A 227,928-nucleotide genomic window follows, 5' to 3' on the forward strand; every position below is an offset into this window, starting at 1 on the left:
CGGTCATCAAGCTGCCCGCCGTGCCCGGCAATCCCGGGGTGCTTTATTTCACGATCCAGCAGACTGCGGGCAAGGCCAACACGCTCGTGGCCGTTCATGTCGACGGTGCCGGGCGCGCTGAAATGCACGAAAGCAAGACCGAGAACGGCGTATCGTCGATGGCCCCAGTCAGCTCGGTCAGCTTCAGCGAAAAGCAGCCCGCCGAATTCAAGGCTGGCGGCTATCATGTGATGCTGTTCGATCTCGCCAGCACGGTGAAGGCGGGCAAGGACGTCGAAGTCACCTTCACGCTCGCCAATGGTGACAAGGTGAGCACTTTCGCGAAAGTCGAGGAAACCGGTGCGATGGAAGGCATGATGGATCACATGTGACCCTGCCGCACAGGGTCCCTCCCGGCGGGGAACGTCCGCTCACGCCGGGCGAACGGGCCATGGCGGAAAGCGTTTTCGGCGGCGCCCTCGATCTCGCACCCGTGCGGATCCGGCGCCGCCGGTTTTTCCCGTTCCAGCCGCGCGGCACCGTGATGGCGCCGATGGGGCACGTCCATTTCCACCCGGCAAGCCCGCACTACCGCGACGATTTTGCGCAGGCCCCGCTCGGTCTGCAGGGCCTCTTCATCCACGAACTCGTGCATGTCTGGCAGACCCAGCAGCGCGGCCGGTTCTACCTGCCGCTGATGCGCCATCCGTTCTGCCGCTACGACTACCACTTCGATGCAGCGCGGCCCTTCAAATCCTACGGCATCGAGCAGCAGGCCGAACTCGTCGCACACGCCTTCCTCGCCGCGAGGGGCGGGCCGCATGCGGCGGCACCTTCGCTTGCCGCGCTGCAAACCGTGCTGCCGTTCCCGGTCAGGTCTGCCTGACCGGGAGCGGCAGCGGCCCGTCAGCAGCGAACCTGGTATTCATAGCCATCGCGATCGCGGCGATAGCAGCGGCCGTGCTTCTTGATCAGCGAACCGCCTACCGCGCCAGCCGCCGCACCGATCGCCGCGCCGGTGCCGACATCGCCGCCTGTTGCGCCGCCGATCACCGCACCGCCCGCAGCGCCCAGCAGCGCCCCTTCGGCGCCGTAATTCCGTGCGCAGCCGACAAGCGAGAGCGCCGCCACGGCCACCATGGGAAGCATGATCTTGCGTTTCATCGTCCAGACTCCTTGTCGCCCCCGGATGCTTGTCCCTGCTCAGGCACAAACGCGCGACCCGCCGCCAGGTTCCGCCACGCGAAAGGTCCGCTGCCCCGCTCTGGCGCAGACCTGCGCAGCCATGGCACGTTTGCCGCGCAGAAAAAGGACCGCGCCGATGCCGCATGCCGTAGACACCCACGCCATCCTCGATACGGTCGCCGCCGCGCGCGGTGGCGTGCGCAATGTGTTCGATGATATCGATCCGAAGCGCCTCGCCCACATCTGCGTCGATATGCAGAACGGCTTCATGGAGCAGGGCTCGCCGGTCGAAGTGCCGATGGCGCGCGAGATCGTCGGGAACATCAACCGCATCAGCGCCGCCGTCCGCGCCGGAGGCGGGCTCAACGTGTTCCTGCGCTTCACCACGCCCGATGCGGCCAGCTGGTCGGTCTTCGTCCGCCGGCTGGGTTCAGGCGCAGCGGCCCACCGCGCCGCCTTCACGCCGGGCGCGCACTATCATGATTTCTGGCCGACGCTCGATGTCCAGCCCGAAGACGCGGTGGTCGACAAGCACCGCTTCAGCGGCTTCACCCCAGGCACCAGCGATCTGGACGCTGTACTCAAGGCACGCGGCATCGATACCGTGCTGATCACCGGCACGCTCACCAACTGCTGCTGCGAAAGCACCGCGCGCGATGCCATGCAGTTCAACTACCGCGTGCTGTTCGCAGGCGATGCCAACGCCGCGCTGACCGACGCCGAACACGCCGCAACGCTGCACAGCATGGCGTTCGTCTTCGCCGATCTTTACGACACGGATGAGGTGGTGGGGTTGCTGGGCTGAATTTGCCCCCATCCCTGCACCCAAACCCGCTCATGCTGAGCTTGTCGAAGCATCATGCACGACGGCTGCGCCAGCACCCTTCGACAAGTTCAGGGTGAGCGGATGTGGGCGGTATTGTCGGAAGCGAAACCCCTCAATCCGGCGTCTTCGCCACCGCCACCATCGCGGCGCGCAGCAGGCGGTCCTTGATCATGTAGCCGGCCTGCAGTTCCTGTAGCACCGTGCCCGGCTCCACATCGGCAGAGGGGATCTCCAGCATCGCCTGGTGCTGGTGCGGATCGAGCGGCAGGCCCTTGGCGGCGATGCGGCTGATCCCGTGGCTGGCAAAGACTTTCTCGATCTCGCGCCCCGTAGCTTCCAGCCCGGCGACAAGGTTCTTCATCTTGTCGTCCGCGCGCAGTTCTGCAGGAATCGATTCGAGCGCGCGCGAAAGGTTGTCCGCCACCGAGAGGATGTCGCGCGCAAAGGCCGTTGCGGCATAGGCGCGCGCGTCGGCCATTTCCTTTTCCATGCGGCGGCGCACGTTCTGCGTCTCGGCCTTGGCGTAGAGCACGTCCTGCTTCGCCGCCTCGAGATCGCCCTTCAGCGCTTCCACGAGTTCGCCCAGGCCATCGCCGCCTTCGGTCAGTTCGGAAGGCACGCCTTCAAGTTCAGCTGCCACTTCTGCATCCGTCGGGCGCGTGTCGTTGTCAGTCATTTTCGCGTAAATCCGTCCTGCGTGATGATCCTGCTCAAGGATTGAGCCGTGAAATCAACCATGGGGACAACCCGCGCATAATTCAACCGCGTCGGCCCGATAACTCCCACCACGCCGACCACGCGGCCCTCCCCGTCACGCCATGGCGCGGCAATTACCGAAGAGCCCGAAAGCGAGAACAGCCGGTTCTCGCTGCCGATGAAGATGCGTGCGCTTTCCGCCTCGCGCGCGGCATCGAGCACGCCCGCAATCGCCTCGGCGCTTTCCAATTCATCGAGGAGTTGCCGCACCCGCTCGATATCGCCCAGCGCCGCTTCGTCGAGCAGATTGGCCTGCCCGCGCACCACCAGCACAGGCCGCTGCGCCGCGTCGCGGCTCCACACCGCCAGCCCCCGCTCGACCAGCGCTGCGCTCGCCGCATCGAGCGCAGAGCGCCCGCCTGCGATTTCCGCGCGGATCGCCTGAAAGGCATCCGCCAGCGTACGCCCCGCCATGCGCGCCGTCAGGAAATTGCCCGCCTGTTCCAGCGTCGAGGCACTCGTCATCCCCGGCAGATCGATCACCCGGTTCTCGACAGTGCCGTCATCCCCCACCAGCACCACCAGCGCCCGCGCCGGCCCCAGCGGCACGAAGGAAATCTGTGCCAGCCGCATTTCCCGGTGCGGCACCATCACCACGCCCGCCCCGGCCGAGAGATCGGACAAGGCCAAGCTTGCCGCCGCCAGCGCCGCCTCGATAGTGCCGCCTTCTGCCAGCCCCCGCTCGATCTGCGCGCGCTCTGCCGCCGAAGGCTCCGCCGCCTGCATGATCCCATCGACAAACAGCCGAAGGCCAACCTCGGTCGGCATCCGCCCCGCGCTGGTGTGCGGCGCGGCCAGCAGCCCCGCATCCTGCAATTCCTGCAACACCGATCGGATCGAGGCCGAAGAAAGCCCCACCGCCCCGCTCCCCGCGAGGGTGCGCGAGCCGACGGGAAGCCCACTGGCGATATACCCCTCGACCACCAGCCGGAAGATTTCGCGGGCGCGGAGCGAGAGTTCAGAAAGTCCGGGTCCTGCCATGGCACCTATCTAGGACAGTTCATCCCGCCGTGAAAGGCATCGAGGCCCCCGTCTTTTCGTGCCGCGGGGCCTTTCTTTCCGCGGCGCGCGGGCTAAAGGCAGCGCAATCGTTCAACAAAGGAATTCTCATGCGTCCCTCAGGCCGCGCCGCAGATGAAATGCGCGCCATCACGATCGAGACCGGCTTCACCAAGCACGCCGAAGGCTCGGTGCTGATCGGCTTCGGCGATACCAAGGTGCTGGTCACCGCCTCGGTCGAAGAACGCGTGCCGCCCTTCATGCGCGGCAAGGGCGAAGGCTGGGTCACGGCGGAATACTCGATGCTCCCCCGCGCCACCCACACGCGCGGCGGCCGCGAAGCTGCCAAGGGCAAGCAATCGGGCCGCACGCAGGAAATCCAGCGCCTGATCGGCCGTTCCTTGCGCGCTGTCACCGATATGAAGAAGCTCGGCGAACGCCAGATCACCTTGGATTGCGACGTGATCCAGGCCGATGGCGGCACCCGCACCGCCTCGATCTCCGGCGCGTGGATCGCACTGCGCCTTGCCGTGCAGTCGCTGATGGACAGCGGCGCGATCAAGGAAGACCCGCTGACCCGCAAGGTCGCCGCGATCTCCTGCGGCATCCATCAGGGCACGCCCGTTCTCGATCTCGACTACATCGAGGACAGCTCGGCCGACGCCGACGCCAACTTCGTGCTGATCGAGGGCGGCCATATCGCCGAAGTCCAGGCCACTGCCGAAGGCGCGACCTATGACGAGGAAGGCCTGCTGCGCCTCCTGCGCCTCGCCCGCATCGGCTGCACGGAAATCTTCGCCGCCCAGGCCCGCGCCGTCGGCCAATGACTTTCTGCCCCCACCTACCCTCGTCAACCCCGCGCAGGCGGGGATCCAGAGCCCAAGGCGCAGCGTCAGCCGCTCTGGATTCCCGCCTGCGCGGGAATGACGAAGAGTCGGGGGCAAGACCATGACCCGCCTGCTCCCGCCCGGAAAACTCGTCATCGCCACCCACAACGCGGGCAAGCTGCGCGAGATCCGGGCGCTGCTGGCGCCTTATGGCATGGACTGCCTCTCGGCGGGCGAACTCGGCCTGCCCGAACCCGCCGAGACGGGCAGCACCTTTGCCGAAAACGCACTGATCAAGGCTCACGCTTCGGCCAGCGCCTCGGGCCTTCCAGCGCTTGCCGATGATTCCGGCCTCTGCGTCGCTGCGCTCGGCGGCGCTCCCGGCGTCTACACCGCCGATTGGGCCGAAGCCGCGCCCTACGAAGGCGGGCCGGGCCGCGATTGGTACATGGCGATGGGCAAGGTCGAGGGCAAGCTTGCAGAGATCGGCCCCGATACCCCGCGCGATTGCTGGTTTGCCTGCGTCCTCGCGCTCGCTTGGCCCGATGGCCGCGAGGCGGTGTTCGAAGGCCGCGCCACGGGGACGCTCACCTGGCCCCCGCGCGGCACGCTAGGCTTCGGCTATGATCCGGTGTTCGTGCCCACTGGCGATGCGCGCACCTTTGCCGAGCTGAACCCGGCCGAAAAGCACCGCATCAGCCACCGCGCCGACGCTTTTTCGAAGCTGGTTTCTTCGGCTTTGACGGACTGACGGCCGCCGGAGCGACCGGCGCGGCTGTGACTGGAGCGGTAGCGAGGGCAGCAGCAGCCTTGTAGTCATAGGCTTGCTGCCCGATGACATTCCCAGCAGGGAAATAGCGGCACACCAGATAGTCGCTCTGCCGGTTGCTGGCGATCGCACAGCCCACTTCGCGCGTATCCTTCCACACGATCTGCGTATAGTGCCCCACATCTTCCCAGCGTCCTGTGGTCGAGACATCGGGAAACTTGCGCCGCTTGAAGAGCTTTCCCTCGTCGATGAAGAAGCCGATCATTTCTTCCGGGGTGTAATCATCCTTCGTGCCGGTCCAGAGGTTTTCCCCCTCCCCGCCATCGGCACCGACCGGCGCGTGCTCGAACATGTCGGACACGGCGAGCGTCTGCGCCCACTTCTTCGCATGCTCGGCCAGCTTGGCGCTCCAGACGAGCGGCTTCACCCGCAGCCGCAGCCGTTCGGCATTCTGCGCGGCGAGCAGCCGCGGTCCCACCGTCTCGACAGGCGTCACGGTCACCTGCGCTGCCGCCGGCTGCGCGGCCATCACGGCAGCAAGAATAGTGATCGCAAGTGCTCGACTGCTCCACATATGCGCTTTCCCCAAGCCTTTGGCCCTTGACTTTACCCGCCCGACTCAGGCTGGAAAGATGCATGGCCTTCGCCCTTTATATCCACTGGCCATTCTGCCTCGCCAAGTGCCCATACTGCGACTTCAATAGCCATGTACGAGAGGGCATCGACGTCGGCGAATGGCAGCAGGCGCTGCTTGCCGACATGGCCCATGAGGCGGCGCTCACGGGTGGCCGCGAGCTTACCTCGATCTTCTTCGGCGGCGGCACCCCGTCGCTCATGCCCCCTGCGCTGGTGGCCACATTGATCGAGGCCGCAGGCCGCCACTGGCGCTTTGCCGAGGATATCGAGATCACGCTGGAGGCCAATCCCTCCTCGGTCGAGGCGGCCAGGTTCGCCGGGCTGGCCAAGGCCGGGATCAACCGCGTCTCGCTCGGCCTTCAGGCGCTGGGCGATGCCGCGCTGGTGTTCCTCGGCCGGCTTCACAATGCCGTCGAAGGCCTCGCTGCGCTCGATGTGGCGCAGCGCCATTTCCGCCGCGTGAGCTTCGATCTGATCTATGCCCGGCCCGATCACACGCCCGCACTGTGGGAGGCCGAACTCGCCCGCGCGCTGTCCTTCGGCACGGGTCATCTCTCGCTCTACCAGCTCACGATCGAGCCCGGCACGCGCTTCGCCACGCTGGTGCGCGAGGGCCGCTTCACCCCGCTGGATGATGACATGGCGGGCGATCTCTTCGCCCTGACCCGCGAGCGCACGCTGGCCGCCGGCCTTCCGGCCTACGAGATCAGCAACCACGCCCGCCCGGGTGAGGAAAGCCGCCATAACCTCGTCTACTGGCGCTATCAGGACTATGTAGGGATCGGTCCAGGCGCCCACGGCAGGCGCGGCGGCTTCGCCACAGTGCGCCACCGCAAGCCCGAGAACTTCCTCAAGGCCGTCAGCGCCCAGCGCCACGGCATCGCCGAGATTCGCGAGCTCGGCATTCGCGAACAGGCCGCCGAAGCGCTCCTCATGGGCCTGCGCCTCGACGAAGGCATCGCGCCTGCCGCGCTGGCCCAGCGCTTCGGCCTTCCCGAAACCGATCTGATCGATCCTGCCAAGCGCGCATTCTACACCGCGCAAGGCCTGCTCAACGAACGCGCCGACCGCCTGATCGTGACCGATGCGGGCATGCCGCTGCTCGACGGCCTGCTGGCGGAGCTTGTCCCCGCCGGACTCGTGGCGGCGTGAGCGCCCCCGATCTGCTCGAAGCCTGGCGCGATCACCTCGCGCTCGCCCGCCGCCGTTCACCGCACACCGTGCGCGCCTATGTCGCCACCGCCGCGCGCTTGCTTGCCGCATTGCCCCCGCCGCATGACTGGGCCACGCTCGCCCGCCTCGAAGTCGGCGATGTGCGCACGCAGCTGGCGGCCCGCCGCGCCGATGGCATCGGCAACGTGTCTGCCGCGCGCGAGCTATCCGCCCTCAAGGCCTTCCTCGCCTTCGCCCGCACGCAGGTCGGCGGCGCGGATGCCCCGCCGCCCCGCCTGCGCGGCCCCCGGATCAAGAAGGGCCTGCCCCGCCCCGTCACCCCGGATGACGCGGTGAACCTCGCCGCGATGGTCGAAGGCGAAGGCAGCGAACCGTGGATCGGCGCGCGCGACCGCGCGGTTCTCCTCCTGCTCTACGGCGCAGGCCTGCGCATTGCCGAGGCGCTGTCGCTCACCGCCGCCGCGCTGCCACTGGCCGATGTACTGACCGTGACAGGCAAAGGCGGCCGCCAGCGCGTTGTCCCCATCCTGCCCATCGTGAAGGCGGCGGTGGAGGACTATGCGGCCAAAGTCCCCTTCCCGCTCGAGCGCCACGCGCCGCTGTTCCGCGGCGCCAAGGGCGGCCCGCTCGCCCAAGCCATGATCCAGCGCGCCGTCGCCCGCGCACGCACCGTGCTCGGCCTGCCCGCCACGGCCACCCCTCATGCCCTGCGCCACAGCTTCGCGACACACTTGCTGGGCGCGGGCGCAGACCTCCGGAGCCTTCAGGAGCTACTCGGTCACGCCAGCCTGTCCTCGACGCAGATCTACACCAAGGTCGATGCGGCAACGCTACTCGACGTCTACCGGAACGCACATCCAAGAGCCTAGGATTGTGACGGCGGTTTGCGACCAACTTGTGTCGCTCCCAGATTATGCCGTGATCGCACACTAATGGTCTGAAGGTGACATTGGCTATTCGGAATCAGATAACGGGAAAGTATTTTGAAAAAGCCGCTTTGCCGCCTTTTGAGAAAGTGATGACGCGTGAACCATTCTCGACACGAAGCCAGTTCAGCTCTCTCATGTGGTTGAGCAGCAAACGGCCTAAACTGCCCGCAAGGTGTGATCGGCGTTCGCTCCAGTCAAGGCATTCTCGACAAAGCGGCGCGCGCCGTAAATCAATGCTATCAAGGTTCAGACCAAATTCAGACATGAACCGATAGCCATCCTCGCTGAGTAATAGCTCCATTTCATTTATGCCGAGATAACCCCGCTTCACCAAACTGTCATAGAGTTGCACGCCTGCCTCGCCGGCCAGATGGTTTTAGCAAATACGCGCCGCTCTGAGCGCCTCGTCCCGTGGACCCGTTCGGGTGCGCAAGTGTCCCGTGTCAGCAGCCAATCCCATTAGCGCCTCCAAGAGACTCGCGACGCCAGGTGATCGGAGCGTAAAATACTTATGTCGCCCTTGTTTGCGCGCCGAGACAAGTCCGCCTTCGTCCAGCTTTGACAAATGGACGCTTGCGGTTTGCGCGGTCACTCCTGCTTCTTGAGCAAGCTCGGTTGCCGTAAGTGCCTTGCCGACCATGAGCGCGGTCAGGATGTTAGAGCGTGCGGGATCGCCTATCAGCGCGGCTATCCGGGCAATGTCTGGGCCGTCTTTCATAGTTCGCTCATGAACGAAGCATTTCCGCAAATCAAACTGATACCGCGCTGTCCGGCTGATAGGAGCTACGGAGATGCTTTATGATTACATGCTTTATTCGATATGAAATTGACCCATTCAAGGTCGAAGCGTTTCAAGAATATGCGCGCAATTGGGGCAATTCAATCCCCCGATGTGGCGCGGACCTGATTGGTTATTATGCACCACATGAAGGGTCCAGCACTACTGCTTATGGCATTTACAATATCGCAAGCCTCGCGGCTTATGAGGAATATCGCGCGCGTCTTGCCAAAGATGATGAAGGGCGCGCCAATTATGAATTTGCAAAGCGCGAGCAGTTCATACGCAGCGAAGACCGGCTTTTCCTGCGGCTAGCATCGGCGCCACATGCACCCCTGATGATGCCATGATTGGTGTTATCTTCGAAGTGTACCCCGCTGCGGGCCGGACACAAGAGTATCTCGATCTTGCTGCTGCCTTGAAGGATGAGCTTGTCCAGCTTGACGGCTTTATTTCGATTGAGCGGTTTGAAAGCCTTAGCGAACCCGGCAAATTGCTCTCACTTTCGTTTTTCCGTAACGAACAGGCAGTTCAAAACTGGCGCAATTTGCCGCATCACCGTGCGACACAGGCTAGAGGCCGAAGGGGCATATTCCAGGATTATCGCTTGAGAGTGGTGAGCGTTATGCGTGACTATGGCTTGCACGAACGCGAGCAAGCACCGACAGATAGTACGGCCTACCACGGTCAATCACCGCAAGCCTGAATATCGCGGACGTGCCTGGAGCAACCGTTCAGTTTCAACATGTTGAAACTGAACGGCAAGAGTGTCCCAGATACCGCTCGTTTCAACATCACAACACCGCACGAAAAACCGCCAAAGCCCCTATTTCCCGTTCACCCGCGGCAGCCGCAGCACCGCCAGCAATCCGCCCAGATCCTCGCTCTCGCCCAGCGTGATCGAGCCGCCGTAAAGCTCGGCCACGTCGCGCACGATGGCGAGCCCGAGGCCGGTGCCGGGCTTACCGGTATCGAGCCGTGCGCCGCGCGCGAACAGCTTGTCCCGCGCCCCGTCCGGAATGCCCATGCCGTCGTCCTCGATCCAGATCTCGCAGGTCTTCGGGTCCTCTGGCACCGCATCGATCGTCACGAACACCGAGCCACCGCCGTACTTGGCCGCGTTCTCGATCAGGTTGCCGAGGATCTCATCAAGGTCCTGCCGCTCGATCGCTACCGTGACATCGCGGTTGCCGTCCATATCAAAGCGGACGCTCGGATAGAGCCGCACGACCGCGCGCTCCACCGCTTCTGCGCTCTCGCCCACGCTGGCGCGCGAAAGGCCCGTAGCGCGGCGGCCCACGGCACGCGCGCGGGCAAGGTGGTGATCGACCTGCCGGCGCATCACCGCCGCCTCGCGAATCACGGTGTCGGAAAGGTCATCCGCCTTCGCCGTCGCCGCGTTCATCACCACCGTCAGCGGGGTCTTGAGTGCATGGGCGAGGTTGCCGGCATGGGTGCGTGCTTCCTCCGCCTGCCGCTCCGAATGCGCAAGCAGCGCGTTGATTTCCTCCACCAGCGGCTGGACTTCCAGCGGCAGTGGCTCATCCACCCGCCGCGCCTGTCCCTCGCGCATGTCGGCAATCGCACGGCGAACCCGGCGCAGCGGGCCAAGGCCGTAATAGGTCTGCAGCGCCGCCATGGCGATGAGGCCGAGCGCCAGCACCACAAACGACCAGATCAGGATCGCCCGGATCCGCCGGATCTGCGCGTCGAGATCGCTGCGGCTCGCCGCCACGGCGAACTGCCAGTTGATCTGGCTACCGGGCAGGATGACCGACCGCTCAATGATGCGCAGCCGCTCCTCGCCGAACTGCTCGCTATCATAGACATGCGGATTGCCGTCGAAGTGATCGCCCTTGAGCTTGAGCGTGCGGTCCCAGAGCGAGCGCGAGGGGAAATCCTCGTGCCCCTTGCCGCTGATCTGCCAGTAAAGGCCGCTATTGGGCTCGAGGAAGCGCTGGTCGCCCAGTGCACGGTTGAAAAACACCTCGCCATCCGGCCCGATTTCCGCCGAACCCACCATGGCAGTGAGCATATAGCCGAGTTGGTCGTCGAAATTGCGGGTAGCAAGCCCGGTCATCGTCCGGTCGAGCGCCAGACCGCCGCCCAGCAGCAGCACCGAAATCCACGCCACCGCGATCAGCAGCATGCGCCGCGAAAGCGATCCCGTGTGGGGCGCCGTGGCGGGTTGCACCTCAGGCGCCGCGGCAGCGGTTTCCCCTGGGGCAATCACGCTGTGTTCCACGCCGTGCGCCCCTTGGTCTTTCAGCCGCGCCCGCCGTGCGCCGGATCGTCGAGGCTGTAGCCAAGCCCGCGGATGGTGGTGATCACATCAGGCCCCAGCTTCTTGCGGATGCGCGTCACGAACACTTCGATCGTGTTGGAATCGCGGTCGAAATCCTGATCGTAGATGTGCTCGATCAGCTCGGTGCGGCTTACCACCTTGCCCTTGTGGTGGAGCAGGTAGGACAGCAGCTTGTATTCCTGCGCGGTCAGCTTCACCGGCTCGCCATCCAGCGTCACCCGGCCCGAACGCGTATCGAGCCGCACGCCGCCAGCGATCAGTTCCGACGAGGAATTGCCCGAAGCGCGGCGGATCAGCGCGCGCAGGCGGGCGATCAGTTCCTCGCTCTGGAACGGCTTGGCCAGATAGTCGTCGGCACCGGCATCCAGCCCCGCCACCTTGTCAGACCAGCTGTCGCGCGCGGTCAGCACCAGCACGGGAAACTTGCGGCCTTCCTTGCGCCACATGCCCAGCACCGTCAGCCCGTCGATCTCCGGCAGGCCCAGATCGAGGATCACCGCGTCATAGTCCTCGGTCGAGCCCATGAAATGGCCGTCCTCGCCATCGACCGAAAGATCGACCGCATAGCCGTTGGCTTCGAGCGTGGACTTGAGCTGCTTGCCGAGGGTCGGTTCATCCTCGACGATCAGAATGCGCATCGTTTGCCCCTTGCTGTACCCGCTGCGGGCGGGACCAATCTTCGTGGAGCTTGATGGAGCGACAAACCTGAACGGTCAAGGAACAGGCCCGGTTTGTCGTCAAGGCCAAGGATCAGAAGGGGATTCTCGCAGAGACGCGAAGGAAAAGGAGACCGCGAAGCGGACTGAATGCGCCAAAGGCGCCCGATTCCAGACAAGGCCACCAAGTCAATTTGCTGGGCAACCTCTTTGCGCTCTCACCTATCTCTCTGCGTCTCTGCGAGAAATCAGAAAGATAAAGCAGCCGCTCAGTGCGATTCGCCCAGGATTTGCCCCGTGCGCGCGTCGACATCCACAAACACGACCCGCCCGTCCTGAATGAACTTCAGCCGATAGGCCATCGCGGTCGGATCGTACTCGGGGCCGAGGTACTGCATACCGCGCTTGGTAGGCAGCACCCGCGCCTCGATCTCGCGCAGCGATCGCACGTTGCCGTTGCGCAGATCGAGCCGCGCCTCGCGCTGTTCGTCAGCGCGGCGCTGCTGCGCATCGGCCGCAGGAGCGAGCGAAACGAGGAGGCCAAGGGCGAAGATTGCTGAAGTTGCGCGCATGATGCGAAGCGCCATAACCTGCGGCCTTTGAATAGCTTGTGAACGCGCGGGCGGGGTCCCCACCCCGCAAACCGCTTCCCTGTAGGGCCACTATGGCAGATCAGGCGAGCCGGTGCCAAGCTGATACTGGACCGCGCCGCCCCGCGCCGCTAAGCGCGGCCCATCATGGCAGCAGCACCAATCCTCAGCTGGGAAGGCCTCGGCCTCAACCAGGGCACAAGCTGGCTGTTCCGCGATCTCGACATCCAGATCGGCCCGCGTGACCGGCTTGCCCTCATCGGCCGCAACGGCGCGGGGAAAACCACGCTGCTCAAGCTGCTTTCGGGCGAAGTGGAAGGCGACAAGGGCACCCGCTCGGTCCAGCCGGGCACGCGCGTGGTCACGCTGGAGCAGGACCCGTTCTTCACCGGCTTTGAAACCCTCATGGACTTCGCGCTCTCGGGCAAGGACGCCCCGCCGCGCCACGAAGTCGAATCCATCGCCGGACAGCTCGGGATCGACCTTTCCCGCAAGGCCGACAGCGCCTCGGGCGGTGAACGCCGCCGTGCGGCGCTTGCGCGCGCCCTCGCCAGCGAGCCCGATCTGCTGCTGCTGGACGAGCCGACCAACCACCTCGATCTCGCCGCCATCGAATGGCTCGAATCCTGGCTCCAGCGCTACAACGGCGCCTTCGTCGTCATCAGCCACGACCGCACCTTCCTTGAGCGCCTGACCAAGGCCACGCTCTGGCTCGATCGCGGTTCGCTCCGCCGCCGCGAGATCGGCTTCGGCGGCTATGAAGCGTGGATGGAAGCCGTCTACGCCGAAGAGGCCCGCGCGGCGGACAAGCTCGACGCCAAGCTCAAGATCGAAGCCCACTGGCTCGAACGCGGCGTCACCGCGCGGCGCAAACGCAACATGGGCCGCCTCGAAAAGCTCTGGGAAATGCGCGCCACCCGCGCCGCGATGCTCAGCCCCCAAGGCGCGGCCAAGCTCACCCTCGCCAGCGACGATGCCAAGAGCAAGGCCGTCATCGTCGCAGACAAGATCACCAAGCGCTTTGGCGAACGGGTCATCGTCAAGGACTTCTCCCTGCGCATCACCCGCAAGGACCGCATCGGCCTGGTCGGCGCGAACGGCGCAGGCAAGACGACGCTCCTGAAACTCCTCACCGGCGAACTGGAACCCGACAGCGGCACCGTCACGCTGGCCAAAACGCTCACCCCCGTCGTGATCGACCAGCAGCGCAGCCTGATGTCGCCCGAAAAGCGCATCCGCGATGTGGTCGCCGAAGGCAGTGACTGGATCGACGTGCAGGGGGTGCGCAAACACATCCATGGCTACCTCAAGGACTTCCTGTTCGATCCCGGCATGGTCGAAGCCCGCGTCGGCACGCTCTCGGGCGGCGAACGCTCGCGGCTCCTCCTCGCGCGCGAATTCGCCCGCCCCTCGAACCTTCTCGTGCTTGACGAGCCGACCAACGACCTCGATCTCGAAACACTCGACCTCCTGCAGGAAGTGATTTCGGACTACGACGGCACCGTCCTCATCGTCAGCCACGACCGCGATTTCCTTGATCGCACGGTCACGATTACGCTCGGCATGGATGGCTCGGGCAAAGTCGATGTCGTCGCGGGCGGCTATGCCGATTGGGAAAAGCAGCGCAAACAGCGCCTCGCCGGCAAGCCCGTGGCGCGCGAAACGGCAGACAAAGCCGCCGCTGCGCCGCCGCCGCCCCCACCGCCCAAGAAGGCCAAGCTAACCTACAAGGACCAGCGCGACTACGAGATCCTCCCGGATCGCATCGCTGACCTCGAAAAAGCCATCGCCCGCGACGAAGCCGCGCTGGCCGACCCCGACCTCTACACCAAGAACCCCGCCCGCTTCGCCGCCCTCACCGCCGCGCTGGACAAGGCGCGCGCGGAGAAGGACGCGGCAGAAGAACGCTGGCTGGAACTGGCGGAGATGGTGGAGGGCTAGCCGACAACCTTGTAGAACAAGCTGAGCCCAATCAATCCACCAAGCAGCAGCATCCAGAACCAGCCGGCAGCACTCGCGACGCGGCCCCAGCCCCCGCCCGCCAGAATCAGGTCGGTGTCCGGTCCGATCCTTGTCGGATCGACGCCGGTCTCCCGCGAAATGGCCTCTGCAAATCGCGCCCAGACATCCGGCTTGGCGGCCTCCTCAGGAGAAAGCGCGCGCATCAGCGCTGTATGGATGTCGCCAACAGTTGACCAATTGCCCGCGTCCGAATCGTCGAGCCTCACCCCGAAGGCGGTCTCGACTTCCTCGATCGCCGCGATCTCGTCGCCGTCGCCACCAAGGCCGAGGTTCGGAACTTGTTCCTGCATGCGCTAAAGATGATCCGAGTTGTTTGGCGGGTCAACGCAGCAAACCAGTACAACGTCTGTTGCTCTGACCTTCCAACCCTTTCACCACCTATGATACCACTCCCACAGTGATCCACATCCCCACGTCCCCCTGGTTCCACTATCTCGGCGATCTCGCCGCATGGGGGACAGCCTTTCTTGGCGGCCAGTGGGTCTATCGGCGCCGCCGCGCCAGCGTTGAGCGGCTCGCCCAGCAGACTGCACCTGATTACTTCATCACCCTCGCATTAGGTGCCGCAGCAGGGGCGTGGTTGCTGGGTTCGCTCAACACGCTGCAGCAAGCCCGGCCCACGCTCTCGCACTCGGTCGCGGGCGCGCTGGCCGGAGCAATCGTCGCCGTCGAGCTCTGGAAATGGGTGCGCGGCGTGCGCGGATCGACCGGCGGGCCCTTCGTCATTCCGCTCACGCTCGGCATCATGGTCGGCCGCCTTGGGTGCCTTTTCGCCGGCCTTGCCGACCAGACCTATGGCACCCCCACCAACCTGCCCTGGGGCGTCGATCTGGGCGATGGCATCGCGCGCCATCCCGTACAGATCTACGAATCGCTCGCGATGCTGGCCTTCCTCATCGTCTATTGGCGCGGGCTCACCCGCGAACGCGCTTGGGCCACGCGCCACGGCTTCCATGCATTCGTGCTGTTCTATGCGGTGCAGCGATTTGCGTGGGAGTTCCTCAAGCCCTATCCAAAGATCCTCGGCCCGTTAAACGTGTTCAACTTGGCCATGATCGGACTCATCATCTATGCGCTTGTCTGGATCGCACGTTCAAACGACCGTCCTGCCAGCGCCTGAGCGCAAGGCCGCGCCCTACATCTTCCACAGCCAGACCACGAGCCTGTGCGAAACCTGCCTCGAAACCGTCCCCGCCAAAGTCATTATCGAAGAGGGCAGCGTCTACTACCTCAAGCGCTGCGCCGCCCACGGCGTGCAGAAAACGCTGATCAGCGACGATCTCTCCTATTGGCGCGGCCAGAAGGACTGGCTCAAGCCCGGCGACCGCCCGCTCACCGCGCAGACCCGCACCGAAGCCGGCTGCCCGTTCGATTGCGGCCTCTGCCCCGATCACGAACAGCACAGCTGCCTCGCCATCGTCGAGATCAATTCGGCCTGCAATCTCGCCTGCCCGGTCTGCTTCGCGGATGCCGAGAACGTCCACGGCGCGCACCTGCCGCTGAGCGTGATCGAGGGCATGCTCGATGCACTGGTCGAAAGCGAGGGCGAGCCCGATCTCGTCCAGCTTTCGGGCGGCGAACCCACGATCCACCCGCAGTTCTTCGAAGTGCTCGATGCGGTGAAGCGCCGCCCGATCCGGCACGTGATGATCAACACCAACGGCGTGCGCATCGCGCAGGACCCGGCCTTCGTCGAGCGCCTCGCCAGCTACGCCCCCCGTCTCGAAGTTTATCTCCAGTTCGACAGCCTGAACGACGAGGCGCTGGTCAACTTGCGCGGCGCCCGCCTCTCCCGCGTCCGCCAAGCCGCGCTCGAGGCTCTGGAGCGCGTCGGCCTTTCGACCACGCTGGTCGCCGTGGTGAAGCGCGGGGTGAACGACAGCGAGATCGCGGCCATCGTCAACCACGCGCTTGAATGGAAATGCGTGCGCGGCGTGACCTTCCAGCCGGTGCAGGATGCCGGCCGCAACGAAGGGTTCGACGGCAAGGCCAACCGCATGCTGATTACCCAGATCCGGCGCGAGGTGGTAAAGGCAGGCGTCTTTGCGGCGGAAGACATGATCCCGCTGCCCTGCAATCCCGATCAGATCTGCATCGGCTATGGCCTGCGCGCTGGCCGCTCGGTCACCCCGATCACCTCGCTGCTCCCCCGCGAAGTTCTGCTGAACGGGCCCAACACGATCAGCTACGAAGCCTACCCTGCGCTGCGCGAGGCGATGCTGAACCTGTTCAGCCTGGCCACCACGCAGTGCAATACCGAGGAAAAGGTGGCGGGCGTGCTGTGCTGCCTGCCGCAGGCGCTGGTGCCGGAAGACCTTGGCTATGCCAACAGCTTCCGCGTCGTGATCCTGCAGTTCCTCGATCGCTACAACTTCGATCTGGCGACGGTGAAGCGCAGCTGCGTCCACTTCATCACGCCCGATCGCCAGATCATCCCCTTCGATACCTACAACACGTTCTACCGCCCCGGCGCCGAGGGCGCGCCGGTGCTCGCCCGCGCCCGGAGGACACCATGAAGCGCCTTTTCGGCGGCCTGCTGCAGGCGGCCGGTATTCTGATCATGCTCACCAGCGGTCTGTGCACGGTGGCGGTGATCGGCATGACCTTGACCGAAGTTGTTCGCGATCCGTCGATGATCGCCGCAGGCTGGGTGCCGCTGCTTTTTGGCGGCATCCCTTTCATGGCCGGCTTCGGGCTTTTCAGATGGGGCCGATCGCTGCGGCGCGAGCACGATCACAACGTGTTCTGAAACCCCTCACCCCGCCGCCAATCGCTCCGCCGTGCGCTCCTCGATCCGCTTCTCCAGCATGAACAGCGGCATCGTGCCTTCTTCCAAAATCCCATGGAACCACGGCAGGCTGAACTTGTCCCCCAGCGCCGCCTGCGCCTTCGTGCGCGCCGCGACCCATGCCGTGTGGCCGATCTTGTAGCTGCACGCCTGCCCGATCAGCACGCAATAGCGCTCCACCTCGCGCTGGCTGCGCGCCTGCGCGAAGCCGGTGGTGGCGACCATATACGCGGTCGCCTTCTCGCGGCTCCAGCGGTAGTGATGGATGCCGGTATCGACCACCAGCCGCGCCGCGCGGAACAGGAACGATTGGAGATACCCGGCCCGCTCCAGCGCCGAATACCCGCCCAGTTCGTCCGCCAGCTGCTCGGCATAGAGCGCCCAGCCCTCGCCGTGCGCCGAGAGGAAATAGTCCTTGAGATACAAAGGCAGCGCGCCGCCCTTCTGCGCATAGCCGCCTTGCAGGTGGTGCCCCGGAATGCCCTCGTGATAGGTCAGCGAAGGCAGCGAATAGCGCGGCCAGTCGCCCACGGACTTGAGGTTGATCCAGTAGATCGCCGGGCGCGAGCCATCGAGGCTGGCGCTGTAGTAATAGCCGTTCGAAGCCCCGTCCTGAATCTCCACCGGCACGCGGCGGATTTCCAGCGGCTCGCTGGGATAGTTCGCGAAGGCCTGCGGCAGCTTCTTCGCCATCGTCGCGATCCCGGCGTTGAGCGAGGCGATCAGGTCCGCCCGGCCCGCATCGCTATCGGGATAGAGCTGGTCCGGCGCATGATTGAGCGCCGTCAGCCGCTCGCCCACCGTGCCCTTGGTATAGCCCGCGCCCCTCAGGATCGCATCGAGCTTGCCCGTGATATCGGCCACTTGCGCAAGCCCGATCTTGTGGACTTCTTCCGGGCTCAGCCTGGTCGTCGTCGCCTCGGCCAGCGCGGCTGCATAGATCGCATCGCCGCCGCGCACGCGCCACGCGCCGTCGCCCGCCGGGGTCTTGAGGCGCAACGCCTTGATCAGCGCAATCTGCCGGTCGAGCGCGGGATAAACGTCGCCGCCGACGATCTTCGCCGCCTGCGCCGCCCAATCGCCGGGAATGGCCTTGGAGGTGGTACGCCGCGACAAGGAAAGCACCAGCGAACTGGCCTCCGGCGCAGCGCTGCGAAGCTTGGCGAGCTGGCCCAGTGCCAGATCGAGCGACCAGCGCGGCGCGATCACCCCGCGCCCCGCCAGCCGCTTCTGGCCCAGCGTGTCCTCATCCAGCGCAAAGGCAAAGGCCCGCAGCCGCGCGAGATAGGCCTCGGCATCAGCGGCGGTTTCCACCGGATGCTGGCTGTCGAGCATGTCCGGCACTTCGAAGTAGATGCCCTGCTGCTGCGTGATCGGATAGGGCTGCTGCACGCTCTCGATCCCGAAGGGCACCCCGGCCAGCCGCCGCTCGAACATATAGGCCAGGATATCGCGCTGCCGCTGCACGGCGGGGCTCAGGCTCGCCGAATCGACGCCGCGCATCGCGGCAAGCCCGGCGCGGTCGAACGCCTGCGTGGCCGCCCGGCCAGCCTCGCTCTTGTCATCGAGCCGCGAACGCAGTGCCGCGCGCACGCCGGTGTCGAGCCCGAGCCCGGTCGCATGGTTCGGCGTCAGCAGCAGGTTGTTGTAGAACAGGCGGTCGGCCAGCGCCGCAAAGGCGGCATCGCCGGGCGCGGCACCTGCGGCAGCGAAGGCTTGTGCTGGCAGCCAAGCCGTCAGCGCAGCGGTCGCTGCACCGGTGAGAAATTCACGTCTTTCCATGGACTAGGCTCCCGCAGATCGGAAAGCCTGTCCGCTCGCACATTCCCTCGCGGGGAAGCAAGACACCCCCCAGGGCGAGCGGGGGAAATCCTCACGACCCACCGTAAAATCCCGCCACCCGGTCGAGCGCCAGCTCCAGAACCAGCTTGCCGCTGCGCGCAGGCCAGGCCAGCGCCTTTTCCGCAGTCGGCACGCCCTCGCCCGCGCAGACCACGCGCCACAGGATGTCGGAAAGCCCCGGCCCCGCCGCCGCGATTGCGCCATCAAAGCGGCGGCGTGCGGCCAGCTGCCGCTCGCCCGGCGTCAGGCCCGGCTCACCACCCGCAATGCGCACCGGGTCCCAGCGCATTGTCACCGAAGGCGCGAGTTCGGCGCGCTCCCAGTCCGCCCGCAGCCGCTCACCCGCCGCAAATTGCCGGTCAATGAGGTGGCCCCGCGCATGAAGCCAGGTCAGCGGCGATTCGGCGAGATTGACCTTCACGCTGCGCACTGCCGCGCGCCCGGAACCGGGCCGCACCCCGCCCACGCGCCGCGGCCCTTCCTCGGTCAGTTCACGCTCGACCAGAACCTGCGTCATGCCACCTCTCCTTTGAACAAATCAGGAACATGCGCTGTCTTGCCGGAGAGTGACACCTGTAGGAAAGCACAAAACTTGCCGCAGCGCACAAAAGCTGTAAAAGCGTGCATAAGGCCGCTGAAAGTGCCCCTCTCATGATCAACCGCATCCGCGATATCCGCCGTCAAAAAGGCCTCACCTTGGCCGATGTCGCCGCGCGCTGCGCGCCGCCAACCACTGCGCAAACCATCGGCCGGCTGGAAACGGGCATGCGCTCGCTTTCGCTCGGCTGGATGAACCGCATCGCCGCCGCGCTCGATGTCGATCCGCAGTTGCTGGTCAAGGCCGAGGTGGAGAGCGAACCGCAGATCATCGCCCGCCTCGCAGCGACCGGCGCTGAGGCGCTCACCAAGCCCATGTCGGCGGTTTTCCCGGTTGGCCCGGGCTCGGCCCAGCTTGTCGTGATGACCGTGGAAGCAAGCGCCGGCGAATACCGCGCAGGCGATCAGGTCTGGCTGCGGCAAGTGGGGCCCGATGATTTCGGCCGCGCGCTCAACCGCGATGTGCTCGCCCCCCGCCCCGGCGGCCGTTTCGCATTCGGCCGCATGATCGATCGCGATGGTGATCGTGTCGCGCTGCTTCCGCCCGGCGTCGGCCAGCGGCAGGTGGTGATCGATCATCCCGCCTGGATCGGCGTTGCCGAACTGCTCGTCCGCTCGCTCTGACATTCCGCGATTTGCCGGTGAAGCGCCGCCTGCTGTCGATCTCGACGCTCTATCCTGCGCCGACCCGTCCGGGCTTCGGTCGCTTCGTCGCGCGCCAGATGGAGGCGCTCGCCGCGCGGGGGGATTGGGACGTTACCGTGATAAACCCGATCGGCCTGCCCCCGCCGCCGTTTAACGCGATGGGACGCTACAAGCCGCTCGCCGCCATCCCTCCGATTGAATCCGGCGGGCGCGTCACCGTCCACCATCCGCGTTTCCTGCTGGTTCCCGGCCTTTCCGGCCGATTCAATCCCTGGGCGATCACCCGCGCGGTCCTGCCGCTGGCGCGAAAGCTCCACCGCGAAGCGCCATTCGATCTGGTCGACGCGCAGTTCTTCTACCCCGATGGCCCCGCTGCCGCCGATGTCGCCGCCGCGCTTGGCCTGCCCCACGCGATCAAGGCGCGCGGTTCGGATATCCATCTCTGGGGGGACCGGCCCGCCGCGCTCCTCCAGATGCGCCGCGCCGCCCACAGCGCTGCGTCCGTGCTGGCCGTGTCCGGCGCCCTTGCGCATGATATGGAAGCGCTGCGTCTCGCCCCGCCCGGTGGTATCACGGTGCATTACACCGGCCTCGACCGCGTGCGCTTCCAGCCGCTGCCCCGCAGCGAAGCGCGCGCGCAGCTTGCCGCCAGCCTGCCCAACCTCACGCTGCGCCCCACGGACCGCCTCGCCGTCTGCGTCGGCGCGTTGATCGCAATCAAGGGGCAAGCCCTTGCGATCGAAGCGCTGACCAGCCTGCCCGGCGACATCCAGCTCGCGCTTGCCGGCACCGGCACCGACGAGGACGCCTTGCGCGCCCGCGCCGCCGCGCACGGCGTGTCCAGCCGAGTGCATTTCCTAGGCGCAGTGAGCCACGATACGCTGCCCGTGCTGCTCAGCGCCGCCGATGTCATGGTCCTGCCTTCGGAGCGCGAGGGCCTTGCCAACGCCTGGATCGAGGCGCTCGCCTGCGGCACGCCGCTCGTCATCCCGCCGATTGGCGGCGCACCAGAAGTACTGGACCGCCCTGCCGCTGGCCGCCTGGCCGAGCGCACGCCCGCCGCCATCGCCGCGGCCATCTCGGAAATCCTCGCCGCGCCGCCAGCGCAAGCAGACGTTGCCGAGAGCGCCGCCCGGTTCAGCTGGGACGCGAATGCGGCAGCGCTTGCGGGAATCTACGAAAAGGTTGCGACAGGCCGCTGACGTTGCTCAGCGTGCTTCGACAAGCTCAGCACGAGCGCTGGTGCAACCACCAACACCGCTCATCCTGAGCCCGTCGAAGGATGCTTGCGCCTCGCCTGCGTTCAAGCCCCCTCGCGCGCCATCCGTTCCTGCTTGTCGAGCTGGCTCTCGGTCGGCACGAAGCTCTTCGAGGTGACCTTCAGCCAGATCAGGATCGGCGCAGCCATGTAGATCGAGCTGTAAGTACCGACGAAAATGCCCAGCGTGATTGCGGCTGTGAAGCCGAAGATCACCCCCGGACCCAGCAGCAGCAATGCCGTCAGCGTGATCAGCATCGAAAGCGAGGTCGCCAGCGTACGGTGAAGCGTCTCGTTCACCGAAAGATCGAGCAGCTCAGGCATCGGCATCTTGCGGTATTTCTTGAGATTCTCGCGGATGCGGTCGTAGACCACGATGGTATCGTTGAGCGAATAGCCGATCAGCGTCAGCAGCGCCGCCACGATCGTCAGATCGAATTCCAGCTGCGTCACCGCGAACAGGCCCAGGGTCAGCGTCACGTCGTGGACAAGGCTGAACAATGCGCCCACACCGAACTGCCATTCGAACCGCAGCCAGATATAGGCCGCCACCGCCAGCGCCGCGAGGCCGAGCGACAGCACCGCGCTGTGCCACAACTCGCCCGAAACCTTGCCCGAAACCGAATCCACGCCGTCCACGCGCGCATCGGCGTGCTTGGCCTTGATATCGGCGGTAATCGTGCGCGCCATCTTGTCCGATAGGCCGCTGTCGTGGTCCGCGCCTTCGGGCAGCTTCATGCGGATCGAGATCTCGTTGGGCTTGCCATAGCGCTGGATGATCGGCTCGCCATAGCCCAACGCCTCAATCTCGCCGCGCAGCGGCCCGACCGGTGCCTCCGCGCTCTGGGTGAAGGTCACGCGGATCATCTGGCCGCCGATGAAATCGACGCCAAGGTTGAGCCCCTTGGTAAACACGAGGCCGAGGCTCGCCGCCATCAGCAGCACGCTGATGACGTAGAAGGGCACGCGCCAGCGCAGGAACTTGATGTTCGTGTTATCGGGAACGAGCTTGAGAAGTTTCATGGTTGCCAGTCCCTCAAAGCGCGATTTCGGTCGGCCGCGCCTTGCGCAGCCACTGCGCGACCCACATGCGGGTCATGGTCACCGCGGTGAACACCGAAGTCGCGATGCCGATCAGCAGCACGATGGCGAACCCGCGTACCGGACCAGTGCCGAACGCGGCCATCGACATAGCCGCGATCACGTTGGTGATATTGGCGTCGAAGATCGCGCGGCTGGCTTCCTTGTAGCCCATCTCGACCGCCTGGAACACACGGCGGCCACGGTGCCGTTCCTCGCGGATGCGCTCGTTGATCAGTACGTTGGCGTCCACCGCAGCGCCGATCGTGAGCACGAAACCGGCGATGCCCGGCAGGGTCAGCGTTGTGCCGATCAGCGCCATGATGCCCAGGATCATCAGCACGTTGAACACCAGCGCGATACAGGCATACATGCCGAAACGGCCATAGACGGCGAGAATGAAGGCCACCAGCGCCAGCGTGCCGACCGCCATAGCGATCATGCCCTTGCGGATCGAGTCCGCGCCGAGATCCGGCCCGACGGTGCGCTCTTCCACCACCTTGAGGTCGACCGGAAGCGCGCCCGAACGCAGCGAGATCGCGAGATTGCTTGCCGCCTGCGTGGTGAAGTTACCCGAGATCACGGCGCTGCCGCCAAGGATCGGCTCGTTGATGTTGGGTGCGGAAAGCACCTTGCCATCGAGGATGATCGCGAAGGGCTTGTTGACGTTCTGCGTCGTCAGCTTGGCAAACCGCGCGCCGCCTTCGGTGTTGAAGGTGATCGCCACTTGCGGCTCGTTGGTCTGCTGGTTGTTGGTGACTTGTGCATTGGTCAGCTGATCACCGCGAATGCCGCCAAGGCGCTTGACCGCAATCGAACCGACCGGCCCGCCGTCCTTGCCCGGCGCATAGGGCACGATCTCGCTGCCCGGAGGCGCGATGCCGCGCTGGATATCGCTCTGCAGCGCGGTCGTATCGACCAGTTTGAATTCGAGCTTGGCGGTCTGGCCGAGCAGGTTCTTGAGCGCCTGCGGATCCTGCAGGCCCGGCACTTGGACCACGATGCGGTTGGCACCCGAACGGATGATCGTCGGCTCGCGCGTGCCCAGTGCGTCGATGCGCTTGCGCACCACCTCGACCGCCGTTTCCATCGCCTGCGCGACCGCAAGATCGATGCCTTCCGCTGTCGAAGTCAGCACGAAGCGGTTGCCGTCGATGACCTCGATCTTCCAGTCGCGCGCGCCGGTCAGCCCCGCGCCATTGGTCAGCGGCAGGATCGCCTCGCGCACCGCATCAACCTTGGCGGGATCCTCGACGAGGAAGGTCAGCGCGCCGTCACGGTTGGAGATATCGCTGATGCGGATGTCCGGGCTCGCCTGCTTCAGCTTGTTGCGGACCGATTCGTCCATGCCCTCGATGCGCTGCTGGCGTACCTGGCTGGGATCGGCCTCGAGCAGGATGTGGCTGCCACCGGCAAGATCGAGGCCCAGATTGACCTTGGGCGCATAGATGCCCGCAGGGATCGTGAAGCCCATGACCGTGGCGATCGAAGGGGCCGCGGCAAGCGCGGCCAGCAGCGTGATCGCCCAGAGCCAGATCACCTTCCAGCGCGGAAATTCAAGCATCGAGAGAAGTCTTCCTGAAGGAGGCCACGCGCATATGGGGCCATTGGCCACCATATGGTGACGCGGGCCGCAGCATCAATCGTTGGCGGGAGCAGACCCAGCGGGCGGCAGCACGTCGCCGATCGTCGCCCGCACCGCGCGAACGCGGACATTGGGGCCGAGTTCAAGATCGACCGTCTGGTCCTCGACCTTGATCACCTTGCCGATCAGGCCGCCTGCGGTCACGACCTGGTCGCCCTTCTTGAGCGCCGAGATCTTGACCTGCTGCTCCTTCTGCCGGCGCATCTGGGGGCGCAGGATCAGGAAGTAGAAGATCGCCGCCATCGCGACGAGCGGCAGAAACTGGAGGTACGCCGGCGGCTCGGCCGGAGTGGCGGCCGGCGCGGCGGCGGCGAGGATGGCAAGAAGAGCAGGACCGTTCATGGCAGGTCAGGAACTTTCGCAAGGGCTGGTCTGGCGCAGCGAACCCCGGCAGGCGGCAAGCCGCAAGCCCGGTGAGGCCAGTATGGGCTGGCGCGCTAGCAGTTTGGCATGGCTTAGGCAACTTTGCGCCCATCCCATCCGCCGCAAACCGCTTGCCCCGCGCTATCGCGGATCAAGAGCCTTGCCATCCACCCAGACCCTGCCTATAGGCCCGCCTTCCGGTCGGGACGTAGCGCAGCCTGGTAGCGCATCACACTGGGGGTGTGGGGGTCGGAGGTTCGAATCCTCTCGTCCCGACCAACGAATTCCAAGCATCGCCCCCCCTGCTTCACGGGGTGCAAAAGCCACCTCCATGGCGCGTATGCGGCGCAAGCTTGCGCAAAAGAAGCGACGTGCTTCGAGCCGAACAACCAATCAGAATCAGCTTTCCAACCGGCGCGCGCGCTCTTGCGGCGTCATACGGTCTGATTGCAGCGCGAGGCAGACGGCGGCGAGGACAAACAGACCGCACGGGACCACGCCCATCGCTGCCACTGCCGCGAATCTCGCGCCATCGGTTTGCAGCGCCGGGGAAACGCCGCTCCGGAAGCCGCCAAAGCTCAGGGCAAGTCCGCACAGCGCCGGACCCAGCGCCAGCGCTACCTTCTCTGCAGCGCTCCAGACACCGGCAAGCGTGGCGCTCGCGGCAGTCCCCGTGGACCTGCCGAACGCGGCCAATGCCGAGAAACCCGCGACCTGTATTCCCGCGGTGGCCAAGCCGCCGAATGCCGCGCCGGCCAGAATCGCAGGCCAGCTGATGGCCATGGAGAGCGCAAGACTGGCGATCACGGCCAGGCCGAGTGCAAGCATCATGCCCCGCGCAGTCCCGGTCCGTTCGACCATGATCGACCACGGGATCATCGCAAGGATTGCGGCGCCAATCTGGATCAGGAAGAACTGGCCGATATCCGCTTCGGGCCTCGCGCGGGCGATCACGAGGTAGTAAGCCGTCGCCGCGCTGGCGGTGCCGCATCCCGCCATGGCCAGGAAATAGACACCAAGCGCAGCGCGGAAGCCGCGCAGGCGCATCAGCGCAAATCCGCTGATGGCTGCGGCTGGTGCGGGGTTCGATCCGGCCGCGATCGGCCTCAACCACGCGATCGTCATCGCGCAAGCACAGCATGCCGCAATCGCAAGCGCCATCCAGCGATAGGCCGGCGCACCTCCGCCGAAGGCCGTGACCAAAGCCGGTGCGCCCGAAGCCCCGAGCAGGATCCCCGCGAAAGCGAAAACCAGCCGGATGCCGATGAGGCGTGCAGCAGGACCTTCGGCAAGCGCAAGATCGACAGAAACGGCAAGATAGGGTACGGCGAAGAAACTGTACGCCAAGGACGCCAGCAGATAGCTCGCTGCGAGGAGCAAAGCGGTCAGCTGCGGCGTTGCCAGCTGCGGAACTGCAAACAAGGCCGTGAAAGCCACTGCGCTGGCGGCAATGCCCAGCCCCTGAAGGCGGCGGCGGCTCCCCAGCGCCCGCACCTCCCGGTCCGACCAGCGCCCGATCAGCGGATCGGCAAAAATGACCACGAGCTTGGGCGCCAGAATCGCGGCGCCAGCCAGCGCCGGTGGCAGGTGCAACTGCTGCGTGGCGAAGTAGAGCAGCAGGATGCCCGGGACAGTCGAATAGACGCCCGTACCCACCGACCCCACGCCATAGCCAAGCATGGCCCCGGCGCCCAAGGGTTGGTTTGCCCGAAGGCCTGCCGAGCGGTCAGTCATCCGTTTGCCTCCAGCGGCCGATTTTAGCAGGCCGCGTCCGGTCTCGTTCGATCCGGCTGCCCGGCGGCACCTTCCTGCCGAAGATCAGCAGACTTCACCACAGACGCGAGCTTGCGATTCTCCTGCCTTGTGTCAATCAACATAATCGGATTATGTTATGGTAACAAAGCCGATCGGTTCGTCGGTACGGGAGAGTGGCATGGCCTTTGATTTGGTGATCCGCGGCGCAAATGTGGTCGATGGGACGGGCGCAGCGGCGAAAACCGCCGATATCGGCATCGCAGGCGGCGTCATCCGGGAGATCGGCAGGATTGCCGCGCACGGAGCGCGCGAGATCGACGCCGATGGCGCCATCGTCACCCCCGGCTTCATCGACGTGCACACCCATTATGATGGACAGGTGTCGTGGGATGGCGAAATGCTGCCTTCGGCCGCGCACGGCGTGACCACGGCGATCATGGGCAATTGCGGCGTCGGCTTCGCGCCCTGCCGCAAGGAAGATCGCGACCGGCTGGTCGACCTGATGGAAGGCGTCGAGGATATTCCGGGCACCGCGCTCCACGAAGGCATCCGCTGGGGATGGGAGACGATCCCGGAATATCTCGATGCCGTGGCTGCTGCGCCGCGCACCGTCGATATCGGTGTCCAGGTGCCGCACAATGCCGTGCGGCTGTTTGTGATGGGCGAACGCGCGCTTCGCCGTGAAGCGGCGACGGAGGAAGACATTGCCGCGATGGCGCGCATCGTGGTGGACGGGATTGCCGCAGGCGCAGTCGGCTTCACGACCGCCAACACGATCGGCCACCGCGATGCCAAGGGCAACCCGACCTATGCCCGCCATGTCGCCGCCGAGGAACTCTACGCCATCGGCGAAGCCATGGGCGCTGCCGGACGCGGCGTCATCCAGCTGTTCAATGATTTCTACCGCGAGAATCTCGACGATTTTCCCGAAGTGCTCGAACTCGCCCGGCGCAGCAAGCGGCCATTGTCGTTCACTCTGGAACAGGATGACTGGTGGCCGGAAGGCTTCTGGCAGGGGCTGCTGAAGGCGTGCGCCGGCGTCAACGCTGCGGGGTTCGAAATGCGCGCGCAGGTGGCGCCGAGGCCGCTGGGCTCGATCCAGACGCTCGCGGGAACCATCCATCCCTTCGTCACAAGGCCGACCTACATGGCCATGGCGCATCTGCCGCTCGCCGAGCGGGTCGCCCGGCTGCTCGATCCGGCGGTCCGCGCCCAATTGCTGGCCGAGCCCGATACGCCGCTCTCGCAGTTCGTCATGTCGGTAACGCCCCGCGCCGAGGAATGGAGCGCCGATGCCGTGGCGATGCTCAAGCGGATGTTCCCGCTGGGCGATGATGTTGACTACGAACCCGTGCCGGAACGATCGATCTGGGCGCTGGCGCAGGCACAGGGACGCGACCCGCAGGACGTCCTGCTCGACCACTTGCTTGAGAATGACGGTTATGGCCTGATCTACGTGCCGATCATGAACTACGGCGGCGGCGATTTTTCCGCCATCCACGCGATGCTGAGCGATCCCAACGCGATGATGGGGCTATCGGACGGCGGTGCCCATGTCGGCTTTTCCTCGGACGGTAGTTTCCCGACCTATCTGCTCAGCCACTGGGCGCGCGACAGAACCCGCGGGCCCCGCATCCCGCTTGAACGTGCGGTGGCTTTGCAAACGGGCATTCCGGCGCAGCATTTCGGCCTTGATGACCGCGGCGTGGTAGCAGTCGGCCGCAAGGCCGATCTCAATGTCATCGATTTTGCCGCGCTCGGCCTCGAAAAGCCCGAGATCCATGCTGATCTCCCCGCGGGCGGCATCCGCTTCCTGCAGGGGGCGCGAGGCTACATCGAAACGCTGCTCGCTGGTGAAACGGTCAGCGCCGGCGGCGCACTCACCGGCGCGCGACCGGGCCGCCTGATCAGGAAGACGCGGGGCTAGACGCGTTTGCAGCGATCACCGCCGCTGCCAGTTCCTTCAACATCGCATAAATGTCGTCGCCGTGGTCGCTGTTCTGCTGAACGGCGACTGCGATGCCGTGATCGAGCAGCATGGCGACGTTGGAGGAATAGCCCGGATAATAGCCGGAATGGCTGATGTAGCGGCCCAATTCGGGGCGCTTGGTAATGAACATGCCAAGGCCATAAGCTTGCGAAACGTCGGGTTGAGCCGCGCCGGGCAGCGGCAGGCTCGAATCCATCATCGTCTTGAAGCTCGCCGGCGGCAGGATCTGACCCTTGGCGAGTTTCCAGTAGAATTGCGCCAGCGCGCGCGGTGTCAGCGCAAGACCGCCGCCGGTATACTCCAGTTTCGGAGTGTGCCGCAGATGGCCAGCCGCATCGGTGGTGCGGCCAGTCATCCCGGCCATGGCGGCTAGTATGTCGCCGCGCGCAAATCCGGTGGCGAGGCCGGGAAGATCGGTGCTGGTGGCCGCAATCACATCGGGTGATTTCAGCCGCGAGAGGATGAGCCCGTCGAGCAGCTCGTAATAGCCCTTCCCGGTTGCCTTCTCCATCGCCAGCCCGGCAAGGTGATAGCCAAGATCGGAATAGCTGTGCCGGGCACCGGGTGCGAAAAGGGGCGGTTCATCGAGAATGAACGATAGCATCTTGCGCGGACTGTAACCGATATCGCGGCCACGGATGGCGTCTGTCGTGAAGGCCCACTGGAAATCCAGCTGATCGAGGAATTGCGGAAAGCCCTCGCTGTGCTGGAGCAGCATGCGCAGCGTGAGCGCTTTGGCGTTGGGTAGCCGCGCATACCAGGGTTCGTCGGCGAACAGCCGCGAAATCGGTGCATCAAGGCTGAGCTTGCCTGCGTCGACAAGCGCCATGGCGGTGGCAGCGGCAAAAGTCTTGCCGGTAGACCCCGACATCAGGCGGGTTGCTGGCGTCATCGGCCTTGCGGTTGCGGGATCGGCAAGGCCGCCGGCAACGGCAATGGTCCGCCCATCGGGCAACACCGCGGCAACCGAGACGCCCGGCGCGCGCTGGCCACCGACATGGCGGCGGACGAATGCCCGCAGCGCCTTTTCGACCGGGACGGCCGCAATCTGTGCGCTGGCGCTTGGTGCCACGATGGCGGCTGACAGCAGGGCCAGCAACTGCCGCCGATCCAAGGCCCCGTCGATCAATCCCATCATGTCATCCTGCGCTGTCATCGCAGGCACACTAACATAACAGAATTATGTTTCAATCGCTCTCGAAAGGCGCCAGAATCGCGTGACGCCACAGCGCGGTCTGCCGGGCGTTCCAATCTGCCGGTGTCTTCGCGAAGGGGGCAAGCGTAGGGTTGTTCCACTGAAACAGGTCCATCCCCAGATCCTCCATCGAATTGAGGATGAAATGCGCGAGATACGGCGCCGGCTCGATCGAAAGTCCGGCTGCAGCGCGTTCCTGGGCGATGGCGGCGCGAAACTTTTCGACAACGGGCTCGCGCGCCTTGATCCAGGCCGCATAGGCCTTGGGCCGCATGTTGATCACCTGCTGGATCGCGCGCGGCAATTGCTTGCTACGGTGATGATAGGACGATGAATCCTCCAGAGCGCGGGCGACCAGTTCGCCGAAATTGCTGCCCTGCAGTTTCTCCATGCGGGCATAGATGTCGCCGATCTCGTCGATAACCATTTCCTCGATGGCATCATCCTTGCCCTTGAAATGGAAATAGACCGCTCCCGTGGTCAGTTTGGCGCCGGCGCAGATGTCGGACAGATTGATCTCGGTAATGCTCCGCTTCATGGCGAGCTTGGCGATGACGCGCTTGATCGCCTTCCTCGTGCGATCACCGCGGTGTTCGGGTTCGGCCGCTTCAGCCACTCTCAATGGTCGCGCATTCATCGGTGATGCTGCTTTCCTGCCTGGTTCGAGAACCGCTCTAGGCCTTGTTGCAGCGGCGCTCAACTCTGCCAATCGTCAGGTCGCGACATCGGGAAACCAGACCTGTGCGATCAAACCGTCTGCGATGCGATAGATGGCAAGGGCATCGATAACCGCGCCAGTCGCGTGCAACGTGACCTGTTCGTGATCAACGACGAAATCATCCTGCACCATCCGGTTGCGCACCACGCAGGTGCGCGGCGAGCGCGCAAACATCGCCCCCCAGATCTCGGCGATCTGGCCGCGACCGGCTGCCATCACGGTTCCCGAAGGAATGCGCGTGCACACTGCATCGGCCGCGTAAGTGGCGACAAATGCAGCCGTATCGCCCCGGTTATAGGCATCGACCTGGGTATCGATGATATCGGTGATCGGCATGAACGGTGGCTCCTCGCCAAGGCGTCTGGTCAGGATAACATAATCCGTTTATGTTTACTGTGCCAAGCAGGAGTCTCATATGCGCCGTTTCTTCATCTGTGCCGATATCGAGGGTTGCGCCGGGGTCTCGGCGAATTTCGCACTGATGCCGGATGGCTGGGAATGGCAGGCGGCAAGGCGCTGGATGGCTGATGAGGTCATGGCAGTCGCCAATGCGGCGCTGGCTGGCGGGTATGACGAAGTGATCGTCGCCGATGGCCATGGCAACGCCCACAACATCGATCCTGCCCTGCTCCCTGATGGCGTCAGGCTCGTGCGATCCTGGCCGCGTCCTCTGCTCCAGATGCAGGGCATCGAACTGCCCGGCGTTGCCGCCACGGCCTTTGTCGGCTTCCACAACGGCATGCAGGGGACTGGCGGAACGCTCGCCCACACCTATCACGGCGGGGCCTATCGCGACATTCTGGTCAACGGGATCAGCATTTCCGAAGGCTGGCTCAATGCCGCGCTGGCCGGTGAACATGGCGTGCCGGTGGTGCTGGTCAGCGGCGATCAGGCCGCCACCGATGATGCAAAGCGCTACGCGCCGGACGCTGCCCTGGTCACGGTCAAGCAATCTCTCGGCTGGCGTTCGGTGCTCACCCCTTCCCCCGCCACCGCTTGCCACCAGCTTGCCGAAGAAGCCGCCGCAGCGCTCGCGAGGCCGCTGCCGGCGCTGTTCAGCCCTTCCGGGCCCTATGTCGTCGATTATGTCATGCTCAGCCGCAACGCCGCCGAAATGCTCGCCTATCTGCCGATCGTCCGGCAAACCGATGCGTTCACGGTGCGTGCCGAATTTGACACCCTCACCGAAGTGATGCGCTTCACCAGCTTCGCCATGCTCTACAGCCCGACCGGGGTGATGGCGTTCTGAACTGGGCAGAAAATAATTCAATTATGTTTTTCTTGCGTCGGCCCACGGGCTGCGCCAGATTGCGGCATTATCACGCCAAGCAGGAGGGAACGGCCAGCCATGCGGAATTTTGCCCAACGCCGCCCGGTGCTGGCCTTCTATCTGCTGGCCTTGCTGATCGTCAGCGCGGTCATGGCCTATTCGATCACCATGTTCATCCTGCGGCCGGAAACCGCCGCCGCGCTCGGCGCGCTCGCCCAGAACATCATGGATGGCCCGTGGTACATCAACCTTGTCACCATCGCGGTTGAAGTCGGCAAACAGCCGGTGTTGTCCGGCATCTTCATCTTTGCCGCAGCCCCTTCGATCTCCGCACTGGTCATCGCATCGCTTGGCGGTGGCGGCGGCCTGAAACGCCTGCTCTCACGCCTCCACCCTTTCGGCCCGGAGCGCAGCAGGGCGGATGCCTTGCTGCTCTACGCTGCCCTGCTCGGCATCTATGCAGCCGGATTTGCGGTATACGATTTCGTGGCCGGGCCGGGCGTCGATCCCTTTGACCGGCTGCGCGCCATTGGCGGCGGCGCGGTCTTTGGCGCAGTGATCGGGCTGTTCCTCGATGAAGGCGGGAGCCTTGAGGAACTCGGCTGGCGCGGCTTTGCCGGGCCGCTCCTGCAGGATCGCATGAAATCGGCCTGGCTGGCGGCGGTGCTGCTCGGCATCATGCACTGGGCCTGGCATCTCCCGCGCGAGATACCGGCCTTTCTCGGGCCGTTCGATCCCGGCATCTGGGTGGCCAACCAGACGGTATTCCTGATCCTGTGCATCGCGCTGTCGATCTGCGCCGTCTATGCGGTCAATCGCAGCGGTGGCAGCCTCTGGCCGGCGATCTTCATTCACGGCGGCACCAATGTCTGGTCGAAAGCCGTCGGTGATGCCGCCGCGCCGACGCTCGGCCTGATCGATCTGCGGACTTTGCTCGTGGTGGTTATCGCGCTGATGATTTCGGTCTTTGCCGGACGCCGTCTTGGCCGCGCCAACCCGCCGCTTCGCCCGGCCTGATGCTGGGCTTCATTTCTCGAAGACTCGGCTTTCTAGCGGTCGTGCTGCTTGGCGTGTCGGTGATCACCTTTGCCATCGCACATCTCGCCCCGGGCGATCCGGCGCGGCTGGTGGCAGGGCCGCAGGCATCGGCGGAAGCCGTCACGCGGGTCCGGCTCGATCTCGGGCTCGATCAGCCTGCTGCCGCGCAATATGCCCGCTACCTCGGGCGGCTCGTGCACGGCGATCTGGGCACGTCCAACGTCGATGGCCGACCGGTCGCCGAAGCGATTCTCGCCAAGGCACCGGCCTCGCTTGAACTGATGGGCGCCGCCCTGCTGCTCGCGCTGGTGGCCGGTATCCCGCTGGGCGTCGTGGCGGCGCTCCGGCGGAATGGCGCTGCCGATCGCACGGTGCGGATCATGGCAGTGGCCGGCGCGGCCATCCCGGCCTTCTGGTTCGGATCGATCCTGATCATCCTGTTCTACCGCGAACTTGGCTGGTTTCCGGCTTCAGGGCGATTTACCGGCACGCCGCCGCCCGCCGTGACAGGGCTTTTCACCATCGATGCCTTGCTGGCCGGAGACCTCGCCGGGTTCCGCACCGCCTGCGCGCATCTGGCCTTGCCGGTGTTCACCCTCGCGCTGCTCGATCTTGGTCTGCTTGCCCGACTCACCCGCAACCAGATGCTTGGCGTCATGGCGCAGGACTATATCCGCGTGGCGCGTGCGTCGGGCCTGCCGGAAGGGACGATCGTGCGCGTGCATGCCTTGCGCAATGCGCTGTCGCCGCTGATTTCTGTGGTCGCGGCCTCGCTTGCCGCGATGCTGTATGGCTCGGTATCCGTGGAAACCGTGTTTGGCTGGCCGGGCGCCGGGCAGTTCGTCGTCAGCGCCATCGGCAATCTCGATTTTCCGGTGGTGATGGGTTTTGCGGTGATCGCCTCGGCCGCCTATGTCGTCGTCAATCTCCTCGCCGACCTGTTGCTGGCCGCCGTCGATCCGCGGGTGCGGCTGGCATGATCCGCCGCTACCCCCCTGCCCTCGTTGCCGGCGCCGCGATCACCGGCTTCATGATCGTCGTCAGCCTTGCGGCGCCGTGGCTTTCACCATGGCCGCCGAACGTGCCCGATGTCGGCGCCATTCTTGAGCCCCCATCCTGGCGACATCCCGCCGGCACCGATGCGCTCGGCCGCGATATCCTGTCTCGCATCCTCTGGGGCGGTCGCGCCTCACTGGGGGTTGCCATCGGGATCGTCGCGCTGTCGGTCGGCTTCGGCGCTCTGCTCGGCGCGGCGGTGGCGCTGGCCGGCGGCTGGATCGATACGCTGGTCATGCGGCTGGTCGATATTGCCCTCTCGATCCCTGCCATCGTCGTCGCGCTTGCGCTTTCCGCAGCGCTAGGCCCCAGCCTTGGCAATCTGGTGCTCGTGCTCGGGCTGCTTGGCGTGCCCTTCAACCTGCGGCTGTTCCGCAGCGAAACGCTGTCCTTGCGCGAGAGGCCCTTCATCGCGGCATCGCGTGCCATGGGTGCAAGCTTCGCCGCGCTGCTCGGCCGGCATATCCTGCCCAACCTTGCGCCGGTCATCGTCACCTTTGCCTCAGCCGCGCTCGGCAGCGCGCTGGTGATGGCGAGCGCGCTGTCGTTCGTCGGTCTGGGTGCGCAGCCGCCGACTGCCGAATGGGGCGCCATGATCTTCGATGGCCGCACCACGATCATGTACGAATGGTGGTGCGCAGTCTTGCCCGGCCTTGCCGTCGCGATTTCCGCGCTCGGCTTCATCCTGCTCGGCGACGGGCTGCGCGACTGGCTCGATCCACGGCAGGAAGCGCGATGAGCGTGCTGCTGGAGATCGCGGATCTGGCCATCGCCTATGGCGACAAGCCTGCCGTGAAGGGCGTCTCGTTGTGGCTCGAGCCCGGCGAAATCCTTGGACTGGTTGGCGAATCCGGCTCGGGCAAATCGACCGTCGCGCTGGCGGTGATGGGGCTGTTGCCGCCCGGCTGCCATATCACCTCGGGCACATTGCAGCTTGGCGGACAGGACTTGCGGCAGCTGCCCCCGGCGGCATGGCGGGCGCTGCTTGGCCGCCGCATCGCCTATGTGCCTCAAGAGCCGATGACCGCGCTGAACCCGGTGCTGACGGTCGGCCGGCAGATCGATCTGGTGCTGGCCCACCATGGGCGCGGCGACCGTTCGGCGAGGCGGCGGTTGGCCGAGGATAGCCTCGCCGTGATGGGTCTGACCGATCCGGCGCGCATCCTCGCGTCGCTGCCGTCGCGCCTCAGCGGCGGCCAGTTGCAGCGCGTGCTGCTCGCGCAGGCCTTTGCGCTCGAACCCGATCTGCTTATCGCGGACGAGCCGACAACGGCGCTCGATGTGACCGTGCAGGCCGAAGTTCTGTCCCTGCTGACCGATGCCGCCGCCCGGCGCGGAACGGCGGTCCTGTTCATCAGCCACAATATCGCCGTCGTCTGGCAGTTGACGCAGCGGATCGCGGTGATGCGCCATGGCGAGATCGTCGAAACCGGCGCGACCCGCAGTGTCATCGCCAACCCGGCCACCCCGTACACAAGGCAGTTGATGGCTGCGCTTCCTGCGCTCTGTGCACCGCGCACACACCTTCCGGTGCCCGCGTGAACACGGTACTCGCGCTCGAAGGACTGAGTGTCACCTATCGTCGCCGCGCCGGGTTGTTCGGCGGGGCGACCGAGGTCAAGGCGCTCAGCGATGTTTCGCTGCATGTCGAGGCTGGCGAATGTGTCGGCATCATCGGCGAAAGCGGCTGCGGCAAGAGCACGCTGGCGGGCGTTGCCGCCGGGCTGATCGACGCGGGCGCGGGCCGGGTGCGCGTCGCCGGGGAGCTGATGCCGAGGCAAAGCCGGTCCCGGCCACTGGCAGCCCGCCGCGCGCTGCAACTGGTGTTTCAGGATCCCTATGGCTCGCTCGATCCGCGCCAGCGCATCGGCGCGATCATCGCCGAAGGATTGACCATCCATGCGCCGGCCAGCAACCACCACGATCTGGTCATGGCCGTGCTCGGCGCGGTCGGGCTGAGCAGTGATTTCATCGACCGGTTGCCGCACCAGCTTTCCGGCGGACAGCGGCAGCGCGTGGCAATGGCCCGCGCCCTCGTTGTCGAACCCAAAGTCATCATACTCGACGAGCCGACGTCCGCGCTCGACCTTTCGGTTCAGGCCCAGATCCTCAACCTGCTGCTCGATCTTCAGGCGGCTCGCGGCCTTGGCTATCTGCTCATCAGTCACGACATCGATGTCATCCGCCACTTGTGCCACCGCGTCATCGTCATGGCGGCGGGGCGCATCGTCGAGGCCGGACCGACCGCCGACGTGCTCGGCAATCCGCATATGCCCTACACGCAGCGGTTGATCGCTGCCGCTCCTTCGATCCCGGGGCTCGTCGCATGACTTTCGCTGCGCTTTTCGCCGATATCGCGCCGGATGCCCCCGGCTGCGCTGCGGCCATTGTCGAGGATGGCGCGCCTGTCTGGCAGGGCTGCTTTGGCCTTGCGAACACGGCAACGGGTGCGGCCATCACACCGCAAACGCGGTTCCGCATCGCCAGCATGACCAAGCCCATGGTCGCCATGGTCCTGCTGGCGCTGGCTGACGCCGGGCGTTTGGCGCTATCCGATTGCATCACGCGCTGGGTGCCCGAACTGCGGGCGGCGGAACCCCCGATGCTGGCGCAATTGCTCGCGATGCAAAGCGGTTTGCCCGAGGGACCGCCGCTGCACTGGCTCGTCACCGGCGACAGCGGGCGCGAGGGAGTTGGGCTCGACGCTGTCCTCGCGCTGCAACTGGCGCAGCGCAGCCGGATTTTTGCGCCGGGCAGCCGCACGGTCTATGCCAACAGCAATTACCTGCTGCTCCAGCTTGCTGCCGAGCGGGCCGCAGGCGCACCGTTGGCGACGCTCTTGCAGACTCACGTGTTCTCGCCCGCAGGGATGGCGGATGCCCGTCTGTTCGATGCGCCGACCGCCGCACTGGCAAACATGGCGCTGGCCCATGCCGTCACGCCCGATGGCTTGAGTGCCTGTGATCCGCACCTCGCCTATGGCGCTGCCGGCGGCATCGTTGCCTCGCTCGCCGACATGATCGCCTGGCTCCGCTGGCTGCAGACCAATCCGCGCGATTGGCGGGCAAGGCTTGGTGCCAATGTGCCGCACAGCGATGGCTCGCCAAGCGGCTATGCGCTGGGCTTCATGCGTCAGTCGCTGGGAGGTCGGCTGACGCTGGGCCATTCGGGCCAGATCAACCAGTGGGCGGGCGAGTTCCTGCTCGCACCCGATCATGGCAGCGCCGCCGTCATTCTCGGCAATCGCAGCGACATCAACTGGTTCGAGCGCGTCCGCGAATTGCTGACACTGCGGTGGGGCATTGCGCCAGACCCGGCGATGACACCCGGGCTGGCAATTCCATCGCCGCCCGAACCGCGGTGGACCGCGCTTTACGCAAGCGCGGAGCATGGCTTCTCGCTCAATCTTTCGGGCTGCCCAGGAGAAATCAACGTCGGTGGTCGGCGTATCCCGATGCAGCCAGATGGCCGCTATCGCCGCAACCTAGGGGTCGAACCGATCTGTTTCGAGATCGCAGGCGACCTGTCGTTCCCGCCCGCCTCGATCGTGCGGCAGGAAGGCAATATCCGGATGCAGCTTCTGCCCGCAGCCAGCGGCATACCGCCCGATCCGGCGGCGTTGCTCGGCCTCTATCGCCATCCCGATCTGCCGGAAAGCTTGCAGATCGGCCTGGATGGCGAAGGTCGGCTGCGGCTGCGGGCTGGACCGCTCTGGCCAGGGGGCGACTGGCTGCAACTGCGCTGGCTTGGCGAGCGATTCTACGCGGCAGCGGACAAAACCGGCTGCGTGCAGGACCCACATCTGCGCTTCGAGGACGGCGCGGTCATCGTCAGCTTTCTGCGGTTGCCCGGATTGCGCATGGCGCGCGATCCGGGCCCGGCGCCTGATTGGCCGGCCGATGCGCCAGCCCTCCTCCGCCCATGAAGCGTGTCCTCATCCTGTCTGCCGCGCTGGCCACCGGTTGCATGCCCGCCGCCAACCCGGCAGAGCGCGCGGCGACGCTGACCGTCGCCAAGGCCTTCACGCCCACCAGCCTCGATCCGGCGGTGGCTGCGGGCGCCAATGAAGCCCCGGTGCTCGATCAGGTCTATGAACAGCTGACCCGCCTCGATCCTGCGTCTCCGACAGCCGAAGCGGTTGGCGAGCTGGCGCAGGACTGGACTGTCGCGCCCGATGGACTTTCAATCGCCGTCCGCCTGCAATCCGGCCACCGCTTCGATGACGGCAGCCCGGTCGATGCAGGCGCGGTCAAGGCCTCGCTCGACCGGCTGGTGCGGATCGGCCGCGCGCCGGCTGGCAGCGTCGAATTTCTGGGCGGCGTGACAGTTACCGGCCCGCTGTCGCTGACGCTCCACCTCAAGCGCCGCTACGCCCCGGCGATGCAGCAACTGAGCCTTGTGGCGGCCTCGATCATCAACCCCAGAGCCTTTGCCGGCAACGACGACGGCAAAAGCTGGCTCGCCGATCACTCCGCCGGTTCGGGGCCATACCGCATCGCCGCCAATCGCCCGGGTGAAGCGATCGAGCTGGTGGCCAACCCGAAGGCGTTCCGCCCACCCCGCCAGTTCCAGCGGGTCGTCATCCGGGCGCTGCCCGATGAAGGCGTCCGCCGCCTGCTGCTCGAACGCGGCGATGTCGATCTGACCGACATCGTGCCGTCCGTGCTGGTGGATCGCTATCGCGCGCTGCCGGGTGTGGCGGTCACCACCGTCCCCGGCGGATCGTCGCTGAGCTACCTGCAGCTGAATGCCGCAAAGGGCCCGCTGACCGATCAGCGCCTGCGCGAAGCGGTCGCGCTCGCTGTCGATTATGACGGCCTCAGGCGCCAGATCCTGAAGGGTAACGCCATCCAGATCGGCGGCTATCTGCCGCCCGGCGCACCGGGCTATCGCATCGGCGAAACGCCTTCGCGTGACCTGCCCCGCGCCCGCGCGCTGGTACAGGCCGCTGGCTACAAGGGCGAGCCGATCGTGCTGCTGGTCGCGCTGCTCGGGCCGGTGGCGGAGTTTCTGCAGGCCAACCTCGCCGACGCCGGGCTGACCGTGCGCATCGAACGCCGATCACCGGGGGCGATGCAGGCGCTTCAGGCCAGCGGCGATTTCGGGCTGATCTACACCGGCTGGAGCAATGACACGCCCGATCCCGGTGCCATGCTCGATGCGCTCTATTCGGCGCGCGGTCTTGCCGCCGGCACCAATGGCAGCGGTATCGCCGATCCCGCCATCGATGGTCTGATCGACACGGCGCTCGCGAGCCGCGATCTTGCAACACGCGCCGCCGCCTATGCCGAGATCGACGCCCGGCTGCGAAAGGCGCGGCCCCTGGTGATGATCTTTGCCGCCAACCCGGTCATCGCTCACCGGGCAGACCTGATCGGGGTCACCATCGACCGTTGGCGCCCGTCGCTGATCGATTTTTCCGGCCTGTCGCGAAGGAGGCCAAAGCCGTGACCCTGCCCAATGTCTTCCGCACCGACACTGCCTTCTTTCCGCCTGTGCCAAGGCCACGCGCCGAGGGGATGCTGGCGGTGACAGGCGGGCATGTCGTGCATTGGGAGGAAACCGGTCCCGAAGAGGGCGTTCCCGTACTCGTCCTCCACGGCGGGCCCGGCGGGCAGATCAAGCCCTATTACCGCCGCCTGCTCGATCCGGCGCGGCACCGCGGGGTGTTCTTCGATCAGCGCGGCTGTGGGCAATCGGCGCCGTTCGGGTCGCTGGAGAACAATACGACCGCCGATCTGATTGCCGATATCGAAGCGCTGCGCGTGGCACGCGGTATTGCGCGCTGGATCGTCGTGGGCGGCTCTTGGGGCTCGACACTGGCGCTGGCCTATGCCCAGACGCACCCGGACCGTTTGCTCGGCCTGCTCGTCAGCGGCGTCTTTCTGGCCGATGCGGCAGACCAGCACTGGTGGTGGGAGGGCGGCCGCGCCGTGTTTCCAGAGGTGTTCGCCGCGCGCGACAGCCTGTTGAGTGAAGCCGAACGCACCGATCCGCGCGCTGCTTTCCTCAAGCGCATTCTCGATCCAGATTCGGCGATCCACGCGCCGGCCGCAACCATCCTCGGCCATGCCGAGGCGCAGACGCTCGATCTCCATGCACCGCCACCGCCCGATGAGCCTGACGCAATGGATGCAAGGGACATCGCTGCAACCCGCATCTTCGCGCACTTCGATCAGGCCGACTATTTCCTCACCCCCGGCCAGCTCCTCGCCAATGCCGCGAGTCTTGCCGCGATCCCCGGCGAAATCATCGCAGGGCGCAGCGACATGTGCACGCCGCCGCGCGCGGCCTGGGACCTCGCCCAAGCTTGGTCGGGATCTCGGTTGACGATCGCGCCAGCCGCTGGCCACCGCTGGAACGACGAGGCACTGGGCCGGGCTGTTGTTGCGGCATTACTGCGGCTGACCGCCCGCGCTGCCTAGCGGACGCGCCTGCCGGCCTGCCACACCGCCTTGATGCCGCCATCCCAGATGGCCGCCAGATCGCTGAGCGGATCGCCGTCAACAACGACGAAATCGGCATGGGCGCCGGGCGCGATGACACCCAGTTCGCCCGTCCGATTGAGCAGCGCCGCGTTGACGCTTGTGGCCGATCGCAGCACATCCACGGGAGCATCGATAGCGCCGCGCAGGCGAAACTCGCCCAATTGCCACGGGTGCAGGCCGCCAAGCAGATCGGTGCCGAAGCCGATGGCAACCCCGGCAGCGCGGGCAAGGCGCACCGCGTCCGCGCCGCGCCCGGCCACATCGGCGATCTTGGCCGCCGAAACTTCCGAAAGGCCAAACGCTTTGCCTTCGGCCGTCAGCGCTTCATAAGCGACCAATGTCGGCACCAGAAACGCCCCAGCGCGGGCCATCGCGGCGGCAGTCTCCTCATCGAGCAGATTGCCATGCTCGATTGATCGCACACCATTGCGGACGGCATGGATGATCGCCTCGGCAGTATAGGCGTGGGCCATCACATACGTCTGCCGGCCGCGCGCCTCCGCAACAATGGCGCGGATCTCGCTGCCCGAATACTGGCGCATGGCGATCGGATCGGTGGGCGAGGAGATGCCGCCCGAGACGAAGATATTGATCTGATCCGCCCCGCCCGCCAGCGTCTCGCGCGCTGCGAGGCGCACGGCCTCTACGCCGTCCACGACGCGCGACAGGTTGCCGATGGTGCCGCAGCTGCACGGCTCGCCCCGGTGGACGCGGCTGTCGCCATGGCCGCCGGTCTGCGAGAGCGCCCGGCCAGACCGGAACAGTCTGGGTCCGGGGATGAGCCCTTCGGCAAGCGCGCGCGCCAGCCCCCAATCGGCACCGCCCGCATCGCGCACGGTGGTAAAGCCGCGCCCCAGCGCATCGGCCATCAGCCGGGTGGCGTGGTGCGCCAGATAGCTCAGCGGCAATTGCTCCAGCGCCGGGGTATCGACGAGCGCTGCATAGGCATGGAAGTGCGCATCGATGAAGCCGGGCAGCATGGCTTTGCCGCCGAGATCGACCTCCTCGTCAACCGCCCCATCGTCACCGATCCCGGCAATCCGTCCATCGGAAACGGTGATGCTGGTGAACGGCGCATAGCCATCATCGACACCGTTCCAGATGCGCGCGTTCCTGAGCCGGGATCGGGTCATCGCGCGGGTCTCTGTCAGAACTTGGCGCGCGCCGATACTCCGTAGGTGCGCCCCTGCGCCCGGATCACCCCGGACTGGCCGTTGCGATTGCCGCCAAAGGCGATGTCGTAGCGGTCATTTCCGAGATTCTGGACAAAGCCGAGCAGATCGAATGGGCCAAAGTCGACACCGGCCGAAAGGTTGATCAGATTGTTGCCGCCGATGGCGAACAGGTTCTGCACATCCTGGAAACCCGACGACCGGTGGGTCCACGATGCGTTGAACAGCACGTCGATGCTCCGGGTAATCGGGCGGCGATAGGCAGTACTGAGCGAGGTGGTCAGCTTGCGCGCGGCGGGCAGTTCCTTGCCTTTGAGCGACACGCCATTGACCGCGCCATCGTTGAACTTGCCGTCAAGCACCCCGAGCGAACCGCTGATGGTCCAACCTTCAACGGGTTGGACCGACGCCTCGACCTCAAGGCCGAACGTCCGCGCCCTGCCGGCGTTGTCGAGATAGCCCTGAAGCCCGGGAGGTGCGGTGAAATCGAAGAAGGGCACCAGCACATTCTTCTGGGTCAGGTAATAGGCGCTGACACCCAGAGCGGCATGCACCGGGGCCACCTTGAAGCGGGCGCCAACCTCATAATTGACTGAAGTTTCAGAATCATAGTCGAGGTTCGCGCTCTTCGCGACGTTGAAGTTGTAGCCACCTGCGCGAAAGCCGGTCTGGATCTTGGCATAGGCCCGCACCGCCTCGCTCGGGCTCCACGAAAGCGTGGCGCCCGGCGACCAGTTGTTGAAAGTGCGCGTGCGCTTGACCGCCTGCGACGGTCCGACGAAGCCGATGAGCGTCGGGCTCGGCGTGAACAGGAAGTCCACGGACTTGTCGTCGCTGGTATAGCGCAGATTGCCGATCAGGCTGACCGTATCGGTAATCTTCCAGGTCGCTTCGGCAAATCCCGCCCAGCTCTTGACGGACTGGTTGTTGGCAATGCCAAGCGTGAACGGGGCAGCACCGCCCGAAAAGGCCAGCGAAAGGCCGTTCAGATCAGTCAGGATCGTGCCGGTCGCCTTGTCATTCAGATAGGTCGCGCCAACCAGCAGGCTGATGCCGTTCCAGTCCGGCGAGAGCCAGCGGGCTTCGGCAAAGCGGCTTTCGACATGATTGCGGCGTGTGCTGATCTGCTTGCCGAGCGACGACAGTGTCGGCGTCGGAAACAGATCGGTCGAGAGGTCGGTGTCCTCCACCCCGTCAAGGGTATAGTTGCGACCACCGCTGATCAGGGTGAACGTGCCAAGATCCGTCTTGATGCCCAATTCGCTCGAAACGCGGGTCGTATCGAAGCTGTTGGTTGGCTGGGTGTCGCGGCTCACGGTCTTGGCCGTTTCGCCTGCGGTCGGGAAGAACAGATAGGTGCCGGCAGTTTCGCCTTCATTGTGCTCGGCCACGATCCGCAGCGAGATCTTGTCGGTAAGGTCGAACTTGCCAACGATGCGGCCACCCTCGGTATCGTTCGCATCGAGATATCGTTTGGTGACTGGATTGAAGTACTCGCCCTTGTTCTGCTTGAATTTCCACCCCGAGACGCGAATGCCGACCCCATCGGTGAGCGCCGCATTGACGATGCCGCGCAGTTCATAGCGGTCGAATGTGCCGTAGGTGCCCTGCAGGCTGGCACCCCATTTATCATCGGGGTTCTTCGAAATCACGTTCACGGCGCCGCCGACGGCGTTGCGGCCATAGAGCGCGCCCTGCGGTCCGCGCAGCACTTCAACCCGTTCGAGGTCGAAGAACTGGGTGGGATAGCTGATGAAGCCGCTCGAGTAGATTTCATCGACATAAGTGGCAACGCCCGGTTCGGCGAACAGGGTCGGCGTACCAACCCCGCGGATGCTGAAATCGCGCGCGGTGCCGGCGTTGTTCTCCTGCAGGAATGCGCTCGGCGTGAGGCTGAGCAGGTCGCGCGCATCGAACAGGCGAAGCTTCTCGACTTGCGCATTGCTGACTGCCGAGACAGCGCCCGGTACATCGAACAGCCGCTCCTCGCGCTTGCGGGCCGTGACGACGATCTCGGACGCGTCAGGGCTTGCCGCTGCGGGCGCAGCTGACTGGGCCAGTGCGGCACCAGGCATCGCGCCTGCCACGATTCCGGTCGATATGGCCCAAGCCGCTGTCCGGCAGGCGCTCTGCGTCCACACTGACTTCATGATCTCAAACTCCCGCTGCCGCCGGATCCCCGACACTCCCCAACAACTGCAAACATAATCTGATTATTTTATAATCGATGTCAATGACCGGCATTTGCGCATTTCCCGGAAGCTGCGGATTTCGGGCAACAGGATCGCGCAAAACCACCGGCGTCGCCTGCTTGGCGGCCTGCCGAATGCGTTCCGAATCGGCCTGCCCAGGGGGTCCTCGATGGTGGCCCTTATGGATTCTTTATGCGGCGCGTCCGACCTTGCTCTGGAAACTTAATGCCCGTTCGCCGCAACGCTGCACCGAACGAACGGAGCATGCCATGAACCTTCAGCCACTTGTCGCGCGGGATCATCCCTTGTCGCGCTGGATGGATTGCGGACTGCGCGCGGCGGGAGCCCTTGTTCTGGCGCTACTGGGGCTCGTCGCGACACGCGTGGGACGCGTGCCCGAGCAGCAGATGGCGAGCCCGGCCGGTTTCGGGTTCGCCACGCTCGCAGTCTTGCTGATCTGGACCGGGCTCGCCTTGCTGGTCGGCGGCGCGGAATGGTTCCGCCCCCAAGCGATGCCTCCGCGCCCCCTGTTTCCCCCTTCGGAAAGCAAACAACCCATGACCGACCTCCTCTGGATCGGCGTCCTTGCCGGTCTCACCCTGCTGACCACCGCATTTGTCGCGCTCTGCGAACGCGCCTGAGGATCTCCGCAATGCCTTTGCCCGAACTCATCGCTGCGCTGACCGCGGCGGGACTGCTTGTCTATCTCGTGGTCGTGCTGCTGCGACCCGAGCGTTTCTGAAGGAACCGGCCATGACGACGTTTGCAGGCTGGCTCCTGATCTTCGGCTTCACCGCGCTTGTCGCACTGCTCGCCAAGCCTTTCGGGCTGTGGCTGCACGCCATCTACGAAGGGCGGCGAACCCTGCTGCATCCCGTGCTCGGCCCGCTTGAGCACGGGTTCTACCGCTTGTCTGGCGTAGACCCGCAGCGCGAGCAGGGTTGGCGCGTCTACGCGCTCCACCTGCTCGCCTTCCAGGTGGTGACGGCCTTGTTCACCTATGCCGTGCTGCGCCTTCAGGGCGTGCTTCCGCTCAATCCGCGCGCCCTGCCCGGGCTCGGCGCGGACGGCGCTTTCAACACGGCGATTGCCTTCGTCACCAACACCAACTGGCAATGGTATTCCGGCGAGGCGGCGCTTTCGAACCTCAGCCAGATGCTGGGGCTGACGATCCACAACTTCCTTTCGGCCGCGACCGGCATCGCCGTGGCCTTTGCGCTGTTCCGCGGCTTTGCGCGCACTGAAACCCGAACCGTCGGCAACTTCTGGGCCGATCTTGTGCGGGTGACGCTCTATATCCTGCTGCCGGCGTGCATCCTCTATGCGGTGTTCCTCATCGCCAGCGGCGTGCCGCAGACGCTGGCGAGCACGGTCGATGCCGCGACCCTCGAAGGCGCGCGGCAGACTATCATCGTGGGGCCGGTCGCGTCGCAGGAAGCCATCAAGATGCTCGGGACCAACGGCGGCGGCTTCTTCAATGCCAACTCAGCGCATCCCTTCGAAAATCCTGGCGCGCTGACCAATCTCATGCAGATGCTGTCGATCTTCGTGCTGGGCGCGGGCCTCACCTGGTGCTTTGGCAAGGCGGTGGGCAACACGCGCCAGGGCTGGGCGGTGCTCGCGGCGATGCTGGCGCTGTTCCTTGCGGGTGCATCGATCGCCTATTGGCAGGAAGCCGTGGGCGGCCCGGTGCTCCACCATCTCGGCATTGCCGGGGCCAACATGGAAGGCAAGGAAGTGCGCTTCGGCATCGCTGCCAGCGCGCTCTTCGCAGCCGTCACCACCGCGGCATCCTGCGGGGCGGTCAACGCCATGCACGACAGTTTCACCGCGCTCGGCGGCCTCGTTCCGCTGTTCAACATCCAGCTTGGCGAAATCGTCATCGGCGGCGTCGGCTCGGGCATCTATGGCTTCCTGCTTTTCGCCCTGCTCGCGGTTTTCATCGCGGGCCTGATGGTGGGCCGCACGCCCGAGTACGTCGGCAAGAAGATCGAAGCGCGCGAGGTAAAGCTGGCGGTGCTGGCGATTGCCGTGCTCCCGCTGTGCATCCTCGGCTTCACCGCGATTGCCGCGGTGCTTCCCGCAGGCCTCGCCGGGCCGCTCAACAAAGGGCCGCACGGCTTCTCTGAAATCCTCTACGCCTTCACGTCCGCTACGGGCAACAATGGCTCGGCCTTTGCGGGCCTCTCGGCGGGGACGCCGTTCTACAACGGCCTGCTCGGTGCGGCGATGTGGCTTGGCCGCTTCTTCGTCATCGTGCCGGTGCTGGCCATCGCTGGCAGCCTTGCGGCCAAGAAGTACACGCCCGCCAGCGCTGGCTCGTTTCCCACCACCGGCCCGCTGTGGATCGCGCTGCTGATCGGCACGATCCTGCTGGTCGGCGGTCTCACCTTCCTGCCCAGCCTCGCGCTTGGCCCGGTCGCCGATCACGTGACCGGGCTTGCCGGCACGACCTACTGAGGACCACCCCCCGTGTCCCATCCCACATCGATGTTTTCGGCTGAACTCATAGCTCCGGCGCTCGGCGATTCCGTCCGCAAGCTTGCCCCGGCGCAGCTCGTGCGCAATCCGGTGCTGTTCACCACTGCGGTGGTTGCGCTGCTGCTCACCGTGCTGCTTGCCGTCGGCGATAACGGGCTTTCGCTGGCGTTCCAGATCCAGCTGATCGTCTGGCTCTGGCTGACCGTGCTCTTCGGCACGTTCGCCGAAGCGCTCGCCGAAGGACGCGGCCGGGCGCAGGCGGCCTCGCTGCGGGCCACCAAGTCCGATCTCGTCGCGCGGCTACCCGATGGCACCAGCGTTCCGGCAGCCCGGCTCAAACGCGGCGACACCGTGGTGGTCGAGACCGGCGATCTCATCCCGGCTGACGGCGAAGTCATCGAAGGCGTTGCCAGCGTCAACGAAGCCGCCATCACCGGCGAAAGCGCGCCGGTGATCCGCGAGGCGGGCGGCGACCGCTCGGCCGTCACCGCCGGCACGCGCGTCATTTCCGACCGCATCGTGGTGCGGGTGACGCAGGAACCGGGTCAGGGCTTCCTCGACCGCATGATCGCGCTCGTCGAAGGCGCGGAGCGGCAGAAGACCCCCAACGAGATCGCGCTGACGATCCTGCTGGCGGGCCTCACCATCATCTTCCTGATCGCGGTCACGACCATTCCGGCCTTCGCCGCCTATGCCGGGGGACGCGTACCCGTCGCGATGCTGGCGGCACTGCTCATCACCCTGATCCCCACCACGATTGCCGCGCTGCTCTCCGCCATCGGGATCGCCGGGATGGACCGGCTGGTGCGCTTCAACGTGCTTGCCAAGTCGGGCCGCGCGGTGGAGGCGGCGGGCGATGTCGACGTGCTGCTGCTCGACAAGACCGGCACGATCACCATCGGCGACCGGCAGGCGAGCGAGTTCGCGCCGCTGCCCGGAGTGCAGGCGGATGCCCTCGCTCAGGCCGCTTTGCTCGCAAGCCTTGCCGACGAGACGCCCGAAGGCCGCTCGATCGTCCGGTTGGCCCGCGAGGCGTTTGGCCTTGCCGAAACTGCCCTTCCCGCCGGCGCCGAGGTCATCCCGTTCACCGCGCAGACCCGCCTGTCCGGGCTTCGGCTCGGTACGCGGCTGGTGCAGAAGGGCGCGGTCGATGCGGTGCTGCGCGCCAATCCGGCAGCGGCTGAAACGCCTGCCGGAGAGGCCCTGCGCCGCGCGTCCGACATGATCGCGCGGCAGGGGCAGACCCCGCTGGCGGTGGCCGATGGCGGTGAACTGCTCGGCGTCATCGCGCTGAAGGACGTGATCAAGGCCGGGGTGCGCGAACGGTTCGGCGAATTGCGCCGGATGGGCATCCGCACCGTGATGATCACTGGCGACAATCCCCTGACCGCCGCAGCCATCGCGGCGGAAGCCGGTGTCGACGACTTTCTCGCCGAGGCCACGCCCGAGGACAAGCTCGCGCTCATCCGCAAGGAACAGCAGGGCGGGCGGCTGGTCGCGATGTGCGGCGACGGCACCAACGATGCGCCTGCGCTTGCGCAGGCCGATGTCGGCGTCGCCATGAACACCGGCACCCAGGCGGCGCGCGAGGCTGGCAATATGGTTGATCTCGATAGCGACCCGACCAAGCTCATCGAGATCGTCGGGCTCGGCAAGCAGCTGCTGATGACCCGCGGTGCGCTCACCACGTTCTCCGTCGCCAACGATGTCGCCAAGTATTTCGCGATCATCCCGGCCATCTTTGTTGCGCTCTACCCCGGTCTCGGCGTGCTCAACGTGATGGGTCTGGCGAGCCCGCAAAGTGCGATCCTTTCGGCGATCATGTTCAATGCGCTGATCATTCCTGCGCTGGTGCCGCTGGCGCTCAAAGGCGTGAAGTACACACCCATGGGCGCAGGCCCCCTGCTGGCGCGCAACCTTTCCATCTACGGCCTTGGCGGCCTCGTCGCGCCCTTCGCGGGCATCAAGCTGATCGATCTCGCCGCCGTGTCCTTCCATCTCGTCTGAGAGGTACTGGTTCCATGCTCAAGGACATTGCTTCCACCCTGCGACCAGCCATCGTGATGACCGCCCTGTTCGCGCTGCTGCTGGGCCTCGTCTACCCGCTGGTGCTCACCGGCATCGGACAGGCCCTGTTCCCCGCGCAGGCCAATGGCAGCCTGATCCGCAGCGGCGACCGCGTGATCGGCTCTTCGCTGATCGGCCAGACCTTCACCAGCGATCGCTACTTCCATGGCCGCCCTTCAGCCGCAGGCAAGGGTTATGATCCCACCGCGTCGTCGGGATCGAATCTCGGCCCTGCCAGCGCAGCCCTAGCCGACCGCGTACGCACCGATCTTGCCACACTCCGGTCCTCACCAGATTCCCCCGTTCCTGCCGATCTGGTGACCACTTCCGCCTCGGGGCTCGACCCCCATATCAGCCCCGAGGCGGCTTTGTTCCAGGCCGCACGCGTCGCTGCGGCGCGGAAGTTGAGCCTGGCGGAGGTTGAGGCGCAGGTTGCGGCGCACACGCAGAAGCCGCTCTTTGGCGTGTTCGGAGAGCCGGTGGTCAACGTGCTGGAACTCAACCTGGCGCTCGACTCCCTGCCCGCGCGCGGTGCATCATCGAAGCGGTGAACGAAGCCCGCCCGGATCCCGATGCCCTGCTGCGCGCCGCGCAGCGCGAGGGACGTGGCCGCCTCAAGGTTTTCCTCGGGGCGGCTCCCGGCGTGGGCAAGACGTTCGAGATGCTGAGCCGCGCCGCCGAACGGCGCGACAGCGGCGTAGACGTGGTTGTCGGCGTGGTCGAGACCCATGGGCGGGCGGAAACGGCGGCCCGGCTGCGCGGGTTCGAAGTCCTGCCGCGCGCGCGGTTCGAGCATCGCGGCCAGACGCTTGAGGAAATGGACATCGATGCCATCCTCGCGCGGCGGCCGGCGCTCGTGCTGGTCGACGAGCTGGCGCATACCAACGCACCGGGCAGCCGGCATGACAAGCGCTGGCAGGATGTCGAGGAATTGCGGTCCGCCGGACTCGATGTCTGGAGCACGCTCAATATCCAGCATCTGGAAAGCCTCAACGATCTGGTCGCCTCCTTCACGCGGGTCCGCGTGCGCGAGACCGTGCCCGACCGCGTGCTCGATTCTGCGGAGATCGAGGTTGTCGACATCCCGCCCGACGAGCTGATCGAGCGGCTGCGCGAGGGCAAGGTCTATGTCCCCGAAGAGGCCAGCCGCGCGCTTGGCCATTTCTTCTCCAAGTCCAACCTTTCGGCCTTGCGCGAACTGGCGCTGCGCCGCGCCGCGCAAGTGGTCGATACGCAGATCCTCGAACTGGTTCGCGCGCAGGCGCTCGGCGGGATCTGGGGTTCGGGTGAACGCATCCTCGTCGCCCTGAGCGAGCAGGAATCGGCGGCGGAACTCGTCCGCGCCGGGCGCCGGATGGCCGATGCGCTCCATGCGCCATGGACCGCCGTCCACATCGAGACGCCCCGCTCGCTGCAACTGGGCGACGGCGCACGCAAGACGCTGGCCGACGTCCTGCATCTCGCAACCCAGCTTGGCGCAGCGGTGGTGACGATCCCCGCCTCTTCGGTCACGGAGGGGCTCAAGCTTGCAGTCGCCGAAGCGCGGGCGACGCAGCTCTTTGTCGGAAAGACCGCCCGCTCGCGCTGGTTCGAGCTGCGCCACGGTTCCGTGGTCGACAGGCTGGTGCGTGAAATGCCCGGAATTGCGGTCCATGTCCTCCCGCTTGGCAACGCGCCTGAGGTGAGCAGGCCCGGCACCGGGACAGCGACCCACTGGGGCCTGCCGCGCCACTATGCCATCGCCTTCGCTCTGACCGGTCTGGTCACGGCCTTGGGGTCGTACATTGCCAGCCTTGGCTCGATCACCAATGTCGCCTTGCTCTATCTGCTGCCGGTGATGGCGGCGGCCACGCGGTTCGGCTTGCGGCCGGCCCTGGCGACCGCGGTGGCTTCATCGCTCGCCTACAATTTCTTCTTCATTCCGCCGCTCTACACATTCACCATTTCCGACCCGCAGAACCTGATTACCGTGCTGGTGCTGCTGGGCGTTGCCGTGGTGGCGAGCCAGATTGCCTCGCAGACGCGCGATCAGGCAGAGCTTGCGCGCGCGAGCGCGCTGCAGAACTCCACGCTGGCCGGATTTGCCCGACAGTTGACCGGGGTGAGCCAGCGAACCGAACTCGGGATGCTCCTCTGCGGCGAAACGGCCCGCGTGTTCGATGCCCACACAGTGCTGCTGCGCCCAGCAGGGGGCGAGCTCGCGGTCGAGGCGTCCTTGCCGGGTAATGTGCAGATCGCACCGATCGAAATGGCAGCGGCGCAGTGGGCGTTCGCCCAGGGCCGCCCGGCCGGCAACGGTTCCGATACGCTGACCGCCTCGGAATGGAGTTTCCATCCGATCGCCTCGGGCGAACGCGTCCATGCGGTGATCGGTCTGGCCCGCCGCGATGCGGGGCGGCCCGTGCGGCCGGACCAGCTGCCGCTGCTGTTGTCCCTCCTCGATCAGGCGGGCCAGACCCTAGAACGCATCGCTCTCGAAGAGCAGATGACGGACGTCGCCCAGATGCGCGAGCGTGATCGGCTGCGGGCAGCCTTGCTCTCCTCGGTCGGCCACGATCTGCGCACGCCGCTCACCGCCGTTGTGGGCCTGCTGGCCGAGATCGAACCCGCAAGCGCCGTGCAGCGCGAACAGATCACCCAGGCGCGCGGTGAAGCCGAGCGGGTCAACCGCTTCGTCGCCAACCTGCTCGATATGGTGCGGATCGAAGCGGGCGCTCTCCAGCAATCGCTCGAGCCGGTGGATCTCGCCGAGGCGGTCTCGGCCGCCGCCCATGATCTGCGCCGCGTGCTCGATGAGCACCCCGTCGAGATCGCCATTCCGCCGAGCCTGCCGCTTGTCCGCATCGATCCCCGGCTCTTCCATCACTGCCTGATCAACCTGATCGACAACGCGGCCAAACATGGACCGGCAGGCACACCGATCCGCATCGCCGCACAGCGCAGGCCCGATGGCATCGAGATGGATATCTGCGATGCCGGCCCCGGCATTCCCGCTGGGGAGGAGCTGCGGATATTCGATTCCTTCACCCGGCTCGATGGGTCTGATCGCAAGGGCGGGACCGGGCTTGGCCTGGCCATCGTGAAGGGCTTTGCCGAAGCGATGGGCCTCAAGGTCAGGGCCGAGAACAGACCGAACCACACCGGCGCCCGTTTCGTGATCGGATTTCCGGCCGCGATCATCAGCCCGATTGCCGCAGAGGACCTCGCATGACCGGGACAACGGTGGTTCTTGTCGTGGACGACGAAGCCTCGATCCGCCGCTTGCTAAGGCGGGCGCTCGAGCGGCAGGACTATCGCGTGGTCGAGGCCGGCAACGCCCGCGAGACATTGGCCGCGCTCGCCATTGATCACCCCGAAGTGGTGCTGCTTGATCTTGGCCTCCCCGATCGGGACGGCCTGGAGCTCGTGCCGGTCATCAAGCGCACGGGCACAGCCCTGCTGGTGGTGTCCGCGCGCGATGCCACGGAAGAGAAAGTCGCTGCGCTCGACCTCGGTGCCGATGATTACATCACCAAGCCATTCGACACCGAAGAAGTCACCGCGCGCGTCCGCACCGCCCTGCGCCACCGGGCCCGCCGCGAGAACGCCAACGAGGAGACCGTGAGGACGGGTGATCTGGAGATCGACTTCGCCGTTCGCCGGGTGACCAAGGGCGGCAACGAAATACATCTCGCACCGAAGGAGTACGCCGTGCTGACCGAACTGGCGCGAAACGCCGGCCGCGTCGTTACGCATGCCCACCTCCTGCGCAAGATCTGGGGTCCGGCCCATGAAGCCGATCTGGAATACTTGCGGGTGACGATCCGTGCCATCCGGCGCAAGCTGGGCGAGGAGGTGCAATCCTCCTGTATCCGCAACGAACCGGCAATAGGGTATCGGCTGATTGCCGGTTGAACGGGATCTGGAAGCGGCGGGATCAGCAGGGCGTTGCATGTGCGCGGCACGGTGCGACGCTAACCGGAAGGAAAACGTCGGCAGTGTGTGTTAACCAACCCCGTTCCTTGATTGCATGAATGCCAAAAAAAGGTGACACTACAACAGGAACGCCGGGCCTGCCGGTGGGTTTTCGCTTGCGCAGACCCGCTGCGAATTGTGAAGTGCGCGTTGTGTCCGTTGGCAAGCAGGAAAGGCGCTCCTCCAAGGTGATTCACGAATTCTGGCGGACCCGGGTTTCGGCCAGCCATCCAGCGCGCCGCAGCAATGTCATGCACCATGCGCTTTGCGCCGCAGCCGGTCTGGGCGCGCTCCTCTCGGCATGCTCGGGGCCGCCTGCAAAGCGTGTCCCGCCGACGCCCGAGGCGGGATTTGTGGTCATGCGCGAAGAGGAAGTTGCGCTCCCCACCGTGCTGGCCGGCCGCACGGCAGCCTATGAGGTGTCCGAAGTCCGGCCGCAGGTTTCGGGCGTGATCCGGGCCAGGCAGTTTACCGAGGGCTCGCTGGTCAGCGCCGGGCAGACGCTCTACCAGATCGATCCCAGCCTCTACCGCGCAGCCGCAGCAGAGGCTGAGGCGAATCTCGCGAGCGCAACAGCCCTGCGCGCCTCTGTGGCGCAGAAGGCCGAACGGCTGCGCCCGCTGGCCGAGATCGAAGCGGTCAGCAAGCAGGATTATACCGACGCGCTCGCGGCATCGCGCCAGGCATCTGCGAGCGTGGCCCAGACGCGCGCGCAGCTCGATACCGCGCGGATCAACTTGCGCTTCACGCGGGTTCCCGCCCCGATCAGCGGGCGGATCGGCAGGTCGCTCGCGACCACCGGAGCGCTGGTGACCGCCAACCAGGCCGCACCGCTCACCACGATCGAGCGGCTGGACCCGATCTTCGTCGATATCCAGCAATCCAGTGTGGATCTGCTCAAGCTGCGCCGCTCGCTCGCGTCTGGCTCGACCTCGCCGTCTTCGGCACCGGTCAGCCTCACGCTCGAGGATGGCAGCCGCTACAGCCATACCGGGACCTTGCAGTTTACCGAGCCGATGGTCGATGCCAGCACCGGAACCGTGACCTTGCGCGCACGCTTTCCCAATCCGGATGGCCTCCTGCTTCCCGGCATGTACGTCCGTGCGGTGCTGTCGCAGGCAACCGTGGCGCGCGGCATGCTCGTGCCGCAAACAGGCGTTTCGCGCGATGCACGCGGGGTCGCCACGGTCATGCTCGTCGGTCAGGGAAACACGGCGAAGCGCACCAGCATCACCGCCGAGCAGACCATTGGCGACAAGTGGCTGGTGACCGGCGGACTTAAGCCGGGCGACCGGGTGATCGTTGAAGGGCTGGGCAAGATCAAGCCGGAAGGCAAGATCGTCCCGGTCCAAGCAGGATCGAAGCCGGCGATCGGCCCGAAACAGCGCAAGCCTTGAGCCGGGCATGATTTCCCGCATTTTCATCGATCGCCCGATCTTTGCGTGGGTCATCGCGATCGTCATCATGCTGGGCGGGCTCGGCGCGGTCTATACGCTGCCGATCGAGCAATATCCCGATATCGCTCCGCCTTCGGTCAATATCCGCGCAAACTATCCGGGCGCTTCTGCCGAAACGCTCGAATCCAGCGTCACGCAGGTGATCGAGCAGCAGCTGACCGGCATCGACGGCCTGATCTACTTCACCGCGTCATCCAGTTCGTCCGGCTCGGCCACGATCACCGCCACCTTCGCCAAGGGGATCAATCCGGATATCGCGCAAGTGCAGGTCCAGAACAAGGTCCAGCAGGCCCTGGCGCGGTTGCCGCAGCAGGTGCAGCAGCAGGGGCTCACGGTCACCAAGGCCAGCTCGGACTTCCTGATGATTGTCTCGGTCTACGATTCGACCGACCGGGTGACCAACAACGACGTCTCGGACTTCCTCGTCTCGAACCTGCAGGACCGGATCGGGCGGATCGACGGCGTGGGCGATGTCAGCGTGTTCGGGTCGCAATATGCGATGCGAATCTGGCTCGATCCCTTCAAGCTTGCCGCGGTCAAGCTCATGCCCTCGGACGTGACCAGCGCGATTCAGGCGCAGAACACGCAAGTCGCAGCGGGCCAGATCGGCGCCCAGCCCTCCTCGAACGAGCAGCGCCTCACCGCCACGGTCACGGCGCGATCGCGGCTGACCACGCCCGAGGAATTTCGCAAGATCGTGCTCAAGACCCAGAGCGACGGATCCCGTGTGCTGCTGCAGGACGTGGCGCGGATCGAACTGGGCGCAGAAAACTACAGCATCGTGAGCCGGTTCAACGGCCACCCGGCCGCAGGGCTTGCCGTGCAGCTCGCACCGGGTGCCGATGCGCTCAAGACCGCCGAACTGGTCAAGGCCGAAGTCCAGGCCCAATCGGCAACCTTCCCGGACGGCTTCAAGTTTGCCTATCCGGTCGACAGCACGACGTTCATCCGCCTCTCGGTGGAAGAAGTCGTCAAGACCCTGATCGAAGCCATCATTCTGGTGGTCATCGTGATGTTCGTGTTTCTGCAGAGCTGGCGCGCCACGCTGATACCCGCAATTGCGGTGCCGGTGGTGCTGCTGGGCACCTTCGGCGTTCTTGCCATCGCTGGGTTCAGCATCAACACACTGACCCTGTTCGGCATGGTGCTCTCCATCGGCCTGCTTGTCGACGATGCGATCGTGGTGGTCGAGAATGTCGAGCGGGTGATGGACGAAGAGCCCGATATCTCGGCCCATGACGCCACCATCAAGTCGATGGGCGAGATCCAGACGGCCCTCATCGCGATTGCCCTCGTCCTTTCCGCCGTGTTTCTGCCGATGGCGTTCTTCGGCGGTTCGGTCGGTGTGATCTACAAGCAGTTCTCGATCACCATTGTCGCCTCGATGGCACTCTCGGTGATTGTGGCTCTGGTGCTGACCCCCGCGCTCACCTCGACCTTGCTGAAGCGTCCCGATGCCGGGGCAAAGCCGCAGGCGGGCCTGCGCGGATGGGCGGCGCTGCAGGGCGATCGTTTCAATGCGTGGTTCGCCCGCACATCGGATCGCTACCGGGAACGCGTGGCGAAAACGATAGCGGGCGCGAGGGGGGCAATGGCCGCCTATGCCGCGATCGTAGGCTTGCTGGTGCTCGTCTTCACTTTCCTCCCTTCCAGCTTCCTGCCGGTGGAGGATCAGGGCCGCGCCCAGCTACAGTATACGCTGCCCCCGGGGGCGACCCAGCCTCGCACAGAGGCGGTCGCGAAGATCATTCAGGACTACTTCCGCACATCGATGCAGGATGGGGTCGAGGCGGTCTACACCGTATCGGGCCAGGGCGGCGGCGGCGGCGGCGGGCAGAACGCGGGGCGCGGCTTCATCCTGCTGAAGCCGTGGGACGAGCGCACGGGAAGCGCGCTGAGTTCGGACTCGATCACCAAGAAGGCGACTGCCGAGCTGGGCAAGCTGCTGCGCGATGCGGAATTCTTTGCGCTGGCGCCGCCTGCTGTGCGCGGGCTTGGCCAGTCGAACGGCTTCACCATGCAATTCCTAAACACCGGGGGATTGAGCCGCGCCGAATTCAAGGCCCGGCGCGATGCCCTGTTGCAGGATGCGCAAAGTGATCCCGCCCTCGCCGCCATCCGCCTCGGCACGCTCGAGGACAATCCGACGCTTGCGGTGACAATCGACGACGAGAAGATCGGCGCGCTGGGGCTGACTTCCACGCAAGTCGATCAGACGCTCGCCACGGCATGGGGCGGCACTTATGTGAACGACTTCATCGACCGGGGCAGGGTCAAGCGCGTCTATGTGCAGGGTGACGCGCCCTATCGCAGCCGGCCCGAGGATCTTGCGAACTGGTTCGTCCGGGGCAACACGGGAGAAATGGCGCCCTTCTCCGCGTTCGCCAAAGTCAGCTGGGGGCAAGCACCATCGAACCTGTCCCGCTTCAATGCGACACCGGCGTACCAGATCCAGGGCCAGGCCGCGCCGGGCCACAGTTCGGGCGAAGCCATGAACGCAATCGCTGCGCTGGCGGCGAAGCAGCCGGGAACCTCGGTGGCGTGGTCGGATCTGTCCTTTCAGGAACGCCTGTCCGGAAATCAGGCGCCCTTTCTCTATGCGATCTCGCTGCTCGTCGTGTTCCTGTGCCTCGCGGCGCTTTATGAAAGCTGGTCCGTGCCGTTTGCGGTCATGCTGGTGATCCCCATCGGACTCCTCGGCGCGGCTCTTGCCGTCTGGCTGCGCGGGCTGGACAATGACGTGTTCTTCCAGGTGGGCCTGCTCACCACGATGGGCCTGTCCGCGAAGAACGCGATCCTCATCATCGAATTTGCCGAGCAGGCCGAAAAGGCTGGAAAATCGGCCGTGGAAGCCGCGCTTGAGGCCGCGCGACTGCGGCTGCGCCCGATTGTCATGACCAGCCTTGCCTTCATCTTCGGCGTGCTACCGCTCGCGCTTTCGACCGGCGCGGGGGCCAAGAGCCGCGTCGAGATCGGCACCGCCGTGATCGGCGGCATGCTGACGGCCACTGCGCTCGCGATCTTCTTCGTGCCGCTGTTCTTCGTGCTCGTCCGCCGGGCGTTCAGCCGCAGGAGCAAACCGGCATGAAGCGCGCAGCATCCCTCCTGCTGATCGCGGCGCTGCCGGGCCTGCTGGGTGCATGCAGTCTCCAGCCCAAGTACATGCGGCCCGCGCCGGCAGTTCCAGCAGGCTGGCGGATCGCCGATCCGGCCCTGCTGGCGAGCGAGACCGATCTTGCCGCGCTCGGCTATCGCGCGATCTTTCACGATATCCGGCTGCAAGCCCTGATCGAGCGCGGGCTGGAACATAGCCAGGACCTCAAAGCAGCCGTGGCCAACGTCGCCGCCGCACGCGGGCTCTACCGCGTCCAGCGCGCCGCGCTGCTCCCCGCGATCAACGCAGCGGCCGCTGCCACCTTGAACGATGGCGGCAGCGGCAACGTCGGCAGCGGCAACGTCGGCAGCGGCAACGTCGGCAACGGATCAGCGGGCGGCGGGCTGCGCGAAAACTACAGCGTCAACATCGGCGCATCCGCGTTCGAGCTCGATCTGTTCGGGCGGCTGCGCAGCCTCAGCGATGCCCAGCTCAACGCCTATTTCGCAACCGAGCAGGCGGCCCGCGCGACCCGGCTGACCCTCGCCGCCGATATCGCCGACGTCTACTTTACCCTCGCGGCCGACCGCAGCCTGCTGGCGATAGCACGGCAGACCGCGGTCAGCGCCCAGCGCAGCGTCGCCCTTACCAGCGCCCGCCTCGCCGGCGGGGTCGCGCCGCGAACCGATCTGCGGCAGGCCGAAACCATTCAGGCAACGGCGCGTTCGGACCTGGCGAACCTGACGACAATCGTCGAACAGGATCGCAACGCGCTCGAACTGCTCATCGGCGGACCTGTGCGCGATGCCGATCTGCCAGACGCGATCGAAAGCGTCGACAGTCAGGTCGGGCCGGTTCCGGTCGGGCTCGCCTCAAGCATCCTGCTCCGCCGACCGGACGTGATGGAAGCGGAATACCAACTGCGGGCCGCCAATGCCCGTATCGGCGCCGCGCGCGCTGCCTTCTTCCCGCGCATCTCGCTCACCGGCGCGGGCGGCCTTGCGAGTTCGGCGCTGTCCGGGCTCTTCACCGGCGGTGCATTCGCCTATAATGCCGGAGCATCGGCCAGCCTCCCGATCTTCGCCGGGGGTGCCAACAGCGGCAATCTTGCCGCCGCGCGTGCACAGACCGAGGCGGCGACGGCCACCTACCAGCGAGCGATCCAGCTCGCCTTCCGCGACGTCTCCGATGCCCTCGCGCGCCGGGCGACGATATCAGATCAGATTGCCGCACAGTCCGCGCTGGAGGCGGCGGCCCGCGATACCGCCTTTCTGACCACCGAGCGGTATCGTGGCGGCGTTGCCTCGTTCCTCGAAAGCCTCGACGCGCAGCGCGCGCTCTACGCCGCGCAGCGCTCGCTGATCAGCGCCCGGCTGCTGCGCGCAAGCAACCTCGTCGCGCTCTACCGCGCGCTGGGCGGTGACGATTTCTCCGGTGTGGCAGCTCCGGGCAATGCCGTTCAAAGCCGCTAGATTTCTTCTGAAAAGAGACCGGCGAACTGCCGCCGAAGCTCGGCTTTCAGCACTTTGCCCATGGCATTGCGGGGAAACTCCGGCACGATGCGGATCGCCTTGGGCTGTTTGAAGCGCGCCAGCTTCTCGCGGGCAACCGCCTCGATCGCGGCGGGTTCCAGATCAGGCCGCGCCGCCGTCACCACCGCAACCACACCTTCACCGAAATCGGGATGCGGCACGCCGATGATGGCAACGTCGCTGACCCCGTCCACTTCGGCGAGCACCATTTCCAGCTCCGCCGGATAGATGTTGAAGCCGCCCGAAATGATCAGGTCCTTGGAACGACCCGCGATGGTCACGCGCCCGGTCTCGTCCTTGAAGCCGGTATCGCCCGTCACGAAGAACCCGTCCGGCCCGATCGCTTCTGCCGTCGCTTCGGGCCGCCGCCAGTATCCGGCGCACAGGTTGGGGCCCCGGATCTCGATCTCGCCAACCTCGCCCGGCGGCAGTTCGCCCCGCCCTTCCCCGCCGACCACGCGCAGTTCCACCCCCGGCAGCGGATAGCCGACAGTCCCTGGAATCCGGCCCTCCGGCGCATAGGGGTTCGAGGTGATCATCGCCGCCTCGGTCATGCCGTAGCGTTCCAGAATGCGGTGCCCGGTGCGCGCCTCGATCTCCGCGAACACCGAAGGCAGCAGCGGCGCCGAACCGCAAATCATCAGCCGGATGGTCCGCACCGCCTCGCGCCCGAAATCCGCCCGCTCCAGCAGCCGCGTGTAGAATGTCGGCACGCCCATGAACACGCTCACCGTGGGCAGCAGCGCCACGACTTTCGCCGCATCGAACTTGCCCAGCAGATGCACCGTCGCCGCGCTGTAGAGCCCCAGATGCAGCGCCACGAACAGCCCATGCGCATGGAACAGCGGCAGGCTGTGCAGGATGCTGTCGCTATCCGAAAACCGCCACGTGTCAAACAGCGCCGCCACATTGGACGAAAGGTTGCGGTGCATCAGCATCGCGCCCTTGGGCCGCCCGGTGGTGCCCGAAGTAAACAGGATCGCGGCGAGATCGGTCTCCGCCATCGTCTCGACCGTCAGATCCGGCTCAAGCCCTGCTGCCAGCGCGGGCAGCGTGCCTGAACCGTCCGGCTCCAACGTCATGCGCTGCGGCGTATCACCCTCCGGCACTGCCGTTGCGCTGCCATGCACCAGTAGCACCGGCTCTGCGTCCTCGATCAGCAGGGCAAGCTCGCTCGCGGTATAGGCCGGGTTCACCGGCACCGCGATCGCGCCGGAGGCCAGCACCGCCAGATAGGTCAGCGCAAAAGCGGGCGAGTTTTCCGCCTTGATCATCACCCGGTCGCCGCGCGTCACGCCCAGCTGCGCCAGTGCCGCGCGGTACCGCCCGATCGCCGCTGGCAATTCGCCAAACGTGCAGACCGTCTCGCCCTGCCACAGCCACGCCGGCTTGGCCTCGTGCCCCGCATGGCGGGCAAGGAATACGGCAACGAGATTGGCATTCATGGCGCAAGCCTCCGCAGTATTTCGACGTTCCTTAGAACGCACACGGCGCCGCTGTCACCACCCGCGCGCGGCCGGGATGGGTTCGCGCAGAGCCCGCAGAGCGCGCGGAGTTGCCAGCGCATACGGCAAAGCCGCTTCAATTCATCAAGTGATCAGCAAAGCGCATCGCCTGCGGCGCACACGGCATCTCTGCGCTCTCTGCGGGCTCTGCGCGAACAAATCCCTACTTCTCCCCCAGCGCCCTCGCCATCAGCGCTTCCATGCGCGGCACATCGACCGAGAGCACCACATCGGCCTGCCCCTCGTCGAGCCCCGGCCTGTACGCATCATGCCAGGTCAGCATGTCGCCATAGCCCGGCCCGAACTGCACATCGAAATCATACCACAGCCGCTCCGCCTTCGTGACGATGGACGGATCGAGCCAGACCGCCACAGCAATCTCGTCCCACATCGGAAAGCCCGGCTCCATCCGCCGCAGGAACGCCGCCACTGGCGGGCGCGAGGCCTTTGCCAGCCGCTCCAGCAGGGCGGGCGAAAGCTGCGTCGCGGTCGAAGGATCGGCGGGCACGATGGTCACCTTGGGCCAGGGCGCATGCGCCGCCATGCTCGCCGCTTCGGGATCGAAGCGGATGTTGAACTCGCGGCGCGGCGTGTTGACGAACTCGCGCGCGAAATCCGCGGCGGACTTGCCCTCCAGCACCTGCCGGGGCGCAAGGCTTCCGCCCATGATCACCAGTTCCTTGACCAGCGAGGCAAACTCGGGATCGAGCCGCTGCGCCAGCGCCAGATTGGTGAGCGGCCCGGTCGCAAAGATTGTCACGGCATGCGGATGCGCCCGCACCGTGCGGATCAGGAACTGCGCCGCCGGTTCGTTCAGCGCCTTGAGCTTGGGATTGCCCCACGGCAGGTCCACCGGATCGAACGGCCCGTGATAGGGCGGGGCCGATTGCGCAGTCGGCTCCGCCCACTGCTTCATGAACGCGCCCTTCCACACCAGCTTGCCGTAAAGCGCCTCCCACCGTTCGGTGCGCACCTCGCTGTTGAGCAGCGGAAAGGTCGCGCCCTCGGCCACCGGCACTTCGGTACGGCCCAAGAGTTCCAGCCCGCGCAGCACCATCGCGGTTGCACGGTTGGCCCAGACGTTGCCCGAAACCGTGGTGATCCCCAGCACCTCGATGCGGGGGTCCTCCAGCAGCATCAGATGCGGGATCGCGAAACCCTCGTCATCGATGATCACCTGCCGCTTCGCCTCGGCGGCCCACGCAGGTGCCGCCAGCAAGAGCAGAAGCGCCAGAAGAACCCGCCGCAGCATCAGCGCCTCACTTCGTCTTGCCCGCATCGGTCCGATACTTGTCGAACCACGCAAGGATCGCCGATGCCTTCGCCGCCGATTGCGAAGGCCGCGCGGTGAACCCGCCGTGGCTGGCCCCCGGCACCTTGACCAGCGCAGTCGGCACGCCCCGGATCTGCAGCGCGGCATAGTACTGTTCGGATTCGCTCACCGGCGTGCGGAAATCCTCGCTCCCCACCACGACCATCGTCGGGGTCTTCACGTTGCCGACCAGCGAGAGCGGCGAGCGGTTCCAGTAGCTCATCGGGTCTTCCCAAGGCTGCTTCTTGAACCAGTAGCGCGAGGTGAAGCCGGTGCCGTCCATGGTCAGCGCCTCGCTGATCCAGTTGATCACTGGCTTCTGCGCCGCTGCCGCCTTGAACCGGTCGGTCTTGCCCACGATCCAGCTGGTCAGCACGCCGCCGCCCGAACCGCCCGTCACGAACAGGTTGTCAGGATCGGCCACGCCCTTCGCGATCGCCGCATCCACCGCGCTCATCAGATCGCCGTAGTCGTCGCTGGGGTAGTTCTTGTCGATCAGGTTGGCAAAATCGCTGCCATACGAGGTGGAGCCGCGCGGATTGGTGAACAGCACCGCATAGCCGTGCGCCGCATAGAGCTGATCGTCGGTCGAGAAGACCTGACCATAGGCGCTGTGCGGCCCGCCATGGATTTCAAGGATCAGGGGCACGCGCTTACCCGCCTGATACCCCGGCGGCAGCACGAGCCAAGCGCCGATCTTGCGCCCGTCGCTCGCGGTGACGTCAAACGGCTCAACCTTGCCGAGCGTCTTGGCCGAGAGCTGTGTCTCGTTCAGCTGTGTGACTTGCCGCTTGCCCACGAAGAGATTGGCCGGACGCGCCCCGCCACTCGCATCGCCGGTCCAGGCAATCACCCCGCTCTTGGAAACGCTGAAGTTACCCCCGGTATAGGGCCGGTCGATCCCGCCCCCCGCCAGCCCTTCGGCCAGCACCGTCAGCTTCCCCGCCAGATCGACCCGCGCCACCTTGCGCACGGCCTTGTCGTCATAGGCGACATAGATCGAGCGCCCGTCTGCGGACCACTGCACATCCTCGATGCTGCGATCGAGCCCGGCGGTCAGCGCGCGTCCGTTCGAACCATCACGGTCCATCACATAGAGCACATCCGGCTGGTAGCTCAGGTGCGTGTCGTCATAGCCGAGGTAGGCGATCCGGCTGCCATCGGGCGAAACCACGGCGCCATGATCCGGCCCGTAGCGCCTGGTCAGCTGCGTCAGCGCTCCGCTCGCCACATCCAGCGCAAAGACCTCGCTGTCATTCGGCTCGCGCTCCCAATCGCCCCGGCGGTTCGAGGAGAGCACCAGCGTCTTGCCGTCGGGCGCAAACGAGAGCGGCCCCGAAACATCGAATTTGCCGAAGGTCAGCTGGCGCGGTGCCCCGCCGTCGGCAGCCACGACAAACACCTGATCGTACCCCGGCTTGATATATCCGCCACCATCGGCGCGGTACGTCACGCGGTCGATCACTTCGAGCGGCTCGGCCCACTTCGCGCCCTCGGGCTTGGCGGGCGCTTCACCAAACTTGGTCGCCTCGCCCGGCAAGTGCATCACATAAGCGATCAGCTTGCCATCGGGCGACCACGCGAGGCTCGAAGGCGAATCCGGCAGCCCGGTGATCCGCGCCGTCGCCCCGCCCTCCATCCAGCGGACGTAGAGCTGCGGCGAGCCGCCCTCTTCCATCCCGACATAGGCCAGCCGCTTGCCATCTGTCGACCAGACGGGCGAGAACTGCGAGCCCGAGCCCGCCAGCGGCACCTGCTCGCCCGTCTTGGCATCGACCAGCCAGATGGCAGAGCGCATCTTGTCGGCCATCACATCACCCGCCTTGCGCACATAGGCGACGCGGGTTCCGTCCGGGCTGATCTGCGGGCTATCCGCCATTTCCAGGCCGAACAGATCGGACCCGGCGAACACGCGTGAAGGCTGCTCGGTCGTCGCAGCGGGTGCGGACTGCGCGACGGCAGGCACTGAAGTTGAAAACAGAAGCAGGGCAAGCGTCTGGCGAAGCATGGCAAATTCCCATGTGATGGAACGTTGCACCGTCCTTGGCCTGCGCGCCCGCTCCCGCGCAAGAGGTGTTTTATGCGCCTGCAACAGCGTCGATCGCCGCAAGGTGCCGCGCCACTGCGTCCGGGGGCAGGAACGAGCCGGTAAAGCTGTTTTTGGCGAGCTGCACCAGATCCGCGCGCGACAGCCGCCGCGCTTCCACCACCGCGCGGTAGTTGTCCGCGACATAGCCACCGAAATAGGCCGGATCATCCGAATTGATCGTGGCCTTCAGCCCCGCCGCCAGCATCCGGTCGATCGGGTGATCGGCCAGATCGTCCACCACGCAGAGCTTGAGATTGGAGAGCGGACACACCGTCAGCGTCATCCCCTCAGCCGCCAGCCGCGCCACTAGCGCCGCATCTTCCAGCGCCCGGTTGCCATGGTCGATCCGGTCGACCCCCAGCACATCGAGCGCCTCATGGACGTAGTCCGGAGGCCCCTCCTCGCCCGCATGCGCCGTTAGCCGCAGGCCCTTGGCCCGCGCCGCCGCAAACACCCGCGCGAACTTGCTCGGCGGATGCCCCACCTCGCTCGAATCCAGCCCGACAGCCGTGATCCTGTCGAGCCAAGGCTCCGCCATTGCCAGTGTCTCGAACGCTGCTTCTTCCGAGAGGTGCCGCAAAAAGCTCATGATCAGCAGCGAAGTGATCCCCAGCCGCGCCTCGGCCTCGGCCATAGCCGCCAGCAGCCCTTCGATCACCGTGGCAAAGGCGATCCCCCGGTCGGTATGCGTCTGCGGATCGAACATGATCTCGGCATGGACCACGCCGTCCGCCGCCGCCCGCTCGAAGTAGGCCATGGCGAGATCGCGAAAATCCGCCTCGGTCTGCAGCACGCCCGCGCCCGCATAGTAGATGTCGAGGAAGTCCTGCAGGTTGGAGAAGGCATAGGCCGCCCGCACCTCATCCACGCTGGCATAAGGAATGGCGATCCCGTTGCGCTCCGCCAGCGCAAACATCAGCTCCGGCTCAAGGCTCCCCTCGATATGGAGGTGGAGCTCGGCCTTGGGCAGGCTGGCGATGAAATCCTTCACTTGCGTCCTCCATCACGGTCCCAGGCGCAGCGCCCCAGCACGTACGTCCGCCGCACGGCCCGATCATCGCCCAGTACCTGCAGCGCAAACAACCGCTCCGCCAGCGATGCCCCCGCCGTCCGCCGCGCCATCAACGGCGTTGCGGCATCATCGAGCACCAAGAAATCCGCCTCCTGCCCCTCGGCCAGCATGCCGACTTCGCTCTCGATGTGGAGCAGCCGCGCCGATCCGCCCGTTGCCAGCCACAAGGCGCGGAAGGGATCGAGCACATACCCACCCGGCAGCCCCGCCTGATAGGCCAGCCCGCCATTGTGGAGCAGCGAAAGCGAAGTCCCCGCCCCGATATCCGAGCCCAGACCCAGCCGAACCCCATGCCGCTGGCCTTGCGCAAAATCGAACATGCCCGAACCCAGGAAGAAGTTCGAACTAGGGCATACCGCAATCCCCGCGCCCGTTTCCGCCAGCCTTGCGCAAGACCGGTCCGGCAGATGCACCCCATGCGCAAACACCGAACGCTCCGTCACCAGTCCGAACCGGTCATAGGCATCGAGATAGTCCGCCGCTCCGGTGAACCGTGCCGCCACCTCGGCAATCTCCGCGTGGTTCTCTGCCAGATGCGTGTGCAGCAGCACCCCCGGATGCGCGGCCAGCAATTCCCCCGCCACGGCCAGCTGCGCATCGCTCGACGTCAGCGCAAAGCGCGGCGTCACCGCATAACCCAGCCGCCCGCGCCCGTGCCATTTGGCGATCAGCGCCGCGCTCTCGGCACGCGCCTCCTCCACGGTATCGCGCAAACCATCCGGCCCCAGATCCATCAGCACCTTGCCGCAGATCATGCGCAGCTCACGCGCCTCCGCCGCTGCAAAGAACGCTTCCACCGAGGCCGCATGCACAGTGGCAAACACGAGCGCGCTGGTCGTCCCATGGCGCAGCAACTCATCGAGGAACTCTTCCGCCACGCCCGCCGCGTGGGCCGGATCGGCAAAGGCCTTCTCCGCCGGAAAGATATGCCGCTCCAGCCAGTCGAGCAGCTGCGCCCCATGGCTCGCGATACGGCCAAGCTGCGGATAATGGACATGCGCGTCAATGAGGCCGGGGACGATCAGCCCGTCCAGCTGCTCCACGGCAAGCCCGGGAAAGCGAGGGCTCACGACGTCAAAGGCCCCGCGCGCCACCACACGCCCGGCTTCTACCACCAGCAGCCCGTCCGCCTCATGCCGCACCGCCTCCGGCGCTTCCGCCGGATCGTGCGAAAGGCTCAGAAGTTCACCCCGAAAACCCTTGATACTCATGCCGCCACTGCCTGCACGGCCTGCGCTTGCGGCAATTGCAGCAGTTGCGCCAGCAGCGCCACCGCGATCACGTCGGGCTCCTTCCCCGTCACGCCGGGCAGGCCGATCGGGCAGGTCAGCCGCCCCCGCGCTTCCGCCGAAACCCCGTCCCGCTCCAGCCGCGAAAGGAACCGCGCCCGCTTGGTCTGCGATCCGATCAGCCCGGTAAACGCAAGCGAAGGCCGCCGCAGCGCCGCCAAAGTCAGCCTGTAATCAAGCGCATGGTCATGCGTCAGGATCACCAGCGCCGCCTCGCCAGGAGCCTCCGCCACGCATTGCTCAGCCGCCGCCTCGGGCACCACCGTCACACCCGAAATCGACTCAAATACGGGCCGCGTATCAAACCACGCCAGCCGGATCGGCAGACCGGCTGCATGCCGCGCAATCGCCTGTCCCACATGCCCCGCGCCAAACAGATAGAGCGGCCGCCGATAGCCCCCGATCACTTCGGCGAAGCGCGACCCTTCGCGCGGTTTGTCGCCCCGCGCGCCAAGCACCGCCGCCGGACCATCGCCCACGTGCCGCTCGATTCCACCGGCGCGCAGCACGCTCACCAGCACGCGGCCCTCGCTCGCCCCGGCCAGCCAGCCCAGCGCATCGCGGTCCACATGCTCGACCAAGAGCCGCACCCGCCCACCGCAGCACTGGCCCAGCAGTGGCCCCAGCGGATAGTCCTGCACCCGCCACGTGCCCGGCGCATGGCCGAGCACCGCAAGCGCCTGCTCCACCGCGCGAAACTCCAGCGCCCCGCCGCCGATGGTGCCGGTGAGGCCGTCCGCCGTCACCAGCATCCGCGTCCCCGCCCCGCGCGGTGCAGAGCCTTCGGTCGCGAGCACGCTAACCATCGCGACCGGCCCCGCCGCCGCCAACTGCGCCAGATCGCCCAACCAGTCCATCACAGGCGCATCCCGCCAATCGCGCGCAGCACTGCCTCAGGCGTCGCCGGCGCATCGAGCTTCGGCAGTTCCCGAACCTCGGGCGCCGTCGCGGCAATCGCCGCCGAGATCGCGCAGAACACCGAATTGGCCAGCATCAGCGGCGGCTCACCCACGGCCTTTGAGCGGTGGATCGTCAGCTTCACGTTCACCCCGTCCCACAAGTCGATCCGCATCCGCTTGGGCCGGTCGGACGCTGTCGGCACCTTGTAGGTCGCGGGCGAATGATTCAGCAGCCGCCCCTTCGCGTCCCACTCCACCACTTCGGTCGTCAGCCAGCCCTGCCCCTGCACGAACCCGCCTTCGATCTGCCCCCGGTCGATCGCCGGGTTCAGCGAGCGCCCCACATCGTGCAGGATATCGACGGCCAGCACCTTGTGCTCACCCGTCAGCGTATCGACCACCACTTCCGATACCGCCGCGCCATAGGCAAAGTAATAAAACGGCCGCCCCCGGTGCGAGGCCCGGTCGTACTCAATCTCCGGTGTCGCGTAGAACCCGGTCGAAGACAGCGAAATCCGGCCCAGCCACGCTTTGCGCGCCGCCTCGGCAAAGCTCATCCGCACATCGCCCGCGATCACGCCCTCAGCGGTAAACCTGACGTCATCCGCCGCGCAGCCAAACACCCCGGCCAGAAAATCCGCCATCCGTTCGCGGATCGCCGTGGCCGCGCGCCATGCCGCCATGCCGTTGAGGTCCGCGCCTGAGGACGCCGCCGTCGCCGACGTGTTGGGCACCTTGTCAGTCCGTGTCGCGGTAATCCGCACCGTATCGACGCCAACGCCAAACACATCCGCCACGATCTGCGCGATCTTGATGTGCAGCCCCTGCCCCATCTCGGTCCCGCCGTGGTTCGCCTGGATCGAACCGTCCGAATAGACATGCACCAGCGCGCCCGCCTGATTGAGATGCGTCGTCGTAAAGCTGATCCCGAACTTCACCGGCGTGAGCGCGATCCCCTTCTTGAGCACCGGGCTGCCCGCATTGAATGCAGCAATCGCCTCACGCCGCGCATCATAGCGCGCGGTTTCCCGAAGCCGCGCAACCATTTGCGGGGCAATGTTGTCCTCGATCGTCATGCCATAGGGCGTTACATCGCGCCCCGGCCCGTAGAGATTGCGCTGGCGCACATCGAGCGGATCGAGCCCCAGCCGCGCCGCCACATGATCGCACACCCGCTCGATCGCCAGCATCCCCTGCGGCCCGCCGAAGCCCCGGAACGCCGTTGCCGAAACGGTGTTCGTCTTCAGCCGCTCCGAGACAATCTCGACGTCCGGCAGGAAGTAGCAGTTGTCGGCGTGGAACATCGTCCGGTCGTTGATGCCCGGTGAGAGGTCCATCGTCGCCCCGCAGCGCCCGCCAAAGCGCAGCTTTACGGCCGTGAGCCGCCCTTCGCCATCATGGCCGACGTCATAGTCAACGTCGAAATCATGCCGCTTGCCGGTCACGATCATGTCGTCATCGCGGTCGCAACGGAACTTCGCGGGCCGCCCGGTATGGTGAACCACCAGCGCGGCGGCGGCTGCAAACAGCGCGGCCTGGCTTTCCTTGCCGCCAAACGCCCCGCCCATGCGCCGCACTTCCACGGTGACGTCGGCGCTGGGACGCTTCAGCAGATGCGCGACCAGATGCTGAACTTCGCTGGGATGCTGGCTGGAGGAGACGACATGGATCTGCCCATCTTCCCCCGGCCGCGCGTGGGCGACCTGTCCTTCCAGATAGAAATGGTCCTGCGCGCCGATGCGCAGCGAACCCGCAAGACGATGCTCCGCCGCCGCCAGCGCCGCATCGGCATCCCCGCGCGCCATGCGCTGGTCAGCCTCGATCCGCGAGCCCGCTGTGCGCGCCTGCTCCACGGTGATCGCAGGCTCCTGCGGCTCGTAGCTCACCTTGCACAGACGCGCCGCCTTGCGCGCCGCCAACCGCGTTTCCGCCGCGACCAGAAACACCGGCTGTCCATGGCTCACCACCTCACCATCCGCCAGCACACGGTCGTCATGCGCAATCGGGCCGACATTGTTTTCGCCGGGAATATCCGCCGCCGTGTAGACCGCCACCACCCCCGGAAACGCGCGCACGGCATCGAGGTCCATCCCGGCAATCCGCGCCCGCGCCTCGCTCGAAAGGCCGAAGGCCAGATGCAACGTGCCCGGCAGTTCCGGCTCATCATCAACGTAGCGCGCCAGCCCCGCCACGTGCAGATGTGCGCTGTCGTGCGCCAGCGCCGGCATCGCGGCTTCTGGCCAGAGCGGATTGCTGTCCGCCATCAGCAGGCCTCCACATCGAGCACGGAAACGGCGACGCCCTGCTCGCGGTGCCACAACCGCCACAGCAGCGCGGAAGCCGCCTCGATCCGATAAGCCGCGCTGCCACGCACGTCGGAAAGCGGGCTGAAATCCGCCTGCAGCGCCTCAGCCGCCGCCGCAATTGTTGCCTCGCTGAACGGCTTGCCCACCAGCGCCGCCTCGCATCCCGCAGCCCGCCGCGGCGTCGCCGCCATGCCGCCAAAGGCCACGCACGCGAAGGTGATCGTCCCCGCATCCACGGTCAGCGCAAAAGCTCCCAGAACTACCGAAATATCGCTGTCAAACCGCCGGGAGAGCTTGGAAACATGCACAACACTACCCGCCCCCGGACGCGGCACGAAAACGCTTTCGACAAATTCGCCCGGCCGCCGGTCCTGCTTTCCGTAATCGAGGAAAAAGGCGTCCAGCGGCATCGTCCGCCGCCCCGCCGCCGACCGCAGCGTCAATTCCGCCCCCAGCGCAATCAGTGCCGGCGGCCCGTCACCGATGGGCGAACCATTGGCGATATTGCCGCAGACCGTCGCCGAAGAGCGCACCTGCAAGCCCCCGATCCGCCGTACCAGTTCGCCCAGATCGGGATGGAGCCGCGCCAGCGCCCCGTGCGCCTCGGCATAGCGCACACCCGCGCCCAGCCGGACGCCCTCCGGCGTCTCTTCGATGGCCTTGAGGTCCGCCACATCGCCGATGAACACGAGGCAACCGAGATCGCGCAGCCCCTTAGTTACCCACAGACCGACATCGGTCGCCCCCGCTACGATCCGGCTTTGCGGATGCGCAGCCAGCACTTCAACCAGCTCCTCCGAAGAACGCGGCACAAACCACTGCCGTCCTTCGAAACTCCCGCTCGCCATCGCATGGCCCGCAAGCTCGGAAAGCCCCGCCAGCACCGCGCTGTCGTCCTGCGCCAGCCTTGGCACCGTCTCCCCGGCAGCAAGGATCGGCCCATAGCCCGTGCACCGGCACAAGTTCCCCGCAATCGCATCCGCCACCGGCAGTTCGCTGCCCAACGCCCCGATCGCCCGCCCATGCAGCGACATCACGAACCCCGGCGTGCAGAACCCGCACTGCGAACTCCCGTTCCCCGCCATGCACGTTTGCAATGGGTTGAGCATGCCGACCGGCGCAAGGCTCTCCACCGTCAGCACCGCCTTGCCGTGGACCATCGGCAGAAACAGGATGCAGGCGTTGACCGCACGCCACTGCACCGCCCCGGCCCGCGCCTCGCCCACCAGCACCGTACAGGCCCCGCAATCGCCTTCCGCGCAGCCTTCCTTGGTCCCGGTGCGCCGCAAGGGCCCACGCAGGGTCTCGAGCAGCGTGCAGGTAGGATCGGGCTCCGCCAGTTCCACCACCGCGCCATCAAGCAGGAAGCGCACCCCCACCGCTCAGCTCCCCCGATAAGTCGAATAGGCGAAGGGAGAGACGAGCAGCGGCACATGGTAGTGCCCGTCGTCGGACACCCCGAACGCGATCCGCACATCGCCCAGAAACGGCGGATCGGGCAGCGAGGCACCTTCCGCAGCAAAGTATTCCGCCACCGCAAACGTCAGCGCATAGCGCCCCGGCGCCAGCTCGGGCATCCCGGGGCAGCGCCCGTCCGCATTGGTCTCGCCCGCAAACAGCGCCTCGCCGCTGGCATCCTCCAGCCACAGCTGCATTCCCGCCGCGGGCTTGCCCTGCATGGTATCGAGCACATGGGTCGAAATCGTGGTCATCGGGGTGCTCCTGCCTCGATCCAGCGGCCCAGCGCCTCGCGCTCGGCCTTGGTCATCCCGGTCGTGTTGCCCAGCGGCATGATCTCGGCATCGACGGCCACTTTCTTCACCCGCGGCGCAAACTGGCGGGCGTGTTCGTGGCTATCGAGCATAACGCCAAGCGGGGCCGCAGTGACGAGATCGCTGGTGGGCCTCGCCGCATGGCAAGAGACGCAATGCTTCTTGAAGATCGGCTCGACACTCGCCCAGTCGGCAGAGCCGCCCGCCGCTTTTACAGCGCCCGCCTTCTCTGCCGAAACATAGGTCACGCTCACCAGCGCCAGCACCGCCGCCACCAGCATCGCACGCCCCAGCGGCTGGCCCCGGTGCCGCAAGTTGAACACGTGCCGCACCGCCACGCCCGTCGCACCCAGCACCGCGAGCACCAGCCACGGCCGCTCGGCGCCGAAAGTCATCGCGTAGTGATGGCTGATCATCACGAACAGCACCGGCAGCGTCATGTAGTTGTTGTGCAGCGAACGGCTCTTCGCCGCCTTGCCAAGCGCCGGATCGGGCACCTCGCCCTTCACCAGCGCGGCCACGACCTTGCGCTGGTTGGGGATGATCACGAAGAACACGTTGCCGACCATCGCCGTCCCGACGATCGCCCCCACGTGCAGATAAGCCCCGCGCGCGCTGAAGATCTGGCAGAGCCCCCAGGCCGCCGCAACGAGCACGGCATACCAAGCCGCGCCCAGCATCCGATCATCGCGTGCCAGCGGTGAACGGCACAAGCCATCATAGACGAGCCAGCCGGCAACCAGCGCCGCCGCGCCGATCCCGGAGGCCTGCAGCGGGGTCAGCGCGGCCTTGGCCGGATCGATCAGAAAGCTTGCCGCGCCCACCCAGTAGACCAGCACGAGCAGCAAAAAGCCCGTAATCCACGTGGTATAGGCCTCCCACATGAACCAGTGCAGGTCCTCGGGCATCTGGCTCGGCGCGACCTGGTACTTCTGCTTGTGGTAAAACCCGCCGCCGTGGACCGACCACACCTCGCCCGAAGCCTCGCCCGATTTGGGCGGCACCAGATGATTGTCGAGCCACACGAAATAGAACGAGGAGCCAATCCACGCGATGCCCGCCGTCAGGTGGAACCAGCGGATCGCCAGATTCAGCCATTCGGCCCAATCTATCGTCATCGCGCATCCTCCAGCCGGAGCCGCACGATCTCCCCGATCTGCGCAATCGCCGTGGCAATCTCGGTATCGCGGGTCTGCGCCAGCCGCGCCTCCATCGCCGCGAGAATGCCCGCCTTGTCGGTCAGCCTCACGCAGATGATGAAGGGAAAACCGAAGCGCTCGCGGTATGCCGCGTTGAGCGCATGGAACCGCGCAAACTCCTCTTCGTTCAGCCGATCAAGCCCTGCGCTGGCCTGCTCCGCCGCCGATGCCTCGGTCAGCGTCCGGTCGATCGCCGCCTTGCCCGCCAATTCCGGATGCGCACGGATCAGCGCCAATTGCTCCTCAGGGCTCGCCGCATGGACCACCGCCATGAGGTCCGCATGCCGATCCCCGCTCGAAGGCAAGGCATCCGCCCGCGCCTCGACCCACGGGCTATGCTCGAACAGCGCCGTCACGAGCCCGCTCCTTCCAGACTGACATGCGCGGAAACGACCTTCCAGCCGTCGGCAAACTTCACCCAGCTCTGGCTCTGCCGCCCGCGCCGCTCGCTGCCCTCGCGAAAGAACTCCGCATCCGCCGTCGCAAAGGCGGTACCATAGACCGTGATCGCCACGTGCCCCAGCCGGCGCTGCGGCGAACCACCGCGCCCTTTGCGAAATTCGCGGATGGCCTCGATCCCCCACAGCACCTCTCCCACGCCGAAGCGGTTGGTCGTTGGCGCATCACGAAACAGCGCATCCATCGCGGGCAGATCATCCGCCATCAATGCGCGCTCATACTCCTGAAACGCGGCTGTCACTTCGGCGAGCAGCACCGGATCGTTGATCGTCATGCCGGATGCTCCGCCGCCCAGTGCCGCGCGATATCCACGCGGCGCGCAATCCAGGCGTCACCGCTGGCAATCACATGATCGAGAAAGCGTGCCACCGCCCGCGCCCGCCCCGGACGCCCGGCAATCCGCCCATGGAGGCCGATGGACATCATCCGCCCGCCCTCTTCGCGCAATTGCTCAAAGGTATCGCGCAAGTACCTGAAAAACTGCTCGCCCTCGGTAAAGCCATTGAGCGACACGATCTTCATATCGTTGGCATCGAGCGAATAGGGCACGATCAGCTGCGGCTTGCCATGGCGCCGGTCCCAATAGGGCAGATCATCGGCATAGCTGTCCGCATCATAGAGAAACCCGCCTTCCTCCACCACCAACCGCGCCGTGTTGGGAGAGGTCCGCCCCTGATACCAGCCCAGCGGCCGCGCCCCGGTCAGCTCGGTGTGCAGCGCAATCGCCTTGGCAATATGCTCGCGCTCCACCTCTTCGGGTACATACTGGTAGTCGATCCAGCGATAGCCGTGGCTGGCTACCTCCCACTCGGCTTTCAGCATCGCCTCGACCACCGCAGGATTGGCCGCCATCGCCGCCGCCACGCCGAACACCGTCACCGGAACGCCCCGCTCGGTGAACAGCCGGTGCAGCCGCCAAAACCCGGCACGGCTGCCGTATTCGTAGAGGCTCTCCATCGCCATCGCGCGTGCCGGATGGCTCGCCGCGCCCACCATGTCCGAAAGGAACGCTTCCGAACCCTTGTCGCCATTAAGAACCGAGTTCTCCGCGCCCTCCTCGTAGTTGATCACGAACTGCACGGCGACTTTCGCCCCGCCCGGCCAGCGGGCCTCGGGCGGCTTGGCCCCATAACCGACAAGATCACGCGGCAGGGTCATGCCGCGTCCCACGCCGCCAGCGCCGCCGGCACCGCCGCGCCCAGCGGAACCTTGTGGTCTGCCGCCGTCAGGCATGCCTCGAGCGCGCCCAAAGTCAGCAGCACCTTGTGCTTCATCGCGTTGTAACCCATCGCGCCGAGCCGCCAGATCTTGCCCTGCAGCGGCCCGAACGCGGTGCCGATCTCGATCTCGAAATGCTCGCGCATCGCGGTGCGGATCGCCTCGCCGTCGACGCCTTCGGGAATATGGACCCCGGTCACATTGGTCATCCGATAGGCATCGTCGCCAAACACGGTGAGCCCCATCGCGCGCACGCCCGCCGTCATCGCCGCGCCCGCCTTGCGATGCCTTGTGAAGCGAGCCTCCAGCCCCTCACCCAGCGCCACCCGCGCACATTCGCGCGCGGCATAGAGCATCGAGGTCGCCTCGGTATGATGGTTGAGCCGCTTCTCAGACCAGTAGTCCATGATCATCGCGAGATCGAAGTAGTTGGAGGGAATGCGCGGGCCCACGCCATCGCTGATATCCGCGCGCCGGATGCCCTGCTCCACATGGCGCCGCGCAAAGATGCGCTCCGCCGCCCGGTCCGAAATCGTGATCGGCGCCGAACCGGAAGGCCCGCCAAGGCACTTCTGCAGGCCGGCGGTCACCACATCGACACCCCAGCGATCCGCCGCGATCTCCATTCCGCCCAGCGTCGCGCAGGCATCGATATAGGCATAGGCCCCCGCCGCCTTGCACAGATCGCCGAGCCCCTCGAGCGGCTGCGCCATCGTCGTCGAGGTATCGCCATGCACGGTCGCGACAACCTTGGGGCCAACCCGCTCGATCGCTTCGGCAATCGCCTCAATCGGCACGACTTCACCCCAAGGCGCGCTCACCTGCTCGATCTTCGCCCCGATGCGGCCGAGAATCTCGGTCAACAGCAGGCCGAACCGCCCGAAATTGACCACCAGCACCGTGTCACCCGGCTCGACGAGGCTCACCAGCGAAGCCTCGATCGCCGCACGCGCGGTGCCGTCGATCAGCATCGTCCACTGGTTCCCGGTGCCGAACACCGGGCGATAAAGCGCCATGACCTGGTTCATGAACCCGGTCATCTCGGGATCGAACTGGCCGAGCAGGTCCGCCGCCATCGCGCGCAGCACGCGTGGATGCGCATTGACCGGCCCCGGCCCCATCAGCAGGCGCTGCGGTGGATCGATCTCGCCGAACAAGGTGGGATCAAGCGGGTTCAAGTTTCGCTCCCAATCTCTTGATAAAGCCGGACATCACCTTAAGCGCCGCTTCGGCGTCCGCAGGCTCGACATGTTCGGCCGGGTTGTGGCTCACGCCGCCGCGGCAGCGCAGAAACAGCATGGCGGTGGGGCAGAGCGCGGCCATGATCATGGCATCGTGCCCTGCGCCTGAAACGAGGCGGAAGGGCCTCTGCCCCGCCGCCACGGTGGCTTCCTCTAGCAGGTCCATCAGCGCCGGATCACAGGGGCTTGCTGGCAAGTCATGCACTTGCCGCACCGAAAGGCCGAGGTCACGCCGCCCGGCAATGTCGCGGAACCGGCGCAGAACCTCATCGGCTGCCCGGTCGCGCACGCCGGCATCACCGGCGCGCACATCGAGCGTGAACCGGCTGCGCCCCGCAATCACATTGGCCGCGCCCGAAGGCACCTCGACCACGCCCACCGTAGCGACAAGATCGGGCGGCCCCGCCGTCGCCACAGCTTCGGCGGCGAGCACCATCTCGGCCATTCCCGCCACCGCATCGCGGCGCAGGCCCATTGCGGTCGTCCCGGCATGGCCTGCAGTCCCCGACAGCCCGATCTCGAAGCGCAGCTGCGCCGCAATCCCGGTCACCGTGCCCAGCGCCAGCCCTTCGGCCTCCAGCACCGGCCCCTGCTCGATATGCGCTTCCAGATAGGCCAGCACCTCACCCGGCGCGCGCGCCACCGAAGGATAAGCCGCCAGGTCAACGAGATCACCCAGCCGCACCCCGTCGCGGTCCGTCACATCCAGCGCCGCCGGATCGAGCGTGCCCGCCACCGCGCGGCTGGTCAGCATCGCGGCGGGAAAGCGGCTGCCTTCCTCGTCGCCGAACGCATAGACTTCGACCGCGAACGGAAGTTGCGTACCGCTTGAGGAAAGCGCAGCAACTGCTTCAATTCCCAGCATTATCCCAAGCGGCCCGTCATAAGCCCCGGCGTTGCGAACGCTGTCGATATGGCTGCCGATCACCAGCGCCGGAGCATGCGCCACGCGGCCCTCGTAGCGCCCGATCAGGTTTGCGGCGGCATCCCTGCGGACGGTCATTCCGGCCTCTGCCATCCATTCGGCAACCCGCTCCTGCGTCGCGCCGTAGGCGGGCGAAAGATACGTGCGCGTCAGCCCCTCGACGCTGTCGCTGTAGGGCGGCAGCGCCAGCGCCTCGCAACGCGCCACAGCTCTGAAGCCGCCGGTTACCATGCCTTTACCCCGCCATCGCTGCGCGGATCGGTCGCCCCATCGAACCGCCCGTCCGCATGGCGCACAATCGCCCCGGCGTGCCCCATCGTCGCTGTCAGCGGCCCGACGCGCTCAACCGCATGCCCCGCCGCTTCCAACGCCGCGTAGAGGTCCGGCGCAAAGCCATCCTCCAGCTTGAGCGTGGTCGATTGATCCCCCCAGGTCCGCCCGAGTAGCCAGCGCGGCGCGCTGATCGCCGCCTGCAAGTCCGTCCCGAACCGCGTGTAGCGGGTGAACAGTGCCGCCTGCGTCTGCGGCTGCCCTTCCCCGCCCATCGTGCCAAAGGCCATCACGCGCCCATCTTCGAAGCGCGCCAGAGCGGGATTGAGCGTGTGGAAGGGCTTGCGATAGGATTTCAGCGCATTCCAGCCGTCCTCAGCCAGCCGGAAACTGCTCCCCCGATTCTGCCAGGTGATCCCCGTTTTCGGCAGCACGAGGCCCGAGCCGAACTCGAAATAAGTCGACTGGATCGCGCTCACTACGCGGCCCTCAGCGTCCGCTGCGCCGAACCAGCAGGTATCCCCCCACTGCGGCGGCTGCGGCCATTGCAGGGCCTTTGCGGGATCAATCCGCGCCGCCAAGGCATCCAGCGCCGCCGAATCGTCAAGCAGCGCCTGCCAGTCAAACCCGTCAAAAGCCGGATCACCCATGTGCCTGTCGCGCAGCAGAAACGCCTGCTTGGTCGCCTCGACCAGCCCATGCACGTGATCGAACCCATCGGCAGCGCCAGCCGCCAGCCGGTCAAACAGCGCCAGAATCAAAAGCGAAGCCGCCCCCTGCGTCGGCGGCGCGCTGTTCCAGAGCTGCGCATCCCGGATCCGCGTCGTCAGCGGCTCGGCCCGCGTCGCCGCATGGGCCGCCAGATCGGCCGCTGAAATCGGGCTACCCAGTGCCTCCAGATCCGCCGCGATGTCCTCTGCCAACGGGCCGCTGTAGAAGCTTTCCAGCCCATCCTCGCATAGCCGCCGCAAGGTTTCCGCCAGCACCGGCTGGCGCAGAGCATCGCCCGCCTGCAAGGGCCGCCCCTCAGGCTCGAAGGTCGCCGCATAGGCCCCCGGCTGCGCGCGCAGTTCCGGCCCCTTGGCCGCCGCAATTGCCGCCTGCCCCGCCGTCACCGCCACGCCTGCCTCGGCGTGGCCGATCGCATCACGCAGCAACCGCTCCAGCGGAAGCGAACCGCCCGCTGATCCCAGCGCCGCCGCCCAGCCGGAAATCGTCCCCGCCACCGTGTTCGCCGCCAGCGGCCCGCGAAACGGCACCGCCTCCAGCCCGGCATACATCTCGAGCGAAACCGCCCCCGCCGCCCCGCCGCAGCCATGGATACCATGCACCGCGCCGTCCGGCTCGTGGATCACCCAGAAGCCATCCCCGCCGATCCCGGTCATATGCGGATAGACCACCGCGAGGCACGCCGCGACCGCAACGGTCGCTTCCACCGCATTGCCGCCGTCCTGCAGCACGGACAGCCCCGCCTCCGCCGCCAGCCAATGCGGCGCGGTGACAATGCCGTGACAGCCCGAGACGGTTGTGAGCGCCATCAATCCGCCAGCGCCGCTACAAACGCGCGCACCACATGCGCCGAATTGGCCGAGGCGAGATGCTCGAAGGTGTACTCCATGTTCTTGTGCTGGTCCCCGCCCGCAAGATCGGACAGGCTGCGGAACACGATGGCCGGCACGCCGTTGCTCATCGCCACCTGCATCACCGCAGCGCTTTCCATATCGAGCACCCGCGCTTTCCACGCGCGCTGGAGGTAGATGCGGAACGCGGCATTGTCGGCATAGATGCCTGCCGTCACCCCCGTCCCGCCGACCTGAATCTTGGGCATGCGCGGCAGGCACAGCGCCGAACCGGGGCGCATCTTGTCAGATGGCGGCACGCAGCGCTCCAGCGTGATCGTGGGCACCACCTTCTTCGCAAGCGCCAGCAGGTCCGCATCTACCGGAATGCGGTAAACCCGCTGCATCTTCGCGTCCTTGCTGGTGATCAGCGTCCCGCGCGGGAAGATGAAGTTCCAGTTCGCAGGCGATTCCGGGTGGCCCTCGTCAGGCGGCATCCACCCGCGCTTGGTCTTCCGCGCGAAGGAACCCTCCAGGTACTGCCCCCAGTTCTCCGGCACCACGACATCGCCGATGGAGAGCGCTGGATCGACTCCGCCCGCGATCCCCGAAAACACGATCCGCTTCACATTGAACCGGTCGAGCACGATCTGCGTGCTCATCGCGGCGTTCACCACGCTGACCCCGCTCTGCATCAGCACGACCGGCTTGCCTTCCAGCGTGCCGGTCAGGAACGTGCTGCCGTTGATCGTGTGCTCCTTGGCATCCTTGATCGTCGGCACGAGCGAATGCCACTCGGGATAGAACGCCGTCATCACCACCGTGCGGGGGGTGTCATCCAGCTTCTGGGCAAATGCGGGCGAGGCAAGCAGCGCGGCCCATACGAGGAAAATCAAACGGATCATGCGGCAGCCATCCAGGCAAAGCGCGCCACGAACAGCGCGGCGAGCGTGTAGAGAAACCAGTCCTTGAAGCCGGCCTCGCCCTTGATGAGCTTGAGGAAGGCGTGTGCGGTGATGCCGAAGGCAAGGCCATTGGCGATCGAGAACGTCAGCGGGATCATCGCCACGGTGAGGAAGGCCGGGATCGCCGCCATCGGGTCTTCCCAGTCCACCTCGGTCAGCGGCAGCAGCATCAGCCCGCCGACCACGACGAGCGCGGGCGCGGTCGCCGCCAGCGGCACGAGCTGCGCATAAGGAGCAACGAACATGGTCGCGAAGAACAAAAGCCCGCAAACCACCGCCGTCAGGCCCGTGCGCCCGCCCGCCTGCACGCCTGCGGCGCTCTCGACATAGCTGGTGACGGTCGAAGTGCCCGCCACAGCGCCCACCATGGTCGCCACGGCATCGGTCATCAGGATGCGGTTGAGGCCCGGGATCTTGCCCGCCGCATCCATCAGTCCGGCGCGCTTGGTCACCGCCACCAAGGTGCCGATATTGTCGAACAGATCGACGAAAAGGAACACGAACAGGATCTCGAGCAGCCCCAGCCCGGCCTTGCCCGAAAGGCCAAACACGCCCGGAATGTCGAGCTTGAACGCGGTGCCCGTCAGCGCCGCAAGGCTATAGGGTTCGGTCGGCGCATGAACTTGCCCCATGACCCAGCCCGCCAGCGTCGTCAGCACGATGCCGATCAGCATGGCCGCGCGCACGTTCCACACGCTCAGCGTGCCGATGATCACAAGGCCGAACAGCGCAAGCGCCGGCCCCGGCTGCGTCACGCTGCCCAGCGCCACGAAGGTCGCCGGATTGGCCACGACGATGCCCGCATCCTTCAGCCCGATAAAGCCGATGAACAGCCCGATGCCCCCCGCCACCGCCGCAAACAGATGCTGCGGAATAACCGAGACGATCAGCTGCCGCACCCCGGTCAGCGTGAGGATCAGGAACGCCACGCCCGAAATGAACACGCAGCCCAGCGCCACAGGCCAGGGCACGCCCATCTGCTGCACCACGGTGAAGCTGAAATAGGCGTTGAGCCCCATGCCCGGCGCCAGCGCCAGCGGCGTGTTCGCCACCATGCCCATCAGGATCGAGGCAAAGGCTGCGGCAAAGCACGTCGCCGCCGCCACCGAAGCCACCGGCAGCCCCGCCTGCCCCAGGATCGCCGGATTGACGAGCACGATATAGGCCATGGTGAGAAACGTGGTGAAGCCCGCCAGCACTTCGGTGCGCACATCGGTGCCCCGCGCGCTCATCTGGAACTGGCGCTCGAGCATCCCCTGCTCGGCTGCCACTGCATCGCTCATGTCATTTCCCCCGCAAACGCGCTTTCCGGCATGGTCACGCCGGTCAAACCTCTGTCTTCAAGCTCTGTCGCCAGCCGCAACAGGGCGCCCTCGCCGCCCCGCTTGCCGATCAATTGCAGCCCGAGCGGCAGCATTCCGGGCCGCTTCAGCGGCACCGCCAGCACCGGCAGCGCGGTAAACGTGATCGGCTGCGTGTGGATGCCAAGGTTCGCGCGCGCCGGGCTCGGTTCGCCATCGATCAGGATCACCGGATCATCAATGAGCGGCGCGGCGCAGGGCGCAGATGGCGCCAGCAGAACATCGTAGCTCGCAGCAAGCGCCTCGATCCGCGCGACATATTCGGCGCGAAACGCCAGCGCTCGTTCGTAAAGCGCATCCGGCAGCAAGGCTCCCGCGATCAGCCGGTCGCGCACCGCCGGATCGTAGGTAAACGGATCGGCGGCCAGCGCATCCCGGTGGAGACGCCCGCCCTCAAAAGCCGTGATGACAAAGGCCGCGCTGCGCGCCCGCGCCACATCGGGCAATTCGATCAATGGCGCGTCCGGTGCAATCGCATCGATGGCGGCGAGCTGCACCGGATCGGCATTCTCGCGAAACCGCCCGCCCAGCCGCGCGATCCTCGGCGCCGTGGCAGACGGCGAAACTGCACCGCCCCGCAGCACAGCCCACACCAGCGCCAGGTCCTCAAGGCTCGCGGCGAACGGCCCGATCTCGTCAAAGCTCTCGGCAAACGGGAAGGTCCCCTCAAGCGGCAGATCACCCCGCGCGGGCCTCAGGCCATAGAGCCCGCAGAGGCTCGCGGGCACGCGCACCGATCCATTGGTGTCCGATCCCAGCGCCAGCGGAACCAGCCCCGCCGCCACCGCTGCCGCCGATCCGCCCGAAGAGCCGCCCGCCAGCCGCGCCGGATCATGCGGATTGCGCGTGGTGCCATAGTCCGCGTTCACCGTGGCAAAGCCATAGGCAAAGGCATCCATGTTGAGCGTCGCACACAGCACCGCGCCCGCTGCGTTCAGCCTACGGATCGCCTCGGCATCGGCGCTCGCCGCAGGACCCCTGGCGCGCGCCGCAGAGCCCGCCGTCGTCGGCAGGCCCGCCACGTCGAACAAGTCCTTCACCGCAAATGGCACGCCGGCCAGCGGTCCCGCATCCTCGCCGCGCGCGATCCGGGCATCGATCGCCGCCGCCTCTCCCATGGCGCGCTCGGCCAGCACCCACGTTACCGCGACATGCCGGTCCGCTTTCAGGGCATCGAGCGCAAGCGAAGTTACCGATACCGCGCTCTCGCGCCCCGCGCGCACGGCGGCAGCAATGTCGCTTGCCGTCCTCACGCGCCGCCCTCGCCCAGCGCAACGCGCGCATGCTGCGTCAGCAAGGCGAGGTTGCTGCTAACCCCCGCGCGGCACTCCTCCGGCACCGGCAGGCCGATCTCCCCCGCACGTGCCAGCATCGCCGCCTCATCCTGCGGCGGCAGCGCTGCGACAGCCGCGGCGGCAGCCAGCGCCTCGCCCTCACGCCGCCAGCGCCCCGCCAGCCAGGCGCAGACGAAGAGCTGCAACTGGTGGAAGACCATCAGCGGCAGAATCACGATGCCTACTTGCGCCGGGGCAAACAGCGCGCCCGCCATCGGTACGCCCGAAACAAGGCTCTTCTTGGAACCGCAAAACAGCAGCACGATGGTATCCTCGCGGCTGAAGCCTGCCGCACGCGCAACCACACCGTTCACCGCGATCACGATGGCCAGCATCGCCGCCGAGGCGGCCAGCAGCACCGCCAGATCAAACAGCCCGACGCGGAGCCACACCCCGTTCACCACCGCCGCGCTGAACGCCGAATAGACCACCAGCAGCACCGAGGAACGGTCAACCGGCTGCAGCAGCTTTTTGTGCGTATCCACCCACTTGCCGATCACCGGCCGCAGCAGATGCCCCACCACAAACGGCAGCAACAGCTGCGTGGCGATCTTCTGCGCCGAACCGAGGCCGTCCATGCTGCCGCCGAAGCCGCCATTCGAATGAATGAACACAGTCACCAGCAGCGGGGTCAGCACCACCCCGATCAGGTTGGAGAGCGAAGCGCTACACACCGCCGCCGCCACATTGCCGCCCGCCATCGCGGTCATCGCGATCGAGCTCTGCACGGTCGAGGGCAGCAGCGCGAGGAACAGCAGCCCCATCGCCAGGGTCGGGTCGATCAGCCGCCCCGTCACCGCCTGCGCCGCCAAACCCAGCACTGGAAACAGCACGAACGTGAAGGCCAGCGTCATCAGGTGCAGGCGCCAGTGCCCGACCCCCGCCAGCACCGCCTCGCGCGAAAGCTTGGCGCCGTGGAGGAAAAACAGCAGCACGATCGCGGCATTGGCGGCAAAGTCGAAACCGGTCAGCACCGCGCCGCGCGCCGGCAGCACGCTCGCCGCCACGACGCAGCCCACCAGCCACATCAGGAACGGATCGACCGTGGGAAGTTTGATGCGCGCTGCCATGGTGCCGCCCCTATGCCGCGCCGACCCCTACCGATCCAACGCAATGAACCGGACGGTTTGTTGCAAAAAAGAGAGCGCTCGTCACCATGTGCTCACCCCCCATCCCCGGCGAGAACTACGCCTTGCGGCTCCTCGTCATCGGCAGTCTCGTCGGGCAGCAGCAGATTGAGCAGGATCGCCAGCACCGCCGCCGGCAGCACGCCGGAAGAGAGCAGCATCCGCGCCGTCTCGGGCAGATGCGCCAGCGCCGTCGGCTCCAGTTGCAGGCCGAGCGCGAGCGACAGGCTCACCCCGAACACCAGCATGTTGCGCTGGTTCCAGGTCACCCCCGCCAGCATCGAAAGCGCGGCCGAGGCGACCATGCCGAACATCACGATCACCCCGCCGCCCAGCACCTCGATGGGGATCGTGGTGATCACCGCACCGATCTTGGGCACCAGTCCGCACACGATCAGGAACAGCGCGCCCAAGGTCACGACATGGCGGCTCATCATGCCGGTAATCGCAATCAGGCCCACGTTCTGGCTGAAGGTCGTGTTGGGCAGCGCACCGAAGATTGCTGCGAGCGCCGTGCCCGCCCCATCCGCCGCCACCGCGCCCTTGAGCTCGGCATCGGTCGCGGGCCGACCCGCCGTCCCTTCGCAGATCGCCTCGACATCGCCGATGGATTCGATGGAGGAGACAAACCCCGTCAGCACGAAGCCCAGCACCGCCGAGGCCGAAAGCGCAAAGCCGAAATGGAACGGCTGCGGCACCATTACCAGCGGCGCTGCCCCCACGGCTTCGAACGAAATCCGCCCCATCGCCAGCGCCACCAGATAGCCCGCAAGCAGCCCCAGCAGCACCGATGCCGTCGACCACAGCCCGCGCGCGAAGAACTTGAGGCCGAGTGTCGCGAAAACGACAACGCCTGCCAGCAGCCAGCTGCTCCCCGCGCCGAACGCGGGTGTGCCCACCGCCGGCACGCCGCCAGCGGAATACTGCACCCCGATCCGCATGAGCGAGAGCCCGATCATCAGCACCACCAGCCCGGTGATCAGCGGCGGAAGCGCAAACCGCACGCGGCCCACGAACACACTCAAGGCCCCATGCACCAGCCCGCCGATCAGCGCCGCCGTGGTCAATTCCGCCATCGCGCCCACGCCGCGGCCCGCCACGATCGGGATCATCACCGGGATGAACGCAAAGCTCGTCCCCTGCACCAGTGGTAGCCGCGCGCCCACGGGACCAAAGCCGACGGTCTGCATCAGGGTCGCGATCCCGGCGAAGAGCATCGCCATCTGGATCATGTAGATCAGCTGCGAAGGATCCGCCGAACCGAACCCGAAGCCCGCCGCACCTGCGACAATGATCGGCGGCGTCAGGTTGGAAACAAACATCGCCAGAACGTGCTGGATGCCCAGGGGAAGCGCGAGGGCCATGCCGGGAAAGAAATCCGGATCACGGGCCTGCGCGCGGCTGACCGAGTTGGGCAATCTTCCGGCAGTGGGGGGCACGGCAGGCAGTCTCCTATCCGGTGGCGATGAGCCGGTCGAGCGAGCGGCGGGCTGCGCCCAGAATGGAGCTGCGCGGCGTCTGCACAAGGTCTCCGCCGCGCACGACCGCGCGGCCTTCCACAAACAGGTCCCGCACACCGGAAGGCGGCGCAAGAATGAGCCCGGCGACCAGATCCCACGCCCCGGTCGAGGCTACCTCGGCCATGTCCCACACAGCAACGTCGGCGCGCATGCCCGGCTTCAGCTGGCCCAGATCAGGCCGCCCGAGTACCGCTGCGCCGCCGCGTGTCGCCAGCTTAAGCGCCTCGCGTGCGGCAAATGCTGTCGCGCCGTGCGTCACCCGCTGGAGCAGCAAGGCCTGCCGCGCCTCGCCCAGCAGGTTAGCGGTGTCATTCGAGGCCGAGCCATCGACTCCCAGCCCCACCGGCACCCCGGCATCGACCATCGCCCGCACCGGCGCGACGCCTGAACCCAGCCGGCAGTTCGATCCGGGGCAATGCGCCACCCCGGTCTTGGTCCGCGCAAAGAGGTCAATCTCTTTCGCATCGAGCTGCACGCAGTGCGCATGCCACACGTCAGGCCCGGTCCAGCCGAGTTCCTCGGCATATTGCCCCGGCCGGCAGCCGAATCGCTCCAGACTGAACGCCACATCGTCGGCATCTTCGGCGAGATGGGTATGCAGCATCACGCCCTTGTCACGTGCCAGCAGCGCCGCATCGCGCATAAGCTCGCGGCTCACCGAAAACGGCGAGCACGGCGCCACACCCACACGCACCATCGCGCCGTCTGCCGCATCGTGGAACCGGTCGATCACGCGGATGCAGTCCGCCAGAATCGCATCCTCGTGCTCGACAAGACTGTCCGGCGGCAGGCCCCCGGCGCTTTCCCCCACGCTCATGCTGCCCCGCGTCGCATGGAAGCGCACACCGATCCCGGCGGCGGCATGGATCGTATCATCCAGCGTCACGCCATTGGGAAACAGGTACAGATGATCCGAGCTGAGCGAGCAACCCGAAAGCGCCAGCTCCGCCAGCCCCAGTTGCGTCGCGGCAAACACGTCGTCCGGCGTATAGCGCGCCCAGATCGGATAGAGCCGCTTGAGCCAGCCGAACAACGAAGCCTCGGTTGCGCCGGGCACCGCGCGGGTCAGCGTCTGGTAGAGATGGTGGTGGGTGTTGATCAGCCCCGGCGTCACCACGCAGCCCGCCGCCTCGACAATCTCGTCGGCATGCCCGGCCAGCGGCGCCAGTTCGGCGGTCGTCCCCACCGCGAGGACAACACCATCACGCATGGCCACCGCGCCGCCCGCAATCTCGCTCCCCGCGTCATCCATCGCCGCCACCACGGCCGCATTGCGGATCAGCGTCAGGGTCATGTCAGCAGCCGCTCATTTCGGCGGGCTCTTTCCATAGCGATCCCAGTGACCCACGATCTCGTCGACCACCTTGCCCCCCACGATGTACAGGCTTTCCAGCGCCGCAGTCATTCCGGCGTAGCCCTGATTCTCGCTGAGGAGATACGTCGCCGCGTCCAAGCCCGGCGGCGGCATCGTGAAATTGCTGCCCGCGCGCAGCACCAACACACGGTCACGGTCCGCCCGGCCGACCTTGGTGAGATATTCGATAGACTGGAACGTGCCCGTTTCCTCCATCGCGGAGGTGACGAATTCGCCTTTCCCGCGCGTCCAGAACCGGGTCCAGTCATTGGCCCACTGCGTCATCTTCGCGCCGTGCCAGAAGGTCATGGCCGCAAGGTTGTCGCCCTTCAGCACGAACGGCGGCTTCTGCGCATTGGGATAGCCCTTGAACGCCTTGCGGGCCTCGGCAATCCGGGCATCATCGGGCAGCGCCGTGTCTTTCGTCAGCGCATAAGCCCAGTCCTGCAGCGCGGGATTGAGCTCGAACATCTCGCCGTTCACCGGATCAAGCGGGGCCTTGTCCATCGGCCCCTTGCTGTGGAGCGCAAAGTAGCCGCTCGACCAGCCTTTCGGAATTTCGCGCGCATCGATCTCGTGCGCGATATCGCCGTCGATCAGATAGCGCGCCCAGGCGGCCGAACCGACCGAGGCATCCTCCGGATCGATCCCGGCGATCCCCGCCACCAGCCAATAGGCTTTGGACAGGTCAAGCCGATCATCCAGCCCCAGCGCCAGCGCCGCCGTGGCCGATTTGATCGAACCCATGCCGGTCACGATGGCCAGTACGCCGGTTTCGGGATCATAGGCGAGATCGTGCCACCCTTGCGGGAACGGCAGCGTTTCGATGAGGTGGCGGCGTTCTTTCCAGAGCTGGAACTCGCCCGGCTTGTCACCGCTATCCGCGCCGATCTCGAACATGGTGACGACCACCACCCGCACCGGCAGTTTGGCCGCGCAAGGCCGCGCCGGGGCGCAAGCCTTGACCGCAGCAAGCGTCGCGGCAGCGGCCACTGGCGCGGCGGAAACAGCGGCCGGTGCCAGCAAGGCGGCGGCAAGGAACGCAAGACGCGCAAGCAGGCGCATGGGTTTGATCACCCTGAAATCATGTCAGAAAAGTTGCGAGGGACGGCGCTGCCGCCCCTCGCCCATGGCCTCGTCAGAACTTGTAGACGACCGAAGCCTGCCAGTTGCGCGGACGCTCGGGCAGGGCAATCGTTGCGCCGAACAGTTCGGTGAAGTTGGCGCGGAAGTACGAGGCGTTGGTCGCGTTCTTCACCACCGCGCGGAACAGCCACGGACCGGTGGTGTACGATGCGCTCACATCAACCAGCGTGTAGGCCGGCAGCCGGACCGTCTGCGACTGGCCCGAGAACACCGATGGCACGTGCGAAATGCTGCCCGCGAAGGCCAGACCATTGTCGAACGAGTAGGTCGCGGTTGCCGAGTACAGGTCTTCCGGAATACCCGCGCGGCGCGAGGCATTGCGGTTGGGGATCGGCACGAGGCCGATCGGCTGGCCGCCGAGGTACAGCGCCGGGTTCAGGCCCTTCAGATCCTCGATGCCGAAGAAGCTGAACAGCACGCCGTCGCCGATCGCGGTCAGGTTCTCGACCTTGGTCTTGGTGTAGTTGGCCGAAAGCAGGAAGTGCTTGTCGACCGACCAGCGCAGTTCCGCCTCGATACCCTTGGTCTGCACCGCCTGGTTGGTCACGATCGCCTGCGAATTGCGATCCGTGCGGGTCTGCTTGTAGACCGAGACCGCCGCATAGAGCCGGTTGTTCAGGAAGCTGCCCTTGATGCCGCCTTCATAGAGCTTCGAGGCGCTGATGAACGCGCCCGAAAGCGCGTCAGCGGTCGTGATTTCCGCGCCCTGCCCGGCGATGATCGTCGATTGGCGCGAAATGGTGACATAGGGGATCAGCCCGAGGGGCAACTTGTAGTTGGCGCTGGCCGACCACGACCAGCCACCCTTCGAGTTCTTCGCCGAGCCTGCACTGGTGGGATCCTCCAGCTTCGAAGCCAGATCCGCCGTCGTGACCTTGACGTGATCGTAGCGGGCACCGAGCGTGACATCGAGGCCGAAGTTGAAATCGAGGTTGGCCAGACCGGCAAAGCCGAGATCGGTGTAGTGACCGACGTTATAGCTGGTGTAGTTGCAGTCACACTCGGTCGAAAGCAGACGATCCGAGAGCGCGTTATATCCCACAGTCAGGTCGACGCGGTTGAAATACTCATAGTTGAAATCGTCACCATGCCGGAAGTTGGTGTAACGGATGGACGGCGATACTTCGAGCGAGAACTTGCCGATATCGGTCTTGAACACCTTCGAGACCACGATGCGATCTTCGATCACGTAAGACTTGTGGAACTGCGAGAAGCCGTACTGGTTCTCGTTCTCGTTTTTGTAGCCATCATAGAACAGCTGGTTCTTGATCTCGAGGTCATTGCCCGCATCGAAGATGAGATCGAGATACGCGGTCTTGGCGACGTTGTTGAGCTTGTCGTCCTCGGCGGTCAGCGTGTTGCGCCGGTCCAGCTTGGCCGTACCCACGCCGGTCAGACCGGAATCGGGATAAAGCGTGGCGAGACAGTTGTTGTTCAGGCCGCCGAACGGGTTGGCAAACGGCGGGCTGGAGCAGAACGCGCTGCCAAACGGATTGAGCCCAAAGCCGCCGTTGGCCACTTTGGCTTCGGCATGCGAAATCTGGCCGTCACCGTTGGTGTCCAGCGGCTTGGCCGCGCCAGTGATGTAATTGCCGTTGTCGACGAGGTCCTGCGTCAGGCGGTTCCAGCCGCCGTTCTGCTGGCCCTTGTAGTTGTGGTACATACCGCCGAACTCAAGCCGCAGGTTGGGCGCAAGATCGGTATCGAAAGCGGCCTGCAGGATCGACTGGCGCGTCGACATGTTGCGATAGTAGCTGCCCGAATCCTCGATCTGGCCATAGAGGCTGAAGCCGAATTCCTGGCCGCCGATCTTGCCCGGGCCGCGCACCTGGGCGCTCAGCACGTTGCGCGCCCAGCTGCCGCTCGTGTAGGAAATCTGGCCCTCGGGATTGTCGAGGAACTTGCCGCCCGCCGCGCGCGCGGTCAGCGGCACGAAGTTCATGTAGCCGCCGGTCTTCGACGGGCCATAGATCGGCGAGGCGGGGCCGCGCACGATGTCGATGCGGTCCGAAGCGCCGATCGGGGTCGGGTAGTTGCCGGGGTTGTCGAGGCGGCGGATCCCGCGGAAATAGACTTCGCCGGGGGTGCCGCGAATGTCGAGAGCGCCGCCGACGCCGAAGAACGAGTTGGTGAACACGCCCGGCGATTGCGACACGAGGTCATAAATCTCGGTGATGCCGAAACGCTCGATCTGCTCCTTGGAGACGGTCGAGGCCGAACGCGGGGTTTCAACGAGGTTCTTGTCGAAACCGAAGATCGAGCCGACGTCCTTCACCGGCAGCGCGTTCAGCGAGCCTACGACGACGATTTCTTCCTTGGCGGGCGGCTCATCGGCGGGGGCTTCCTGCGCGAAGGCGGGCGCGGTCAGCGCGGTGCAACCAAGAAGCGCAACAAGACCTTTCACAAGGCTGCGCGGCGCAAAAACTTGCGCGGAACTATTCGGGTAGAGCATCGAGAAACCCCCTGGGACGCAAAAGGCGCACCGCCTTCACTCGCCGTGAAGGCCGCAATGCGCGTGGTTGAAACCGCGCCTCTCCCGCAAACCATCGGGCGTCTGTCCCACCGTCATGCCGCTGATCGCGGCATCCCCGAAGCTGGGCGCGCCCGTTTTTCTTATGATGCCACTCATGCGGCAAATCGTATTACGCTCTTAAGACACCTTTCCGGCACGCGCCAGACGCTCTGCCTCAAATGCTGCAAAACGCTGTTCAAGATCCATCTGCAGCCGCGCCTTCTCGTTGCCCGCCAGATACTTGCTGCAAGAAGGTGTGGCAAAATCAGCACAGGCCGCCACCGGCACCAGCGCGACCAGATCGCTCCACAGCGGCCCGCCGGGCACGAAGGAATAAGCAAGGCCCGCGCGCGCGATCTGCTTGAGCTCAGGATAGGTCAGCCCCTGCTCGCGCACGGCACGGACATATTCATTCGTCATGTCGGTGCGCAGCACGCCCTCGTCATCGGTCGAAAGTACCACCGGCACACCGTGCGCGCGGTAGAGCCGCATGGGGTGGTCCGCGCCCTTGACGCCAAGGATCACCGCGTTGCTGGTGAGGTTGATCTCGACCGCAATCCCCTCGCGCGCCATGCGTGCCATGGTATCCTCGGCCTGATCCTCGAAGGCGATCCCGGTGCCATGCCCGATCCGCTTCGCGCCAACCGCCACGGCCTGCGCAATATGGTCCTTGAGGTCCGCTGGCGGCACCTGCCCAAGCGATACCTCGCCGGCGTGCAGTGTCAGCTTCACGCGCGGATATTTCGCGGCAAGGAAGCGGATCATCGCCATGTGCAGGCCGTAATCGCGGCGCGCCAGCCAGGCATCCTCGGGCATCACGATGTTGACGCCAACGAAGCGCGGATCCGCATCCGCCATCATGAAACCGAGGATCAGCGAGCAATAGACCTGCCGCGGCGGCAGCGCGCGCAGCGCCTGGAACAGGTAATGCACCGCCACCTTGCAGGCGGGCTCGGCCGCCGCCGTGCCGCAGGCCATGGCCTTGGCCGAAGCCGCTTCGTCCGCATCGAGTTCAGCCCGCGCCCGGGGCACCAGCGGCGCAAATTCCTTCGCCTCGCTCGCGTAGACGGCAGCAAGGTCCGCTGCGGCGATGGGCGCATCACCCGCTGCGCGCACCACCGAAACCAGGGTGTTCGTGTTGTGATCGAGCTCCAGATAGGAAACATGGTCCCCCGCCGCGATGCGCCGCGTCGCGGTGAGCATCTTCGCTGTCTCGCCGCCCATTTTCCCGAAACGGTCGAACGAGCGGAAGAACTGGGTATGGCCGGAAACGTCGTTCTGCCCCACCCCGCGCTGGAAACCGCGCGTCGACATCGCGTCGATCAGGCGGTCCATGCCAAATTCGTTGGTCGCCGCGAACCGATCGATCGCGCGCTCCGCCGGGCACGGCGGCGGGTCAACGCTCAGCCCCGCCTCGTCGACACAGAAGCCCTTGGCCGCGGCCCAGGTCAGGAAATCCTCGGCATAGATCGCGCCGGCAAGGTGATTGTGCAGATCACCGCCCTTGGGCATGCCGCGCAGCAGCACGCGCAGTGCCGGCGGGCTTTCGCGCGCGTCCTCGATCAGCTTGGCGACTGCTGCTTCCCGCGCAGGATCGTTCAGAACCGGCTCGGCCAGCGCCGGAATGGACGCAGCAGCGAGTAGCGCCGCGCCCAGCGCGCACTGTGCCATCGTCCAACTGCCCCCTGCCCTGCGACCCAATTTTCGATCCCGTTTGTTGCGTTGCAGCGTGACTATGACCTTGACCTGTTTCGCGCAAATGCAATGAATCGCGCAAGGTGTTGCGAAAATTAGGTAGGGTAAAAAATCGGTGCCGGCTTTCTCGCGCTTCCTGCGCTATTTCCTCGCCGTTGGCCGCCTCGGCTCAATCCGCAAGGCTGCGGACGAACTCAACGTATCCGCGTCGGCGATCGACCGCCAGATCCTCAACGTCGAGGCCGAAATCGGCATGCCGCTGTTCGAGCGCCTGCCCACCGGCCTGCGCCTCACTGCGGCGGGCGAGATCCTCATGGCGGCGGGCGGGCGCTGGCAGAAGAGCCTCGCCGAAGTGCGCGCCCAGATCGAGGACTTGCGCGGGCTCAAGCGCGGCCATGTCGAGATCGCTGTGATCGATGCGCTGGCCAAGGGCGTGATTCCGGCTGCGATCCAGTCGCTCCAGACCCGCTACCCCGGCATCACCATCGAAGTGAAAGTCGCCGCGAACGATACTGTGCGCCGGATGATTGCAAGCGGCGAAGTCGATTTCGGCGTTTTCTTCGGTCCCGAATCCTACCGCGACATCACCGTGCGCGCTTTCGTCGACGTGCATCTTGGCTTCATTACCCCCGCCGGCCACCCCTTCGGCGAGCAGGCCGAGGCGCGCTTTTCGTCCTGCGTCGGCTCGCCCGTCGTCGTGCCCTCCAGCCCGCTCGCGGTCCACCAGCAGATCGCCGTGCTCGAAGGCACCACGCGCATCACGCTCGACCGGAAGGCGACGAGCAACAACATCCAGATGATCACCAGCCTCGTGCTGCAGGGCATCGGCATCGGCATCCTCACCTCGCTCGACGTGGTGACGGAGGTGCGCGCGGGCCTCCTCTCGTTCACCCGCATTTCCGATCCCGTGCTGCGCCCGATGACGCTCGCGCTGTGCACAGCCGCCGCCCGACCGCCAAGCTATGCCGCCGATATCGTGCTGGGCGAGATCCAGACCGCGTTTGCCGAACTCGCCTGGCCCCCGGCAGGCACCGCGCGCAATTCCGGTTGAAAAGGTGCCCTTGCCGCAATTGCCCCGCGCGGCGGGAATCGGTAACCGCTCTCCTTTGCTGCCCGACAAACGGACCCCAACGGACATGACCGAAGCTGCCGCCCCCGTGCTGAACTACATCCCATACGAGGATTTCCTGCGCAGCGTTCGCAGCCTGTCGCGGCTGCTGGCGGCCGATAGCTGGAAGCCCGATTTCATCATCGGCATCGGCAGGGGCGGCCTCGTCCCTGCGGTCTACATCAGCCACGAACTGCAAGTGCCGATGCTCTCGATCGATCATTCCTCGAAAGTCCCGGGCTTTGCCGACGAACTGCTCGGCAAGGTGGCGGACAAGTCCACCACCGGCACGCGCCTCCTGTTCGTTGACGATATCAACGACAGCGGCGGTACGATTGCCTACATCCGGGGCCTGCTTTCGGAAAACGGCTGCAACCCCGATAACTTGCGCTTCGCCGTGCTCAAGGACAATTGCCGCTCCAAGGCCCGCGTCGACTACACCGCCGAAGTGATCGACCGCGCCGAGGACAAGCGCTGGTTCGTCTTCCCGTGGGAAGCGGTGATGACCGCCGAGACCTTGGCCGAGGAAGCGCAGGCCGTGCCGGAGCGGCTGTCCTAAACCGTTCGTCACCCCCGCGAAGGCGGGGGTCCAGAGCCGCCAGAACTGCGCCCGCCCTGGATTCCCGCCTTCGCGGGAATGACGAAGGTAGTGTGTTCAGCCCAGCTTGAACCCGTTCATAACCAGCCAGGTCAGCGCGCCGACCGCCGCAATCCCGGCCAGCGCAGCAACCGGCGACCACTTCACGTCTTCGACAGACTCACCCTTGGCCCGGTCCCGCCGGCCGGTGATCATCGGCCCGATCAGATTGTGCGCATTGAGCACCTGATAGTAGCCGATCGCGAGGATGTGCAGGCCAATCACCGCCAGCGCGGCCTTGAACACGCCTTCATGCCATTCGGAGGCCGTGCGGCCCGCATCAAAGCTCACCCAGTCGGCCAGCGGCCCGGATTCGATCCCGTCGACATCGACCGCGAACAGGCCTGCCAGCGTGATCGTGAGGATCACCGCCAGCAGCGCTGCCACGCTCCAGCCGCCCAAGGGATTGTGCCCGTCCGAAGGCGTCTCGCCGTCGTGCGTCTTGAGATACGCCAGAATGGCGCCCGGCCCTTTCAGAAACTGCGCGAAGCGGGCGGTGCGCGATCCGGCAAAGCCCCAGAACACGCGAAACACGACGAGCGCGAAGATGGCGTAGCCCGCCTGCTTGTGGCGCTCCATGTCGTGGTTCTCGCCGCTCCACCAGGCAAAGCCGAACAGCGCGATCAGGCTCCAGTGGAACACCCGCACGAACGGGTCCCACACCTTTACGGACTGCGTATCCGTGCTCATGGCAGGCTCAGTCCTCGGCGCGGAACTGCTTGTGGCAGGCCGCGCACGTACCGCCAACGGCCTTGAACTGCGCCAGCACCGCCGCGGTGTCGCCCGATCCGGCAATCCCGACCAGCTTGTCTGCCTCGGCCACCAGCTTGGCAGAGGCGGCATCGAAGGCGCTCTTTTGCGTCCAGATCGCCGGTAGCGCTTCGGTCTTCACGCCGGACGACGGCCCGGTCCCCGGCGTGAACAGCACCCATTGCGTCCGCGCCGTAGCCGCCAGCGTGCGCGCGGCGGCGAGCAGCTTGGCCTTGTCCGCCGCGCCACCCAGCTCGTCCTTCAGCGCCTTCATCGCACCGCCCATTTTCTTGAAGTTGGCCTGCCGCGCCGCAATCGTCTCGGCAGGCGAGGCAGCGATGGAGGCGGCACCGCCAGCCACCAAGGCGGCGAGTGCGGCGGCGATCAGGAACGGTCTTGCTCGGGTCATCGGCAGTGGTCCTTCTGCAGAGAAAATCAGTGGGGCAACTTAGTGCGACTGGGCCAGGACAGCCGCCTTGTCCGGATAGACTTCATGAAACGCGGCCTGCACCGTGGCAAGCCCATCGGTGAGCACTTGCAGCGCGGTCTTGCCCTTGGCGTTGGGAAGGTCCGCCCGCGCGCCTTTCGCTGCCAACACGCGCAGCATCGCCGGAAGCGTGGGAAAGAACGGTCCGCCTGCCAGCATATGGAGCGCGGTTGTCTTGTCCTTGTCCATCACGTTGGCATCCCCTGCCAGCTCGATCGCCAGCGTCAGCGCGGTCGGATCGCGCCCCTGCGCCGCTGCCAGCACGAGGTTGACCCCGGCGCCATCGACGAAATGCTCGTTCGCGCCTGCCCGCACCAGCTGCCACATCACATCCGCCTGCCCCGCCTTGGCCGCGGCCATCAGCGCAGTTGTCGGCTGCACCGGCGGGGGCGCCATGCCGAAATTGGCCTCGGTCACCCAGGTGATCTTCGACGGGCCGGACAGCGCATCAGGCTCGGCCCCGCGCTCGAGCAGTGCCGCTACCAGCGATCCCTGCCCTGCTGCCGCCGCCACATGGAGCGGCCGCCGCCCCTCGCGGTCAAGCTCGGACACATCGCCGCCGCCCAGCCGCACCAGTTCCTCCGCCGCCGCCCAGTTCTTCTGGTAGAGCGCCATCTGCAGCGCGCTGGTGTTCTCCGGCCCGCGATGCATCACATCCGCCCCAGCCGCGATCAGCGCGGAAACCAGATTGGCCTTTCCGCTCGCCAAGGCAAAGAACAGCGGGGTGAAGCCGTTCGGCGTTTCCCGGTTCACTTGCGCGCCCGCCGCAAGCAGCGCCAAAACCGCATCGAGCCGCCCTGCGGACGCCGCCCACATCAGCGGCGTCTGCCCGCGCAGATCGGCGCTTTCAGCCGCCGCGCCACGCGCCAGCAGCGCGCGCACACCTTCCGTATCGGAAAACCGCGCGCACATCGCCAGCGGCGTCACCGCGTCCGCATTGGATTGATCGACCGGCGCGCCCGCCGCCACCAGCGCCGCCACAATCGCGCCATTGCCGCGCTCACAGGCGAGCAGCAGCGGCGTCACGCCCAGCGCATCGGCGCGGTCGGTCTTTGCCCCGGCCTTGAGCAGCGCATCAACCAGCGCCGGATCCTGCGTCTCGACCGCGCGCGCCAGCGGCGTCTCGCCATATTCAAGCGCGGCATTGGCATCCGCCCCATGCGCCAGCGCCGCCGCCAGCGCCGCGGGATCATCATCCGCAATCGCGCGGGCGATATCGTCCGCTCCATGCGCGATGGCGGGCAGCGGCGTCATCGCCAGCAGGAACGCCGCCAGCCTACGCACGCGCCAGTCCTGCCAGCGGCCCGGAGCTGTCGCCGAACTTCGCGGCCGGTACGTCGAGCAACTGGAGCCCGGTCAGCAGCAGGTTCGACATCGACGTTCCCTTGCCCACGGCAAGATGCTGCCCGCCCTGCACCAACCCGCCCGCCACGATCACCGGCAGGTCCATGAAGTCATGATCGTTGGAATCGCCGAAGGCCGAACCCCGGATCACCAGCGTGGTATCGAGCAGCGCGCCCTCCCCGTCGCGCGTCTCCTTCAGCCGCTTCAGCGCATAAGCGAAGAATTCCATGTGATAGCGGTTGATCACCGCCAGCTTGGCCATCTTGTCCGGGTTCTTGCCGTGGTGGCTCAGCATATGGTGCGAATCCGGCACCCCGATTTCGGGATAAGTCCGGTTCGAGATTTCACGCCCCAGCATGAAGGTGCAGACGCGCGTGAGGTCCGCCTGCATGGCGAGGACCTGCAGATCGATCATCAGCCGCACATGCTCGGCGAATTCGGCGGGGATGCCTGCGGGCTGCGCAAAGCCCCCCGCCTCGGCCTGCGGCCCCGTTGCCGCGCGCTGTATGCGCTTTTCAATCGCACGCGTTGCATCGAGATATTCGTCGAGCTTGCGCTTGTCCTCCGCGCCGAGCCGGCCCGATAGCCGCGCCGCATCCTCGCGCACATAGTCGAGGATCGAGGCCTGCCGACGCGCCTGTGCCAGCCGGCTTGCGGGATCGAGCGCCTCGCCATCGCCGAACAGGCGCTCGAACACATCGCGCGGATTGGCCATGACTGGCAGCGGCACCGTCGGCGTCAGCCACGAAATGCCATTGGTATAGGCGCAGGAATAGTTGATGTCGCAGCTGCCCAGCAGGCTCGCCTGATCGATCCCGAGTTCGAGGCTGGGGATCGTCGTCGTCTCGCCCAGATGTGCCGCAAAGACCTGATCCATCGAGACGCCGCAGCGAATGTCCGGCCCCTCGGTCTGCCGCGCATGGGCGCCGGTCAGGAACGCGGGGCACGAACGGCCATGTCCCGCCGGCCGGTCCCCGAATGCCGCCGCCTGCGGATGGCCCAGCCCGCTCACCACCACCATGTCGCTGCGAAAGGGCTCCAGCGGCGCGAGCGTCGGCGGCAAAGCATAGTCCGCCCCCGTCGCCACAGGACGATAGGCGTCCATCGTCATGCCGTTGGGCGTGTAGAACACCGAAAGCCGCTTGGGCCGAGCTGCCGCCTCCGCCGCGCGGGCAGACGGGATCATCGCTTCAAGGAACGGCAGCGCCAGCGTGGTGCCTAGCCCGCGCAGCACAGTGCGGCGGCTGAGGCTCGCGCGTTTGATGATCATCGATGCGGTCTCCATCCGCTCGCGGCGAGCGCCACGTTGGTCGGCGGCGTCGGAACCCGCCGCAAGGTAAAGCCGGGGCTCATCACGATGCCCCTGATGATCGTCTGCACCCGCCAGTCATCCTTGGCCGCGTCGCGCGCGATTGCGCGCACCGCCGGCATGTCCTGCGGCCCCAGACCCCGCCCCAGGGCATAGGTCATGAGCCGCTCGGTGAACGCCCGCGCAAATTCCTCGCGCCGATCCAGCAAAATCTGCTGCAAGCCGATGAAACCCTTGAATGCCGTCCCGTCTGCCAGCACCGCGCCCGCATCGATCACCTGCCCCGCATCCTGCGCGCGCCACGCGCCGACAGCATCGAAGTTTTCGAGCGCAAAGCCCAGCGGATCCATCCGCTGGTGGCAAGAAGCGCAGGCCGGATTGGCGCGGTGCAGCTCCAGCTGCTCGCGCGCGGTCAGCTTCTTCCCGTCGTGCTCGGCCTTCAGCGCCGGCACATCAGCCGGCGGCGGCGGCGGCGGCGAGGCGAGCATGTTATCAAGTATCCACTTGCCGCGCTTCACCACCGAGGTGCGGTTGCCATAGCTCGTCACGGTCAGGATGCTCGCCTGCCCCAGCAGCCCGCCGCGCGGCATGTCCGCCCCCAGCGCGACCTTGCGGAAGGCCGGCCCCCGCACGCCCTCGATCCCGTAATGCCGCGCCAGCCGCTCGTTGAGGAACGTGTAGTCCGCGCGGATGAAGTCCGTCACCGGCCGGTTCGCGGAAAGCACGTGGCCGAAGAACATCCGCGTCTCGGTCGCCATCGCGGCGCGCAGCGGCACGTCGAACTGCGGGAATTCGGTGATATCGGGCCGCTGCTGATCCAGATTGCGCAAGTAGAGCCACTGCCCGGCGAAATTCTCTGTCAGTGCCTCGCCGCGCTTGTCCGCCAGCATCCGCGCGATCTCGGCGCTGAGCACGGCGGGCTGGTGCAGCTTGCCCTGCCCCGCCAGCGCGAGCAGCCGCTCATCCGGAATCGAGCTCCACAGGAACAGCGAAAGCCGCGTCGCCAGATCGTAGTCGGAAACCGGAATAACGCTGCCAGCCTTGCCGGCCGGAGGCGGCGCCTCCACCGCGAAGAGGAAGCGCGGCGAGACCAGCAGCGCCTCGATGCCCGCTTCCACGCCGCTTTCAAATCCGCCCGCCGCGCGCTCGCCTTCGTAGACCTTCAGGAGCGGCGCCAACTCTGCCGCGCTCACCGGCCCGCGCCACGCGCGCTTTGCCAAACCGCCAAGGATACGCCGTGCGCATGGTGCCTCTTCCGCCGCCCGCTTTGGCTGGCAGACAAAAACCGCCTTGCGGCTCGGGAGATCGGCATTGCCCGCCACATCGAACGGCCCTGCCACATCCAGTTGCAGCACGTCGCGCGGAAAATTGGCTTGCGAATAGCGCGGATGCACGCGGAACGAAGGCACCGTCATCGTCCCGGCGCGCTGGCCGTCCACCCACACATCGAGCGGCAGATCGACCGGCTTGTCCACCGGCAGCGGCACATAGTCGGTCGAGTTGCGCAGCACCTGCACCGCCTCGTTCGGCCAGGTCTGCCGCCGGAACGAAACCGCGATCCGGTGCAAGCCCGCCTTCATCGGCACGCGCAGCGCAAAGCGGTCTTCCGGCAGCCGGTCGCTTTCGTTGTTGGTGTTCGAATTGAGCCAGACCGCGATGTCATAGGCCCCATCCCAGCGCGCGGTATAACGCACCGCCGTACCCCCGCGCGAACCCAGCGGCAGGTCCGCCCCGGCGCGCTCGTTGAAGGCGGGGATACCCGAATTCATCACCGAGCCATCCTTGGCGACCTGCCAGGTGGTCACGAAATCGCGCTTGGGCACCAGCCCCGTCGCTGCCCTCGCCGCCTTGCCCGCGACTGCGACATAGCGCTCCATCAAGGTGGGCGAGACGCTGAGCACATCGGCGATGTTGTCGAAGCCGAAGCCCGAATTGTCCGGCGGCAGCGCGGCGGCGAAATCGCCCTCCACGCCCAGCAGATCGCGCACCGCATTGGCATACTCACGCCGGTTGAGCCGCCGCACCGGGGCCGCGCCCGGATCGGGATTTGCCATCACATATCGCGCGCGGCCTTCATCCAGCCACGAAACGAAGTCCGCCCGCAGCGCCGGATCGGGCTGCTTCTTGCTGTGCGGCGGCATTTCACCCGCCGCGACGCGCCGCAGGATCTTCTCCCAAGCCTCGGCGTTGCGGCCCGCCGCGATGTCGCTCGCCTTGAGGTCGGCGACCGAAAGACCTGCGACATGATCGAAATCGTTGTGGCAGCGCGAGCAGTAGTCCTCGAGCATCGGCTCGATCAGCGCAGCGCGCCGCTCGTCCAGCGATGCCGCAGGCGCGGCAGTCTCGTCCGCCGCGGCATAGAGGCACGAGCCCGAGACCAGCGCGCTCAGCGCCAGCAGGCCCCGCCCGAAAGAAATCCGCCGCAAAGCCTCGACCAAATGCCTGCCCCTGAACCTGCGCGATGCCATCTGTTTACATCAGCATGACAGCAAGGCCACTGCCCTATCTACCGCAGTGCAGCACGTCCATTGCCATAAACCGGACAGGGGGTAGCGATAATTCGGGTGGGGGTACGGCTAGAGCCTGCCCGCAGCGCCAAACCATTTTCCTACACACCTTTTTGCCGCTATCTGGCCCGGCGTCCCCATCCCCTTGAAAGGACGCAGCCACCATGACCACCCGGCCCCTCCCTGCCGATTCCCGCCGCTATGTGGCGCTCGCCCGCCCGACCTTCCTCTATGTGATGTACGCCATGATCCTCTGGGCCATCCCGCTCGGCCTGCTCGGCGCCGTGCGCCCGGCCTCTGCCCGCGCGATGACCGAGGCGATGACCGCCTATTTCGCCGGCCTGCCCGAGCCGCTCTACGCGCTCTTCGGCGCGGCTTACCTCGGCTACACGGCGGCCCGCCAATGGGGCAAGGCACGCGGGACGGATCAGTAAAAAACACCTGCTTGGTTAGCTTCGGGTAATCTTTGCCTGCTATGACGCTTGGCAGCATGGACGCAAACCGCTTCTTTCCCGCCAATCGGCCACTCGCGCGCCGCCTCGCCCTTGCTGGCGCGGCGGCCGCGCTTTCGCTGCTGCTGTCCGGCTGCGACGTCGACCGCGTGAGCGCGCTCGAGGAGCGCATGACGGCGGTCGAGGCCAAGGCCGATGCGGCGGAAAAGAAGGCCAAGGCTGCCGAATCACTGGCCGCAACCAACCAGCCGCAAGCTATCGCGCAGCCCGACCCTGTCGTGCAAAGCGATGACAATCCGGACGGTGACGACCCCGCCGCGTCCATCGACGATGGCGGCGAACCGGGCGCACCGCCGCCGATGGCGGATAACGGGAAGGGCTGAGCGGGCCAGGCGCTGATACGCGCAAGGCTTGCGCGGCTGGCTTCACGCTCTATCAGAGCCGCTTGCCTTGCCATTGCCTTCGCGGGAGCCCGCCATGCCTGAGACCGTTTTCGTCCTCAACGGCCCTAATCTCAACCTGCTCGGCACGCGCGAGCCGGAGATCTACGGCTCTGCCACGCTGGATGATATCGCCGGGATGCTCGAAGACCGCGCGCGCGAACTCGGCCTCGAAATCGATCTGCGCCAGTCGAACCATGAAGGCCATCTCGTTGATTGGCTTCATGAAGCGCAGGCCGTCGGCGCCAAGGCCGTGCTGCTCAACGCCGGCGCCTTCACCCATACCAGCGTGGCGCTGCACGATGCGATTCTGGCCATCCGCACCCCGGTGATCGAAGTCCACCTTTCGAACCCGCACACGCGTGAGGCCTTCCGCCACAAGTCCTATGTCGGCATGGCTGCAAAGGCCACCATCGCGGGCTTCGGCCCGCTGAGCTACCTCCTTGCACTCGAAGGCGCGCGCCGGCTCTGAAGCCCAGGCCCCAAGGGGCCTTCAGGGCTTTTCCACGCTGCCTATTCCGGTTTTTCTTGCCTCGGAGCGGCGCGGCGGGCATGGAACCGCCTTTCGACACGATCACCCGCAAGGACAACAAAATGGGGCATGACCGCGGCGACGAGGGCGCCAAAATGGCAATCGACAGCGCGCTGGTGCGCGAACTGGCCGAACTGCTTTCCGATACCGGCCTGACCGAGATCGAAGTCGAGGACGGCACGCGCAAGATCCGCGTTGCCCGCACGATCACCGCCGCTCCGGTGATGAACTATGCGCCCGCGCCCGCCGCTGCACCGGCCCCCGCGGCGGCCCCGGCTGCGGTTGCCGAAGCCCCCGCTGCGGAAACGCACGCCAACGCCCTGCGCTCGCCGATGGTCGGCACCGTCTATCTCACCCCCGAACCCGGCGCCGCGCCGTTCATCACGGTTGGTGCCACGGTCAAGGCTGGTGACACGCTCCTGATCGTTGAGGCGATGAAGGTGATGAATCCGATCACCGCGCCCACTGGCGGCAAGATCACCGCGATCCTGGTCGAAAACGCGCAGCCGGTCGAATTCGACCAGCCGCTCGTCGTCATCGCCTGAGGCCGCGCGCCCCATGGCCATTTCCCGCCTGCTGATCGCCAACCGTGGCGAAATTGCGCTGCGCATCCACCGCGCCGCGCATGAAATGGGGATCGAAACGGTCGCGGTGCATTCCACCGCCGATGCCGATGCCATGCACGTGCGCCTCGCCGATCACGCCGTCTGCATCGGGCCCCCGGCTGCGAAAGACAGCTATCTCAACATGGCCGCGATCATTTCTGCGGCAGAGATCACCCATGCCGATGCGATCCACCCGGGCTACGGCTTCCTCTCGGAGAACGCCCAGTTCGCCGATATCGTTGAAGCCCACGGCATCACCTGGATCGGCCCCAAGCCCGAACATATCCGCACGATGGGCGACAAGATCGAGGCCAAGCGCACCGCCGGCAAGCTCGGTCTGCCGCTGGTTCCGGGCTCGGACGGCGCGGTTTCCGATATCAAGGAAGCCAAGGCCATCGCCGAGGCCGCCGGCTATCCGGTGATCATCAAGGCCGCCTCGGGCGGCGGCGGGCGCGGCATGAAGGTCTGCAACGGCCCCGACGAGCTCGAAACGCTGATCCAGCAGGCCGGCAGCGAGGCCAAGGCCGCGTTCGGCGATGCCACCGTCTATATCGAGAAGTACCTCGGCAACCCGCGCCACATCGAATTCCAGATCTTCGGCGATGGCAACGGCAACGCCATCCACCTCGGCGAGCGCGACTGCTCCTTGCAGCGCCGCCACCAGAAGGTGCTGGAAGAAGCCCCCTCCCCCGTCATCTCGGCTGCCGAGCGCGACCGCATGGGCGGCATCGTCTCCAAGGCGATGGCCGACATGGGCTATCGCGGCGCGGGCACGATCGAGTTCCTCTGGGAAAACGGCGAGTTCTACTTCATCGAGATGAACACCCGCCTGCAGGTGGAGCATCCCGTCACCGAAGCGATCACCGGCGTCGACCTCGTGCGTGAGCAGATCCGCATCGCCGATGGCAAGCCGCTCTCGGTCCGCCAGGAAGAGATCGAGTTCAAGGGCCACGCGATCGAGTGCCGCATCAACGCGGAAGACCCGTTCAACTTCACCCCCTCGCCGGGTCTGGTCACCAGCTATCACGCCGCAGGCGGCATGCACGTGCGCGTCGATAGCGGGCTTTACGCCGGCTACCGCATCCCGCCCTATTACGATTCGATGATCGCCAAGCTCATCGTCTATGGCCGCACCCGCGAAGGCTGCATCATGCGCCTGAAGCGCGCGCTGGAGGAAATGGTGATCGGCGGCATCAAGACCTCGATCCCCCTTCACCAGAAACTGCTGACCGACCCCAAGGTCCTCGATGGCGACTACTCGATCAAGTATCTGGAGCAGTGGCTTTCGGAAGAAGCCTGAGCCTTAGATCCTCCCCATTTTCACAAAGTGCAAATGGGGAGGTGGCGGCCCGCAGGGCTGACGGAGGGGTGAAGGCCTAAACCCGCCCCTCAATCGCATCCCAAATCATCCCCGCCGTGTCGGTCCCATTGAACCGATCAATCGCCACGATCCCCGTCGGCGAAGTCACGTTGATCTCGGTCAGCCACTTGCCGCCGATCACGTCGATGCCGACGAAGATCAGCCCCAGCCGCTTGAGTTCCGGCCCCAGCGCGGCGCAGATTTCCTGTTCTTCCGGCGTCAGCGCCGTCTTTTCGGCATAGCCGCCCACCGCAAGGTTGGAGCGGAACTCGCCCTCGCCCGGCTTGCGGTTGATCGCGCCCGCCACTTCGCCGTCCACCAGCACGATGCGCTTGTCGCCCTCGGTCACTTCGGGAAGGAAGGCCTGCACCATGTGGGGTTCGGGCCAGGTCTGGTTGAACACTTCCATCAGCGCGCCGAGGTTCTCGCCCTCTTCGGAAACGCGGAAGATCGCCTTGCCGCCATTGCCATGGATCGGCTTGATCACGATGGCGCCGTGGCGCTTCTGGAAATCGCGGACCTCTTCCACCGACCGCGTCACCAGCGTCGGCGGCATGAAGCGGCGGTAGTCGAGCACCATCACCTTCTCGGGCGCATTGCGCACGCTGCGCGGGTTGTTCACCACCAGCGTCTCGCTCTCGATCCGCTCCAGCAGGTGCGTCGCGGTGATATAGCCCATGTGGAACGGCGGATCCTGCCGCATCAGCACCACATCGATATCGCGCCCCAGATCGAGCCGCCGCGCCTCGCCCGCCTTGTAGTGATCGCCCGCCACGTGCTGCACCGTCACCGGCACCGCGCGCGCGGTCAGCCGGTCGTTCTCGTCGAGCGAGAGCGCGCCGACATCGTAGTGATAGAGCTCATGCCCCCGCGCCTGCGCCGCCAGCATCAGCGCGAACGAGGAATCCCCGTTGATATTGATCGAATGCAGCGGGTCCATCTGGACGGCAACGCGAAGGGTCATGGGTCAGGCGATCCGTTAGGCTTGGAGTGAGGGCTTATCCGCAGCAGCGCCTTAATGCCGTTTGGTCTGCTGCGCGACCATAAACACGCCATGCCGGGACGCGCCCGGCATGAACGCACTTCACGAACAGGGACCAGACAACATGCGCAAGACACTCACCGCTCTCGCCTGCACCGCCGCCATCCTCGGCTGGACGGCCAGCGCCGCTGCCAACCCCGAAAAGCACCCGACCGAGCACCCCAAGGACGGTGAGCACAAGGAAGGCCACGACGGCGAGCACAAGGATGGGCACAAGGACGGCCACGACGGCGAACACAAGGATGGGCATGGCACCGGCCATCCCGGTCACTGAGCTTTCAGGTCACGCACCGGGTTGCCAGGCATTGGCGATCCGGCGCGGCCACTGGCCCGGTGCGAGCAGGATCACGTCGATCCTGATATCATCGCCCGGCCCAGCAAAGCGCGGCACCAGCGCCTCCGCCGCCCGCGCCACGCGCCGCAGCCGCCTTGCATCGATTGCCTGATCCAGCGCCGCCCGGCTGCTGCGCCATTTCACCTCGATGAACGCGACCGTGCGTCCCTTGCGCGCCACAAGGTCGACCTCGCCCGCGCCCACGCGCTGCCGCTTGGCGAGAATGCGCCAGCCGCAGAGCCACAAGTACCACGCTGCAAGGCTCTCCCCGCGCCGCCCCCGCCGCTCGGCCTCCTGGCGGCTCACCCCTTGAGTTCCAACGCCCGTGCATAGAGCGCCTTGCGGTCCAGCCCATGCGCCTTGGCCACCTGCGCCGCTGCCTTGGAAACCGGCAAGTCCGCCAGCGCCGCCAGCAACAATGCATCCACATCGGCCTCGCCCGGCTTCTCCGCCGCGCCCGGCGGCCCCGCCAGCAGCACGATCTCGCCCTTGGGCGGATGCGCGGTGTAGTGCGCTGCCAGCTCGTCTGCCGTTCCCGTCCGGCATTCCTCGTGTAGTTTGGTCAGCTCGCGGGCGACGGCGATCTCCCGCCCCGGCAGCACCCGCGCCATCGCCTCCAGCGAGGCGACCAGCCTTGGCCCCGTCTCATAGAACACGAGCGTCGCCGGCACTGCTGCCAGTTCCGCCAGCACATCGCCGCGCGCCTTGTCCTTGCTCGGCAGGAAGCCGGCGAACAGGAAGCGGTCGGTCGGTAGCCCTGCCAGCGTCAGCGCCGCCACCAGCGCGCTCGCGCCGGGGATCGTCGTCACCGCAATCCCGCGGATGCGCGCCTCGCGCACCAGCCGGTACCCGGGATCCGAAATCAGCGGCGTTCCCGCATCAGAGACCAGCGCCACGGCCCCGCGCGTCATCTCCCCCAGCAGCGCCTCGCGCGCCGCATCGCTCGCGTGATCGTCATAGCGCCGCAGCGGCCGCTTGATTCCAAGGTGATGCAAGAGCTTGCCCGTCACCCGCGTATCCTCGCAGGCGACAACGGCGCAGCGTGAAAGTACGTCGATTGCCCGCCGACTGACGTCACCGAGATTGCCAATCGGGGTCGCGACTATATAGAGACCGGGTTCAAGCAGGTGCGTATCCATGCGCAGACCAATGGACCGGCTACCAGGGAGCGGCAAGCCAATGATGATCGGAAGCGGGCGGACAGCAGGCGGGAACCTGCGGCGCTGGATCATGTGCGGGGCGCTTGCCCTGCTCGCCGGCTGCGCCGTGATCCCCAAACCCGCCGCGCCGCCGCCGCCGCCAAAACCGGTGGAAGTGACGCCCGATGCCAATGTCCTGCCAACCGACGCCGATCGCCACCGCGTCGCGCTGCTCGTGCCGATGAGCGGCCCTAACGCACCCGTCGGCATGGCCATCGCCAATGCCACCACCATGGCGCTGCTCGATACCAATGCGCAGAACGTGCGCATCACGACTTACGATACCGCGCTGGGCGCCGGGCTTGCCGCTAACAAGGCGATCCTCGATGGCAACCGCCTGATCCTCGGCCCCCTGCTCGCCGATGAAGTCGTCGCTGTCGCCAGTGTTGCGCGGCCCGCCAAAGTTCCGATGATCACCTATTCCAATGATGCGACCGTGGCCGACCGCGATGTCTTCGTGCTTGGCCAGGTGCCCGCGCAGGCCATCGCCCGCGTGATCGGCTTCGCGCAGGACAAGGGGCTGAAGTCGGTCGGCGCGATCATTCCCACCGGCGCCTACGGCCAGCGCGTGTCCTCCGCGCTCATGGTCGCAGCACGCTCGCGCGGGCTCACCGTTACCGCGATCGAAAGCTACGATCGCTCCAACACTTCGGTATCGAGTGCGGTGCGCCGCGTGCTTGCCAAGGGGCCGGTCGATGCCCTCCTGATCGGCGATAGCGGCCGCATCGCGCTGATGGCCGCGCCTGCCGCCAGTGGCACGCAACTCCTCGGCACCGAGCTGTGGAACGGCGATGCCTCGATCGCCAAGAGCCCCTCGATGCGCGGGGCCTGGTTCGCCGCCGTATCGGACAAGCGCTTCGGCCAGTTCGAGCAGTCCTATCGCACCCGCTTCGGCGCCTCGCCCTCGCGCCTTGCCACGCTGGGCTACGATTCCGTGCTCCTCACGCTCAACGTCGCGCGGGGGTGGAAGCCGGGCACCCTGTTCCCCACCGCCAAGCTCTATACGCGCGATGGCTTCATCGGGCTCGACGGCGTGTTCCGCTTCGAAGCCAACGGCGTCGCCGAACGCGCGATGGAAGTGCGCGAAGTCGGCGCTGGCACGTTCGTAACGGCGAGCCCCGCGCCCGCGAAGTTCAATCCGTAACGAAGATTGGTTCGCGCAGAGACCGCAGAGATCGCAAAGAAGTAGTAGCCATCAAGGCGGCGAAGCCGCTGGTCAACCGGTTCCTGCGCAATGCCTTTGCCAAGCATCGCAATCCTCTTTGCGCTCTCTGCGCACTCTGCGCGAACACCGTCTTTCTTTCGGCGAACGCCGGTGCCTCAAAACCCGCAAAACCCCGGGATAAGCACCATCGCCCCATTGCCGCGGGAATCGGCCATGTTCTATAGCCGTTCCCATGTCTGATGACCTGTTCGACAAGCTGCCCGCCCGCAGCACCGAGGAAAGCTACGACGGCAGCGCCATCGAGGTGCTCGAAGGGCTTGAACCCGTCCGCCGCCGCCCCGGCATGTACATCGGCGGGATCGATGAGCGCGCGCTCCACCACCTCGCCGCCGAAGTGCTCGACAACGCGATGGACGAAGCCGTCGCCGGCCACGCCAATCGCATCGAGGTCACGCTCGAGGAAGGCCCGGACGGCACCGCGGGCAAGATCACCATCACCGACAACGGCCGCGGCATGCCGGTGGACGAGCACCCGAAGTATCCGGGCAAGTCGGCGCTCGAAGTGATCCTCACCATGCTGCATTCGGGCGGCAAGTTCTCTGGCAAGGCTTACGCGACCTCCGGCGGCCTCCACGGCGTCGGCATCTCGGTGGTCAATGCGCTCTCGGTGCTCACCCGCGTCGAAGTCGCGCGGAACAAGGAGCTTTACGCGCAGGAATTCTCGCGCGGCTTGCCGACCACGAAGCTTGAACGCGTCGGCGCGGCGCCCAACCGGCGCGGCACATCCGTCACCTTCATCCCCGATGGCGAGATCTTCGGACCCGAAGCGCGCTTCAAGCCCGCCCGCCTGTTCCGCCTCGTGCGCTCGAAGGCCTATCTCTTCGCGGGCGTCGAAATCCGCTGGAAGTGTGCGCCATCGCTGATCGCGGGGACGGACATTCCCGCCGAAGCCGTGTTCCAGTTCCCCGGCGGCCTTGCCGATCATCTTGCCGAACAAGTTGCTGGCCGCGAATGCGTTACCACGGTGCCGTTCACTGGCAGCCAGGACTTTCCCGCAGGGCCAAACGGCGAGGAAATGGGCCGCGCCGAATGGGCCATCGCCTGGCCCTTGTGGTCTGATGGCTCCTACAGCTGGTACTGCAACACCATCCCCACCCCCGATGGCGGCACGCACGAAGCGGGCCTGCGCGCCGCGCTCACCAAGGGCATCCGCGCGTTCGGCGAACTCGTCGGCCAGAAGAAGGCCAAGGACATCGCGCCCGAGGACATGCTCACGGGCAGCGAGATCATGCTCTCGATCTTCATCCGCGATCCCCAGTTCCAGAGCCAGACCAAGGACCGCCTCACCAGCCCCGAGGCCGCGCGCATGGTCGAGAGCGCGATGCGCGATCACTTCGACCACTTCCTCACCGACAATATGGAGCGCGGCAAGGCGCTGCTCGGTTCGGTCATGGAGCGGATGGATGAACGCCTGCGCCGCAAGGCGGAGCGTGAGGTCAAGCGCAAGACCGCCACCAACGCGCGCAAGCTGCGCCTTCCCGGCAAGCTCACCGATTGCAGCGGCGAAGGCAGCGGCGAAACCGAACTGTTCATCGTTGAGGGCGATTCGGCAGGCGGCAGCGCCAAGCACGCGCGCGACCGGAAAACGCAGGCGATCCTGCCCATCCGCGGCAAGATCCTCAACGTCGCCAGCGCCAGCGCCGACAAGATCCGCGCCAATGCCGAAATCGCCGACCTCGCGCTCGCCTTGGGCTGCGGCATGCGCAAGGACTGCAATGCCGATGCGCTGCGCTACGACCGGATCATCATCATGACCGACGCCGACGTCGACGGCGCGCATATCGCAACCTTGCTGATGACCTTCTTCTTCCAGGAAATGCCGGAAATCGTCCGGCGTGGGCACCTCTATCTCGCCCAGCCTCCGCTCTACCGCCTCACCAACGGCGCCACCTCGGTCTACGCCAAGGACGACGCGCACCGGGCCGAGCTGGAGGCCACGAAGTTCAAGGGCAAGAAAGTCGAGGTCGGCCGCTTCAAGGGCCTCGGCGAAATGAACCCGCAGCAACTGCGCGAGACGACGATGAGCCCCGCCACGCGCAGCCTGATCCGCATCACCCTGCCGCCCGAATATGAAGGCCGCGCTGCCGTGAAGGACCTCGTCGACCGCCTCATGGGCCGCGACCCCGCCCAGCGCTTCATGTTCATCCAGAACCGCGCGGGTGAGCTGGATCCGGAACTGATCGACGCGTGATGCACCCCGCCACTCACCCCCTCGGCCAGTTCACCGTAAACCGCATGGGCTACGGCGCGATGCAGCTTGCCGGCCCCGGCGTGTTCGGCCCCCCGCGCGATCCGGCCGAGTGCATCGCCGTGCTGCGCGAGGCGGTGGAAAACGGGGTCAATCATATCGACACCAGCGATTTCTACGGCCCCGAAGTCACCAACAAGCTGATCCGCGAGGCGCTCTCGCCCTATCCGGAAGGCCTCGTCCTTGTTACCAAGGTCGGCGCCCGGCGCGGCCCCGATGCCGCGTGGATCATGACGCCCGAACCTGCCGCGCTCGCCCAGCAAGTGCATGGCAACTTGCGCAACCTTGGCGTGGAGGCGCTCGATGTCGTCAACCTGCGCATCGGCCACGCCTTCAGCACCGACGAGACCAGCCTGGCGGAACGCTTCGGCGCGCTGATGGACCTCAAGCAGCAGGGCAAGATCCGCCACATCGGGCTCAGCAACGTGACGGCCGCCCAGATCGCCGAAGCCCGCGCCATCGGCGAGGTCGCCTGCGTCCAGAACGCCTACAACCTCGTCCAGCGCACCGACGATGCCCTGATCGACGCGCTTGGCGCAGACGGCATACCCTATGTGCCGTTCTTCCCGCTCGGCGGCTTCTCGCCGCTGCAATCCGCCGCGCTCGATGCCCATGCGGCGCGGCTCGGCGTCAAGCCGATGCAACTTGCGCTCGCCTGGCTGCTCCACCGCGCGCCCAATGTGCTGCTGATCCCCGGCACGTCCTCACGCGGGCATCTGCGCGAAAACCTTGCGGCTGCAAGCATCACGCTCTCTGCCGATGACATGGCCGCGCTCGATGCGATCGGCGCCCCCGCCGCCTGAGCCCTTCATCGGATTTTAACCGCGCCCCCCGGGTTTCACCCTAGTCCCGGCCAAACTCCATCGCAGTCTCCGCGTGCCTAGAACCGGCCAGTATTCGCTCCGCATTCCCGCGTGGCGGCATTTACGGGCTCAATTGGCATGGACTATCTCAGGAACGCTCCGATCGGACGCAAGCTCGCGGTGATGTTCGCTTTGCTCTCGCTGGTCATCGTCGCGGCGATCGGCACCATGGTCTGGCGCATGGGCGCCATGCGCGTCGCTGAAATCGAAGTGGCGGAGGATCACGTCCCCCAGGCGCTTTCGGCGGACAAGATCAACATCGCGATGGCCGAATTCGAGAACGCCCTGCGATCGCATCTGCTCGCGGCCGATGAATACGAGCGCGCCGATGCCGAAAAGGTCATCGCCACGAACCAGAAAGTCATCAGCACCCAGACCGCAGCTTTCGAGGCGACCGACCTCGACGACAGGGAAAAAGGCTATCTGAAGGCGTTCAAGGCCGGCTGGCAGCAGATGAGCCAGGATACCGCGCAGATCATCCAGCTCTCCGGTGAGGGCCGCACCGCCGAAGCACTGGCGCGGCTGGCCACCTCCTCCGAACCGGTCGAAGCCACCGCCAAATCCCTTGCCGATCTGGCCGACTACCAAAAGCACCATATCGAAGTGGCCGTTCAGCAGTCCCAATCGGGCTACACGCTCGCGCTGTGGACCGGCGTCCTTACAACCCTGGCGCTGCTTGCCACGCTCGGCGGGATCTACGTGATGATGGTGCGCCTCGTTGCCCGCCCCGTCGGCCAGATCACCCATGCCATCCAGCACCTTGCCGATGGCCGCCTCGATGGCGCGCTCCAAGTCGCTGATACACAGGACGAAGTCGGCGCGCTAGGTCGCGCCATGCGCGCCCTGCAGGATCAGCTCGCCCGCGCCGAAAAGAGCAAGACCGAACAGGTCGAGCTTATCGTCAGCACACTGGGTGCCGCGCTCGCCCGGCTCAAGGAAGGTGATCTGGCGGCACGCGTCACCGCCGCGCTCGAAGGCCCCTTCGCCCGCCTCAAGACAGATTTCAACGCCATGGCGAGCGAACTGGAGCAAGTCATCGGCTCGGTCGCCGGCACTGCCAGCGGCGTCCAGACCGGCTCGACCGAGATTCGCGCCGCCTCCGACGATCTCGCCAGCCGCACCGAACAGCAGGCCGCCAGCCTTGAATCCGCCGCCAACGCCATGCGCGAAGTCACCGCCAAAGTCGAGCAGAGCGCCCAGAATGCCGGCGCTGTGCGCGAGACCATCGTGCGCGCTACCGATCGCGCCAATGCCGGGGGGGATGTGGTCAAGCGAGCGGTCGGCGCGATGGATTCGATCGTCGACAGTTCGAAGCAGATCACCCAGATCATCGACCTGATCGATGGCATCGCCTTCCAGACCAATCTGCTTGCCCTGAACGCAGGCGTCGAAGCTGCGCGCGCCGGCGAGGCAGGCCGCGGCTTCGCGGTCGTCGCCAATGAAGTGCGCGCGCTCGCTCAGCGTTCCGCCGAAGCCGCGCGCGACATCAAGGGCCTCATCAGCGGCAGCGCGCAGCATGTCGAGCTTGGCGTCCACCTCGTGGGCGAAACCGGCGAGGCGCTCGATGCGATCATCACCCAGGTGGCCGAGATCGGCACTCTGGTCGAAGGCATTGCCACCGCTGCCGTGGATCAGGCGACCAGCATTTCCAAGGTCAACGTGACCATGGGCGAGCTCGACCGGATGACCCAGCAGAATGCCGCGATGGTCGAGGAAAGCGCGGCCGCCTCGCGCAATCTCTCGGGTCAGGCGGCCAATCTCGCCAATCTCGTCGCGCGCTTCCGGGGCGCAGGCACCAGCGCCTCGGCCGCCACGTTCGCGGCCCCGTCGCCCCCGCGCCACGCCGCGCCGGCTTCGCGTCCGTTCGCGGCCGCTGCACCCGCACCGGTGCATGGCAATCTCGCGCTCGACCTCCATGAGGACAACTGGTCAGAATTCTGATTGCCCGATTGGGTCCATACCTTGTGCGAAGGCGTGGGCCCTGGCCGGCCAGGTTCAGTCCTGGTCGGCCGCACCGTCCGGTGCCTTGGCTGCCTTGAAATCGAAACGGATGCGCACCCAGGTGCCCAGTTGCGGCTTGCCGTCCACGCGCGGCGGCCGCACCAGAAACTGCCACGCCGCCTGCCGCAGCGCGCGGGCCAGCCCCGATCCGCGCGGACTCTCGTCCACCTCGCGGCAGTCCTCGACATGGAACCGCTCCACCGTGCGGCAGATGATCATCGCCCAATCGCCAGCCCCGCCGCCGCGCGCCGCGCCCATGTAGGGCGACATTTCCGCCCGCGTCGGCTCGCGGTACCATTCGGCGTTGTAGACTCGCGCGCCGCCGGGGCCGTCGCCGGTGCCTTCGGCATTGCCGCCCCCGCCCGCGGAAGCTCCGGTCGAACCGCCGCCACCGGCGGGCTTGATCCGGCTGATATCCGCCTTGGCAAGGTCCTCGCGGCTCAGCTTGATGAAGCCCGGCGGCCATTCGACCTGATTCTTGCTGGGGATTTCGACGCGGGGCGGCAGCTTGGGCGGCGGGGTCGTCACCGTCTGCACCTGCTCCTGCTTCACGTCCTGCTTGGGCGCGGCCTTCTGCTTTTCCTTTTCGGCAGAAGGTGGCGCGATATTGATCGCGACCAGTTGCCCGCCCTCCGGGCCGCCGCCACCGACCACGCCGGTCATCAACACCAGCACGGCAATCAGGAAGCCCCCGGTCACCACCGCCAGTACGAACGATACGACCCGGTCGCGGCGCGACGGAGCGTAGCGCGCGGCGCTGGCAGCTGGGACGGATGGCATGGCGCTTCGCCTACACGTGCAGCGGGGCAGCGGCAACGGGGCGGCTTGTAACCAAGTGTCGCTTCCCCGCGCAGAAGTGGCGGTTTGGCTTACTTGGCTTGGCCACTTGCCAGCCTGCCGCTCTCGCCCTATCCCTTAAGCAACCGATTAAGTGGGATGCAGGACAGAACATGCGCTTTGAAGGCACCAGCAATTACGTCGCCACCGATGATCTCAAGGTAGCAGTCAACGCCGCAGTGCTGCTGCGCCGCCCGCTGCTGGTGAAGGGTGAGCCCGGCACCGGCAAGACCGTCCTCGCGCATGAAATCGCCAAGGCCGTCGGCGCGCCGCTGATCGAATGGAACATCAAGTCCACCACCAAGGCGCAGCAGGGCCTCTATGAATACGATGCGGTGGCCCGCCTGCGCGATGGCCAGCTCGGCGATCCGCGCGTGCACGAGATTTCGAACTACATCCGCCGTGGCAAGCTGTGGGAGGCCTTCACTTCGCCGCAGCTCCCCGTCCTCCTGATCGACGAGATCGACAAGGCAGATATCGAGTTCCCGAACGATCTTCTGCAGGAGCTCGACCGGATGAGCTTCGATGTCTACGAAACGCACGAGACGATCGCCGCCAAGGAGCGCCCGATCGTCGTCATCACCTCGAACAACGAGAAGGAACTGCCCGACGCGTTCCTGCGCCGCTGCTTCTTCCACTACATCAAGTTCCCCGACCGGGCGACGATGCAGTCGATCATCGACGTCCACTTCCCGAACATCCAGAAGACCCTCGTCTCCAAGGCGATGGATATCTTCTACGAAGTGCGCGAAGTCCCCGGCCTCAAGAAGAAGCCGAGCACGTCCGAACTGCTCGACTGGCTCAAGCTGCTGCTGAACGAGGACATGCCGCTCGACGTCCTCCAGAACCGCGATCCCACCAAGGCGATCCCACCCCTGCACGGCGCACTGCTCAAGAACGAGCAGGACGTGATGCTGTTCGAACGGCTGGCCTTCATGGCGCGGCGGCCGACGAACTGATGTCACACCCAGGCGGATGCCTCTGCGGCGCGGTGCGCTATACCATCGCCGCAGAGCCCGTCGGCGCGCGCATGTGCTGGTGCCGCGATTGCCAGCGCATTGCCAGCGGCTCGGCCACGGTCAACGTGCTGTTTCCGGAGGAAGCGGTTGCGATCACCGGAGACCTTGGCCTGTTCACGATGATCGCAGACAGCGGCAACACCGTGGAGCGCGGCTTCTGCAAGGTCTGCGGCGCGCAGATTTACAGCCGCACCGTCACGCCGAAGGGCCTGCCGATGCGCGTGCGGGCGGGCACGCTTGACGACCCGGAACTCTGCGCGCCCACCGCCGCGATCTGGACGGAAAGCGCGCCGAGCTGGGCGCCCATCCCCGATCACTTCGTGCGCCACCCCAAGGGCCCGCCGCCGGTCTGAAAGCCCTCTCCCCTTCAAGGGAGAGGGTTGGGAGAGGGGAACAACCCCAGCGCCAATCCCCAGCGAGATGGCGTCAAATGGACTCGTCGGCCCGTGCTTGACACGGTCTTTGGCTTTTTTCCAGCGCCACGCCAGACGAACAGCCAAACCCCGTGTCAAGCACGGGGTGACGGGAAGAGAGCACTGAAATCCAAGCTCAGTCCCGCGGCCCGAGCTGCTCCAGCTCCACTTCGGCAAACATCTGCTTCACTGCCGGGCGCGCCTTGATCTGCTCGATCCAGCGCACCAGCCCCGGCGTCTTCTCCTTGCTGACGAACTCGGGAAAGCCGAACTGCATCCCGTTGGCGATCGCGAAGTTGCAGATATCCGCCAGCGTATACTGCCCCGGCACCAGCCACTCGTGCTCCCGCAAATGCGCGTCCAGCCGCTCCACGGAATAGCCGATCTTGCGCATTTCCTCGTCCAGCATGTCCTGCGGGAAGCCCTCGCGCGCGCGGCGCCACTTCACTTGCTGCTCCACCACCGGGATCGCGGCAACCTTCTCCTCGAACTCGGCGTCCGAGAGGCCCTTCACCATATTCCCCACATAGCGGTGCCAGCCGATGGTCGAGACGCACCAGCAGAAATACTCGTCCACCCACTTGGTCCACACCCGCATCGCGGCCTTGCCCGCCGACGTGGCGGGCCGCAGCGAGACTTCGGTCGGATATTCGTCCTCAAGATACTCGCAGATCACCGTGCTTTCGGTGATCACATGCGCCCCATCGACCAGCGCAGGCACCTGGCCCCGCGGGTTGATCGCCTTGAACCAGTCGGTATGGTGTTCGAACTTGGCGGGATCGAGCCGGTTCTTCTCGAAAGCCAGCCCCTTCTCATACAAGGTGAGCAGCGGCTTCATCGAGTTGGCAGCGGGGCCGAAACTGTAGAGCTTGAGCATGGTTGTGGTCGTCCTCTCCGGTTGCCTGCAGCCTACAAATTGTAAGTAAGACTAACAATCCTGAATCTTGGCCCAAAAGTGAGGGACTTGCCATGGCCTACACCGGAGCTTGCGCCTGCGGAGCCGTCACCGCCGAGATCGCCGCCGAAGCGCCCATCGCGGTGCGCCAGTGCTGGTGCCGCCAGTGCCAGCAGCTCGCGGGCGGCTCGCACAGCGCCAATGCCATGTTCCTGACCACTGAAGTGACCATCACTGGCACGCTGGGCACGCACGCCTACACCGCCGCCAGCGGCAACACCCTCACCCAATCGTTCTGCCCCGCCTGCGGCACCCCGGTCATGGCGCAAGTCTCCGCCCGCCCGCAGTTCCGCACCATGCGCGTCGGCTTCATCACCCCGCCGCACGATCTCACCCCGCAAATGGTGATCTGGACCGACGATGCCCCGGCCTGGGCCGTGTTCCCCGCGGGCGTCGAACGCCATGCAAAGCAACCGCCCCCGCCGCCAACCTCCTCGTAGCGCTTGCCCAAGCCCCGCATTCGCCTTAATCACCCGGTTAAGACGCGAGCGAGGCCACCATGTTCTTCAACTTCATCGACGAGCTGCGCGCAGCGGGCATCAAGGCCAGCTTCAAGGAACACCTCGTCCTGCTCGAAGCGCTCGACAAGGACGTGATCGAGCAGACGCCCGAGGCCTTCTACTACCTCTCCCGCGCCACCTTCGTGAAGGACGAGGGCCTGCTCGACCGGTTCGATCAGGTGTTCAACAAGGTCTTCAAGGGCCTCCTCACCGATTACGGCCAGCGCCCGGTCGATATTCCCGAAGACTGGCTGCGCGCCGTCGCCGAAAAGTTCCTCTCCGAAGAGGAAATGGAGAAGATCAAGGCGCTCGGCTCGTGGGACGAGATCATGGAGACGCTCAAGAAGCGGCTCGAGGAGCAGAAAGAGCGCCACGAGGGTGGCAGCAAGTGGATCGGCACCGGCGGCACCAGCCCGTTCGGCCACGGCGGCTACAACCCCGAAGGCGTGCGTATCGGCGGCGAGGGCAAGCACGGCCGCGCGATCAAGGTCTGGGAAAAGCGCGAGTTCGCCAACCTGGACAACACCAAGGAACTCGGCACCCGCAACATCAAGATCGCGCTCCGCCGCCTGCGCCGTTTCGCGCGTGAGGGCCATGCCGACGAGCTTGATCTGCCCGGCACGATCGAAGGCACCGCCAAGCAGGGCTGGCTCGATATCCGCATGCGCCCCGAACGGCGCAACGCGGTCAAACTGCTCCTGTTCCTCGATGTCGGCGGCTCAATGGACCCGTTCATCAAGCTGGTGGAGGAACTGTTCAGCGCCGCCACCGCCGAATTCAAGAACATGGAGTTCTTCTATTTCCACAACTGCCTCTACGAAGGCGTATGGAAGGACAACAAGCGCCGCTGGTCCGAGCGCACCAACACCTGGGACATCCTCCACAAGTACGGCCACGACTACAAGATCGTGTTCGTCGGCGATGCGGCGATGAGCCCCTACGAAATCAGCCACCCCGGCGGCTCGGTCGAGCATTTCAACGAGGAGGCGGGCGCCATCTGGCTCCACCGCGTCGCGCAGACCTACCCCGCCACCGTCTGGCTCAATCCGGTGCCCGAAAAGCAGTGGAACTATTCGCAGTCGACCAAGATGATCAAGGATCTCGTCGGCGGCTCGATGTTCCCCCTCAGCCTCGAAGGCCTCGATGGGGCGATGCGCGAACTGACCCGCAAGAAGCACTGATCATTCCTCCCCGAACTTGCTCGGGGAGGTGGCAGCCCGCAAGGCTGACGGAGGGGTATTCTGCCGGACTTGATCCACGCCGCCACCGGCGTAAGCTGCGGCAAAACAGAAGAGGTCGACGCCCATGTCAGACAATGAAATCCTCACCACGGCCCGCACCGGCACCCGCGTCGATCTCACGCTCAACCGGCCAAACCAGTACAACGCGCTGAGCGAAGACCTCCTCGCCGCGCTCAAGGCCGAACTGACCAGCCTCGCCGCCGATAGCTCGATCAGCTGCGTCGTCCTCTCCGGCGCTGGCAAGGCCTTCTGCGCCGGGCATGACCTGCGCCAGATGCACGGGCAGCGCAGGTTGGACTATTACCGCACTCTGTTCGCTGCCTGCGCCGAGGTCATGGAAGCCATCGTCGCGCTGCCCGTCCCCGTCATCGCCCGGGTCCACGGCATTGCCACCGCCGCGGGCTGCCAGCTCGTCGGCGCCTGCGATCTTGCCATCGCCAGCCAGGACGCGCGCTTTGCCGTCTCGGGCATCAATGTCGGCCTGTTCTGCTCGACCCCCGCGGTCGCGCTCACCCGCAACGTGCCGGCCAAGCCCGCGTTCGAAATGCTGGTCACCGGCGAATTCATCAGCGCGCAGACCGCCGAAAGCTGGGGCCTCATCAATCACGCCGTCCCGGCTGACAAGCTCGATGCCGAGATCGACACCCTCGCCCAGACCATCGCTGCCAAGAGCCCCGATGCGATCCGCCGCGGCAAGGCGCTGTTCTACGCCCAGCGCGAAGTCCACCGCGCCGAGGCCTACGCGCTCGCCGCCGAAGTCATGGCGCAGAACATGATGGACGAGAACACGGCGGAGGGGATCGAAGCGTTTCTGGAGAAGCGCGCGCCGGTCTGGCGCTAAAGAACCCCTCCGACCTGCCTTCGGCAGGCCACCTCCCCATTTGTGCTTCGCAAAAATGGGGAGGAACAAGAAGCTCCTCCCCATTTTCACGAAGTGCAAATGGGGATGTGGCAGCCCGCAGGGCTGACGGAGGGGTAATTCCTACCCCACCGTCACACCCTTCCAGAACGCCACCCGCCCCTTGATCTGCGCGGCCTTGTCCTTGGGCTCGGCATAATACCACGCCGCATCGCGGTTCTCCGCGCCGTCCACCACCAGCGAATAGTATTGCGCCGTCCCCTTCCACGGGCACATGCTGGTCGTCGCGCTCGGCTTCAGCACCGCCGCATCGACCGCCTCAAGCGGGAAATAGTGGTTGCCCTCAACCACCACCGTATCATCGCTGCGCGCAATCACCGCGCCGTTCCACCTTGCCTCGACCATGTCCGTCTCCTTCGAGCACCAAGGTCGGGCTCCAGCTGCCTTCCGTCAACCAGCCAGCAGGGCAATCACCCCGCCTTGCGCGCCGTCACATAGATCCAGTCGCCCTGCCCCAGCAGCGGCCCCACCGCTGCCAGCGGCGCAAACAACCCGGCATAGGCCAGCCGCTTCGGCATCTTCAGCAGGGTCTGCACCTGGCCGAACGTATAGGCGAGATCGATGGCGAAATGCCGCGTCTCGGCCACCGCAAAGCCCGCCTTCTTCAGCATCGCTCCCAGCGTCTTCGCCGAAAACTGATAGAGGTGATACGGCGGCTCCGGGTGCGGCCAGTAGTCCAGCTTCTTCGCCAGCGGCAGTGAGAGCTTCGGAAACAACCCGTCGATATTGGGCGTCGAAAGCACGATAGTGCCGCCCGGCGCGAGCAGATCGAACGCCTTGCGCAGATCGCCCAGCGGATCGGGCACATGCTCGATCACGTCGAACATCGTCACCACGTCGAGCGAGCCCGCCTCCTGCGGTGCATCGTGGATCGTGCCTTCCGCCACTTCGAGCCCGAAGTGCGACCGCGCAAATGCCGCGCTCGCCTCGTTCATCTCAAGCCCCGTTGCGGAAAAACCCGCCGCCTTGGCCCGCGCCGCAAACTGCCCGATCGAACAGCCCACATCGAGCAGCCGCCCCCGCTTCACACCTCTCAGCGTCTCGGCAAGGTGCCGCACCGCGATCCGGTCCTGCGTCGCAAAAGTCTCGCTCGCCGGATCGCACAGCGCCGCGTGATAGGAAGCGCCCGCCGAATAGAGCACCTTCAGTTCCTCCGCGCCCGGCGGGTTGGCGATGTAGGCCAGCCCGCACCCGGTGCAGCGCACCAGATCATAGCCCTTGGCCCGGAACAGATGCGCCGCGCCGGCCGTTCCACAGTTGTTGCAGGTCACGCAGGTCATCCCGATGGTCGTCCAAGCCTCGGCACCTACTGCACAAAACTTAAGGAAGGCTCATCCCCCCGCCCCCTCTTCTTCCCCTCCCCCGTTCGGGGGAGGCCGGGTGGGGGTGCGCGGCGCGGCGAGTTCGACCGCAATAGCCGGAGTGTGCCGCCCCGTCGGTCAGGCTAAGTCGTCCGCCATGCAAAACCTGAAAAACCGGATCGCCGCGCTCGATTGGCCCACGCTCGCCCAAAGCCTCGACGACCTCGGCTACGCCCTCACCCCGCGCGTGCTGGACACCGAAACCTGCGCCGCCCTCGCCGCCAGTTACCACGACGACAGCCGCTTCCGCTCGACCGTCACCATGGCCCGCCACGGCTTCGGCAAGGGCGAATACCGCTACTTCGCCTATCCGCTGCCCGATGTGGTGCAGGCCTTGCGCACTGCGCTCTACCCGCCGCTCGCCGCCATCGCGAACATGTGGTCGGAGCGCCTCGGCCTACCGGACATCTGGCCCGGCACGCACGAGGCCCTCCTCGCGCGCTGCCACGCCTTTGGCCAGCCGCGCCCCACCCCGCTCCTGCTGCGCTACCGCGCGGGCGACTACAACTGCCTGCATCAGGACCTCTACGGGCCGATCCACTTCCCCCTGCAAGCCATCGTCATGCTAAGCGGTGACGAAAGCTACACCGGCGGCGCGCTCACCCTCGTCGAAAACCGCCCCCGCCTGCAAAGCCGCGTCGAAGTCGTGCCCATCCGGCAAGGCCAGATCGCGCTGATCCCGGTCCGCGACAAACCCCGCCTCACCTCGACCGGCTGGTCCAAATCGGCCATGCGCCACGGCGTCAGCACCGTGCTTTCCGGCGAACGCCAGACGCTGGGGATCATCTTTCATGATGCGAGTTGAGACGGCACCCGCCTCACCTCAGTCGCCCCTCCGCATCGTCACCCCGGGCTTGACCCGGGGTTGGGCTGCCTTTCGGACAGCACAAACCGCTGTCCTACAACCCACCGGTTCGCGTATCATCGAGGCCTGCTCTTTGAACCTCGTGAACCCGACCCAAACCCGCTCATGCTGAGCTTGTCGAAGCATCAGGCGCGGCTCGCGCAGGTGCGTCAAACGTCTGAAAAAAGCCCTCGGCGCTTTCTCTCAGGACTGTGTAAACTGTGTCAACTTGCCGGGATTCTGTCCCGCTTCAGTACAGAAGGAACGGCGCCCGCGTCTCGATCCACGCAGCCTCGTCCGGCCCCGCCAGTGCTTCCAGATCGGCGGGCGTGCTCACCGGATCGTCTACCCAGTCCCGCAGCCCCGGCCCGCCGTTGATCACATCGATCGCCAGCTTGTCGGTGACATACTCATACGGAAAATCGCGCCACAGCGGATAGTCCGGGTAAAGCCGCCGCACTGCCTTGAACGCCAGTGCCTGCAGCCGCCAGGGCCGGAACGCGTGGTGGTCGTAGAACACGCCCTCGGCGTGGATCATCAGCGCGTTGCAGAGCTTGCCGACATGCTTGTGAAATGTCGGCTCGAACCAGCACTCCCGGATGGCGCACCCCGCCAGCCACTCCGGCGCAAAGGCCTGCATCTCCGCCAACACCGCCTTGGCATCGACATCGGGCGCGCCGAACAGTACTTCCAGCGGCCGCGTCGTCCCGCGCCCTTCCGAAAGCGTCGCACCCTCGATCATGACCGTGCCTGCATAAGCTCGCGCCATGTTCAGGCTCGCCGCATTCGGGCTCGGATTGATCCAGATCCGGTCCTGCGGCCAGCCGAAACCCGGCCCTTCCGGCTCCCACCCCTCCATCGCCACCACGCGGTAGTCCACGTCGAGCTTGAAGTGATCCACGAACCAGCGGCCCATTTCTCCCAAGGTCATCCCATGCCGCATCGGCATCGGCCCCGCGCCGACAAAGCTTTCCCAGCCGGGCAGCAGCGTGGTGCCTTCCACCGGGCGGCCCGCCGGATTGGGCCGATCGAGCACCCACACGGCCTTGTCGGTGCCGCTTGCGGCCTCGAGCAGATAGAGCAGCGTCGTCACGAAGGTGTAGATCCGGCAGCCCAGATCCTGCAGGTCGAACAGGAACACATCGGCGCTGTCCATCATCCGCGCTGTTGGCCGCCGCACCTCACCGTAGAGGCTGAAAACCGGGATCCCTAGCAACGGGTCGATGAAGTCCTCGGTCTCGACCATGTTGTCTTGCTTGTCCCCGCGCAGCCCGTGCTGCGGCCCGAAGGCGGCGGACAGCGTGATCCCCGGGCAGGCGGCCAAGGCATCGAGCGAATGCGTTAGACCCCCTGTCACCGAGGCAGGATGGGCGACGAGCGCGACGCGCTTGCCTTCAAGCGGCGCGCGCAGCGCCGGGTCGGCGAGCAGGCGGTCGATACCGAACTTCATGCCGCTTCCGGTGCCGCAAGCCGCCCGGCCATGCAAGTCGGATCGTGGAAGTCGGGCTTCTCGGGCGGGTGCGCCATTGCCCAGTAGGACTTGATCCCGCCTGCCTCCTCGATCACTGCGGTCAGCCCGTAAGCCCACGGCAGTGGCGGCAGCGCGCCAGCCGGGATCGCGGCATCGAAGATCAGCACCGACCCACCCCGGCGCGGCGTACACACCGGCGGGCGCTCCACCGCCCGCTCGGCCATTCCTGCACGGTACCCGCTGAAATCATACGCCGCCCAGCGCTCGGAGGGAGAAAGGTTGAACTCGGCATACCCTTCCCCGCCCGGTGCCTTCACGAAGAGCTCGAAGCAAGTGGTCTGCCACAAGCCGTCCGTCCGTGCGCGGCCGGCAAACGGCGGCACCACGAGCGCGCCCGCCCCGTCCACCTTCCAGCGCAGCGTGAGCCAGTTCGCATCGAACGAGAGAATGCGCGCTGCCATACCGGACACAACTTTGGCCGGATGTGCCGGATGCGCGGTCAGGTCGAACGTTTCCAAGCCTTGCTCTTTCGTGCTAGGCGCGCCGCGTCATGACCCAGAACGCCTCTCCGTACACCTCTTCGCTCCTCCGCCTGCTCAGCGAGCGCGGCTATGTCCACCAGGTCACCGATGCCGAAGGCCTCGATGCGCTTGCGGCGAAGCAGATCGTGCCGGGCTATATCGGCTTCGATGCGACCGCGCCATCGCTCCATGTCGGCAGCCTGGTGCAGATCATGATGCTGCGCCGCCTCCAGCAGGCCGGGCACAAGCCCATCGTTCTGATGGGCGGCGGCACGACCAAGGTCGGCGATCCTTCGGGCAAGGACGAGAGCCGCAAGATGCTGACGAGCGCAGACATCGCCGCCAACATCGCCTCGATCCGCACCGTGTTCGAGAAGCTGCTCACCTTCGGCGACGGCCCGACCGATGCGGTGATGGTCGACAACGACACCTGGCTCAGCGCGCTCGGCTATGTCGAACTGCTGCGCACCGTCGGCCCGCACTTCACGATCAACAGGATGATGACCTTCGATTCGGTCAAGCTCCGGCTCGAGCGCGAGCAGCCGCTGACCTTCCTCGAATTCAACTACATGATCCTTCAGGCCTACGATTTCCGCGAACTCGCGCTCACCGCCGGGTGCCGGTTGCAGATGGGCGGCTCGGACCAGTGGGGCAATATCGTCAACGGTATCGAATTGACGCGGCGCATGGAAAGTGTGGAGGTCTTCGGCCTCACCACCCCGCTGCTCACGACGGCTGATGGCGCGAAGATGGGCAAGACGGCGGCGGGCGCGGTCTGGCTCAACGAGGATGCGCTCCCCGCTTGGGACTTCTGGCAATACTGGCGCAACGTCGATGATCGCGACGTCGGCCGGTTCCTGCGCCTGTTCACCGATCTTCCGCTCGACGAGATCGCGCGGCTCGAGGCGCTTGGCGGCAGCGAGATCAACGCGGCCAAAGTCGTGCTGGCGAACGAAGTCACCAAGCTGGTACGCGGCGCGGAAGCGGCGGCCGCGGCAGAAGCGACGGCGGCAGCGACCTTCGCTGGCGGCGGTGTCGGCGCAGACTTGCCCTCGCTCGCCTGCCCCGATGGCAGCATCGCGCTGATCGATGCGCTGATCGGCCTGGGCTTTGCGGCGAGCCGCGGCGAGGCCAAGCGCCTGATCGCGGGCGGCGGCGCGCGGGTCGAAGGTCATTCGGTGACCGACGAAGGGCACGTCATCGCCCTTCAAGGCGCTGAAATCCGCGTTTCTTCGGGCAAAAAGAAGCACGGAGTCCTGCGCCCGGCCTGACCGGCACCAACTTGCCGTTAACCGGCAAGCCTTTACCGCAAAGCGGCAAAACGGTGCCGGGCCTTTACGAATTATCAGCCTATTGGCTTCAGATACTCGTGTGCTTGACCATCACGAGGAGCAACCATGGCCAGCGGCGCACAGCTTTCCGTCACCGATCAGCGGCTTACGACCCGCCATCCGGTTGACTTGCCCCTGATCGGCGAACATCGCCGGCTGGGAGATGTGATGCTGCATGTCATCAACATCTCCACCACCGGCTTCATGGTGAAGGGCGAAGTCGCCCTCCAGCGCGGTGAGCGGATCACCATCCGCCTGCAGCACATCGGGCGAATCGAGGCCTTCCTTGTGTGGAGCGACGGCACCCGCGCTGGCTTCCAGTTCGAACGCATTATCAGGGGCGACGATTTCCTGATGATGATCAAGTCCTTGCAGCCCAATCCAAGGCTTCAGCGCAGCCGTTGATGCAGCGCAGCATCGGCTGCGCACACAAGTGGTTCGGACTGCCGATTGTTACTTGATATATTATATCATCACGCTAAAGCGACACCCGAAACAACGCTTCAGGTGTCGCCAATGCATAAATCCACGCTTGCCGCCAGCACTGCGCTCAGCGCCGTTCTTCTCGCTTTTTCCAATCCTGCCATCGCCGCCGCGGAGGATCCGGCGAGCCCGGCCCCCGCAGCAACCGGTGGGCCGCAGGCGGCATCGCCCGGGCAGATAAGCACAACCCAGACCGATGACGCGGGCCATGCCCCGATCGTGGTGACCGGGCGCCTGATCTCGGGCGACCGCGACGCGATCGTGGCGCCGGTCGTGATCAATGGCGAAGACCTTGCCCGCCGCGCCGCCGCGCAGATCGGCAGCGTGCTGGCGCATCTCCCCGGTGTTTCGACCAGCGGCTTCGCTCCCGGCGCATCCCGACCTGTCCTGCGCGGGTTTGATGGCCCGCGCGTGCAAGTGCTGACCGACGGCCTCGGCGCGCTCGACGCAAGCTCGGTCTCGGCGGACCACGGCGTTGCCATCGATACGCTCAATGTCGAACAGATCGAAGTGCTCCACGGGCCGGAAGTGCTGCTCTACGCGGCAGACCCGGCGGGCGGCGCCGTCAACGCGCTCGACCGGCGCATCCCGCGCCGCATGCCGGACAAGCCGATCACGGTGAACGCGCTCGGCGCTTATGGTTCGGCGGCAGATTCGGTGAACCTGGGCGGCGCGGTCGATGTGGCGCTCGCCCCCCGGCTCGCCGCGCATTTCGACGCTTCGTACAACCGCGCGGGCGACGTGCGCGTTGGCGGCAATGTCGTATCCGATCCGCTGCGCGCCCGGCTGCGCGCCGAAGCTGATGACCTCACAGCCGCAGGCGATCCCGAAGGCGCGGCGAACCTGACCGCCGGGCTCGATGCGCGCGGGCGCCTTGCCAACTCATGGGCGCGCGGCTCCGCCTTTGGTGGCGGCCTTGCCTTCATCGACAGCGGCGGTTCGCTCGGTGTTTCGGTCCAGCGCCTCAACAGCGACTACGGCATTCCGCCGCGTCCTTCGCCTGCAGCACCCGATCCGGTCTCGCTGTCGCTGCGCCAGACGCGCTATGACCTGCGCGGCAGTGTCAATCTCGGCGGGTTCTTCGACCGGCTGGAAGCACGCGTTGCCTACGGTGACTACACCCATGCCGAGATCGAGGACGGCGTCGCGGGCACCCGCTTCTTCAACAAGTCGATCGAATCGCGCTTCGTGCTGACCCAGGCCCGCCACGGCGGATGGCGCGGCGAAAGCGGCATCCAGTATGGTACGCGCAACTTCCGCATCGAAGGTGAGCCGCTGCTGCCCAATTCGGTGACCGAACGCATCGCCGGATTCACCCGCCAGCAGCTTTCGCTCGGGCCTGTCGATCTCGAAGGCAGCCTGCGCGGCGAGCACGTTTCGGTGAAGCCCAAGGGCCTCGGCGCCAATGATTCCGGCCGCAGCTTCGATCTCTTCGCTGCAGGCGCAGGCATTGCCTGGCATCCGCTTGAAAGCGTGACGCTGAGCCTTGCCGCTACGCACGGTGAGCGCGCGCCGACGGCGGAGGAGCTTTACATCGACGGCCTGCACGACGCGACCCAGTCCTACGAGCGCGGCAATCCCGCCTTCCGGATCGAACGCAGCAACACGGTCGAAGCGGGGCTGCGCTATCACAGCGACCGCTTTGCCGGGGCGTTCACCGCCTATGCCACGGACTTCAGCAATTTCATCGCACCGATCCCCACCGGCGAGCGGATCGAAGGCGCGCCGGTCTACCAGTATATCCAGCTGCCCGCCAAGTTCCGCGGCCTGGAAGCCGAAGGTTCGTGGAAGGCGCTGACCTGGGACGATGGCCGCTCGCTCTCGCTCGAAAGCGCGGTCGACTATGTCCACGCCAGCCTCACCGGTTCCGGCCCGGCTCCGCGCATTCCGCCGCTGCGGGTGCGCGGCGGCGTGACCTACGAATCCGACCGGGTCGGCGCGAACATCGAGGCAATCGTCCATGCGCGGCAGGACCGCGTCACCACCTACGAGAATCCAGTGGGCAGCTACACGCTGCTGAACGCCAATGTCACGTGGCGCCCGATGGGCAAGAACGGGCCGCTCGCGCTCATCCTCTCGGGCGACAACCTGCTCGACAAGGTCGGCCGCCTCGCCACTTCGGAAACGCGCGACTTCGTGCCCATCGCCGGGCGCGACATCCGGCTGACGGCGACGTTGAAGATCTGAACGACGGGGAAGATCTGAACGGCGGGGAAGAATTAAACCGCCGGTGAGTTTTGCTTGCTTGGCAAGGGCGCGCCGCGCTGCCATTCGAACGGCGTGACCTTGCCTGCAGACGAACCTCGCTCGCCGCTGGACATTCCGGACTACCGCCGCTTTTGGCTGGCCCGGTTCCTGTCGGTCTTCGCCACGACCGGCATGGTCGTGGTGCTGGGCTACCAGCTCTACGATGTAGCGCGCAGCCAATATGGGATGAGCATCGGCGCGGCGGCGTTTCAGCTGGGGCTACTTGGCCTGGCGCAGTTCCTGCCGGTCCTGCTGCTCACGCCTGTCGCCGGTCTTGTCGCAGACCGCTTTGACCGCCGGCTGGTGGCCGGCTTTGCCAATGCGGTCGACATGGTCGTCGCGGTTGTGCTCATGGCGGCGACGCTGATTGGCCACCTCACCCTTCCGCTACTCTTTGCGCTCGGCGCGCTGCATGGCATCGCGCGCGTGTTCATCGGCCCAGCGATGGCCTCGATCGCGCCCAATGTCGTGCCGGTGCGGCTGATGCCCCGCGCTGTCGCGATCAATTCCATGGCATGGCAGGCCGGTTCGGTGGGCGGCCCGGCGATTGCCGGCCTGCTCTTCGCGCAGGTTCCCGCCCTGCCCTATGCCATTTCCGCTCTGCTGCTGGGCACGGCAACGCTGCTGGTCCTGCGCATCCGCCCGCTGCCGCCGCCGGACGAGAACAAGCGCGCGCATCCACTCTCGCAAATTGTCGGCGGGCTGACCTTCGTGTGGCACGACCGCTTCCTGTTCGGCTGCGTGACGCTCGATCTCTTCGCCGTGCTGCTGGGCGGCGCGACAGCGCTGCTGCCGGTCTATGCCCGCGATATCCTGATGATCGATGGCCATCCGGTCGGCCCCAACGGCCTAGGCCTGATGCGCGCAGCGCCGGGCGTGGGCGCGGTGATCGTGGCGCTGCTGCTGGCACGCCGCCCCATCGCCAGCGGTGTGGGCGCGAAGATGCTGATCGCAGTTGCCGTATATGGCGCGGCCACCATCGGCTTCGGCCTGAGCCGAGACTACCTGTTTTCGCTGGCGATGCTGGCAGCACTCGGCGCGGCGGACATGGTTTCCGTGTTCATCCGCAACACGCTGGTCCAACTCTATACGCCGGATGCCGTGCGCGGCCGGGTTTCAGCGATTTCCGGCCTTGCCATCTCGGCTTCAAACGAGCTGGGTGAAATGCAATCGGGCGTAGCCGCGGCCCTCCTCGGCGCAACTGGCGCGGTTGTATTCGGCGGGGTGGGTGCGATAATCATTACCGTGGCGTGGGCGGTATGGTTCCCTGAACTCCGACTCGTACGCACGTTTGCAGACAAGACACTTCACCAGAAGGAAGCGACATGAAAGCGGCCAATATTCTCGCCACTATCGGCAATACTCCGCACATTCGCCTCTCCCGCCTGTTTCCGGGTCACGAGGTATGGGTGAAGAGCGAACGCACCAATCCCGGCGGTTCGATCAAGGACCGCATCGCCCTTGCCATGATCGAGGCGGCGGAGGCTGACGGTAGCCTCAAGCCCGGCGGCACCATCGTCGAGCCGACTTCGGGCAACACCGGCATCGGCCTTGCCATGGTCGCGGCGGTCAAGGGCTACAAGCTCGTGCTCGTCATGCCCGAATCGATGTCGCTCGAGCGGCGGCGGCTGATGCTGGCCTATGGCGCCAGCTTCGACCTCACCCCGCGCGAGAAGGGCATGAAGGGCGCCATCGCCCGCGCCCTCGAAATCGTCGAGCAGACTCCGGGCGCATGGATGCCCGCGCAGTTCGACAATCCGGCCAACGTTGCCGTCCATGTGCGGACCACCGCCGCGGAGATTCTGGCGGACTTTGCCGATGCCCCGATCGACGCGCTGATCACCGGCGTGGGCACGGGCGGACACCTCACGGGCTGTGCCGAAATGCTCAAAGGCCATTGGCCGACCATGAAAGCCTGGGCGGTCGAGCCGACGCTTTCGCCGGTCATCTCGGGCGGCCAGCCCGCGCCGCACCCGATTCAGGGTATCGGCGCCGGATTCATCCCCGGCAACCTCCACACCCAGGCCATCGACGGCGCGATCCAGGTCGATCCTGCCGCTGCGAAGGAATGGGCCCGCCGCGCTGCGCGCGAGGAGGGCATGCTCGTCGGCATCAGTTCGGGCGCGACGCTCGCCGCCATCGCCCAGAAGCTGCCGGAACTGCCCGCCGGCAGCCGCGTGCTTGGCTTCAACTACGATACCGGCGAACGCTACCTCTCGGTGCCGGACTTCCTGCCGGAGTGAGCGGGATGGCGCTCGAACCGGTGGCCTATTCCGATGGCGATACCGCGCTGACGGGGTGGCTCGCCCGCCCCGTCGGTGCGGCGCGCGGCGCAGTGCTTGTGCTGCCGACGATCATGAACCCGAACCCGCCGATGGAGCGGCGTGCGGCGATGCTGGCTGATGCCGGATTCCTCGTGCTGGTGGCCGATTTCTATGGCCAGCCGGTGCGCGATTTCGAGCATTCGATGCAGCTGGCAAGCGCGCTCAGGGCCTCGGTTGATGTCTACCGCGCCCGCCTGCGCGCCGCGCTCGATGCGTTGACCGGACTGCCGGAAGCGCAGGGCCTCAAGACCGTTGCCATCGGCTATTGCATGGGCGGGCAGGCCGCGCTCGAACTCGCGCGCGACGGGGCCGACATCGTCCTCGCCGCCAGCTTTCATGGCCTGCTCGATACGGCCAGACCCGCCGCCCCGGGCGCGGTCAGGGCGCGCATCCTTGTCTGCCACGGCGATGCCGATCCGCTCTTCCCGCGTTCGCAAGTCACGGCCTTCTGGGACGAAATGGACGCTGCTGCGGCCAACTGGCACTTCCACGCCTATAGCGGTGTCCGCCACGGCTTCACCGATCCCGGCAGTGACGCGCGCGGCGTTCCCGCCATCGGCTATGATGCCAGCGCCGACCGCCAGAGCTGGGCCGCGCTGATGGGGCTGTTTGCCGAGGTTTTCTAAGCGGCGAACTGCTCGGCCGTGAGTCCCATCACCGTCTCGGCGCCCGCTTCCACTTCATAGCGCAGCGAACCCGCCTGCGGGGCGAAGCGCAGCGCCCAGTGCTTGGCGCAGAGCAGCTTGGCCTCGTAGAAGGGCTTGTCCGCACCATCCTGGCTCAGCGCCGCAGCCGAAACCTTGGCCATGCGCAGCCACATCAGGCCGAGCGAGACCACGCCGGTCAGCGTCATATAGGCATAGGCCCCCGCACCCACCGCATTGCGGTCGGTCATGCCGTGCTGGAGGAACCACATGGTCGCGGCCTTGAGATGGCCGACCGTCTTGGCGAGGCGTTCGGCGACCAGCTTGACCGTCTCATCCGCACTTTCCTCCGCGCATTCGGCATCGATCACCGCAAACAGCCGCTGGACCGCGCGTCCGCCGTTCTGCGCCAGCTTGCGGCCCACGAGGTCCATCGCCTGCACGCCGTTGGCGCCTTCGTAGATCATCGCAATGCGGGCATCGCGCACGAACTGGTCCATGCCGTTCTCGGCGATATAGCCGTGCCCGCCCCAGACCTGCTGCATGTCGGTCGCGGTCTTGTAGCCCATGTCGGTGCCGTAGCCCTTGATCACGGGCGTGAGCAGGCTGATGAGGTCGTCGGCGGCCTGCCGCTCTTCCTCGGTCGCGGCCTTGTGCGAGAGATCGACCTGCAGCGCCCCCCACAGGCACAGCGCGCGCATGCCGCCGATGAACATCTTGGCGTCCATCAGCATGCGCCGCACATCGGGATGGACGAGCAGCGGATCGGCCTTCTGCTGCGGCTCGGCCGGCCCGGTCAGCGCGCGGCCCTGCCGCCGCTCCTGCGCGTAGAGCACCGCGTTCTGGTACGAGGCTTCCGCCTGCGCGAGGCCCTGGATGCCGACACCGAGCCGGGCGGCATTCATCATGATGAACATCGCGGCGAGGCCCTTGTTCTCCTCACCGATCAGCCAGCCCTTCGCGCCGTCGTAGTTCATCACGCAGGTCGCGTTGCCGTGGATGCCCATCTTGTGCTCGATCGATCCGACCGAGACAGCGTTGCGGTCCCCCAGAGAGCCATCGGCGTTGACGAGGAACTTGGGCACGATGAAAAGCGAGATGCCCTTGCTCGATTCGGGCGCACCCGGGGTCTTGGCCAGCACGAGGTGGATGATGTTCTCACACAAGTCATGGTCGCCCGCCGAGATGAAGATCTTGGTGCCAGTGATGGCGTAGGAACCATCCGCCTGCGGCTCGGCGCGGGTGCGAATGAGGCCGAGATCGGTGCCGCAGTGCGGCTCGGTCAGGTTCATCGTGCCGAGCCATTCGCCGCTCACCATCTTGGGCAGATACATCGCCTGCTGCTCGGGAGAGCCCTTGGACGAGATCGCCGAGATCGCGCCATTGGCAAGGCCGGGATACATCGCGAAGGCCTGGTTGGCGCTCGCAAGGTACTCTTCCATCACGAAGCCGATGACATGCGGCAGGCCCTGCCCGCCATAGATCTCCGGCGCGGCGAGCGTGCCCCAGCCCGCTTCGATGTAGCGCGCATAGGCTTCCTTGAAGCCCTTCGGCGTCGTCACGCTGCCATCGGGATGGCGGGTGCAGCCCTCCTGATCGCCCGAGAGATTGAGCGGAGCCACCACCTCGTTGACGAAGCGGCCTGCTTCTTCGATGACGCTGTCGGTCAGATCCCGCGTCGCTGCCTCGAAACCGGGCAGATGGCCGTAGCTTTCAAGGCCCAGCACTTCGTTGACGACAAAACGAGTGTCGCGGGTCGGCGCCTGGAAAACGGGCATGGTTCAGGTCCTCTCGAAAAGTTATGCAGGATCGCCATCAAGGTTGACCGGGCGGCCCTCGAGCTTCTCACGCTCGATCAGCAGCGCAACGAAACTGTTGAGTTCGGCAATCGTAGCGTTGATATCGGCCTGCTGGCGTTTGAGGTTGTCAATCCGCTCGCGGCACTTGTCGATCGTCACGCGGCGCTGCTTCGCGCGCCCGTCGCCCAGATCGTACAAGTCGATCATGTCGCGGATTTCGGAGAGGCTGAACCCCACGTTCTTGGCGCGCATGATCCAGGCCAGCCGCGCCCGGTCGCGCTTCGAATAGATGCGGGCAAGGCCGACGCGGGTCGGCGCGATCAGGCCCTCGTCCTCATAGAAACGCAGCGCGCGCGCGGTAACGCCGAATTCGCTTGAAAGATCAGAGATGGTGAACTGTTCGCGCGCGAGCGCATCGGGCTGGTGCAAGTGCCCGGTGTGATCGCTGCTGCGGGCAGAACCAGCCAGACGGGTCTGGGCGGCTGACACCCGTTCCTGACTCGCAGTATTGGCCGGACTCGTGGTGATGGGACGCGAGGACATGCCCGCACGACCTAACTACCCTTTACGTAAGCGTCAACTATCGATGCGCTCCAGCCCCCCGTCCGCATCAAGCCGGCGGTAGAAGCACGAGGACGCCAAGGTGTGGCAGGCCGGGCCTGCCGCCTCGACCCGGAGCTCCAGCGCATCCTGATCGCAATCGACGCGAATCTCGATCACCTTGAGCACGTGGCCCGAGCTCTCGCCTTTCATCCACAGCCGCCCGCGCGAGCGCGAATGGAAGTGGGCAAAGCCGGTCTCGCGCGTGCGGGCAATCGCCTCCGCATCCATGTGCGCCAACATGAGCAGTTGTCCGCTGGTGTGATCGACCGCCACGGCGGTGACGAGTCCGGCGGAGTCGAAGCGCGGCATGAACACCGCGCCCTGCTCGCGCAGCTCGGTTTCGGGAGATTGGATGGAAATGGGCAAGCCTTTCGCGGTGCAGGTGTCATTTTGTTGCAGGATAACCACATGCCCCGGCCAAAATCCATGGGCCTTGAACAACATGCTTTAACCTCGCTCGGCAATGGCGGATGAAGGGGATGCGGCTTGAGGGAGCTGCAAACACGAGCCGGGCTAATCGTCCGGGCGCACGAATACAGGCCAAAGTTCAGGGTTGGAATCACATGGGGCCCGAAAGCGGCGCCGCTCCCCGAATTGGGCAGAGCAGCGAGGCTCTCGGAAAAAAGCTCAGGGATTTCGGCAGGGTCCGTCATCCGTCACTAGACCAGCAGAAGCTGGGGCCGCGAGGGGCAGGCCGTGACTGGATGGATCCGAACCGATCAGGTATCGTCACGGGAACGCCCGGAGTGAACGCTCCGGGCGTTTCGTGTTTCAGGCTCCGGAAATCTCACGCCGCCAGCGGTGCATCCTCGCGGCCTGCCTGATCGAGCGCTTCATCGAGCACCCGCGCAAAGCAGGCGATGCGCACTTCAGCCGCCCCCGCCTTGCGCAGCGCGGCAAGGCAGGCATCGGTCGTGGCGCCGCTCGTCATCACATCATCGACCAGTAGTACCCGGGCGCCTTTCAGCCGCTCGGCACGGCGCGGATGCGCGCTGATCGCGCCGCGCAGCGCCTCAGCCCGCGCGCGCTTGCCGAGGCCGCCGAGCGAGGGCGTGCGCTTGCGGCGCTCCAGCGCATCGACCACCAGCGGCTGATGGACCGTCCGCGCAATCCGCTCCGCCAGCAGCGCTGACTGATTGAACCCACGCTCCCACAGCCGCCAGCGATGGAGCGGCACCGGCACTATCAGCCATTCGCCCTGCAGATCCGGCAGGCGCCGCACCATGAGGCGTGAGAGCAGGTCAGCCAGCGCGATGCGCTTGCCGCGCTTGAATGCCAGCACGAGTTCGCGCGAAGCATCGTTGTAGAGCGTGGCCGCCGCGATGCCCGCGTGGCGCGGCGGGTTTGCCATGCACGGCGCGCACTGGACCTCACCGGAGTGGACCACGCTATCAGCCAGCGGGCGCTGGCAGGTGCCGCAGGCCGGATCGCCCGGCACGGCCAGCTTCGTCCAGCACGCCGCGCAGAGCCCGCCCTGCTGCGCCAGCGCATCGCCGCACAGGGGGCAACGCGGCGGGAACACCAGATCGATCAGCGGAGCGAGAAGCGCGGGTTTCGCCATGGTCAAAGTCTCGCCCGGAAGGCCGCCATTGGCAAGAGGGGCTTGGCAGAGCGCACGCGGCGCGGCAGGGGCGGATGCCATGGCCACGCCCCCTCCCCCCCAAAAGCCGCCGACGATCTTTTCGCCCACCCGTCGCCGCTCGCAGCGTCAGCGGATGCGCGCATTGCAGTGCCGCCCAGATGCCGCGCACTATCTGGCAGAGGACATGGCCGAGGATGTGCTCGACCGGCTCGACTTCCTGCGCCACGAACCGAAGCGTGCGCTGCTGGTGGGCGACATCAGTGGCATGCTGGCAAAAGCGCTGGCCGCACGGGGATGCGCAGTCGTGCGAGCCGATCCTGCACCGCTTGCCGGCGAACTGCCGCTCGACGAAGAACAGCCATGGCCGGGTGAGGCGAGCTTCGATCTGATCGCGCACCTCGGCACGCTCGGCACGGTCAACGACTTGCCCGGCGCGCTCGTCCATATCCGCCGCGCGCTGGCGCCGAATGGCCTCGCGATCATGAGTTGGTGCGGCGCGGGCAGCGTGCCCGCCTTGCGCGACGTGATGGTCGCTGCCGATGGCGCGCGCGCAGCTGCGCGCATCCATCCGCAAGTTGATGTGCGGGCGGGCGGCGACCTGCTCCAACGCTGCGGCTTTGCCGAACCGATGAGCGACAGTCGCATGCTGGATGTGCGCTATGCGAGCTTTGCCCGGCTGCTGGAGGATTTGCGGGCCCAAGGCCTCTCGAGCTGCCTTGCCCGGCCCGGCCCGGTGCTGGGCAAGGCCGGCCTGGCACGTGCGCAAGATGCGTTTGCGGCAGCGGCAGACGCGGATGGGCGTGTGACCGAGCGCTTCGCAATCCTGACGCTGAGCGGTTGGGCCAAAGCTCTACGTGCGCCGAAGTTCTAAAAAATAGGGACAGTCCCTATTTTTCGGCACCTATCTTCCCGTCTTCGCGGGAATGACGAATGTTTGGTGGGGCCGCGTGGCCCCTACCCGAGCGCGGCCTGCGCCGCAGCCAGCCGCGCAATCGGCACGCGATAGGGGCTGGCCGAAACGTAATCGAGTCCAACCTTCTCGCAGAAGGCAATCGATGCCGGATCGCCGCCATGTTCGCCGCAGATGCCGAGCTTGATGTCGGGCCGGGTCTCGCGCCCGCGCACGGCGGCCATCTCGACCAACTGGCCGACGCCTTCGATATCGAGGCTGACGAAGGGATCGCGCGGGTAGATGCCCTGCTCGACATAAGGCCCGAGGAAGCGCGCGGCATCATCGCGGCTGACGCCGAGCGTCGTTTGCGTGAGGTCATTGGTGCCGAACGAGAAGAACTTGGCCTCCTCGGCGATCTCACCCGCCATGAGCGCGGCGCGCGGCAGCTCGATCATCGTGCCGACGAGGTACTCGAGCGTGCGGCCCTTCTCGGCGAAGACGGCCTCGGCGGCGCGGTCGACGAGCGCGCGCAGGATGAGGAGCTCGCGGCGGGTCGCGACGAGCGGGATCATGACTTCGGGGACGGGCGCTTCGCCTGATTTTTCGGCGACATCGCAGGCAGCCTCGAAGATCGCGCGGGCCTGCATCTCGTAGATTTCGGGGAACGTTATGCCCAGGCGGCAGCCCCGATGCCCGAGCATCGGGTTGAATTCGTGGAGCTCGCCCGCGCGGCGCTTCAAGTGATCGACACCAAGGCCGGTCGTTTCGGAAAGCTCCTCGAACTCCGTCTCACCATGGGGCAGAAATTCGTGGAGCGGCGGATCGAGCAGGCGGATGGTGACGGGAAGCCCGGCCATGACCTCGAAGATCGCGGTGAAATCGGCGCGCTGTTCGGGGAGCAGGCTATCGAGCGCGCGGCGGCGGGTGGCTTCATCCTCGGCGAGAATCATCTGGCGCACCAACGAGATACGGCCCGCATCGAAGAACATGTGTTCAGTGCGGCAAAGGCCCACGCCTTCGGCGCCGAACTGGCGCGCGACCTGGCAATCGAGGGGGGTTTCGGCGTTTGCGCGCACCTTCATGCGGCGGTGCTTGTCGGCCCATTCCATCAGCACGGCAAAATCGCCGACGAGTTCGGGTTCGACCATCGGCACCGCGCCGAGCATGACATCGCCGTTCGAGCCATCGAGCGTGATGACCTCGCCTTCCTTGACATCGCGCGTGCCCATCCGCGCGGTGCGGGTCGCCATGTCGATCGAGAGGCCCGAGGCGCCCGAGACGCAAGGGCGGCCCATGCCGCGCGCGACCACGGCGGCGTGGCTGGTCATGCCGCCGCGTGCGGTGAGCACGCCCTTGGCGGCGTGCATGCCGTGAATGTCCTCAGGGCTCGTCTCGACGCGGACGAGGATGACATCCTCGCCCATCTGCGCGCGGTGTTCGGCGCTATCGGCATCGAACACGACAATGCCGGTGGCGGCGCCCGGCGAGGCCGGCAAGCCGCGCGTGAGCACATCGCGCGGCGCGCTGGGATCGAGCGTCGGGTGGAGCAGCTGGTCGAGCGCCATGGGATCGACGCGCTTTACTGCTGTCGCCTCGTCGATCAGGCCTTCTCGCGCCATGTCCACCGCCATCTTGAGCGCGGCCTTGGCGGTGCGCTTGCCCGAGCGGGTCTGCAGCATCCACAGCTTGCCCTGCTCGACGGTGAACTCGATGTCCTGCATGTCCTTGTAGTGGAGCTCGAGCAGGTCGAACACGCGGGCGAGTTCAGCGTAGGCCTCGGGCATCGCCTCTTCCATCGAGAGGGGCTTGGCCCCTGCCCGTTCGCGCGCGGCTTTCGTCAGGTACTGCGGCGTGCGGATGCCGGCGACGACGTCCTCGCCCTGCGCGTTGACCAGCCATTCGCCGTAGTAGGCGCGCTCGCCGGTGGCCGGATCGCGGGTAAAGGCGACGCCGGTGGCCGAAGTTTCGCCCATGTTGCCGAAGACCATGGCCTGCACGTTGACCGCGGTGCCCCAATCATGCGGGATGGCATTGAGGCGGCGATAGACCTTTGCACGGTCGCTTTCCCACGAATCGAACACGGCGCCGATCGCGCCCCAGAGCTGTTCGTGGACATCCTGCGGGAACGGGCGGCCGAGCTCTTCGGCGACGATGGCCTTGTACTGTGCCACGAGCGCCTGCCAATGTTCCGCGCCCATCTCGACATCGGCGTAGAAGCCGTTGTCTTCCTTGGCGATTTCGAGCGCATCCTCGAAGCGGTGGTGATCGAGGCCGAGCACCACGTCAGAATACATCTGGATGAAGCGGCGGTAGCTGTCCCACGCAAAGCGGGCATCACCAGACCCGGCGGCGAGGCCCTCGACGGTGGTATCGTTGAGGCCGAGATTGAGCACGGTATCCATCATGCCCGGCATCGAAACGCGCGCGCCCGAGCGGACCGAGACGAGCAGCGGGTTCGCGGGATCGCCGAAGACGCGCCCTGTCGCCTTCTCGATATGCGTGACGCCATTGGCGACGCCGGCGCGCAGGTCATCGTCGAAGGCCTTGCCCGCCGCGTTGTAGGCCGTGCAGACTTCGGTGCTGATGGTGAAGCCGGGAGGAACGGGCAGGCCGATGCCTGCCATCTCGGCAAGGTTCGCGCCCTTGCCGCCGGTGATGGTCTTGTCGCGCGAGCGGGGATCGGTGTTCGTGGCGCCGCCACCGAAATGGAATACGTATGCGCTCATAAGACCAAGCAGCTCCCTGCGAATATGATTCTCGTCCGGTTTGCCCGGATTCGCCTGAAATTTGTGGCGGGCTTTAGCCCTCTATGCGGGAAAAGTCCGCAACTTTGTGCACTGCAGCACGAAAGCGGTCAAGCAGCCCGAGACGGCCTGCCCGTTTGGCCGGGTCGGCATCGTTCACGGTGACGCCCTCGAAGAAGGCGTCGATCGGCGCGCGCAGCGTGGCGAGCGCGGCCATGGCGGCGGTGAAATCTTCCGCAACAACAGCCGCTTCGGCGCGGGGTTCGGCGGCATCGAGCGCATCGACGAGGGCCTGTTCGGCGGTCTCGCGAGCATAGTCGGCGGCGAGCGGAGCGTACTCTTCCTTCTTGAGGATATTCGCAGCACGCTTGTAGCCGGCGAGGAGGTTCACGCCGTCCTCGGTGGTGACGAAGGCCTGGAGCGCATGGACGCGGGCAAGCAGGCGAACGAGATCGTCCTCACCGCCAAGCGCGAAGACCGCGTCGATCAGATCGTGGCGGACGCCGGCTTCGCGCTGTTGAACCTTCAGGCGGTCAGCGAGGAAGGCGAGGAGCAAGGCGGGGGTCTTGCCCATCACCGCAGGTGCGGAGCGCAGAAACTCCAGCGCGAGTTCCGAATAGGGTTCGAGCTTGATCTCGAAATCGCCGAGCTCAGCGGCGAAATCTTCCATCCGCGCTGCAAACTCTGCCGCCGGGAGAGACGGGTGCGGCTGAACCTTCCAGACCTTCTCGATATACATCGCAAAGTTGGGATCGCCTGCGATGGCCCGGTCGAGCACCGAGCGGAAGACGCTGGCGATCGCATTGTGGAAGGCAGGAGACAGATTGCAGCGGACCTGTGCCGTCAGAAGGATCTGGATCACGCCGATTGCGGCGCGGCGCAATGCGAAGGGATCTTTTGAGCCGGTCGGTTTCTCATCGATGGCGAAGAACCCGGCCAGCGTATCCAGCTTGTCTGCCAGCGCCACGGCCACCGTGACCGGCGCGGTGGGCACATCATCGCCCTGCCCGACGGGCTTGTAGTGATCGCGGATCGCCTGGGCGACAGCATCTGGCAGACCCTCGGCGCGGGCGTAGTAGCCGCCCATCAAGCCTTGGAGTTCGGGGAATTCGCCGACCATTTCGGTGACGAGATCGGCTTTGCACAGCTCTGCCGCGAGGCGTGCCTGCGCCGGATCACAGCCGGGGACGATCCCTTCGCTCGCGAGCCATTCGGCAAGCTTGGCCACCCGTTCCACCTTGTCGGCAACGGTGCCAAGCTTTTCGTGGAACGTGATGCGCGCCAGCTTTTCAGCCTGCGCGGAAAGCGGCGTCTTGCGGTCCTGCTCCCAGAAGAAGCGGGCGTCGGAAAGACGCGCGGCGAGGACTTTGCGGTTGCCGCCGACGATGACCGCGCCGCCATCGTGCGCGGCGATATTGGCGGTGCAGACGAAGGCGTTGGCGAGCTTTCCGGCGCTATCCCGGCAGATAAAGTACTTCTGGTTCACGCGCGCGGTGAGCTGGATGACTTCGGGCGGAACTTCGAGGAACGCCTCGTCAAAGCGGCCGAGCAGCGGCACCGGCCATTCGGTGAGGCCGGCGTTCTCGATGACGAGGCCTTCGTCCTCGACCAGCACGAGGCCGGCTTCGGCGGCGGCTTTGCGCGCGCCTTCACGAACGATGCCTTCGCGCTCGGCATGATCGACGATGACGTGGGCAGCGCGCAGCTTGGCGGCGTAGTCGTCTGCGCCGTCGATCTGAATTTCGCCGCGGTGGTGGAAGCGGTGGCCCATGGTGGTGCGGCCTGAACGGATGCCGCCGATCTCGCATTCCACCACTTCGCCGCCGAGCAGCGCAATGATGCCCGAAAGCGGGCGCACCCAGCGCAAGCTGTCGGGCGCAAGGCTGGCGGCACCCCAGCGCTGCGATTTGGGCCAGGGAAAGGCGCGGATGATGCCTGGGATCGCTTCGGCGAGCACATCGGCAGCAGCGCGGCCGGGCTTTTCAACGATGGCAAACCAAACGCCGTCACGCTCGGTCAGCTGGTCCTTGGAAAGGCCGGTCTTGCGCAGGAAGCCTTCGAGCGCCTGTTCAGGCGCGGACGTGCGCGGGCCCTTGGTTTCCTCGTGCACCGCCTCAGTGGCGAGCGGGAGGCCCTTCGCGATCAGCGTCAGGCGCCGCGGGGTGGACCAGACGGTGATCTCGCTGACTGCGAGGCCAGCGGCCTGCATTTCGCGGCGGAACAGCTTTTCGAGATCGGCGCGCGCGCCGGCCTGCATCCGCGCGGGGATCTCTTCCGAGCGCAGTTCCAGCAAGAAATCAGCGGTGCTCATGCCGTCCACCCCGGGAACTTCGCTTCCCATTCGGGGCGGTACTTCTCCATGTAACCCTCGCAAGAGCCACGCGCGAGATCGCGCACGCGGCCCATGTAGCTGGCGCGTTCCTGCACCGAGATCACGCCGCGCGCCTGCAAGAGATTGAACAAGTGGCTCGCCTCGATCGCCTGCTCGTAAGCGGCGATGGGAACCTTGGCTTCCAATGCCTTGCGGCACTCGGCCTCAGCGCGGCGGAAGCCTTCGAAGAGCGTTTCGGTGTCCGCTACCTCGAAGTTCCACTTCGACATCTGCTTCTCGTTTTCGAGGAAAACCTCGCCGTAGCTGACGCCGTGATTGTTGAAGCGCAGATCATAGACGTTGTCGACGCCCTGGATATACATCGCGAGGCGCTCAAGTCCGTAGGTCAGTTCGCCCGCGACCGGCTTGCAATCGAAGCCGCCCATCTGCTGGAAATAGGTGAACTGCGAGACTTCCATGCCGTCGCACCACACTTCCCAGCCCAGCCCCCAGGCGCCAAGCGTGGGCGATTCCCAGTCGTCTTCCACAAAGCGGATGTCGTGGAGCAGCGGATCGATGCCGATGGCAAACAGGCTGCCCAGATAAAGCTCCTGAAAGTCCGCCGGGCTCGGCTTCATGATCACCTGGTACTGGTAGTAGTGCTGCAGCCGGTTCGGGTTCTCGCCATAGCGGCCATCGGTGGGCCGGCGGCTGGGCTGGACATAGGCGGCATTCCACGGCTGGGGTCCAAGCGAGCGCAAGGTCGTCGCCGGGTGGAAGGTGCCCGCGCCCATGCGCATGTCGTAAGGCTGGAGGATCAGGCATCCCCGCGCGCCCCAATAGGCGTGGAGCGTGAGGATCATGTCCTGCACGCTGAGAGGGGTGGAAGCGGGTTTATCAGTATCAGCCATGGCCCGCGCGCTTTGGCGGATTGGCGCTCCCAAATCAACCGGGGCAAATCAACCGTGGAGGCGCGCGGTTCTTGCTTCGCCTGCGCGCTTGGTCCATCCCGATGGGGCGATGAAGCGCCATCCCTCCCCCCTCACCCGGCTCCTGCAGCTGTTGGCCGGCTGCCTGCTCATCAGCCTTGCGGCCTGCGGGGCGGCCACACCGCCGCCCGAAGAGCCCGCCAAGGTTGCGCTCTGGGCGATTTCGGACAGCACCGGGGTCCACGGCTGGCTGCTCGGAACCGTGCATTCGCTGCCTCCGCGCACCAACTGGCGCCGCCCAGCCATCGACAACGCGATCAGCGGGGCGGACCGGCTGGTGCTGGAGATCGGCGAAGCACTCAATCCGCAAGTGGCGGGCGAAGCGCTGGGCCGGCTTGCCTTCACCCCCGGCCTGCCGCCGCCGAGCGAGCGGGTTGAGCCCAAGTTCCGCAGCGATCTTGCCAAGGTCTACAAGGATCTTTCGCTGAACGACGGGCAGTTCAAGGATCAGGAAAGCTGGGCCGTGGCGCTGCAGATTGCGGCCATCGGCGGGCTCAAGCAGGGCATGCAGCCCGACAGCGGGGTAGAGCCCGAGCTACGCAAGGTGATCGGCTCAAAGCCGGTCACGGGGCTTGAGACGATCGACAGCCAGTTCGGCATTTTCGATACGCTACCGCCGCGCGCGCAGTCGGTGCTGCTGGAGCAGGTTGCGCACGAGGCGGCGGACAGCCGCGATGACGACAAGGACATGCTGGCGCTGTGGCTGCGCGGCGACGAACTGGGCATCGCGCGCGAGGCGCAGACTGGCTTCCTCGCCGATCCCGAACTGCGCACCGCGCTGCTGACGCGGCGCAATCTGGCCTGGGCGGATCAGATCAACGCCATGCTGAAAGCGGGCGCCAAGCCCTTCATCGCGGTGGGCGCGGCGCATGTGGCGGGGATAGACGGCCTCCCGCGCCTGCTCGAAGCACGCGGGTGGCAGGTGAAGCGGGTCTATTAAGGTTCGCGCGGAGGCGCGGAGATCGCAAAGAGGCTGTGCGCCGCAGGCATTGATCGCGCCCTTGCGCATACGCAATGAATTATAGCGGCTTCGCCGCCGCTAGACATCTCTGCGATCCCTGCGAACTCTGCGCGAATCCAACTGCCTTCTTCTCCGCGCCTCTGCGCCTCTGCGCGAACCCAGATAAACCCGCTTCTGCTTGCTTTTTCCGCGATACACGCTAAGGGCCGCCGCTTCTTGGCGTACATGGTCATCCCTGGAGGCGTGGCGCAAGGAAATCGGTTTGACACATAAACGTGAAGGTACGGACACATGAGCGATACGCTGCATCTGCCGGCCGAGACGCGTGAACGGGCTGGCAAGGGAGCCTCCCGTGCACTTCGTCGCGAAGGCCGCACACCCGCTGTGATCTACGGCGGCAATCAGGATCCGGTTGCGATCCACGTCGAGGAAAAGGAACTGCGCCGCCAGCTTGGCACCGGCAAGTTCTTCGATTCGATCATCGAGCTCACCGTCGGCGGCGTTACCGTGCGCACCCAGCCCAAGGATGTTGCGTTCCACCCGGTTTCCGAACGCCCGCTTCACGCGGACTTCCTGCGCATCTAAGGCCTACCTGGCCTGATGCCCGCAGCCATGCGCTGCGAAAAGCCATGTGTCCGGTCCCTCTCGCCCTGCGTGAGGGACCGGTACTGGCCTATCCCGATCAAGCTTACCGTTCCTGGCGCCAGCCCCGTATAGGAAGACCCTCGCCATGCAGCTCTGGGTCGGTCTCGGCAATCCCGGACCCCAATACGCCCTCCACCGGCATAACGTCGGCTTCATGGCGCTCGATACCATTGCCGAGGTGCATTCCTTCGGCCCGGTCCAGAAGAAGTTTCAGGGCTGGGTGCAGGACGGCCGCATTGGCTCCGAGCGCCTGATCCTCCTCAAGCCCGCCACCTTCATGAACGAAAGCGGCCGCGCGGTGAGCGAGGCGCTGCGCTTCTACAAGCTCGGGCCGGACGCGCTGACGGTGTTTCATGACGAGCTCGATCTCGCGCCGTTCAAGGTCAAGGTGAAGCAGGGCGGCGGCCATGCCGGGCACAACGGCCTGCGCTCGATCGACCAGCATATCGGCCCGGAGTTCCGCCGCGTGCGGCTCGGCATCGGGCATCCGGGACACAAGGACCGGGTGACCGGCTATGTCCTGGGCAACTTCGCCAAGGCGGAGCAGGACGACCTCATCACCATGCTCGGCGCCGTGGCCGGAGAGGCGGAATGGCTCGCTCGCGGGGACAGTGTGCGCTTCATGAACGACGTGGCGCTACGCCAGAATTAGGCCGTAAACTCATAAACCGCGCCATCGAGGTTTAGGGCAAAATGGCTCAGTGTAAGGAGGGAAGGCGCAGGGATATGTCGATATCTCAAGCCTTACCGACGCAGCAATGGGCCATTCTGCCCTAAACCCCTTCGGGGCGACCAATTGGCTTCCATCTCGAACCAACGCGCCCTTGGAAAGGCAACCAGCCTTCCCGGCGGGCGCCTTGGCCCGATATGTTCGCCATTTGGTCGCCTCGATGGCGCGGTTCATGAGTTTACGGCCTAACCAGTCCAAGCGTCGGGCTGGCTTACAGTGACGTAACGTACGAACAGGCGTTAACCAGCATAATCGGCAGAAATGCGTATTTGGCATCAAGTTTGCTTTGTCAGGGTTTAACCACGGTTTACTGGCAAGGGGACTAAACCATGAAACGTATCCTGCTTACCTCGGCGGCCCTCCTCGGCACAGCCATGATCTCGCAGCCAGCTTCGGCTTGGGTGAAGCACACCCACTATTGCAACTGCGGCCACCCGGCCGGCGGCACCATGTGCGGCAGCTCCAGCACGAGCTCGACGACCACGGGCGGCACCACCACTACCGGCGGCACCACCACCACGTCGACAACGGGCGGCACGACCACCACGGGTGGCACCACCACGGGTGGCACCACCACCGGCGGCACCACCACCACTGGCGGCACCACCACGACCACTGGCGGGACGACCACTTCGGGTGGCTCGACCTCGGGCGGCACTCCGGTTCCCGAACCGGGCATGCTCGGCATGATGGGCCTCGGCTTCGTCGGCCTTGCCCTGGCGCGTCGCCGCCGCCGCTGAACCTGAACGACCCCTTGCCCCACCAAGTCCTTCACGGGGCCGCCAAGCGACCCGTGAAGGACCGTCAGGGCGAGTTATCAAGGGGTTAGATCAGCGCAGGGACATCCGGGCGATCCGCATGCCCCGTTTGATCAGCCGCCGCCGGCTACCGCGCGCGCAAGGTCGGCACGAAACAGGTGGTTCGCCGGATCGAGCCGACTGGCTTCCTTCATCAGCCGAAGCATCTGATCACGGTCGCGGCCCGCTTCGAGCCGGACCAGCGCGGCCGTATGCAGCATATCGGCATTGCGCGGCGCAAGTTCGAGCGCCCGATCGGCATAGCCCAGCGCGGCATCCACCTGCCCGGCGCGCGCAGCTGCAAGCGCCATGCGGCGCAGCACCTCACCATCGTTCTCGTGCCCGGGGATCTGCCCGAAGGCTGCCAGTGCCGCAGGCCAGTCCTGCCGGGCAAGCGCGGCCTGCCCTGCCTTGGCGAGCTGCTGGTTGACCTTCAGGGCAGGCGACTTCAGCCGCGCGAGAAGCGCACCGGCAGACGGATCGCGCGCTGCCTGCGCCGCGCGTACCGCCAGATCGAGCTCGCGCTCACCGGCCAGAACGCTGTCTGACAGCGGCTGGACCGTGCGCAGGGCAGATCGGGCGTCGCCAACCGCCAGCTGCGCCTCGGCCAGCATGATCCGCGCGTAGGGGTTCTGCGGCGAAAGCAGCAGCGCCTGCGCAAACATCGCCCGCGCCTGTTCCGGGTGGCCCAGCCGCAGCAGCGCCTCGGCATAGCTCATTGCGTTTGCCGAGCGCGGATCGAGCGTGGCCTCCTGCGAAGCGAGCGTCTTGCGCACCGTTTCCCAGTCACCCTTTTCCGATGCGAGCTGCACCGAAAGGTCGATCACTTCGGGATGGCTGGGGGCAATCTTCGCGGCCCGCGCGACGATCAGCTGCGCCGCATCGACCTGCCCTTCCATGTCCGCAAGGCTGGCGAGGGCCGTCAGCGGTTCCACCCGCGCCGGAAAGGCATCGGCGGCTGCGCCGTAGCTCTTCCTGGCCGCTTCGAGCTTCCCTTGCTGCGCGGCCAGTGTTCCAGCCATCATCAGTGTATCCAGCCGCCCCGGTGCGAGCTGGCGCAAGGTTTCGACCGCCTTGCCGGCGGCGGGATAGTCCTGCGCGGAGATCAGGAACTGCGCGTAATCATGCACCAGCGCAAAGTTGCGCGGATCGGCGGCGAGGCCCCGGCGCAGCGCTTCGAGCGCGGCGGGGGCGTTGTCGAGCGCGCTGTGTGCCGCTGCGCGAAGGCGCCACGTTTCCGCGCCGTTGTCCTGCCCGAGAAGGTTCAGCGCCGCCTGCGGCTGACCGCGCAGGATCGCCGCCTCCGCCTTCATCCTTACGAGTTCGGCACTGGTGAAGCCCGCTTCCTCCAGATGCGTGAGCGTGGCCTGCGCGCCGTCCCCATCGCCCAGTTTGAGCTGGGTGCGCGCATAGAGCAGCAGCATATCGCGGTTGGCGCTGTCGACATCGAGCGCGCTGAGCACTTGCGTCCGCGCGGCGGCATAATCCTCCGCCGCGAAGGCCTTTTGCGCCGCAGCGAATTGCGCCGCCGGATCGGTGCGCGAACAGGCCGAGGCCAGCAGGAGGATAGCAAGGAGTGCAGCGCGCTTCATCACGCTCACCAATACTACCTAAGCCCTGAAGTTTCGGTGAAAAAGCGCGCGTGCCATGCAGCGCGGCAATACGTCGGTATGGTTTACAAGCGGGATATCGTTAATCATCCGAAATGGTGGATTTACGCCGCTGGCATGGTGTTTGCTTAAGGTGTGTGGGATCAGAATTTAACCACTCAGGGGCAGGGCCATGACCAAGTATTTCAAGTTCGCATCACTCGCTATCGCGGCATCCTTGACCGTCGCGACCCCGGCGCTGGCGGACTCGATGCTGTTCAACGCGGCCGACATCGGCAAGGCGATCACGCTGGATTACAACGGCTATTCGGGCGCTGGCGGCGCGTCGATCGACGGCCTGACCGGTTCGACCACGTTCACGCTCACCGGCGTTTCGGGCAATGACTACACGTTCGACTATTCGGTGGCGAACACCACCTCCGCGCCGGTGACCGACTCGCGCATCTCGAGCTTCGCGTTCAACACCGATCCCACGATCTCGGGCGCTGCTTCGACCGGTGCCTACAGCTACACCCAGCTCAACTCGAACTATCCCAACGGCATCGGCACCGTCGACGTCTGCTTCAAGGATGCTTCGACGGGCGCCTGCGCGGGCGGCGGCAGCGGCGGCCTCACCGCAGGCCAGAGCGGCACCGGCAGCTTCACACTGAGCTTTGCCTCGCCGGTTTCCGCGCTGACGCTGAGCGACTTCTATGTGCGCTACCAGTCGATCACCGGCGTGCAAGGCATCACCTCGGCCAGCGGCGCGGGTACGATCACCAGCAGCACCAGCGGCGGCAGCACGACCAGCGGCGGCAGCACCTCGACGGGCGGCACGCCGGTGCCGGAGCCGGGCATGCTGGGCCTGTTCGGCGCGGGCATCATCGGCCTCGCGCTGGCACGCCGTCGCCGTCAGGTCGCGCAGGTGCGCTTCGCCGCAGCCTGATCCCGCGATTTCCTGAGCCCCACACAAGCGGAAGGGCCCTGACCACGCGGTCGGGGCCCTTCTGCGTGTGCCGTTCAGCCGCGCTGCGCTTGCGCGAGGTGCTTGGCGATCGTCTGGTTCTGCGGTTCCTTCTGCGCAGCGCGGCGCAGCAGATCGAGCGCACGGTTCTTGTTGCTGCCGCTCTGGAACAGCAGCCAGCCGAGCGTATCCAAGACCGAGGGATCTTCCGGCGCGACCTGGATGGCGCGCTGGGCGAACTGCAGCGCCTTGTCGGTATTGCCGACCTGCGCCTGCGCCCAGGCCATGTTGTTGAGCACCAGCGCGCTGCGCCCATCGGTCAGCGCAAGGATCTGATCGTAGGCAAGGATCGCATTGCCCCAGTTGCTCGCCTTCATCGCCGTATCAGCCGCACTCAGCGCCTGCCCCAGCGATTGCGGCGAGGGATAGCGCGCCCGCGCTGCAAAGAAGGCCGCATTGGGATCGCCCGCCGCCTCGGCTGCCTTCGCAAGGAGGCGCAGATCATCGGGCGCGGCAGACTTGCTCTGCGCGAAGGGCATCAGCGTCTGCACCGCGCCGGCCGCATCGTTGCCTGCAAGCTGCGCCTTGCCCAGTTCACGCCGCAGCACGACGCTTTCGGGGTGGCGGGCGAGCATCGGCGCGAGGCGGGCGCGGGCCTGTTCGGGCTGGCCGATCTGCGTAAGCGCCTGCGCATAAAGCACATTGGCGTCGTCGCGGTCCTTGAGCTTGTCCTCGTTGGCCTGAAGAATGTCGCGTGCGGCGTTCCAGTCGCCCTTCGCCGAGGCAAGACGCGCCTTCAGATAGGCCAGCGTGCCGTCAGTTCTCTGGCCCTGGAAGCCAGACAGCAGCGCGGCCAATTCGTCCGTCCGCCCGAGATCGCCCAGAATGCCGGCCTGCCCGGTAAGTGCGGGGAGATTGCCCGGATAGCCTTTGCCGGCCTTGGCATAGGCGGCCAGCGCGTTGCCGAGCCGGCCTTCGGCGGTCGCGACCTGGGCATCGACAAGCAGGGCATCAAGCAGATTGCCATCCGCGGCCAGCGCAGAATCGGCAAGGCGGCGAGCCTCTGCCGTATCGCCTTCCAGCAGCTTCAGGCGCGAAAGGCTGGCGAGCAGCGGAGCGCTGCGCGGTTCGGCCGCAAGACCGGCCTGAAAGGCTGCGAGGGCGCCGGGCTTGTCGCCCTGCGCGATCAGCGCGAGGCCGCGCAGCCGCAGCCCGGCGGCGGACTTGTCGTCACCCAGCGCGGCGAGCGCATCCTGCGCCTGCCCGCGCAGGAGTGCAGCTTCGGCGAGCAGCCGATGGAAATCGGCAGGCTTGCGAAGGCTCCCCAGCCTTTCGAGGCTTGCCCCCGCCGCGATGCCGTCCCCCATCGCCAGCGCGTTGCGCGCCTGTAGTTCGATCAGCCCCGCATCGCCCGGATTGGCCGCAAGCGCCGCGGCAAGGTCTGTCTGCGCCGCCAGATACTGATGCGCGGCAAATTCGGCGCGCGCCTTGTCCGCGAGCGCCTTGGGATCGGGACTGCATCCTCCCGCTGCGAGGGCAAGCGCAAGCACCGACAGTACAAGCGTCGACGGGGCAAGCGTCGGCGGGGCAATCCGGTTCATCAGGTGCGTTCCTTCTGCGCCTGCGGGTCAGGCACGCGGCCATACATTCAGAACGGACCTAAGCGCCAATCCTTGAAATTTTGGTGAAGGAGGCGTGAATCTACCCGGTCCAACCGGCGATCTGTCCGGCAGCAATGCCCTTGCCAAGCGTGAAGCTGGAACCGACCGCTGCGATCACCGCAGTCCGCCGATCGAGCCCGAGCAGCTCGCGCAGCCGCACCGTGGCCTCGATGCCGGTGCAATGTGCTCCGAGCAGATAGGCAAGGCCCTTGAGACGAACGGCGGTGGCGATCAGCACCGCATCGGGCTTGGCAAACAGGTGGATGCCGCCGATCACGGCATGAAGCCGCGCATCGCCGGTGATCGTCTGCGCGGCATCGGCGATGTTCATGATCCCGGCATGCCCGCAGCCGGTGACGATCACCACCCCGCTTGCCGTCGCGATGACCAGCGAGGTATCCTCGCGCAGCGTATCGGGCACGAGTTGCCCGCCCGTCTTCACGGTGAGGCCGGGGTTCCAGTTGGTCTCGTCATGGCCGCGCGGCACCGGACCGGTCAGCCACATGCCGCTCGCGATCTCGGCCGGTCCCGAGAGCTGCTGGACCCGCCCGCCGGTATCGAGATAAGCTTTGGCGAGCGCGGGAAAGTCGTTCTCGGTGCCGCTTTGCCCGTCCTTGCCATAGCGCGGCGCAAAGATGCCCTCACCCACGTAGAGGTGGGAAAGCGCCGCCGGATTCTTCTGCATCAGCGCCTTGCGCAAGGTCAGCAAGCCGCCGGTATGATCATCGTGGAAGTGCGAGATGACCACCTCTTCCACGCTCGAAAGATCGATCTTGAGCGCTTCGGCGTTCTTCAGCACGGTTTCCGGATTGGCGCCGGTATCGAACAGGATGCGCCGTCCATCGACCTCGACGAGCGCGGCAAAGCCCCACTCGCCCAGCGTGCCGTAGTCGGTCAGCATCGTCGAGAGCGTGGTCACCTTGACCGCCTGTGCCTGATGCGGCGCGCCGTCGGCAGCGTGCGCGGCGGCCCCGCCAAAGGCCGCCAGCAAAAGCATCAGCCATGCCATCCACTGCTTCATATCGCCTGCGCCCCCTTGACCTTGTCGCCGCGCGATACCATCGCGCGCTTCACGGCAGCGGGCAAGCCATTCGCCTGCTGCACCAGACAAGGAACACGTCATGGGTTTTCGCTGCGGGATTGTCGGGCTGCCGAATGTGGGCAAGTCGACGCTGTTCAATGCGCTGACCGAGACGCAGGCGGCGCAGGCAGCGAACTATCCGTTCTGCACGATCGAGCCCAATATCGGCAATGTCGGCGTTCCCGATCCGCGGCTTGACGAGCTGGCGCGGATCGCCGGCAGCCAGAAGATCATCCCGACGCAACTGGGCTTCGTCGATATCGCCGGCCTCGTGCGCGGGGCATCGAAGGGCGAAGGGCTCGGCAACCAGTTCCTCGGCAATATCCGCGAGGTGGATGCGATCGTCCATGTGCTGCGTTGCTTCGAAAACGTCGATATCCAGCACGTCGACAACAAGATCGATCCGATCTCGGATGCCGAGACGGTAGAGACCGAGTTGATGCTGTCTGACCTTGAAAGCCTGGAAAAGCGGGTGCCCGCCGCGCAGAAGAAGGCCGCGCAGGGCGACAAGGAAGCGAAGATCACTGCGTCGGTGCTGGGCCAGGCGCTCGATCTGCTGCGCGAAGGCAAGCCCGCGCGGCTGACGGTGCCGAAGGACGACGAGGAAGCGCGCGTCTTTGCGCAGGCGCAGCTGATCACCGCCAAGCCGGTGCTCTACGTCTGCAATGTCGAGGAGGAAGCTGCCGGCACCGGCAACGATTTCTCCGCGCGCGTGTTCGCAAAGGCGAAGGCGGAAGGGGCCAACGCCGTGATCGTTTCCGCCGCGATCGAGGCCGATATCGTGACCATGCCGGTGGAGGACCGCGCCGAATTCCTCAGCGCGCTGGGGCTGGAGGAAGCCGGCCTCGCGAAGATCATCCGCTCGGGCTACGAGTTGCTCCATCTCCTCACCTTCTTCACCGTCGGCCCCAAGGAAGCGCGGGCATGGACGGTCCATGCCGGGGCCAAGGCGCCCGAGGCGGCGGGCGAGATCCATTCCGACATGCAGCGCGGCTTCATCCGCGCCGAAACCATCGCCTACGAGGATTTCGTCACGCTGGGCGGTGAAGCGGCGGCGCGCGATGCGGGCAAGCTGCGGCAGGAAGGCAAGGAATACGTGGTGCGCGACGGCGACGTGATGCACTTCAAGTTCAATGTATAAGGTATTGATCTGATGCAATACTACGAAGATCTGGTGGTCGGCAAAGTGACCAAGTTCGGCCACTACGAAGTGACCCGCGAGGAGGTGATGGAGTTCGCGCGGAAATACGATCCGCAGGCCTTCCACCTCGATGACGATGCGGCAGCGGCGACGCACTTCGGCCGCCTTTCGGCCAGCGGCTGGCACACCGCCGCCATGACGATGTCGATGACAGTGGCGAATCTGCTCAACAACAAGCAGGCTGGCCTCGGCTCCCCCGGCGTCGACGAACTGCGCTGGATCAAGCCCGTCTACCCCGGCGATACGCTGCGCTGCGAGAACACGCTGCTCGAAAAGCGCCGCAGCAAGACGCGGCCGGAAATGGGCATCATCAAGGGCGAGACGCGCGTCTTCAACCAGAACGACGAACTGGTGATGAGCTTCAAGGCGCTGGGCCTGGTGGCGACGCGCGATCCGGCGGGGACGGATTGAGCGCGGCCGTGGAAATCCGGCCCTACGCGGCGGCGGATTTCGATGGGCTCGATGCGCTCTGGCGGGAAGCCTTCCCGAACGATCCGCCGCGCAACCGCGCCGACGTCTCCGTCCCGGCCAAGCTCGCGATGAACGACAACTTGCTGTTCGTCGCGGTGGATCAGGGCCGTGTCGTCGGCTCGATCATGGCGGGATACGATGGCCACCGGGGCTGGCTCTATTCCGTCGCCGTGCGGCAGGATGCCAAGCGGCTCGGGATCGGCACGGCGCTGGTGCAGACCGCCGAAGCGGCCCTGCGCCAGTTGGGCTGCTGCAAGATCAACCTGCAAGTGCGCAGCACCAATGCGGCGGTGATCGCGTTCTACAAGGGGCTGGGCTTCACCGTGGAAGAGCACATCAGCATGGGGCGCCTGCTCTAGCAGCGGGACCAGTTCACCGCAGCCCTCACATCGGCTTGCACTGTAGCTGGCCCTTGGAGAAGAACTGGATCCGGCCCTGCAGATCCATGATCGTGAGGCTGGCGGCAAGGCTTCTGATCACGCCGTTCTCGGATGGCTCGGCGCCGGGCAGCGGGGCGAGGATCACGATATTGCCGGGGCCGATATAGCGCGTGCGAGCGGTTTCGGGGAGGATCTGGCTCTTCTTGTCGGCCGGGATGCGCACGATCTTGCCCTTGACCTTGAGGATCGCCTCCTTCTCCTGCGCCAGCACGATCGCGGACATGCCGCCGCCATCAGCGGCAAAGTTGCAGCCGGCGCCGTAGAGTTCGTTGTCCTTGATATCGGGATAGGTGATCGGCTCGGGCTGGACCGTGCTGGCGGGCGGCGGAGGCGGCGGCGGCGAGCCGCACGCGGCCAGCAGCAGCACCAGGCCCAGAGCAATTCCCCGCATCATTTCCTCCCGAAGAGCTTTTCGATATCGCCATGGGCCAGCTTGATCCACGTCGGTCGGCCATGGTTGCACTGTCCCGAACGCGGCGTCACTTCCATTTCGCGCAGCAGGGCATTCATTTCCGCCACGCTCAGTACGCGCCCGGCCCTTACCGAACCATGGCAGGCCATGGTTGCCAAAACGAGATCGCGCTTCTCGCCCAGCAGCAGCGCCGCGCCGTTCTTCGCCAGATCATCGGCAACATCGCGCACCAGCGCCTGCACGTCCCCCCCTTTCAACACGGCTGGCACGCCTCGCACGAGCATCGCGGCGGGGCCGAAACGTTCGAGTGCAAGGCCGTAGGCGGCGAGTTCGCTGGCGGCTTCCTCCAGCCGGTCGCACGAGGGTTCATCAAGTTCGACCACTTCGGGGAGCAGCAGCGCCTGCGCGGGTGCGGTGCCCTCCCCAGCCCCGGCGGCGCGCAGCCGTTCGAGTACGAGGCGTTCGTGGGCGGCATGCTGATCGACGAGGACGAGGCCGTCTTCCGCTTCGGCGACGATATAGGTCGCCGCGATCTGGCCACGCGCGACGCCGAGCGGATGGCTGGGGACGGCCTCCACTGCCGGCTCCGCGCGGGCGGCGGGGGGTGCCATCATCGCCGCCTCGTAGCCGCGCCAGGCCTGTCCTGCCTCGGAGACGCGGGGGGCGGGCTGCGAGGAGAAGAACAGGTTGGTCTGCGGCGGCATGGCGGGCGCGATGGGCTCTGCCTGCCAGGCGCGCATGGCAGCAGCGTCGGGCGCCTGGGCGGAGCGGCGGTCCCCCGTCATCAGCGCCTGCCTGAGGCCCGAGACGATCATGCCGCGCACCAGCGCCGGATCGCGGAAGCGCACTTCGGTCTTGGCGGGGTGGACGTTGACGTCGACTTCCTCGGGCGGGACTTCGAGGAACAGCGCGAGCACGGCATGGCGATCCCGCGCGAGCATATCGGCATAAGCGCCGCGCACCGCGCCGATCAGCAGCTTGTCCTTCACCGGGCGGCCATTGACGAAGAGGTACTGGTGATCGGCGACGCCGCGGTTGTAGGTCGGCAGCCCGGCAACGCCCATGAGGTGGAACGGCCCGCGCACCAGATCGACCGCGACGGCGTTGTCATGCAGTTCGCGCGCGACGAGCTGGGCGGTGCGCGCCGCAAGCGTATCGCCCGGCTGGACCTGCAGCGCGCGGCGGCCGTCATGCTCCAGCGTGAAGCCGATATCGGGCCGCGCGAGGGCAAGGCGGCGCACCACATCGAGGCTGGCGGCCCATTCGGCGCGCGGGCTGCGCAGGAACTTGCGGCGGGCGGGAACTTTGCCGAACAGGTCCTCGACCCGGACGCGGGTGCCGGGCGGCAGCGCGGCGGGGCCATCGGAGACGACCGTGCCGTGATCGACCACGCGGGACCAGGCTTCACCATGGGTTCCGGCGCGGCTTTCGATGGTTACCCGTGCAACGGAGCCGATCGAGGGCAGCGCCTCACCCCGGAAGCCGAGGGTGGCGACCATTTCGATCGCCTCATCGGGCAACTTGGAGGTGGCGTGGCGCTCCAGCGCCAGCGCGATCTCCTCCGCGCGCATGCCGCAGCCGTCGTCCGTCACCTCGATGAGCGCGAGACCGCCTTCGGCCAGACGCACCGCAATCTGGCTCGCACCGGCGTCGATGGCGTTCTCGACCAGCTCCTTGAGCGCACTTGCCGGACGCTCGACGACCTCGCCGGCGGCGATGCGATTGACGAGGTTTTCGGGCAGACGCCGGATGGTGCGGGCAGGCTGGGACATGGATCAGAGCAGCCTAGCGACGAAGCCGCGTTTTTTCGAGGCCAGCGCCCATACTTATCCCGGAAAGTCCTGCACAAAATATTGGGTTTTGCTCTGCGGCCCTGCTAATGCGCGCACTTCGCAAGCCCCGCCAGAGTCCCTCTCGCCCTTTGCGCGGGCGGGCCCAACCGCAGTTTTATACGGATTTCCTGATGGCATCGATGCTTTCCCGATTCTTCAAGTTCGGTTCCCAGAACATCGCAATCGATCTGGGCACCGCCAACACGCTGGTCTATGTTCAGGATCGCGGCATCGTGCTCAACGAACCCTCGGTCGTGGCGATCGAGACGATCAACGGCATCAAGCGGGTCAAGGCCGTGGGTGACGACGCCAAGATGATGATGGGCAAGACCCCGGACAACATCGAAGCTATCCGTCCCCTGCGCGATGGCGTGATTGCCGACATCGAAGTTGCAGAAGAAATGATCAAGCATTTCATCCGCAAGGTGAACGGATCGAAGAGCCTGCTGCGCTATCCGGAAATCGTGATCTGCGTGCCCTCGGGCTCCACCTCGGTCGAGCGACGCGCGATCCGCGATGCCGCCAGCAACGCCGGGGCAAGCCAGGTGTTCCTGATCCTCGAACCGATGGCCGCCGCGATCGGTGCAGATATGCCCGTCACCGAACCGGTCGGTTCGATGGTCGTCGATATCGGCGGCGGCACCACCGAAGTCGCGGTGCTTTCGCTGCGCGGTCTTGCCTACACCACCTCGGTGCGCGTGGGCGGGGACAAGATGGACGAAGCCATCGTCTCCTACGTGCGCCGCCACCACAACCTGCTGATCGGCGAATCGACCGCCGAGCGCATCAAGAAGGACTTCGGCATCGCCACCGTCCCGGCTGACGGCGTGGGCGAGACGATCCACATCAAGGGCCGCGACCTTGTAAACGGCGTGCCCAAGGAAATCACCATCACGCAGGCCAATGTCGCCGAAGCGCTGTCCGAACCGATCGGCGCGATCGTCGAAGGCGTGCGCATCGCGCTCGAGAATACAGCGCCGGAACTGGCGGCGGATATCGTCGACCAGGGCATCGTGCTGACGGGCGGCGGCGCGCTGATCCGCGGGCTCGACGATCACCTTCGTGAGGAAACGGGCCTGCCGGTCAGCGTGGCCGAAGACCCGCTTTCGTGCGTGGCGCTGGGCACTGGCCGGGCCATGGAAGATCCGATCTACCGCGGCGTGCTGATGACGGCGTAAGGCCGCTCGATGGCATGCGGCCACTTCGCTTTGGGTTCGCATAAGGAAAGGTAGCTGGATGGCGCGGCCTGCGGACCGGCGCCCGGGCTTTTCGCGCAGGGCGCAATACGGGATCTTCACCGGCTACGTCATCGCCGTGGCCGGTTTCCTTGCGGGCGCGGCGCTCCTGATCGTTAGCATCGTCAACCCGTCCGCATTCAGCTCGGTGCGCGGCGCGGCGAGCGAGATCGCGCGTCCCGCCGGTGAGGCCGGCGCGGAGACCCGGGCGGCGGGCCAGAGCGTGATCGCGGCCATCGGTGCCTATTTCCAGGCCGGCCGCCAGAACGCAGCACTCTCGCGCGAGGTGGCAGCCGCGCGCGCCAATGCCCTCACCATGCAGGCGCTGGAAGGCGAGAACCGGCGGCTGAAGGCGCTGCTCGGCATTGTCGATCCGGCGGTGAAGCCGGTGGCCGCAGCGCGCCTGATCGGCTCGACATCGGCCAGCGCGCGCCGCTTTGCCGTGCTCTCCGCAGGCGCCGCGCAAGGGGTGCGCCCGGGCCAGCCGGTGCGTTCGGCCGCAGGCCTCATCGGCCGCGTGATCGAGACCGGCCCTGGCACCGCGCGCGTGCTGCTGGTGACCGACCCCGAAAACGTCGTCCCCGTCCGCCGCGCGCGCGATGGCCTGCCCGCGTTTGTCGAGGGCAAGTCCGACGGGCGCATCGCGATTCGCCTGCTCAACATGGGGGTCAATCCGCTCAAGCTCGGCGATGTCTTCGTGACCTCGGGCTCGGGCGGGCTCTATCCGCCGGGCATTCCAGTCGCGGTTGTCACCGAGGTGCTGCACGATGGCGGCGTGGGCCACCTCGCCAGCGATCCGGCCGATGCCGATTTCGTGGTTGTCCTGCCGGTGTTCCAGCCCGTAGCCATCACCGCGCTCGGGGCCAGCCAGCAGGCCGCCGGGCCCGCGCCCGAGCCAAGCGAAGCCGGAGGCGGCACCTGATGCCGTTCCCGCGCCTGCCCGATCTGCCAAGCCTGCCGATGCGGCCGGAGGACATCGTCCCCCAGCGGATAAACCGCGCGCCCTCGCCGCTGCTCGCCTCCGGTCTGCCGTGGATTTCGGTGATGCTGGCCTCGCTGGCCGCGTTCTCGCCGGTCATTGCATCCGCGCCGCTGGTGCCGCCACTGGCGTTCATGATGTTCCTGGCCTGGCGCATGCTGCGCCCCAGCCTCCTGCCGCTCTGGGCAGGCCTCCCGCTCGGCGCGTTCGATGACCTTTACAGCGGTCAGCCCTTCGGCTGCGCGATCGTGCTATGGTCCGCCGCGATGCTGGTGATGGACACGATCGACAACCGCCTGCTGTGGCGCAGCTTCGTGCAGGATTGGGCGGTCGCGTGCCTGATGATGAGCGCCTATCTCTTGCTCTGCGCGGGCATCGCGGGCCTTGCCGCCGCCTATCCGCTGCCGCTGGTGATCGGCCCGCAACTGCTCGTGTCGCTAGCGCTCTATCCGCTGGTAACCCGGCTCGTCGCGCTGCTAGATCGCATTCGCCTGCTCCCCTTGCGCTCGGTTTGATGCGATGCGCCAGACATGGACATGGCCCTGGTCCAAGCAGACAAAGCCCCTGCCGGTTACCGGAGCGCAGCTCACCCATTCCTTTGAGCGGCGGACCTTTGTGCTGGGCATGGCGCAGGCAAGCGTCGGCCTCCTGCTCGCCGGGCGGCTCACCTGGCTCGCCGTGGCGGAAAACGCCAAGTACCGCGCGGCGTCGGAAAGCAACCGCGTCAATCTCACGCTGATCCCGCCCCGGCGCGGCTGGGTGATCGATCGCACCGGCGCGGCGCTGGCGGCCAACCGCGCGGACTTTCGCGTCGATCTGGTGCCCGACCGTGTCGTCGATGCCGATGCGACAATGGCCACGCTGTCGAAGCTTCTCGGCCTGACTGCAGACCGAGTCAGCGATATCAAGGACAAGCTGAAGAAGGCCCGCGGCTTCCAGCCGGTCGAAGTGGCCTCCAACCTTGATTGGGACAAGTTCGCCGCGGTCAGCGTGCGCCTCCCCGAACTCCCCGGCGTGATCCCGCAGCGCGGCTTCTCGCGCTATTATCCCACGGGCGCGGCGGTGGGCCATCTTGTCGGCTATGTCGGCCCGGCTTCGGCGGAAGACTACGAAAAGGAGCGCAACCCGCTGCTGATCACACCTGGCTTCAAGATCGGCAAGGATGGCCTTGAAAAGCACTTCGAGGAGCGCCTGCGCGGCGTTCCTGGTGCACGGCGGGTGGAGGCGACGGCGGGCGGGCGCGTGGTGCGCGATCTCGGCACGCGCGAGGACGTGCCCGGAAAGCCCATCCAGCTCACTATCGATGCGGGCCTTCAAGACTATGCCGCGCGGCGGATCGGGCTTGAATCCGGCTCGGTCGTGGTGATGGACTGCGCGACGGGCGACGTGCTCGCGATGGTCTCGATGCCCAGCTTCGATCCCAACAGCTTTGCCGATGGCATCGGCCGCATCGAATGGAAGATGCTGGCCGAAGACGATCACGTACCCCTGCGCAACAAGGTGCTGCGCGGGCTCTATCCGCCGGGCTCGACGGTAAAGCCGATGGTCGCACTCTCCTTCCTTGAAGCCGGGCTCGATCCCGAAGCGAGCGTTGGCTGCGCGGGGGGGCTGCGCGTGGGCAACCGCGTGTTCCACTGCTGGAACCACCGGGGGCATGGCACGACCAACATGTCGAAGGGCATCTACCAGTCGTGCGACGTCTACTTCTATCACTTTGCCCAGCAGATCGGGATGGACAAGATCGCCGCGATGGCGCGGCGGCTGGGGCTGGGGCAGGAATTCCCCATGCCCTATCCCGGCCAATCCTATGGCACGGTGCCCGATCCTGCGTGGAAGCAGCGCAAATACGGCAAGGAATGGGCGATCTATGACACCGTGAACGCCACGATCGGCCAGGGCTACATGCTGGTCAATCCGCTGCAGCAGGCGGTGATGGCCTCGCGCCTTGCCTCCGGACTGCAGCTCACCCCGCGCCTCATGATGGACCGCCATGCCCCGCAGGCGCCCTCGCTCGGCATCCGGCAGGATCACCTCGATCTGATCCACGCCGCGATGAACGAGGTCGTCAATGGGCGCGGCACGGCGGGCAAGGCGCGGCTGCCGGTGGAAGGCGTGCAGATGGCAGGCAAGACCGGCACCGCGCAGGTTGTCGGGCTCAATATCGGCAACGGCAAGGGCGGCTTGTGGAAGCACCGCGACCACGGGCACTTCATCTGTTTCGCGCCGTTCGACAAGCCGCGCTATGCCTGCGCTGTCGCCATCGAGCATGGCGGCGGATCGGGCGCGGCCTACCCCATCGCGCGCGACGTCATGACCTTCCTGTTCGACCGCGCCAAGGCGATGGAAGTGCTCGAAGGCTACGAGAAGGAATGGGGCGGCAACGTGCAGCAGCGCATGGCCGCCAAGTATAACGCCTATGCCGCCCGGTTCGGTGCAAGCGCGCCAGCTGCGCCGGACGAGGCGCAAGCGGCAGAAGCGGTCGCAGCCGACAACACCCCCGTCGCCGAACCGACCGCCGCGCAAACCGATGCGGCACCGCCCGCGCCCGAACCCGAAACCTCCCCTGCCCCGGCCGATCTTGCCGCGCCCGCCGCCGGGCCTACTCCTGCCGCCACCGCCGCGCCCGCCGCGCCGGCACCGGGAGCCTAGGGCATGCAGCGCGCCTATATCCCCGCCTTCATCGCCCGCCAGCCTTGGGGCGTGATCCTGCCGCTCTGCGCGCTAGTCACCTTCGGCGGCGCGGTGCTCTATTCGGCGGCAGGCGGGCACCTGATGCCCTGGGCGCTGCTCCACGTGGTGCGCTTCTTGGTGTTCCTCGGCATGGCGATGGTCGTCTCGCGCATTCCGCCCGCATGGTTCAAGAATGCGGCGCTGCCGTCTTATGCCCTGCTCTGCGTGCTGTTGGTGCTGGTGGAACTGATCGGCCGGGTGGGCGGCGGCAGCCAGCGGTGGCTCAATCTCGGTTTCATGCAGCTCCAGCCCTCGGAACTGATGAAGCCGGGCATCGTGCTGGTGCTGGCATGGTTCTACAGCGTGCTACCGCCTTCCGAAATCCGCACCTGGCGATCGATCGCGCCGGCGGTGGTGCTTCTGGGCCTGCCCGCAGGGCTCGTCATGCTCCAGCCCGATCTCGGCACCGGCCTTGCGATCAGCTTTGGCGCGGTGGTGATCATGTTCCTTGCCGGGCTGCCCTTGTGGCTGTTCGTCAGCGGAGCGGCCGCCATCGCGGTCGCCGCGCCGCTGGCGTTCTTCACGGTGCTGCACGATTACCAGCGGAAGCGCGTGCTGGTGTTCCTCGATCCCGAAAGCGATCCGCTGGGTTCGGGTTATCATATCACCCAGTCCAAGATCGCGATCGGCTCGGGCGGCCTGTTCGGCAAGGGCTTCGGCCAGGGCTCGCAAAGCCACCTCGATTATCTGCCCGAAGCGCACACCGACTTCGTCTTCGCCACGATGGCGGAGGAGTGGGGCATGATCGGTGGCTTCTTCGTCCTCATCGTCTTCGCGATGGTGTTGCGCTGGGGCCTCGGCGTAGCCCTGCGCGCGCCGGACCGCTTCTCACGCCTGCTTGCGGCGGGCATGGTGACAACGATCTTCTTCTATGTGTGCATCAACCTCATGATGGTCATGGGCCTTGCGCCAGTGGTGGGCATCCCCCTGCCCTTCGTCAGCCACGGCGGCTCCTCGATGATGACAAACATGCTCTGCATCGGCACTTTGATGGCCGTAGACCGCTGGTCGCGCACGCCGGGCGGAGCCATGCGATAATTTTTCGAATTTTGGGCTTGGCAGCGCGCCAGAAATCGCTAATTGGGCGCTTCCCGGTTGCCGGAAGCGGTACGGTGTGGACGCATAGCTCAGTTGGTAGAGCAGCTGACTCTTAATCAGCGGGTCCTAGGTTCGAGCCCTAGTGCGTCCACCAAATTCTCTTGTGAAATCAATATATTAATGGCCACGCGCTTCGAGATTTCCGCGGAGCCTTTGCTGCTAGGTAGCTCTCTAGGTAGCAGGCCGATAAAATCGCCCCACCGCAAAAAAGAACGCGCCTCGGGCACTGTGGACGAAACCTGCCGCGAATTGAGTTGTTGTTCCGAGCGCGCCCGCGTGAATGCCTCGGCGATTCGGTTGGCAATGAATGAAACCCTTCGCCACGACAACGTGGCGGATCAGCCGAGGCTTTCTTCGATCATCAATAGAGCGAGGAAGCCCACGAAGAACATGGCGGTGATCAAGGGGCTGTCTGGCTGCTCGTGCGCTTCAACGAGCAGTTCCTCGGTAACGAAATACAGCAATGCGATCAGTCCAAAAGCCAAGAACCCTATTATCACCTGAGTCGGGAGCAATGCGACGGGCGTATCTGCGCCTGTTTGACAGCCATGTCGAAGCCCGACGTATCGTTCGACGCGATCATTTGTCAGATGCCGCTTGGGGGATCTGTCATCATATTCTTTATGCCCTTCCCGGCGAGGAATGGCGCATACAAGCGATGCTTGATCTCGTCTTGAGCGACGACCCATGGACTTTCGAACAGGAGCGACGACAAGGTGAACTACTCGGGTAAGCCGATTGGATGAACGATTATTGGTTGGAGCAGATTTACCGGCGCTGAGCGGCCGCGCCACCAATCACGGTCATTCGCTTATGAGTTCACGGCCTAATTTTGTTTTTATTTGATGGCTGCATGCACCCGCGCCTGAAGTTGCCCAAGCGGACTGCTTCCGAGCGTCGAAGCCGCGAGCCAGCTCAATTCGAGACTTTCGGAGACAAGGCCAAACCCTGCTTTGCCCATGTCCGTAATGAGCTGCGATGCGCAGGCGGCCACCGTCGAGATGCCCGCTACGGGGCCGGGCTCGTAAGGCAGATATAACGCCTGAAAGAGCGAGCGACCACATAGCGACAATTCGACAAGCAGCGGCAGCTTGTGAACATCGAGCGCGGCACTGGCCGTCTTCATCATGGAGATGGCCGCTTCACCCTCAATAGGCGCGACGAAGGTCATCCGTGCCGCAGCACTGCCGTTACGCGATCCGAAGTGGGGAGCGCCGGGACCAGGTGCGCCGCTCATCAGGGCAATCTGCTCGCGCCAGACGGGATCATTGCCCAGCGCTGCGGGATCCAGCTTGCGGCAGCCCGCAATCTGGCCCAGGCCGCCATCGACCATCGACGCGATCAGCGCGACCGTGGCAGGGAGGCCATAATGAGCGCCGAACAGCCGCCACTCGCCACGATCCGCCGCGATGGACCCGCGCGCTGCGTCGAACGGGTTGTGCGTGATCGCGATCGTGCCCGCCAGCGTGTTGGAGAGCTTGAGCGGGCGTAGAAACTCGATCGCAGCCGCCAGCGCATCATCATCCTTCAGGTCGAAGGCAAAGGGCTGGATCGCCGGCGGCTTTCCCATCAGCCAGATGCCGATCTGCGTGGGGATCATGCCGCCCGACTGAATCGCCAGCCCGTCCGAAAACGGTCCGAGCGCGAACTTGTAGACGTTCCAGGTCCGGCTTTCCGGCATCGCGCCCATGCCCGTGCGCACCAGCGCGCCATCGGGCAGGACGAACTCGCCGCCACACTGAACCAGAGCGTGATCGGCATAAGGCGTGAAGCCCATGCCCTTCGAGAAGACGCTGCCCGCGATGGAGGCGTTCGGGTCGCGCTCGGCATCGACCATCAGCGGCAGGTCATGCTTGGCAAGATGACTCGCGAGATCCGCGAAGCTCGCACCGGCCTCGACGCGCGCGAAGGCATAGTCGAGATTAACCTCCAATATGCGGTTCATGCGCGAGAGATCGAGCACCAGACAGTCACCGTCACCGCCGAGCGAGGCCCCCACACTTGAAGCATTATAGAGGGTCATGAGGGCGAGCCCGTCCTGCCGCGCCTGTTTTACGAGGGCGGCAAGCTCATCGCCATTGCCCGGGCGCGCGAGCGCCACGATGTTAGCGCGTGCACCCGCGATGTTGCCATGGCGCGTCACGATCTGCCGCAGCGCATCCGATCCGGGCGCATCGACGTTCGCATCGCCGACGATCCGGCCAATGGCGTCGATCGAGAAATTGCTCATGGCTTGCCTCCCGCGACATGCGCCGCCAGCAGTTCGAGTTCTTCATCGGAAATCTCGGTGGGTCGAAACGGCGGCATCATGTTGAAGCCGTTGCGAACGGCATGTTTGACAAGATCCTTGTCGACGCCTTCCAGCCCGATCAGCACGGATCGATTGTCCCCGAAATCGCCCGCCATGCGCAGCGTTCCGGGGTGGCCTGGCCCGGCATCATGGCAGGCCGCGCACCAGTGCTCGTAAAGCTCCTTGCCAGTTTTCGGCCGGGTATCGGCAATCACGACTTTTTCGTCCTTGCCAGCCTTGCAGCCGGCGAGGCTGAGCAGGATCAGCGCTGCACAGGGGATGAAACCGCGCATCACTTGCCTGCCTCCCGATAGCGTTCGGGCCAGATGCCGCTCTTGCCGGGAGCGAGAATGCCCGCCGGATCAAGCCCTGCCTTGAGCCTGGCGTTGAGGCGGCCCAGCGCATGGTCATTCCATGAGAAGGTGGAGGCGACCTTGTCCATGAGATCGAGATGCGTCCGGTAGACGCCGAAATGGTCGGCGGCGGCATCGTCGATCAGTGCCTCCAACAGGTCGAGCATGCGCTCTTTCTCTGCCTCATCGTCGCGCCGAAAGGCCGGCATGAAGATATGATGCATGTCGCGCCAGCCGACGACGAACTCGCCGAAATAATCGAAACCCGCGCGGGTCGAGAGTTCGCGCACGCGATTATATTGCCGCAGCGCGAGCCTGCCATCGACAGGAACGACCGGGCCGAAGCCAACATGAGCGGCATTAGGTATCCAGGCGACCGTGCCGAACTCGGTCATGTTCGGAATGCCGCGCATCAACTTGGCACGGTAGGCAAAGGCAGCGCTGCCCTTCTTGTCGTCAGCCGAATAAAAACGCGCGCCTTTGATCGAACCGAGCGCATCCTGAATGACCGGCCATGTCGCGTCCATGACCGCCTCAGGGCCGTAAAGCGCCCCGTAGAAGTTCCAGGCACCAATGCCGAGATCGGCCATGAGCTTCTTGCGGGCGCTGTCCGGCAGGGGGCCGGCGCCGTCATGATACTGGTCCTTGCGGACCTCGACTGCGGCTTCCCAGATCAACTCGGTGCTGGTTGCCGCGTTGGGAATGATCTGCGCGAGCTTGAGCGGGCGGATCGCCTCGGTGAGCGGCTCGATGGCCGCCTCGTCCGGGAAGGTGACCATGTAGGGGCGATAGCCGGGCGGCTCGGGCATGAGCTGGACGCCCAGCCTTGTAACCACGCCGAAGTTCGACTGGGTGAAGAGGCCGTCCAACCAGGGGCCGTGCCCATAGCGATAGGTATGTTCGGCGCTCCGCCCGGGCTGGCCACCCATGCCGGTATCGACGACCGTCCCATCCGACAACACCAGTTGCATGCCGCATTGCTGTTGCAGGAAATGCTCGCCCATGGGCGTGTACCCGACGCCGCGATCGAGCAGATTGCCCACGACGCCACCCCAGCCCGGCGCCGCGCAGTCGATCCACAGCTTCGAGTCCGTCATCTGGAGATGGCGATAAAGATCCCTGTAGGAGACGCCCGGCTCCACCACGGCATAGGCATGGCGCTCATTGACCTCGATGATGCGGTTCATCCGCTTGAGGTCCAGCACCAGAGTGCCGGGCATCCGGGGCGCGGGTCCGCCATATCCGAAATTCCGGCCGGTAGAGATCGTCCAGACCGGGACGCTATGGTCCCGCGCGATCTTGAGAAGCGCCTGTATTTCTTCCACCGTACGCGGCGCCACCGCGGCCGAGGGCATGTGCGCCTCGATCGGCTTCATGGCGAAATGATCGTGATAGCCCAGGAGGCCTGTCTCGTCGGCAAAGACATAGCGGGTGCCGACAACGGAGCGCATGGCGCGCAGCGCCTCCTGGAAGGCCGTCCCTGTAAGACCCGGCGGCATGGTTGCCATATCCGTCGCAGCCCAAAGGGCATTCTGACCGACAAGGCCGAGCCCTGCCGCGAAAGCCGACCCTTGCACGAACCGGCGTCTGGTCAACATGTCTTGGTCTCTCCCCTAGCGACGGTCTTGAGCGTGACTGCTTGGTGCCAGCGGTCTATCTGGTCCTCATGGCGTTCCGCCGCGCGGCTGCCAGTGCATGGAATTCGTTCCGAGAGTGCAGGGCTCCGGAGCAAATGGCGGCCGCTGTTGCGATATCGGGCCGCAGCATCTAATTTCGGTTGGAAGTCAGGGCTTGAGTGTCCGCAAGAGAGAGGAGCCGGACAAATGGGCAATGTCAGGGAAACTGCGCCTGACCGCTGCTGGACGACGGAAGCGTTCGAGGCGCAATCAAGGATGTCGGGCTGGACGGACATTGTCTCCCGGCACATGACCGAGATGGATGTCGGCAGCGAACAACCGGAATCCTATTGCGCTTCGTGGCGGCAATTCGGCCTCGGCGCGCTCGAACTCAACTTCATCACCGCAACGCCTCAGCATATCCGGCGCACGCCAGCCATGGTGTCGCGCGGCGGTAGCGCGAGCTACGAACTGGTCTTCATGAAGCAGGGCACCATGCATGTGCGCTACAGGACCGGCGAAGAATTCATTGCAGAGAGTGATTTCGCCCTGCTGCGCAATGCCGAACCCTATGAATTCATCTGTCCGGAAAAGAGCGTTGCCCTGACTGCGCATGTGAGCGCCGACTGGGTCGGCCGGTGGTTGCCGAGCCTTGAGAGCTTTTCCGGCCTGTCGTCGGCAGTCCGGCAGGCTTGGGGTCGCCCGCTGGCCGCTATGTTTTCCACGATCGACGAGGCTGGGCTGGATGACATCGCGCTGCCGCGAGAGGTACTTGCAGACCAGATCGGCGCGCTGCTCGGGCTGATGACGGCAACGCAGGGCGATGCGCTGAAATCACAGCATCACGCGATGCTGCGGCGTATCCGGGCGCTCCTCCATGAGCGCAGCCATGAGCCTGATCTCGATCCTGGTAAACTTGCCCGGGACATTGGCATCTCGAAACGTCACCTGCACGGGTTGTTCGCCGCCGCTGGCTCAACCTTCGGCCGGGAACTGATCGAATTTCGGCTGATGTACGCGGCGCGCTATCTGCGGGACGCCCGGTATCGCGCCTTGTCGATCACCGAAATCGCCTATCAGACCGGCTTTAACGACACGAGCCATTTCGCTCGCCGCTTCAGGGGACGGTTCGGCTGCAATCCCCGCTTATTTCGTGCCGAGGCGTTCCAAGACCCATTAATTATGGCCAAAAAATAAGGGTAGCAACGAGAGCGATGGCGGAGAAGAGGCGGTGGGGCATCCCTCGATTTTTCCCCTGTGGTTTATCAAGGCGCAGTAGAATGCCCAAATAATCAACCGTCAGTTGCTACCAACCCTCTTTACCAGTTCCGAGAAGCATCAATCAGGTCCACACAATCTCATTGGGCAGTTGGCATTTGTGATGGTACGAACAATGTTAAAAAAGAAAATACTACGATAATAAAAATACCTTGCCGCAATAATTCGGTGGTGACGTGATGTCGTGGACGACCTCCGCACCAGCGTAGCTGTGCGATGATGTGGTCGTTGTAGGTCCACGTCTAGGAGTCGTTCCATGGAGCAGGAGGTTGTCACCGTCGGATTGGATCTGGCGAAGAATGTGTTTCAGGTTCACGCCATCGCTGCCGATGGCGCAGTGCTGATCCGGCGTAAGCTGCGCAGGACCGAGGTTAGTCGGTTCTTCGCGGAATTGTCGCCTTGCCTGGTCGGCATGGAAGCCTGCGCGTCGGCGCATCACTGGGCACGCGAGTTGATGGCGATTGGCCATGAGGTGCGCCTCATGCCGCCAGCCTATGTTAAGCCGTATGTGAAGCGCGGGAAGACCGATGCAGCAGATGCCGAAGCGATCTGCGAAGCGGTAACCCGGCCGACGATGCGTTTTGTCGCAGTGAAGTCGGTCGAGCAGCAAGCGGTCCTCATGCTTCACAAAAGTCGCGACCTGATGGTTCGGCAGCGCACCATGCTGATCAACGCGCTCCGCGGCCACCTAGCTGAGTACGGCATCGTGACGGGTCTCGGCGCCGGCGGCGTAGTGGCTTCCCTGAAGGCGCTGCACGAGGAGCAGGGCAGGCTTCCCGCTTACGCGCGTTCGGCCCTTCATGGCATTGCCGCTCAGCTGAGGGCCCTCGCGAGCGAGATCGATCGGCTTGAGGCGCAAATCCTTGATTGGCACCGTAACGACGAGACAAGCCGCAGGCTGGCCACGATCCCGGGGATCGGCCCGATCACAGCTTCGGCTATAGCGGCTGCGGTGCCCGACGCATCTCTGTTCCGATCAGGTCGTCAGTTCGCCGCCTGGCTTGGGCTCACACCTCGTGCGAACAGCTCGGGCGGCAAGGAGCGGCTCGGCGGAATAACCAAACAGGGTGATGGCTATCTTCGCCGGCTTCTGGTCGTCGGTTCGACTGCTGTTATGCGAATGACGCGCAAGAATCCGGCTCGCCAACCCTGGATGGCGGGCCTGCTCGAGCGCAAGCCCACGAAGATCGCAACAGTGGCGCTGGCCAACAAAACGGCACGGATTGCCTGGGCTGTGATGACGCGGAAGGAGGTCTACGCCGCCACCGCATAAGGAGATCTCCGTCACTCGATAATCGCGTGATGGGATGCGTTGGAGCAGCTTAGTAGTGATGACGAACCGGTCAGACCGGGGGTTGGTGAAACCCAGGGGGTCACAGCGCTTCGAGCGCGATGACGTGATTAGGGAGCCAGCCTGCGGACTTCATCAGGGCCAGCAGCCATGCGGTGCTGCGCGAACAGGCCGAACACATGGATGCACCCGACCGAAGTCATCAATGCCGAAAAGCTCTTGCGCCGCGGAGGTCGTCCACACATGGACCTACAACGACCACATCATCGCACAGCTACGCTGGTGCGGAGGTCGTCCACGACATCACGTCATCGTTGCTGGATGATAGGCGGGACGACCCGTCTCAGCCGGCGTTATTCCAGCGAACTCCAGCGCCTTCAAATCGAGCGCATCAATGAAGGCCTCGATTGCCCGAACCGGGTTGTCTTCCGACACGTAATCATCGAGCGAAGCTGGCAGCAAATAGTCCTGCCGACGGTCTTCCCCTTGGACGAAACGAGCCATTCCAAAGCCTCCCGAAACGCGAGAGAACCATAGCATATTCGGGCGTTTTTACACAGCCTCGGGACATTCCTGCCGTTCCGTTGCCATACGTGCAACGACAAGATCTTCACCAAAACCTGACACCCAGATTTTGTCCTAGGTCCTTGCAGAGCAGCTGCAACTGAACCAATTCAGGTCGCACATCTTAGAGTTGGGTCGAGGTCAATGAAGCAATCGCCCCGGCACCGGCTCAAGCATCCTGGCTCTGCATCAGCCGAGTGAAGATCGTGATGGCCTTGTCCGCCGTTGTGGGCATGGGCCGCGTGGCCGGATTCCTGTTGATGATCTTCTGCTGCGCTTCGATCATCACTTTGTCCTCGTGGAACGCCATGCCGGCAACGTCAATCATGGCCTGCGCCATCGCCTCATCACCGTGCTCGGATGCCGGTCCCCACGAATAGTAGTAGCTCGTCGTTGTCTCGGAGGTCGGAGTCACAGCTTGACTGGTGAAGTTGGCAAACAAGGTGGGCAGATCGGCCGGCGGTGGGCCATTGCCGTATGCGTCTGCGGTGCCGGGCGGGAACATCGCAGTATAGAGCAGGAATACCCCGGGCAGAACGAAATCGTAGCTTGTCCAGATATCGACGCGATCATGCTCAGCCGCCTTGCTGAGCGGAGGCACAGGCGGCGTATTGCTGATCCAGCGCGAAGAACGCACGCCTTCGGGAATCACCTCAACCTTGGGCCGGCTTTGCGCCCAGGCAGGTCCCGCCCCAAAGCTGTTGGCGTGGACATAGGCAAGGTGCGTCAAGTCAAGCAGGTTGTCGTTGATCAGTTCGTAGTGCGCTTCGTAGTGTAGTTCGCCGGTCTTGAGCACCCAAGCGGGATCGTCGAGCGCTTTTGACTTGGCAATTCGCGAGGGATCCGCCTTGGCCGGATCACCCATCCACACCCAGATCCAGTTGTTGCGTTCGACTACTGGATAGGTACGCACGCAGGCGTTGGACGGGATCATGTCCTGGCCCGGAATCTCCTTGCAGCGACCCGCGCTGTCGAACAGGAGACCATGGTACATGCAGCGCAGATGATCGCCCTCGATGCGGCCGAGTGACAGGGGTGCCAACCGGTGAACACAGCGGTCCTCCATCGCGACCATGGTGCCGTCAGACTTGCGCCAAAGCACGACCGGATCGCCCAGCAACTGCCGCTGCACCGGCGCATCGGCCGCAAAGTCATGGCTCCAGCCAGCAACGTACCAGCAGTTCCGGATCAGCATACTCCATCATCCTTGCACTTGCCTTGCTGCAAACTAGTGCCCGGGTGCCCAAGGGAGGCGGGCACCCGGGCGAGGCAATGGCAGATCGCTTTCCTGCCACCACCCCTCTTCTGATCTGGCCAGATCAGAACTTGACGCCGACCTTGGCGTACCACTCGGCCGGGCGGCTCCACGTGCCATAGATCTGACCACCGGCGATCTGTGCCTGGCCGGTCACGATGTAGCGCGTGTTGGTAATGTTGGTGGCGCCGGCGGTCAGATCCCAGTTCCCCGAAGGAGACTCGTAGGTGACGCTGGCATTCAGAATGTCTAGGCCCGGGCGACGGATGAGATAGGTGCGCTCGGTATCGTTCCACAACGAGGACGTGCGGGTGTAGTCAGCCAGCAGAATGATTGAACCCTTGCCGCCGAGATCGAGCTTGTAGCGCGGCGTCAGGTTGAACTTCCATTTCGGCGTTTTGGGCAGATAGCCGCCAACCACGGTACCGGCCTGGAACGGATTGGCTGCAACGACCGCTTGCGGCAGCAGGCTGGTGTAGTGCGCATCGGTATAGCCCACCGACGCATTGATCGTCAGACCCCGCATCGGCGCGATCACGGCCTCGGCTTCGAAGCCCTTGATCCGCGCATCGCCGGCGTTCTGCACAGTCGGGCTGACGCCCTGCTGGAAGTTCAGCTGGATACCGTCGTACTTCGTGGTGAAGGCAGCAAGATTAAGCTGCAGGCGGCGGTCAAGCAGCGTCGACTTGACGCCCACTTCGAAGCTCTCGGCCTTTTCCTCGTCGAAGTCCGGCGCAAAAGGCAGCGGGTTGGACAGGCGGGTCGTCCACCCTCCGGTCTTGTAACCGCGCGACCAGGAACCGTAGACCATCACGTCGTTGGTGGGATGGAGCTGGATGCCCACCTTGGGCGCGAAGTTGTTGAACTTCTTCTTTTGCGTTCCGCCGACATAGTAGCGCAGCGGTTCGCCCGGGACCGGGAACCCGAGAATGGATTGGCAGGGATCGCCATAGACGGGGCAGTTGAACAGCTTGTAGTTGAAGCCGTTGGCATCGGTCTGACGGCCGATGAAATCCTTGTCCTCGTGGGTATAGCGGCCACCGACGGTAATGCCGATCAGGTCATTGATCCGCCAGTCGACCTGGCCGAACGCGGCGTAGTTCTTTGTCTTGAGGTCGTTCGGACCGATGATCTGCAGCAGGCCTTCGGAGAAGGTCACGAAGTCGCGCATCTTGCCTTCTTCGTGGAAGAAATAGCCGCCGAGGACGAAGTTGAGCTTCTTGTCGAGCGCACTGCCAATGATCTGGATTTCCTGGCTGAACTGGTTCTGCGTCAGCGAGAACGACGGCTCGAGGATCGCCAGCGGCGAGTTGTCGAGGTCAAGGCCCGACGCCCAGGTGATGTTGCGGTAGCCGGTGATCGACTTGATCGCGACCGTGTCGGTCAGGTCGTAATCGATCACGCCGTTGAAGCCATAGACCTTCATGTTGGAGAAGCTGTTGCCCGTGGCGTAGCTTGTGTCCTTTTCGGCCGAGATCCAGCGGTTGTCGTAAGGCAGGCGGTTGTTGTTCGGATCACCGTCCACGTTCACGCTCGCAAGCGGCGGGAGGTTGGCTGCCGCGTTCAGCGGCGTTCCGCGAACACCGCAAAGAGCGCCGGCGTTGCGCGCGGCAATCTGGTCGGGCGTGGCCCTGATGCAGAAATTGTAGAGGCCCGCGAACAGGAAGCCGGACGAACCCGTCACAACGTCAAGCGCGGTGCCGGGAATGTTGTTCGCCGCAAGACCGGCGAACGGACCGGGTACGCCTGAGGTAACCGCGAGAACGGAGTTGGCCATCGAAGACTGGTCGATCTTCATGTAGTCGCCGCCGAGCGTGACCTTGAGCCGGTCGCTCGCTTCCCACAGCAGCTTGCCGCGGATGGTCCACTCGTGCTGGCCGCCTTCACGATCGGAGGTCTTGTAGCCGCTCGCCGGAAGCGAACCGAACCGATCGGTCACGTAAGGCGTGGCCGATGGATAGGGAATGCGCTTCTGGTAGCCGTCGCGGTTCTTGAACGAGAAGGTCACCGAGCTCTTGAGCGTGTCCGAGATGGGCAGGTCCATGTAGCCCTTGGCGTCGAAGCGATTGTAGCGCCCCGCGGTGATGTTGCCTTCGAACGCGGGCTTGTCGCCAGGCTTGCGGGTCACAACGCTGATCGCGCCGCCGATCGTGTTGCGCCCGAAAAGGGTGCCTTGCGGCCCCTTGAGGACTTCGATGCGCTCGACATCGGGCAGGTCGAGGTTCGCGCCCACTGTGCGGGCAAGATAGACGCCGTCCAGATAGATGCCGACACCCGGATCGATGTTCATCGCAAAATCGTTGGCACCGATGCCGCGAATGAAGGCCGAGAGCACTGAAGTGGAGCCGGAAAATGGCGTACCGGCATCGAGCGTGACGTTTGGTGCCGCGTTGGACAGCTGCGCAACATCGCCGACTGCGCGCTCCTTCAGCGTGTTGGCGCTGAAGGCCGAAATAGCGATCGGCACGTTCTGCACGTTCTCCGCGCGCTTCTGTGCCGTGACCACGATTTCCTGGATGGCACCGTTATCGGCGCTCGCCTCTGCCACCTGAGCCCCGGCTGCTTGAGCCTGCGCCATTGCCGGAACCGCAAGCGCAATGATACTGACCGCTGTCGCGAGACGCATGAACCTTCTCCCTCACCGCATCCTTGATGGATGTCAGCCTTGCAATAATGCTAAGGCAGGCTCAGGCATGCTCGACACGTGCCGGAGTGCACAAACACCATGGTGAAACGTGCACAAAGGCGTTCTTCACACTTGTTGCGATCGTGCTAGGCATTGTGAAAGAGAAGCATCTCTGAGGGGGGATCACTCATGCAGGAACTGCTGCGGATCACCACAACGGACGCACCGATCGGCCAGCGTCACCGCTACTGGACAAGCCAGGTCGTAGCGCACCTTTCCACCATGGAAATCGACGTCAAACGCAAGATCGACTTCAGCGCCAGCATCGCGATCCGCTCGCTTGGCCCGGCACGCATCGCTCTCGTGGACGCCGAATACCAATCGGTCCACCACCGCGCGGACGGTCACGATGACCGTCTGCAACTCAGCCTTGTCACCCATGGCAGCATAGAAGTTCGCCGTTTCGGCCAGATGGTCACGCTCGGCGAAGGAGACTGGTGCCTGCTCGATGAGCGGGAGAACTATTCATTCGAAACGTCCGCGCGCTGCTCGTGCATTGTCCTCCAGATGCCCGGCCAATGGGCGCGGCGGCTCATTCCGGATCCGGGCGGCCCGCTGATCGCCAGCAAGGACTGCGATCCCCAGTGGCAGGGAGCGCTGGCCATGGGTCTCAGAGCCGTCGGCGGACAGACCATGCGCCAGATGCCCGCAGACGACACGTTCGTTGCCGAGCAACTCGGCAATCTCATGGCACTTGCGATCGGCTCGCAAACCTTCACCATGGAAGGGCGGCACCGCGGTGCGCTGATGCGTTCGATCCGGCAGTCCTTCCTCCAGCGGCACAGCGAAAGCGGACTTTCGGCGCACGACATCGCGGCGCAGAACCGCATTTCATTGCGTTATCTGCACAAGCTTTTTGCCGAGAATGACACGACGTTCAGTCATGAATTGTCCGGCGTTCGCCTCGCGAGCGCCAAGCGCATGCTGGGGGACCCCCGCTATGCCCGTGTCCAACTGGCTGAAATCGCGGCGATGACGGGATTTGCGACGCCAGAAGTGTTTACGCGGCACTTCAAGTCCCGGGAAGGCGTCACGCCAAGAACCTACCGGGCTATGCGCAACTGAACATTGGGTGAAACTGGCCATTTTTGCAGACGAAAGCCGCCGTCGGACGCTTCCCCGTTTTTGCGTAATGTTCAAATTGCCAACGTGTAAGATTGATGTGTAACGGTGCGCCTGCGTAAGGAGTACCGCATTTGGTTGACTTGAGGTCCGACAAGGCACACCGGCTCGAACAGGGCCGTCAGCGGAGAGCGAAGACACGCGCCAAGGTAATCGCGGCGGCATTCGAACTGTTCGGCGAGGAAGACGGGCTCTACACGCGCATCGAGGATGTTGCGGCGCGTGCCGGGATCACCCGGGCCACGTTCTACGACCACTTCTCCGGCATGGCGGAATTGCGCGAGGCCGTGACCTACGAAGTGACGCATGACTTCCTGACGGCGGTGACCCGGACCGTTTCGCAGCTGAACGATCCGCGCGAACGCGCCTCGGCCGCGATCCGCTTCTATCTGCACCGGGTGCGCGATGTGCCAGGCTGGGGGCGTTCGATGCTCAGTCTCAGCGCTGATGGGATCATCTTCGGTGCGGAGACCTTCCGGCAAGCTGAAGTGACGGTGCAGGAAGCCATGGCGGCCGGACAACTTGCCATTACCGAGAGCACACTTGGACGCGATGCCATTCTGGGAACAACCATAGCGGCAGTTTCGACCATGCTGCGCGAGCGTAAGAGCGCGGACTACCCGGAGGAAATCGTCGCCATGATCCTGCGCGGGCTTGGGGTCAGCCCTGCAGACGCTGCTGAGATTGCGCGCCGCCCGCTTCCCTCGCTCCTTCTGGCGGAACCACCAAATCAAACTTGACGTTTCGCAAGATTGAATTTAGCCCTCACTCAATCAGACGCTATGTCCGATTCAATCGACATGGTTGCCCCGGTCACAGAAACCGGAGGATAGGGAGAGGCTGGATGAGATCCACGAAGTCGTTGCGGCAACTCTGCCGTGTTGCGCCCGTCATGCTGGGGCTTTGTGTGATACCTGCAGGAGGGGCCTTCGCTGGTGTGGCCAGCCCGCCCCGCCCGCCCGAGGCGATCTACGCCAAGACCTGCGGCTATTGCCACGGCGCGCGCGTCGGCCCGATCATTCGCGGCCGCAAGCTTCCGGTGGAGGTGATCACCACCTACGTCCGCAGCGGCCCGCGCGCGATGCCGGCGTTCCGCCCCACCGAAATCAGCAATGCCGAACTCGCCGCGCTGGCGAAGTGGATCAATGCCACGAAGGCGGACCCGAAGGAGATCGGCGAATGACCGGTATCAGCCGCCGCGATCTGATCCGCACCGGCGCGGTGGGCGCCGCGCTCGCCGGTGCCCGCGCCTTCGCCTCGCCGCTCGACGGCCCGCGCCAGCTGCCCGCTCACCTCGATGCCGGGGCCTTTGCCGCCGCGGTCAAGGAACTGCGCGCGGTGGTGGGCGATGACTGGGTCTTTGCCGACCCCGAGAGCACCCTGCCCTATGCCAAGAGCTTCACCCCCGATCCGCGCCACGAACACATGCCCTCGGGCGCGGTAGCCCCGGCCTCGGTGGAGGAAGTGCAGGCCATCCTGAAGATCGCCAACCGCTACAAGCTGCCGCTGTGGACCGTCTCCACCGGCAAGAACATGGGTTATGGCTGCGCCACGCCGGCGAGCAGCGGGCAGATGATCCTCGACATGAAGCGGATGAACCGCATCATCGCGATCGACCCCGAGCTTGGCACCGCGCTGGTCGAGCCCGGCGTGACCTATCAGGACCTCCACGACTACCTGACGACAAACAACTTGCCCTACTGGATCGACGTGCCGACCGTGGGCCCGATCGTCTCGCCGCTGGGCAACACGCTGGAGCGCGGGGTCGGCTATACCCCCTATGGCGACCACTTCTTCATGCAATGCGGCATGGAAGTGGTGCTGGCGGATGGCACTCTGGTGCGCACCGGCATGGGCAGTGTGAAGAACTCCACGACCTGGCAGGCGTTCAAGTGGGGTTACGGGCCCTATCTCGACGGCATCTTCACGCAGTCCAACTTCGGCGTCGTGACCAAGCTCGGCTTCTGGCTGATGCCGAAACCGCCTGCGTTCAAGCCGTTCATGGTGCGCCACAATGAAATGTCGGACGTCGCCAAGATCGTCGACGCGATGCGGCCCTTCCGCATGAATAACCTCATCCCCAATGTCGTGCTGATGATGGGCGCGGCCTACCAGATCGCGATGTTCCACCGCCGCGAGGAGCTGTGGGACAAGCCCGAGAGCATTCCGGAGGAAGTCGTCCGCGACTTTGCGAAGCAGCACGGCCTCGGCATGTGGAACACCTACTTCGCGCTCTACGGCACGGACGAGATCATTGCCGCGATCGAGCCGATCATACGCCGCGCGTTCGAGGCTTCGGGCGGCGAAGTGCTGACCGAGGCCGAGATGGGCGGCAACAAGTGGTTCCATCATCACAAGAACCTGATGAGCGGGCAGCTCACGCTCGAGGAAAAGGGCATCATGCGCTGGCGGGGCGGCGGCATGGTGTGCTTCGCCCCGGTGGCGCCGGCCAAGGGCGTGGAGACCCAGCAGCAGACCGAACTCGCGAAGGAAATCCTCGGGCGTTACGGGTTCGACTACTCCGTCGCCTACGCCATCGGCGGGCGCGAGCTGCACCACCTGATCTTCATCCAGTACGACAAGGACAATCCGGTCGAGGAGAAGAAGGCCGACGACTGCATCCGCGAGATGATCACCCGCTTCGGCGCGCGCGGCTGGGCGAGCTACCGCACCGGCGTCAACACGATGGACCTCGTCGCGCAGCAATATGGCGAGGCGAACCGCGCGCTCAATGCGCGGATCAAGCAGGCGCTCGATCCCAACCACATCCTCTCGCCCGGCAAGCAGGGCATCGCCTGAAATGGCCCAGCCTTCCAGCCGGATCGATCTGTTCGGCGATGCCGTGCTGGCCGATCCCTGGCCCACTTACCGCGCGCTGAGGGACATGGGTTCAGCCGTCTGGCTGGAGCAGGCCGGCGTCTGTTTCATCGGCCGCTACGCCGACGTGCGGCGCGCGCTGAATGACTGGCAGGTCTTCTCCTCGGCGCAAGGGATCGGCTTCAACCCGATGATCAATGCCGCCTGGGAGGAAGCGCTGATCTGTCAGGACCCGCCGGTCCACACCGCGCGGCGCAAGCTCATGATGGAGGCGCTGGGGCCGGCGGCACTGAGACCCGTCGCCGAAACCATCGAACAGCGCGCGGATGCGCTGGCCGAGCGGGTCGCTGCGATGGGCACGTTCGATGGCGTGGCCAACTTTGCGCATGACCTGCCCATCGGCGTGGTGATGGACCTGATCGGCTGGCCACACGATGTGCGCCCTCGCCTGCTCGATCTCGCATCGGGTTCGTGGAACGCGGCAGGCCCCGCCAACGCGCGGATGGAGCAGGGGCTGACCGGCCTGCAGGACATGATGGGCCTGCTCACCACGCTCTACGACGAGGAGCGCGTGCTCCCCGGCGGTTTTGCGGCAGGCTTGATCGCGGCCTCGCACCGCGGCGAGATCACCCGCGAGACGGCCATCGGCATGCTGGCGGGCTATGTCGTTGCCGCGTTCGAGACGACGATCAGCGCCATGGCGGCCGGTCTCTACCTGTTTGCAACGAACCCAGACCAATGGGCCCTGCTGCGCACCGATCCGGGCCTTGCGACAGCTGCCGCCAACGAGATCGTGCGGATGGAAACACCGCTCCAGAACTTCGCGCGGGTGACGACCCGCGATGCCGAGCTATCCGATGGCAGCATTGTGCCTGCGGGCACGCGCGTTGTCGTCTCCTACGCCAGCGCCAATCGCGACGAGCGCCAGTTCGACGCGCCTGATACCTTCCGCATCGACCGGCGCGAGAAGCAAAACCTCGGCTTCGGGCACGGGCCGCACGGCTGCGCCGGGCAGGCGCTGGCGCGGATGGAACTGACAGCGGTGTTTGTCGCGCTGGCCCGGCGGATCGAGCGGTTGGAGCTGGCTGGTACACCACAGCGCATGCTCAACAACATTTCGCGGGCGTTCTCACACGTGCCGCTGCGGGCCATTTGCGACTAACCTGCGCCAACGGCACGCGGCAAAGCAGTGGGTAGCCCCCAAGCGGCCACAGTAAGCCATTTATGGTCGGAGGAGGGATCTAGAAATTATCGCTATATAACTGATTTTAATATTATTTATTCTGCGCGAGGTGCAAATACCCCCAATAATACCCCCTGATTTCCGATCTGCGACAGCCTGTTTCGACAATCGGACCAACTGAGATTGGGCAGCCGAACTGGAGTGCAGTCCTGATTGGATCTCTGCAGAGGTAGAGGTTCCTCTTATCTACACCGAACAGCACAATTCTGAGCGATTGGCTTCTTTATGGCGGCATGGGAGCAAGTTCGGCAAACGAGGATCGTGCCTGCGTCGTTTCGGCGCTTCAATGTACAAGCGGTACAGATGGTGCAAACGACAAAGTCAATCGCAACAGACGCCCTCTGGTTGACCGCAGCTCTCAACCCCGGCAGTGCAAACGACTGTGCCCCCCAAGAGGCCAAATTGGTGCCTTGGGAGGGTGCGCCTGCGGACCAACTAACCGATGAGCCGGATGCCTAGCAAAGATCAGACCGCAATGCCGGAAGTCAATCCGATCAAGGCCGAGATCGACGAGATCAAGCGCCGACGGATCCTCGACGAGGCCGTGCGGCAGTTCTTCGAGAGAGGCTACGAGGCAACGTCGCTGGAATCCATCGCCGAGGGGCTCGGCGTAACCAAGCAGTTCATCTATTCGCGCTTTCGGAACAAGGCAGAACTGCTGGTTCACGTGTGCAAGGCGGGCGCCACCGCGGCGGACGAAACAGTTGCATTCAGTGCCTCGCTCGAGGGCGACCCTGCAACGCGTCTGGCGCAGATCATCCGCTATTTTGTTCAGCTGCAGATTGAGCACCGGCGCGAAGTCGCCCTTTATTTTCGCGAGGCGAAGAGCCTGCCGGCCGACGAAAGCCAAGCTATCGACGGCTCAAAGCAGCACTTCCACCGCATGTTGCGCACGCTGCTGAAAGAAGGTTCCGCAAGCGGCCAGTTCGAGATTGCGGATCCTTCGCTGGCCGCGTCGGCACTCGGCGGGATGGCATCATGGGCATTCACATGGTTCCAGCCGGAGGGGCGCTGGGATGCCGAATCGGTCGCTCAGGAGATCGCTCTCCTCGCACTAAGGACCGTCGGGGTGCGCGATCCGGCAACTTACCTCAGCGGTCCTGCCGACTGATCTGCGGGCGCAAGTCAGGCTGGCAAGCCAAACCGACCGAACCGCGTTATTCCATTTCTTCAGCATGATGGGATCGGACCTCGCACTGCGCATGGCTCGCTCGCGTGCGACCCTGCGCCGCTTCATGGGCATTCTCACTCATAATATTCTTGACAGAATATATATATTCGTTTGAGTATATTTGGGATCCGAGGGCATCGCCCGGCGGCGCAATGCAGAGGTATCCCCATGGTGATTGGCGAACTGAAGCCCGACTTCGACGCGGTTGTGATCGGCGCCGGCGTAACCGGAATTTACCAGACCCACCTGCTCGAACAGAGTGGCCTTTCCGTTTGCGGGATCGAGGCGGGAGCAGATGTCGGCGGCACCTGGTTCTGGAACCGTTATCCCGGTTGCCGGCTCGATACCGAGAGCTACGCCTACGGCTACTTCGCGCTGAAAGGCATCATCCCCGATTGGGAATGGCAGGAGCGGTTCGCCTCCCAGCCCGAGATGCTGCGCTATGCCAATAGCGCCGCTGACGCGATGGACGTCCGAAAGCTATACCGCTTCAACACCAAGGTGGTCGCTGCGCACTATCAAGAGGCATCCAATGTCTGGGAAATCACGCTCGATAGCGGTGACATCCTGACCTGCCGCCACCTTATCTCCGCGACTGGCCCACTTTCGGCAACGCGGATGCCCGACATCGCAGGCATCGACACATTCAAGGGCGAAGCCTTCCATTCGTCGCGGTGGCCGGTCGACGAGGACGGGCTGCCGCGTGACATCGATTTCACCGGCAAGCGCGTTGGGATCATCGGGACAGGCGCGACCGGGGTTCAGATCATTCCGATCGTGGCCGAGAGCGCCGGCGAATTGCTCGTGTTCCAGCGCTCGCCGAACTGGTGCACGCCGCTCGGCAACACGCCGATTAGCAAGGACGAGATGGCCGTCATCCGCAAACGCTATCCCAATATTCTGGAATACGTGAAGGTGACCGACACCGCTTTCCCGTATCACCGCGATCACCGCAAGGCGATCGACGTGCCCGCCGAGGAACGCGAGGCCTTCTTCGAACAACTCTACAACCAGCCCGGCTACGGCATCTGGCTGAGCGGCTTCCGCGATTTGCTGGTCAACAAGGAATCCAACAAATTCCTCGCCGACTTCGTTGCCGGAAAAATCCGTCAGCGGGTCAAGGACCAACGTGTTGCCGAAAAACTGATCCCGACCGATCACCCGTTCGGCGGCAAGCGGGTGCCGATGGAGACCAACTACTACGAGGCATATAACAAGGCCAACGTCCACCTGATCGATATCCGCGAGGCCCCGATCGTGGAGATTGCCGAGACGGGTATCCGCACCGCCGATGCGTTCCACGAACTCGATGTGATCATCTTCGCAACCGGGTTCGATGCCGTGACCGGCTCACTCGACCGGATCGATATTCGCGGCAAGGGCGGCAAGCGGCTCAAGGACGCCTGGGCCGATGGCCCGACCACGTTCCTCGGCCTTCAGGCGCGCGGCTTTCCCAATTTCTACACGCTGGTCGGCCCGCATAACGGTTCGGCATTCTGCAATGTCGGGGTTTGCGGCGGCCTGCAGGCGGAATGGGTGACGCAAATGCTGGTATACCTCACCGCCAAAGGCCTCAGCTTTGCTGAGCCTACGCAAGCTGCGGAGGACGAGTGGACCGAATCCATTTACCGCGATTTCTCGCGGACCCTGCTGGCCGAAGCCAACGCCTGGTGGGTCAAGACGACCACGAAACCCGACGGCACGGTTGTACGCCGAACGCTGGTCCATGTCGGCGGTGGCCCCGAATATCGCAAGCGCTGCGAGCAAGTGGCATACCACGACTACGAAGGCTTTGAGCTGGCCTGACGCCAATCAACATTACCGTTGACAGGCCCATTGACGCGCTTCATTCATGGCTCCAACAAGCTATTACGCGGGGGAGTTTCGTCTTGATATTCAGCGAGTGGTCCGAGGTTTCGCCGCTGGCGGACCTGCTCATCCGCAGTGCGGCGCGTTATCCCGACCGCCGGGCACTTGTCATGCCTGGTCTCACCCTCACCTATGCAGAGCTGCGCGACGCCTCCATCGAAATTGCGCGCGGTATCATCGGGCTGGGTCTCGGCCAGCGCGCGCATGTCGGCATTCTTGCAAACAACAGCCGCGAACTTGTTACGGCGGTGTTCGGTGCTGCGCTGGCCAATTGTGTGGCCGTCCCGCTCAACGCCCGCCACAAGAGCCGCGAACTCGGCTTCATCATCGAGAATGCCGATCTTGCGCTGATCCTCACGACAGCAGCAGACACCCGTTTCGTCGACTTCCGCGCTGTGCTTTCAGAAGCGCTACCCTCGCTGGGTAGCAGTGCTCCCGGCGCCCCTCTCGCGCTGACTGAAGCTCCGCTGCTTCGCGGTATCGTCGTGCTCGAAGGCCATGCGCCAGCTGGCTTCCTTTCGCGCGCAGACATCGCAGAGGCCGCTCAGTCTGTACCTGTCAGTGCAGTGGATGCCGCCCGCCGAGCGACCCGGCTGCGCGACACCGCGCTGATCATCTATACCTCAGGCACCACCGCCAATCCCAAAGGGTGCCTGCTCAGCCACGAAGCCGTGACGCGCGGTCCGGTCGAACGCGCCAGCAGCCGGTTCCGCGCCCGCGAACACGATGTGACGTGGGGCGGTGGGCCACTCTTTCATATCGGGTCACTCGCCCCCTTCATCGGGGTGATCGGCACCGGCGGGACTTATGTCACCGACGTTGTCTTCGATGCCGGCAAGGCGCTCGATCTGATGGAACAAGAGCAGGTCAGCGTGGCATGGCCATGGTTCCCGGCCATCCTGCAGCCCTTGCTGGATCATCCTGCGTTCGATCCGGCCCGCCTTGCCGCCTTGCGCAAGGTCTTGCTGATCGCACCGCCAGCGCTGGTAAACCGCGTCCAGCACACCTTCCCCGAGGCCGAGTTCATGCAGGCCTGCGGCATGACCGAAACCGCTGGGATCTTCGCGCTTTGCGCCCCTGATGAGACCCCCGAGCAGCGTGCCGTGAGCCAAGGCAAGCCAGTGCCCGGTATTTCGGTCAAGATCATCGAACTCGAAAGCGGCGAAGAAGCGGCACCCGACGTCGTCGGTGAAATCCTTGTCCGCGGCTACTGCGTGATGGAGGGCTACTACCGCTCTCCCGAGAAGACTGCCGAGGCGCTCGACAACGAAGGCTGGCTCCATACTGGCGATCTCTACGCACGCGCTGCGGATGGCCAGCTGACCTTCCACGGCCGCGCCAAGGACATGCTCAAAGTCGGTGGTGAGAACGTCGCAGCGATCGAGGTCGAGGCCTATCTGTGCAGCCATCCGGCGGTCAAGCTCGCCGAAGTGGTGGGTCGCCCCGATCCGCGGCTTGATGAGGTGCCCGTGGCGTTCATCGAATTGAGGCCTGGTCAGTCGGCAACCGAGGAGGAACTCATCGGCTTTTGCCAGGGCCGGATCGCGAGCTACAAGGTGCCTCGCGCGGTGTTCTTCATGAACGACGGAGAATGGCCGATGTCGGCAACCAAGGTCGACAAGCGGGCACTGCGCGCCCGGCTTTGATCAGCGTTTCTCCATCCCGCTGAAAAAGATCTCGCAGAACGCATTCGAAACTTCCGCCGCGGAATGCGTACCGCCCGGCTGATACCAGCGATGAGTCCAGTTCAGCATGCCGAACACCGCATTCGCCGCCACTGAAACCGCGATGTCGTCCCGCATCTGCCCGGTGCGGATCAAGTCGCTGATCAGGCTCAGCACGATCCGCTCGAATGTCCGGGTCTTTGCCACGATCCGCTGCGCCCAGGCACTCTTTTCGCTCGTGACCCGGCTCATTTCTTCCTGGATGTAGACGTACATGTGTGGATAGTACTGGTCATAGGCAGACATCAGCTGGGTAATGACCGCCCGCAGCTTGTCGCGGGTTTCCAGCTTCTCGTCTTCGAAAATGGCCTCACACGCCGCAATGTTCGCTTCCACGCCGACGCGCAGGCACTCGCGGAAGAGCTCTTCCTTGCTGCCGAAGTAGTAATAAACCGTCGCACGATCGAGACCTGCCTTGTGGCCGATCTCGGCAAGGGTCGTCGCCTTGAATCCGTGGGTCTTGAATTGACGGCCGGCAATTTCGACCAGTTCAGCACGCTTGGCCAGATAATCTGCGCTGCCTTCTTCCAGCGCAGACTGCCGCCGCTTCGAAATATTGCTCGCTATTGCCATGGGGCGAGGCCTATCCACCTCAGGCCTTGATGACAAGGCCGGTTTCATGACGGCACCAGGCGCCAAGTCAGGCACCGACGATGGCTCTGCGGTCGATGATCTCAAGGCCAAATCCTTCCAATGCCGCCATCTTGCGGGTGCTTGAGGTAAGCAGGACCATCCGCCCGACCCCCAGATCCTTCAGGATCTGCGCGCCGATGCCATAGTCCCGCTCGCTGGAAAGGCGGGCATACTCACTGCGGCCGCCCAGAACACGGCGCGAGATCGACGCACGATCCGGATCCTGCACGAACACTGCTACAGCCGGACCGTCATGCGCTGCCATCTGGCGCAGTGCAGCCGGGACATAGTCCGGATGCGCATTGCGATAGCCGAGCAGGTCAGCCGTGAGGTCAAACTGGTGAACCCGGACCAGCGTGTCACGGTCCGGCCGGATATCGCCGCGTACCAGCGCGACGTGCTCTCCGTTGTCAACCAGATCGCGGTACACGTGGATCGTGAAGCTGTCTCCATAGTGGCTGTCGAAGGGACCACTGGCGACGCATTCGACAAGGGTCTCCGTGCGCCGCCGCCACGCGATCAGATCTGCGATCGTGCCGATCTTCAACCCGTGTTCCTCTGCAAACGGAATGAGATCGGGAAGGCGCGCCATGGTCCCGTCGGCGTTCATGACCTCGCAGATCACGCCGGCCGGGATCAGCCCGGCGAGGCGGGAAATATCGACTGCCGCTTCGGTGTGCCCGGCACGTACCAGAACACCGCCATCACGAGCTACCAGCGGAAAGACATGGCCTGGCGACACCAGGTCGCGCGGCCCGCAATGCGCGTTGATGGCAACGGAAATCGTCCGGGCGCGATCGAACGCGGAAATCCCCGTCGTCACACCTTCGCGCGCCTCGATCGAGACGGTGAACGCAGTCCCGTGGCCAGAGCGGTTGTCGCTCGACATCAGCGAAAGTTCCAGCTCGCGTGCGCGCTGGGCAGTGATCGCAAGGCAGATCAGACCGCGCGCGTGGATCGCCATCTGGTTGATCCGCTCGGGCGTCGCAAATTGCGCAGGAACAATGATGTCCCCTTCGTTTTCACGGTCATCGGCATCGACCAGAATGAAGGGCCGGCCGTTGCGCGCCTCGTCGATGATCTCGTCGGTCGTGGCAATCGTCGTCACGTCAGGCTCCTACTGTGATGCGGCTTCAGGCACGCCGCGAAGCGGGGGAAGCCCACTGGTCATATCGCGAACATAGCCTGTGTTGTCGTATGCGGTAGCGAATGCGGCGCCACTGAAGCTGTAGCAAGCCCCGCGCCGCGAAGGTTCCTCGGCCACGCGGCGCGGGCTCGGTCCGTCAACAATATAGGCTCGGCCGCGGGCCACGAAGACCGCCATCTGGGCCATCCGCCACAGGTCAGCCTCACCGGGTGGCAAAGTTGCGTCAGCCCAGCGGGTGAACCCGCCGAACAGGCCTTGCCCGCGATATTCGGCCGGTTCCACGATGGCCTCGTGTTCCAACACCCACACCAGCGCCGGTGCCCCGTCCAGATCGAGAGCCAGATGCTGAACGCCGTCGGCATCCCGGTCCGTCAGCGCAATCTCGACCGTCTCGCCGCGCTCACCCCGTACCAGCCAAGCGAGGCCCAGCCGCGCGAGCTCGACAAGGTGCGTGCATTGCCCGCCACGTTCCTCAGAAGACAGAGCCATCGCACTGGCGGAAGCCGAGCGACCGATCAACTCGCGCAGGGCCACCACCGCGCCGGGACAGCTTGTCTTGGGAAACCGGTCCATGCGGGCAACGACGTTGGATATGATGCCGCCCTCGACAGTCAGGGCAACCCGCATGTCATGGTAATCGTCGAGCAGCGCCACATCGATCCCATGCGTGCGGCGCAAGAAGGTGATCCGGCGTCGGTAGACTCCAGTCCCGTAATCGGGATTGGGCGGGTAGTGGATGAGGTTGGCAGACATGTGCCGTCAGCTTGCGGCGGCGAAACGACCGTACGCACCCTTGAAAAACAGCAGCGGCCCCGCAGCCCGCTCGACTGCGAGAGACTCGACCCGGCCCAGCACGATGGTGTGGTCTCCGGCGTCGATCTCGTTGGCAATGGCGCATTCGATATGCGCGACGACACCATCCAGCAGGGGCAAGCCGCGCTGCGACAGCCTGTGCGACGTCCCTTCGAACTTGTCGCCCCCGCGCGAGGCGAACCGGCGGCACAATTCGATCTGGTCATCGGCCAGCACGTTGACGCAAAAATACCCCCCGGCCCGCACCAGTGGCCAACTGCTTGAGCTGCGGTCAGGGAAAAACGCGACAAGCGGCGGGTCAAGCGAGACAGAGGTAAAGCTGCCGACCACCAGCCCTGCTGCCTCACCATCGTGGCTCACGCCGGTGATCACGCAGACGCCAGTCGGGTAATTGCCTAGTACAGAGCGGAAGTGGCCCGGATCGATCTCGACCCGGATATCTGTTTCGCCAGCCTCTGTCGCGCCGTGCCCGGTCATGTCAGCGCCCGGTCCACACCGGCTTGCGGCGCTCGGCGCCTGCCAGTTCGCCCTCGCGCTTGTCGTTGCTTTCGGCGTACTGCTCGATCTCCTCAAAGCGCGTCATGAGCGCGACTTCGAGCGGATAGCCGAGACGGCCCAGCGCGGCGGCTTTCGCTGCCTGATTGGCAAGCGGCGATGCAGCGTTGATCTTGTCCGCCCACTTCTGTGCAGTCGCGGCAAGCTCGGCAAAGGGGACGACTTCGTTCACAAGGCCATAGCGCTCGGCCACATTGGCCTTGATCCGCTCGCCGGTCAGGATCATCGCCATCGCGATGTGGTGCGGCAATTGCCGCATGGCGCGGTGCACAACCCCGCATTCGCCAATGATGCCTACCTTGGTCTCGGGTAGGCCGAACTGAGCGGTCTCGGCGGCGACGATGATGTCCGCGCACATCGCGAGCTCGAAACCGCCACCAACGCAGAACCCCTGCACTGCTGCAATCAGTGGCTTCTTGAGCGTCACCAGCGGCCCACCGATCCCGGTCAATCCGCCTGCAAGCGCCATGCGCGTCTTGCGCTCCGCCCCGCCTGAAACGTCGGCCCCGATGCAGAACCCCTTCTCGCCTTCGGCCGAAAGGACCGCGCACCAGATCTCGGGATCGGCGTTGATCGTGTTCCAGGCCTCCAGCAGCAGATCGTCCATCTCCTGCGTGATCGCATTGAGCCCCTGCGGGCGGTTCAGACGGACGTGTGCGACATGTCCTTCGATGGTGAATTCGACGTCTGCCATGATTACTCCTTCGGCGCGGCGAGCGGGCTCGTCGGCTGGGTTTTGAATTGCTGGATGACGGGCTTGAGACCCTGTTCCTTCATGCGCTGGCGGATTTCGAGCACAGCGGGCGCGAGGTGCAGCAATGCGTCGATCTCCGCGATACCCGAGAGCGCCTGTCGGAAACCGGCGGCCTCGGTCGCGCGGTTGATCGAGAGCTTCTTGAGCCGCAGCACATCCGGCGGTGTCATCGCGATGCGCTGGGCGAGGGAACGCACAGCCGGGATCAGGTCAGCTGCGGGCACGCAGTGGTTGGCCCAGCCCCAGGTCACTGCCGTTGGCCCGTCAATCCAGTTGCCCGGCACGAACGCAAATTCCTTGGCGCGCTTGGGGCCGACGAGACTGACCCATGTCGGCGCGATAAAACCGCCGCCGATGGGGATGGTCGGTTCGCCGATGCGCACATCGTCAGCAACGATCGTGATATCGGTGAACACGCACATCTGGGCCGCTGCGGCGAGGCAGAAGCCGTGGACCGCCGCGATGACCGGCTTGGGATGATCCCACATCAGCAGCCACCGGTCGACATTGGCGCGCAGGCGTGCGTGATCGACCATGGGGTCCGCCGGTCCGCTGTCCCCCGAGCCGTAGCTGCCAAGGTCCATTCCCGCGCAGAAGCCTTTGCCTTCGCCGCGTACAGCGATGACTGGGCCGCCCTCGCGCTTCAGGCGCTCGAGCGCGTGGGCAAACTCGTCGAGCAACTGCGGCGAGAGAGCATTGGCTGCCTCCGGGCGATCCAGCACGATCCAGCTGAGCGCTTCCTCATGCTCGATCCGGATCGTGGCATAGTCGCCGGTCACCGCGGTTACTCGACGCGCCCGATGGGGTTTGCAGCCCGTACGTGATAGTCCGTCGCCATCACGGTCTTGAGGATGCGCGTCTTGAACTTCCACTTGCCGTCCCGCTTGACGATGACGTCATGGTACTGGCCGTAGAGCACGCCGTCGGGCCGCTCCTTGGTGTAGCGGTGGATTGCCAGTACCGCCGCGCGCAGGGTCACCTCGGTGTCGCTGACCCAGTCAATCACGATGTTCGAAACATGGTGCGAGGTTGCGCGGAAGAATGTGCCGATACCATCAAGCGTCTTGGCGTAAGCCTCGATCCCGGTCGCGCCGAAATTGGGTGCGTAGCTGACTTCGCAGTCCTCAACGAACAGCTCGATCATCTTCTCGGGCATGTTCATGTCGAGATAATAGGCATAGTCGAACACGATCCGCTCGATCGCACGTTCCTCGACCAGCCGCTCCAGCGCGCTTGCTTCACCCACGACATCTCTCCTCATGTTTCGTTCAATCAGTTTCCTGAGGCCTTACGTTCACCGCACAGGGCGGACGCGTCCCCAGCTTGCCTTCAGCCGTCCCGTCGTCGTGGAAAATCCGAAGGCAGCGGTTCTGCGCCCGGCCAACGCACATTGAGCGGGCTCGTGAGCGACGCCTCTACGCCGGACCAGGGAGCGATGTGGACGACCTTCATGGCCCGAACAGCAATGCGCCAGGCGCCCTCTTCGCGTTCGTAGCGATCGACGTAGCGCACCGCGCCAAAATAGGTTGCGTCGCCAAGGCCCAGTTCGAGATGCGCGCATACAAGGCCGTCGGCTGCGTCGGCACCATCGAACCGGATGTGAACATAGTGGGGCGTGTGCACCGTCTGGCCCATGCCGGCTCGTGCCGCCGAAAGGACCGAAATGATCCCGTCACGCCCATCAGCCTCTTCGAAACCCGAGGCCTCAAACCGTGCTTTGCGTGTGAAGCACTGCGCCAACTGCACATAGTCGTCATCATCGGCGGCACGGAAGTAGACCGCGACGAGATCCTGAATCGCCGCTCTGTCCTCCAGTATCCTGATGCGCTCTTCAAGCGACGGCACGATCCGACTCCCCAACTCTCCCAACCGATATGGGCAAGCCTGAATGGCCAGTCAACACATAAGTTGACAGTTTTGGAACAGAGCGGCACAGTCGCTGCATGACGGATATTTCCATCGCTGATCTGCGCGAAGAAGCAGAAGTTCTGACCGCCGGACTCGCAGAAGGCGAACCGCTCGACGCGCTCGCTTGTGCGCTTGTCGCGCTCGCAGTCGCTGCCTCGGTGACCGCCCTCGATCGCGCCGCCACCGCATCGGCCATCGCCGAGTGCTTCGATGCCGGCGGGTCCATCGGGCAAGTACAGGAAATTCTCGCCCTCGCCTCAGGACTCGGCGTTCACACGCTGATGGTTACAGCGACTGCTGTGCTCGATGCCGCCAGTGCGCGGGGCTTGATTGATGCCGCAGCGCCGCTTGACGCAGAACGCCAGGCGCTGTGGGACCGCCACGTCGGCACCGATTCTTTCTGGAACGGATTTTCTGCCGAACTCCCCGGGTTCCTCGAAGCGATGCTTCGGCTTTCACCCGATATCTTCACCGGCTTCTTCGAGTACTGCGCCATCCCTTGGCGCAGCGGCACCGTTCGGGCCCGGGTCAAAGAACTGGCTGCTCTGGCCTGCGATGCAGCGCCGAGCCATCGGTTCCGCCCCGGTTTTCGCGTCCACCTCAAGAACGCGATCGCACTGGGCATCGGCTGGCGTGCCATCATGCAGGCAATGGACATCGCGGCCGCGGCACCGGAGCACCGCGGCACGGATTGATCAGGCTGCCTTGCCGGGATCCCAGATCAACGGCACGTTCTCGACTGCCGCCACGATACCCGAATGGTAGACGGGGTTCGCGCCCGGAGCGAGGCTGAACTCGGGAATGCGGCGGATCCACTCCTGCAGCGTCACGGTCGCTTCCAGCCGCGCCAGATGCAGACCAGCGCAACGATGTGGGCCAGCTGCAAACGTGCTGTGCTGGGGCGCCTTGCGGTCCCAATCGAGGTTCCAGGGATCTTCGTTCTCGTCCGGATCGAGGCCGTGGAGCGCAGTCGGAAGCAGGATCATATCCCCCCGCCTGAGTTCAATGCCGCGATAGGTCAGGTCCGTAGCAACCATCCGCGCATCGGACACCACCGGGAAGCGCCGGAACAATTCCTCGACACCGCGGCGCAGTTTCAGCTCGTCATCCCGGATCTCCGCCACCTTCTCCGGATGCCGGGCCAGGTAGATCATCGCAAAGCTGAGGAAATTCACGACTGTATCAAGCCCGCCCAGCAGGAGCAGCGAGATCAGCCCCACGGCCTTGTCATGCGGCATCGGTTCGCCGTTGATCGTGCCATTGACCATGACCGAGATAAGATCGGTGCCATCCTTGCCGCGCCGCTCGCGAATGATCGGATCAACGTAGGCATCGAACCCCTTGTTGGCTGCATCGAGCGTTGCCGCCATCTCTTCGGGAGAATTCCCCGCAGGCCGAGTCATGTCCTGGGCAAAGACCGCTAGCTTGGGGACATCCGACATCGGCAGATCCGCCATGGCCATGAAGACCTTGACCGGGAACACGTTGGCATATTCTGCCGCAAAGTCGCATTGGCCCCTAGCAACCATCGGCTCGATCAGATCAGCCGCAGCCTGGCGGACCTGATCTTCCATCTTGCGGATTTGTGCTGGATTGAGGCCGGTATCGAGCAACTTGCGATAGGGGGTGTGTTCGGGCGGATCCATCCGTGTCGGCACCATCCCGTACTTCTCGCCAGCTTCCTTGGGCAGAAAGATGATCTGGCTCGAGAAACGCGATGGATCGCTATAGATTTCCTTGATGACCTCGCCGCGCGTGGCGACCCAATGCCCGCCGGTCAGCGGCGTCCAGGCGAGTTCGGGCGTGTCCGGCGTCTGAATGGCCTTCCAGGCTTCGTGAAAGCCGTTCTCGATTCCGTCGATCGCATACATGTCGATATCGCGGACAAGTGCCTCGGGAACATGGGCCGGGCGCGCGGCGCGAACTCGGCTATCGGCGACAGCAGCTTGCGTCATGGTTCGTCCTTCTTTGCCTTAGTTGATCTCGGGATCGATGATGGCCTTGATCACCGAACCGGCGGCCGTAGCATCGAGAGCCTCAAGCGCCTGAGCGACGCCGAACCGGTGCGTGACGATCTCCGCCAGCGGGTATTCCCCATTGAGCCGCGCCGCGAGGTGCAAGGCCTGATGGAAGTGCTTGGGTTTGGCGAAGGTCGCGCCGGCAATCGTGAGGTTCTTGATTGTCAGATCGCGGGGAGAGATCGGCTGCGTACCGATAGCGCCCCACAGGCCCAGGATGATGTAGCGGCCGTGGTTACCGGCTATGTCCACGCCCTCCGGGAATGCCTGCAGCGCGCCTGCTGCCTCGACCACAATGTCCGGCCCGTTCGGCGCAACCCGGTCGTAGATCTGCCGGCGGCGCTCCTCTGGGCTGTCCTTGAGCGACACGGTAGCAGTCGCGCCGAGCGAGCGCGCAATCGCCAGCCGGTTCTCGTGCATATCCACCGCGATGACTTCCCGCGCACCTGAAAGCTTGGCGAGGAGAATGGCCGAGAGGCCGACAGGGCCTGCACCCTGCACCACCACGGTGTCACCCATACGGACAGGACCGCAGCGGTCGAAGCCGCGCAGAGCCGTGGGTAGCGCACATCCGAGCGCAATCACCGCCTCGACCGAAGCACCGTCGGGTAGCCGGAAAAAGGCAAGGCCATTGGGCAGCCAGGCAAAATCCGCATAGCTTCCCCAGTTGGGCTTCTCGGCGTGCTCGAAAAAGGTGGAATTGTCGCACGGCGTTTCGTCGAGAACCGTACAGCTATGGCAGCGGTGGCACAGCGCGATCGGTGCCCAGTAGATGAGGTCACCCGGCTTGACGGCGACGCCCGCATAGTCGGTCAACACGCCTGCGCCGAGCTTCTCGATCCGGCCGACGCCTTCGTGGCCCAGAATAATCGGGAACGGCATGACCCCGGCCTCGCCCGACATGATGTGCACGTCGCTTCCGCACACACCGCCCGCGACGATGCGCACCAGCGCGCCGCCCGGTTCCGGATCGAACACCTGAACGTCCCAGGTCTCGACCCGATTGGGTTCGACCAGCACGCACGCTCTTGCTTTGGTCATGTCTCGATCCTCTCAGCGAGCCGGTTAGACCGCTGCGGCGCACTGTTCGGCACCGTCAGCAGCCATCCCGTATTGTCTCAATTGGGCATGCGGACCTTCGGGCACACCTCGGTCGCAAGGCGACGCAGCGATTCTTCCCAGGGCTTGGGGTCATCGATGCTGTCATGCTGGTTAGCGACGATCTGCCCCCAGCCTCCGACGGCGTCAGCCAGCTTCTCAAGCTTCTCGATCACGGTCTCGGGCGATCCGCAAAGGATCACATGCTCGACCAGAAAATCTTCGTCGATCGCATCGGGCGTGATGTCGATCCCGCTGTCATGGATGATCCCGTCGAACAGCCCGAACTTGACGTAGATCTCCTTCAGATACTTGTGCCAGGTTTGCATAAGCCCGGTCTTGCGGACCAGACGTTTGGCTTCGGCATCGGTGTCCGCGATGAAGATGTCCCGGCAGACCCGGTAGCGCTTGCGGTCCGGTGTATGGCCTTTCGAGATCATCGCCTCGGACCACGTATCCCAATGCGCGCGCATCTGCGGCGTGCCGCCGAAGAACGAGATGGGCGAATAGTCACGTTCGCCAGCGAACTTCATCGAGGAGGACTTTTGCGACAGGCCTGTCACCGCCAGCTCGAGCGCCGCGCGCCCGCCGTAGGGCCCGTTGTTGGCGATCTCGACGTTGTATTCCGGCATCGTGTCCGGGCCGGGGAAGCCGGCCTGGAAGTACTTGCCCTTCTCAAGGAACGGTTTGCCCTCCCACACACGCTCCATGAGTGCGAGTGCCTCAAGCTGCATGGGCGGTAGCGGCGCAATGCTGTCGAAGCCATGCAGGATAGCGTCCGTGTGGTGCCCCCCGGGCGCCACTCCAAGGAAGTAGCGGCCTTCCATCACCTGGCTCAGCCAACCGATGCGGATCGCGAGCGTTGCCGGGTCATGATAAGGCAGCAAATGCGCCATCGGTGCGAAGCGGATCTGCTTGGTTGTGTGCGCACAGGCCGCAATGATTGCTTCCGGCATGGGAATGTTTTCCCAGCCCAAAGTGTAGTGCTCGCCAATCATGTAGTCGGCAAAGCCTGCTTCGTCAGCGATGCGCGCTATGTCCACCGCCCAGTCGAACACCTGGCGCGGTGTGCGGCTGGGGGGGTTGTATGGTGTCATGAAGATACCGCACTGCATCGCCATTTTCGCTCTCCCTAGGTAGACTTATCAGTTTGAAAATTATCTAGATTATACAAAAACACCTTCGGCATTCTTTGTCGAGAAGCGCGGCGCCACTTTGCTGATGAACTTTTCGAGTTCTTCCTGATTTTCTTCGGGCTCAAGGTGGCCCTGCCCGAACATCAGGAACAGTTCGTCGAAGCCGAGCCGGTCGTGTGCGTTGCCGATCCGATCAGCAATCTCGTCTGCCGAGCCGATCAGGACGTTGGGCGGACGCTGGCCCATCGGGATGAACCACTCGTCCCAGAACCACATGTGCTCTTCCATGAGCTTGGCTGCGCGGTCCTTGTCATTGGTCAGCATCAGGAATCCGCCCCAGGCGGAAGCCTGCGTATTCGTCACCTCGCGCCCAACCTTGGCAGCAGAGGCAATGTACCGGTTGTTCAGCGACTCGCAGAAATCGAGATTGTCGGACAAGACGATCAGCTTGCCACCCTCTTCTGCCCAGAAATCGATCGTGCGGCCCGACGCGGCAAAGCCGCCGTAGATCGGCGGATGAGGTTCTTGATAGCACCGCGGCGCGATGCCGATTTCGCGGACGATGCCATCCGCATCCTGCCCCTTGCCGAACTTTGCATAGGCAGGGTGGCCGGCCGAGCCGCCGTTTGGCGGGAACTCCCAGTTCTCGCCCTTGTGACTGAACACGTCGTTGGTCCATGCCTTTTTGATCACCCGCACGCCTTCTTCGAACAGCGAGCGGTTGCGGGCATCCTGCTGATCCCGCGCCTTGACATTGTCAGGAGTGGTCGCGCTTACACCTTCCTTGGCGGCATAGCTGTCGACCCAGCGCGCGTGATAGCCGCGCGTGAAGCCGCAATAGAGGCGGCCCTGCAGCATGTGATCGAGCGTAGCGATCTCTTCGGCGACGCGGACCGGATTGTGAGTGGTCATGGTGTAACCCATGATACCGGCCTTCAGACGCTTGCTGTTCTGGCCAACAAAGAGGCTGAACATGCCCGGGTGGTTGTTGGCCTCGAACCCTTCGATCTGGAGGTGATGCTCGGGCTGGCAGTAGCCGTAGTAGCCCAGATCATCGGCGAGGCGCACGTAGCCGCGAACTTCCTCGAGAAACCGCTGGTAGAGGTCATGGCGCTGCCCAGCCATGCCGGCTTCGATCTCGTGGCGGCGCCCAACCACACCGGTCTGCATCAAGTGGAATTTCATCGCCTCAATCCCCAATCACTCTTATCAACACATGCGTTGATAGGGGCTTGAGTCTTGGCTTGTCAATGGCGATCAGGCCGTCGAGGCAACAAATTCAACCTGATCGTTGACGGAGGAGGAGGCCGCTTGCCTCACCACATTAGCATCGCCAAACAGACGCTTATGCGCATTTCCGGAATCGATCATGTCGTGCTGAAGGTGGCCGATCTCGACCGCTCTATCACGTTCTACTGCGGCGTCTTGGGCTGCACACTCGACTGGCGCCGCGACGACATCGGCTTGGCGCATCTGCGGGTGGGCACCGCGTTCATCGATCTGCTCGCCTCGGCGCCCCTACCCCCGAACTCTCTGCCCAACATGGACCATCTTTGCCTTACGGTTCCGGACTTCGATGCGGAGCAAGTGCGGCAGCATTTGCTAGGCCATGGCGTTGCAGTCGAACCACCGGCGAAACGCTACGGTGCCTCTGGCTGGGGCCTGTCGCTTTATCTCACCGACCCCGACGGAAACGGCCTGGAACTGCGCGGCTAAACGGGAAAAAAATGCTGCAACATGCGTTGCAGCATTTTTCCGTCATATTGAGGCGGCGGAACGGCTGAGAGGGACAGCTGTTCCACTCGCCTTGCGGCTTCCGATCAGAACTTGACCGAAAGCTCCGCACCGAATGTGCGCGGCTCGCCCGGATAGGCGGTGTTCACGCCGTTGGACGCGCCAAGCGCATAGCCCGAGACATAGTAGGTGTTCTTGGTGAGGTTGCGGACGAAGAATGCACCGGACACCCGGCTCTCCATAATGTCCTTCCAGTTCAGACGCATGGCCAGAGTGGAGTAGCCATCAAGCTGCGTACCTGGGGTGGACGTGCCATTGGTGTTCGAGAAGAAGAAGCTCGACTGCTTGTAGAAATCGGTCCGGAGGCTGACCCGGCCGATCTTCTCAGGCACCGGGAACTTGATCTCGGCATTGACCGAACCCGCCCACTTCGGCGCATCGGGATAGGAGTCGACCTGAAGGCTGCCGACAAACGGGATCGGCACCGTGCGCTGCGTATACTTCGCATCGGTGTAGGCCAGGTTGAAGCCGACATCGAGCCACGAGGTGAGCCCGAAGAAGCCGTCGACTTCGACGCCCTGGGTCTCGGCCTTGGGGACGTTGACCGTGAAGCCCGCCGGCGCGCCGCCGACGATCGCATAAAGTGCGCGTTGTGCGTCCTTCACGATGACCTTGTAGGCAGCGATGTTGAATTGTACGGGCATCGAAGAAATGCGCCCGTTGAACTTGTAACCGAGTTCGAAGTCGTGAACCTTTTCGTTCTTGAACAGGTTCGCCGGCTTGCCGGTGAGGGGATCGGTGAACGGCGCCACCGTTCCGTTGAGGTTTCCAGCGCGGAAGCTGCCTCGCTGATTGAAGTAGATCATGTTGTTGGAGTCGATCTGGTACTGCAGACTTGCAGTCCACGCCGGGGCGGAGAGCTTGGTGCTCTGGTCCGCCGCTGGCGAATTGGGATCGACACCGAAGACGTTGCCCTCAGCCTGCCGGATGCCGATCGACTCCCAGGTATAGCGGCCGCCCAGTGTGGCCGTCAGCTTGTCCGTCAGCTGATAGCTGAGCTGGGCAAAGATCGCCTTGGAGGTCTGCCGGTTGCGATACGCATAGCTGATGTCGGCAATGCCGCCGGGCACCACGTCCGCGCCGATATTGATCGGAATGATCTCGTAGCGCTTCTGGTTCGAATAGAAGGCACCGGCGGTGTAGGTCAGCTTGCCGTCAGCCGCAGTGCCTTGCAGCTGCAGTTCGTCGCTGTAGGTCTCTGACTCGAAAGTCTGCCCGCCGGGCACGCCTGTGGCGTTGATGCCTGCCAGCTTGAACAGCCACAGTGAGCCGAAGGGGCCGCCGCCGAGGTTGCCGGCCGTGCGCGAGTTGCCCTTCATGTAGCTGAATATGTTCTTGATCTTTGCGTGATCGCCAACCTCGATCTCGGTCGTGTTCGAGACGAAGGTGTTGTTCGCGCGGTGCGGCAAATCATACTGGAGGAAGATCTTGTAAGGATTGGCGCGTGAGAACTTGGTGTAGCCCTCGACGGCGCCCGGGAAGAAGCCTGGGGCAGCCGGGCCGTCATTCGCACCGTAGATCGCTGCGAGCGTGTTCGACAGCGGCACACCGGTAGTATTCTGAATGTGGTTGGTGCCGTCACTGATGAACTGCGACGAGGGATCACCCGGAGTGGCCAGCCGCGAATAGTAATTGAAAATGCCGCCAACGCCTTCGGTGCCCCTCACGCGGTCGTGCTGGACGATCGTGACGTTCTTGATCCGATCGGTCGGCGTAAAGAGGACCGTCAGGCGGCCCGAACGGCTGTTCTTGTCGCCGAGCGTGTTACCCGTGTTGATGTTGGTGATGTAGCCATTGCCCCGGGTCGCGTCGAAGGCGAGGCGGATCGCGAGCTTGTCCTTCACGATCGGCAGATCGAGCGCTGCCTGCACCTGGACCGACTCGCGCGAACCGCCGCGTGCAATGATATAGCCGGCGAACTCATCGCCAGGCATGGGCGTTGTATAGAGCACTGCACCGCCCGTCGCGTTGCGTCCGAACAGCGTGCCCTGCGGACCCTTGAGCACCTGGATCGAGGCGAGATCGAAAAATGCCGTCGCGGTGTTGCCGGGATTATACGGCGCTTCGTTGAGGTAGGGCAGCACGGCCGGGCTGGTACCCGAGAACGGGTCGAGCGACTGGCCGCGCATGCTGTAGCTGAGCTGGTTCGAGTTCTGGCCATTCTTGACCTGAAGCCCGGGAACGAGCGTGCTGATGTCCTGCTCGCTCGCGATATTGCGGGTCTGGAGAGCCTCCGCGTTGTAGGCCACGACGGAGACGGGAACCTTGGACAGCTTCTCCTCGCGCCGCTGTGCAGTCACGATGATTTCTTGCGTGCCGGCCTCATCAGCTGCCTGCTGCGGCGCTGCCTGCGCCAGAACCGGGGTTGAGAGGGTGGCCGCTACGACCGCAAACGCACTCGCGCTGCCCCAAAGCAGCGCGCCATTCCGCACGCGGAATACGCGGGCGCTTTTCCAAGATCCTACCATTACCCATCTCCCCTTATTTTTTGAAGCATCGCAATTTCTTCGCACCTTCCGCGCCGGATATGCGCGGAAGGTGTTATTTCACTTCACTCGATCAGTACCTTGTTACTCATGCTGCAATCCTGGTCTGGCCGGGGATCTTCACCCGCGGCGCGACTTCCTTTGAGAGGAGTTCGAGCGAGGTGAACCACGCCGACGGATCGTCGTAGTAATCGTGCGCCTCGACCTGCAGCGTTCCCCAGCCGCCCGTCTTCTCGAACAGGGCGCTCAGCTTCTCGACGATCGTGTCAGGTGAGCCGACCACGAAGACATTGTCGGTCAGGAACTCGAGATCGACGTCGAGCGCGTCCACGCCGAAGTCGCGGGCGAAGCCGTCAATCATGCCAAAGCGGCGCCAGATCGGAATGAGATAGCGGTTGAAGCAGTAACCAATCGGCCCTTCCATGACGAGCCGCTTGGCTTCGGCATCCGTCTCCGCGCAGAATACGGTTTGCGAAACCGCATGGCGCTGCCGGTCGGGCGTAAAGCCCGCCTTAATGTTGGCCTCGGAATAAATTTCCCAGTGGCGCTTGAGCGCGTCGAGACCGGAATAAATCGAGACCGGCTTGAAATTGCGCTCGCCAGCCAGCTTCATCGAAGGCGAATTGGCGCTGAAGCCGGTCACCGCAAACTCGGGGAACCCGCCGCCGTAGGGCGCATAGTTGGCCAGAAGATGCTGCTCGTCTTCTTCCGTTTCGGCCGGCTCCTCTTCAGGGAAACCCGCACTCCAGAACTTGCCCTCATAGAAGAACGGCTCGCGCTTCCAGATCTTCTCCATGATGAAGAGCGACTCGCGCACCATCTCGTTGAGGAAGGTGGTTTCGGCGTTCTTGATGCCGTGGATGTAGGAGGCCAGCGGATAGGCGCCAGCACCGATGCCCATGAAATAGCGACCCTCGAGAATCTGGGAGAGCCAGCCCACCGTCATCGCCAGCTTTGCGGGATGCTGATGCGGCAGAATGTGCGCCATGGGCGCGAACTTGATGGTCTCCGTCTGAAGCGCCGCTGCAGCCATGATCAACTCGGGATTGGGAATATTTTCCCAGATCTGCGAGGCATGCTCGGAGATCATCATCGAGGTAAAGCCGATCTTGTCGCAATGGATCGCGCTGTCGACGCCCCACTGGAACGTCTGCCGGGCCGTACGGCCGGGGCGCATGTAGGGATGAAAGATCAGGCCAGTTTCCATTGTCATTGCAACTCTCCCTTTGGCCCTGAATTAAGCCATGTGGCTTAAATGCGCTTCACACGCTCCCTCGTCAACCCCATTCAACACATCCGTTGACCAAAATCAACACCATCGTTGATTGAGATCGAAATCGTAATGCGCTATATGCTGGCTTGACCCTCAAGCGGAGCTAGACCACTTGACTCAGATGGCCCGGATTGCACCTCAACCGCTTGCAAAAGCAGGAATTCCAGCATCGCACGGTGCCAAGGTGGCACTTATCCTTGCGGGTGAGCTGCTGATCGCGCGAAATGGCATTGAGGGGGCATCACTGCGGGAAATCGCGGCCCACGCCGGACAGCGCAATCATCACGCGGTCCAGTACCACTTCGGCTCTCGCGAATCGCTGGTACAGGCAATCTTCGATTATCGCATGGACCAGATGGAGGCGACGCGCGGTGCCATGCTCGCGGCGGCTGAGGCGGCAGGCACATTGTCAGACCTCAGGACCATTGCCGACATCATCTACCGCCCACAGATCGAGCTGATCGACCAGTTTGGCGACTATTCCTACGCCGGGTTCCTGAGCGCCTATCTGCTGCGCTACCAGGGCAGCCGGTTCGGCCAATTCGGCGACCGCGTCGCACCAAATCTTGCAAGGACGCTGGGCTTATTGCGAGCCTGCCTTGCCGATCTACCGGAAGCTGTCGCGCAGCGGCGGCTGGTCACGGCAAGCTTCATGTTCCTCAACATACTCGTGATTCACACGCGCGACGAAAGCGATGACGGCGAACGGTTCGAGGATGCGGTTGAAGACACCCTAGGCCAGATCGTGGCAGCGCTGAGCGCGCCGTTTAGCTCCGCCCAGACCTAACTGCCAAAAAAGATGTCCTTGGCGTGCTGGGTATCCATGTACTCGCGCACCTCGAAGACCTTGCCATCGCGCACTGTGACGAGAAAATGGTACTGCGGCGTGTAGGACCGACCATCCGCGAGCTCGGCAAACCCGGTCGCTTCCACAGCCACGCGGTCGCCCTCGGCAATCATCGAAACCGGCGTGATCATGAGGCTTCCTGACTTGTAGATGGCCTTAGCGCCTTCAACGAGCGGGCCGAAGCTTGCCTTGTCATAGCGCCCCGACATACCTTCGAGACGGCCCGACACCCACCAACTGCCACCGTCTGCCATCGCGTCCAGCAGCGCCGGCACATTGCCGCTCGAAAACGTCTCGAAAAAGCGCGCAACAATCGCCTTGTTTTGCGCTGCGGCTCCGCTTGTCATTTCGTCTGCCATCGCCCTGTCTCCCATTGGCTCATTGCCGTCTCGATGCTCTGCTACCGCCCCTATGCCCTTTTTGTAAACGTTAGTGTTGACTGCAACGCAGAGTTTCAACATTGATGCTGACGGCAAGGCAGGGCGCATTGATCATCAATCTGCGACTCCCCTGACAAAACTGGAGAGAGTGCAATGGGTAAACTGGACGGCCGCACCGCGATCATCACAGGCGCGTCACGCGGCATGGGCTCCTCGCACGCCCGGCGCTTTATTGCCGAAGGCGCGAAAGTGGTTCTTACCGATCTGCGCTCCGATGCTGGCAGCGCTCTTGCGCAGGAACTCGGGCCGAACGCAAAATTCGTCGAACATGACGTTACCAATGCGGCTGACTGGGCGCGCGTAGTCGCCACTGCGGAGGATTTCTTCGGCCCAATCAACGTTCTGGTCAACAATGCTGGCATACTCGGAGTGATGGCCAAAACCGCCGATGTTACCGAAGAGGAATATCGCAAGGTCTGCGAAGTGAACCAGCACTCGGTTTACCTTGGCATGCACGCGGTCATCCCCTCGATGCTCAAAGGTGACCGCGGATCGATCGTAAACATCTCATCGATTGCCGGCCTTGTCGCCAACTACGGGTTTCCCAGCCTCGCCTATGTCGCCAGCAAGTTCGCCGTCCGCGGCATGACCAAAGCTGCCGCGATCGAGTATGGCCCAAACAACATCCGTGTGAACTCGGTCCACCCGGGTTTCATTATGACCCCGATGATGGTCGAGGCTACTGATGAAGGCGGCGGTGAGGCCCTGCTGCAAATCCCCTTGCGCCGCATCGCCGAGCCCGAAGAAGTCTCAAACCTCGTCCTGTTCTTGGCCTGCGACGAATCCAGCTATATTACCGGCGCTGAGCATGTGATCGATGCAGGAATGACGGCCCAATAATTTGCTCGATCGATTGGTGATTGCCCGCAACGGTTGAGTCGTCCGCTATCTTGGCTGACGCATCTCAACCGGCTGGCTGCTTATGCCGCAGTGACGTGCCCGCCTGATTTTACTCCGAGCTTGACTGGAGCCCGGGCTCACGGAAGTGAGCGAACGGAATTGAGTGCAGCAGGTTCAGCGCAGAGCAGGACAGCGCTCCGCTTGAGTGGTCAAAAATTTGACTACATGTTGCCTATCTGCAATGTACTCTCATGGTCAATGAAGTAGCTCCAGACTCGGAAAACTTTGCCACGCTGATCGACACTGCGTTCCGGCTGAGCAACGCGCTTATCATGAAGCGCGATAATCTCGTTCATGACCTGGGCCTGACGAGTGCGCGATGGCAAGTGCTTGACGCCATACACCGGAGCGAGCCTGTCGCCACGGCCTCCCAGGTTGCGCGCCTGCTCGGCCTTTCCCGCCAGGGTGTACAGCGGATCGTCCATGACCTCGAGCGACTGGGGATGCTCACATCACAACAGGACCCTCGTGACAAACGAGGGTACACGATTGCCCTCAGCAAAAAGGGGATCGATGCCTTGGTCGAAGCGGGCCGGCGGCAAGTCGAGTGGGGCAATTCGTTCAAGGCGCGCGATGGAGCCGAGGGTAAAAACGAGGCGGCCGCGATGCAGGTTGCGCTAGGATCTGTGCTTGGAGCGACATTGCCTGCACCGCGTGGTGCGGAAGGCCTTGCTCAAGGGACATCGGCAGCTAGCGCAATTCAGGGCACACCAAAGCCCGTCCGCGCCTTTGAAAACGTTCAAGCCCACATTCTCGGTCAGATCAGGAGCGGCCAGCTGCAAACGGGCAGCAAGTTGCCAGCCGAACGTGAACTGGCGGCTTCCCTCGGGGTCGGTCGCTCAGCAGTACGCGAAGCCTTGCGAAGCCTTGAAATTTCGGGGGTATTGCGGTTCGAACGCGGCGCACAAGGCGGCGCATTCGTGCGAGAAAGCGGGCCAGACGGGATAGCAGCTTCCATCCGGGCTATGCTGACCCTGGGACGGCTGCCGCTTACCGACCTACTGGAAGTACGCGCGTCCTTGCTCGGTCAGTGCGCACGACTGGGAACGGATCGTGCGACGGCCGAGGACTTTGACAGACTTGACCGCAACATCGACGAACTTGAGTTTCGGATCGCGACAATTCACGATCAAATGGCCTCGATCGCTCCAGCAACCGACTTCTATCGACTGGCTGCCCGAGCGGCCCACAATCCGCTGATGGTGCTGCTTGTTGACGCGATGGCGGACCTCGTCGGCGAAATGCTGGCGTCACTTCACCACTGGCCGCGCGTGGACGCGGTTGCGATCTCCGCGCGTCGGCAAATGGTCGCAGCCATGCGGGATGGCCGCGCCGATGACGCAGAGCAGGTTATCCGGCAGCATTCGCGCGATACAAACCAGCTTTTGCTCGAATACGAAAAATCCCTCGACTGAACTGCCTCAACGTCTGTGAGGACCGAGTCGCCCGTCGGCACCAAGGCGGGTTTGGGCGCACCATGGTCTAACTCTCTCACACGCGCCAACCGCACCTGTCACACGCTTTGTGCACACCTACAGCCAATACAGCGGCACCGGACGAACCCCTCAAGTCTTTAATATTGATAGATTTATAACGGGAGATAGCCGAGCCTCCAGTGGGCAGCCTCGGGTAGTTTAGTAAACCACTTGACCATACACTGACGCTGATGATATCAATGGTCACACCAATAAAAGATTATGGCCAGCGGGAGTAGGCAAGATGGGTAACAGCAAGCGGAATTTATGTGTGGGCGTCGCACTGGCCGTACTGGTCCAACCGGGACTCGTTTTGGCACAGGCAGCAGGAGCGGCGCAGGCTGCGGGAGACGACGAGAGCACGGCTATTGTAGTCACGGCCAACAAGCGCGAACAGAACATCAACGATGTCGGACTGACGATTGCGGCCCTTTCGAGCGATGCCATTGCGAGCCGTAAAATCACCAGTCTCGCTGACGTTGCGGCTGCTGTTCCTGGCTTGGCGTACTCGCCCAGCACCACCAACACGCCAATCTTCACCTTGCGCGGAGTGGGTTTCAATGAAAGCTCGCTGGGCGTCTATCCGGCCGTCAGCGTTTATGCTGACGAAGTGCCGATGCCGTTTCCAGTCACTGCCAGCCACGCTGCTTATGACCTCGCACGGATCGAGGTTCTCAAGGGGCCGCAAGGCACGCTGTTTGGCCAAAACTCAACCGGCGGTGCGATCAACTACATCGTCGCCAAGCCGACCAACACGTTCGAAGCTGGCGGTGACCTCGGGTTTGGCCGCTTCAATACGATCGAGGGCAATGCCTATATCAGTGGTCCCCTTAGCAACACATTGCGCGCTCGCGTCGCCGTAACCGGTCTGAATTCGGACGATTGGCAGCGCAGCAATTCGCGGCCCAACGATACCAATGGCAAGCAGAGCTACGTGGCCGGCCGTCTGATCCTGGAGTTCAAGCCGTCAGACAGCCTGCGCTTCTCGCTGAATCTGAATGCCTGGCGCGACAAGTCCGATCCGCAAGCGCAGCAGTTGGTCGCTGTGCGCCCACAGGTGCCAGCGATTGCAACCGCCGCCAACCTTGCAGGGCTTGCCGCCGCGCAGTTCTCACCGCTCGATCCGCGCGCAGCCGATTGGTCCACCGGTGTTGGAGAACCGCGCGGTGACCGCAAGTTCTATCAAGCATCCCTGCGGATGGACGCTGATGTGACTAGCGGGATCACGCTGACGACATTGACGTCCTACAACGACTACAAGCAAACGCAGGTCACCGATGGTGACGGGCTTCCACTCGTCCTGTTCGACTTGATCAAGAACGACGGCTCGATCAAGTCGTTCAATCAGGAAGTGCGTCTGGCAAACTCGGGCAAGTCGTCACTCCGCTGGGTGATCGGCGCAAACTATGAAGACAGCCACACCTTTGAGAATCAGGACCTGAGTTACGCCGATAGCACCAACAATGCGCCGGCCCAGTTCAATATCAATCGCAGCGGGGTTACCAACGACCAGCGTATCCGCAACTACGCCTTCTTCGGCAATGCCGAATACGCCATCACCTCGCAGCTGACGTTCAAGGTCGGTGCGCGCTATACCAACTCGCGCAACAATGCCGCGATCTGCGGCTATTCGCCGGGTGACGGAAATGTTGCAAAATTCTTCAACCTGCTGGGTTCGCTCAACCTTGGAGGCCTCAATCCAAAGCCGACGTTCACGCCGATCGATGGCACCGGCTGCTACACGCTGAACGAGAAATTTGTTCCCGGCGACGTCTTCCGCAAGACCCTGAAGGAAGACAATGTCTCTTGGCGCGCGGGCCTTGATTTCAAGGCCTCCGAAAACGTGCTGCTCTATGCCAACGTTTCGCGCGGATACAAGGCAGGCAGCTTTCCAAGCCTTGCCGCCGCTAACTTCACCGCTCTGAAGCCGGTAACGCAGGAATCGGTCACCGCGTATGAAGGCGGGTTCAAGGCCGAACTGGCGGATCGGAAGGTCCAGCTGAACGGGGCAGTGTTCTATTACGACTACAAGGACAAGCAGATCCGCGGCAAGCTGCTCGATCCGATCTTCGGCATTCTGGATGTGCTTCAGAATGTTCCAAAGTCCCGGATTTTCGGGCTTGAGGCCGATGTGACGGTCCGTCCGATCGAGGGCCTTTCTCTTTCGGCCTCGGCGACCTACCTCGAGTCCAAGATCAAGCGGTATACCAGCGTCAATATTCTGGGGCTGACGAACGACTTCGGTGCATTCGGCGACGCTCTGCCGTTCACCCCGAAGCTGTCCTACGGCTTCAATGCCGACTACAAATTCGAGACTGCAGGCGGTGGGAAGCCATTTATCGGCGTCACTGTTGCGGGGCGTTCGTCGTCGGATGCGGCCCCGGGTGGCAGCCGGATCACCTATCCGGCAGCCCCCTTGACTCGGGTCCTGCCCGGCCTGACCAATGTCTACAAGCTGCCAAGCTACACCACGGTGGATGCCCGCATCGGATACGAGGCAGCGGATGGCCAATGGCGGATCATGGCATGGGCCAAGAACCTCCTCAACCAATACTACCTGACCAATGTCATCGCCTCGTCCGATACGACGGCGCGGTTTGCCGGGCGCCCTGCTACCTATGGCGTGACAGTCGGCTTCAAGGTGATGTGAAAACTGGTCTTTCGGGCTTGGTTGACCTCCCTCGTCCCCCACTCTCCGGAAGACTTACTCGGAACCTCTTCATTCCCGGCTCAACACTGGCAATGCTGGGGTTCCTTTTTTCTTACACACCCTCGGACGCGGCGCTGCGTCAGTCCTTACCAGTCCCTTTCCAAAACGAGCTAGCCCTATGACAGCCACCAACCTCGATCCCGAAGGCTATTGCCCAGCCAATGATCATCCGGACTGGAACCAGAGCTTTTACTTCAATTTCTATGATCCGGCTCAAAAGACTGGCGCTTTCGTTCGGGTCGGGATTTTGGAGAACCGCCAGGAAGCCAACTTGTGGTTCGTGTTCTTCCGGGATGGTCGGCCACTATTCACCCGGCTGAACATGAATCTGCCCTACACCGGCGACCGGTTGGCAGGCGGCGTGACACTTGCTGGTGTGACACTGAAAGCGTTGGACCCTCTCAGGACAGCTACGGTTACGTTTGAAGAAGAAAACTTCAAGGTCAATCTGGTTTGGGATGCAATCCTGCCCATGACCGACAGCATCGAATTGTCTGCAGGTGGCGCCAACGACGGCTTCGCCAAGGAAATTTCACACTACCATCCCGAAGGCACCTGCCGGGTCAGTGGCACAATCACGCTGCGCGACGGCGAGGAAATCGCTATCGACGGAAAGGGGTTCCGCGATCTCTCGTTTGGGCCGCGAAACTGGGACTATATGCGCCACTACCGTCTGGCATGGCCGATCTTTGACAATGGACTGTCAATTGTCGCAGTCCATGGCTTTACCACCGTTGGCACCGATGCCTGGATGAAAATGGTCGGCAAGAACGGCAAATGGATCGCGGTGACCGACATTCAGGACAACAATGTGTTCGAGTCCGATGAAATGACGATCCAGTCTATGCACTGGAAAGTGACAGATGCGGACGGCGACGTTCATGAGTTTACCGGCAGGCCGCTATTCCGCTGGTTCTTCCCATTCGATACGTTCGTGGTGGCAGAGCATATGATCGAATACACCCTCGCCGACGGAACCAAAGGTTATGGCCTCGGGGAATGCGGCTATCGCTTCCCTTGGGCGGGTAACGGCGCATGAGCGGGCTCCCTTACCCCCTGATCGACAAAGCCCGGCCCGATGCCAAGTGGATCGAACAGGTCCGCGCACGCTTCCCAACCGAGCGCGGATGGGACGAGATCCTGACTGCGAAACAGAATCGCCGTGCCGGGCCCGGCTATTCGCCAATAACGGTAGCAGATATCGTTGTTCGGCTGGAGGCTTTGCTGCGCAGCCATCTGACGGGCCCGTTCAAGATTAGCGATGCCAAATGGCTGGCCGGCGGCGCGTCCAAGCTGCAGATCGCCTTTTGGCTCGAATGGGACAAACCCGGCGAAGGCCAGACGCGAGAACGCCTGGTCCTGCGTATGGAACCACCGGAATCTGCTGTAGAAACAAGCAGGCTGCGTGAGTTCGAGATCTTGGGCGCGATGAAAGGCATTCTGCCCGTACCCGATGTCTACTGGGTCGATGCGGACGCAACCTTCATGCAGTATCCCGCGCTTATCTGTGGGTTTGTTAACGGCGTGACCAAGCCGAGCGGCGTCACCAGCGCAGTCACCGGAATCGGTATCAATTTCGGACCAATACTTCGGGAATCGATCGGACGGCAGGTTATCCGCGACATGGCGATCATGCACAAGTGGGATTGGGCCTCCGCCAACCTGAAATCGTTTGATATACCTGAGCGAGGTACGCAGGCAGTCGAATGGAACCTCAACCACTGGGGCCGTGTTTGGGAAGAAGACTGCAACGAAGAAGTGCCGCTGATGACCGAGCTGCTTTTCTGGCTCAAGTCAAACATGCCGCCCATCGACCACATTTCCCTCACGCACAACGACTTCCGTTCGGGCAATTTTCTCTTCGATGAAAAGACGCAAGCCATCACGGCATGGCTCGATTGGGAGCTTGCGCACTTGGGCGACCGCCATCAGGAGCTTGGGTTCTTTGCTGTCGAGAACATGGGCCACCTGAGCGAAGATGGAACGCAGCTATTGTCGCACGGATTGATGCCGATCGATGTGATGCTTGAGGCTTACGAACGCGAGAGCGGTTTGCCCGTACATCGTCGCACCGTCGAGTACTACCGGGTGTTTTTTTGCTATCGCGCAGCTGTGATCATTCTCGGTACGTGCATACGTGCCGCTCGCGCCGGAAAGACCCATCAGGATCTCACCGTGGCCTGGCTCTCCGGGTTTGCCTATCGCAATCTGGAAGAAGCCCGCAGCGTCGTCGAAAGGATCGGTTGAGATGGAACTTCGTCCCGAATACCTCCTTCCGGTCATCGCAAAAACGCTTGAGGACGTCATCCTTCCGGTGCTCGATGAGAATCAGCAAGTCGCGCAGGAACAGTTGAAGCTCGCTATCGGCTTTCTGCGGATCATGGCCCAAAATGGCCCGATCCAGTTCGCTTTTGACCTTGATGAACTGCGCCGCATGACCGCTCTGGCAAAAGCGCTGAGCGAAGCGATCGGGGGTAGCGCCGCGAGTGCCGCTGCTATCGCAGCGGCCGAAGCGGCAGACAAGGCTGCTGGCATCGACCCGGCCGACATCGTCGCCGCCACGCGGCAGCTGAGAATTGGCGTCAGCCAGATGATCGAGCAAGGCCATGCTTGCGGTGACAAGGCGCTTGATGCCGCCATCAGTGGTTTGGTCAACGCGTTCTCCCGCGTGCAGCTTGAGCGCGAACGCGCCTGGGTTCTGCCAATGGGGTTCGAGAACGGCCAGGATGCCGTACCAACGATTGCCAGCCAATTGGCCAAGTAGGCCTAGACTTGCGATAGAAAGAGGGAGCGCAGCATGACTCTCACCTTGGCCGAGCGGATCGACGCGGCCTTTGCCGCCGAGCAAGCAGCGCAGTCGGTCGCTAGGACGCGGTGCGACATCCCACTCTCCTACGAAGCCATCACCAATGAATGGTTGACTGCGGTGTTGTGCAGCGAAACTACGGGTGCTGCAGTCACCGAACATCGGCTTGGTCCGCCAGATGATGGCACTAACAATCGGCGCCGCATCTTCGTGAACTACAATGAGATCGGGCAAGCCGCAAACCTGCCGGGCAGCGTTTTCTGCAAGGCGACCTTTGGTCTCGCCAACCGCCAGATGCTTGGTCATTCGGGCGGTGTTCTTTGCGAAGTGACATTCCATAACGAGGCGCGCCATTTGCTGGATATCGAGGCGCCGCGTGCATTGATGGCCAATTTTGATCCGGTCAGTTTCAGGTCGATTGTCGTGTTCGAAGACTTTGGCGATCGCGCTAGCTTCTGCTCCGAAGAGACTTCGGTCGATCTCGACTTTGCCCGGGCGCAACTGGACATTCTGGCTCGCCTCCACGGCCGGTTTGCGGATTCGCCCGAATTGGCCGGGCCGTTATCGGTGTTGCCCACCTGGTACGATCGCTTCCACAATCTGGCGACATTCCATCTTGAGGACTCTTGCAGTGCAGGAGTCGATGCCTCGGAGGCCTTCCTGCCACCCGAGCTCTTCACGCGGCGCGCTGAGATCTGGCCAGCCACGATGCATTCGCTTGAGCTGATGAAAGAACTGCCCCTCACGTTGTGTCATGGCGATGTCCATCTCAAGAACTGGTACCAGTGCGATGACGGGCGTATCGGCCTTGGTGACTGGGGGGTGACACATCGCGGACATTGGTCGCGCGACCTCGCCTATACGTTGACCACTGCGCTGACGATCCGTGATCGGCAAACGCATGAGAATGAATTGGTCGCCTACTACCTCGACCGACTGGCCGCTGCAGGTGGCCCGCGCGTTTCCGTTGACTCAGCCATGCGCGCGTATCGCTTATCAATTCCCAGCGCTTTTGCCTTCTGGACACTGACACTGAAACCAGACCCGGCCTTCCCCGACATGCAACCAGCGGCCACGGCGAGAGTGTTCATCGAGCGACTTGGTCAGGCAATGGCCGACCATAAGGCACTCGATATCGGCTGACCTTGAGCCGCGATGGCGTAAATCAGGATCAAGTTAACCTGCTTACCAGGCCCGAGTGCCCCTACGACGTCACTCCCAGTCAATCAGCGTGTAGTCACGCTTTTCCGATCCGCACTCTGGGCAGATCCAGTCGTCGGGCACGTCTTCCCAGCGCGTACCCGGTTCGAGCCCGGAATCCGGATCACCTTCCGCCTCGTCATAGATATGGCTGCAGTTCATGCAGCGATAGCGCTTGAATGCATCAGCCATGCGCGTCCCCCTGCTTGCAGGTCATGGTGACGTTCATCCGCTCATAGCCATTGGTGAAGCACGACGGCAGGCGGTGCGGCTCTTCGACCAATCGCACCTCCATGTCGCGCTTTGCCATTTCCTCGATCAGGGTCACGAGCTGCAGCTCGGCCAGCCGTGCGCCCAGGCAGCGGTGGATGCCATATCCGAACGAAAGGTGCCGACGGGAGTTCTCACGCGTAGGGTCCCAGCGATCAGCGTGGGGAAATACGGTCTCATCGCGGTTGCCCGAGTTGTACCAAAGAACCACCTTATCGCCCTTGTGGATGGTTTTGCCGCCAAATTCGATATCACGCGTCGCCGTGCGGCGCATGTGTGCGATGGGGGTCTGAAGCCGGATCGTCTCGGTTGCTGCCCCTGATGCGAGCGCGGCCGGGTTTGCCTTCACTGCCGCCCAAGCAGCAGGGTACTTGTTGATCTGTTCTATCAAGCCAGACATCGAGTTGCGCGTTGTATCATTGCCGCCGACCAAAAGCAGCGCGATAGCGCCGATGAAGCGCTGTTCGTCCATGTCACCGAACGAAGCGGAATGCGCCATCATCGAGAGCAAATCGGGCTGCGGTGGGAGGGCACGGCGTTCGTCGTAGAGTTCCCTGAAGCGCGCGGCCATTTCGAACACATGGCGTTCACGCTCGGCATTCAGCACCGGATCAGGGCCTATATCGATCTTTGCTGCCCAGTCGGACCATTCGGGTAGCTTGTCGCGCTCTTCCCACGGAAAATCGAACAAGGTGGCGATCATGGCCGTGGTCAGCGGGATCGAGACGCGGTGGACCCAATCGAACGCCTCCCCCACCGGGAGCGCGTCAAGGATCGCGCTGGTGCGTTCGCGCAGGGGCCCGGCCAGTTTGGCGATCTCGCTCGGCGTGACGGCAGGCGCGACTGCCTTGCGCTTTTCGCCATGTTCAGGATCGTCCATCGCAATGAACATGCGCAGCTGCACGCCGGTATCGACCATGTCGAATATGACGATGCCACCATGTTCCCACGAGGAGGAAAACGTCTCAGGATCGCCTTCCACCGCGACGATGTCGTCGTAGCGGGTGATCGACCAGTAGGGGCCGAAGAAGCTCTTTGCGCAGTAGTTGACAGGATCTTCCGCCCGTAATTTCGCGAACATCGGTCGCCATGCGCTTCGCGCCCACAGGCTGCCTTCGGACACATCGAGCCCTTCGTGGGGCATGGTTTCCACCGCAGTCATTGCCTCTCTCCTCTCCACACACCCAATCAGTTTAGTACTTTACTTTATTGGTGCAGGGTCGCTAGACACGCTATCAGATTTTTGCGTTATGTCTATACGCAAATATTCAAGTCAGATGAAACCATGAGGATCGCCTGCCATGCTGGAGAGAGACGGTAGCCCCCTGTTCGGTGAGGAACATCGCACCTTCCGCGATATGGTACGCAAGTTCATCGCGCGCGAGTTCACGCCGCGCATGGCGGAATTCGACGAGGCTGGTTTGGTGAAGCGGGATTTCTGGTTGAAGGCTGGCGAAGCCGGCCTGCTTTGCCCGACTATGCCGAGCGAATATGGCGGCATGGCGCTCGACTTCACCTTCAACGCAATCCTCAACGAGGAATTCACTTATGCGATGATGGCCGATAGCGTAACGCTACAGAGCGACATCACCATGCCCTATGTGATGCGCTATGCGAGCGAGGAGTTGAAGCAGCGCTGGCTCCCTCAGATGTTGCGCGGCGAGGCGATCGGCGCCATTGCGATGACCGAGCCCGGAGCAGGCTCTGACCTTCAGGGCGTGCGCACGACCGCGCGTCGCGACGGTGACAGCTTTGTCATCAACGGCTCGAAAACCTACATCACCAACGGTCAGAACGCCGATATCATTCTCACCGTCTGCAAGACCGAGCCGGAACTGGGCGCGAAGGGTACTTCGCTGATCCTCGTCGAGGCTGATCGCGACGGGTTCGAGCGGGGCCGCAATCTTGACAAGATTGGCCAATGGATGTCGGACACTTCCGAATTGTTCTTCAACGACGTGCGCGTGCCTGCGACCAATGTAATCGGCGAGGTCAACCGCGGCTTCATCTACCTTGTAAGCGACCTGCCCCAGGAGCGCCTTTCGATCTCGATTACTGCGCAGGCAGCAGCACAGCGCGCCTACGACGAGGCGGTTACTTTTGCCCGGGATCGTACCGCGTTTGGCAAGAAGGTGATCGACTTCCAGAACACGCGTTTCACGCTGGCGGATATCAAGGCCAAACTGCAGGTTGGCTGGGCCCATCTGGACTGGGCAATCGCCCGCCATGTGCGCGGCGAATTGACCGCCAACGAAGCGGCTGCATCAAAATACTGGCATACGGAAATGCAGTGGGCTGCCTGCGACGCGGCCCTCCAGCTCCACGGCGGCGCAGGCTACATGAACGAGTACGCGATCGCCCGCATCTGGCGCGATGCCCGCGTGCGCCGCATTTACGGCGGCACTAGCGAGATCATGCGCGATCTTGTGGGGCGATCACTCTAGCCTGGAAGCCCCTGCCAGCAGCACATGTTCAAGCGCAGCGATGTGTTCGGCGGAAACTCCTGCGCTACCGAGGTAGGAGGCAACTCCGCCGAACCTCTGGTCAACCCTTGCGAAGCTGGCAGCAAGATAGGACTCATCGACGGTCATCAACCGGTCGAGCACATCCTCCTCAAGCCTGAAGCCGAGGCGGCCAGTGATGAGCTGCCGTGTTTCCTCCCGCGCCTGATCATTTTCGCGCCCGAGGCTTGCAAGATAGTCCGCCATGATCCGCACCATAGGGACGCCCAAGGCAGCCAGCAGGATGGCAACGGCAAAGCCCGTGCGGTCCTTTCCTGCCGTGCAGTGGATCAGGACAGCTCCCTCGGCATTCGCGATCCCTTCGACAAGTAGCCGCAGGTGATCATGCAGAGCATCGGGAAAGCCGGCGTAGAGTGCGCGCATGGCAGCTTCCGCCCCGCGGCGGTCAGGTCGTGCCTTGAAGTCCATCCAGAGATCGCTGCCACCCTGGACGTGCGCGAGCATGTCGATAGGTTGCACAGTCGCGCCTGCGGAAGCCCAGATCATGCTCGGTACCCGCTCGCGTTCGGCCGCGCTGCGCAGATCAAACACAAGCGAGATGCCGAGCCCCGCAAGCACTCTCTGGTCACCTGGCGCCGGGTCTACAACGGCATCAGCGCGGTACAATTTACGTTGCGCGAGCGGAAGCCCATACTGAGTGACCGGGCCGGACACTGCGCGAAAGTTCGGCGCACAAGCGAGGAGCGTTCCCGGATCAGCCATGGGTCAGATAATCCCACATGCGCTCGGCCACGCCTCCCGACCAGACCTGACGCGCTGCGATTTCCGCTGGATCGAGCAGACCTTGCTCCGGATCGAGTGCCATGCGACGCACATCACATTCAACCCGAGCGGCATCCTCCAGAAACCAGGCAAGCGTAACCGCGCGCTCCATTGACTCCGCCGCAACAATTGCCCCGTTGCCGCGCATGACGATGGCCGGAGCCGCACCGAGGGCTTCGGCCAGAGCCGCCGCCAAAGTCTCATCGCGGAGCAAGCGCGGATCATCCCACAGAGGAAGTTTGTCGAAGTAGGCGCCGATGCCATGACGTGGCCGAGGCACGATCCCGGAAGTCGAAAGCGCCATCAGCACGGGCGGCATGATCCTGCAGACAGCCCCAACCTCGGGTCGACGTGCATATATTTTCTGATGCGCCCGCACTTCGCCGAGTACGCCTTCTGGTAAGGGACCATCGATATGGCAAACCGTGCCGGGAGCATCGCCGACAAGTGCCAGCGGACGGGCTGCGCAAACCAGAAAGGCCTCGTCGTCGAGCCTCAGACTGCAATGCCCATAAGCATGGACCAGCCCGGCCCTTGCCAGGGCGCGTGCCGCTTGCTGGACCAACCGCTCCTGCGCAGATGACGCGCTGCTCATGCGGTTTGCTGCCCCGCCAGATCGAGCGCGATATCGACGATCATGTCTTCCTGCCCACCGACCATCTTGCGGCGTCCCACTTCGGCGAGGATCGCGCGGGTGTCGACGCCGTAATCCGCGCTGGCCTTTTCGGCGTGGCGCAGGAAGCTGGAATAGACGCCGGCGTAGCCCAGCGTCAGCGTCTCGCGGTCGACGCGCACGGGGCGGTCCTGCAGGGGCCGCACGAGCTCCTCGGCGGCGTCCATCAGCGCGTAGAGGTCGCAGCCGTGGTTCCAGCCCATGCGATCGGCGGCCGCGATAAAGACTTCGAGCGGAGCGTTGCCCGCGCCCGCACCCATCCCGGCAAGGCTGGCATCGACGCGGACCGCGCCATTCTGCACCGCGACGATCGAGTTGGCGACGCCGAGGCTGAGATTGTGGTGGGCATGGACCCCGCGCTGGGTTTCAGGCTTCAGCACGCGGTCGTAGGCCTGCAGCCGCGCGGCATACTCGTCCATGTTCATCGCGCCGCCGCTGTCGGTCACGTAGACGCAGTGCGCGCCGTAGCTTTCCATCAGCTTGGCCTGCTGCGCGAGCGCCTCTGGCGGCGACATGTGGCTCATCATCAGGAAGCCTGAAACGTCCATGCCGAGGCTGCGCGCCGCCTCGATATGCTGCTTCGAGACGTCCGCCTCGGTGCAATGCGTCGCGATGCGAACCGACTTCACGCCCATTTCGCTGGCGTGCTTGAGATCGTGGACGGTGCCGATCCCCGGGAGCAGCAGTGTGGTCAGCACGCTGTGTTCAAGCACCTCGGCCACCGCGCCAATCCAGTCCCAGTCGGTGTAAGCGCCGAAGCCATAGTTGAAGCTGGAGCCCTGGAGGCCGTCACCGTGCGCCACCTCGATGGCGTCCACCTTGGAGAGATCGAGCGCCCTGGCGATCTTCTTGACATGATCGAGGCCGTACTGGTGGCGGATGGCGTGCATCCCGTCACGCAGGGTGACATCCTGGATGTAGAGCTTCTGCTTGGTGGGGTCGAAGCTCATGCTGCCATCCTTTCTGCAATCTTCTCGGCGGTCTTCAGCGCGGCCGAGGTCATGATATCGAGATTGCCGGCGTAAGCAGGGAGGTAGTGTGCCGCGCCTTCCACTTCGAGGAAGACCGAGACCTTGAGGCCGGTGAACGAGCCGCCCATTTCCGGGATGCGCAGCGGCTGGTTGCCACCGATGCTCTCGAACTGCACCGCCTGCTTGAGCCGGTAGCCGGGGACGTAGGTCTGCACTTCGGCGACCATATCGTGGATCGACTGGCGGATCGCCTCGCGGTCCGCGTCTTCGCACAGGCAATAGACCGTATCGCGCATGATCAGTGGCGGTTCAGCGGGATTGAGGATGATGATCGCCTTGCCGCGCGTCGCGCCGCCCACATCCATGATCGCCTGCGAGGTGGTCTCGGTGAACTCGTCGATATTGGCGCGGGTGCCGGGGCCGGCGCTTTTCGAACTGATCGAGGCGACGATCTCGCCGTAGTGCACCTTGGCGACGCGGTTCACAGCTGCAACGATGGGGATCGTCGCCTGCCCGCCGCACGTCACCATGTTGACGTTCAGCGCATCAAGGTTCGCCTCGCCGTTGACCGGCGGGATCGTGTAGGGGCCGATGGCGGCAGGCGTGAGATCGATCATCAGCTTGCCCGCCGCGAGCACCAGTTCGCTGTTGCGCATGTGTGCGCCCGCGCTGGTCGCATCGAAAACGATAGCGACGTCGGCGAACTCGGGCATGGCAAGCAGCCCGTCGATACCCTCCGCGGTTGTGGCGATTCCCATCTGCGCGGCGCGGGCAAGGCCGTCGGAGGCCGGGTCGATGCCGACCATCACGCCCATTTCCAGCACCTTGGAAAGACGCATGACCTTGATCATCAGGTCCGTGCCGATATTGCCCGAGCCGATGATCGCGACTTTCGTCCTGGTCATATCAGTTCGCCCCATAGGTGAAGCTGCAGGCGCCGATGCCGGCGATTTCGGTGCGCACCACATCGCCGGGCTTCAGCGCCACCATCGGTCCGAGCGCGCCCGCCAGCAGCACGTCGCCCTTGCGCAAGGGTTCGCCGCGCGTCGCGAGCGTCGAGGCTAGCCATGCGGCGGCGTTGAGCGGGTTGCCGAGCGCGGCCGCGCCGACGCCGGTGGAGACCGTTTCTCCATTGAAAGTCATCGTCATGCCTGCGCCTTCGAGGTCGAGACCGGCTAGCGGCAGGCCCTCGCCCGCCAGCACGAAAAAGGCGGAGGAACCGTTATCGGCTACGGTATCGGCGAAGGTGATCTTCCAGTCGGCGATGCGGCTATCGACGATCTCGATCGCGGCGTGGACGGTCGAGACCACAGCCGCGGCATCCTCCGCGCTCACATGAGGTCCCGGCAGATCCGCGCCGAGCACGAAGGCGATTTCCGCCTCAGCCTTGGGCTGGATGCACTTCGCCGGATCGAGCGTGCCGCCGTCCGCCACGCGCATGTCATCGAACAGCACGCCGAAATCAGGCTGGTCGACCCCGAGCTGGACCTGCACCGCCTTGGCCGTCAGCCCGGCCTTGCGCCCCACGATGCGCCGCCCCTGCGCTTCCCAGAAGCGCGTGTTGATCGTCTGCACCGCATAGGCGCCCGCCGCGTCGGTGGGCTCCAGCCCGTCACGCAGCGGCGGCACCGTTCCGCCGGTGTAGGCATCGCGCAAACGGCGGGCGAGCGCTTCGTAGTCACTTGTCATCACCCTGCTCTCCCCAGTTCCCGTTTCTGAGTTCGTCCGGTCCGCAAGTCGGTGGCATTGACTTCCGCCCTCTTCAAATTTACATAGCGTGCGCACGGTTTGTTGTAAAGGCACCGGCGAGAGGACGAAGCATGACGGATTTTCCCCGGATCATAGAAGACAGCGCAGCGAGTCGCTTTCTTGTCCCGCGCGAAGCCTTCACCAGCAAGGCGACCTTCGAACGCGAGTATGCGGCCATCTTCGACCGCTGCTGGCTTTATCTCGGCCACGCATCGGAACTCGCCGAACCCGGCAGCTTTCTGACCCGCAAGGTCGCGCGGCGGCCAATCCTGTTCACGCGTGACAAGGAGGGCGCGTATCATGCGCTCTTCAACGCCTGCCCTCATCGTGGGGCACTGGTCTGCCGCGAACGCAAGGGTGCGGCACGCGCGTTCATGTGCATGTATCACGGCTGGACGTTCGGCTCGGATGGTCACCTGATGAGCCTGCCAGGGAGCTCCGGCTATCCCGAAGGCTTTAAGGCCGATCCGCAGAAGCAGATGGTCCATGTGCCGAGGATGGAGCGGTTCGGCGATTTCTTTTTCATCAGCTTTGCGCGTGATGGGGAGGATCTGGCGACCTACCTCGCAGATGCGGGCGACTATCTCAGGCTGGTATCGGAGCATTCGGCAAGCGGGATGCAGATCGTCGGCGGCACGCAGGAATATGCGATCCGAGGCAACTGGAAGCTCCTCGCCGAGAACAGCTTCGATGGTTACCACGCGGCTTGCAACCATTCGACCTATCTCGACTACCTCAAGAACGCGAACGGCGCGCTGGGTGCTACCCCGCTTTCGGGCATCGCATACGATCTCGGGCGCGGACACGCGATGGTCGAATATACCGCGCCATGGGGCCGCCCGATCGCGCACTGGGTCCCGCTGTGGGGCGAAGAGGGCAAGGCCGAGATCACGGCCATCCATGCGGCGCTGGAAGCGCGGGTCGGCCCCGAACGGGCCGAACGGATCGCGCACCGCAACCGCAACATGGTGATCTTTCCCAACCTGGTGGTGAACGACATCATGGCAGTCACCGTCCGCACGTTCTACCCGGTCTCCGCAGACTACATGGAAATCAACGCCTGGGCGCTCGCCCCGCGTGAGGAAAGCGAGTGGCTGCGCAAGTACCGGCTCTATAATTTCACCGAGTTCCTCGGCCCCGGCGGCTTTGCCACCCCCGATGACGTCGAAGCCATCGAGAAATGCCAGCAGGGCTACGCTTCGGGCGGCGATGCCCTCGTCAACGACATCTCCAAGGGCATGAACCGAAATGGCGGCCCGCAGTTCGATGACGAGGAGCAGATGCGCTGCTTCTGGCGCGAATGGGATCGCCGCCTTTCCGAAGTGGAGGCGTGACATGAGTATCCCGGAAAGCCTGCTGCTGCGCTTGCAAGTTGAAGAATTGCTGTTCCTCGAAGCGGACCTGCTCGACCAGTGGCGTCTCGACGAATGGCTCGCGCTCTATACCCGCGATGCCCATTATCTGGTGCCGCCCAGCGATATCGACGGCGATACGGCCGATCCCGACATCGCGCTGTTCTATATCGCTGACGATCACGTCCGGATGCGCGAGCGCGTGGTCCGCCTCAAGAAAGTAGGCGCACACAGCGAGCATCCCCGCTCGAAAGTGCGCCATCTCGTCTCGAACGTAAGGGCCTGGCGCGAGGGCGACATGATCCACGCGCGCTCCTCGTTCGTGGTTTGGCGCAGCAAGGATGTGACCAGCGACGCGTTTGTCGGGCACTATCTGCATCATATCGTGGAGCAGGACGGCACGCTGAAGATCGCGCGCAAGACGTGCGTGCTCGATATGGAAGCGCTGCGTCCGCACGCACGCATCAGCATCATCCTGTGAACGAGGTCGCTGCCATGAACGCTCCCATCCGCTTCGCCCGGCTCGGCTTCTGCCGCCTGCAATGCAGCGATATTGCCGACACTGCGGCGTTCTACCGCGAACTGGTGGGACTCACGGGAGAAGTGCAACCCGACGGCTCCCACTGGCTGCGCTGCAGCGAAAAGCCGTACGATATCGTGCTGACTTCGGGTCCTGCCGGTCTAACCGGGGCAGGGTTCGAACTCGAAAATGAAGCCGATCTTCATCGCGCCCACGCGCGGCTTGCAGCACTGGAAACCGATGTGCGCTGGCTGACTCCGGCGGAATGCGATGCGCAGGCGCTGGGCCGCGCCCTCATCTTCACCGACCCCGTCTCAGGCCTCGCCTGCACGTTCTATGCGGATCAGCCCAAGGCAGCATCACCATACACGACTGGCGCGATACGCATCGCGCAGATGGGCCATCTCGTGCTCAACGTGCACGATCTCGGCGCAGCGCACCGTTTCTGGGCGGATGCCTTAGGCTTTGCCGTGTCGGACCGGGTGGAAGGCGTGGCGGAATGGCTGCGCGCATGGCCCAATCCGCTGCACCACAGCCTCGCGCTGCTGCAGCACACGGCCAATACGCTGCACCACATCAATTTCATGGTCACCGACATCGACGATATCGGGCAGGCCATGAACCGGATGAAGGCGGCAAACATACCCATCGTGTTTGGCCCCGGCCGCCACCTGCCCTCGACCAGCATCTTCCTTTATTTTCTCGATCCCGATGGCAATACCAACGAGTTCAGCTTCGGCATGGAACTGTTCGGGGAAGCGGATGCGCGGGATGCGCGCGAGCTGGAGCACAAGGCCGAGGTGATGGACACCTGGGGCAGCAAGCCCGATCCGCGTTTCGGCAAAGGCAGCCCGATCCTTCCTGCGCACGAGCCGGTCCATGGCTGACCTCACCGGCCAGGTCGCCATTGTCACCGGCGCAGGGCGCGGCATCGGCCTCGCCATCGCGCGGCGGCTGCTTGATGACGGTGCCAGCGTGGTGGTTGCCGATCTTGCCTCTAAAACCGCCGAGGCCGCCTGTGCGGTGCTCGGACCGAACACACTGCCCTTCGCGGGTGACCTGTCGCACGAAGATGCCGCAAGGCACCTGATCGCGGCGGCGCTCGCCAGGTTCGGCCGGATCGACATCCTCGTCAACAATGCGGGTGGCGGCATTCTGCGACCGTTTCTCGACCACACGCCCGAAACCCTGCGCGCCACGATTGACCGCAATTTGTGGACTGCGATCTGGTGCTCGTGGGCGGTCCTGCCGCACATGAAAGCGGCGGGCTATGGCAGGATCGTGATGCTGGGCGCGGATTCGGTGCGCAACGGCCTTGTCGATCACGCGGGCTACAACGCTGCCAAGGGCGGCATGCATGGCCTCACAACCGGGCTTGCGCGCGAATTCGCGCGCGATGGGATCACCGTGAACACGGTCGCGCCATGCGCGGTCCAGACCCAGCAACTCGAGGATGTGCGCGCTGTGAACCCGGCCCTCGTCGAACAGGTCTGCGCGATTATTCCGGTGGGCCGCCCGGCCGAGGAAGTCGAAGTCGCCTCGATGGTCGCCTATCTCGCCTCCCCTGAGGCCAGCTTCGTGACCGGCCAGGTCATCAGCGTCAACGGCGGAACCACCATGCTGTGATGGCAGCGCCCGCAAAGAGCAAGGACACCTCTCCATGAGTGAAAACCCCGAAATCGGCCTGACTGTCGATGTCGATGGCATCGCCACGAACTACATCCGCAGCGGTGAAGGGCCGCCCCTGATCCTGATCCACGGCTCAGGCCCCGGTGTAACCGCCTATGCCAACTGGCGCGGGGTGATCCCGGATTTCGCAAAGGCCTTCACCTGCTACGCGCCCGATACGCTGGGGTTCGGCTACACCGATTTTCCTGCCGACATCGAGGGCTTTGCCATGGACCGATGGGTCCGCCACCTCGTCGGCTTTATGGACGCGCTTGGCATCGCACAGGCCCACCTCATCGGCAACTCCTATGGCGGCGCGCTCTCGCTGGCGCTCGCCACGCATCATCCGGACCGGGTCGGGCGGATCGTACTCATGGGGGCTGCGGGCCTGCCCTTCCCGATCACCGAAGGGCTGGAAAAGGTGTGGGGCTATCAGCCCTCGCTGGAGGCCATGCGCGATCTTATGACAACCTTCGCGCACAATCCGGCGCTAGTGAAGGACGAGATCGTGCGCTCACGCTATGAAGCAAGCATCCGGCCCGGTGCGCACGAGGCCTATTCCAGCCTATTTCCCGCCCCGCGCCAGCGTTGGCTGGATGCGCTCGCCACCGATGAAGCGCTGCTGGCCGCAATGCCGCACCGCACGCTAGTGATCCACGGACGTGACGACGTGATCGTGCCAGCAGCGCAATCGGTGCGCTTCAACCAGTTGATTCCCAACAGCGAGTTGCACATATTCGGCGGATGCGGCCATTGGACGCAGATCGAGAAACGGGACCGCTTCGTGGAGCTTGTCATGCCATTTCTGCAGAGCACCTGACGCGTGGCATCCGCCCAGCCTGAAGTGATAGTGGCCGCGCCCATAGCACGTGAGCGGCGCACCCAGGCCGAACGCACCGAGACGATGCGGGCGCGCCTTTCCGCTGAGGCCTATCGCATCGTCGCCGAAGGCGGCGTTCGGGCGCTGACGATGCGTTCGCTGGCCAGCGCGGCAGGTGTATCCCAAGGTGCCGTGCTTCATCATTTCCCGGACAAGGCCGCGATCGTGCTGCTGGCAATCGAGCAGACGCTGCTACTGGCGCGCGACGACAGCCGGCAGTGGTTGGCAGCCAAGGGAGACGCGGCAAGTATCCTGCGCGCCATGCTGGCAGAGTTTCGCGCGTTCTTTTTCAGCGACCGCTTCTGGGTGGCCATGGGTATCACGCTCGAGGTTGCAAAGGACACCGACCTGTTTCTGCAAGTGCGCGCCAAGGTCGCCGAACTGCGCGCCCCGATCTATCGTGCCTGGGAAGAGCGACTGGTTGCACTGGGCTGGACAGCCGAGGCTGCGCAGCGCGATGTCCGCTCCGCCGCCGCCTTGCTGTCGGGTGCGGCCATCCGCCGGTTCTGGGCTGATGAAGACGAAGTGTCGGACGCGGTGGAGGCTGAATGGCTGGAAACCCGCCTGACCCGCAACAGACAGGGCTGAGAACGCCGGCTCAGGTATCCTATGGGTTTTCTCCCGGCGGAACCGGCACGATCGTCTCGCCTCGCGTTGCGCGCCGAATATTTCGCAGGAAGATCTTGAGGCGCAGCAGGCCAAAGAACTCCAGCATCGTTGGCAAAGCAAACTCGAGCATGCTCGCGGCTTCATCCTCCTCGATCTTGCCTTCGACCTGCTCGAGGAAGATCTGGGCTTCCTTGCCGGCAACATATTCTGCCGCTTCGATGTAGTAGCCCAGAATCTCGGGGGGAAAGCCCCGGGCCTCGTTGAAGCCAGCCTCGCGCATGCGGCCCCAGAGATTGACAAGGCCCGCGTCGGTCACGCTCAAGACATCGCCTGCGGGGCCCTTGGTGATCTTGATTGCGCCAATGCCGTCAAGCACGCGGGCATCCTCACGAGCATGGGTCATCTGCTTGACGAGGTCGTCGAGTGAAACGACGCTTTTGCGCACACCCACCCGGGCCGCGACCAATTCTTCCAGATGGCCGAAAGCGGTTGCGCCAACGGGGCGGCTCGCCGCTCCCCCCCGCAGGACATGCGCGATCTGCGGCAGTGTCATCCCAGAATCGCGCTGCAGCTTGCGAACTGCGAGGATCGCGCGAACGTGCTCCTCACCATAGTCGGCGACATTTCGCGCCGGACGGCTTGGATCCGGTAGTAGTCCCTCGCGCAGATATACACGGATCGTCTCGCGATTGACCCCCGTGCGCGCTTCCAGCTCACGCATTTTCATGGACCAAAGGACTAGCGGTTCACATCAGCGCTGTCTCCCCCTTGAACCGCCCATTTGGGCAAGGAAAATGATTTGCCTGTTTACGATCCCATATTTTGCGTATATTCATTACGCGTAATGGCCGTCGTGGAGCGGCAGGGAGAGCAAAATGGACTACGGGCGTTATTATCTGGGAGTAGTGCTCCAGTTGGCCGTGATCGCCAGCTTTCTGGTGGGTGGTCACTGGGTGTGGATCGGTATCGCTTCACTGCCTGCATTCGGGATCATCGATTCGATGTTGCCCAACGATTTTGCCGAGCGCCGCATGACGAACAGGGTGCTGGCAGACCTTCCCGCGTGGATTTGTTCGCTGCTGGGTCCGGTCATCTATCTGGCTGCAGCAGTATGGGTTGCCCGCAATCCTGGTGCCTCTGCCCTCGACTATGTCGGCGTTATCGGCTCTTGCGCATGGCTTAGCGTCATTCCTCTGGTTCCAGCCACGCACGAGCTCTATCACCAACGCGGCAAGCTGCGCCGAATGGTCGGTCGCTATGCACAGATCTGCTACCTCGATTGCACGCGCGAGATTGCGCACGTCGTCGGCCACCATATCCATGTCGCGACGACACTTGATGGCGATACCGCGCCGCGCGGCACCAGCCTCTATGCCTTCACGCCCAAGGCGGTTGTGCATTCCACCCTCGAAGCATGGCGATCCGAAAGCGACAACCTCGAAGCCATGGGCAAGGGGCGCTGGTCGATCGGTCATCGTCTTTACAAGGCCATCCTGATCCAGCTCGTGTTCCAGATCGGCGTCCACATGATCGGCGGCTGGACCGCGAATGCGGTGGTCCTCGCCGGGATGGTTGGCGCGCGCTTCTGGGTCGAAAGCTTCAACTATTTCCAGCACTATGGCCTGATCCGCCTGCCCGGTGGCCAGATCGACCGCCGCCATGTGTGGAATCACCTGAAACCGCTGTCGCGCACGCTTGGCTTCGAGATCACCAATCACGCCGATCATCATACCAACAGCTATGCGGCCTACTACGAGCTGAAGCCGGACAAGCAGTGGATCCCTATGCCTTCGGTGTTTGTTTGCTTCTTCTCGGCGCTGATTCCACCGCTGTGGCATCATATGGTGATCATGCCGGCACTGAAGCGTTGGGACAACGAACTCGCCAGCCCCGAAGAACGCGCGCTCGCGCGCGAGCAGAACCGCCGTGCCGGCTGGCCGGACTGGTTCGAAGAAAGCGGCAACCACAGCGTGGCTGCCGCCGCATAACCAGCGCGCAAAAAAAGGGGGGCGTTCCGGAAGTGCCGGAATGCCCCCTTTTTCTTTGCGCCAGGCTCAACCCATCACGTAGATCGACTTGGTGCTCTGGTAGGCGCCCACAGCTTCAGGGCCGAACTCCCGGCCAAGGCCACTCGCCTTGATGCCGCCGAACGGCGAACCGATCGAAGGCATGTAGCCGTTTACCCCGACAGTGCCGCTTGCCACCTGCCGCGCCACCGCAAGAGCATGCGCGCCATCAGCCGACCATACCGAACCGCCAAGACCATATTCGCTGTCATTGGCCAGCTTCACGGCCTCGTCTTCCCCATCATAGGGTATCACCGCAAGCACCGGACCAAAGATTTCCTCACGCGCAATCCGGTCCGTATTGGCAACGTCGGCAAAGATCGTGGGTTCGACGAACCAGCCGCGATTGGTTCCCTTGGGCCTGCCGCCTCCGGCAACAAGGCGGGCTTCATCCTTGCCCAGTGCGATATAGCCTTCCACCCGCTCGCGGTGCGCGGCGGTAGCCATCGGGCCGACATGCGTTGCAGGATCCAGCGCATCGCCCACAGTGAGCGAGGACGCGAAACTGGCAAGCGCCTCGACCACTTCGCCATAGCGGCTGCGAGGGGCAAGAACGCGGGTCGCATTGAAGCAGGCCTGGCCGTTGTTGAGCAGGCAGGCGAACGGGACACCCTGCAGAAATGCGCCGATATCGACATCCTCGAGCAGGATTGCAGCGGATTTTCCGCCCAGCTCCAGCGTGACCGGACGCAGCAGTTCGCCGCATGTCCGGGCAATCATCCTGCCAGCCGCCGTGGAACCGGTAAACGCAACCTTGTCGATGCCAGGGTGCGATACGAGGTATGCACCAACCTCGCGGTCTGCTGCCACCCAGTTGAGCACCCCGGCCGGAACGCCAGCCTCGAGCGCAGCTTCGGCCAGCAGATAACTGTCGAGTACAGTGCCCGGCGAAGGCTTGATGACCATGGTGCAACCGGCAGCGAGCGCAGGCGCGATCTTGTTGAGCGCGAGGGTAACCGGAAAGTTCCACGGCACGATGGCCGCAACCACGCCGACCGGACTACGTTCAACCAACGTCTCGCGCCCCATCTGCGAAGGCCGCACGTCAGGCGCATCGAGCCCGCGAGCAAGCGCGGCATAGTAATGCACCACGCCCGCACCGAACTGGCCTTCGAGCTGGGTGCTGACCATCAGGGGCATGCCGTTCTGCAGGCTTACCGCCTGGGCGATAGCTTCTCCGCGCGCGGCCAGTGCCGCCACGAAACGATCCATGATGTCCGTCCGCTCTGCCGGACTGGCCTTGGCCCATGGACCATCGACCAAGGCCTGCCGGGCTGCCGCCACGGCAGCGTCGATATCCGCCTCGGCGCCTTCGGGGACAGTGCCAATTGCTTCACCGGTCGAAGCATTGACGAGGGTGAAAGTGCGGTCACTAGTGGGGCTTACCCACTGGTTTCCGATGAAAAAGCTGTCTCTAGTCAGGGTCATTCAATGGTACTCCCCTATCAATGCTTGCCGCGGGCCGCAGCGGTGCTCGCATCGGTGAACTTGTCGTAGTGGATGCTGGTGAGCGGCACGCCGGCCGCAACGAATGCCGCAATGCCTGCATCGATCATTCCGGGCGGACCGCACAAATAGGCTTGCGCCGCTGCGGGTTCGCCTAATGCCGCAAGCGCCGCGGGGATCTCCGCTGTCACCAGCCCGAAGCGGTGACTGGTGGCCATCTCCTCGGACAGGACTGGCCAGAATTCGAGCCTGCCCTGCCACTGCGCAGCAAGCGCTGCTATCTCATCCTGGCAATAGATGTCGCGCGCCGTGCGGCCGCCGAACAGCAGGATGGCATCGCGCTTCAAACCCTGCCGTGCGGCGTCCTCAAGCACGCTCATCAATGGGGAAAGGCCACTGCCGCCTCCCACAAGCACGATTGGCCCCTTCCCTTCACGGAGCCAGAATGTCCCATGCGGAACCTCAAGCCGGAATTCGGCATCGTCCAGTTGTCCGGAGAAAAGGGCTTCGGTAAATACCCCGCCGGGCACGCGGCGAATGAACGCTGAGACGCGAGTGTTTCCGCCTGCCGAGGGTGCTGTGCTGAAGGAATAGGATCGCGAAACGGTTCCTCCGGACCAGAAAACGTTCATATATTGGCCGGCCCGATACTCGACCGGGCTGTCCGTCAGCCACGTGACGCGGCGAATATCGTGGGTGAGGTCATGCTGTTCTACGATTCGCCCTGTCACCATCCGGGCGGTGAGCGCAGCAAGCGGCACATCAATCTCGAGGTCCGATTCGGGAACGGCCTGACAGGCAAGAATATACCCAGCTTGCAGTTCCTCGCGGCTCAGCGTGTAGCCAAACGGGGTGATCGCATCGACCTTTCCCTTCAGCAGCAGGGATTTGCAGGAACCACAAGTTCCTACGGTACAGTCATGGGGATAGCCAATGCCTGCCTTGAGCGCCGCCTCCAGCACTGTCTCGTTGCGGCCAACCTCAAAACTTGGTCCATCGTTCAGCGAGACCTTGGCCGGAGCCCTCTTCGCAAACAGCTTTCTGAACATCACAATCCCCGCTAAATCGATTATATAACAATAATTTATACCATTTTTTGCAACTGCACATCATCTCGCATTCGCGAATGTCGTAAATCAGTTGACATAAATTCTCCCTACCTTAGATTGCGTACAAAGGTCACGCAAAATCTGGCTGAACCAGATGAGGCCTTTTGGATGGGATGTTAGGGAGGAAGCCATGAAAGCCCTTGGGCAAGTCAGCGTATACGCAATTGTGATGGTGATGGCCGCCCCGGCCTACGCAGCTGAAAGTGCCGCCGCCGAACAACCGGCCCAGGCGACCGAAGATACCGCGAGCAGCGCGGGCATTGCCGAAATCATCGTGACCGCAACCAAGCGCTCCGAAAATCTTCAGAACGTGCCTGTTGCAGTGTCGGCAATTCCGGCATCAACGCTGCAGGCGAAGGGCGTGTTCGAAACGTCCGATCTCAACAACACCATGCCGAATCTACAGGTGTCTTCGCCCTATGGCCAGCAGCAGCCGAACTTTTCGGTGCGCGGCGTCGGCGTGGGCACCGAATTCAACGCCAATGCCGCCTCGCCGGTCGGTGTCTACGTTGACGAAGTCTATCAGGCATTCCGCGCCAGCCACGGCCAGCAGCTTTATGACTTGCAGCAGATTGAAGTGGTTCGCGGGCCGCAAGGCACGCTTTATGGCCGCAACACGACCGGCGGCGCAATCAACTTCATCACCCGCGCGCCGAAGCTTTCTGGCACCGAAGGCTATGTCACAGCAGGCTATGGCACCTACAACCGGGTCAATGCCGAAGGCGCTGTCGAACTCACCGCGATCGAAGACAAGCTCGGCATCCGCGTATCGGGCACTTACGTAAATTCCGATCCTTATGTGCACAACGTGCTAGCGGCTGGCCCTAACACATCCGCCGGCGGCGGCGCATCCGGACTGAACAAAAACTCGGGTATCCAGCCCGGAGGCGCCGAGAACTACGGCGGCCGCGTTGTCATCCGGTTCAAGCCCAGCCCGACCGTCGATCTCAAGCTCAAACTCTATGCTGCGCAGTCCGAAGGCGGCACCGAAACGCCGATTCCCACCGGCCAATCCCGGACCAGCGACAAGATCGACTACACCAGCCCCAATTTCCTGCTCGGCGGCCTGTTCGGCGCGCTTGCCCCTGCTGGCCTGGTTCCCGCCAGCTACAGCCAGTCTGGTAAGGGCCTGGGCATCAACCAGATCGAAGCCGACACGGTCGGCATCGCCAAGACCCACGCGCGCGGCGCGGTATTCGATGCCCGCTTCGAGCTCAGCGACAAGCTCAAGCTGATTTCGATCACCGGGCTTGACGACGGGCTCTATCAGCAGACGGCGACCGACTGCGACGCAACCCCGCTGCGCCTATGCTCGATCGGCTACAAGTCGCGCTTCCACGCCTTCAACCAGGACGTGCGCCTAGACTTCAACGCTGGCCGTTTCAAGCTGATCGTTGGCGCCTACTACGGCAAGGACAGCGTGACGGCTGACAACACCCCTGATTTCTTCAACTTCACCAGTGACATCATCGCTGCGGTCGGGCTCCCGAAATCCTACTTCAACCCCGGCGGCGCCTTCAACGGCACGGCGCTTTCCGCAGCATCGCTGCCCACTGGCATCCGCGCCACGCAGCACTTCAAGCAGGAGCGCGAAAGCTACGCGGTCTACGGCGAAGCCAACTTCGAGGTAACCCCGACCATCCGCATCACCGCAGGCGGTCGCTACACCAAGGACAAGAACCACTTCCGCGACGGCATCACGACCTATTTCGACGACGCTGGCACGGCGCGGCTTATCACCGTATCCGATTTCCAGCAGGGCGGTGCTTATGCCCCCTACTTCCTGCAACCGGTGAAGAACGAAGCGGGGAACGTCGTGATCCCTTCGTTCGCCGGGCTTGGCATTCCAGCGCCTGGTGGTCTCAGCAAGGACGGTTCCTCGGGCCGCTTCTCAGGCCGCTTCATCATCGACTGGAAGCCGGTCGATGGCGTGCTCGCCTATGCCAGCTACAGCCGCGGCTACCGCGCAGGCACGTTCAACGGGCTTGCCTATGGTAGCGCCAACCAGGTCTACTTCGTGCCGCCCGAACAGGTGAACGCTTACGAAATCGGCCTCAAGTCGCGCTTTTGGGACAATCGCGGCCAGTTCAACATCTCGGCCTTCATCTATGATTACAAGGGCCAACAGGGCCAAGTGGTTGATGCCTCGGCAACGGCCAATCTGATCTCGCTCGATGGCAACCTGAAGGGGATGGAAGCCGAACTTATCCTCAAGCCGGTCGAAAAGCTGACGCTCAACGCCAGCCTCGGTATCCTCAGCAGTAAATACGCCGATGGCGCCTGCCCCGCAAACACTGCCAGCATTCCCAAGTTCCCCGCGCAGCTTGGCAGCTGCGTGGTCTCCTCGGGCGGACCGGTCAGCGTTGCGGGTAATCCCTTCCCCTATGCAGCGAAAACTTCGGCTGCCGTCGGGTTCGACTACACACCGCTGGATAATGGCACCACCAAGCTGCTGATCCACGGTGATGCCAATTACACGGGCCGATTCTACTTCGACTCATTCAAGGACTACAGTGCCGGGCCGCTGCCCAAGGTTGCCTCGGGCAAGTTTGGTTTCGGCGAAGGCGACTACTGGGTGCTGAACGGCCGCATTACCTTGACCCACGGCAACTACTCGCTTGCGCTCTGGGGCAAGAACCTGGGGAACAAGACCTACTATCCATTCGGCATCTCGATCGAGAACCTGTTCGGCAACGGCTACCGCGTCCGCGCGCAGCCGCGCACGTTCGGTGCCGAAGCGACGATGCGCTTCTGACTTTGACCTTCGGGGAGGTGCACGGTGCAAGCCGCTGCGCCTCCTCTGCTTTCATGGGAGAGCGTACCGATGCCGAGTTCAGTCGACACCCGCTATTGGCGATTCTGCGCCTGCATGGGACCGCTTTTCGTTCTGGTTTTCTATGCCTGCTGGGGCGTGCTGGGCCACAATTTTCCCCCGTTCACGCCCGATACCCCCGCCAGCGTGGTCGCATCCTATTTCCGCGAAAATGCGGGCAGCGTGCGGCTTGGGATGGTCATGGCGATGACCTTTGCACCGGCATACGGAGTCTGGGGCTATGCTGTCGCCAAAGTGCTCGAACAGGTCATCGAGAAAGACAGTATCGTCGTTCAGCTCGCTCGCGTCGGCGCAGCATGGACGGTGATCACGCTGCTGGTCCCGACATCGTTCTGGCTGACCGCAGCGTTCCGGCCCGAAGCGTTGCCCGATTGGATGATCCAGATGCTCTATGACATGGCATGGCTTCTGATCGACCTGGCCTATGCCGTGACGTCAGTGCAACTCTTCGCGCTAGGTGCCGGTTTTCTGGCTGACAAGCGCGCCGTTCCGCTCGTGCCCAAGTGGCTCGCCTGGTATGGCATCTGGGTCGGCTTCATGTTCATTCTCGAATGCGTGATGCCCTATTTCCGCAATGGCGCATTCGCCCGCTCGGGCATTCTCAACTTCTGGATCGAATTCCTGATTTGGATGGCATGGGTGCCAGTGCTGACGGCTTACATGTTCAAGGCCATTGGCCGGATCGAGCGGGGGGAGTGATCCCGCGATGACCACCATGACTGCGAATGCACCTGTCCATGCTGAAACGGTAGCCCTGCCAGGCGATTCCGGCGTGTGGTTCTTCATCCTGGCCGACATGTGTGCGTTCGCGGTCTTCTTCCTCGTGTTCAGCGCCGGACGTGCCGCAAATCCGGCGCTGTACGAGGCATCGCGCCAAATGCTCGATCTGCGCTTTGGCCTTGCCAATACGCTGATCCTGCTCACAAGCGGCGCGTTCATGGCGGCCGCTGCGCGCGCCGCGCAACATGCGAACTGGCGCGGCACGCAGCGGATGCTGATTGCCACGCTTCTGAGCGGCCTGCCCTTCGGCATTTCCAAGGCGCTCGAATGGCGCGCAAAGCTCGCCCTCGGCGTGGATCTCACCACCAACGAATTCTTCACCTACTATTTCGTGTTCACAGGCGTGCACTTCCTCCACTTTGTGATCGGCATCGGCGTGCTGGTCGTGCTGCTGCGCACGGCGGGTGACACAACAAGGCCTGCCGCAACCCGCTTGCGCTGGATCGAGGCAGGCGGGGCTTATTGGCACATGGTCGATATTCTGTGGATCGTGCTGTTCGCGATGCTCTATCTGCTGAGGACACTATGAGCATTGCGTCCGTCCGTCGCAGTATGCCCGTTGCTCTTGTATGGGCGGCGCTGGTCGCAGCCAGCCTCGCTGGATTTGCGCTTGCGGAAGGATTGGTACCCGCGCGCATCGCAGCCACGCTCGCAATCCTGCTGGCCGCCGCCAAGATACATCTGATCATGACGCACTACATGGACCTCACCTGGGCGCACCAGCCGCTGCGAGCCCTGCTCGCCGCGTGGCTTACTGCCGTCACGCTGATCGTGCTCGTGGGCTACTGGTCGGCCTGAATACAATAAACCCGGAGAGAACGATGTTTGACAATTCCGTGCTAGCCGACCCCGCGATGGCAATTGATCCGGCAAACGACGGGCGCCACACACTCCCCGACGTGGCGATGGGCCGGGAATCGATCCCCTACATCGTCGTGTTGCCGGAACACGGCATTGCCTTTTTCACCTACACCTGGGTGTCCAAGGATAGTGAAGCCGGGGCCGCGCTCGCGGTGTTCGGGCCCGGAGTGGGCGACAAGCCGATCCAGCAGCGCCTTGCCGACCGGCCCGTGCCGCACGACATGGACTTCGACGACTGGCGCATCGACAATTTCCGCATGGCGCAGGATCTCAAATTCGACCGCGCCACGATCTTCTGGGAAACCCCGGAAGCCACTGTCGATGTGCAGTTCGAGGCGTACCATCCGCCTTACGCCTATGGCTCAGACCCGCGTGGATGCCCGAAATACTGCGCGACGGACCGCGTCGAGCAGGCGGGCCGGGTGACCGGCACCTTGCGCATTGGCGACCGCGTGATCGAGGTCAACGGCACCGGCCACCGTGACCATTCATGGGGCACACGCGACTGGATCGCCTTCCAGCAATACGAATGGTTTGTCGGGCAGGTCGGCACCGAAGCCTCGGTCCACTTCTGGCGGCTCAATGCGGCAGGCAAGGAGCAAATCCGCGGCTATGTCTTCCGAGACGGGCTGATGAGCCTTGTCGATACGGTCAAGGTCGATGTCGACTACGACAACCAGTATCTCCAGACAGGCTACCGCGCCGATATCGTCGATGTCGCTGGCCGCGCGACGCACATCGAAGGCAAGGTGTTCGGAACCTATTGCCTCGTCCCCGATCCCGCGATCAGCCTCTATGAAAGCGGCGCGACCGTCCAAATAGATGGCAAACCGGGTGTGGGCTGGATGGAATGCGCCTGGCCGACCGCCTATCTCGAACATATCCGCGCCAACGGTCCGTACTGAAAGGTCCAGCGATGAGCACAACCACTCTTGCCGCTCCAGCGATGGACATGGAAGCGATCAACCGGCGCATACTTGATCGGCGTGCGGCCAACCGCAGTCTGCCGCCCTATCGCGCAGCGCTGATCCCGGAAGTGACCGATCTGCTTGCGAGTTATTTCGCCAAGGTAAGCCCGGGCGCGATCGTGTCTGGCGTAAGGCGTGTTGGCGGCGGTGCTTCGAAGGAGCAGTTCTTCTTCACGCTTGATACCTCCGATGGCACCAGCCAGCAGTATCTTTTGCGGATGGACCCCCGCTCTGCAATCACGGAAACAGACCGTGAGCGGGAGTTTATCCTGCTTCAGGCCATGGCAGGTTTCGTGCCTGTGCCAGAAGCTGCATGGATCGATGCAACCGGATCGCACTTCCCACAACCAGCCGCGATCATGAAGGTCGTCTCGGGTGTGACCAAGCCGAGCGGATCAGGCGTCAAGGTATCGGGTCTGGGCACTTGGCTCGGCCCGGACTTACGCTCAAAGCTGCGCGATCAGTTCCTGGATCATCTGGTCGCGATCCACAGCTATGATTTCCGCGCCAATCCGCTGGCTGGCTTCGAAGTGCCGGACGGTGACATCAAGCAGGCGGCCCGCTGGGTGGTGAACTACTGGCACGAACTGTGGCGTATCGACCATGGAGAGACACGTCCTATCATTGCCCTGGCGCAGCAATGGCTGCTCGACAACATGCCCGATTGTCCGCCCGAAAACTTGGTGCTCACGCACGGCGACTACCGCACCGGCAACTACCTGTTTGATGAGGCGAGCGGCCAGATCACAGCGCTGCTCGATTGGGAGCTGGCGCGTATCGGCGATTTCCACGAGGATCTCGGCTGGGTGCTGATGCAGATTTTCGGCACCAACGAAAACGGCACCTTCCGCGCGAGCGACCTGTTCGAACGCGAGGAGTTCATCGCCGAATACGAACGCCGCTCGGGCCGCACCGTCAACCGCACCACGCTGCACTTCTACGACGTGCTCTCGAGCTACAAGTGCTATGTCATTTGCGCCGCCAATGGCCTTGCTGCCGCCCGTTCGCAGCATAACCATCAGGATGTGCTGCTGACTTTCCTCGGCTGCGCCACCGCCATCTTTGCCGGCGATCTCGTACGC

At 64.6% G+C, this 227,928-nt stretch carries 208 protein-coding genes, 2 tRNA genes and 3 pseudogenes (2 of these 213 running past the window's edge); 109 read left to right on the top strand and 104 right to left on the bottom strand.

The window, feature by feature from the left end; all coding sequences use genetic code 11:
• On the top strand, positions 1–371 hold the 3' portion of the coding sequence (locus tag ACO06X_RS03355; RefSeq protein WP_421838586.1) for a copper chaperone PCu(A)C. 190 nt of this gene lie to the left of the window's left edge; 371 of the gene's 561 nt are visible here — the last part of the coding sequence; the start codon falls outside the window, past its left edge; its stop codon occupies positions 369–371.
• A gap of 59 nt (positions 372–430) precedes the next feature.
• On the top strand, positions 431–865 hold the full coding sequence (locus ACO06X_RS03360) for a vgr related protein (RefSeq protein ID WP_421838587.1): 435 nt from the start codon (positions 431–433) through the stop codon (positions 863–865).
• Positions 866–885: 20 nt separating this feature from the next.
• Here ACO06X_RS03360 and ACO06X_RS03365 read toward each other — a convergent pair whose 3' ends face one another.
• A complete protein-coding gene (locus ACO06X_RS03365; protein WP_421838588.1) occupies positions 886–1,143 on the bottom strand; it encodes a glycine zipper family protein in 258 nt (85 codons plus the stop codon).
• Positions 1,144–1,300: 157 nt separating this feature from the next.
• Here ACO06X_RS03365 and ACO06X_RS03370 point away from each other — a divergent pair, with 157 nt between their 5' ends.
• Positions 1,301–1,969 (top strand): cysteine hydrolase family protein, encoded by a 669-nt coding sequence (locus tag ACO06X_RS03370; protein ID WP_421838589.1) that lies wholly within the window; start codon positions 1,301–1,303, stop codon positions 1,967–1,969.
• A 133-nt stretch (positions 1,970–2,102) separates the two neighbouring features.
• Here ACO06X_RS03370 and ACO06X_RS03375 read toward each other — a convergent pair whose 3' ends face one another.
• Both ACO06X_RS03375 and hrcA read right to left on the bottom strand, forming a co-directional pair.
• Positions 2,103–2,666 carry a nucleotide exchange factor GrpE gene (locus tag ACO06X_RS03375; protein WP_421838590.1) on the bottom strand — a complete coding sequence of 188 codons (564 nt, stop codon included), beginning with the start codon at positions 2,664–2,666 and terminating at the stop codon, positions 2,103–2,105.
• Positions 2,663–3,727, bottom strand: coding sequence for a heat-inducible transcriptional repressor HrcA (gene hrcA, locus ACO06X_RS03380; RefSeq protein WP_421838591.1), 1,065 nt, complete (start codon positions 3,725–3,727; stop codon positions 2,663–2,665). The genes ACO06X_RS03375 and hrcA overlap by 4 nt, the downstream gene beginning before the upstream one ends.
• 128 nt (positions 3,728–3,855) lie before the next feature.
• Here hrcA and rph point away from each other — a divergent pair, with 128 nt between their 5' ends.
• Both rph and rdgB read left to right on the top strand, forming a co-directional pair.
• Positions 3,856–4,572 carry a ribonuclease PH gene (rph, locus tag ACO06X_RS03385; protein WP_421838592.1) on the top strand — a complete coding sequence of 239 codons (717 nt, stop codon included), beginning with the start codon at positions 3,856–3,858 and terminating at the stop codon, positions 4,570–4,572.
• A gap of 121 nt (positions 4,573–4,693) precedes the next feature.
• A complete protein-coding gene (gene rdgB, locus ACO06X_RS03390; protein ID WP_421838593.1) occupies positions 4,694–5,323 on the top strand; it encodes an RdgB/HAM1 family non-canonical purine NTP pyrophosphatase in 630 nt (209 codons plus the stop codon).
• Here rdgB and ACO06X_RS03395 read toward each other — a convergent pair.
• Entirely contained in the window at positions 5,268–5,915 is a 648-nt protein-coding gene (locus ACO06X_RS03395; RefSeq protein WP_421838594.1) for a CAP domain-containing protein, read from the bottom strand. The genes rdgB and ACO06X_RS03395 overlap by 56 nt on opposite strands.
• A gap of 62 nt (positions 5,916–5,977) precedes the next feature.
• Here ACO06X_RS03395 and hemW point away from each other — a divergent pair, with 62 nt between their 5' ends.
• On the top strand, positions 5,978–7,129 hold the full coding sequence (hemW, locus tag ACO06X_RS03400) for a radical SAM family heme chaperone HemW (RefSeq protein ID WP_421838595.1): 1,152 nt from the start codon (positions 5,978–5,980) through the stop codon (positions 7,127–7,129).
• Positions 7,126–8,019 carry a tyrosine recombinase XerC gene (locus tag ACO06X_RS03405; RefSeq protein ID WP_421838596.1) on the top strand — a complete coding sequence of 298 codons (894 nt, stop codon included), beginning with the start codon at positions 7,126–7,128 and terminating at the stop codon, positions 8,017–8,019. The genes hemW and ACO06X_RS03405 overlap by 4 nt, the downstream gene beginning before the upstream one ends.
• 94 nt (positions 8,020–8,113) lie before the next feature.
• On the opposite strand, the gene ACO06X_RS03410 is transcribed toward ACO06X_RS03405, so the two are convergent.
• Positions 8,114–8,431 (bottom strand): hypothetical protein, encoded by a 318-nt coding sequence (locus tag ACO06X_RS03410; RefSeq protein WP_421838597.1) that lies wholly within the window; start codon positions 8,429–8,431, stop codon positions 8,114–8,116.
• 24 nt (positions 8,432–8,455) lie between these two features.
• Positions 8,456–8,797, bottom strand: coding sequence for an ArsR/SmtB family transcription factor (locus ACO06X_RS03415; protein ID WP_421838598.1), 342 nt, complete (start codon positions 8,795–8,797; stop codon positions 8,456–8,458).
• 80 nt (positions 8,798–8,877) lie between these two features.
• On the opposite strand from ACO06X_RS03415, the gene ACO06X_RS03420 reads away from it, so the two are divergent.
• Both ACO06X_RS03420 and ACO06X_RS03425 read left to right on the top strand, forming a co-directional pair.
• The gene (locus ACO06X_RS03420; RefSeq protein ID WP_421838599.1) at positions 8,878–9,207 is read left to right on the top strand and encodes an NIPSNAP family protein; all 330 of its coding nucleotides are present in this window, start codon (positions 8,878–8,880) and stop codon (positions 9,205–9,207) included.
• The gene (locus ACO06X_RS03425) at positions 9,204–9,563 is read left to right on the top strand and encodes an antibiotic biosynthesis monooxygenase family protein (protein ID WP_421838600.1); all 360 of its coding nucleotides are present in this window, start codon (positions 9,204–9,206) and stop codon (positions 9,561–9,563) included. Before ACO06X_RS03420 ends, ACO06X_RS03425 begins: the two co-directional genes overlap by 4 nt.
• A gap of 120 nt (positions 9,564–9,683) precedes the next feature.
• On the opposite strand, the gene ACO06X_RS03430 is transcribed toward ACO06X_RS03425, so the two are convergent.
• The 3 genes from ACO06X_RS03430 to ACO06X_RS03440 all read right to left on the bottom strand — a co-directional run bounded on the left by ACO06X_RS03430 (position 9,684) and on the right by ACO06X_RS03440 (position 12,390).
• Positions 9,684–11,006 (bottom strand): sensor histidine kinase, encoded by a 1,323-nt coding sequence (locus tag ACO06X_RS03430; RefSeq protein WP_421839845.1) that lies wholly within the window; start codon positions 11,004–11,006, stop codon positions 9,684–9,686.
• A 116-nt stretch (positions 11,007–11,122) separates the two neighbouring features.
• Positions 11,123–11,800 carry a response regulator transcription factor gene (locus ACO06X_RS03435; RefSeq protein ID WP_147160025.1) on the bottom strand — a complete coding sequence of 226 codons (678 nt, stop codon included), beginning with the start codon at positions 11,798–11,800 and terminating at the stop codon, positions 11,123–11,125.
• Positions 11,801–12,087: 287 nt separating this feature from the next.
• Entirely contained in the window at positions 12,088–12,390 is a 303-nt protein-coding gene (locus ACO06X_RS03440) for a hypothetical protein (RefSeq protein ID WP_421838601.1), read from the bottom strand.
• Positions 12,391–12,555: 165 nt separating this feature from the next.
• On the opposite strand from ACO06X_RS03440, the gene ACO06X_RS03445 reads away from it, so the two are divergent.
• Positions 12,556–14,349: an ABC-F family ATP-binding cassette domain-containing protein gene (locus ACO06X_RS03445; RefSeq protein ID WP_421838602.1), complete on the top strand. Its 1,794-nt coding sequence runs from the start codon at positions 12,556–12,558 to the stop codon at positions 14,347–14,349.
• Here the strand turns inward: ACO06X_RS03445 and ACO06X_RS03450 are convergent.
• Positions 14,346–14,720 carry a hypothetical protein gene (locus ACO06X_RS03450; RefSeq protein ID WP_421838603.1) on the bottom strand — a complete coding sequence of 125 codons (375 nt, stop codon included), beginning with the start codon at positions 14,718–14,720 and terminating at the stop codon, positions 14,346–14,348. The two genes, ACO06X_RS03445 and ACO06X_RS03450, sit on opposite strands and share 4 nt — an antisense overlap.
• 107 nt (positions 14,721–14,827) lie before the next feature.
• On the opposite strand from ACO06X_RS03450, the gene ACO06X_RS03455 reads away from it, so the two are divergent.
• From ACO06X_RS03455 to ACO06X_RS03465, 3 genes are read left to right on the top strand one after another with little or no spacing between them, the layout of a single operon-like run.
• Positions 14,828–15,550: a prolipoprotein diacylglyceryl transferase gene (locus ACO06X_RS03455; RefSeq protein ID WP_421838604.1), complete on the top strand. Its 723-nt coding sequence runs from the start codon at positions 14,828–14,830 to the stop codon at positions 15,548–15,550.
• Entirely contained in the window at positions 15,501–16,946 is a 1,446-nt protein-coding gene (locus ACO06X_RS03460; RefSeq protein ID WP_421838605.1) for a radical SAM protein, read from the top strand. The genes ACO06X_RS03455 and ACO06X_RS03460 overlap by 50 nt, the downstream gene beginning before the upstream one ends.
• Positions 16,943–17,179 (top strand): hypothetical protein, encoded by a 237-nt coding sequence (locus ACO06X_RS03465; RefSeq protein WP_421838606.1) that lies wholly within the window; start codon positions 16,943–16,945, stop codon positions 17,177–17,179. Before ACO06X_RS03460 ends, ACO06X_RS03465 begins: the two co-directional genes overlap by 4 nt.
• A gap of 6 nt (positions 17,180–17,185) precedes the next feature.
• Here ACO06X_RS03465 and ACO06X_RS03470 read toward each other — a convergent pair whose 3' ends face one another.
• Together ACO06X_RS03470 and ACO06X_RS03475 are read right to left on the bottom strand one after the other, a co-directional pair.
• The gene (locus ACO06X_RS03470) at positions 17,186–19,000 is read right to left on the bottom strand and encodes a DUF885 domain-containing protein (protein WP_421838607.1); all 1,815 of its coding nucleotides are present in this window, start codon (positions 18,998–19,000) and stop codon (positions 17,186–17,188) included.
• 91 nt (positions 19,001–19,091) lie between these two features.
• Positions 19,092–19,577: a DUF6456 domain-containing protein gene (locus ACO06X_RS03475; protein ID WP_421838608.1), complete on the bottom strand. Its 486-nt coding sequence runs from the start codon at positions 19,575–19,577 to the stop codon at positions 19,092–19,094.
• 134 nt (positions 19,578–19,711) lie between these two features.
• On the opposite strand from ACO06X_RS03475, the gene ACO06X_RS03480 reads away from it, so the two are divergent.
• Positions 19,712–20,281, top strand: coding sequence for a helix-turn-helix domain-containing protein (locus ACO06X_RS03480; RefSeq protein ID WP_421838609.1), 570 nt, complete (start codon positions 19,712–19,714; stop codon positions 20,279–20,281).
• A gap of 17 nt (positions 20,282–20,298) precedes the next feature.
• Entirely contained in the window at positions 20,299–21,504 is a 1,206-nt protein-coding gene (locus ACO06X_RS03485; protein WP_421838610.1) for a glycosyltransferase, read from the top strand.
• Positions 21,505–21,605: 101 nt separating this feature from the next.
• On the opposite strand, the gene secF is transcribed toward ACO06X_RS03485, so the two are convergent.
• The 3 genes from secF to yajC all read right to left on the bottom strand — a co-directional run bounded on the left by secF (position 21,606) and on the right by yajC (position 24,627).
• A complete protein-coding gene (gene secF, locus ACO06X_RS03490) occupies positions 21,606–22,583 on the bottom strand; it encodes a protein translocase subunit SecF (protein ID WP_421838611.1) in 978 nt (325 codons plus the stop codon).
• A gap of 13 nt (positions 22,584–22,596) precedes the next feature.
• Complete coding sequence (gene secD / locus ACO06X_RS03495) at positions 22,597–24,204, bottom strand: protein translocase subunit SecD (protein WP_421838612.1); 1,608 nt, start codon at positions 24,202–24,204, stop codon at positions 22,597–22,599.
• A 75-nt stretch (positions 24,205–24,279) separates the two neighbouring features.
• Positions 24,280–24,627, bottom strand: a complete 348-nt coding sequence (gene yajC / locus ACO06X_RS03500; RefSeq protein WP_421838613.1) for a preprotein translocase subunit YajC — start codon at positions 24,625–24,627, stop codon at positions 24,280–24,282.
• A 223-nt stretch (positions 24,628–24,850) separates the two neighbouring features.
• On the opposite strand from yajC, the gene ACO06X_RS03505 reads away from it, so the two are divergent.
• Positions 24,851–24,927: transfer RNA gene (locus ACO06X_RS03505), tRNA-Pro, on the top strand.
• A gap of 120 nt (positions 24,928–25,047) precedes the next feature.
• On the opposite strand, the gene ACO06X_RS03510 is transcribed toward ACO06X_RS03505, so the two are convergent.
• Positions 25,048–26,382, bottom strand: coding sequence for an MFS transporter (locus tag ACO06X_RS03510; protein WP_421838614.1), 1,335 nt, complete (start codon positions 26,380–26,382; stop codon positions 25,048–25,050).
• Positions 26,383–26,581: 199 nt separating this feature from the next.
• Between ACO06X_RS03510 and ACO06X_RS03515 the strand changes: the two genes are divergently transcribed.
• Positions 26,582–28,330, top strand: coding sequence for an N-acyl-D-amino-acid deacylase family protein (locus ACO06X_RS03515; protein WP_421838615.1), 1,749 nt, complete (start codon positions 26,582–26,584; stop codon positions 28,328–28,330).
• On the opposite strand, the gene ACO06X_RS03520 is transcribed toward ACO06X_RS03515, so the two are convergent.
• Genes ACO06X_RS03520 through ACO06X_RS03530 form a run of 3 tightly spaced genes read right to left on the bottom strand, consistent with a single transcriptional unit; the run spans position 28,311 to position 30,642 of the window.
• On the bottom strand, positions 28,311–29,549 hold the full coding sequence (locus ACO06X_RS03520) for a serine hydrolase domain-containing protein (RefSeq protein ID WP_421838616.1): 1,239 nt from the start codon (positions 29,547–29,549) through the stop codon (positions 28,311–28,313). The genes ACO06X_RS03515 and ACO06X_RS03520 overlap by 20 nt on opposite strands.
• A 31-nt stretch (positions 29,550–29,580) precedes the next feature.
• Positions 29,581–30,297, bottom strand: a complete 717-nt coding sequence (locus tag ACO06X_RS03525; protein WP_421838617.1) for a TetR/AcrR family transcriptional regulator — start codon at positions 30,295–30,297, stop codon at positions 29,581–29,583.
• A gap of 3 nt (positions 30,298–30,300) precedes the next feature.
• The gene (locus tag ACO06X_RS03530; protein WP_421838618.1) at positions 30,301–30,642 is read right to left on the bottom strand and encodes a nuclear transport factor 2 family protein; all 342 of its coding nucleotides are present in this window, start codon (positions 30,640–30,642) and stop codon (positions 30,301–30,303) included.
• A gap of 79 nt (positions 30,643–30,721) precedes the next feature.
• Between ACO06X_RS03530 and ACO06X_RS03535 the strand changes: the two genes are divergently transcribed.
• The 9 genes from ACO06X_RS03535 to ACO06X_RS03575 all read left to right on the top strand — a co-directional run bounded on the left by ACO06X_RS03535 (position 30,722) and on the right by ACO06X_RS03575 (position 40,095).
• Positions 30,722–31,555, top strand: a complete 834-nt coding sequence (locus ACO06X_RS03535; protein WP_421838619.1) for a M55 family metallopeptidase — start codon at positions 30,722–30,724, stop codon at positions 31,553–31,555.
• Between the two features lie 99 nt (positions 31,556–31,654).
• Complete coding sequence (locus tag ACO06X_RS03540; RefSeq protein ID WP_421838620.1) at positions 31,655–32,593, top strand: CPBP family intramembrane glutamic endopeptidase; 939 nt, start codon at positions 31,655–31,657, stop codon at positions 32,591–32,593.
• Positions 32,593–33,594 (top strand): ABC transporter permease, encoded by a 1,002-nt coding sequence (locus ACO06X_RS03545; protein WP_421838621.1) that lies wholly within the window; start codon positions 32,593–32,595, stop codon positions 33,592–33,594. The genes ACO06X_RS03540 and ACO06X_RS03545 overlap by 1 nt, the downstream gene beginning before the upstream one ends.
• A complete protein-coding gene (locus ACO06X_RS03550) occupies positions 33,591–34,409 on the top strand; it encodes an ABC transporter permease (protein ID WP_421838622.1) in 819 nt (272 codons plus the stop codon). Before ACO06X_RS03545 ends, ACO06X_RS03550 begins: the two co-directional genes overlap by 4 nt.
• Entirely contained in the window at positions 34,406–35,212 is an 807-nt protein-coding gene (locus ACO06X_RS03555) for an ABC transporter ATP-binding protein (RefSeq protein ID WP_421838623.1), read from the top strand. The genes ACO06X_RS03550 and ACO06X_RS03555 overlap by 4 nt, the downstream gene beginning before the upstream one ends.
• Positions 35,209–36,000 carry an ATP-binding cassette domain-containing protein gene (locus ACO06X_RS03560; RefSeq protein WP_421838624.1) on the top strand — a complete coding sequence of 264 codons (792 nt, stop codon included), beginning with the start codon at positions 35,209–35,211 and terminating at the stop codon, positions 35,998–36,000. The genes ACO06X_RS03555 and ACO06X_RS03560 overlap by 4 nt, the downstream gene beginning before the upstream one ends.
• Complete coding sequence (locus ACO06X_RS03565; protein WP_421838625.1) at positions 35,997–37,595, top strand: serine hydrolase domain-containing protein; 1,599 nt, start codon at positions 35,997–35,999, stop codon at positions 37,593–37,595. Before ACO06X_RS03560 ends, ACO06X_RS03565 begins: the two co-directional genes overlap by 4 nt.
• Entirely contained in the window at positions 37,592–39,121 is a 1,530-nt protein-coding gene (locus tag ACO06X_RS03570; RefSeq protein ID WP_421838626.1) for an ABC transporter substrate-binding protein, read from the top strand. Before ACO06X_RS03565 ends, ACO06X_RS03570 begins: the two co-directional genes overlap by 4 nt.
• Complete coding sequence (locus tag ACO06X_RS03575; RefSeq protein WP_421838627.1) at positions 39,118–40,095, top strand: alpha/beta fold hydrolase; 978 nt, start codon at positions 39,118–39,120, stop codon at positions 40,093–40,095. Before ACO06X_RS03570 ends, ACO06X_RS03575 begins: the two co-directional genes overlap by 4 nt.
• Here ACO06X_RS03575 and ACO06X_RS03580 read toward each other — a convergent pair.
• Both ACO06X_RS03580 and ACO06X_RS03585 read right to left on the bottom strand, forming a co-directional pair.
• A complete protein-coding gene (locus ACO06X_RS03580; RefSeq protein WP_421838628.1) occupies positions 40,092–41,291 on the bottom strand; it encodes an amidohydrolase family protein in 1,200 nt (399 codons plus the stop codon). The two genes, ACO06X_RS03575 and ACO06X_RS03580, sit on opposite strands and share 4 nt — an antisense overlap.
• Before the next feature lie 14 nt (positions 41,292–41,305).
• Complete coding sequence (locus tag ACO06X_RS03585) at positions 41,306–43,480, bottom strand: TonB-dependent receptor (RefSeq protein WP_421838629.1); 2,175 nt, start codon at positions 43,478–43,480, stop codon at positions 41,306–41,308.
• A 311-nt stretch (positions 43,481–43,791) separates the two neighbouring features.
• Between ACO06X_RS03585 and ACO06X_RS03590 the strand changes: the two genes are divergently transcribed.
• From ACO06X_RS03590 to ACO06X_RS03635, 10 genes are all read left to right on the top strand, one after another.
• Positions 43,792–44,163: a hypothetical protein gene (locus tag ACO06X_RS03590; RefSeq protein WP_421838630.1), complete on the top strand. Its 372-nt coding sequence runs from the start codon at positions 43,792–43,794 to the stop codon at positions 44,161–44,163.
• An 11-nt stretch (positions 44,164–44,174) separates the two neighbouring features.
• Positions 44,175–44,264, top strand: coding sequence for a K(+)-transporting ATPase subunit F (gene kdpF, locus ACO06X_RS03595; protein ID WP_298167806.1), 90 nt, complete (start codon positions 44,175–44,177; stop codon positions 44,262–44,264).
• A gap of 11 nt (positions 44,265–44,275) precedes the next feature.
• Positions 44,276–45,982, top strand: a complete 1,707-nt coding sequence (gene kdpA / locus ACO06X_RS03600) for a potassium-transporting ATPase subunit KdpA (RefSeq protein WP_421838631.1) — start codon at positions 44,276–44,278, stop codon at positions 45,980–45,982.
• A gap of 30 nt (positions 45,983–46,012) precedes the next feature.
• Positions 46,013–48,010, top strand: coding sequence for a potassium-transporting ATPase subunit KdpB (gene kdpB / locus ACO06X_RS03605; protein ID WP_421839846.1), 1,998 nt, complete (start codon positions 46,013–46,015; stop codon positions 48,008–48,010).
• A 14-nt stretch (positions 48,011–48,024) separates the two neighbouring features.
• Entirely contained in the window at positions 48,025–48,621 is a 597-nt protein-coding gene (gene kdpC, locus ACO06X_RS03610) for a potassium-transporting ATPase subunit KdpC (protein WP_421838632.1), read from the top strand.
• Entirely contained in the window at positions 48,618–51,281 is a 2,664-nt protein-coding gene (locus ACO06X_RS03615) for a DUF4118 domain-containing protein (RefSeq protein WP_421838633.1), read from the top strand. The genes kdpC and ACO06X_RS03615 overlap by 4 nt, the downstream gene beginning before the upstream one ends.
• Positions 51,278–51,964, top strand: coding sequence for a response regulator transcription factor (locus tag ACO06X_RS03620; protein WP_421838634.1), 687 nt, complete (start codon positions 51,278–51,280; stop codon positions 51,962–51,964). The genes ACO06X_RS03615 and ACO06X_RS03620 overlap by 4 nt, the downstream gene beginning before the upstream one ends.
• 311 nt (positions 51,965–52,275) lie before the next feature.
• The gene (locus ACO06X_RS03625; protein ID WP_421839847.1) at positions 52,276–53,421 is read left to right on the top strand and encodes an efflux RND transporter periplasmic adaptor subunit; all 1,146 of its coding nucleotides are present in this window, start codon (positions 52,276–52,278) and stop codon (positions 53,419–53,421) included.
• 7 nt (positions 53,422–53,428) lie between these two features.
• A complete protein-coding gene (locus ACO06X_RS03630) occupies positions 53,429–56,569 on the top strand; it encodes a multidrug efflux RND transporter permease subunit (protein WP_421838635.1) in 3,141 nt (1,046 codons plus the stop codon).
• Positions 56,566–58,047 (top strand): efflux transporter outer membrane subunit, encoded by a 1,482-nt coding sequence (locus ACO06X_RS03635; RefSeq protein ID WP_421838636.1) that lies wholly within the window; start codon positions 56,566–56,568, stop codon positions 58,045–58,047. Before ACO06X_RS03630 ends, ACO06X_RS03635 begins: the two co-directional genes overlap by 4 nt.
• On the opposite strand, the gene ACO06X_RS03640 is transcribed toward ACO06X_RS03635, so the two are convergent.
• From ACO06X_RS03640 to ACO06X_RS03760, 25 genes are all read right to left on the bottom strand, one after another.
• Positions 58,044–59,552 (bottom strand): AMP-binding protein, encoded by a 1,509-nt coding sequence (locus ACO06X_RS03640; RefSeq protein WP_421838637.1) that lies wholly within the window; start codon positions 59,550–59,552, stop codon positions 58,044–58,046. The two genes, ACO06X_RS03635 and ACO06X_RS03640, sit on opposite strands and share 4 nt — an antisense overlap.
• A 223-nt stretch (positions 59,553–59,775) precedes the next feature.
• Positions 59,776–60,864, bottom strand: a complete 1,089-nt coding sequence (locus ACO06X_RS03645) for a nucleoside hydrolase (RefSeq protein WP_421838638.1) — start codon at positions 60,862–60,864, stop codon at positions 59,776–59,778.
• A gap of 7 nt (positions 60,865–60,871) precedes the next feature.
• On the bottom strand, positions 60,872–62,932 hold the full coding sequence (locus ACO06X_RS03650) for a prolyl oligopeptidase family serine peptidase (protein WP_421838639.1): 2,061 nt from the start codon (positions 62,930–62,932) through the stop codon (positions 60,872–60,874).
• 70 nt (positions 62,933–63,002) lie between these two features.
• Positions 63,003–64,004: an adenosine deaminase gene (locus tag ACO06X_RS03655; RefSeq protein WP_421838640.1), complete on the bottom strand. Its 1,002-nt coding sequence runs from the start codon at positions 64,002–64,004 to the stop codon at positions 63,003–63,005.
• The gene (gene guaD, locus ACO06X_RS03660) at positions 64,001–65,296 is read right to left on the bottom strand and encodes a guanine deaminase (protein ID WP_421838641.1); all 1,296 of its coding nucleotides are present in this window, start codon (positions 65,294–65,296) and stop codon (positions 64,001–64,003) included. Before guaD ends, ACO06X_RS03655 begins: the two co-directional genes overlap by 4 nt.
• Positions 65,293–66,231 carry a xanthine dehydrogenase accessory protein XdhC gene (gene xdhC, locus ACO06X_RS03665; RefSeq protein WP_421838642.1) on the bottom strand — a complete coding sequence of 313 codons (939 nt, stop codon included), beginning with the start codon at positions 66,229–66,231 and terminating at the stop codon, positions 65,293–65,295. Before xdhC ends, guaD begins: the two co-directional genes overlap by 4 nt.
• On the bottom strand, positions 66,231–68,537 hold the full coding sequence (xdhB, locus tag ACO06X_RS03670; protein ID WP_421838643.1) for a xanthine dehydrogenase molybdopterin binding subunit: 2,307 nt from the start codon (positions 68,535–68,537) through the stop codon (positions 66,231–66,233). The genes xdhC and xdhB overlap by 1 nt, the downstream gene beginning before the upstream one ends.
• Positions 68,537–69,958, bottom strand: a complete 1,422-nt coding sequence (gene xdhA, locus ACO06X_RS03675; protein ID WP_421838644.1) for a xanthine dehydrogenase small subunit — start codon at positions 69,956–69,958, stop codon at positions 68,537–68,539. Before xdhA ends, xdhB begins: the two co-directional genes overlap by 1 nt.
• 3 nt (positions 69,959–69,961) lie before the next feature.
• Positions 69,962–70,291 (bottom strand): hydroxyisourate hydrolase, encoded by a 330-nt coding sequence (gene uraH, locus ACO06X_RS03680; RefSeq protein ID WP_421838645.1) that lies wholly within the window; start codon positions 70,289–70,291, stop codon positions 69,962–69,964.
• The gene (locus tag ACO06X_RS03685; protein WP_421838646.1) at positions 70,288–71,469 is read right to left on the bottom strand and encodes a urate hydroxylase PuuD; all 1,182 of its coding nucleotides are present in this window, start codon (positions 71,467–71,469) and stop codon (positions 70,288–70,290) included. The genes uraH and ACO06X_RS03685 overlap by 4 nt, the downstream gene beginning before the upstream one ends.
• Positions 71,466–71,906 carry a 2-oxo-4-hydroxy-4-carboxy-5-ureidoimidazoline decarboxylase gene (gene uraD, locus ACO06X_RS03690; protein ID WP_421838647.1) on the bottom strand — a complete coding sequence of 147 codons (441 nt, stop codon included), beginning with the start codon at positions 71,904–71,906 and terminating at the stop codon, positions 71,466–71,468. The genes ACO06X_RS03685 and uraD overlap by 4 nt, the downstream gene beginning before the upstream one ends.
• Positions 71,903–72,283, bottom strand: coding sequence for an oxalurate catabolism protein HpxZ (gene hpxZ / locus ACO06X_RS03695; protein WP_421838648.1), 381 nt, complete (start codon positions 72,281–72,283; stop codon positions 71,903–71,905). Before hpxZ ends, uraD begins: the two co-directional genes overlap by 4 nt.
• Positions 72,280–73,167: an allantoinase PuuE gene (gene puuE / locus ACO06X_RS03700; RefSeq protein WP_421838649.1), complete on the bottom strand. Its 888-nt coding sequence runs from the start codon at positions 73,165–73,167 to the stop codon at positions 72,280–72,282. Before puuE ends, hpxZ begins: the two co-directional genes overlap by 4 nt.
• On the bottom strand, positions 73,164–74,348 hold the full coding sequence (locus ACO06X_RS03705) for a pyridoxal-phosphate-dependent aminotransferase family protein (RefSeq protein WP_421839848.1): 1,185 nt from the start codon (positions 74,346–74,348) through the stop codon (positions 73,164–73,166). The genes puuE and ACO06X_RS03705 overlap by 4 nt, the downstream gene beginning before the upstream one ends.
• A gap of 43 nt (positions 74,349–74,391) precedes the next feature.
• Positions 74,392–75,624 carry an allantoate amidohydrolase gene (locus ACO06X_RS03710; RefSeq protein ID WP_421838650.1) on the bottom strand — a complete coding sequence of 411 codons (1,233 nt, stop codon included), beginning with the start codon at positions 75,622–75,624 and terminating at the stop codon, positions 74,392–74,394.
• Positions 75,618–77,201 (bottom strand): gamma-glutamyltransferase family protein, encoded by a 1,584-nt coding sequence (locus tag ACO06X_RS03715; protein ID WP_421838651.1) that lies wholly within the window; start codon positions 77,199–77,201, stop codon positions 75,618–75,620. The genes ACO06X_RS03710 and ACO06X_RS03715 overlap by 7 nt, the downstream gene beginning before the upstream one ends.
• Positions 77,201–78,127: a 5'-methylthioadenosine/S-adenosylhomocysteine nucleosidase gene (locus ACO06X_RS03720; RefSeq protein ID WP_421838652.1), complete on the bottom strand. Its 927-nt coding sequence runs from the start codon at positions 78,125–78,127 to the stop codon at positions 77,201–77,203. The genes ACO06X_RS03715 and ACO06X_RS03720 overlap by 1 nt, the downstream gene beginning before the upstream one ends.
• Positions 78,124–79,470 (bottom strand): NCS2 family permease, encoded by a 1,347-nt coding sequence (locus tag ACO06X_RS03725; RefSeq protein WP_421838653.1) that lies wholly within the window; start codon positions 79,468–79,470, stop codon positions 78,124–78,126. Before ACO06X_RS03725 ends, ACO06X_RS03720 begins: the two co-directional genes overlap by 4 nt.
• Positions 79,467–80,801, bottom strand: coding sequence for an AtzE family amidohydrolase (locus ACO06X_RS03730; RefSeq protein ID WP_421838654.1), 1,335 nt, complete (start codon positions 80,799–80,801; stop codon positions 79,467–79,469). The genes ACO06X_RS03725 and ACO06X_RS03730 overlap by 4 nt, the downstream gene beginning before the upstream one ends.
• Positions 80,798–81,952, bottom strand: coding sequence for a bile acid:sodium symporter family protein (locus tag ACO06X_RS03735; protein WP_421838655.1), 1,155 nt, complete (start codon positions 81,950–81,952; stop codon positions 80,798–80,800). The genes ACO06X_RS03730 and ACO06X_RS03735 overlap by 4 nt, the downstream gene beginning before the upstream one ends.
• Before the next feature lie 92 nt (positions 81,953–82,044).
• The gene (locus tag ACO06X_RS03740) at positions 82,045–83,448 is read right to left on the bottom strand and encodes a uracil-xanthine permease family protein (protein ID WP_421838656.1); all 1,404 of its coding nucleotides are present in this window, start codon (positions 83,446–83,448) and stop codon (positions 82,045–82,047) included.
• A 13-nt stretch (positions 83,449–83,461) separates the two neighbouring features.
• Entirely contained in the window at positions 83,462–84,823 is a 1,362-nt protein-coding gene (locus ACO06X_RS03745) for an 8-oxoguanine deaminase (RefSeq protein WP_421838657.1), read from the bottom strand.
• A gap of 12 nt (positions 84,824–84,835) precedes the next feature.
• Positions 84,836–85,948 carry a purine nucleoside permease gene (locus ACO06X_RS03750; protein WP_421838658.1) on the bottom strand — a complete coding sequence of 371 codons (1,113 nt, stop codon included), beginning with the start codon at positions 85,946–85,948 and terminating at the stop codon, positions 84,836–84,838.
• Positions 85,949–86,021: 73 nt separating this feature from the next.
• Entirely contained in the window at positions 86,022–88,433 is a 2,412-nt protein-coding gene (locus ACO06X_RS03755; protein WP_421838659.1) for a TonB-dependent siderophore receptor, read from the bottom strand.
• 246 nt (positions 88,434–88,679) lie between these two features.
• Positions 88,680–90,212 (bottom strand): adenosine deaminase family protein, encoded by a 1,533-nt coding sequence (locus ACO06X_RS03760; RefSeq protein ID WP_421838660.1) that lies wholly within the window; start codon positions 90,210–90,212, stop codon positions 88,680–88,682.
• Positions 90,213–90,351: 139 nt separating this feature from the next.
• Here ACO06X_RS03760 and ACO06X_RS03765 point away from each other — a divergent pair, with 139 nt between their 5' ends.
• Both ACO06X_RS03765 and ACO06X_RS03770 read left to right on the top strand, forming a co-directional pair.
• Positions 90,352–91,287 carry a LysR family transcriptional regulator gene (locus ACO06X_RS03765; protein ID WP_421838661.1) on the top strand — a complete coding sequence of 312 codons (936 nt, stop codon included), beginning with the start codon at positions 90,352–90,354 and terminating at the stop codon, positions 91,285–91,287.
• Positions 91,288–91,372: 85 nt separating this feature from the next.
• Positions 91,373–91,903 carry a phosphoribosyltransferase gene (locus tag ACO06X_RS03770; RefSeq protein ID WP_421838662.1) on the top strand — a complete coding sequence of 177 codons (531 nt, stop codon included), beginning with the start codon at positions 91,373–91,375 and terminating at the stop codon, positions 91,901–91,903.
• Positions 91,904–91,999: 96 nt separating this feature from the next.
• On the opposite strand, the gene ACO06X_RS03775 is transcribed toward ACO06X_RS03770, so the two are convergent.
• Genes ACO06X_RS03775 through ACO06X_RS03795 form a run of 5 tightly spaced genes read right to left on the bottom strand, consistent with a single transcriptional unit; the run spans position 92,000 to position 98,309 of the window.
• A complete protein-coding gene (locus ACO06X_RS03775) occupies positions 92,000–92,671 on the bottom strand; it encodes a cytochrome b/b6 domain-containing protein (RefSeq protein ID WP_421838663.1) in 672 nt (223 codons plus the stop codon).
• A gap of 7 nt (positions 92,672–92,678) precedes the next feature.
• Complete coding sequence (locus ACO06X_RS03780) at positions 92,679–93,140, bottom strand: c-type cytochrome (protein WP_421838664.1); 462 nt, start codon at positions 93,138–93,140, stop codon at positions 92,679–92,681.
• Between the two features lie 39 nt (positions 93,141–93,179).
• Complete coding sequence (locus ACO06X_RS03785; RefSeq protein ID WP_421838665.1) at positions 93,180–94,502, bottom strand: ankyrin repeat domain-containing protein; 1,323 nt, start codon at positions 94,500–94,502, stop codon at positions 93,180–93,182.
• Positions 94,495–95,832: a DUF1552 domain-containing protein gene (locus ACO06X_RS03790; RefSeq protein WP_421838666.1), complete on the bottom strand. Its 1,338-nt coding sequence runs from the start codon at positions 95,830–95,832 to the stop codon at positions 94,495–94,497. Before ACO06X_RS03790 ends, ACO06X_RS03785 begins: the two co-directional genes overlap by 8 nt.
• Positions 95,829–98,309: a DUF1592 domain-containing protein gene (locus ACO06X_RS03795; protein ID WP_421838667.1), complete on the bottom strand. Its 2,481-nt coding sequence runs from the start codon at positions 98,307–98,309 to the stop codon at positions 95,829–95,831. Before ACO06X_RS03795 ends, ACO06X_RS03790 begins: the two co-directional genes overlap by 4 nt.
• A gap of 233 nt (positions 98,310–98,542) precedes the next feature.
• On the opposite strand from ACO06X_RS03795, the gene ACO06X_RS03800 reads away from it, so the two are divergent.
• The 5 genes from ACO06X_RS03800 to accC all read left to right on the top strand — a co-directional run bounded on the left by ACO06X_RS03800 (position 98,543) and on the right by accC (position 101,707).
• Positions 98,543–98,812, top strand: coding sequence for a 3TM-type holin (locus ACO06X_RS03800; protein ID WP_421838668.1), 270 nt, complete (start codon positions 98,543–98,545; stop codon positions 98,810–98,812).
• 56 nt (positions 98,813–98,868) lie between these two features.
• Entirely contained in the window at positions 98,869–99,213 is a 345-nt protein-coding gene (locus tag ACO06X_RS03805) for a hypothetical protein (RefSeq protein WP_421838669.1), read from the top strand.
• Positions 99,214–99,307: 94 nt separating this feature from the next.
• Positions 99,308–99,742: a type II 3-dehydroquinate dehydratase gene (gene aroQ / locus ACO06X_RS03810; RefSeq protein ID WP_421838670.1), complete on the top strand. Its 435-nt coding sequence runs from the start codon at positions 99,308–99,310 to the stop codon at positions 99,740–99,742.
• Between the two features lie 155 nt (positions 99,743–99,897).
• Positions 99,898–100,347 carry an acetyl-CoA carboxylase biotin carboxyl carrier protein gene (accB, locus tag ACO06X_RS03815; RefSeq protein WP_421839849.1) on the top strand — a complete coding sequence of 150 codons (450 nt, stop codon included), beginning with the start codon at positions 99,898–99,900 and terminating at the stop codon, positions 100,345–100,347.
• Between the two features lie 13 nt (positions 100,348–100,360).
• Complete coding sequence (gene accC / locus ACO06X_RS03820; RefSeq protein ID WP_421838671.1) at positions 100,361–101,707, top strand: acetyl-CoA carboxylase biotin carboxylase subunit; 1,347 nt, start codon at positions 100,361–100,363, stop codon at positions 101,705–101,707.
• A 76-nt stretch (positions 101,708–101,783) separates the two neighbouring features.
• Here accC and gshB read toward each other — a convergent pair whose 3' ends face one another.
• Positions 101,784–102,731, bottom strand: coding sequence for a glutathione synthase (gene gshB / locus ACO06X_RS03825; protein ID WP_421838672.1), 948 nt, complete (start codon positions 102,729–102,731; stop codon positions 101,784–101,786).
• 142 nt (positions 102,732–102,873) lie between these two features.
• On the opposite strand from gshB, the gene ACO06X_RS03830 reads away from it, so the two are divergent.
• Positions 102,874–103,083, top strand: coding sequence for a hypothetical protein (locus ACO06X_RS03830; RefSeq protein WP_421838673.1), 210 nt, complete (start codon positions 102,874–102,876; stop codon positions 103,081–103,083).
• Between the two features lie 9 nt (positions 103,084–103,092).
• Here the strand turns inward: ACO06X_RS03830 and ACO06X_RS03835 are convergent, their stop codons facing one another.
• Positions 103,093–103,449 carry a YraN family protein gene (locus tag ACO06X_RS03835; protein ID WP_421838674.1) on the bottom strand — a complete coding sequence of 119 codons (357 nt, stop codon included), beginning with the start codon at positions 103,447–103,449 and terminating at the stop codon, positions 103,093–103,095.
• On the bottom strand, positions 103,446–104,282 hold the full coding sequence (gene rsmI / locus ACO06X_RS03840; RefSeq protein WP_421838675.1) for a 16S rRNA (cytidine(1402)-2'-O)-methyltransferase: 837 nt from the start codon (positions 104,280–104,282) through the stop codon (positions 103,446–103,448). Before rsmI ends, ACO06X_RS03835 begins: the two co-directional genes overlap by 4 nt.
• 40 nt (positions 104,283–104,322) lie before the next feature.
• Between rsmI and ACO06X_RS03845 the strand changes: the two genes are divergently transcribed.
• The 4 genes from ACO06X_RS03845 to ACO06X_RS03860 all read left to right on the top strand — a co-directional run bounded on the left by ACO06X_RS03845 (position 104,323) and on the right by ACO06X_RS03860 (position 110,619).
• Entirely contained in the window at positions 104,323–105,486 is a 1,164-nt protein-coding gene (locus ACO06X_RS03845) for a penicillin-binding protein activator (protein ID WP_421838676.1), read from the top strand.
• Positions 105,487–105,739: 253 nt separating this feature from the next.
• Positions 105,740–107,758, top strand: coding sequence for a DNA topoisomerase IV subunit B (locus tag ACO06X_RS03850; RefSeq protein WP_421838677.1), 2,019 nt, complete (start codon positions 105,740–105,742; stop codon positions 107,756–107,758).
• The gene (locus tag ACO06X_RS03855) at positions 107,758–108,618 is read left to right on the top strand and encodes an oxidoreductase (protein ID WP_421838678.1); all 861 of its coding nucleotides are present in this window, start codon (positions 107,758–107,760) and stop codon (positions 108,616–108,618) included. The genes ACO06X_RS03850 and ACO06X_RS03855 overlap by 1 nt, the downstream gene beginning before the upstream one ends.
• Positions 108,619–108,756: 138 nt before the next feature.
• Entirely contained in the window at positions 108,757–110,619 is a 1,863-nt protein-coding gene (locus tag ACO06X_RS03860; protein ID WP_421838679.1) for a methyl-accepting chemotaxis protein, read from the top strand.
• A 54-nt stretch (positions 110,620–110,673) separates the two neighbouring features.
• On the opposite strand, the gene ACO06X_RS03865 is transcribed toward ACO06X_RS03860, so the two are convergent.
• Positions 110,674–111,459: a hypothetical protein gene (locus ACO06X_RS03865; protein ID WP_421838680.1), complete on the bottom strand. Its 786-nt coding sequence runs from the start codon at positions 111,457–111,459 to the stop codon at positions 110,674–110,676.
• A 170-nt stretch (positions 111,460–111,629) separates the two neighbouring features.
• Between ACO06X_RS03865 and ACO06X_RS03870 the strand changes: the two genes are divergently transcribed.
• Complete coding sequence (locus tag ACO06X_RS03870) at positions 111,630–112,475, top strand: AAA family ATPase (RefSeq protein WP_421838681.1); 846 nt, start codon at positions 111,630–111,632, stop codon at positions 112,473–112,475.
• Complete coding sequence (locus tag ACO06X_RS03875; protein WP_421838682.1) at positions 112,475–112,888, top strand: GFA family protein; 414 nt, start codon at positions 112,475–112,477, stop codon at positions 112,886–112,888. The genes ACO06X_RS03870 and ACO06X_RS03875 overlap by 1 nt, the downstream gene beginning before the upstream one ends.
• A 196-nt stretch (positions 112,889–113,084) precedes the next feature.
• Here the strand turns inward: ACO06X_RS03875 and ACO06X_RS03880 are convergent, their stop codons facing one another.
• Positions 113,085–113,825, bottom strand: a complete 741-nt coding sequence (locus ACO06X_RS03880) for a glutathione S-transferase family protein (RefSeq protein WP_421838683.1) — start codon at positions 113,823–113,825, stop codon at positions 113,085–113,087.
• A gap of 92 nt (positions 113,826–113,917) precedes the next feature.
• Here ACO06X_RS03880 and ACO06X_RS03885 point away from each other — a divergent pair, with 92 nt between their 5' ends.
• From ACO06X_RS03885 to ACO06X_RS03895, 3 genes are all read left to right on the top strand, one after another.
• Positions 113,918–114,343: a GFA family protein gene (locus tag ACO06X_RS03885; RefSeq protein WP_421838684.1), complete on the top strand. Its 426-nt coding sequence runs from the start codon at positions 113,918–113,920 to the stop codon at positions 114,341–114,343.
• A 59-nt stretch (positions 114,344–114,402) separates the two neighbouring features.
• Positions 114,403–115,584, top strand: a complete 1,182-nt coding sequence (locus tag ACO06X_RS03890) for a vWA domain-containing protein (protein WP_298169163.1) — start codon at positions 114,403–114,405, stop codon at positions 115,582–115,584.
• A gap of 124 nt (positions 115,585–115,708) precedes the next feature.
• Positions 115,709–116,485, top strand: a complete 777-nt coding sequence (locus ACO06X_RS03895) for an enoyl-CoA hydratase (protein WP_421838685.1) — start codon at positions 115,709–115,711, stop codon at positions 116,483–116,485.
• Between the two features lie 141 nt (positions 116,486–116,626).
• Here ACO06X_RS03895 and ACO06X_RS03900 read toward each other — a convergent pair whose 3' ends face one another.
• Entirely contained in the window at positions 116,627–116,908 is a 282-nt protein-coding gene (locus ACO06X_RS03900) for a DUF427 domain-containing protein (protein WP_298169158.1), read from the bottom strand.
• Positions 116,909–116,973: 65 nt separating this feature from the next.
• A complete protein-coding gene (locus tag ACO06X_RS03905; protein WP_421838686.1) occupies positions 116,974–117,834 on the bottom strand; it encodes a class I SAM-dependent methyltransferase in 861 nt (286 codons plus the stop codon).
• A 187-nt stretch (positions 117,835–118,021) separates the two neighbouring features.
• On the opposite strand from ACO06X_RS03905, the gene ACO06X_RS03910 reads away from it, so the two are divergent.
• Positions 118,022–118,729 carry a 2OG-Fe(II) oxygenase gene (locus ACO06X_RS03910; RefSeq protein WP_421838687.1) on the top strand — a complete coding sequence of 236 codons (708 nt, stop codon included), beginning with the start codon at positions 118,022–118,024 and terminating at the stop codon, positions 118,727–118,729.
• A 289-nt stretch (positions 118,730–119,018) separates the two neighbouring features.
• On the opposite strand, the gene ACO06X_RS03915 is transcribed toward ACO06X_RS03910, so the two are convergent.
• Entirely contained in the window at positions 119,019–120,218 is a 1,200-nt protein-coding gene (locus tag ACO06X_RS03915; protein ID WP_421838688.1) for an exo-beta-N-acetylmuramidase NamZ family protein, read from the bottom strand.
• Positions 120,215–120,757, bottom strand: coding sequence for a DOMON-like domain-containing protein (locus tag ACO06X_RS03920; RefSeq protein ID WP_421838689.1), 543 nt, complete (start codon positions 120,755–120,757; stop codon positions 120,215–120,217). Before ACO06X_RS03920 ends, ACO06X_RS03915 begins: the two co-directional genes overlap by 4 nt.
• A gap of 32 nt (positions 120,758–120,789) precedes the next feature.
• On the opposite strand from ACO06X_RS03920, the gene tyrS reads away from it, so the two are divergent.
• The 6 genes from tyrS to ACO06X_RS03950 all read left to right on the top strand — a co-directional run bounded on the left by tyrS (position 120,790) and on the right by ACO06X_RS03950 (position 127,771).
• Complete coding sequence (gene tyrS / locus ACO06X_RS03925) at positions 120,790–122,031, top strand: tyrosine--tRNA ligase (RefSeq protein ID WP_421838690.1); 1,242 nt, start codon at positions 120,790–120,792, stop codon at positions 122,029–122,031.
• A 126-nt stretch (positions 122,032–122,157) separates the two neighbouring features.
• Positions 122,158–122,496 (top strand): PilZ domain-containing protein, encoded by a 339-nt coding sequence (locus tag ACO06X_RS03930; RefSeq protein ID WP_298169140.1) that lies wholly within the window; start codon positions 122,158–122,160, stop codon positions 122,494–122,496.
• 111 nt (positions 122,497–122,607) lie between these two features.
• Entirely contained in the window at positions 122,608–124,761 is a 2,154-nt protein-coding gene (locus tag ACO06X_RS03935) for a TonB-dependent receptor (protein WP_421838691.1), read from the top strand.
• 93 nt (positions 124,762–124,854) lie between these two features.
• A complete protein-coding gene (locus ACO06X_RS03940; RefSeq protein WP_421838692.1) occupies positions 124,855–126,150 on the top strand; it encodes an MFS transporter in 1,296 nt (431 codons plus the stop codon).
• Positions 126,147–127,064: a cysteine synthase A gene (gene cysK, locus ACO06X_RS03945; RefSeq protein WP_421838693.1), complete on the top strand. Its 918-nt coding sequence runs from the start codon at positions 126,147–126,149 to the stop codon at positions 127,062–127,064. Before ACO06X_RS03940 ends, cysK begins: the two co-directional genes overlap by 4 nt.
• 5 nt (positions 127,065–127,069) lie before the next feature.
• Entirely contained in the window at positions 127,070–127,771 is a 702-nt protein-coding gene (locus ACO06X_RS03950) for a dienelactone hydrolase family protein (RefSeq protein ID WP_421838694.1), read from the top strand.
• On the opposite strand, the gene ACO06X_RS03955 is transcribed toward ACO06X_RS03950, so the two are convergent.
• From ACO06X_RS03955 to ACO06X_RS03970, 4 genes are all read right to left on the bottom strand, one after another.
• A complete protein-coding gene (locus ACO06X_RS03955; protein ID WP_421838695.1) occupies positions 127,768–129,567 on the bottom strand; it encodes an acyl-CoA dehydrogenase C-terminal domain-containing protein in 1,800 nt (599 codons plus the stop codon). The genes ACO06X_RS03950 and ACO06X_RS03955 overlap by 4 nt on opposite strands.
• A gap of 21 nt (positions 129,568–129,588) precedes the next feature.
• On the bottom strand, positions 129,589–130,017 hold the full coding sequence (locus tag ACO06X_RS03960; protein ID WP_421839850.1) for a MerR family transcriptional regulator: 429 nt from the start codon (positions 130,015–130,017) through the stop codon (positions 129,589–129,591).
• 147 nt (positions 130,018–130,164) lie between these two features.
• Entirely contained in the window at positions 130,165–130,500 is a 336-nt protein-coding gene (hisI, locus tag ACO06X_RS03965) for a phosphoribosyl-AMP cyclohydrolase (RefSeq protein ID WP_421839851.1), read from the bottom strand.
• Between the two features lie 478 nt (positions 130,501–130,978).
• Positions 130,979–131,752, bottom strand: coding sequence for a double zinc ribbon domain-containing protein (locus tag ACO06X_RS03970; protein WP_421838696.1), 774 nt, complete (start codon positions 131,750–131,752; stop codon positions 130,979–130,981).
• 79 nt (positions 131,753–131,831) lie between these two features.
• On the opposite strand from ACO06X_RS03970, the gene ACO06X_RS03975 reads away from it, so the two are divergent.
• Entirely contained in the window at positions 131,832–132,644 is an 813-nt protein-coding gene (locus ACO06X_RS03975; RefSeq protein WP_421838697.1) for a methyltransferase domain-containing protein, read from the top strand.
• A gap of 83 nt (positions 132,645–132,727) precedes the next feature.
• On the opposite strand, the gene ppdK is transcribed toward ACO06X_RS03975, so the two are convergent.
• The 3 genes from ppdK to ACO06X_RS03990 form a co-directional block, all read right to left on the bottom strand.
• Positions 132,728–135,391, bottom strand: coding sequence for a pyruvate, phosphate dikinase (gene ppdK, locus ACO06X_RS03980; protein ID WP_421838698.1), 2,664 nt, complete (start codon positions 135,389–135,391; stop codon positions 132,728–132,730).
• A 73-nt stretch (positions 135,392–135,464) separates the two neighbouring features.
• The gene (glyS, locus tag ACO06X_RS03985; RefSeq protein ID WP_421838699.1) at positions 135,465–137,720 is read right to left on the bottom strand and encodes a glycine--tRNA ligase subunit beta; all 2,256 of its coding nucleotides are present in this window, start codon (positions 137,718–137,720) and stop codon (positions 135,465–135,467) included.
• Positions 137,717–138,631, bottom strand: a complete 915-nt coding sequence (locus ACO06X_RS03990; RefSeq protein WP_421838700.1) for a glycine--tRNA ligase subunit alpha — start codon at positions 138,629–138,631, stop codon at positions 137,717–137,719. Before ACO06X_RS03990 ends, glyS begins: the two co-directional genes overlap by 4 nt.
• 109 nt (positions 138,632–138,740) lie before the next feature.
• Between ACO06X_RS03990 and ACO06X_RS03995 the strand changes: the two genes are divergently transcribed.
• The 4 genes and pseudogenes from ACO06X_RS03995 to ACO06X_RS04010 all read left to right on the top strand — a co-directional run bounded on the left by ACO06X_RS03995 (position 138,741) and on the right by ACO06X_RS04010 (position 141,785).
• Positions 138,741–139,649, top strand: coding sequence for a TraB/GumN family protein (locus tag ACO06X_RS03995; protein WP_421838701.1), 909 nt, complete (start codon positions 138,741–138,743; stop codon positions 139,647–139,649).
• 312 nt (positions 139,650–139,961) lie between these two features.
• Positions 139,962–140,252: pseudogene (rplY, locus tag ACO06X_RS04000) on the top strand (50S ribosomal protein L25); the annotation flags it as partial.
• A gap of 148 nt (positions 140,253–140,400) precedes the next feature.
• Positions 140,401–140,967 (top strand): aminoacyl-tRNA hydrolase, encoded by a 567-nt coding sequence (gene pth, locus ACO06X_RS04005; RefSeq protein WP_298169109.1) that lies wholly within the window; start codon positions 140,401–140,403, stop codon positions 140,965–140,967.
• Positions 140,968–141,374: 407 nt separating this feature from the next.
• A complete protein-coding gene (locus ACO06X_RS04010; RefSeq protein ID WP_421838702.1) occupies positions 141,375–141,785 on the top strand; it encodes a PEP-CTERM sorting domain-containing protein in 411 nt (136 codons plus the stop codon).
• A gap of 131 nt (positions 141,786–141,916) precedes the next feature.
• On the opposite strand, the gene ACO06X_RS04015 is transcribed toward ACO06X_RS04010, so the two are convergent.
• Complete coding sequence (locus ACO06X_RS04015; RefSeq protein WP_421838703.1) at positions 141,917–143,434, bottom strand: tetratricopeptide repeat protein; 1,518 nt, start codon at positions 143,432–143,434, stop codon at positions 141,917–141,919.
• Positions 143,435–143,624: 190 nt separating this feature from the next.
• Here ACO06X_RS04015 and ACO06X_RS04020 point away from each other — a divergent pair, with 190 nt between their 5' ends.
• Positions 143,625–144,377: a cistern family PEP-CTERM protein gene (locus tag ACO06X_RS04020; protein ID WP_421838704.1), complete on the top strand. Its 753-nt coding sequence runs from the start codon at positions 143,625–143,627 to the stop codon at positions 144,375–144,377.
• Positions 144,378–144,451: 74 nt separating this feature from the next.
• On the opposite strand, the gene ACO06X_RS04025 is transcribed toward ACO06X_RS04020, so the two are convergent.
• Both ACO06X_RS04025 and ACO06X_RS04030 read right to left on the bottom strand, forming a co-directional pair.
• Entirely contained in the window at positions 144,452–145,996 is a 1,545-nt protein-coding gene (locus tag ACO06X_RS04025; RefSeq protein ID WP_421838705.1) for a tetratricopeptide repeat protein, read from the bottom strand.
• A 100-nt stretch (positions 145,997–146,096) separates the two neighbouring features.
• Positions 146,097–147,077 carry an MBL fold metallo-hydrolase gene (locus tag ACO06X_RS04030; RefSeq protein WP_421838706.1) on the bottom strand — a complete coding sequence of 327 codons (981 nt, stop codon included), beginning with the start codon at positions 147,075–147,077 and terminating at the stop codon, positions 146,097–146,099.
• A gap of 100 nt (positions 147,078–147,177) precedes the next feature.
• Here ACO06X_RS04030 and ychF point away from each other — a divergent pair, with 100 nt between their 5' ends.
• The 3 genes from ychF to ACO06X_RS04045 are packed head-to-tail and all read left to right on the top strand — an operon-like array spanning position 147,178 to position 149,168.
• A complete protein-coding gene (ychF, locus tag ACO06X_RS04035; protein WP_421838707.1) occupies positions 147,178–148,278 on the top strand; it encodes a redox-regulated ATPase YchF in 1,101 nt (366 codons plus the stop codon).
• A gap of 12 nt (positions 148,279–148,290) precedes the next feature.
• On the top strand, positions 148,291–148,749 hold the full coding sequence (locus ACO06X_RS04040; RefSeq protein ID WP_421838708.1) for a MaoC family dehydratase: 459 nt from the start codon (positions 148,291–148,293) through the stop codon (positions 148,747–148,749).
• A gap of 8 nt (positions 148,750–148,757) precedes the next feature.
• On the top strand, positions 148,758–149,168 hold the full coding sequence (locus ACO06X_RS04045) for a GNAT family acetyltransferase (protein WP_421838709.1): 411 nt from the start codon (positions 148,758–148,760) through the stop codon (positions 149,166–149,168).
• A gap of 25 nt (positions 149,169–149,193) precedes the next feature.
• On the opposite strand, the gene ACO06X_RS04050 is transcribed toward ACO06X_RS04045, so the two are convergent.
• Entirely contained in the window at positions 149,194–149,640 is a 447-nt protein-coding gene (locus ACO06X_RS04050) for a hypothetical protein (protein WP_298169079.1), read from the bottom strand.
• Positions 149,640–151,433 (bottom strand): DNA mismatch repair endonuclease MutL, encoded by a 1,794-nt coding sequence (mutL, locus tag ACO06X_RS04055; protein WP_421838710.1) that lies wholly within the window; start codon positions 151,431–151,433, stop codon positions 149,640–149,642. Before mutL ends, ACO06X_RS04050 begins: the two co-directional genes overlap by 1 nt.
• Positions 151,434–151,624: 191 nt before the next feature.
• Here mutL and ACO06X_RS04060 point away from each other — a divergent pair, with 191 nt between their 5' ends.
• The 6 genes from ACO06X_RS04060 to ACO06X_RS04085 all read left to right on the top strand — a co-directional run bounded on the left by ACO06X_RS04060 (position 151,625) and on the right by ACO06X_RS04085 (position 157,629).
• Positions 151,625–152,671 (top strand): rod shape-determining protein, encoded by a 1,047-nt coding sequence (locus ACO06X_RS04060; protein ID WP_147159928.1) that lies wholly within the window; start codon positions 151,625–151,627, stop codon positions 152,669–152,671.
• A gap of 58 nt (positions 152,672–152,729) precedes the next feature.
• Positions 152,730–153,650 (top strand): rod shape-determining protein MreC, encoded by a 921-nt coding sequence (mreC, locus tag ACO06X_RS04065; protein ID WP_421838711.1) that lies wholly within the window; start codon positions 152,730–152,732, stop codon positions 153,648–153,650.
• Positions 153,650–154,222 carry a rod shape-determining protein MreD gene (mreD, locus tag ACO06X_RS04070; protein ID WP_421838712.1) on the top strand — a complete coding sequence of 191 codons (573 nt, stop codon included), beginning with the start codon at positions 153,650–153,652 and terminating at the stop codon, positions 154,220–154,222. Before mreC ends, mreD begins: the two co-directional genes overlap by 1 nt.
• 109 nt (positions 154,223–154,331) lie before the next feature.
• Entirely contained in the window at positions 154,332–156,356 is a 2,025-nt protein-coding gene (gene mrdA, locus ACO06X_RS04075; RefSeq protein WP_421838713.1) for a penicillin-binding protein 2, read from the top strand.
• Between the two features lie 3 nt (positions 156,357–156,359).
• On the top strand, positions 156,360–157,475 hold the full coding sequence (gene rodA / locus ACO06X_RS04080; RefSeq protein WP_421838714.1) for a rod shape-determining protein RodA: 1,116 nt from the start codon (positions 156,360–156,362) through the stop codon (positions 157,473–157,475).
• A gap of 78 nt (positions 157,476–157,553) precedes the next feature.
• Positions 157,554–157,629: transfer RNA gene (locus ACO06X_RS04085), tRNA-Lys, on the top strand.
• A gap of 244 nt (positions 157,630–157,873) precedes the next feature.
• Here the strand turns inward: ACO06X_RS04085 and ACO06X_RS04090 are convergent.
• The 4 genes and pseudogenes from ACO06X_RS04090 to ACO06X_RS04105 form a co-directional block, all read right to left on the bottom strand.
• Positions 157,874–158,068, bottom strand: a pseudogene (locus ACO06X_RS04090) (transporter); the annotation flags it as partial.
• Positions 158,069–158,373: 305 nt separating this feature from the next.
• Entirely contained in the window at positions 158,374–159,765 is a 1,392-nt protein-coding gene (locus ACO06X_RS04095; protein ID WP_421838715.1) for an FAD-binding oxidoreductase, read from the bottom strand.
• The gene (locus ACO06X_RS04100) at positions 159,762–160,118 is read right to left on the bottom strand and encodes a c-type cytochrome (protein WP_226019396.1); all 357 of its coding nucleotides are present in this window, start codon (positions 160,116–160,118) and stop codon (positions 159,762–159,764) included. The genes ACO06X_RS04095 and ACO06X_RS04100 overlap by 4 nt, the downstream gene beginning before the upstream one ends.
• Complete coding sequence (locus ACO06X_RS04105; protein WP_421838716.1) at positions 160,118–161,776, bottom strand: FAD-binding oxidoreductase; 1,659 nt, start codon at positions 161,774–161,776, stop codon at positions 160,118–160,120. The genes ACO06X_RS04100 and ACO06X_RS04105 overlap by 1 nt, the downstream gene beginning before the upstream one ends.
• A 225-nt stretch (positions 161,777–162,001) precedes the next feature.
• On the opposite strand from ACO06X_RS04105, the gene ACO06X_RS04110 reads away from it, so the two are divergent.
• Entirely contained in the window at positions 162,002–162,991 is a 990-nt protein-coding gene (locus ACO06X_RS04110) for a helix-turn-helix domain-containing protein (protein ID WP_226019394.1), read from the top strand.
• A gap of 337 nt (positions 162,992–163,328) precedes the next feature.
• On the top strand, positions 163,329–164,345 hold the full coding sequence (locus ACO06X_RS04115; protein ID WP_421838717.1) for an IS110 family transposase: 1,017 nt from the start codon (positions 163,329–163,331) through the stop codon (positions 164,343–164,345).
• Between the two features lie 327 nt (positions 164,346–164,672).
• Here the strand turns inward: ACO06X_RS04115 and ACO06X_RS04120 are convergent.
• The 3 genes and pseudogenes from ACO06X_RS04120 to ACO06X_RS04130 all read right to left on the bottom strand — a co-directional run.
• Positions 164,673–164,867 (bottom strand): annotated as a pseudogene (locus ACO06X_RS04120) (IS5/IS1182 family transposase); the annotation flags it as partial.
• A 229-nt stretch (positions 164,868–165,096) separates the two neighbouring features.
• A complete protein-coding gene (locus ACO06X_RS04125; RefSeq protein ID WP_421838718.1) occupies positions 165,097–166,122 on the bottom strand; it encodes a Rieske 2Fe-2S domain-containing protein in 1,026 nt (341 codons plus the stop codon).
• 124 nt (positions 166,123–166,246) lie between these two features.
• Positions 166,247–168,808, bottom strand: a complete 2,562-nt coding sequence (locus ACO06X_RS04130; protein WP_421838719.1) for a TonB-dependent receptor — start codon at positions 168,806–168,808, stop codon at positions 166,247–166,249.
• 189 nt (positions 168,809–168,997) lie between these two features.
• On the opposite strand from ACO06X_RS04130, the gene ACO06X_RS04135 reads away from it, so the two are divergent.
• The 8 genes from ACO06X_RS04135 to ACO06X_RS04170 all read left to right on the top strand — a co-directional run bounded on the left by ACO06X_RS04135 (position 168,998) and on the right by ACO06X_RS04170 (position 178,736).
• Positions 168,998–169,933 carry an AraC family transcriptional regulator gene (locus ACO06X_RS04135; protein WP_421838720.1) on the top strand — a complete coding sequence of 312 codons (936 nt, stop codon included), beginning with the start codon at positions 168,998–169,000 and terminating at the stop codon, positions 169,931–169,933.
• 131 nt (positions 169,934–170,064) lie between these two features.
• A complete protein-coding gene (locus tag ACO06X_RS04140; RefSeq protein ID WP_226018727.1) occupies positions 170,065–170,730 on the top strand; it encodes a TetR/AcrR family transcriptional regulator in 666 nt (221 codons plus the stop codon).
• Positions 170,731–170,927: 197 nt separating this feature from the next.
• Complete coding sequence (locus tag ACO06X_RS04145; RefSeq protein WP_226018726.1) at positions 170,928–171,173, top strand: c-type cytochrome; 246 nt, start codon at positions 170,928–170,930, stop codon at positions 171,171–171,173.
• Positions 171,170–172,789 (top strand): FAD-binding oxidoreductase, encoded by a 1,620-nt coding sequence (locus tag ACO06X_RS04150; RefSeq protein WP_226018725.1) that lies wholly within the window; start codon positions 171,170–171,172, stop codon positions 172,787–172,789. The genes ACO06X_RS04145 and ACO06X_RS04150 overlap by 4 nt, the downstream gene beginning before the upstream one ends.
• A gap of 1 nt (position 172,790) precedes the next feature.
• Positions 172,791–173,969 carry a cytochrome P450 gene (locus ACO06X_RS04155; protein ID WP_226018724.1) on the top strand — a complete coding sequence of 393 codons (1,179 nt, stop codon included), beginning with the start codon at positions 172,791–172,793 and terminating at the stop codon, positions 173,967–173,969.
• A gap of 556 nt (positions 173,970–174,525) precedes the next feature.
• The gene (locus ACO06X_RS04160; protein WP_421838721.1) at positions 174,526–175,161 is read left to right on the top strand and encodes a TetR family transcriptional regulator; all 636 of its coding nucleotides are present in this window, start codon (positions 174,526–174,528) and stop codon (positions 175,159–175,161) included.
• Between the two features lie 228 nt (positions 175,162–175,389).
• A complete protein-coding gene (locus ACO06X_RS04165) occupies positions 175,390–177,027 on the top strand; it encodes a flavin-containing monooxygenase (RefSeq protein WP_421838722.1) in 1,638 nt (545 codons plus the stop codon).
• 83 nt (positions 177,028–177,110) lie between these two features.
• Positions 177,111–178,736, top strand: a complete 1,626-nt coding sequence (locus ACO06X_RS04170) for a class I adenylate-forming enzyme family protein (RefSeq protein WP_421838723.1) — start codon at positions 177,111–177,113, stop codon at positions 178,734–178,736.
• Here the strand turns inward: ACO06X_RS04170 and ACO06X_RS04175 are convergent, their stop codons facing one another.
• The 8 genes from ACO06X_RS04175 to ACO06X_RS04210 form a co-directional block, all read right to left on the bottom strand.
• Positions 178,737–179,387, bottom strand: a complete 651-nt coding sequence (locus ACO06X_RS04175; RefSeq protein WP_421838724.1) for a TetR/AcrR family transcriptional regulator — start codon at positions 179,385–179,387, stop codon at positions 178,737–178,739.
• A 67-nt stretch (positions 179,388–179,454) separates the two neighbouring features.
• On the bottom strand, positions 179,455–180,555 hold the full coding sequence (gene ribB / locus ACO06X_RS04180; protein ID WP_421838725.1) for a 3,4-dihydroxy-2-butanone-4-phosphate synthase: 1,101 nt from the start codon (positions 180,553–180,555) through the stop codon (positions 179,455–179,457).
• 9 nt (positions 180,556–180,564) lie between these two features.
• Positions 180,565–181,347, bottom strand: coding sequence for a DUF2889 domain-containing protein (locus ACO06X_RS04185; protein ID WP_421838726.1), 783 nt, complete (start codon positions 181,345–181,347; stop codon positions 180,565–180,567).
• 6 nt (positions 181,348–181,353) lie between these two features.
• Positions 181,354–181,884: a flavin reductase family protein gene (locus tag ACO06X_RS04190; RefSeq protein ID WP_421838727.1), complete on the bottom strand. Its 531-nt coding sequence runs from the start codon at positions 181,882–181,884 to the stop codon at positions 181,354–181,356.
• Position 181,885: 1 nt separating this feature from the next.
• The gene (locus tag ACO06X_RS04195) at positions 181,886–182,656 is read right to left on the bottom strand and encodes an enoyl-CoA hydratase-related protein (RefSeq protein WP_421838728.1); all 771 of its coding nucleotides are present in this window, start codon (positions 182,654–182,656) and stop codon (positions 181,886–181,888) included.
• A gap of 2 nt (positions 182,657–182,658) precedes the next feature.
• Positions 182,659–183,495: an enoyl-CoA hydratase-related protein gene (locus ACO06X_RS04200; protein ID WP_421838729.1), complete on the bottom strand. Its 837-nt coding sequence runs from the start codon at positions 183,493–183,495 to the stop codon at positions 182,659–182,661.
• 5 nt (positions 183,496–183,500) lie between these two features.
• Entirely contained in the window at positions 183,501–183,962 is a 462-nt protein-coding gene (locus ACO06X_RS04205) for a nuclear transport factor 2 family protein (RefSeq protein WP_190287379.1), read from the bottom strand.
• 83 nt (positions 183,963–184,045) lie between these two features.
• Entirely contained in the window at positions 184,046–184,561 is a 516-nt protein-coding gene (locus ACO06X_RS04210; protein WP_421838730.1) for a nuclear transport factor 2 family protein, read from the bottom strand.
• Positions 184,562–184,659: 98 nt separating this feature from the next.
• On the opposite strand from ACO06X_RS04210, the gene ACO06X_RS04215 reads away from it, so the two are divergent.
• Positions 184,660–185,319 carry a carboxymuconolactone decarboxylase family protein gene (locus ACO06X_RS04215; protein WP_421838731.1) on the top strand — a complete coding sequence of 220 codons (660 nt, stop codon included), beginning with the start codon at positions 184,660–184,662 and terminating at the stop codon, positions 185,317–185,319.
• On the opposite strand, the gene ACO06X_RS04220 is transcribed toward ACO06X_RS04215, so the two are convergent.
• The 4 genes from ACO06X_RS04220 to ACO06X_RS04235 all read right to left on the bottom strand — a co-directional run bounded on the left by ACO06X_RS04220 (position 185,320) and on the right by ACO06X_RS04235 (position 190,061).
• Positions 185,320–186,579 (bottom strand): cytochrome P450, encoded by a 1,260-nt coding sequence (locus ACO06X_RS04220; RefSeq protein WP_421838732.1) that lies wholly within the window; start codon positions 186,577–186,579, stop codon positions 185,320–185,322.
• Positions 186,580–186,597: 18 nt separating this feature from the next.
• A complete protein-coding gene (locus ACO06X_RS04225) occupies positions 186,598–187,683 on the bottom strand; it encodes a zinc-binding dehydrogenase (RefSeq protein ID WP_421838733.1) in 1,086 nt (361 codons plus the stop codon).
• Between the two features lie 77 nt (positions 187,684–187,760).
• Positions 187,761–188,861 carry an LLM class flavin-dependent oxidoreductase gene (locus tag ACO06X_RS04230; RefSeq protein ID WP_421838734.1) on the bottom strand — a complete coding sequence of 367 codons (1,101 nt, stop codon included), beginning with the start codon at positions 188,859–188,861 and terminating at the stop codon, positions 187,761–187,763.
• A gap of 45 nt (positions 188,862–188,906) precedes the next feature.
• A complete protein-coding gene (locus tag ACO06X_RS04235) occupies positions 188,907–190,061 on the bottom strand; it encodes an LLM class flavin-dependent oxidoreductase (RefSeq protein ID WP_421838735.1) in 1,155 nt (384 codons plus the stop codon).
• A 162-nt stretch (positions 190,062–190,223) separates the two neighbouring features.
• Between ACO06X_RS04235 and ACO06X_RS04240 the strand changes: the two genes are divergently transcribed.
• The gene (locus ACO06X_RS04240) at positions 190,224–190,592 is read left to right on the top strand and encodes a VOC family protein (protein WP_421838736.1); all 369 of its coding nucleotides are present in this window, start codon (positions 190,224–190,226) and stop codon (positions 190,590–190,592) included.
• 104 nt (positions 190,593–190,696) lie between these two features.
• Here the strand turns inward: ACO06X_RS04240 and ACO06X_RS04245 are convergent, their stop codons facing one another.
• Both ACO06X_RS04245 and ACO06X_RS04250 read right to left on the bottom strand, forming a co-directional pair.
• The gene (locus ACO06X_RS04245; protein ID WP_421838737.1) at positions 190,697–193,138 is read right to left on the bottom strand and encodes a TonB-dependent receptor; all 2,442 of its coding nucleotides are present in this window, start codon (positions 193,136–193,138) and stop codon (positions 190,697–190,699) included.
• Positions 193,139–193,244: 106 nt separating this feature from the next.
• Positions 193,245–194,369 (bottom strand): LLM class flavin-dependent oxidoreductase, encoded by a 1,125-nt coding sequence (locus ACO06X_RS04250; RefSeq protein ID WP_124811139.1) that lies wholly within the window; start codon positions 194,367–194,369, stop codon positions 193,245–193,247.
• A 181-nt stretch (positions 194,370–194,550) separates the two neighbouring features.
• On the opposite strand from ACO06X_RS04250, the gene ACO06X_RS04255 reads away from it, so the two are divergent.
• Positions 194,551–195,216 carry a TetR/AcrR family transcriptional regulator gene (locus ACO06X_RS04255; protein WP_421838738.1) on the top strand — a complete coding sequence of 222 codons (666 nt, stop codon included), beginning with the start codon at positions 194,551–194,553 and terminating at the stop codon, positions 195,214–195,216.
• Here the strand turns inward: ACO06X_RS04255 and ACO06X_RS04260 are convergent.
• On the bottom strand, positions 195,213–195,737 hold the full coding sequence (locus ACO06X_RS04260) for a nuclear transport factor 2 family protein (RefSeq protein WP_421838739.1): 525 nt from the start codon (positions 195,735–195,737) through the stop codon (positions 195,213–195,215). The genes ACO06X_RS04255 and ACO06X_RS04260 overlap by 4 nt on opposite strands.
• A gap of 72 nt (positions 195,738–195,809) precedes the next feature.
• Between ACO06X_RS04260 and ACO06X_RS04265 the strand changes: the two genes are divergently transcribed.
• The 7 genes from ACO06X_RS04265 (at position 195,810) to ACO06X_RS04295 (ending at position 204,750) form a co-directional block, all read left to right on the top strand.
• Positions 195,810–196,556: a glucose 1-dehydrogenase gene (locus ACO06X_RS04265; RefSeq protein WP_124811140.1), complete on the top strand. Its 747-nt coding sequence runs from the start codon at positions 195,810–195,812 to the stop codon at positions 196,554–196,556.
• Positions 196,557–196,807: 251 nt separating this feature from the next.
• Positions 196,808–198,031: a GntR family transcriptional regulator gene (locus tag ACO06X_RS04270; protein ID WP_421838740.1), complete on the top strand. Its 1,224-nt coding sequence runs from the start codon at positions 196,808–196,810 to the stop codon at positions 198,029–198,031.
• Positions 198,032–198,335: 304 nt separating this feature from the next.
• Positions 198,336–200,741: a TonB-dependent receptor gene (locus ACO06X_RS04275; protein WP_421838741.1), complete on the top strand. Its 2,406-nt coding sequence runs from the start codon at positions 198,336–198,338 to the stop codon at positions 200,739–200,741.
• Between the two features lie 178 nt (positions 200,742–200,919).
• Positions 200,920–201,840, top strand: coding sequence for a DUF7064 domain-containing protein (locus ACO06X_RS04280; RefSeq protein WP_421838742.1), 921 nt, complete (start codon positions 200,920–200,922; stop codon positions 201,838–201,840).
• Positions 201,837–203,048, top strand: coding sequence for a phosphotransferase family protein (locus tag ACO06X_RS04285; RefSeq protein WP_421838743.1), 1,212 nt, complete (start codon positions 201,837–201,839; stop codon positions 203,046–203,048). The genes ACO06X_RS04280 and ACO06X_RS04285 overlap by 4 nt, the downstream gene beginning before the upstream one ends.
• 1 nt (position 203,049) lies before the next feature.
• The gene (locus tag ACO06X_RS04290) at positions 203,050–203,565 is read left to right on the top strand and encodes a hypothetical protein (protein ID WP_421838744.1); all 516 of its coding nucleotides are present in this window, start codon (positions 203,050–203,052) and stop codon (positions 203,563–203,565) included.
• A 33-nt stretch (positions 203,566–203,598) separates the two neighbouring features.
• The gene (locus tag ACO06X_RS04295) at positions 203,599–204,750 is read left to right on the top strand and encodes a phosphotransferase (protein ID WP_421838745.1); all 1,152 of its coding nucleotides are present in this window, start codon (positions 203,599–203,601) and stop codon (positions 204,748–204,750) included.
• 69 nt (positions 204,751–204,819) lie between these two features.
• Here ACO06X_RS04295 and ACO06X_RS04300 read toward each other — a convergent pair whose 3' ends face one another.
• Together ACO06X_RS04300 and ACO06X_RS04305 are read right to left on the bottom strand one after the other, a co-directional pair.
• Positions 204,820–204,999 (bottom strand): rubredoxin, encoded by a 180-nt coding sequence (locus ACO06X_RS04300; RefSeq protein ID WP_421838746.1) that lies wholly within the window; start codon positions 204,997–204,999, stop codon positions 204,820–204,822.
• Complete coding sequence (locus ACO06X_RS04305; RefSeq protein WP_421838747.1) at positions 204,992–206,239, bottom strand: cytochrome P450; 1,248 nt, start codon at positions 206,237–206,239, stop codon at positions 204,992–204,994. The genes ACO06X_RS04300 and ACO06X_RS04305 overlap by 8 nt, the downstream gene beginning before the upstream one ends.
• 139 nt (positions 206,240–206,378) lie before the next feature.
• On the opposite strand from ACO06X_RS04305, the gene ACO06X_RS04310 reads away from it, so the two are divergent.
• Positions 206,379–207,521, top strand: coding sequence for an acyl-CoA dehydrogenase family protein (locus ACO06X_RS04310; RefSeq protein ID WP_421838748.1), 1,143 nt, complete (start codon positions 206,379–206,381; stop codon positions 207,519–207,521).
• On the opposite strand, the gene ACO06X_RS04315 is transcribed toward ACO06X_RS04310, so the two are convergent.
• From ACO06X_RS04315 to ACO06X_RS04335, 5 genes are read right to left on the bottom strand one after another with little or no spacing between them, the layout of a single operon-like run.
• Positions 207,513–208,301 carry a tyrosine-protein phosphatase gene (locus tag ACO06X_RS04315; protein ID WP_421838749.1) on the bottom strand — a complete coding sequence of 263 codons (789 nt, stop codon included), beginning with the start codon at positions 208,299–208,301 and terminating at the stop codon, positions 207,513–207,515. The two genes, ACO06X_RS04310 and ACO06X_RS04315, sit on opposite strands and share 9 nt — an antisense overlap.
• Entirely contained in the window at positions 208,294–208,956 is a 663-nt protein-coding gene (locus ACO06X_RS04320) for a class II aldolase/adducin family protein (protein WP_421838750.1), read from the bottom strand. Before ACO06X_RS04320 ends, ACO06X_RS04315 begins: the two co-directional genes overlap by 8 nt.
• On the bottom strand, positions 208,953–209,984 hold the full coding sequence (dmpG, locus tag ACO06X_RS04325; protein WP_421838751.1) for a 4-hydroxy-2-oxovalerate aldolase: 1,032 nt from the start codon (positions 209,982–209,984) through the stop codon (positions 208,953–208,955). The genes ACO06X_RS04320 and dmpG overlap by 4 nt, the downstream gene beginning before the upstream one ends.
• Entirely contained in the window at positions 209,981–210,910 is a 930-nt protein-coding gene (locus tag ACO06X_RS04330; protein WP_421838752.1) for an acetaldehyde dehydrogenase (acetylating), read from the bottom strand. The genes dmpG and ACO06X_RS04330 overlap by 4 nt, the downstream gene beginning before the upstream one ends.
• A gap of 1 nt (position 210,911) precedes the next feature.
• Complete coding sequence (locus ACO06X_RS04335; RefSeq protein WP_421838753.1) at positions 210,912–211,694, bottom strand: 2-keto-4-pentenoate hydratase; 783 nt, start codon at positions 211,692–211,694, stop codon at positions 210,912–210,914.
• 131 nt (positions 211,695–211,825) lie between these two features.
• On the opposite strand from ACO06X_RS04335, the gene ACO06X_RS04340 reads away from it, so the two are divergent.
• From ACO06X_RS04340 to ACO06X_RS04365, 6 genes are read left to right on the top strand one after another with little or no spacing between them, the layout of a single operon-like run.
• On the top strand, positions 211,826–213,088 hold the full coding sequence (locus ACO06X_RS04340) for an aromatic ring-hydroxylating oxygenase subunit alpha (protein WP_421838754.1): 1,263 nt from the start codon (positions 211,826–211,828) through the stop codon (positions 213,086–213,088).
• 1 nt (position 213,089) lies between these two features.
• Entirely contained in the window at positions 213,090–213,587 is a 498-nt protein-coding gene (locus ACO06X_RS04345; protein WP_421838755.1) for an aromatic-ring-hydroxylating dioxygenase subunit beta, read from the top strand.
• Between the two features lie 14 nt (positions 213,588–213,601).
• Positions 213,602–214,513: a VOC family protein gene (locus tag ACO06X_RS04350; protein ID WP_421838756.1), complete on the top strand. Its 912-nt coding sequence runs from the start codon at positions 213,602–213,604 to the stop codon at positions 214,511–214,513.
• The gene (locus ACO06X_RS04355; protein WP_421838757.1) at positions 214,506–215,252 is read left to right on the top strand and encodes an SDR family NAD(P)-dependent oxidoreductase; all 747 of its coding nucleotides are present in this window, start codon (positions 214,506–214,508) and stop codon (positions 215,250–215,252) included. Before ACO06X_RS04350 ends, ACO06X_RS04355 begins: the two co-directional genes overlap by 8 nt.
• A 34-nt stretch (positions 215,253–215,286) precedes the next feature.
• Entirely contained in the window at positions 215,287–216,114 is an 828-nt protein-coding gene (locus tag ACO06X_RS04360) for an alpha/beta fold hydrolase (RefSeq protein ID WP_421838758.1), read from the top strand.
• 3 nt (positions 216,115–216,117) lie between these two features.
• Complete coding sequence (locus tag ACO06X_RS04365; RefSeq protein ID WP_421838759.1) at positions 216,118–216,762, top strand: TetR/AcrR family transcriptional regulator; 645 nt, start codon at positions 216,118–216,120, stop codon at positions 216,760–216,762.
• A 19-nt stretch (positions 216,763–216,781) separates the two neighbouring features.
• Here ACO06X_RS04365 and ACO06X_RS04370 read toward each other — a convergent pair whose 3' ends face one another.
• Positions 216,782–217,504, bottom strand: coding sequence for a MerR family transcriptional regulator (locus ACO06X_RS04370; protein WP_421838760.1), 723 nt, complete (start codon positions 217,502–217,504; stop codon positions 216,782–216,784).
• Between the two features lie 154 nt (positions 217,505–217,658).
• On the opposite strand from ACO06X_RS04370, the gene ACO06X_RS04375 reads away from it, so the two are divergent.
• Positions 217,659–218,771 (top strand): alkane 1-monooxygenase, encoded by a 1,113-nt coding sequence (locus ACO06X_RS04375; protein ID WP_421838761.1) that lies wholly within the window; start codon positions 217,659–217,661, stop codon positions 218,769–218,771.
• Between the two features lie 66 nt (positions 218,772–218,837).
• Here the strand turns inward: ACO06X_RS04375 and ACO06X_RS04380 are convergent, their stop codons facing one another.
• Both ACO06X_RS04380 and ACO06X_RS04385 read right to left on the bottom strand, forming a co-directional pair.
• Positions 218,838–220,277 carry an aldehyde dehydrogenase gene (locus ACO06X_RS04380; RefSeq protein ID WP_421838762.1) on the bottom strand — a complete coding sequence of 480 codons (1,440 nt, stop codon included), beginning with the start codon at positions 220,275–220,277 and terminating at the stop codon, positions 218,838–218,840.
• Positions 220,278–220,294: 17 nt separating this feature from the next.
• Positions 220,295–221,344 carry a 2Fe-2S iron-sulfur cluster-binding protein gene (locus ACO06X_RS04385; protein WP_421838763.1) on the bottom strand — a complete coding sequence of 350 codons (1,050 nt, stop codon included), beginning with the start codon at positions 221,342–221,344 and terminating at the stop codon, positions 220,295–220,297.
• 190 nt (positions 221,345–221,534) lie between these two features.
• Between ACO06X_RS04385 and ACO06X_RS04390 the strand changes: the two genes are divergently transcribed.
• From ACO06X_RS04390 to ACO06X_RS04415, 6 genes are all read left to right on the top strand, one after another.
• The gene (locus ACO06X_RS04390; protein ID WP_421838764.1) at positions 221,535–224,159 is read left to right on the top strand and encodes a TonB-dependent receptor; all 2,625 of its coding nucleotides are present in this window, start codon (positions 221,535–221,537) and stop codon (positions 224,157–224,159) included.
• 114 nt (positions 224,160–224,273) lie between these two features.
• Positions 224,274–224,936 carry a hypothetical protein gene (locus ACO06X_RS04395; protein WP_421838765.1) on the top strand — a complete coding sequence of 221 codons (663 nt, stop codon included), beginning with the start codon at positions 224,274–224,276 and terminating at the stop codon, positions 224,934–224,936.
• 7 nt (positions 224,937–224,943) lie between these two features.
• Entirely contained in the window at positions 224,944–225,546 is a 603-nt protein-coding gene (locus ACO06X_RS04400) for a cytochrome c oxidase subunit 3 (protein WP_421838766.1), read from the top strand.
• 23 nt (positions 225,547–225,569) lie between these two features.
• Positions 225,570–225,815 (top strand): cytochrome C oxidase subunit IV family protein, encoded by a 246-nt coding sequence (locus ACO06X_RS04405; protein WP_421838767.1) that lies wholly within the window; start codon positions 225,570–225,572, stop codon positions 225,813–225,815.
• 23 nt (positions 225,816–225,838) lie between these two features.
• The gene (locus ACO06X_RS04410) at positions 225,839–226,783 is read left to right on the top strand and encodes a DUF7064 domain-containing protein (RefSeq protein WP_421838768.1); all 945 of its coding nucleotides are present in this window, start codon (positions 225,839–225,841) and stop codon (positions 226,781–226,783) included.
• Positions 226,784–226,794: 11 nt separating this feature from the next.
• On the top strand, positions 226,795–227,928 hold the 5' portion of the coding sequence (locus ACO06X_RS04415) for a phosphotransferase family protein (RefSeq protein ID WP_421838769.1). Its footprint extends 27 nt past the window's final position; only the first 1,134 of its 1,161 coding nucleotides appear in the window; its start codon is at positions 226,795–226,797; its stop codon lies beyond the right edge, outside the window.

Origin of the sequence: Novosphingobium sp. (genome assembly GCF_965229225.1) — a bacterium.
GTDB lineage: Bacteria > Pseudomonadota > Alphaproteobacteria > Sphingomonadales > Sphingomonadaceae > Novosphingobium.

Coding starts and splice junctions, on each gene's coding strand:
- ACO06X_RS03360 (WP_421838587.1), top strand. CDS start 431: ATGGCGGAAAGCGTTTTCGGCGGCGCCCTCGATCTCGCACCCGTGCGG.
- ACO06X_RS03365 (WP_421838588.1), bottom strand. CDS start 1,143: ATGAAACGCAAGATCATGCTTCCCATGGTGGCCGTGGCGGCGCTCTCG.
- ACO06X_RS03370 (WP_421838589.1), top strand. CDS start 1,301: ATGCCGCATGCCGTAGACACCCACGCCATCCTCGATACGGTCGCCGCC.
- ACO06X_RS03375 (WP_421838590.1), bottom strand. CDS start 2,666: ATGACTGACAACGACACGCGCCCGACGGATGCAGAAGTGGCAGCTGAA.
- hrcA (WP_421838591.1), bottom strand. CDS start 3,727: ATGGCAGGACCCGGACTTTCTGAACTCTCGCTCCGCGCCCGCGAAATC.
- rph (WP_421838592.1), top strand. CDS start 3,856: ATGCGTCCCTCAGGCCGCGCCGCAGATGAAATGCGCGCCATCACGATC.
- rdgB (WP_421838593.1), top strand. CDS start 4,694: ATGACCCGCCTGCTCCCGCCCGGAAAACTCGTCATCGCCACCCACAAC.
- ACO06X_RS03395 (WP_421838594.1), bottom strand. CDS start 5,915: ATGTGGAGCAGTCGAGCACTTGCGATCACTATTCTTGCTGCCGTGATG.
- hemW (WP_421838595.1), top strand. CDS start 5,978: ATGGCCTTCGCCCTTTATATCCACTGGCCATTCTGCCTCGCCAAGTGC.
- ACO06X_RS03415 (WP_421838598.1), bottom strand. CDS start 8,797: ATGAAAGACGGCCCAGACATTGCCCGGATAGCCGCGCTGATAGGCGAT.
- ACO06X_RS03420 (WP_421838599.1), top strand. CDS start 8,878: ATGATTACATGCTTTATTCGATATGAAATTGACCCATTCAAGGTCGAA.
- ACO06X_RS03425 (WP_421838600.1), top strand. CDS start 9,204: ATGATTGGTGTTATCTTCGAAGTGTACCCCGCTGCGGGCCGGACACAA.
- ACO06X_RS03430 (WP_421839845.1), bottom strand. CDS start 11,006: ATGCTGCTGATCGCGGTGGCGTGGATTTCGGTGCTGCTGCTGGGCGGC.
- ACO06X_RS03435 (WP_147160025.1), bottom strand. CDS start 11,800: ATGCGCATTCTGATCGTCGAGGATGAACCGACCCTCGGCAAGCAGCTC.
- ACO06X_RS03440 (WP_421838601.1), bottom strand. CDS start 12,390: ATGCGCGCAACTTCAGCAATCTTCGCCCTTGGCCTCCTCGTTTCGCTC.
- ACO06X_RS03445 (WP_421838602.1), top strand. CDS start 12,556: ATGGCAGCAGCACCAATCCTCAGCTGGGAAGGCCTCGGCCTCAACCAG.
- ACO06X_RS03450 (WP_421838603.1), bottom strand. CDS start 14,720: ATGCAGGAACAAGTTCCGAACCTCGGCCTTGGTGGCGACGGCGACGAG.
- ACO06X_RS03460 (WP_421838605.1), top strand. CDS start 15,501: ATGCGCTTGTCTGGATCGCACGTTCAAACGACCGTCCTGCCAGCGCCT.
- ACO06X_RS03465 (WP_421838606.1), top strand. CDS start 16,943: ATGAAGCGCCTTTTCGGCGGCCTGCTGCAGGCGGCCGGTATTCTGATC.
- ACO06X_RS03470 (WP_421838607.1), bottom strand. CDS start 19,000: ATGGAAAGACGTGAATTTCTCACCGGTGCAGCGACCGCTGCGCTGACG.
- ACO06X_RS03475 (WP_421838608.1), bottom strand. CDS start 19,577: ATGACGCAGGTTCTGGTCGAGCGTGAACTGACCGAGGAAGGGCCGCGG.
- ACO06X_RS03480 (WP_421838609.1), top strand. CDS start 19,712: ATGATCAACCGCATCCGCGATATCCGCCGTCAAAAAGGCCTCACCTTG.
- secF (WP_421838611.1), bottom strand. CDS start 22,583: ATGAAACTTCTCAAGCTCGTTCCCGATAACACGAACATCAAGTTCCTG.
- secD (WP_421838612.1), bottom strand. CDS start 24,204: ATGCTTGAATTTCCGCGCTGGAAGGTGATCTGGCTCTGGGCGATCACG.
- yajC (WP_421838613.1), bottom strand. CDS start 24,627: ATGAACGGTCCTGCTCTTCTTGCCATCCTCGCCGCCGCCGCGCCGGCC.
- ACO06X_RS03510 (WP_421838614.1), bottom strand. CDS start 26,382: ATGACTGACCGCTCGGCAGGCCTTCGGGCAAACCAACCCTTGGGCGCC.
- ACO06X_RS03515 (WP_421838615.1), top strand. CDS start 26,582: ATGGCCTTTGATTTGGTGATCCGCGGCGCAAATGTGGTCGATGGGACG.
- ACO06X_RS03520 (WP_421838616.1), bottom strand. CDS start 29,549: ATGACAGCGCAGGATGACATGATGGGATTGATCGACGGGGCCTTGGAT.
- ACO06X_RS03530 (WP_421838618.1), bottom strand. CDS start 30,642: ATGCCGATCACCGATATCATCGATACCCAGGTCGATGCCTATAACCGG.
- ACO06X_RS03535 (WP_421838619.1), top strand. CDS start 30,722: ATGCGCCGTTTCTTCATCTGTGCCGATATCGAGGGTTGCGCCGGGGTC.
- ACO06X_RS03540 (WP_421838620.1), top strand. CDS start 31,655: ATGCGGAATTTTGCCCAACGCCGCCCGGTGCTGGCCTTCTATCTGCTG.
- ACO06X_RS03545 (WP_421838621.1), top strand. CDS start 32,593: ATGCTGGGCTTCATTTCTCGAAGACTCGGCTTTCTAGCGGTCGTGCTG.
- ACO06X_RS03550 (WP_421838622.1), top strand. CDS start 33,591: ATGATCCGCCGCTACCCCCCTGCCCTCGTTGCCGGCGCCGCGATCACC.
- ACO06X_RS03555 (WP_421838623.1), top strand. CDS start 34,406: ATGAGCGTGCTGCTGGAGATCGCGGATCTGGCCATCGCCTATGGCGAC.
- ACO06X_RS03565 (WP_421838625.1), top strand. CDS start 35,997: ATGACTTTCGCTGCGCTTTTCGCCGATATCGCGCCGGATGCCCCCGGC.
- ACO06X_RS03570 (WP_421838626.1), top strand. CDS start 37,592: ATGAAGCGTGTCCTCATCCTGTCTGCCGCGCTGGCCACCGGTTGCATG.
- ACO06X_RS03580 (WP_421838628.1), bottom strand. CDS start 41,291: ATGACCCGATCCCGGCTCAGGAACGCGCGCATCTGGAACGGTGTCGAT.
- ACO06X_RS03585 (WP_421838629.1), bottom strand. CDS start 43,480: ATGAAGTCAGTGTGGACGCAGAGCGCCTGCCGGACAGCGGCTTGGGCC.
- ACO06X_RS03590 (WP_421838630.1), top strand. CDS start 43,792: ATGAACCTTCAGCCACTTGTCGCGCGGGATCATCCCTTGTCGCGCTGG.
- kdpF (WP_298167806.1), top strand. CDS start 44,175: ATGCCTTTGCCCGAACTCATCGCTGCGCTGACCGCGGCGGGACTGCTT.
- kdpA (WP_421838631.1), top strand. CDS start 44,276: ATGACGACGTTTGCAGGCTGGCTCCTGATCTTCGGCTTCACCGCGCTT.
- kdpB (WP_421839846.1), top strand. CDS start 46,013: ATGTTTTCGGCTGAACTCATAGCTCCGGCGCTCGGCGATTCCGTCCGC.
- kdpC (WP_421838632.1), top strand. CDS start 48,025: ATGCTCAAGGACATTGCTTCCACCCTGCGACCAGCCATCGTGATGACC.
- ACO06X_RS03620 (WP_421838634.1), top strand. CDS start 51,278: ATGACCGGGACAACGGTGGTTCTTGTCGTGGACGACGAAGCCTCGATC.
- ACO06X_RS03625 (WP_421839847.1), top strand. CDS start 52,276: ATGCACCATGCGCTTTGCGCCGCAGCCGGTCTGGGCGCGCTCCTCTCG.
- ACO06X_RS03630 (WP_421838635.1), top strand. CDS start 53,429: ATGATTTCCCGCATTTTCATCGATCGCCCGATCTTTGCGTGGGTCATC.
- ACO06X_RS03635 (WP_421838636.1), top strand. CDS start 56,566: ATGAAGCGCGCAGCATCCCTCCTGCTGATCGCGGCGCTGCCGGGCCTG.
- ACO06X_RS03640 (WP_421838637.1), bottom strand. CDS start 59,552: ATGAATGCCAATCTCGTTGCCGTATTCCTTGCCCGCCATGCGGGGCAC.
- ACO06X_RS03645 (WP_421838638.1), bottom strand. CDS start 60,864: ATGCTGCGGCGGGTTCTTCTGGCGCTTCTGCTCTTGCTGGCGGCACCT.
- ACO06X_RS03650 (WP_421838639.1), bottom strand. CDS start 62,932: ATGCTTCGCCAGACGCTTGCCCTGCTTCTGTTTTCAACTTCAGTGCCT.
- guaD (WP_421838641.1), bottom strand. CDS start 65,296: ATGAGTATCAAGGGTTTTCGGGGTGAACTTCTGAGCCTTTCGCACGAT.
- xdhC (WP_421838642.1), bottom strand. CDS start 66,231: ATGGACTGGTTGGGCGATCTGGCGCAGTTGGCGGCGGCGGGGCCGGTC.
- xdhB (WP_421838643.1), bottom strand. CDS start 68,537: ATGGCGGACAGCAATCCGCTCTGGCCAGAAGCCGCGATGCCGGCGCTG.
- uraH (WP_421838645.1), bottom strand. CDS start 70,291: ATGACCACGATTTCGACCCATGTGCTCGATACCATGCAGGGCAAGCCC.
- ACO06X_RS03685 (WP_421838646.1), bottom strand. CDS start 71,469: ATGACGATAGATTGGGCCGAATGGCTGAATCTGGCGATCCGCTGGTTC.
- hpxZ (WP_421838648.1), bottom strand. CDS start 72,283: ATGACGATCAACGATCCGGTGCTGCTCGCCGAAGTGACAGCCGCGTTT.
- puuE (WP_421838649.1), bottom strand. CDS start 73,167: ATGACCCTGCCGCGTGATCTTGTCGGTTATGGGGCCAAGCCGCCCGAG.
- ACO06X_RS03705 (WP_421839848.1), bottom strand. CDS start 74,348: ATGGGGCCGGGGCCGGTCAATGCGCATCCACGCGTGCTGCGCGCGATG.
- ACO06X_RS03710 (WP_421838650.1), bottom strand. CDS start 75,624: ATGGTAACCGGCGGCTTCAGAGCTGTGGCGCGTTGCGAGGCGCTGGCG.
- ACO06X_RS03715 (WP_421838651.1), bottom strand. CDS start 77,201: ATGGCGCTCACAACCGTCTCGGGCTGTCACGGCATTGTCACCGCGCCG.
- ACO06X_RS03720 (WP_421838652.1), bottom strand. CDS start 78,127: ATGATCCGTTTGATTTTCCTCGTATGGGCCGCGCTGCTTGCCTCGCCC.
- ACO06X_RS03725 (WP_421838653.1), bottom strand. CDS start 79,470: ATGAGCGATGCAGTGGCAGCCGAGCAGGGGATGCTCGAGCGCCAGTTC.
- ACO06X_RS03735 (WP_421838655.1), bottom strand. CDS start 81,952: ATGGCAGCGCGCATCAAACTTCCCACGGTCGATCCGTTCCTGATGTGG.
- ACO06X_RS03745 (WP_421838657.1), bottom strand. CDS start 84,823: ATGACCCTGACGCTGATCCGCAATGCGGCCGTGGTGGCGGCGATGGAT.
- ACO06X_RS03750 (WP_421838658.1), bottom strand. CDS start 85,948: ATGCGCCTGCTTGCGCGTCTTGCGTTCCTTGCCGCCGCCTTGCTGGCA.
- ACO06X_RS03760 (WP_421838660.1), bottom strand. CDS start 90,212: ATGGCACAGTGCGCGCTGGGCGCGGCGCTACTCGCTGCTGCGTCCATT.
- ACO06X_RS03770 (WP_421838662.1), top strand. CDS start 91,373: ATGACCGAAGCTGCCGCCCCCGTGCTGAACTACATCCCATACGAGGAT.
- ACO06X_RS03775 (WP_421838663.1), bottom strand. CDS start 92,671: ATGAGCACGGATACGCAGTCCGTAAAGGTGTGGGACCCGTTCGTGCGG.
- ACO06X_RS03780 (WP_421838664.1), bottom strand. CDS start 93,140: ATGACCCGAGCAAGACCGTTCCTGATCGCCGCCGCACTCGCCGCCTTG.
- ACO06X_RS03790 (WP_421838666.1), bottom strand. CDS start 95,832: ATGATCATCAAACGCGCGAGCCTCAGCCGCCGCACTGTGCTGCGCGGG.
- ACO06X_RS03800 (WP_421838668.1), top strand. CDS start 98,543: ATGACCACCCGGCCCCTCCCTGCCGATTCCCGCCGCTATGTGGCGCTC.
- ACO06X_RS03805 (WP_421838669.1), top strand. CDS start 98,869: ATGGACGCAAACCGCTTCTTTCCCGCCAATCGGCCACTCGCGCGCCGC.
- aroQ (WP_421838670.1), top strand. CDS start 99,308: ATGCCTGAGACCGTTTTCGTCCTCAACGGCCCTAATCTCAACCTGCTC.
- accB (WP_421839849.1), top strand. CDS start 99,898: ATGGCAATCGACAGCGCGCTGGTGCGCGAACTGGCCGAACTGCTTTCC.
- accC (WP_421838671.1), top strand. CDS start 100,361: ATGGCCATTTCCCGCCTGCTGATCGCCAACCGTGGCGAAATTGCGCTG.
- gshB (WP_421838672.1), bottom strand. CDS start 102,731: ATGACCCTTCGCGTTGCCGTCCAGATGGACCCGCTGCATTCGATCAAT.
- ACO06X_RS03830 (WP_421838673.1), top strand. CDS start 102,874: ATGCGCAAGACACTCACCGCTCTCGCCTGCACCGCCGCCATCCTCGGC.
- rsmI (WP_421838675.1), bottom strand. CDS start 104,282: ATGGATACGCACCTGCTTGAACCCGGTCTCTATATAGTCGCGACCCCG.
- ACO06X_RS03845 (WP_421838676.1), top strand. CDS start 104,323: ATGATGATCGGAAGCGGGCGGACAGCAGGCGGGAACCTGCGGCGCTGG.
- ACO06X_RS03850 (WP_421838677.1), top strand. CDS start 105,740: ATGTCTGATGACCTGTTCGACAAGCTGCCCGCCCGCAGCACCGAGGAA.
- ACO06X_RS03855 (WP_421838678.1), top strand. CDS start 107,758: ATGCACCCCGCCACTCACCCCCTCGGCCAGTTCACCGTAAACCGCATG.
- ACO06X_RS03860 (WP_421838679.1), top strand. CDS start 108,757: ATGGACTATCTCAGGAACGCTCCGATCGGACGCAAGCTCGCGGTGATG.
- ACO06X_RS03865 (WP_421838680.1), bottom strand. CDS start 111,459: ATGCCATCCGTCCCAGCTGCCAGCGCCGCGCGCTACGCTCCGTCGCGC.
- ACO06X_RS03870 (WP_421838681.1), top strand. CDS start 111,630: ATGCGCTTTGAAGGCACCAGCAATTACGTCGCCACCGATGATCTCAAG.
- ACO06X_RS03875 (WP_421838682.1), top strand. CDS start 112,475: ATGTCACACCCAGGCGGATGCCTCTGCGGCGCGGTGCGCTATACCATC.
- ACO06X_RS03880 (WP_421838683.1), bottom strand. CDS start 113,825: ATGCTCAAGCTCTACAGTTTCGGCCCCGCTGCCAACTCGATGAAGCCG.
- ACO06X_RS03885 (WP_421838684.1), top strand. CDS start 113,918: ATGGCCTACACCGGAGCTTGCGCCTGCGGAGCCGTCACCGCCGAGATC.
- ACO06X_RS03890 (WP_298169163.1), top strand. CDS start 114,403: ATGTTCTTCAACTTCATCGACGAGCTGCGCGCAGCGGGCATCAAGGCC.
- ACO06X_RS03895 (WP_421838685.1), top strand. CDS start 115,709: ATGTCAGACAATGAAATCCTCACCACGGCCCGCACCGGCACCCGCGTC.
- ACO06X_RS03900 (WP_298169158.1), bottom strand. CDS start 116,908: ATGGTCGAGGCAAGGTGGAACGGCGCGGTGATTGCGCGCAGCGATGAT.
- ACO06X_RS03910 (WP_421838687.1), top strand. CDS start 118,022: ATGCAAAACCTGAAAAACCGGATCGCCGCGCTCGATTGGCCCACGCTC.
- ACO06X_RS03915 (WP_421838688.1), bottom strand. CDS start 120,218: ATGAAGTTCGGTATCGACCGCCTGCTCGCCGACCCGGCGCTGCGCGCG.
- tyrS (WP_421838690.1), top strand. CDS start 120,790: ATGACCCAGAACGCCTCTCCGTACACCTCTTCGCTCCTCCGCCTGCTC.
- ACO06X_RS03930 (WP_298169140.1), top strand. CDS start 122,158: ATGGCCAGCGGCGCACAGCTTTCCGTCACCGATCAGCGGCTTACGACC.
- ACO06X_RS03935 (WP_421838691.1), top strand. CDS start 122,608: ATGCATAAATCCACGCTTGCCGCCAGCACTGCGCTCAGCGCCGTTCTT.
- cysK (WP_421838693.1), top strand. CDS start 126,147: ATGAAAGCGGCCAATATTCTCGCCACTATCGGCAATACTCCGCACATT.
- ACO06X_RS03950 (WP_421838694.1), top strand. CDS start 127,070: ATGGCGCTCGAACCGGTGGCCTATTCCGATGGCGATACCGCGCTGACG.
- ACO06X_RS03955 (WP_421838695.1), bottom strand. CDS start 129,567: ATGCCCGTTTTCCAGGCGCCGACCCGCGACACTCGTTTTGTCGTCAAC.
- hisI (WP_421839851.1), bottom strand. CDS start 130,500: ATGCCGCGCTTCGACTCCGCCGGACTCGTCACCGCCGTGGCGGTCGAT.
- ACO06X_RS03970 (WP_421838696.1), bottom strand. CDS start 131,752: ATGGCGAAACCCGCGCTTCTCGCTCCGCTGATCGATCTGGTGTTCCCG.
- ACO06X_RS03975 (WP_421838697.1), top strand. CDS start 131,832: ATGGCCACGCCCCCTCCCCCCCAAAAGCCGCCGACGATCTTTTCGCCC.
- ppdK (WP_421838698.1), bottom strand. CDS start 135,391: ATGAGCGCATACGTATTCCATTTCGGTGGCGGCGCCACGAACACCGAT.
- glyS (WP_421838699.1), bottom strand. CDS start 137,720: ATGAGCACCGCTGATTTCTTGCTGGAACTGCGCTCGGAAGAGATCCCC.
- ACO06X_RS03990 (WP_421838700.1), bottom strand. CDS start 138,631: ATGGCTGATACTGATAAACCCGCTTCCACCCCTCTCAGCGTGCAGGAC.
- ACO06X_RS03995 (WP_421838701.1), top strand. CDS start 138,741: ATGAAGCGCCATCCCTCCCCCCTCACCCGGCTCCTGCAGCTGTTGGCC.
- pth (WP_298169109.1), top strand. CDS start 140,401: ATGCAGCTCTGGGTCGGTCTCGGCAATCCCGGACCCCAATACGCCCTC.
- ACO06X_RS04010 (WP_421838702.1), top strand. CDS start 141,375: ATGAAACGTATCCTGCTTACCTCGGCGGCCCTCCTCGGCACAGCCATG.
- ACO06X_RS04015 (WP_421838703.1), bottom strand. CDS start 143,434: ATGAAGCGCGCTGCACTCCTTGCTATCCTCCTGCTGGCCTCGGCCTGT.
- ACO06X_RS04020 (WP_421838704.1), top strand. CDS start 143,625: ATGACCAAGTATTTCAAGTTCGCATCACTCGCTATCGCGGCATCCTTG.
- ACO06X_RS04025 (WP_421838705.1), bottom strand. CDS start 145,996: ATGAACCGGATTGCCCCGCCGACGCTTGCCCCGTCGACGCTTGTACTG.
- ACO06X_RS04030 (WP_421838706.1), bottom strand. CDS start 147,077: ATGAAGCAGTGGATGGCATGGCTGATGCTTTTGCTGGCGGCCTTTGGC.
- ychF (WP_421838707.1), top strand. CDS start 147,178: ATGGGTTTTCGCTGCGGGATTGTCGGGCTGCCGAATGTGGGCAAGTCG.
- ACO06X_RS04040 (WP_421838708.1), top strand. CDS start 148,291: ATGCAATACTACGAAGATCTGGTGGTCGGCAAAGTGACCAAGTTCGGC.
- ACO06X_RS04050 (WP_298169079.1), bottom strand. CDS start 149,640: ATGCGGGGAATTGCTCTGGGCCTGGTGCTGCTGCTGGCCGCGTGCGGC.
- mutL (WP_421838710.1), bottom strand. CDS start 151,433: ATGTCCCAGCCTGCCCGCACCATCCGGCGTCTGCCCGAAAACCTCGTC.
- ACO06X_RS04060 (WP_147159928.1), top strand. CDS start 151,625: ATGGCATCGATGCTTTCCCGATTCTTCAAGTTCGGTTCCCAGAACATC.
- mreC (WP_421838711.1), top strand. CDS start 152,730: ATGGCGCGGCCTGCGGACCGGCGCCCGGGCTTTTCGCGCAGGGCGCAA.
- mreD (WP_421838712.1), top strand. CDS start 153,650: ATGCCGTTCCCGCGCCTGCCCGATCTGCCAAGCCTGCCGATGCGGCCG.
- mrdA (WP_421838713.1), top strand. CDS start 154,332: ATGGCGCAGGCAAGCGTCGGCCTCCTGCTCGCCGGGCGGCTCACCTGG.
- rodA (WP_421838714.1), top strand. CDS start 156,360: ATGCAGCGCGCCTATATCCCCGCCTTCATCGCCCGCCAGCCTTGGGGC.
- ACO06X_RS04095 (WP_421838715.1), bottom strand. CDS start 159,765: ATGAGCAATTTCTCGATCGACGCCATTGGCCGGATCGTCGGCGATGCG.
- ACO06X_RS04100 (WP_226019396.1), bottom strand. CDS start 160,118: ATGCGCGGTTTCATCCCCTGTGCAGCGCTGATCCTGCTCAGCCTCGCC.
- ACO06X_RS04105 (WP_421838716.1), bottom strand. CDS start 161,776: ATGTTGACCAGACGCCGGTTCGTGCAAGGGTCGGCTTTCGCGGCAGGG.
- ACO06X_RS04110 (WP_226019394.1), top strand. CDS start 162,002: ATGGGCAATGTCAGGGAAACTGCGCCTGACCGCTGCTGGACGACGGAA.
- ACO06X_RS04115 (WP_421838717.1), top strand. CDS start 163,329: ATGGAGCAGGAGGTTGTCACCGTCGGATTGGATCTGGCGAAGAATGTG.
- ACO06X_RS04125 (WP_421838718.1), bottom strand. CDS start 166,122: ATGCTGATCCGGAACTGCTGGTACGTTGCTGGCTGGAGCCATGACTTT.
- ACO06X_RS04130 (WP_421838719.1), bottom strand. CDS start 168,808: ATGCGTCTCGCGACAGCGGTCAGTATCATTGCGCTTGCGGTTCCGGCA.
- ACO06X_RS04135 (WP_421838720.1), top strand. CDS start 168,998: ATGCAGGAACTGCTGCGGATCACCACAACGGACGCACCGATCGGCCAG.
- ACO06X_RS04150 (WP_226018725.1), top strand. CDS start 171,170: ATGACCGGTATCAGCCGCCGCGATCTGATCCGCACCGGCGCGGTGGGC.
- ACO06X_RS04155 (WP_226018724.1), top strand. CDS start 172,791: ATGGCCCAGCCTTCCAGCCGGATCGATCTGTTCGGCGATGCCGTGCTG.
- ACO06X_RS04160 (WP_421838721.1), top strand. CDS start 174,526: ATGCCGGAAGTCAATCCGATCAAGGCCGAGATCGACGAGATCAAGCGC.
- ACO06X_RS04165 (WP_421838722.1), top strand. CDS start 175,390: ATGGTGATTGGCGAACTGAAGCCCGACTTCGACGCGGTTGTGATCGGC.
- ACO06X_RS04175 (WP_421838724.1), bottom strand. CDS start 179,387: ATGGCAATAGCGAGCAATATTTCGAAGCGGCGGCAGTCTGCGCTGGAA.
- ACO06X_RS04185 (WP_421838726.1), bottom strand. CDS start 181,347: ATGTCTGCCAACCTCATCCACTACCCGCCCAATCCCGATTACGGGACT.
- ACO06X_RS04190 (WP_421838727.1), bottom strand. CDS start 181,884: ATGACCGGGCACGGCGCGACAGAGGCTGGCGAAACAGATATCCGGGTC.
- ACO06X_RS04195 (WP_421838728.1), bottom strand. CDS start 182,656: ATGGCAGACGTCGAATTCACCATCGAAGGACATGTCGCACACGTCCGT.
- ACO06X_RS04215 (WP_421838731.1), top strand. CDS start 184,660: ATGACGGATATTTCCATCGCTGATCTGCGCGAAGAAGCAGAAGTTCTG.
- ACO06X_RS04220 (WP_421838732.1), bottom strand. CDS start 186,579: ATGACGCAAGCTGCTGTCGCCGATAGCCGAGTTCGCGCCGCGCGCCCG.
- ACO06X_RS04225 (WP_421838733.1), bottom strand. CDS start 187,683: ATGACCAAAGCAAGAGCGTGCGTGCTGGTCGAACCCAATCGGGTCGAG.
- ACO06X_RS04230 (WP_421838734.1), bottom strand. CDS start 188,861: ATGGCGATGCAGTGCGGTATCTTCATGACACCATACAACCCCCCCAGC.
- ACO06X_RS04235 (WP_421838735.1), bottom strand. CDS start 190,061: ATGAAATTCCACTTGATGCAGACCGGTGTGGTTGGGCGCCGCCACGAG.
- ACO06X_RS04240 (WP_421838736.1), top strand. CDS start 190,224: ATGCGCATTTCCGGAATCGATCATGTCGTGCTGAAGGTGGCCGATCTC.
- ACO06X_RS04245 (WP_421838737.1), bottom strand. CDS start 193,138: ATGGTAGGATCTTGGAAAAGCGCCCGCGTATTCCGCGTGCGGAATGGC.
- ACO06X_RS04250 (WP_124811139.1), bottom strand. CDS start 194,369: ATGACAATGGAAACTGGCCTGATCTTTCATCCCTACATGCGCCCCGGC.
- ACO06X_RS04255 (WP_421838738.1), top strand. CDS start 194,551: ATGGCCCGGATTGCACCTCAACCGCTTGCAAAAGCAGGAATTCCAGCA.
- ACO06X_RS04260 (WP_421838739.1), bottom strand. CDS start 195,737: ATGTTGAAACTCTGCGTTGCAGTCAACACTAACGTTTACAAAAAGGGC.
- ACO06X_RS04265 (WP_124811140.1), top strand. CDS start 195,810: ATGGGTAAACTGGACGGCCGCACCGCGATCATCACAGGCGCGTCACGC.
- ACO06X_RS04270 (WP_421838740.1), top strand. CDS start 196,808: ATGGTCAATGAAGTAGCTCCAGACTCGGAAAACTTTGCCACGCTGATC.
- ACO06X_RS04275 (WP_421838741.1), top strand. CDS start 198,336: ATGGGTAACAGCAAGCGGAATTTATGTGTGGGCGTCGCACTGGCCGTA.
- ACO06X_RS04280 (WP_421838742.1), top strand. CDS start 200,920: ATGACAGCCACCAACCTCGATCCCGAAGGCTATTGCCCAGCCAATGAT.
- ACO06X_RS04285 (WP_421838743.1), top strand. CDS start 201,837: ATGAGCGGGCTCCCTTACCCCCTGATCGACAAAGCCCGGCCCGATGCC.
- ACO06X_RS04290 (WP_421838744.1), top strand. CDS start 203,050: ATGGAACTTCGTCCCGAATACCTCCTTCCGGTCATCGCAAAAACGCTT.
- ACO06X_RS04295 (WP_421838745.1), top strand. CDS start 203,599: ATGACTCTCACCTTGGCCGAGCGGATCGACGCGGCCTTTGCCGCCGAG.
- ACO06X_RS04300 (WP_421838746.1), bottom strand. CDS start 204,999: ATGGCTGATGCATTCAAGCGCTATCGCTGCATGAACTGCAGCCATATC.
- ACO06X_RS04305 (WP_421838747.1), bottom strand. CDS start 206,239: ATGACTGCGGTGGAAACCATGCCCCACGAAGGGCTCGATGTGTCCGAA.
- ACO06X_RS04310 (WP_421838748.1), top strand. CDS start 206,379: ATGCTGGAGAGAGACGGTAGCCCCCTGTTCGGTGAGGAACATCGCACC.
- ACO06X_RS04315 (WP_421838749.1), bottom strand. CDS start 208,301: ATGGCTGATCCGGGAACGCTCCTCGCTTGTGCGCCGAACTTTCGCGCA.
- ACO06X_RS04320 (WP_421838750.1), bottom strand. CDS start 208,956: ATGAGCAGCGCGTCATCTGCGCAGGAGCGGTTGGTCCAGCAAGCGGCA.
- dmpG (WP_421838751.1), bottom strand. CDS start 209,984: ATGAGCTTCGACCCCACCAAGCAGAAGCTCTACATCCAGGATGTCACC.
- ACO06X_RS04330 (WP_421838752.1), bottom strand. CDS start 210,910: ATGACCAGGACGAAAGTCGCGATCATCGGCTCGGGCAATATCGGCACG.
- ACO06X_RS04335 (WP_421838753.1), bottom strand. CDS start 211,694: ATGACAAGTGACTACGAAGCGCTCGCCCGCCGTTTGCGCGATGCCTAC.
- ACO06X_RS04340 (WP_421838754.1), top strand. CDS start 211,826: ATGACGGATTTTCCCCGGATCATAGAAGACAGCGCAGCGAGTCGCTTT.
- ACO06X_RS04345 (WP_421838755.1), top strand. CDS start 213,090: ATGAGTATCCCGGAAAGCCTGCTGCTGCGCTTGCAAGTTGAAGAATTG.
- ACO06X_RS04350 (WP_421838756.1), top strand. CDS start 213,602: ATGAACGCTCCCATCCGCTTCGCCCGGCTCGGCTTCTGCCGCCTGCAA.
- ACO06X_RS04355 (WP_421838757.1), top strand. CDS start 214,506: ATGGCTGACCTCACCGGCCAGGTCGCCATTGTCACCGGCGCAGGGCGC.
- ACO06X_RS04360 (WP_421838758.1), top strand. CDS start 215,287: ATGAGTGAAAACCCCGAAATCGGCCTGACTGTCGATGTCGATGGCATC.
- ACO06X_RS04370 (WP_421838760.1), bottom strand. CDS start 217,504: ATGCGTGAGCTGGAAGCGCGCACGGGGGTCAATCGCGAGACGATCCGT.
- ACO06X_RS04375 (WP_421838761.1), top strand. CDS start 217,659: ATGGACTACGGGCGTTATTATCTGGGAGTAGTGCTCCAGTTGGCCGTG.
- ACO06X_RS04380 (WP_421838762.1), bottom strand. CDS start 220,277: ATGACCCTGACTAGAGACAGCTTTTTCATCGGAAACCAGTGGGTAAGC.
- ACO06X_RS04385 (WP_421838763.1), bottom strand. CDS start 221,344: ATGTTCAGAAAGCTGTTTGCGAAGAGGGCTCCGGCCAAGGTCTCGCTG.
- ACO06X_RS04390 (WP_421838764.1), top strand. CDS start 221,535: ATGAAAGCCCTTGGGCAAGTCAGCGTATACGCAATTGTGATGGTGATG.
- ACO06X_RS04395 (WP_421838765.1), top strand. CDS start 224,274: ATGGGACCGCTTTTCGTTCTGGTTTTCTATGCCTGCTGGGGCGTGCTG.
- ACO06X_RS04400 (WP_421838766.1), top strand. CDS start 224,944: ATGACCACCATGACTGCGAATGCACCTGTCCATGCTGAAACGGTAGCC.
- ACO06X_RS04405 (WP_421838767.1), top strand. CDS start 225,570: ATGCCCGTTGCTCTTGTATGGGCGGCGCTGGTCGCAGCCAGCCTCGCT.
- ACO06X_RS04410 (WP_421838768.1), top strand. CDS start 225,839: ATGTTTGACAATTCCGTGCTAGCCGACCCCGCGATGGCAATTGATCCG.